Genomic DNA, 230686 nt, shown 5'->3' with positions numbered 1-230686 from the left:
ACCACGTTGGTAGACCTTACACAGGCCCTGTTTACGCTAAACAGAGCTGAAACTGATCGGGATATTGCCTTTACCAATGTTTGGCAGGCCTTGCTGTTAAAATCGGCAGCACTCGGAAATTACGACATATTTATCAACGAATTTTAATCTGGCTATATACATGAATTTAATACGTTTCGCACTCCGCAAGCCCATATCCATCTTAGTTTTAGTAGCTGGATTGTTCTTTTTCGGTATAGGAGCCATCAATCAGATCAAGGTTGATATCCTTCCGCAGATGAACCTTCCGGTAATTTATATTGCGCACCCTTTTGGGGGTTATACTCCCGACCAAATGGAGGCTTACTTTGGTAAACAGTACGTTAACATCTTACTTTTTGCAAACGGTATCAAAAGTATCGAAACCAAAAATACGCAGGGTTTAATGTTAATGAAGCTAACCTATTACGAAGGCACCAATATGGCCCAGGCAGCTGCAGAACTAAGTGCATTATCTACCAGGGCGCAGGCCATTTTCCCGCCAGGTTCACAACCGCCCTTTGTTATCCGTTTTGATGCTTCATCGCTTCCCGTTGGGCAATTGGTATTAAGCAGCCCTATCCGCACCAACAACGAACTGCAGGATCTGGCCAATACTTATGTGCGACCTAGTTTTTCAGCTATACCAGGCTTGCTCTCTCCTGCCCCTTTTGGAGGTAGTCCGAGAACGATAGAAATCAATGTGAATCCGTCACTTTTGCGTTCACATAACCTAACAGTAGACCAAGTGGTTGAAGCCATCAGGCTAAATAACCAGACCGCACCTTCAGGAAATGTGAGGATAGGCGATAAAAACTATATCACACCAACCAATTATACCATTAAAAAGGTTAAAGATTTTGAGAACATTCCCTTATTTAAAGGCAGTGTACAAAATTTGCAGCTCCGAGATGTAGCAACCGTTAAAGATGGAGCCGATTTAGTAGCAGGTTATGCTTTAATCAACGGCAAACGCTCGGTGTATTTAAGTATTGCCAAATCTGGAGATGCCTCCACCTGGGATGTGGTTAAAAACTTAAAGAAAAACCTACCGAATATCCAAAATACCTTACCGGAAGATGTTAAGCTTTCTTATGAGTTTGACCAGTCTGTTTATGTAATCAACGCCGTAAAAAGTCTGATCAGTGAGGGCGCAATCGGTGCGATATTAACAGGTTTGATGGTTTTACTTTTCCTGGGCGATAAACGTGCGGCATTGATCGTAATCCTCACCATCCCAACATCTATTATTGCCGGTGTTTTGTTCCTGAAATTATTCGGACAAACAATCAACATCATGACCCTGAGCGGATTGGCTTTAGCCATTGGTATTCTGGTAGACGAATCGACGGTAACGATAGAAAACATCCACCAGCATTTTGATATGGGCAAACCCAAGGCCCTGGCCATTTGGGATGCCTGTAAGGAAATTGCTTTCCCGAAACTGTTAATCCTGTTTTGTATCCTTGCCGTATTTGCACCTGCCTTTACTATGACCGGCATACCAGGGGCACTATTCTTACCCTTAGCATTGGCAATCGGCTTTTCGATGGTGGTTTCATTCCTGTTATCACAAACTTTCGTACCAATTATGGCCAACTGGCTAATGGTTGCACACCCTAAAAAAGGTAGTGAACACCACCCAGGTGTTACACAGGATGAGGCTGATTTTGCAGCAACCGGCATTACACTCGAATCGGAAAAAGATACCTTGAACCAAAAAAGAGTACTGGTTGAGCGTGAAGATTTTAGTGGCAATGGCAAAATTGGTTTCTTTGATCGGTTCCGGAACCGTTTTATGCGTTTCCTTGATCGGATACTGCCTTACCGAAGATCTGTTGTTTTGGTTTATCTGGTGGTAATTATCGGTTTAGCAGCACTATTACTGGCTAATATTGGTCGCGATGTTTTGCCAAGAGTTAACTCAAGTCAGTTTCAGTTGCGTTTACGTGCACCTGATGGAACACGTTTAGAACGTACCGAAGAAAAAGCGAATGTGGTTTTGGCTGAGCTGAAAAAAATGGTTGGAGAAGAACACATGGGCATTTCTTCTGTTTATGTTGGTCAACACCCTGCCCAGTTTTCGGTAAACCCGATCTACCAGTTTATGGCAGGTCCGCATGAAGCTGTTTTCCAGGTAAGTTTAAAAGACTTCGAAGAAGATATGGATGATTTTAAAGATCAGTTCAGGGAGAAAATCAAAAAAGTTCTGCCTGATGTTAAACTTTCTTTCGAGCCGATAGAGCTAACGGATAAGGTATTGAGCCAAGGCTCTCCTACCCCTGTTGAAGTGCGTATTGCAGGCAAAAACAAAAAGCTGAATGAAAAGTATGCAAACAAAATCCTCGCAGAACTAAAAGAAATACCTTACATGCGCGATGTTCAGCTCGCACAGCCCATTAAATATCCATCGTTAAATATCGATATCGACAGGACCCGTGCTGCACAGATTGGGGTAGATATGGCCGATATTTCGAGATCATTGATTGCTTCAACTTCATCATCCCGTTATACGGATAAAAATATCTGGTTAGATGAAAAAGCGGCTTTGCCTTATAGTGTTCAGGTTCAGGTACCACTGAACCAAATGACCAGTAAAGATGATATTGGAGAGATTCCGCTATTGAAAAATTCGGCACGACCAGTTTTGAGCGATGTTGCAAAAATTACCCCTGATACCACGGCTGGCGAAAACGATAACATTGGTGCTATGCCTTTCTTATCAGTAACGGCAAACCTTTACCATATGGATCTGGGTGCAGCATCAAAAGATGTAGAAAAAGCCATAAAAGACGTCGGCGAACTGCCAAGGGGATTAAATGTTACGGCCATCGGTCTAAGTAAAGTATTAACAGATACTCTAGACAGTTTACAATCTGGTTTATTTGTGGCTATAGTTGTAATTTTCCTGATGCTGGCAGCTAATTTCCAGTCTTTTAAAGTTCCATTGGTTATTTTAGCCACTGTACCAGCAGTTATTTTAGGCTCACTATTGTTATTAACCATTACCGGATCAACCTTGAACCTGCAATCGTATATGGGGATTATCATGTCGGTTGGTGTATCTATCGCTAATGCGGTATTGCTCATCACCAATGCAGAGCAACTAAGAAAGCACAATGGCAATGCGCTCGAATCGGCACGGGAAGCCGCAGCATTACGCTTACGTCCAATTATCATGACGAGTATTGCGATGATTGCGGGTATGTTGCCAATGGCCATCGGTCATGGTGAAGGTGGCGGAGCGGTTTCTCCCTTGGGCAGAGCCGTTATTGGTGGTTTACTGGCCTCAACATTCGCCGTACTCATTATATTGCCATTGGTATTTGCATGGGTTCAGGGAAAACAGACTACCGATTCGATGTCGCTTGATCCGGAAGACGAAGAAAGCATCCATTACATTAAAGGTTTACAAGAAAAAGAATAAATCATCATCACAAATGAATACGAAGATATTTTCAACAGGATTATTAAGTACAGGATTTTTAGTGTTAACGGCTATGTATGGCTGTGGGCGCTCCGAATCGAAAGTGACACCCAAGAAAGAAAAAGAAACAACTATAGCTACCTTCGATCTTAAAAAAGAGAAGTTATCTACCAAACTGAGTTTGCCAGGCGAATTAATTGCTTTGCAACAAGTTGATCTGTATGCTAAAGTAAGCAGCTTCGTAAAAACCTTAAAAGTTGATATCGGCTCAGAAGTAAGTAAAGGTCAATTGCTGATGACTTTGGAAGCACCTGAAATGACCTCCCAACTCGCGGCAACGCAGTCGCGGATAAAAGCACAGGAAGCCATTTATACTGCAAGCAAAGCGAATTACAACCGCTTGTACGAAACCAGTAAAACCCCTGGAACGATCTCTACAAACGACCTAGACCAGGCGATGGCGAAAAAAAATGCAGACCTTGCACAACTTGAAGCAGCAAAAGCGGCTTACAAAGAAGTGGGTTCAGTTCAGGATTATTTAACCATCAGGGCACCCTTCAGTGGCATTATTTCAGCAAGGAATGTGAATTTAGGCGCCTATGTTGGCCCAACGGGTAAAGGCTCTGATTTACCTCTATTTACTTTACAGGATCAGAAAAATCTGCGCTTGGCTGTTTCCATTCCAGAAGTTTATACCGGATATTTAAAAGCTGGTGATGAGATTAGTTTTACGGTTAAATCTTTGCCCAGCCAGACCTTCAAGGCCAAAGTAAAACGTTTATCAGGCGCATTAGATTTACGCTTGCGTGCTGAGCGTATTGAAATGGATGTACCAAATGTTTCAAAAGTTTTATTACCGGGAATGGTTGCTGAGGTGAACATTCCACTTCCGGCCAATGCCAGCACCTTTATTATTTCCAAAAAAGCTTTATTGGATACCAGCGAAGGATTATTCGTGTTAAAAGTAGCCGATAATAAAGCCGTAAAAGTGGGCGTAAAAAAAGGCCGTGAAACCGACGATAAAGTAGAAATTTTTGGCGATTTAACAGAAGGTGACAAATTAGTGGCAGAACCAACCGAAGAAATGCACGAAGGAATGACGATTAAACCATAACTTTACTTGTATTAAGCACTTAAAATATGTTATCAAAAAATCAAGAGCTTTCTACCCTTCAAAAAAAGGAAACATTAGAGGATTTTTATAATAAATTAAAAATCACAAGGCCTGAAATTCCTACGCCAAGTTTAGGGATGATTAATGATATCGGGCACTTTAATGTTTTTAACCGGACTACTGTTTGCAGTAATGTACCATCTGTTTTTAGCCGCAGAGATTTTTATAAGATTTCGCTGATCATAGGCAATGGGATTTTGCATTATCCTGATGCGCAGATTGAAATTAAAGGACGGGCGTTACTGTTTACCAATCCGAATATTCCATATTCATGGGAAAGTACTTCGCCAAAACCTGCTGGTTTCTTCTGTTTGTTTACCGAAAATTTTATCCATAACCGTAACGAAACCCTCCGCGATTCTTTATTATGGCGGATTAATGATAGCCCTGTAATCCACATTAGTGAAGAGCAGGAAGTTATCTTAACCGATATCTTTACTAAAATGATGAAAGAAATGGATGGCGATTACATCCATAAATACGATCTGTTAAGAAACTATGTGCAGCTTATCGTTCATGAAGCACTAAAAGTTAAACCTCAGGATGTTGTTTTTAAACAGAATAATGCATCTGCGCGTTTAACTTCCTTATTTATCGAATTATTGGAAAGGCAGTTCCCAATTGGTTCTACAGAGCATATTCTGGAGTTGAAAACAGCCCACGATTTTGCCTTCCGCTTATTGGTGCATGTAAATCACTTAAACCATGCGGTAAAAGAAGTAACGGGCAAAACCACTTCTGAGCACATTTCTAGAAGGATAGCAACCGAAGCAGTGGCTTTGCTGAAACATACCGAATGGAATATTGCACAGATCGCTTATTGTTTGGGTTTCGAGTACCCGGCAAATTTTAATATATTTTTTAAACGTCAGATGCAATGCACCCCAAAAGGTTTTAGAGCAAATTGATCATAATCGTATTAAACCTAGTCGTTTAACAAGTGAAGCGCCAATCCTTAAATGAGGAAACGGCGCTTTTTTATTGACCGATAACTAAATGGTCCATCATCCCTGGTAGTTTCGTCATTTCGACTGAAGCCAACCGATTCTTCACCGGAAGCGGAATGGAGAAATCTATCAAGTTAGATTTAGCTTCACTAAGCACTTCGTGGTTCCCAACTATACTGCGCTCCGTTCGAAATGACGAAACTTGAAGAATTATACCTCCGAAGAATATACTAGAAAGGTCGTCATTTCGACTGAAGTTAACTGGTTCTTCACCAGTTGCGGAATGGAGAAATCTATCAAGACAAATTAAACCACTTAAATCCCCCATTATTCATCCCACTCATTTATAACTTCAGTTAAATCGTTCCAATTCTTATTAAAATTATTAATTAGCGTTTCTTTCTTTGATCTATTCCATTTTTTTAATTGCTTCTCCCGATTGATGGCCTCTTCGATCGATTGAAAATCCTCGAAATAAACACAATAAATCAAATTATACTTAGCAGTGAAGGAATCGGGATAAATTTTATTTTGATGATCGTAAACACGGCTTCTTAGATCGGAGGTTACGCCAATGTATAATGTCGTTTTTTCATAATTGGTCATGATGTAGATCCATCCTCCGAGTTCCATATTTATGAAATTACAGAGAAAATCGTTATTTCAACTAAAAAATATCTTCATTTAGATTGTAGTGCAACCAGTATTCGTCGGTTGCAGAACTGAAAAATTTAACGCAATAGATTTCTCGACTGCGCTGCGCTCCGCTCGAAATGACGAAACTAGGGGAAATAGGCTTAATAGCGAATTGTAGCATAGAAAAATCGTCATTTCGAACAAGCGTAACGAACCTGGAATCCATGGGGAGGGTCGTCACCCTGAACTTGTTTCAGGGTCTTATCAATAATGATTTTCAAAATAGATGCTGAAACAAGTTCAGCAGGACGCATCTTTGAATGAGAATCTCCTGTATTAGCAATTCCTTTTAATCCACCACAGCTACGTGATCGCTTTTATCAGCATCCAATACATATCCATAAGGATCAATAGCTATTGTTTTTGGTTTACGGTCGACAATGATTGAAAGTTTGGTTTTACGCTGGTTAATTTGAAACTTCCGGGCGTATACAGGTTTCGTATCAGCTTCCCAAGCTATTTCCAATTGATCAAAACAGGCCACATCCACCTCAAGATCGGGCAATTGTTTGTTGCCACTACTTAACCTTTCTGCATCAATTTCAAGATCAATTTTAAATTTTCCGCTACTCTGCTTTTTACAATTGATCACTTTAATACCCAAATCATATGTAACCACCTCATTAAAACAATCGGTGATAAACTTTTTATGCTTAGGCAAAGCTTCCTTTAAAAGCGCATTAACCAGATCGGTTGCTGTAGCTTTTGGCTTCGGGTTTTCATGATCGACAATAAGCTGACTCAATATTGCATTGAATTTCTGCTCTCCCATTAATTCTTTCACCGCATACATCGTTAATCCTCCCTTTTGGTAATGTACATAAGGCTGATCTAAGGTTTTGGCCAAGGGTAGCTCCTTTTCGTTATTATTCCGGTTTAAAAAGTAGAGGTTATTATCGTAAGCCAAATATTTCCTCAAATACATTTTGCCAAAAGCCTTTTCAATCAGCACATTTTCGGTGTATTTAGCCAACGATTCGGTGAGCATGGCATAACCTGCACCATCAGCAGGAGCCAATATATTTGCCCACCATTGGTGTGCAGTTTCGTGCGCAGTTATGGCATAACTTTGATCAATAGCACCTTTCTGACTATAATTTCCCAGGAAATTAATGTTCTCTGCACTGAAAACTACTCCGGGGTAAGCTGTTGCAGCACCTTTATATTGAGGAATCTCGGCAATAGTTAATTGTTTTAATGGATATTTAGCAAAATTCATATTACCATAATCTAAGGCATCTTTTACGCCTCTAAATATACTTTTCAAGTTATACTCTTGTCCAGGCTGATAATACACCCTCAGATCTACCCCCTTGTACTTTTCCTTTTTTACTGCATACTTTGCACTACTTAAGGCAAACATAAAATTTATGGGGATCGAAGTTTTGTACTTAAAATACCTTCGGTTATTGGTTATCCAGTTCTTTTGCAATTCACCAACGGTAATCACCTGCTGATCAATAGCCGTAGAAATTGTGGTTTCTAAATCGATCAGTTCATAAGTATTATTAAAATTGGGCTTGCTGGCTATTTCGGCTAAACCAGCTTTTTTGCGGGCCCGTTTATCTTCACGCTCAAAGTTATAGCAATAACCAAATTGAGGTACAATTTTCTCCAGTTCAATATAGGCACCATTTTTTACGATCGAGTTTTCGCTATTAAAGGGAATAAATCCAGAGCGGATTACTTCAATTGAAAAATCCATCATGACTTCTTCATTAGGTTGCAATGGTGTTTTTAAAGTGATAAACTGCTGATTAAATACTTCATCTCTTTCGCTTTTTTCACTTCCTTTAATGGTTATAGAAAATGAATTTACAGCAGGGCTCATATAGGTCCATATTTTGGCAATAGGCAATTTTGATTCATTTTTTAGGCGATAGGCACCTTTAATGGTATATTTTCCTTCGTTAGGATATAAATCTACATTGGTTTTAACAGCTTTAATTACAGGTTGGGGCAGGCCTGCCAGCGCTTTATATTTCTGCTCATAAGCCAGGCTCCAATCTAAGCGCTCCTGTTTATTTTTATATTTACCAACGATATTGGTTTGATGATAAATAAATGCCCCACAGAAAAGCCAAGCTACCAATGCTAAAACAGTAATCCATTTATGTTGCTTAAATGCTAAACCCACTGATGCGAATCTCGCACTAGTCTTAATTTCAACCGAACGCTGCCACAGCCCAATGGTTAAAACAGCAACAACAATTACAAAGGCCAACCAATACAGCATATACCAGTTAAATGCGCTCGCATAATATCCAAAACCATTAAAATAAGAATGTAATAAATCAGGTACTGTTGCAAAGCGGAAAAGATAGTGTGCTAAGCCAAACCTTTCGGCATACGAAACCAGGAAAACAACAATCATGCTCAGCAACATACCGAGATACTTGTTCGCACTTAAATTCTGGATAAAAATTATAAGTACCACAAAAAGCAACAGAGGGAATGCGCTGTAATAGTACAACGATAAATATAGGGGCAATTCGATCTGGAAATAGCCATGTGTAAGCTGCAGAACAATACCAATCCCAATATTTAAAGTGACGAGGATAAAAACCAGTGCAAAAAGACTCATAGTTTTTGCCATCCAGAAAGCTGAATTCTGAACAGGTGTACTGTAAATTAACGGATGAATATTTACTGCTTTTTCTCTGCTAATGGCTTCTGCTGCGTAAAAAATAATCAAGACCAATCCAAATTTCATTGAACGTATTTCTTCGATGATGATGCCTGTTGCCGGATAGCTATGAATACCATAAACACCACTGAATAGCTCGTCTTTTAACTCTACCCCAAATATAAAAACCCACAACAAGAGCATTACCATAATAGGGATGTTTTTAAACAGGAATATCATTTCGAGTTTAAGCTGCGCGAAAAACGTGTTCACATGATAACGAAAACCATTTGACAATACGGCTAAAGCACGATAAGGGATTAATTTAATCTGTTCTACTTTAACTGTCTTAATTTTTACCTGCCGTGGCTGCTGCAAACGAAAATTGAATAAACGGTAGGTAATCAGCACTAGCAAGGCTGTAAAACCAATCCACAGGAGCCTGTTGAGCAAAAATGCGCCCTCTAACGGGAATAATTGTTGATTGCGCTGTAGATCCGTCCAGGTTCTGGTTTCGCCAAAAAACGAGGCTAATGCAAAAGGATCTAAAAGTATAGGTAAAATATCGGGACTACTTGCTTTCATTGTCGAGGTGGCCAGCAATGGCGAATTGCCAAATATCGAAGCAAGCATATACAAAATGTAAATTAACACACCTACCACATAAATTGCCCTTACATTTTTGGTTAATATGGCAGTACAGAATAAAATACCTGCAGAGAACAGTACATTAGGTAATGCAAAAACTAAAAGTGGTTGTAGAAAGTAAGTGATCTGAAAACTACTTAACCGATCGGCATCGATAAAGAAAGTGCCAACGTAAATACCCAACGCCACCAGCACGAGTAAACTAAAAACTGAAATGATGAGGCCTAAAAACCTTACGGCAAAATAAGGGAGTTTTTTGATCGAAGTAGTAAAAACAACTGCTTCCATTTTATACATACTGTCCCTCAGCACCACATTAGCACTAAATAAGGTACCCGAAAAGATAGAGAAAAGCGAAAGCAGGGCGATGATGTTGGTGATGACATATGGCGAATTTTTATGCACGTCTTCCGAGCCAAATCCACCCTGTACCACACAGAAATAGCCCAAAATAAAAAACAAAAGGGCGGCTACTTTGAACGATATCTGCCCGAAATGGTATTTCAGTTCAAATTTTAGTAAATCTATAATCATAGCCTAACCTCCAGATTTTGATTGGCAGAGCCAAATAATGAAGAAAAATACACTTCTTCCAAACTAGGGTAAAGAGGTTCGAAACCTGGTACAGGAAATTGATCTGCCAGTATAAATACGTTTAACCTACCCGAAATAATCCTGGTAGAAATTACATTAAAAACGGATGAATATTGTGCCAGCTCTGCCTTATCGATTACCCTTCGCCAGATTTTTCCATCTAATTTTTGGGTTAAGTCTGAAGGTTTCCCTTGTAAAATCAACTTTCCATTGGCCATCACGGCCATTTCAGCACAAAGGTCGTTCACATCCTCTACAATGTGGGTGGATAAGATAACCACACGGTTGGCACCAATTTCACTTAACAGATCATGGAACCTGTTCCTTTCCTGTGGGTCGAGACCTGCGGTGGGCTCATCAACAATAATTAACTGCGGGTTGCCCAGTAAAGCTTGCGCAATGCCGAAACGCTGTCGCATACCACCAGAAAAGGTGCTAACAGACCTTTTTCTTACTTCAAATAAATTGGTCTGTTGCAGAAGAGAAGTCACTTGTTCTTTTCTTTCATTTTTATGCTGCAGGCCTTTTAACACAGCCAGGTGGTTTAACAGATCAAGCGCTGAAATTTTAGGATATACACCAAAATCCTGCGGCAAATAACCCAGTTTATTCCGCATTTCCTGCGGATTTTGCAGCACATCATTTCCATCAAAATGAACCTGACCAGCGTCTGGTAGCTGTAAGGTTGCAAGTGTGCGCATAAGCGACGATTTACCTGCGCCATTCGGGCCCAATAAGCCAAACATGCCATTTGCAATGTTCATGGTAACATCATCAAGGGCCTTTACCCCATTTTGATAAGATTTTGTAAGTTGCTGTATTTTAAGCCGTGCCATATTAATTAATATAAGATGGACGCAAATTAGACAGGTAAAACCACAGCAGATAATTTAAGTGACCAACGCATTTAAAATGATGATCAAAGCATAAAATAAGGTTAAAATTCCTTTCATCATCAAAAACGTGCCTTTCATCATCTAAATTTTATGTGAACTTCAAACTTTCATAACTTTAAAGATTGTTGAAAGATTAGTCACGCTGAGATTGTCAGGCTTAGCGGAGTCGAAGCCCTCATACAATTAGATCAATCAAAAAAGATTGTCCTTCGACTACGCTCTCCACAGGAGTCCTTTGGACAGGATGACATCTTTTTTAAATAATATTATCCTATTTTAACAAAATGCTCAGTACAAAAAATTTCAGCTACAACTATAAATACCAGGATTTTTTCATATTTGTTGGCCTTTTGTTGTGGATAGCCATTTTTAACACTTACAGCTTAACCACCAATATTTGGTTTACCTATGCCAGCTGCATTTTGGCTTTGGGTTTCTGTTTGCTCCCTGTACTTATTTTTTCTTTTCTTAAAACCAGACTAAAAAGCGTCCTCAGTCGAAATCGATATGTTGCTCACTGGTGCACTTGCTTCTTCATCCTGCTTCCGCTTTTTACTGATATTGCATTTTACCTGCAAATTGCGAAGCTTGACAATACTGTTTTTATTTCAACAGCTTTGGCGGCAGTCGCCCTCGAAATCATGTTGATTGCTAATCAGTACTACCAGAAAAAAGTGCAGCACATTAAATGGATCAAAAAAATTGGCCTGGAAAATGCCGTCCTCATTACCATCATTCTACTTGCTGCAACCATTTCCGTAATGGCCGTTTCGAGTTTAGATAACCCGATTTATCAAAGGAAAGGCTTCCGTTTGGTTGGTTTCGAATTCGACATTAAACTGTTGTTGTTCAATTTTGGGACATTTTTAGGCTTCTTTTCACAATTCCTGATTATGTATTTATGCGGATACCTGCTTTTCCTGATCAATAGCCGTTTACTCGTATCTAAAATACTCAAAGAGAAGGGTTTGTTCATTTACCTTTTAACACTTTCTGCCATTATTGCTGTTCTTTATCCCTTATTGGCCCAATTGTTAATTTCGCTGCCTATTAACACGGTTTTTGGCCGAAGTATATTCGTAACTAACCCATTCGAATTGGAAAATGCTTTTGGTGCCTTTGCCATCATGCTCATCAGTTTACCTATAGTTTTGGCGATGCAATGGGGAAAACAAAATAATAGGATTCTCTCTTTAGAGAAAGAAAAATCGCAAACTGAACTTGATTTATTAAAACAACAGCTTAATCCACATTTTTTCTTTAATACGCTTAACAATCTTTATGCTTTGAGCTTGCAGAAATCGGATAAAACACCCGAAAGTATTTTGCAATTATCAGAACTGATGCGTTATACGATTTACAAAGGGCAGGAAAAAACAGTTAAACTTTCGCAGGAGTTGGATCACATTGATGATTACATCCAACTGCAACAAATCCGTTTACAAAAAAACTTAAATTTTGAATTTAATAAACAGGTTAAAAATGATCAGGTAGATATTGCGCCCCTCTTGCTAATCGTGCTTATCGAAAATGCATTTAAACATGGTATAGAACCTGCGGATGATACTGCCAGTTTGAAACTATCATTAATCAGCAATGATAACACACTTGTTTTCAGTTGCGAGAACTCCTTCGACCCTGAAGAAGTAAACGAAATTAAAGGAATTGGGATTGATAATTTGAGAAAGAGACTCGAATTGCTTTATCCTAACCGTTATACATTGGAAATTACCACCATTGCTAATATCTTTAAGGCAGAACTCAAACTCCAGTTAACATGAGCTTACGTTGCTTAATAGTAGATGATGAACCTCTTGCACACGGTGTAATAACCGAGTATGCGAAAGATATTCCCTTTATTAACATAGTTGGTGATTGTTACCGGGCTACAGCGGCCTTAGATTTTTTGAATAAACAGCAGGTGGATTTAATTTTCCTGGATATTCGGATGCCCAAACTAAACGGCCTGGATTTTTTGAGAACCTTACCACATAAACCGCTTGTCATTATTACCTCGGCATATGAAGAATACGCTTTAGAGAGTTTTGATCTGGCCGTTTGCGATTACCTGTTAAAACCCTTCCGGTTCGACCGTTTTTTAAAAGCCGTTAACCGGGCGCTGGAGTTATACAACCTTAAAAAACAAACTGCTGGTCCTATTGAAACCGAAAAAACAGAGGCTAAAAGCTATGGGCAAATCTCTATTAAAGCAGACAAAAAATACATCCTGGTAAAAACCGAAGAAATACAATACCTGGAAAGCCTGGGTAATTATGTTAAGGTTTGGAAAAACGGTGATTTTCTGCTAACACCCAGAACATTGGCCAGTTTTGAAGATCAGTTACCAGCCGGTTATTTTATCCGAATTCATAAATCTTTTATTCTCAACAAAAAATATGTCGATTATTTAGAAGGTAACACCATTGTGCTCAAAAACGGTCAGGAGGTTCCTGTCGGTAAAAATTATAAAGGGATGATCAAACAGCTGCTCGATATAGAAGATTAAATTTAACCAATCTTTAACCAACCTGTAATACTCATCCTTTTTTTATTGGTAAGCAAAACCTCGTGTGCCAGATCTGAACTCTTAAAGAAAACACTTTTACCGTTATTGGGCGAGATATTCTGCTCCTCATCAACATGGTAAATGCGCAGCTCTCCTCCATCTTCTATTTTCCAATCGCTGTTCAGATACATAATCATCGAGTATTGCCGGCTCCCGTTGTGCTGAAACTGATCGATATGTTTTTTGTAGAACGTGCCCGATTCGTAAAGTGTATAATGAAATTCGTATCCGGTGATACCCGTATAACAGGTACGGTTTAGATAAACCACAAATTCATCCATCAGGTCGAAGAAATCATTTTCGTGTTGGTTGTTATGCGCTCTATCTAACCAGTAAATCACATCACTTCTAATCAATTTATCCTGATTAATAATCGTATCGTTGCCTACACCCGCATTTAAAAGTTTTTTATTTTCAAATAACCCGATCAGGTTATCTTTAAGATGGGCCGCTAAAGAAACACTTAAAAAGTTCTCGGCTATACCCACTTTATCTACGATAAAACTATCGATAAGGCAATCAAATATTTTTTTCAACAGATTGGTTTAATCTTAAAACAACGTGCCTAAGGGGTGTAAGGTAGTCTTATTTAATGGCTAATCTTAAAACTAATTGTTAAATTGCATACAAAACTCAAATCTCATGAAATATCTATTTACGCTCTTACTATCAATTTTTTCTTATGCCATTATTTTCGCCCAAGACACGTCAAAATCTGTTCAAAAAAAAGTAGTTAGGGTATCCACATCAATGTTGCGTACTAATCTCGACACTAACAGAATTGTATATGATGAAACGGGGAAAGCACTCCGCTATTATCAGTATAGCAAGGTGATGAATACCGGAGAATATTCAATTAACTATGATGGAAATCCATCTCTACCAACAACTAAAGCCTTTTTAAAGAAAATATCTCAAGAAGAACAATTCAAAAGATATGAAATGATAAAAGAATTGATGAAAATTAATAATTCTGCTATCGCTGAAGGCAAAACATTAGACATTTCTACGCTAACTGCATTTTATGAAAAAGAAAAGATTGAAAACAAGGCTATTGTTTTGATATTCTGGTATGCAAACTGTCCTCCTTGCACAGAAGCCTTTGCAGATATTAGCACCTTTCTAAAGCAGGTAGATAACACAAAAGACTTATTAGTCCTGGCAATTACAACTGACGATCAGACAGTTGCTACAGCTAAATTAAAAGAAAAACCTTTGCTATATGCAGAATTAATTAGCTCGGGCCGTGCTATTGCCAATGCTTATCAAATAAAAAGCTATCCGTCATATATTGTCACCGATAAAAACCATGTAATCAGATATGCCATTGCAGGTAGTTCACAAATCACCATTCCTGGATTAAAAAATGCTATAAAAGCTGTTTTACAACAATAATGAACATTTTCCCCGCACAATACTCTACCTTATCAGCCACTGCCTTAAAAGATCATTTAATTGAAGCTTATCGGTTAGATCCATCTACAACCTGCCGATTACTCATCAGAAATGTAAGCGACACCTATATTCTGGAAAATGAAAGTCAGAAATATATCTTCAAAATCTACCGCGATGCACACCGCAAACGCAATGAAATTGAAGCTGAAGTAGAATTGCTCAATATTTTAAGGAAAAACAGAAACTCAGTGTCCTACCCCTTAACTGATGTAAATGGGAAACAAATTCAACAGTTTAATGCTATAGAAGGCTTAAGAAACGGTGTACTATTTTCTTTTGCTGAAGGAAAAGTGATTTTGGATCTGGAAAACGCACACCTTATCCAATTGGGACAAGATATTGCTAAATTACACCGAACTACCGCTTCAATTAAGCTTAGTAATCCACGTCCTGTATTCAACTTCGAAACCACATTATTTGAGCCACTGCGCGATTTAAAACCTCATTTTGCAGAAATGCCTGAGGAATTTGAATACCTGACCAGCATTGCCGATAAAGTGGTTAAAAAGTTCGAAGGATTTGATACTTCAAAGTTCAGCTATGGTTATTGCCACTATGATTTTTTCCCTAAAAACTTCCATTTTGATGAAGCAGGAAAAATTACCTTTTTTGATTTCGATTTTGCAGGTGAAGGTTATCTGATTAACGATTTAATGTCGTTCCTTAACCATTATTTCTTCCATCAATTGAATAACCTAATCTCCAAAGAACAGGCAGAAAAAGATTTCAATACCTTTTTAAATGCTTACCAGCAAGTTAGGCCGTTAACTGATGACGAATTGAAAGCTATTCTCTATCTCGGGATCACCTTTCATATTTTCTTCCTGAAATTCTTTTATGATAATTACGATGATTGGTCGAATGCCTTCTTAACCCCTCGATATACGAAACACCGTGTAACGCTGATTAAAAAATGGGAAGAAATGTATTGTAACTTTTAGGCAATGCTACCCCAAATCTCAACATCCTTGTTTATCTTGTATGGTAATTCAAAATCAATAAGATGGATCAGAAAATAATCAACCTGTACGATGAGTATACCCATAGCCAGGTAAGCAGAAAAGACTTTATGAGAAAACTGGCTATCCTGGCTGGTAGCACAGCATTGGCCATGACTATTCTACCTATGCTAGAGAATAATTATGCCGCTGCAGCAGATTTTAACAGTGATGATATCGAAGTTGAAAATATTACCTATACTGGTGTTGATGGTGAAATGAAAGCTGTACTGGCCAAGCCAAAAGGCAAAAAGAACTTAGGGTGCGTACTGGTTATTCATGAAAACAGGGGCTTAAATCCACATATTATTGATGTAACCAAACGTGTTGCCGCCGAAGGTTTCCTGGCCCTTGGTGTTGATGCGCTTTCGCCGCTTGGTGGAACCCCTACGGATGAAGATAAGGGACGCGAGTTGATCGGTAAATTAGATCCTGAAAAGAATTTACAGAACTATTTAAAAGGATTAGACTATTTACGCAATAGAAAAGACGGCAACGGTAAAGTAGGCTGTGTTGGTTTTTGTTGGGGCGGTGGAATGGCCAATAAATTAGCGGTTAACGATCCTAAACTGCAGGCAGCTGTTGCTTATTACGGCGCGCAGGCCAATGTGGCAGATGTTCCTAAAATTAAAGCGAGTTTAATGCTGCATTATGGCGGCTTGGATGAACGCATTAATGCCGGGATTCCAGCTTATGAGCAGGCATTAAAAGACAATAAAATTGATTACAAAATTTACATCTACGATGGTGTAAACCATGCCTTTAACAACAATACCTCACCTACGAGGTATAACGAAGCCGCAGCAAAACTGGCCTGGAGCAGAACAATTGATCTGTTTAAACAGAAACTGGCGGTATTAACGAGGTAGTAATTTCTATCACAAGATCGTCATTGCGAGAAGGCTTTTTCAGCCGACGAAGCAATCTTAATGCGAAAGGATGATTAACAAACGTTTTAAGATTGCTTTGTCGTTCCTCTCCACAATAACGACTTCTCTATTTTGGAAATCTGCGTTCGGTGTTTCACAGGTGCTGCAGCCCCGCCATCGCTTATAGTCCTCACTGCGTTGCGGGCTATTCCGCTCTGTCGGGTTTATTTAACAAAGGTAGGCACATAGAATTGGAATCTCTTAATAGTACCACTAACTCTGCCCCTTAAACCCGATTGCAATGTAAAGCCCACAGCGAGGCACGAGCGAGGACTTGGAATAAAAAGCGGGACTGACAATACCAAAAAAGTACTGGAACTGATTTCCAAAAAACTTAACTAACCTGGCATAAGCCCTTACAGCAATGACGATTTCTTGCGACAGTGATAATTAATCCGCACGATACTTCTTAGCTGCGCTCAGGTGTCTTAGGTGGCAAAAACCAACCCTAAAACAAATCCGTCTTCAGCATGGTCTTCAAAATATTCGATTGTACATCGAAATTATTGAGGTGGTTTAGGAAATTAATGTCCGATATTTTACCGTAACTATCTTCTAACAAATTAACAACCTCATTGGGAATTGCCGTTTTTAAAACCGCAGCATTACTTTTTAACTTATCGTTTTTATATTGCAGTTCTTGTACAATCCGCTCCCGCTCTGAAAGGTTATTAGACATATCCAAATCTTTCAAAATGGTTAAATCGCAGAACAAGAACAGGTTTCTGCTTGGAAAAAACAGGTAATAACTGTCTATATCTAAAAATTTATATACTTCAATTACCAGTTCACCCGATTTTAAACCAATATAAAATTCGGTCCGAAAATCGTACTTACACAATTTGCCCATCAGTTTTTTCTCGATGGTTGCATAAACATTGGTATACACCTGTTTACTTTGAAAATCAATCAGTTTAGCAAATTGATCGGTGGTGAGATCGAAATAAAAATCGTTGGCGTATTTAGAGCTAAAAACGTTGATATTTTTGGAGAAAGGAAAATCGGAACTTAGATCAGAAAGCACACTAAATAGTTTCCGGAGCGATAGGTTCACTTTTAACGATTGCTTTTGTTTATCCTGCTGATAACTTTTCTGATCAACAAGCGCACCTGCCATGCGGTCGATCAGCTCTTCATTCAGGTCAATTTCATCGTAAATAAGCGATACGTTTTTCTCATTGCTCTTTTTAATCTTTTTGAGCAGTTCGATCACGCTATCGGTAAACTGAAGATGGAAAAGATCTAATTTTTCGATCTCTAATTCTTCGTTGTTGGCAAAAAGTTGATGAATAACCTGGCTTCTTAAATAAATTTTATAAATCACCTCATCATCAAAAAACACAGAGAGCAACTGTAAACGGTTGATCTCTGCGCTTGATTTTTTGATAATATTTAAACGGTATTCATCCATATTTTAATTAACTCACCCTCGTAACGTTCTTTTTCAACTCTGTTTCCAAAGTTTTAAGTTCGCCATCTAACACTCTTCTACTCTGTGCACCCGCTTCATGGATCTGTTTAACCTCATTAAGCGTTTCAATCAACGATGAAGTGGTTTGTTTCAAGGTTTCCAAAGATACTACTGTTTTTTCATTCTCTTTGGCTACATCGATACTGTTTTGTTTTAGCATCTCAGCATTTTTCTGCAAAATAGTATTCGTGGTATCCGAAATTTTCTTCTGCATCTCTACGTTGGCTTTTTGCCTTTGTAAAGCAACAGCAATGGTCAATTGGTTTTTCCATACCGGAATGGTTGTAGATACAATCGACTGTGCTTTTTCTGCAATTGAAGTATTGTTGTTCTGTACCACACGGATTTGCGCTAAAGATTGCAACATGATGAAACGAACAATTTTCATGTCGGCCAGTCTTTTATCCAAACGGCTAATAAAATCCCTTAAATCGGCAATTTCATAATCCTGGTAATCGGCAGGTCGGCCTTCCATCTCAGCAAGTTTGATGCTCAGCTCGTTGTATTTCATCTGTCCGGCAATAATCAGTTCCTCCATTTGGTGAATATAACCTACATTGCTATCGAACATGGTTTGCAGCGAACTGTTGTCTTTAATGGAGTTTAACCTTCCAGCTTTAATTTTGTTGGTGATTTTATCAATATTATTCACCACCACATCATACTTCTGGAAAAGTTTTTTTACATCAACAACAAGGCTTTTTAAAAACGGGATTTTAGAAATAAAGTTCTTAAATGCACTTTGCTCCAATTCTGAAACATCGATATAATTCAGTTCGGTAAGCAGTTCGTTAATTAAACCGCCAACTTCGCCACTGTTATAGGTCCGTACAGACGATAAAAACTCGTTACTGTATTTCTCCATTGAGTTTTGGGCATCGCTTCCGTAATTCAGGATAGAATTTACATCTGATGGTTCTAACGATTTTCCAATCTCATTGTATTTAAGCGTTTCCTCTGAGGTTATTTTCTCGAGATCCACATTGCCATCTTTATCCAGTTTAACCGGAGTAAGGGCTTGGGTAACGTTTGGGTTGGTTTCCATAGTTTGATTAATTACCAGCCTTATGGCTTATAAATAGTTTTGAGTTACGGTTTTAACGGTCTCTTCGAGTTTCTTATCTTTGGTTGGTTCGCCAATGGCATTAAATTTCCATTCGCCGTTTTTCTTGTAAAAAACACCCATTACCATCGATACGTGACCAGCAAAGTTGGCTCCGTTAGCAATATCGAATTTAGCAAAAACTTCGTTAACACGTTTTGTTGTGCCCTCATAAATGCGGATTGACGCAAAAGGGATCGTACCAAAATCATGGCCCCTAAAACTATTCAATACAAAGGCAACATAGTTTACATTGGCATCCAACTGAGAGAAATCAAGTGTGATAATCTCGTTATCTAAGCCATCATCGCCGCCCATATCGCCGGTTAAATCATCGCCGCTATGTTTTACAGAACCATTTTTAGACTTTAGGTTACCAAAATAAACGACCTCTAAAAGTTGTTTGTTTTCGTTGTATAATGCACAGCTTCCATCTAAATCTACCGCTTCTTTTGATGATCCGAAACCGAAAAGGCCTTTCTTTTCAATGGCGCCCCAGTTAATACCTACACAAACATTCTGAAGTTTGCTGCCATTACTTTTTTCCAGACTGATACGTTGTCCTTTTTGAAGATTTATTGCCATAATATTATTGATATTTGTTTAAATAATCCTGTAAACCACCTTTCATACCTACGCCAACAGCTTCAAATTTCCATTTGCCTTCGCGCTTGTAAATTCTTCCAAATTCTACTGCTGTTTCGATAGAGAAATCTTCTTCTAATTCGTATTTTAAGATCACCTCATTGGTTACGGCATCAAAAATACGGATGAAAGAGTTTCTAACCTGACCAAAATTCTGTCTTCTGTTATCAGCATCGTGGATGGTTACCACAATACAGATCTCGTTTACTTTAGCATCAGCTTTGGTTAAATCAATTTTGATCTGCTCATCATCGCCATCGCCATCACCGGTTAAGTTATCACCTGTATGCTCTACCGAACCATCTGGAGAAACCAAATTATTGTAGAATACAAAGTTTTCGTCTGAAATTAGTTTTTTCTGATCGTTTAGTAAAAAAATTGAAGCATCTAAATCGAATGCAGAACCTGTTGAAGAGCTGTTGGTATCCCAACCTAAACCTATTGTAAATTTAGGAGCATCGATATTTTCTCTTTGCCCCTTTTGCAAATTAATAGCCATATTTAAATTAATTTATAATTGTTGTTTTTGATATAGTCTTTTATAAGATGTAAATTTTTAGAATACGCTTCTATGGTATGGTAGTTATTCCCTAAGGACAGATCGTAAAGCTGATTGATAAAATCGGTACTTCTACGTTCTAAAAATAGATTAAAACTGCTCGAAGTAGTATTTAAAATGTATTTTACAATACGGGTATTAAACCTGAAATTGCCGCTATCGATAATTTCTTCCAGATCAAAAATAGATTTGATCTGATGGTAATTCAGAAAATTCTCTACATTGGGATGGATATTTTTATTGACCAGTTCGGCGAAATAAAGCATATGCATTTCATTCTTTAAACCGTATTCCTTAGCCATTTTTAAGATCATCCGCTCATGGCTTCCGGTAATTCTAATATCATCCAGAAATAAAAGTGTTTTACCCGCGAGAAAATCTTTATCAATGTGGAATGAATCATTTCCAATCAATGAAAGCCTTTCTTCGGCACTTAACTCACCATAATCTTCTTTATAAGTAATGGTTCTGTGCACTTTGGTTTCCTGTACCGCCAAGCCACCATTTTCGACCAGCCAACGGTTAAGCTGGCAAACGAAATAGTTTTTCATGGCGAAGGTTGCCGTTGGAATAAAACTATAAGGACTAGAGATAACCACAATCTGATCGGTAATTACATTATCAGCTAAATAATAGCGGATAAAGCCATCGGCGAGGTCTTTTCCAAAAGATCGGGCCACCAGGTCATCGCCAAACTTAAAGCGACTGTAATCGTCGGCACTAAAGCCAAAATCGACTGTATTGTCTATTTTATGGAGTGAGAAATTATACGGTATCATAGAGTAGGTGTGAGATAGATAGGTGATTAGAATTGATGAGCATACTGTTAATTCCCATTGCTTCTGCCCCACGAACATCAGCATGCGGGTTATCGCCAACATGGATTACATCTTTTAACATTAACTCCGGATGTTTTCTCCTGTCGATGGTATCTAACATCAACTGAAAAAATCGGGTATTGGGTTTAGACATCCTTACTTCATCAGAATACAGTTGAAAATCGATAAACTTATCGATCCCCAAATGATTGATTACTTTTTTTAAGGTTTTCCCTTTTATAAAACCAGTATTGCTTAAAATATTGGTCGAACTTAAACCCGTTGACTTAAGCTGTTCCAATACGGTCAAAGAACTATCGCTATATAGCAAAGGCATGTGGGTAAAAACCAGTTGTTCCATGTCGTGATCAATCTCCTGCAGATCTACATCATGAAAATTGAAATCATAATCATTGATCATACTGATGATCATTAAATACATTTCATCAGCATCCACATTTTTCCCTGTCCGCTCATTAATGGCGTTTACCATTAAATCTACCTGACGAAAAATAACAGCAATTTCTGCTAAATTTTTATGCTTAGTATTAAATTTCTGGTAAAAATATTGTGTCCGCTCCTGTTTATACGCTGGATTTGATTTAATCAACGTTAACCAAAGATCGAATGAGTAATGTTTGTAAAAAGCCATTGCACCCTGTTTCCTATAAATTCTAATATTACAAATTTGATTGTAATATTACCAACGTTTAATTGTAAGATTTATCACAGATAAGCCCTATAATTTAAGATTTATCCAATACCTTTTCGGCATCGTCCGAAATGATGATATCGCTTTTGTGTTTTTTGGGATAGTTAAACAATAAGGACGTTAATACTGGTATAATGAAAATGGCTACCGTAAAGATAGAGACAAAAAGATCTGTTTTTTCACCTTCGATAGCATGAGAAATAGGCGATTCGGGATAGAAATGTGTTACTAATGATGAAGTAAGTTTAATTCCTAAAACAGCAATTACGATGAATGCTATCGTTTCTAAAAAGGTAAATTTCTCCATCAGTTTAACAAAAGCCTGTGCCACAAAACGCATAGCCAAAATCCCGATAAAAACACCAATATAGATTAACCAGATATGATCGGTAAAAGCCACAGCAGCAAAAACATTATCGATAGAGAAGGCCAGATCCATTACCTCTACTAAAGCTACCGTTGCCCAAAAATTCCCCATTAAGCCAACAGTAGATTTATAAATCCAGCTTTTGCTTTTGTCTACTTCCTCTTCTTCTTCCTTGCCTTTATTGTTCTTTTTTCTAAAATAATCGAAAGCCAGGTACAACAGGTATAAACCGCCAAGTGGTTTTAGCCACCAGATTTTAACCAACCATGCAGCCAGGAACAAACAGATCCCCCTAAAAACGTAAGCACCAATAATACCATATTTTAATGCCTTTTCTCTTTGCGATTTTGGCAGATCCATTACCATAGTAGCCAAAACAGCAGCATTGTCTACCGAAAGCAAACTTTCGATCACAATTAAATTCAAAATAATTAATAATCCGGCCTGTATATCGTCACCTAAAATCGTGTGCAAAAAATCCATTGAGCGAGTGTGTATGTTTTAAATTAAAGTTTTAGTTGACAGCAAAGAAACAAAATTTTATCAATCCCGATGCTTCAATCTTTTTTATTTATTGAAATGTTTTACTGATTAGATACTTAATCAGTAAAACTGTTACGTAATAGGATTGAAATTTTATTTGTTGATCTCCAATTGATAAATATTACCTTTTTCTCCTGCAAGAACAACCTGTTTACCTTTTTTTGCTTTTTGAACGGCATTAAAACTTTTATCAGAAATGTGTTTCCAGTTTTGACCGCCATCAGTAGAAATATCTGTTCCTGAAGTACCTGTAGCAATTAAGGTTTTAGCATTAATATAGGTTACACCCGACCGGAAGCCTAAAACCGGGGTAACTGGCTTTTGCCAGGTTTTGCCTCCATCGCTCGTTAAAAGAATATTATTGGTATTTTCTTTATCTTTTACATAGTTTCCGCCAACAGTTACACCAATTTTTTCATTCAAAAAATCAATGGAGAAAGGACCTGTGCTATTTTCGCCCTGTAAAATAGAGCATTTAAATACCTGCCAGTTTTGTCCATAATCCGGAGAAAAGTAAATGTTGGCTACTGCTCCACCTGATGCAATCCAGGTTTTACCACCAGCCAACGTTTTAATGGTTGTTCCACTGGCCGCAAAACTCGCCTCACCTTTTGATAATTTAGTTTTGAGGTTTGCAGATATATCCTGCCAGGTTTTACCTGCATCCAGGGTTTTGAGCAACTGCATATTATCATTAATAGGATCGCCAAAAATGAGTCCTTTATCTTTATCCCAGAAACCTACCCCATCCAAAAATATAGCAGAATCTACATTTTTATAATTTTCTGTCCAGGTTTCGCCTCCATCTACTGTTTTCAGAATGTATGCCGGCGATGCAATGCCCACAATAATGGCTTGCTTATCGTCGAAAGCCTCGATATCCCTGAAATCGATTTTTTCGTAGCCCTTTGGTTTTAACCATTTCCAGGTTATACCACCATCAGTAGTTTTACCTACCGATCCATTACTACCACTTACCCAGGTAACCCGATCTGATACGACACTTAAACCCCGTAAACTGGTTTTGGTATTCTCGTTTAAGGGTTTAAAGGAATACGACTGTGCAGTGCAAAAAAAAGGTGCCATTAAAAGGCACCATAGAATTTTCTTCATCTATAAATTATTTTACCCGTCTAAAAGTTTCTGATCGGCCTAAAAGAGAAATACCTACATAACCGCGAACGTTTAACACATCGGTACTTTTTAAAGACATATTACAGCTGTATGTTTTGCCACTTTTCGGATCGTAAATCGTTCCATCAGTCCACTTACCATCATCGTAAACAAAATCCTTTAATATTTCCAGATTCAATAAAGCACGCTTTTGTAGCTTTTCGTCAGGGTTTTTAGCATCTAATTTAGGTTTACCATTTAGATTGGGTTCCTTCATCCAGGCTAATTTCCCATAATATTTATCGCCTTTTTTATAAATTTCTATTTGCCCCTCACCCGATGGATTAAGCCATTTGCCTACAATAGCATCTTTGTTCTGTGCAAATGCAGAAAACGATACTGCAACAAAAAGCAGCATTAAAAATGGTAACTTTCTCATATTTTTTATTTCTAGTTAGTTTCTAAAGATAATAATTACACCTTATATGGAAACACTAAATAAAGAGAAAAATTATGAGAACTTTTGAAAATCCTAAAATTTACTTTGAAACGATCGGTAGGTACTTGGCACGATATGCATAAAGCAGGAATAAGTTAAACAGGAGCATTACGGCAACCATTGGTAAATCTTTCGGACCTAAAAACGCATGGTAAAGAAAAATGTTTAAGGTAACCGGGAAAATTATGAGTGCAGCTAAAGGTGCTGTACGGCCAATAAGCAATAGTATACCACTAACCAGTTCGGTTATTTTGATCAATGGAAAAAGGTACACAGATGCCATCAAGCCAGTCATAAAACTAGTTTGTGCCGCTGTCATTTCCGGAGCCTTAGGCATTAAATTAAGAAAATAGCTTACAGAAGCAAAAAGATACATGGCGGCTAATAGCACGCGTACAATAATAACTGCAATTTTCATAGTGGTTTAATTTTTGGTTTCTAAATTTAAAAATAATAAAAGTTATTTATAGTTTATTGGGCATTTGTTCATTAGTCATTAGCACATTGGGCATGGGTACATGGGTGTAATAATAAGTTAATCTGTTTTGGTTGATGGTTTTATGGTTAATAGCCATAGTCCATTAACCATGAGCTACTGACCATTTATATTATCTAATTCGCTCTTTATATTACCGCACCCGTGATTTATATTATTGTACCCGCGATTTATATTATTGCACCCACGATTTATATTATTGCACCCACGATTTATATTACCGCACCCGCGATTTATATTACCGCACCCGCGATTTATATTATTGTACACTTAATTAATAAAATACCATGAACTAAGGACTCAGGGCTCCCCCCCTATTATTATCAAGTGTTAATTGTTGCCATTGTTTTGTTGTTTTTTCCCTTTGGGATGTTAATTGTTATTTACTTTCTATCAGTTTAACCCAATTATTTACCAACTGCTCAAGCGCAGATTGTTTTGCTTCAATATCGGCCATACTGTGAAACCTTGCTTCACGCCTATCTTTCCAATTACCTTGTAATAAAGATGGATCTTCGATCATATTTCCATCGTAAAAAATAAAAATGATCTGCACATATCCTTTTGCCCTAAGGTTAAAAGCAGCCAAATCTTTTATATAAAAAAAACTTGGTGAATTCCACTTCACTCTTTCTTGCAGTTTAGGATTTGCATTCAGTATGATACTTCGTAACCGCTCGACCTCCTGTTTAAAAGGATGCTGGAGTTTTTCCATGTAATTATCAACCTGATCTGCTTTCTGCTTGTGCTCCTTACTGCCCATTTTCAAGTTTTGTTAATTTGATATCCATCCATGGTACCCAGTTTTTACCATCAAACTGTTCCCATGTCCCTTCAATAGTATTTGTTTTAAAATTCCCTTTAAATCTTTCTGTATCGGCAAATATTAAAATAATATCATCGTAAATTTTAAGGGTAGATATGGAAATATTGCCTTCATTATCGAACGATTGCGACCTAAAAACATCCTCCATATCATCATAGTGCGTAATTTCCAACGATCGGATCTTTTTATCACCAAACATGATATCTACCTGATGCATTAAGAAAAAACCACCATCAACCCATTCGTAGGTATCGGTTCCAGTGATTATATCACCTGATTTTGTTAAACCTTCTGTTTTCCATTTGCCGATATAGGGATTTAGTAGATTAAGCCTGTTGTTTCTCATAAATTTAATTAAAAATCAATTGCTATCCAGCTCATTGTAAATATTCTTTAACTGATGAACATGTCTTTGTGTATGATAAATCACGAAATAAATTGCCTCCAACCGGGTTAGAAAGCCATATCCGGGCAGCTCATAAGCGGTACATGTTTTAGTTAAATCCAAACCAGTTATCGCATCTGATATCCCCTCCCTGATCTGCTTTAAACTTTTTAATAATTCAGGTTGATTATATGTCCTGTCTTCAGGATAGATCTCTTTAGGCGAATTGTACTTCACATTGAAATTCAAAAAATCTTTTCTGATTTCTTTTACCATTAAATCTGCCGGTTTATCTGTTTCGGTTACCGGCCCATTAATCACCTCCAGGAAACCTGAATTCGACAAAACCAGGTGCTCAGCCAATTGGCCTGCAGTCCAGCTCCCTTCAAAAGGTACCTCGTTGATCTGTGGGGAATCAAATCTCGAAAACTCATATTCTAATGCCGACAAAGTTTCATCGGCTTCTCTAATTATTTTTTCCATAGTTTACATATAATTCATTCCAGGATAGTTTAATAACCTGCGCCATAAGGCAATCTGCCCGATGCAATTGGCTTCTCTATAACTGCTAAAGCTGATCATTTCAAACAATGTGATCTCCATTCCGGGGATATTGAGTTTCTCTTCCAGTTTCTCATCAGTAGCCTGGGTTAAAGCCTCCTGTAACTTTGGAGAAATTGCTGCCCAATCTTTAATGAAATCTGCGAGTAAAGGATAAGTGGCATCATCTACAATCCCTTTGTTATTGGCAAAAAGTTCGTCGGTTACGGATGGAATATCGATACCAAATGATTTGGCCAGAAAATAGCGGCCATGCACCACACTCCCGGTAATCCAGGCAATGTGATTTGCTTTCGTATCTAATCTTTTATGTGCATCCTTTTGGTCTATCCCATCTAAAGCCCTTACTAAAAAATCTGTTTGCATTTCGTACAACACTATAAAGCCGTACATTCTGCTACTCTTTGGGGTGGTTTTCATATGTTTATTAATTAGTTGATTAACTGAAAATAAAGTTAGTTGTTAATTTAGCTGAACACCGTTGCCGTAAAAGTCAATCTTAAGGGGCATTTCAGACAATTTTTATATATTTACGATACTTAAATTTTTAACCAAATGATACAAGTAGGTGTTTTACTGCCCCAAAATTTCAGATTATTAAGCATAGCGGCTATTTTGGATGTATTTGATACTGTTAATGGATTTTATCGGAAAGATGGCCTCGAAACTCCATTTAACATTAGTTTAATTACACTGGAGGATAAAAATTACAATTTTAGTGCGCATCCTTGTGTGCCCTTGCAAAAAGCTGCACATCTTGATCTTATTTTGGTTCCTTCATTTGCAACCAACGATATTAAAGATTCCATCGCAGCAAACCGAAACTATATCCCCTGGTTAAACAAACAACATGCAGCAGGCGCAGAAATTGCTACTTTTTGTACTGGTGCATTTTTACTTGCAGCATCAGGATTGCTGGATGGTAAAGCGGCTACCACACATGTTGATGCCTGCTCTGCCTTTTCTATGGCATTCCCCCTGGTTCATTTAAAGGCTGATAAAACGGTAACACAGGATGGAAAATTATTTACAAGTGGTGGAGCAACCTCTACTTTTCATTTATTGCTGCATCTTTTACAGCTTCATTGTGGAAAAGATATGGCCATTAAGGTGGCGAAGATTTTTGCGATCGATATGGACCGTGTAAACCAATCATACTTTAGCACCTTCCAGCCTATCCGTCATCACAATGACGATATTGTTGCCTCTGCTCAAGAAAAAATTGAAAACAATTATCAGGATGTAGCTACCATCGAAGAGATGATTAAAGATATTCCTTCCAGTAGAAGAAATATTGTACGTCGTTTTAAACAGGTGATTGGTATTACGCCTATCGAGTATCTTCAACAAACCCGTATCGAAGCAGCTAAAAAGTTATTAGAGCAAACTGCTCAACAAATGACAGAGGTAATTTATAACTCCGGCTACAATGATCCCAAAGCATTTAGGAAAGTGTTCAGAAAATCAGTTGGGATGACGCCTACTCAATACCGCGATAAATTTCAAGCGAGGTAAACAGATACCGAGGAACAGCAGAATGACAAATCGACACTACAAAACCAACTATATAAATAGTTTTCAACATTAAAATTAATTATGTTAATAATTAATATAAAATAAATGCATCGCCCTATATAATTTAAGATAACTTAACGTTATAATTACACTAACCAAATAACTATTTATATGAGCACATTCCTTTTAATCACAGCGGTATTTTATATTGTTTCCTTTGGATTAATGTTGTACTGCTATTTCTCCGCTGAGCAGATTCCCAGCGATGATGAAAAATTTTAATCAGTTCTTTTCCCGTCATCAAAGTTAACGTCTCCCTTTAAGCCAATACATTGAACTTTCTCACAGAAAGACAATGAAATGTTATGGCCAAACTGACCACTTTAAAAACATCTTTTTATTTATTGGCGATCCACTTAATCAGGTAGGGTGCAGCTCCTGTATACCATAAAACTGCGGAGATTAAAAATATAGCTATCAGGATCCATAAAATCGGCCATCCTTCAAACTTATGTTTTGAACCAGGGGTATAAGACTCATTAAGGTTATTATGGTCATTGTCCATCCTATCGCCCTTTTTCACCGGTTTCGGATTAGAGATATTGCTCATAAAATATTCAGTTAGAAATGCAAACTTAAGCTATAAACCTATAAATCAAAAATTAGTTTTAACATTCTTATGTTTTAAAATCGATAAAGGATAAAAATCATTAAAACTTCAACTATTAATATTTGGTTTTGAGCAAAACTAAGCAGAAAAACTTAAATAAAGTGGCAAATATTGTAGAATTAGGAAGTCATATTTTAAAAAACAGACTTCATTGGCTATAGCTATTGCTTAGAAAAGGCCTGCTGATATTTCAACGGTGTTTTACCGGTTATCTCCCTAAAGTATTTATGGAAACTGGTAAAGTTGTAAAAGCCGCAGTCGTAGCAGATTTCTTTAACGGTTAGATCATTTTCGATCAATAACTTACAGGCCTGCCCTACTCTAATCTCGTTCAGAAACTGCGTATAAGTTTTTCTACTTTTAGTTTTAAAGAATTTACAGAAAGAATTGGGACTAATTTTAGCTACCGCAGCAATTTCCTTTAGTTCTATTTTATTTTTGTAATTGCTGATGGTATAGTTATAAATAGATTGGATCCTGTCTTTTTCGTTCTTCAGAAAGTTTGGCTTAAACCCTAGCGAAACTAATATATTTTTTTCTTCACAATTGGCTATTTCAGTTAATACCTCAAGTATTTTTATAATCTTCATGGTACCCGTAGCCTCAATAATCTGTGGCATTAAGCCGGCAATTCTCTCTTTTGAGGCGCCTTGCAACTGAATTCCCTGTCTCGATTGAAGCAAGACTTTTTTGATCTCCTGATTTTCGGGAAGGTCGAGAAAATCCTTACCCAAAAAATCCTCCTTAAAATGAATCGCATAAACATCAACCGGCTCACCAGCTGTTTCATCAAAAAATTCTGGGTCGAAGCGCCAGTAGTGGGGCAAATTGCTCCCGAGCAGAACAACATCACCATCCTTGAAATTTTTAATACTATCGCCAATAAACTGCGTTCCCCTACCTTCTTTAACGTAGATCAATTCTAATGCAGAGTGGTAATGCCAACGGTTGTTTATATCAGGCATAATGTCTCTTCGAGCGCTAAAAGAATCTACCGAATTAGTAGATACATTAAGTAAATGCGGTTTCATAAAATTTTAAAAAATCAATCTAATATGCAAAATTATTTTGCAATGTAAAAAATTGAGCCAATATCATTTAATAATTAGATCATAATGTTAAATTTTTATTAACGCTTAACGGTTTAATTTGTAATACAACATCTAACCAAAAAGAACCTGCTTAAACCATTATAACCAAATAAAACATGAGTCACACTCCATCAACGAACTTTCAGGTATCCGATACACCAAAAAATGGCAAGGGATATTTATTTCCACTAATTTTGGTCACCAGCCTCTTTTTCTTCTGGGGTTTTGTCCACAATCTCGATCCTGTATTAATTCCGCATTTACGCAAAGCTTTTCAACTAAACGTTTTCGAATCTACCCTGGTCGATTCTTCGGTTTTTATCGCTTATTTTTTATTGGCGCTACCTGCAGGCTACATTATGCGCAAGTATGGGTATAAAAGTGGTATCATATTAGGTCTCGTTTTATTCGCCATCGGCTGTTTATTATTTATACCCGCAGCCAATACTGCACAATATATATTTTTCTTAGGTGCACTTTTTATTATCGCCTGTGGTTTAACCTTCCTGGAAACAGCGGCAAATCCTTATGTTACCGTACTGGGACCACCAGAAACAGCTACCCAGCGTTTAAATTTCTCTCAGTCTTTTAATGGTTTAGCTGCATTTTTAGCACCAGTACTTGGTGGTAAATTTATTTTTACCGAAGTAAAATATACCGATGCCCAATTGGCGAAAATGTTGCCTTTAGAAAAACAGGCTTATATGCTTGAAGAGGCGTCGACGGTAAAAGCGCCTTATCTAATTTTGGGTATCCTGATTATTGTTGTAGCCATCCTATTTATTTTCACCAAGCTGCCAGATATTAAGGAAGAAGAAAATGCCCAGGAAAAAAGCAGTTTTGCACATGTATTGGGCCATAGCCATTTGCGTTGGGCCATCATCGGTCAGTTTTTTTATGTAGGCGCACAGGTTTGCGTATTGAGTTTATTCATCAGTTTTGTAACCTCTTCTGCAGGTATTAGTCAGGATGCAGCAAAATGGTACGCTGGTGCGGCAGGCCTGGCTTTTATGATTGGCAGGTTCGCCGGAACTTTCTTCATGAGATACGTAGCTGCCCATAAACTATTGATGCTTTACGCATTAATCAGTGCTGTACTTACCCTCGTATCTATTTTTGCAAGCGGCATGATTACCGTTTATGCTTTAATCGGTGTCTCTTTCTTTATGTCGATCATGTTCCCAACCATATTCTCATTGGGCATAGCAGGTTTGGGTAAAGATACAAAACTGGGTTCATCGTTAATTGTGATGTCTATTGTTGGTGGTGCTTTTTTACCTCCGATATTGGGGTTAATATCAGATGCTACACACAATATACAATATGGGTATTTGGTACCTTTTATATGCTTTTTAGTGGTTTTCTACTTCGGATGGAAAGGATGGAAACCCAATCACATTGAAAAAGAAATTAGTTTAGATTATAAAATTGACAATGAAAAAATTAGTCATCAAGATTAACAATGCTGATAATGTTTTGGTTGCGTTACAAGATTTACCTAAAGACACCAAAATAGTGCATGAAGGGAATACCTACGTTACTGTTGATGAAATCCCTGCCAAGCATAAATTTTTTATGCAGGATATGAAAGCAGGTGATGAGGTAATGATGTACGGCGTTTTGGTTGGAAAGGTACAATTTGATGTAAAGGCTGGTATGCGGATGAATGTAGAGAATACCAAACATGCTGCAGAGCCATTTGCCTATCGCAATGTTAATTACAAATGGGAAGCCCCCGATGTAAGTAAATATACCAACCGCAGCTTTAATGGTTATCACCGTAAAAATGGCGCAGTGGGCACCGCAAACTATTGGTTGTTTATCCCGACTGTATTTTGCGAAAACAGAAATCTGGATATCATTAAAGAATCGCTTTACAGTGAGTTGGGTTATGCGGTAGATGATAAATATAAAGCTTACACCCATAAACTGGTTCAGGCCTTTGAAAAGGGAGAAGACATTAATCATATTAGTTTTGAACCTAAAGTAGATAAGGCCAGCCGTACCTTTAAAAATGTAGATGGAATTAAATTCCTCACGCATAATGGGGGTTGTGGTGGAACACGTCAGGATGCTGATACATTAAGCAAATTATTGGCGGCCTATGCCCATCACCCCAATGTGGCTGGTATAACGGTTTTAAGTTTGGGCTGTCAGCATTTGCAGGTTGAAGATTTTAAACGCGACTTATTTGCGCTCGATCCCGATTTTGATAAACCACTTTTAATTTTCGAGCAGCAAAAAGCGCAAAGCGAAGAGCAATTGATCCAAAATTCAATCCGCAGTACTTTTGAAGGATTAATGTTCATTAATAAACAAGAACGTGCAGCAGCCCCACTAAGCAAAATGTGTGTGGGTGTAAAATGTGGTGGTAGCGATGGTTTTAGCGGTATTTCTGCAAATCCAGCTGTTGGTTATTGTGCCGATTTATTGGTGGCTTTAGGGGCCAAGGTTTTATTGGCCGAGTTCCCTGAACTTTGTGGCGTAGAGCAAGAAATGATCGACAGGTCTGTGGACCGTCCAACGGCTGAAAAATTTATCCGCTTAATGACCGAATATGATGATCTGGCGCATAAAGTTGGCTCTGGCTTTTACATGAATCCTTCTCCAGGCAATATCAAAGACGGTTTAATTACCGATGCGATTAAGTCGGCAGGTGCTGCACGTAAAGCGGGCTCCGCTCCTGTTGTAGATGTTTTAGATTATACAGAACCTGCCACTAAACCTGGCCTAAGCTTGGTATGTACCCCGGGGAATGATGTGGAAGCGACCACAGGTAAAGCTGCTGCCGGAGCAACCTTAATTTTATTTACTACCGGTTTGGGTACGCCAACAGGAAATCCGGTTTGTCCCACCATTAAAGTGGCTACCAATTCAATCCTGGCCAAACGCATGAGTGATATTATCGATATCGACACAGGAGCAGTAATTAATGGCGAAAAAACCATTAACGAAATGGGCGAAGATATATTAGAATACTGTATTAAAGTAGCCAGCGGCGAAGAAATTCCTAAGGCGGTACAACTCAATCAGGATGATTTTATCCCCTGGAAAAGAGGTGTGAGCCTTTAATTCCATGGAGGATGGACAATCGATCCGTCATTTCGACTGAAGCGCAGTCCCGAATTTTCGGGAGAGAAATCTATAGAAGCAAGGCTAAATACCCCTCTATGTTCCCTGTGAAAACTCTATGTTCTCTGTGCTTTTAATAATAAAACAAAAATATTAACCAAATATGAATTTAAATTTAGACGGCAAAATAATCCTGGTGAGCGGTGGCGCAAAAGGCATTGGCGCAGCAATTGTAAAAGCTTTGGCCATTGAAAATGCTTTTCCCATTATTATTGGCCGTAACGAAAACGACAACCTGAAAATGCTTCAGGAAATTACAGTTTTAGGCTTAAAAGCCGATTATTTTACCGCAGAGCTCACCATGCCCGAAAGCTGCAAAACCATTGTTGATGCAATATTAGCAAAATATGGCAGAATAGATGGCCTAGTGAACAATGCTGGTGTTAATGATGGTATTGGCCTCGAAAATGGCACTTATGAAGGTTTTATGGAATCGTTACATAAAAACGTGGTGCATTATTACCTTTTGGCTAAACATGCCTTACCTGCACTTAAACAGAGCAAGGGTTCTATTTTAAATATTGGTAGTAAAACTGCAGAAACCGGACAAGGTGGAACTTCGGGTTATGCTGCATCAAACGGTGCCAGAAATGCCTTAACGCGTGAGTGGGCAGTAGAATTATTGCCTTTTAGCATTCGTGTCAATGCGATTATTGTTGCTGAAGCCTGGACGCCGCTATACGAGAAATGGATCAACTCTTTCGAAGACCGTGATGAAAAACTGAAGAACATTACAGATAAAATTCCTTTCGAGAACAGAATGACCAGTGTGGATGAGATTGCCAACATGGCTGTATTCTTATTATCAGATAAATCCAGTCACACTACAGGCCAACTGATCCATGTGGATGGCGGTTATGTACACCTGGATAGGGCACTTTTGTAAAATATTTATACTCAATTCAACAAGACGCGTCATTCCCGCGCAGGCGGGAATCTTAAAGCACTAGTATTTGGCATTAAGATTATCTTCGATGAGCACGTTGTGGTTCCCAATCAACCCGATAGCTATCGGGTTGGGAATGACGTAACGCGCTTAACCAATCTATTTCTTTTTCCTTTCCTCCAGATAAGCATGCCATAACAACATTGTAGCAATGGTTCGGTGAGGTTTAAATTGATCAGCTACAGCCAATATTTCTTCTTTACTTAGCCCTGCTTCCAAGCCTTTTACTTTCTTTAATGAGTTAACCGCAGCCAAATCACCGATCGGAAAAACATCGGTATGGTGCAAAATAAAAATCAGATAAATATCAACCGTCCAATCGCCAATACCTTTAATTGTTTTAAGCTGGTATCTGATGCTTGTATCATCCATTGTTTCCATTTTGCTTAAAGACAATGCTCCACTGATCAGGCTTTCGGCCAAATGACGAACATAAATCGTTTTTTGCCGACTGAAATAACAATCTCTTAATTCCTGATCGGTAAGTAGCAATAAGCGTTCAGGCACAACTTCTCCTATTTTTTCTTTCAGTTTATTTAAGGCAGCCAATGCCGAAGCCAAAGAAACCTGTTGTTCCAGGATAATATGTATAAGTGATTCGAAAGTATTCGGTCTCGACCAGAAAGGTGGGTATCCATATTTATCCAAGATGGATTGTAAATCTGCATCGCTGCTGCCTACTAAATTACAAAACTGGTGGAAGTTGGTCTGATCAAAAGTTTCGAACATTTTTATGGATGTTGAATTGGAACGGATGAATTTTGTATATTCAAATATAATACAATCAACAAATTATCCATTTTAATCCCGTTTTAAGATGAGATGGTTACTTTTGTCGGATGCTAAAGATCGGAATAGCTGAAGACGACCCTAAAATTGCTGAACTTTTAAAATCGGCACTCGAAGAAAACGATTACCAGGTGTTTACTGTAGCCAACGGTATTGATGCGCTGGAGCTTTTCTTGGGCGAAAGCTTTAACCTGTTCATTATCGATGTGATGATGCCGCGGCTTAACGGTATTCAGCTTTGTAAACACATCCGTGGAAATGCCGTGCAAACGCCGATTTTGATGCTTACCGCTTTGGGTGCTATTGATGATAAGGTTACAGGCCTAGAAGCTGGGGCTGATGATTACCTGGTAAAACCTTTCCACCTGAAAGAACTCCTGGCAAGAGTGGCTGCACTTTTACGCAGACAACCTATCGTTACCGCTCAAACTGACCACAAATTATATTTCGAAGACCTGGTGCTCAATACTTACAGCAAAGAAGTCAGCCGTGGAGGAAAAACAATCGAACTTAGCGCCAAAGAATTTGTGTTGCTCGAATTGTTTATGCGCAATCCCAACCGTTTACTCTCGCGGCAATTTATAGCAGAGCAAGTTTGGGACATCAGTTTCGAAACCGGAACCAATGTAATTGATGTGTATATCAATTTCTTACGAAAAAAGATCGAAAAGGGTTTTGAACGGAAACTCATCCACACCAAAATCAATATGGGTTATATCCTGAAATAATGAAGATAAAGGATCGTATAGCATTATATTTTACACTGATCAGCACCTCGTTGCTGTTTGCTGTACTCTGTACCGTGTATTTTACTTTCATGAAATTTTTGGAAGCAGATTTCTTCGAGCGCCTTACCGACCGTACTATGGTTACGGCCAAACTTTACCTCGAAGCCGACGAAATTAGCCGGGATGCGTTGAACAATGTGCGCCACAAATACCTGCAAAAGTTAAACGGCGAAGTTACCCGCATTTACGACAATAAAAACAGGGCCACCTTTATTGGCGATTCTGCTCAATACTGGACCAATTCTACTATCGATGAAGTTCGCAAAAAAGGCCGTTTAAAATATACTGATGGCCAGCGGCAGGTAGTTGGCATTTATTACAAAGATAATCAGGGCGACTTTGTAATCCTGGCTTCAGCAGATGATCAAGGCTCGCACAACAGGCTCGATAAGTTATTGAAGATCATGATTTTCATCTTCATTCTAATTTCCCTAATCGTGCTATTGTTGAGCCGGTGGATTGCACAAAATATGCTAAAACCCCTGCAAAAGTTTATGCAGGAAGTAAAACAGGCGGGTTCGCAGAACATGGAGTTCAGGGTAGAAGAAAAGCACAACAAAGATGAAATCAACCTGATTGCCAAAAGCTTCAATCATTTAATGGAAGAACTGGAACAGGCTTTTATTTTACAGAAAACCTTTGTTGCCAATGCCTCTCACGAACTTCGTACACCCGTAACGCGGATCATGATGAATGCTGAGTTGGCTTTATCCAAAGAAAGAGACCATACAGCTTATGAAAAGGTAATTGCTTCTATGCTCGAAGATGCCGAGAAAATGGAACACATCATTACCGGATTGCTCGCTCTTGCAAAAATGGATCTGGAACTGATCAATTCTCAACTTATTCCAATCAGGTTAGACCACCTGCTTCTCAAAATACAATCAGACTGGAAAGCACAGAAAAACCTTGATCTTAAAATTACTTATCAAAATCCAATTGATCCAAAACCTGAAATATTGGCCAATGCTGTACTATTACAAATTGCCTTGGATAATATCATTTCGAATGCTTTCAAATTTTCTGACAATCAACAGGTAAGCGTTGTTGTTGAAGCAACTGAAAATGACTTTCTCATTCACATTACCGACAATGGAACAGGTATCGCTACTGAGGAACAGGAAAATATTTTCAAACCCTTTTATACGCGGGCAAAAGATTTTGGCCGTCAAGGTGAAGGAATGGGACTTTATATTGCTCAAAAAATTATCGATCTGCTAAAAGGTGAAATAACTACCACAAATCTTGAAAAAGGAGGTTGCACTTTTACGGTGAGATTGACAAAGCTTTAGTAGCTATTTATTACTTCATTCTAATTTTACAACTCAATCGTCACCCTGAATTCATTTCAGGGTCTTAGCGACAGAATAGATGCTGAAATAAATTCAGCATGACGATTAGCGTCCCAACTTTAATTCCCTTTTAATTTCCGTTTAATCCCCCTTTAATTCGGCAAAGATAGCTTTGCCATATGAGAAGAATATGTACGTTGCTCATTTTCTTTTTGGCCATCAGGCCTGGAGCAACTTTTGCACAAACCGATGCACTAAGCTTAACCCTTAGCAAAGCAGAAAGCCTTTTTTTAAAATACAATTATGATCTCCTGGCCAGTAATTACGAGATCGATCAGGCAAAGGCCGAAATTATTACCGCCAAACTCTTTGATAATCCTACGCTAGAATATGAAAATCTGTTTTACAACCACGAAACAAAGAAATTCCTGCAAACCTCTTATGCTTACGGACAATACGCGGCTTCTATTTCGCAACTGTTCAAACTTGCTGGCAAACGCAATAAAAACATCAAACTGGCCCAAACCGGGGTTAAGCTAGCCGAATATGAATATTTCGATCTGATGCGAACATTAAAATTCGAACTGGTCAACACGTTTTATAAAACCTATTTCTCTGCACAATCAGTTAAACTGTATCAGGAACAGATCAGCTCTACCGATCAATTATTAAAAGCATATAATATCCAGTTAAAAATGGGCAATGTTGCCACAAAAGATGTCATCAGAATTAAATCACTGTTAATCAATCTCAAAGCCGAACAGGCGGGCTTACTGAACGACCTGGAAGATCATTACAAAGACCTTAAGCTACTCTGTGGCTTGGATGCCAATATTTCACTTTCTTTAATTGTAGATCAAGCAGACTTTAAGAACGGATTGCTCGATAAAGTCCCTTACAGTTGCTTATTAGATTCGGCCAGAGCCAACCGCGCTGACCTTAAATTAGCCAAAACCGACCTGCTTTACAACGAGCGCAATTTAAAACTGCAAAAGGCGATGGCCATTCCTGATATAGAAATTGGCCTTAGTTATGATTTAAAAGGTAATTATCCTGAAAAATATACAGGTTTGGGCATCAAAATTCCCATTCCACTTTTCTCCAGAAACCAGGGTGAAATTAAAAAAGCCCAAGTTGGTATAGCTGCAGCCGATATGAACATCAAAAAACAGGAAGCCCTACTCGAGAATGAAGTATTTAACAGCTACAAAACCGCTTTACGCAACGAAAAATTATACGAAGAGATCGATCCTGCCTTTAGTACCGATTTTAATACGCTTATTTCTGCCCTCATTAAAAATTTCAAAGCAAGGAACATCAGTCTGATCGAATTTTTAGACCTCTATGATGCCTACAAAGAAAATACACTGCAACTGAATAAACTCCAATTCGAAAGAATGAGCACCCGTGCTGAGCTCAACTATGTAACCGGTTCTAATATTTTTAAATAAATCTCATGCAAAATCTCTATAAAAACACTGTGCTCATTGCCACAAGCATTTTAATATTTGCCTGCAACGAACATAAAACGACCGCGCCAAACGATAAATTTGCCATCACCGATTCCCTGATTAACCGCTTGCTGATTGATACCGTGCAACAGGCCAACAGCAAAACAGAACTAATGTTTTCGGCCAAAATTACAGCAGATGAAGAACGTCGCTCAGAACTTTTTCCGATGGTAAGCGGCATCGTAAACCGCGTTGGTGTAAGGTTGGGCGATCAGGTTGTGAACGGACAAACGCTGGCCACGGTAAACAGTTCTGAAATGGCCGGATTTGACAAAGAGGTAATTACCGCAAACGCCGAACTTAAAAATACTGAGCGATCGTTAAAACAGGCCGAGCAGCTTTTCCAAAGTGGTTTATCCTCGGCAAAAGAGCTCGATGAAGCCAAAAACGATTACCAGATTAAAAAAGCAGAAGCCAAAAGGGCTAACTCCGTATTAAAACTCAATGGTGGCAGCAGTACCGGATTATATGCTATTAAATCGCCCATTAATGGTTTTGTGATCGAAAAAAACGTAACACAAAATATGCAGTTGCGCAGCGATAACAATAAAAGCCTCTTTACCATTGCCGATCTCTCCAACGTTTGGGCTATGATCAACATTTACGAATCGGATATTTCGCGTGTTAAAGCCGGCGATGAAGTGAGTTTATTTACCCTCTCCTATCCCGACAAAGTTTTTAAAGGAAAAATAGAGAAATTATATAATCAGGTAGATCAGGATAGCAAGGTAATGAATGCAAGGGTTGTGATCCCAAATCATGAATTTTTATTAAAACCAGGTATGCTCGGAACGGTAAAAGTTTCAGCAAATTCGGCCATCGATCTTCCGGTATTAAACTCAAGGGCAGTTATTTTCGATGAAAACAAAAATTATGTGCTAGTCTTAGGTCAGGACCACAAAGTGAGGATCCAGGAGATCGAAATCGGGCGGAAAACAGCCGACAAAACCTACATCAGCAAAGGTGTAAAGGCCAGCGATCGCATCATCGCATCTAAACAGGTTTTCTTGTTCGAAAGTTTAAAAACTCAATAATTTCTTTTCATTCCTAGATTTCAAAAATGAATAAATTCATAAAAAGCATCATAGGCTTTGCACTGAAGAATAAATATTTCATCTTTTTTGCCACTTTTATCTTAATTCTGGCAGGTTATTTAAGCTTCAAACACACCACCATTGATGCGTTTCCTGATGTTACCAATACCAATATCACCATCATTACCCAATGGCCGGGCCGAAGTGCCGAAGAGGTAGAAAAGTTTGTAAGCAGACCTTTGGAAATTGCCATGAACCCTACCGAAAAACGGACCAGCATCCGTTCTTCTTCCCTATTTGGCTTATCCATCGTAAAAGTAAGTTTCGAAGATGATGTAGATTATGCTGAAGCACGCGTACAGGTAAACAACCACCTCGATGAAGCAGACCTGCCCGAAGGAATCCAACCCGAAGTACAGCCGCCTTACGGGCCTACTGGTGAGATCTTCCGTTATACCTTATCTAGCGACACAAAATCTGTGCGTGAGTTAAAAACCTTACAGGATTGGGTGATACAAAGAGAACTTTTATCTGTTTCGGGCATTGCTGATGTAGTAAGTTTTGGAGGCGAGGTAAAAACCTACCAGATTACTGTTGATCCACAAAAAGCCATCCAATATGGTGTAAGCGCGAAGGAACTCTTCGAAGCGGTATCTAAAAGCAACATCAATGTGGGCGGCGATGTAATTGTACAAAGTGGTCAGGCTTATGTGGTGCGCGGTATCGGCGTGCTCAACAATATCGACGAAATCAGGAATGTGGTGGTTGATAATATTAATGGCACCCCTGTTTATGTTAAAACCATTGCCGATGTGGCAGAATCGGCTTTACCAAGGCTAGGGCAAGTTGGTCGCGACAAAGATCCCGATGTGGTTGAAGGCATTATTGTGATGAGGAAGGGCGGTAATCCAAGTGATGTAATTGCCAGGCTGAAAGAAAAAATAAATACGATCAATGCCAGTATTTTGCCTGATGATGTAAAAATCAAACCTTTCTACGACCGTGAAGATCTGGTTAACTACTCCGTACACACCGTGATGGGCAATATGCTTGAAGGGATTTTATTTGTTACCCTGATCGTATTCCTCTTCATGGCCGATTGGCGCACCACTTTAATCGTTTCTATTATCATTCCTTTAGCACTTCTTTTTGCATTTATCTGCCTCAAATTAAAAGGCATGCCAGCCAACCTGCTTTCGATGGGTGCAATTGATTTCGGAATCATTATAGACGGCGCCGTAGTAATGGTTGAAGGAATTTTCGTCGTGCTGGATGCAAAAGCAAAAAAAGTGGGCATGGAAAAGTTTAATAAAATGAGCAAACTCGGTTTTATTAAAAAAGCCTGTCTAGAAAACGGAAAAGGCATTTTATTTGCCAAACTGATCATCATTACTGGTTTGCTCCCCATTTTCACCTTTGAAAAAGTAGAAGGTAAAATGTTCTCTCCCCTGGCCTGGACTTTAAGTTTTGCCTTATTGGGCGCTTTGATCTTAACCTTCACACTTGTACCGGCCATGGCCAGCATACTTCTAAAAAAGGATGTAAAAGAGAAACACAATATCTTTTTAGAATGGATTACCAAAGCAACCCTTAAATTTTACGATCTCTGTTTCAAAAAAAAGAAACTGGTTTTTGGAATTTCTATTGTAGTGCTGTTTTTAGGTGTTTTTAGTTTTAAATTTCTGGGGACAGAATTTTTGCCCGGTTTAGATGAGGGCTCCATTTATGTGCGTGCTACCGGCCCTTTGAGTATTTCGTTGGATGAGACCAAAAAACTTTCCAACGAGATGAGAAAGATCTTTTTAAGTTTCGAAGAGGTAAAACAGGTGATGTCGCAGACTGGCCGGCCAAACGATGGAACGGATGCAACGGGTTTTTACAACATGGAATTCCACGTGGATATTTACCCCCGAAAAGAATGGAAACGGAAACAGACAAAAGAACAGCTGATTGAGCGGATGCAGGAGAAATTAAAGCGCTTTCCGGGTATAAGCCTCAACTTTTCTCAGCCAATTTCTGATAATGTAGAAGAAGCTGTTTCAGGTGTAAAAGGATCAATTGTAGTGAAGCTGTTTGGCGAAAACTTCGGGTACATCGAAAAGGAAGAGGAAAAAATAGAAGGTATTTTAAAAACGGTAGAGGGTATTGAAGATTTAGGCATACTCAGGAATCTGGGGCAGCCAGAATTACAGATTAATCTCGATCAGAAAAAAATGGCCTTATATGGCGTAAGCACAGCAGATGCCAATGCAGTGATCGAAATGGCGATCGGTGGTAAAGCCGCTACACAGATTTATGAAGGTGAACGCAAATTTGATCTCATCATCCGTTATCCCGAAGATTTCAGGAACGACGAAAGTTCGATCAGTAAATTACGTATACCTACGCTATCGGGTTCAAATGTTCAATTGGGCGAAATCTCAAGTATCCGCAAAATTACCGGACCAAGTATGATTTACCGCGATAAGCACAAGCGTTATGGGGCAATCAAATTCTCGATCAGAGGCCGTGATATGGGCAGCGTAATTGCCGAAGCACAACAAAAAGTAAATGCAAAAATCAAATTGCCACAGGGCTATCAGCTCGAGTGGGCCGGTGATTTCGAAAACCAGCAAAGGGCTATTGCACGTTTATCGCAGGCTGTTCCGGTAAGTTTGTTGCTGATATTTTTTATCCTGTTTGTGCTTTTCGGCAATTTTAGGGATGCGCTATTGGTACTCAATAACGTTCCTTTTGCCATGATCGGTGGCATATTGGGGCTGTTGGCCGCAGGTGTAAACTTTAATATTTCAGCAGGCATTGGTTTTATAGCATTATTCGGTATCTGTGTGCAGAACGGTGTGATCCTGATTACCCGTTTCAAAACCAATATCACCGAGCTGAAACACCACGCCACCTGGACTTTTACCGATGCCATGCGTGATGGGATTGCCAGCAGATTTAGGCCGGTATTAATGACGGCCTTAATGGCCGCTATTGGTTTAATGCCAGCAGCACTCTCTACCGGAATCGGTTCCGAAGCCTCAAAGCCATTGGCCATTGTAGTTATCGGTGGGTTAATTACCAATACCTTATTTAACCTTTTTGTGTATCCGATTGTGTTTTATTGGTCGTACAGGAGAAAGGTACATAAAGCGATGAGAGATGTAAAAATATAAGATTGACCATCGAAGATGTAAAATGGACGATGGATTTCAATGTTTAATTAACTAAAAAACAGTTTTCAGTAGCGTTTTGGGTTTCTGTACCGTATAAGCTATAAATTAAAGCTTTATGAAAAAGATATTATTACTCCTTTTAGCGTTTGCAAGCGTTATTCATGTATCCTGCAAAAAAAACAACAGCAACGGCAGTAATAACGATGGGCCTGGTGAAGTTTATGGTAAGTGGAAACTCACCGAAACGATGCAGGATCCTGGTGATGGAAGTGGCAGATATAAAAAGGTAAGCGGCCAGACCAAATATCTTATTCTAAACAAATCGGCAGATAAAGCCGGTAAATTTGAAGGCGATGCACTTCCTGATTTATTTTCGTTCAGAATTTTGGACAGTGTAAAAATGGAGGTTTACAGCAACACCTATAAAATGCCGATGATTTATCAGTACAAGGTTTCGGCAAAATCGCTACAGCTTAACCCTCCTTGTTTCGAAGGTTGCGGGTACAGGTTTGTAAGGGAATAATAATAATGTTGTAGGTAAGCTTCTTAAAAAGATTAATTTATTTGAACTTAAATTCAACAAGATGCTTCTTAATACAATCGTCCAGCTGATTCGATAGCTATCAGATCAGCAGAACATTATTCTTTATTCTTTTTCAAACAGTTAAACTATCCCAAATTACCTGATAAACATCTGGTGCTTGTAAGGTTTTATCGATTGCCTTTGAAGTAACCAGAACAGGTTTAAATTGATCGGCTACATTAATGCTGCCATGCGATCCTTTAACCAAAGTGGCATCAAGTGGAATTACATCCATTACATAACGGAAGCCAGCTTTTTTCCTTAAAAGTTTATACCCTGCCCTCAATTTAGAGGTCATGAACATTTCTACAGGATCGTAACCTGGTTTCTTATGGATATCAACCACCCTGGCATAATCCGGAGCTTTAGCATCATCAAGCCAGAAATAATAGGTAAACCAACTGTTTTCTTTCGCGGTAAGAACCAGATCGCCAGAACGTTCGTGATTAATGTGGTGTTTCCCCTGTTCTGCCTTATCAAGCACCAATTCAATATCAGGTACACTTTTCAATAAAGCCTTTACCTGCTCAGTTACACTTTTATCGTTGATATAAACATGTGCTACCTGATGATCCGCCACGACAAAAGCTTTCGAAGCGCCGGGATCGAGTAATTCCAGTCCTCTTTCTTCCCGGATCTGGATTAAACCGTTTTCCCTGAACAAACGGTTAAGGTGGATTGGCTTATTTACCGGGGCAATGCCATATTCGGAAAGCAAAATGATGCGAGCGCCCCTACTTTCGTAAAAACGCACCAATTCTTCTACCACCTGATCGATTTCTTTCAGTTCGGTACTGATTTTATCAAGTTCAGGGCCAAACTTTTGCAGGCAATAGTCTAAATGGGGTAAATAAATCAAGGTAAGCGTAGGATTGTGTAGCTTTTCAGTTTCCATCGAAGCATCTGCAATCCATTTTGTAGATTTAATATTTGCACCAGGGCCCCAGAACTGAAACAAGGGGAACTGCCCCAATTTAGCCTGTAAATGGTCGCGCAGTTCCGCAGGTTGCGAATAACAGTCCGGCAATTTACGGCCATCGGCAAGGTAATTTGGCCGTGGCGTTACCGAAAAATCGGCTGTTGAGTACATGTTGTACCACCAGAACATATTAGCACAGGTAAAATCCGGATCTTCCTTTTTAGCCTGATCCCATATTTTTTCCGCATTTACCAGTTTGTTAGACTGCTTCCAGAATTTAATTTCAGCATCAGCATGATCGTACCATCCATTTCCTACAATACCGTTTTCTGAAGGATATTTACCTGTAAGATAACTCGACTGCACCGCTGTTGTAACTGCCGGCAATAAAGGTTCTATGGTAGTTAAATGGTTCTCTGCAATATATTTCTGAAGAAAAGGCATATGTGCTCCAATTACGGACGCAGATAGGGCTACGATATCGATAACAACGGTTTTATGCATGTTCTTATTTATAATAAATTTTTAACCCAGGCCAGTTCCCTGATAATTGAATCGTTCAAAGGTGCTTTTAAAGCTGTTGGTAAAACTTCCCAGGTATAGGTTTCTACTTCTAAATGAGCGGTAAAAGGGTTGTTTTTTTGCAAGTTTAATACCTCGGTAATATCCGACTGTGTAGATTGGATCAAACCCATATCTTCAACAAATATGGGTACATGAAAATGTGCCCGCCACTCCTCTACTTCAGGATTTTCACCCGCTGCCAGAGCATCAGAAAGGTCGGGATAACGCAACAGCGAGCCATCATTTTTTCGTGCAATTACCTGATGGAGATAAGTAGGTTCATCAAAACGGCCTAATTGAGCCAATACGGCTGTTCTTTCTGAAACAGATGCTGGCAATTTAGCTTTTAGCGCGGCACTGATCTGGATTTTTCCAATCTGAATACCTTTCTCCTGCAATTCATTGATGATAGCAGTATGCGGTTCATAACCGATTGCGAAATGGCAAACATCATAACACAAACGGATATGCTTTTTGATCAGATTTTCTGCATCAATCGCATTTAAACCTGATTGCGCAGCAAAATATGTTTTCCCAATTGGTAAAAGTTCGTTTTCAAACCAGTTGATAAATTCGGGACCTGATTCGAGAAAACCATCAGGTTCTGGTTCGATATCGAGATGGATGATTTTACCTGTCTTTTTATAGATTTTCGCTAAGCCTTCGGCGACTTCTAAAATATGTGTACTCGCAGTAACTGTAGCTTTTTCTCTTTCCAAAGCATCTTTAAACCAAGGTTTGTAGCTCAATGGCGAGGTTGAAATGCCTCCATCCATATCTTCGGGGAGTAACTGCGAAAGAATTTCTGCTAAACGGAGTGTATATTCAACGCGATCTCTCGTCGTCCAATCGGGCGCATGTACCTGATCTTTAACCCTGGTATGATGAAAACCGCCATATGGAAATCCGTTCATCGTAAAAACATATCCACCTTCCTGCACAAGCCACTGCTTAAATGTTTCCAGATGATTTTCTTCCAATAATTCAATACTGGCGAGATTGGAAAGACGCAAACCTATACCCATCAGTGCCTCTGGCGACAGTTGCGCTTTCAATACCGGAAAACTATCTTTCAACACGTCAAAATGTGCCATCCAGCTTTCGCCTGCATAAATGTTGGTACAGAAGGTTAAATGTCCGGAAGTTAATTTCATAGCTTAATGTTGAATAATAGCAGTTTGGTTATTTAAGATTTCGGCAGCTTGTTTTAAAATGTCGGCATCAATTTCGTGAACTTCCTCTCCACTACCCAGGCCTGTAAGTAAGGTGATGGTCAGCTCCCCGCCAAGATGCTCCCTAAATTCTTCAAGCCCATGCAAAATTGGGCTATTGCCTTCGATAACCTGTAACAAAGGATGCGTTAATTCGAAACCAAGTTGCTGGATCAGGCTGATTACCCTTTGCGCATCTTCGGCACTGATCCTGCCCGATAAATTGGAATATACGGCATCTAAGGCTATGCCCATGGCAACAGCTTCACCATGCCGCACTTCAAAATTAGTCAGGTATTCCAGTTTATGTGCGCTCCAATGGCCAAAATCCAACGGTCGGGCCGAACCACTTTCAAAAGGATCGGCACTGCGGATATGCTCCATATGGAGTTTTGCACATTTCCAGATCTGGTAGTTCATGGCGGTTATATCCCGCTGTGCAAGCGCTGTGGCATTCGCTTCCAGCCACTCAAAAAACTCACGGTCTTTAATCAATGCCACTTTAATTGCTTCGGCAATGCCTGAGCGCCAATCGCGATCGGATAAAGTGCTTAAAAATATTTCATCGTTAAAAACAGCAACCGGGGGCGAAAAAGTGCCTAAAAAGTTCTTTTTATTAAAATAATTAATCCCATTTTTTACGCCAACACCCGAATCGTTCTGCGAAAGCACGGTACTTGGAATCCTGATGTGTTTGATACCTCGGTGCGCAACCGTAGCCGCATAGCCCACCATATCGAGTACAGCGCCACCACCAATGGCAGCAACAAACGAATGCCTGTCGATCCCATGAATATTGATGGCTTCTAACACCTGATCAAAATAGCTAGTGTCGTTTTTAACCTGTTCTCCCCCCGGGATGATCAGGATATCCTGAACCAACTGCGTTTGAGAATATTTTGCAAAATATGTTTTAATCTGGTTATTAAGTTCTTTGTGTGCATTTGCTACACCTTCATCAATTACAAACAAGATTTTCTTTACTGCAACAGCTGGATTCAGGTTAACTAAAAAACTGTTCAAAAGTTCGTTTTCAGGCAAAAAAAGCGATGAAGTAAAGAAAACATTGTAATTATATTGTACCGTAAAGGATTGATGTAAATGTTCCATATCAATTTGAGAATGTGTGTTTGATGGTTTAAGTAACGGCGAATAATTTAGACAGCCACATGGATAACGGCAATAAAGCTGCAATGATAAAAGCCAAAATCAGGGCATCGAAAGTTACGGCCCAGGCTGCATCCATCAAAATAAGTGAAATTACGCCAGCTTTTACCGCCCCGCCGATATTTTTACCGATAGGCTCCTTTATTGCTTTTAAAAGTGGCCTGAAAATCATAAAGGTAAATGGAAGCAGAAACAGCAGCGACCACAGCAACCTATCGTTTACAAAAGCAAAATAAGCAATAGCACAGATCACAATTGCATACAGAAAGGCGGCCAAATATAAATTTTTAGTATGGCCTCCGTGAACTTCGCCACGGCTGGTCATGGTGATGGAGAAAATATAAATTACCGGAATAACCGCTAAATAATAATGGCTTTGAAGCATTTCTGGCACAATACTCAAACCCAATAGTAAGTTAAAACCACGGCATAAGCCCATATTCAAGGGTCCGAAAAAAGGATGGTGCTTGCCAAATTTATTATAAAGCAAGGCGAAAACGGCTACCAAAAGTGCCAGGAAGCCCGAAGTTAAACTATTTAATGCAGCTAAAGCAATTCCGGCAAAGAGTAATAAACTTCCCAAAATGGTTGCATTTTTTAAGCTGATCAGCCCACTGGGTATGGCTCTTTCCGGACGTTCTATTTTATCCAGATCGGCATCAAAAACATCGTTAAAAACGATCCCCCCTCCATACAAACAAGCTGTTGATGCGGCCAAAAACGCAATAGATAACCATGGAATAGACACCCCACTACTTAGGACACCAGAAATGGCAATTCCTGCCAGAATATCGGCTACAGACGTAACAATATTGGCAGGGCGCATCATGCGCAGATAGACAGTTATTTTTTTCAATACTTTAGCTAATGATGATCGACGATTTATCTGCTCTTGGCTGTTGTCCGCCACGCAAAATGGTATTACCTTCAAATTTCTCGGTAAGGTCTACATTTTTTTGCGCATTGAAATCGGCTTCATCTAGCTGCCCACTCTGTGCAAATGCGGTAATTGCATTGCGGTAAGTAACCAGCTCAATATCCTCATCACTTAAACCACGCATTTTCATTAAAGCAGCGGTTTTTGGTACCGCCAAAGGATCGCTGATGCCCCAATCGGCAGCAGAATTTACCATAATACGTTCTGCGCCATACTGCTTTACAATTTCTACCATTCGCTCGTTACCCATTTTAGTAAACGGATAAATGGTAAAAGCAGCCCAAAAGCCTCTATCTAAAACCTCTTTTACCGTTTCTTCGTTATTATGATCGATAATTACGCCATAAGGATCAAGGCCATGCTCCAAAGCAATATCCATACTGCGTTGTGTACCTTTTTTCTTATCGCGGTGTGGTGTATGCACCTGAACAGGTAAACCTGCTTCTTTAGCAAGCTGAAGTTGTAATCTGTAATACTTTTCTTCAGCTGCAGTCTGATCGTCGAAGCCGATCTCGCCTACGCCAACTACACCTTCTTTATAGATAAACAATGGCAATATTTCCATTACCTGTTCTGCCAGGCTTTCATTATTGGCTTCTCTTGAGTTAAGACCAATGGTGCAATAATGTTTAATGCCAAATTGAGAAGAGCGGAAGCGCTCCCAACCGATTAAGCTACTGTAATAATCTCTAAAGCTATCTAATCCGGTACGTGGCTGCCCCAACCAAAATGCGGGTTCTATCAAAGCAACAACGCCTGCATCGGCCATCGCCTGGTAGTCGTCTGTTGTTCTCGAAGTCATGTGAACATGTGGGTCGAAGAATTTCATTCCCTTTACCGCACTGATATCGAACGCTTCAGGCTCCCCCATCAATGCTTTATCTCTTTCAATTGAACTACTGCAACACATATATTTCTGTTTTGAATTTCTAATGGTTAAAATGAATCCCAGTTTAAGTTTCCTTCCGAGAGGGCCAACTTAAGTTCAGGAAAAGTGTTAATATAATCCTTTGCCGGCTGATAATCAGACTGTGCGACAGCAAGTGCAATGGCGCGTTGTTCAATCTGGTCGTAATGCTGTAAACCGACTTTAAGGGTCTCAAAAATTTCAGCATTGATAAATTTGCCAACCAGGCGCCAAAGCTGTGGGCTTACCTTTCGTTTGGCAGCCCAACGTTCTTTTGCATAATCTATCAAAGTTAGTGCAAGTTCCAGATTGGCACGTTTATCTAAACCAACGATGAACTTAATATTTTTTTCGGTAAAAAACGCTTTCAGCACCAATTGGTTCCAGGCAGCTTCATCCAAATTTTCTGAAGGATAAGGATTGTTTTCCATTATCGCTTCCAAAACGGAGCCGATATTGCTCCTGATCCCTTCAGCACACCGTTTTACCCAAATTTCAGGATGAGCTAAAAACGGCAAGGCCGAATACAAAGCCACCGCCTCATTCATTTCTGCCGACAGGAATAACCGATCGACGGTTGCGTAGCGTTTCTCCTGGTCTATCGAATTTAAAGTGCTCAGCAACCAAACGCGACAAAGCCTATCGATGGTCCAGTTACTAATATAACTGATCCCAGCCTCTTTTATTAAAACCTTTTGGTCATCGTTAAGTTGAATAAGCGATTTCCCGGTTTTGCGCGGCACCATCACAAATGCCTGACTGATTTTATTGCTTAGATCAGCTGATTGTGTTATACTTTCCAACCAATTTTGGCCATCTGCAACTACATTGCTTTTTATAATAGCTGATAAAGCTTTTTGGATAGCCATCGTATCATCACCTTTCATAAAGTATCTAAATCTATTAGCTGGTAATACCTGCCGAAACAAAATAATTGATCAACAAAGCCCCCGCAATAATCAACAGGCCAAAAAATTCCCGCGTTTGTTCGATATAAGGTTTTGTGGCCTGCATGCTCTGCACGAGGCTCTCGCGTCTGTATTTGGTAATCCAATCCCGCACACCATCTTTTGCGAAGAACAGGATAGCAGCATAAATTAAATAGAAAGCAGTTAAAAACAGATAAGCGAAAGGATAAAATTTACCCGCCGCAGCCAATCCGCAGCATATTGCGGCACTTAAATAGATAGACACCCAAAGAAAAGCATCGTTATCATTTAAATTTACATAGGCAAAGCCTAAAAACGAGATGCAAAAAATAATGTTAAGGATAATTAAAAGCATTTTAAGTTATTTGGTTTAAAATAAGCTAAATCGATTTCCCGATTTTTTTCATTGAAAAACAAAGTTATTTAAACTGAATGCTTTTTTTGCTTAAAAATTGTAAATTATATACTGCTATAAAAGTTTTTTTTTGATTAAAAATGGCCTTACCATAAATCTAAAAACAACTGATTTTGAGCAATGGAAGCTAACAAATTTTCAAACCAGGTTTTTATCTTTCAGCACATCCAAAACCGTTTTTTTTCATCCATTCGTAGCAACTTATAAACCAGCCATCTTTATTTTCAACATCATAAATACCAAAACCATGCCCTCCTGTTTGAAGAATATGTAGTTCAGCTTTAACCTTGGCTTTGAGTAGTGCATCGAAAAACTGCAGACTATTTTTCACCGGGATTACATCATCATCAGCCGCATGAACCAAAAATGTTGGCGGTGTAATATCACTAACACACTTATTAGTACTATATAAACTTAACGCTTTTGCTGTAGGTTTTTTCCCTAATAAATTTTCTCTGGTGCGCGGTATATCCGGATCATAAATGATAACGGGATAAAGTAAAATCATAAAATCGGGTCTGAGCGATATATGCTCTCTATTATCTATTACTACCCTGTTTAACTGCGTGCCTGCTGTTGAGACTAAATGCCCCCCTGCCGATAGCCCCATCATCCCTATCTTATCTGCTTTTATATCCCATTCGCCTGCTCTTCTGCGTACCATTTTAATAGCGGTCTGTGCATCCTGCAATGGACCGATCATTTTGTCGTTCATAATTCTATCGCTGGGCAAACGATACTTCACAACAAAGGCAGCAACCCCCAGCGCGCTGAATGCCTTAGCAATTTCAATGCATTTTTTTGGGGCAAGAACAAAATAACCACCACCGGGAAAAATGATTACTGCAGTTCCGTTGGCTTTATTCTTATCCGGAAAATAGGCCTGCATGGTAGGGATACTTACATTTTTAGTCAGGCCATTGCTGTCGGTTTCTTCAATGTAATCGGCAGGGGTTTTCTTTGCATTTGGTACCTGCCCTTGATAAAGTGGGATAGTAAGATCCTGGGCACAGCAAAATGAGGAGGATAAAATATAAAAGAAAAAAATAAAGGCTCGTTTCAAGGGAGTTGGGTTTAATTGTTTAAAATTAAGCCCGATTTAACAATTAACATGTGCAAAAATGCGCTATTTATGCCTGTGTTTTTCTGAACATCAAAGGTTGAAAACCATAAGCTGATTTAAAGGCCCTGCAAAAAGCACTCACGTTTTCGAATCCACAGGACCAGGTTATTTCATGAATGGGTTTATCTGTATTTTTAAGCAAATCAACAGCCTGTTTAAGTTTTATCTGAATCAGGTATTGATGTGGCGTAACCTTAAATACAGATTTAAACTGCCTGATGAGCTGAGGAACTGATAAACAAGCAATACTACCCAATAATTTTAAATCGGGCTTCTCCATAAAAGTTGAATGAAGAAAATCCTTCGCAATACACAGACGCCTGTAAATTTCGATTTTTGAGCTTGGCTTTATGGCCGATACACCTGCAATTTTTTCGGTGTCGGATTTAAGTGTCCTGATCAGGTATCTAAGTAAAAAAAACAGCTGTTCTTCAGCACCATCGTCATAATCATTATTTTCGAGACCTGAAATAAGCGTTGCCAGTTGCAACTGTAATTCAGGATCGATATCATTCAATGTTTGAAAAAACTCCGGTTGTTCATTATTCCTATAAAATGGATTATCCAATAATCCCACTTCACTTTTTAAAGTATCCTGGAATACCTGTGCGGCAAAATCTTTCTGAAAAAAAACCGATAATCCCCTTACCTTATCCATGGTATCAATTTTACAGGAATAATTTTGTTCATCGTTGAGGATCAGGAACTGTCCAGGCCGAATGGCCAGCTTACGTTTATTAATACCATACCACTCCTCTCCTTTTAATATCGTTTTGAAAGAAAGGCAACCCACATGATCATCACAAAAACTATAACTGCTAACGGTATTAAAAACAACATTTTGCACTTTAAACCGTCTAAAATGAAGATCCTGATCAAAATCAGGATTGGAATGATCTGGTAGTGAAGTTAAATACATCTGCTGATAATATTTTTTCGATTAAGATTAACACAAGATAATAACTGTTGCATTAAAACGATCATTTTTGAGCAAGTTACTGCTGTGAAACATTTGTTTCTTTCTTGATTCTGGCATACAAAAGCAGCAATACGAAACCTAAAATACTAAAAGTTGATTCAATGATTAACCATTGAGAACCGAAACTACCCAAAGGTCCATCAACCCAAATGGTGATCAACCTGGAAATAGAATAGACAGCCCAAAAAAGCAAAAGAAAAAAAAGCGCCTTCCTGATATTATTCAACAAAAGGTAAATCAGCAAAAAGGTAATCAGCAAACCAACCCCTCCATATATCCCCCTGATAGAACTTATAGCATCTGTATTGGGCAATTGGGTTGACACTAAATCCATCGTTGCCTGCGGATTCCAAATGGATGAGATACTAACATAAGCTAAACTCAGGATAGAAAAACCGATGTAAACCTGGCTACAGGTTTTAATAATTTTTTGTGCATTCATAATCAATATTTTTTATTGGTAATGAGGCAAAGGTGTTTGCTTTTTTATAATTAAATCTTGATTGAAGTCAAGGTTTTTTTAAACGCGATAAGGTTTCGGCGCTCATTCTTAAATAATTTGCAATGTGTTTAAGCGGAATCTGCTGAAAGAGTTGTGGGCTCCTGCTCAAAACCCGGTTGTACCGTTCCATTGGGGAACTGGTTAAAATATCAATTTCACGTTCAAGCTGTTGTACAACAAGGTTTTCTAAAATTTTCATCCAAAAGAGCTGATTCTTTTCAGTTTCTAAAAAATGATCAACCTGCTGCCTTGGTATAACCCTTATTACTGTTTTTTTAATGGCCTGAATAAAATAATTTGAGGGTTTACCGGTTAAAAAAGAATCCATCAAAACAATTAAATTACCCTGGTAACCAAATCTGATCACTTGCTCTTCATCATTATCCAAAACAAATAATCGTAAACTGCCACTTTCGATATAATACACATTTGTATCGATACTTCCTTTTATGCTTAAAAATTCATTTCTGTTAATGGTAATGGTTTTCACCGAAAGCTCAACAAATTCTCTCATTTTATTTTGTATGGATGATATTAAACAGCGCAATTATTTTTTACCGGCAATTTAAAAATCGTTTGTATCATTCTGGCAATTCCTACCAGGTGAATGCTATAATTGAGCATTTCTGCACATGCTTAGAAAAACATACATGATAATTTTGAGCAGTTTAAAACAGAAATATTAAAAAATCAATCTATGAAATCAGTTAGTAAAAATTTATCATTATTGTTCTTTACATTAGTATTAACCCTCGTATTTTCCTGCAAGGGTAAAGATAAAGATGTTCCGTCAAATAATTCGGATGAAGCTGCCGCAACTAGAGTTGTAGGCACCTATAAAGGGACAGTGGATATCACTTCAACCGAATATTTTAATGCAATTATCCAGGTCACAAAAGAGAATGGCAACAAAGTAAAGGTTACAGCAAAACCTGGTGAGCCTTATTCCAATGTAACATCAAAAATTTTCACTATAAAAGCAATACAGGGTTCAAATGATGCCGAGGCGATTGGGGCTCCGGAAGGAACATTGGTATACGACCACGCGGCAAAGAATATCGTTATTGTTACCCTGCCAACCGCATCGGGCGACATTACATTTAATTTCAGAGGTACAAAACAGTAAAAACGAAATTGAAAGCCCCTCAGCCGCTCAATTTATGGTTAAAAGTATATCGACTATTAGCGTGTTCATTAAAATATTCAGGTTATAACAGTAACCTGGCTATTTTATCTATACCTTTTATATATTTAAATACACCTTAAGCTTAACCAATGCACCTAAATATCAGCACAATAAAATCGCTTAACCAAGCTGTAATAAAAAAAATCATCCGTTTACTTCTCCTCTGTGCAATTCCACTATTTAGTTATGGCCAGGAAATTATCATTCCCAAAAAAAACCTGGTAGATAAAAAGTGGATTAAAAATCAAACTTACCGAATGAACTGGTCAATGCTTAAAGATACGACCAGGATTATAATAGGCATTGTAAATACTAAAGTTATGGCGTTGGATAATAAGGTACAAGTAATTACAGAAGTAAAACTAAAAGGACAAGCCTCCTCATGGATAGATTCTACAATTGTACGTAAATCAGATCTTTCGCCGATCTACCACTCCAGCTACAATGCACAGCGTGATATGGTTATCCGTTTTGATAAGGAAATTAACGGCTTTTATCGGGATAAAGTAACTCAAAAAACCACCGAAATAAACCAAAAGTTACAATCAAACTATTTCGACAGTAATTTTTACCCCATGCTAATCAATTGGCTGCCTTTAAAAACAGATTATAAAGCCGACATTAATATTTATGATTACAGTCCTAAAACGACGGGTGGGATTGTGAAGGTGCACCTACTCGGTGTAAAAGAAGGGAGATATCTTACCGCTAAATCAGGGGAAAGAAAAGTATGGATCGTGGAGTTAACTGATGATATTGGTGGTACGGGTGCAAAAAGCATTTATCAGATCGATCAAATAACCAGACAGCTTTATAAACAGGAAATAAGCATAGGTGCCCGTAAAATGGAGATGGTCTTGTTGGAAGAATAATATGTTAACTATAAAAGCTCAGCACCATTGGTATTATCTCTAATGATCAAAAACAAGTTTTAGAATATTCGCAAGCACAGGATTATGGTCATCGGCACGCCAATTAATCAATATATCGGTTTTAAAAGGTAAAGAGATAAACCGTAGATCGGGACTTTGGTGGTGCATATAAGAATCTGGCAAAATGGCTATTCCCAGTCCTTTCCGTACGAGTGCAATAATCGTAGATCCAAATTCGGAATGTAGAAATACATCAGGAACAAAATCGTAAGATTTGAAAAGTGCCTGAATAATCTCGCTATAGCTACTACCCTCATCCTTGGTAGGCAGAATAAACTTCTGCACTTTAAGGCTTTCCGTTGATAAATCTTCAATTCTTTTAAAAGAATGTGCTAACGGAACCACCAGAGCCAGGTGATCGGAGTATATTTTTTTTGATTTAATACCCTGCTCACTCGTAATATCCCTCGTAATGGCCAGGTCAATCTTATAGTTTTTTAGAAAATCCAGTTGATTTTCATATAAAACCTGTACTAACTTAATTTGAAGCTGTGGAAATGCCTGCGTAATCTTAGCCAAAATATCGGGCATGATAGAAGCCGATATGGAATCAGGATGTGCAATGGTAATGGTTCCACGCTCGCCTAAATGGATCTGTTTGGCAAACTGATGGATATATTCGAGTTCATTTAATTCGACTTCCCACTTCTCTCTTAAGAATTTACCTGCTGGGGTGAGCTTCACATTACGTTTATTGCGCTCGAAAAGCTGCAGCCCCAATTCATTTTCGAGCGACTGAATCTGGCGTGTGAGGGCTGACTGTGTGATATTTACCTTTTCTGCAGTTTTCCAATAATGAAGCTGTTCTGCCAGGGCCAAAAAATACTTGATTCGCTGAAGATCCATTAATGCAAAATACGCATTAATAAATGAAAAAATAGCATTTAATTACATTTAAAGAGTTGTTACATTCGTACCATGGAGCAGATCATAATCGAAAGGGTAACACTAGCTGATATCAAAAAATTACAGGAGATTGGGAGAACAACATTTTCTGAAGCTTTTGCAGCGGTAAACACGGAGAAAAACATGAAAGAGTACCTCGAAAAAGGCTTTTCGGAAGAAAAACTGAAAGCGGAACTAAGTAATCAGGATTCTCAGTTTTATTTTGCGCTGCTTAATGGAAAAGTTATTGGCTATTTAAAGATCAACATTGGACAAGCGCAAACCGAAAAACTAAATCCTGATGCACTTGAAATTGAGCGGATTTACCTCTTGAAAGCATTTTACGGTCAAAAAGTTGGCCAGCTACTTTATCAAAAAGCCATTGATGTTGCGCTTAAAATGCAAGCCAGTTATGTATGGCTGGGCGTATGGGAAGAAAATTACAGGGCATTAAGATTTTACGAAAAAAATGGCTTTACACCTTTTGGCAAACATAAGTTTTGGCTTGGAGATGATGAGCAAACAGATTTGATGATGAAAAAAGTATTGGTTAACGATAATGAATTAAAAGTATCCTAATGGAAAAAAGAAATCTCTTTTTGATTTTATTGATACTGGGTACTGCGTTCTGGGGAATTTCATTTTCTGTTACCAAGCTTGCTATCGGACAGCACCAACCTGTTCTGTTTTTGTTCTACCGTTTTTTACTCGCCACAATGGTTTTATCGGTTATTTTCTGGAAACATGTAAAGAAACTCGATTCAACAGCGATTAAAACAGGTGCCAGTTTGGCTATTCCACTGGTACTCGGCATTTATTTACAAACATTGGGTATTACACATACCTCGGCATCACAATGTTCATTTGTAGCTGGAATAACAGTGGTGATGATTCCGGTGATTAAACTTATTATTTATCGAAAACCTGCAGCACTAAAAATATGGATTGCGGCATTCACAGCGCTAATTGGGCTTTTTGTAATATCTGTTACTGATAAATTCAGTATTGGAACCGGAGATTTATATACCATTATCGGTGCTTTTTGTTTTGCCATATATTTAATCCAGATCGAAAAGGAATCAACATCGGGCGATATCATCCCTACCATTGTGCCCATGTTTGCCACCTGTGCCATATTAACTTTTCTATTAACGTTTATTCAGGGAAACGCCACCTGGATTCCGCAACAGGAAACATTTTGGATTGGTATTATTTTTTGCGCACTATTCTCAACGGCATATATGTACACCATATCGAATATTTCTCAAAAGTACATTAGTGCCGAAAGGGTATCTATCATCTATCTTTTCGAACCCATTTTCGGAGCCTTTGCGGCACACTTTATTTTGGGAGAAGAAATTACATCGAGGTTATTGATTGGAGGCGGAATGATATTTTTGGCAACACTGATCTCAGAACTTAAGTGGAGAATGCCAAACCGGGTTGCAATGCTTAATGTATCGAAGGAGAAAAAATATTAGGCTTAGTTTAGAGCCTGTCGTTTTACCATTCCCACATTCGTGGGAATGGCCCCTGATTTTAGGAATCTGTTATTGATAGCTGGTCGATACACCACAATGATTTTTTTAATTAGCTGCAACTTAGCTAGCAACTGTGAAATTAATATTTTTCCTGAAATACCTAATTTAATATTAGTTATTAATCAAATCATCGTTATTTACTCCCTTTTTCCTGGTCAGGTTTTCTTTTAAAGTTCCGAAGTTGTAAGTAAAACCAACATATGTTACCCTATAAGGAGACCTGAATGTTGATATGGTATTAAAATTAGCATCTTCTGTAAATGCACTGTTCGTTCTCCATTTATTTAAAAACCTGTTAAAATTAACTGTTGTACTTAGTTTCTCGTTAAAAAATTTATAACCAAAGTTGATTTGATAAAAAGGGAAAGTATTGTAGGTATTAATAAGGCTATAAGCTTGCCTGTCTATTCCCCCATTACCACTAATAGAGAATGACTTAAATAATTTGTAATTGAAATATCCGGCTACTTGCCAGCTAAAACCTTCTTCTTGTTGTGTTACTATTATAGTATTTTGAATTTTATTATAACGAAGTGTAGCGTTTACACCCCCGCTAACCTTTTTTAAAGAAGTAGATAGTGTAACCAGCGCACTTACTTCCCTATTTTTACCAACATTACCATACTGGGTTGTACTTACCCCATTAATCGCATTGAATGTGGTAAACTGTACAATCATATTTCCAGAATATGATGCATTTATACCAAAGGTGATAAAATTAACGCCTTTTAGCAATCGGTTTTGGAATGATAAGGTATGTATGGTCTGTGCGCTTAAATTAGGATTACCATAAGAAATATTTAAAGGATCATTATTGTTGATAAAAGGATTTAACGTATTGATGTATGGGCGTTGTAACCGTTTGGTGTAGCTGAATATAACGGTATAATTTTTACTCAATTTGGTATTAGTGGAAAAATCTGGGATTAGGGTAGTATAATTTTGCCTTACACTAGTGTTTGAACTAAAGAAATTACCATCTACAACAGTATTTTCTACACGGATACCTGTACGGAAATTTAGTTTTTTTAGTATAAACGATAAAGAACCATAGCCACTATAAACCCGTTGTTTGTACGCAAAATCATCAGAATTGTTATAGTCAGGTTCAAACGATGAGTTCTCGTCTGTTTTACTCGAGCTTAAATAATTGGCCTGTGCATTTCTAAAAATAAACTTCGCCCCTGTTTCTAATTTCAACAGCTTGGTAAACGGCTGAATAAAATCGGTTTGGGCAGTATATTCTCTGTTTTTTGAATAACTTTCGTTGTGTCTGAACAGCGCTGCGCCAGCGGTATTCATCAAACTATTATTTAATCCCTCAATCTTGCTAAATTGTCCATTAAGCCTAAAACTTAACTCTTTATCAGGCTTATTTTTAAATTTTTTAACAAAATCAGTCCCTATACCGAAGGAGGGCGAATTATTCCGAACATTTTGATCGAAAACACTTTTTTGCTCAACCAGATTTTCAAAGCTGGTTGTAATATCCTGTGCAAATCTGTTTTTATTGTTTCCGCCACCAATGTTTGCATAAGCAACTACGGTTTGCAAGCTATCAATATTGTAACTTGTTTCTAAAAGCCCATTATTTAAAAAACGGTCTGTAATGCGCTCACCTTCTAAAAACCTTCTTTGATAAACAGATGGTTTCAATGGTATTGTTTCGCTTGTTACCTGAGACTTGTTGCTATAATTTCCGCTCAGAAAGTAGGTTCCTGTCATCGCAAATTTTCCTGCACGGGCACTAAAATTGGTACTTGTTTGGTAATTTATATTCGAGTAGTATGCGCTCAAATACCCATTATAACCTAAAATAGATTTTTTGGTAATGATATTGATCAATCCTCCAATACCTTCGGCATCATATTTAGCAGAAGGTGCAGTAATCACTTCAATTTTTGATACCACTGCTCCAGGAAACCCGCGAAGTGCATCTTTGGTGCTTTGGGCAAACATTGCAGTTTCACGTCCGTTAAGCAATACTTTATAATTTGCCTGCCCATTTAATTGCACATTACCTTCCCCATCTACACTTAACATAGGTATTTTCCTGAAAATTTCAGTAAGGTTTTCACTTTTGGCAGACGGATCCTGATCAAGATTATAAACGAGTTTGTCTTTATCTTGTGTAATCAAAGCTTTTTGAGCGGTAACATTAATTTGTGCTAATTGATTGTTGGAGGGCTTCATTAAGAAAACCGCTGCAGGCATATCTTTATAAACTTTCAATGTTTGCTCTAATTTAATGTAGCCAAAGAAATTTATAGAAAGCAGATAGGAACCCGTATCAGCACTAATAGTGAAATGACCGGTGGAATCAGAAAGGGTATTAGATACAATTGATTTAGATAAATCATTTTTAGTTAACCTTATAGTAGCAAATGCGATGATATTTTGATTTGCATTATCTTTTAAAATTCCTACAAATTTCACTTTATCTTGTGCCTGTAACCCTAAAACAGAAAAAAAAGGCAGGATAAAAAACAAACAATATACGAATAACTTCGTATATCTATTTATGATAGCATAGAGGTTAATTTGGTTCATTTTAAATAATTTTTTATTTGTGCTTTAAATAGACAACCATAAATAAGAATCTTGCGTCTAATTTTTATTGAGATTATTTTCACGTGTTAGCAGAAAATTTCAAGAAACTTACCATTCCATTCTGCCTAAACTTACAGTTCCACTCATATTAACATTTGTTAAACGGGTGTAAGAACAGTCTAACTGTTTAAGTTTTCTTAAGCCATATATATCGAGCTCAACCAAGGGGTTATCTCTCAGAGACAATTCTTCAAGATCATTAAACTTGCTAAAATCTAATTTTGCTAATTGATTTTCATCTAACCTGATCAGCTTTACCGCAGGGCATCCTGTTACTTTAAACTCGGTTAGCCTGTTTTTTTGAAACTCAATATGCACAAGTTTTGGAAGATTTGAAATGCTCACTTTATTAACTGCATTCTGTAGCATGTTTATATCTTCGAGCTTTTGTAGTCCTGTAAAATCTATTACACTTATTTGATTCTGATGGATGTATAAATTTCTGAGGTTTATCAATCCCTTTAGGTTCACGCGCTGAATCTGGTTATTGTAGCCAAAGATCTCTTCTAAATTTTTCATTCCTTCCAGATCCAGTACCTGTACCTGGTTATTCCAAAAGCTTAGCTCTTTTAGGTTCGTGAAATTTTTAATACCCACCAACGAGCTAATACCTGCCTGATCTAAACTGAGCTTAGTTGCTTTTTGTGCTTCAGCTAGCTGAATTTCGCCATCCCCATTAAGATCAATACCCAGAATAATCAATTTCTTCTTAAAATTGGGATCCGGAATTTTTATCGTTTGAGCAATGGCATTAAATGATACCATCATTCCCATAATGATAAAGTACAGATAAATATATTTCTTCATTGTTTTTCTCATTTTAATTGCTCACTACTACATTTACTACTGCGCCAGCTTCTTTAACCTCAAAAAAACCACCTACTTCATTTTCAATAAAAACATCGTAATGCTGATCCTCATAAATAGGCGATGAACCCAAAACATATCCATAAACATTATAAGAGGTGCTTGTTCCGGTTTGTACGGCAACAGTTTTTTGCCTGGCAAATGCAATCCAACTAATAATGTAATATTTCCCGGGTTTTAGGTTGGTGAACTGAAACGTTCCCTTATCATCCAAAAATCTGCCTTCTACCCGATAAGTAAATGCAACAGCGCTCATAGTGGCCTGTTTTTTACGGCTATTGAATTTTTTCTTCAACTCCAAAAATTCAGTAAAATAAGGTGTTACCGGGAATAGCAAAATCTGGCTCCCTTTAACGCCAAAATTATCTTTTCCCTTTTTTTTCAGTGTGGCGGTGCCCTGGATAACAGCGGTTCCTTTTTCCATCAATTTGGCCGTTTGCGCCTCATTAAAAGGAATAGTAGGAAGAACCCATTCAGGAGCTTTTTGTGAATAGCATAGCACACTACAGCACAAAAGCAACGTTTTAAACAACAGTATTTTTGATATTCGTTTGTTCATCATTTTTTAAACGTTTTATATGCCTAATTATATAATTTAGTAGCCTACAGTAAATATATTATCTCGATTCAATAAGCAAAAAACCCGGATAACTTGATAAAATTTATCCAGGTTTTTACCATGGGCGATTAAGAGACAGTTATTAATTTTATTTAATGCTTTTTACTCAATTAAAACCTGGCTTACCGTTTATAGATAAACTTGAGCTTTGCTTTTGCGAAATCAACGGTTTTGCCGGCATTTTTTTTAATTTCTAATCTTACAATATAATACCCAAAGTTAAACTGAAACATTATCAGTATTTATCCCTGATTCCGGGGATATTTGATTTTATTGCTATGCTTGTTTCGTAATGAACAGTATAAAAGTTTACCAGGTATTATAGCTGAATTGTGTAGTTTTAGCTATGTTTGACCTCCATAATCCATGTGCTTTTAATGAAAAAAACCGCTCTATCCTGCTTGTTTGTGGTTTGTGCTCACCTATCATTTGCGCAATTGCCCATAACCGATGCACACTATCCAGATAGTTTGTTAAAACTTTCGGCAAATACCAAATCTGATAGCGTAAAAGCGCGTTCACTATTCCTTTTATCAGATTATTGGTCAGACAGGGATACCTTAAAATCTAAAAAATTCCTCGCAAAAGGTTTAAAATATGGAAATAAATATCCTTATGTTAAGGCGCTTTATTATTATTATCTGGGCGGATATTATTTTTTGACCAACAGTTCGAAAAGCGAAACAAATTATTTGAAGGCCGACAAACAGCTATCGAAATTTAACAGTAAAGAGGCATTTCTTTTCAGAAGCAAATGTTGGATGAATTATGCCATTTTAGAATTCGATGTTAAAGACAACTCCATTATGTCTATCGATATCTTCATAAACAAAGTTATCCCCCTGGTAAAAAAAACAGGCAATATTCAACATCTGGCAGTAAATTATCACAATATAGCGATGATATTTATGGATTGCCAACAATACAGCAAAGCAGAGGAATATCTCCGGTTGTCTATTTCGTTATTGGAAAAACAACCCACCGTATATATCAATGAATTGTACCAAAACCACATTAGTCTTAGTCGAAATTATTTATATCAAAACAATACATTACCTGCAAAAAAAGAATTAGACAAGGCTAAAGCTTTTCTTATTAAAACTACAGACCCCATAAATTATATGAAATTCTACATAGTGGAAGGAACATATTATACAACAGCCAAAGCATATAATAAAGCATTACAGGCTTTAAAAAAGGGGGAAGCGCTCGCTGTGCAGGCAAAAGAATACAATATGCAGCGAAATTTATCTTTAGAGATGTATCGGCTATTCACAAAGCAAAAATCATATCAAAAAGCCTTAACAGTTTTAAAAAAAAATGTAGAAGGCCTTGTTGTGCATAAGCACTCGTCGGATGATCAGATTTATTACTTTGAACTATCAGAAACCTACAGCAAATTAGGTAACAGTAAAATGGCCTATGCCTGGCTTAAAAAATATAGCAAATTAAAAGATAGTATAAATGCCCAGGAGGTTGAACACAAAATAAATGCACTTGAAGTAAAATTTAAAACAGCAGAAAAAGAGAAAAAAATAATTGCCCTTAATGCCGAAAATGAAAAAGCAAACCTATCAGCAAAAAACAGCAAGCTGTTAAGCTGGCTATTTGGCATAGCTTGTTTGTTTTTATTGATCGTTGCCATTTTGGGGTGGCTTTTTTATAGGAGCAGTAAAAAATTAACGGTACAAAAAGATTTAAACCACCAGCAACAAATAGAAGATTTTGACCGCAGGCAAAAAATTAAAATTGTTCAGACCATGTTAAATGCAAAAGAAGAGGAACAGAACAGGGTTGCCCGCGATCTGCACGATGGATTGGGTGGAACGCTTGCAGGAATCAAAATCAATCTTTCTCATTACGCCACAAAAAATAAAAACAATGATGATCCTGAACTTTTCCGAATCATGGATCAGATGGAAGATTCGATAAATGAACTGCGCCGGATAGCGCACAACATGATGCCAGAAATGTTACTCAAATTTGGGCTGGAGGAGTCATTAAGGGACCTGTGCGCATCGTTAACATCTGAAAAACTGAACATTGATTTTAAATACCTGGGCGCTAAACATGCATTTTTGCCACAACAGCAAATTAGCATATACCGCATTATACAAGAGGCGATGCACAATGCCGTTAAGCACGCAGCGGCAAAAAACATTTTGTTGCAGTGCTCACAAAACGATAATATATTTTATATCACCATAGAAGACGACGGCAAGGGTTTTGATCCCGCCTATTTAACTAAAGGTATGGGCATTCAGAATATAAAAAACAGGGTAGCTTATTTAGATGGTGAAATGGAAATTTTATCGGCTGAAAATAAACCAGGTACTTCTATTAATATAGAATTGAATGTTATTACTTAACGACTATTTGCTTAGATCTTTAACATAAGCAATTTACTAATTATGATTTACCCTATAGATTATCAATAAGAAGATTTTTCATTATATCAACCCATATTTTATAGCCAGGTTTACCACCGCCGACATACTAGCTACTTCAAATTTTTCGATCAGATTTTTACGGTGACTCTCTACCGTATGAGGACTGATAAACAAATGTGTGGCTATTTGCCCTGTGGTTAGCCCTTTGCCTACCAGCTCCAGCACTTCTTTTTCTCTACGGGTAATGTGCGGTATTTCTATCAAATTGCCTTTTTGGTGGCTGTACATAATCTCTTTCGATTTGGTGCACAGGTATTTTTGGCCACTTAAAATGGTCTGAATGGCCGATATGATCTCTTGGCCTACGGAGTTTTTAAGAACATAACCATTTGCACCGCTTTGTAAAACACTTTTAATTACTGGCCGTTCATTATGCATGCTCAGCGCAATAATACCAACTTGATTATCGGTTTTTCTTACCTGTTTACATATTTCTACACCGCTTATATCCGGCAGGCTAATATCAAGCAATACCACATTTGGCTTTAAATTGTTTATCCCCTCTAAACCTGCCTGCCCGGTATCGTAACAGGCTATTACCTCCATATCATCGCGGTTAGTAAGCAGGTTTTTTAATCCGTCGGATACAATAGGATGGTCGTCTATAATAATTACTTTAGTCATTTTAAATCAATTAGCTAATTCCATTAAGTAATCACTCCAGAAGTAATATTCTTTTCTCATTTAATATCATCAACTAAAATATCAGAAATATACCAATAAGCACGAATTAAAAGCATTGCATTTTTCAACCTTTACAACCCTTCTGCAACAGGTTCCGGATTTAGAACAAACCGTTTGTTCTTTACATTAAAATTAACATTAAGGTATCCGCCAACCCTGCCGATCTGATTGGAAATCAGAAAATTATTGTCTTTCCCTGTTGTAATGTTATCGTAAATGATGGTCATGATATTGCCTGTGGGCGTTTCAATATGTTCAAAATTAAGTGTCTGAAAGGTTTTATTAGTTTCCTTATTGATGATCTTTAATTCGCGCATGTGCGCTTCGGTAGATTTGCTCTTTTTAGCATAAACACCGATAAAATAGTAATCCTTCAAAGACGGAAACTGAAGGATCTGGATATTATCGAACGCTTCATCTGAGAGATCACTGAGTCTGTTTACAAGCCGGAGATTTACTTTCAGTTTACTTTTACCGCGGCTCCAGCTACCTGTGAGTTGCTGAGGTGAAAAATTAAGATGAAAAGTGGCAGAAACCCTATCATTAATGCCAATTTCATAAATTTTAATCTCCTGGGTACTTTGGTTAAAAACTCCTTCAAACCTGATAGGATGATTAACTTTATCGTATTTATATACTCCAATAACATTATAGTGTTTTTTTGCAGGTTCACCAAAATAGCCTTCTTTTATCTGAAAAGAAAAAGTAACCGGATACCGGTCGATTAAACCCGTGTAATTGTAAGTATTGTACCAACCGGCAAAGGTTTTCACCGATGTTAAAATAAGGGTGGCCAACAATACAATAAACTTAGTTTTCATGTTTAATTATTTATTTTTTTTTTAGCGCTGCCACAATGCCTGGCAAAATCGCTCTATTTTTATTCGATGACATAAAAAGATCATTGAACATTAAATCTGTTTTGGTTCCTGTATACTTAGGTATTTAGACCTGAAGCCAGATGGAGGTTCGCCGGTCTTGATAAAAAACAACCTGCTGAAATAGGCAGGATCGTCATAACCCAGTGAATAGGCAATCTCCTTTGCCGTTCTCTCTGTATGTACAAGCAATCTTTTTGCCTCCAGGATAATCCTGTTTTTGATGATTTCGTTCGGCTGAGGAAGTTTAAGCCGCTTGAACCTATGGGTAAGGGTTTTGGGGGCCATCACCAGCAGATCGGCGTAATCAGAAACATTATGCTTTTCTTTAAAGTTTGCTTCGACCAATTGGGTAAACTTCCTAAAGAACTCAAGGTCGTTGTTCGGTCTGGCCACCATCACCCCATCCAGGTGTTGCACCTTCCATAATCGGGTAGACTTGATCAAAAGCTGTTTAAGATAAGTCCTGATCATTTCTTCCAGCGATCCGTCTTTCAGTTCAAACTCATCCTCGATCCTTGAAAACAGGTATTCAATAAATGTGGCATCCTGCTGGGGTATCACCGTCATTGGCATATTATTGATGTTATTGAACAGGAGCCCATCGCAGGCAACTTCTTCATCATTCAACTGTATACAATAGAAATCGCGGTTATAGAACACCAGACGACCCGATTGTTCACCAAGTTTTTCGATGCTGAGTACCTGATTTGGACTGATAAAGAACAGCGTTGGACCAGTAGTGTGGTAAACGTTAAAGTCTACTTTTATTTCAAATCCTTCATTAAGATAAAGCACCTTGATATAGGATTTGTATGCTTCAGAATTGATGGCCTCGATACTTTCTAAATCAACATTTACCATGCCGATGGTTTTAAGGTTTACATCAAAAATGCTTTGTTTCATGAAAGGGTTAATAAAATGGATTAAAAAATAAAATTACCATTATTGGTAACGATTTCAATATTTGGTTAAAACAAAAATTACCTGCGGGCATTTAAACCTGCAAGTAATCTTATCTTATAATTATTTTTTGGCAAACTGCTCAAGCTCCGAGTTAAATTTATCCATCTCTTCTACAAAAAGTGCGTGTCCGCTGTTCTCGAATTTCACGATATATGAGTTTTTTAAGCCTTTATGCAATTGCTCAGCCAAGGCAAAATCAATCAGTTGATCTTTTGTACCCTGAAATATGGCTACTGGGATGGTTATGTTCTTAAGCACCGGACGCAAATCAAGATCACCAAGGGCACTGATAGATTCGGTAACTACATATGGACTTGCAGATAAGTTGATATTTTCAAGCCATTTCTCTGTATTTTTTTGAAGTGTGGTTCCTTTGGCCGCAAATGCTGCACCTAATCCACCTATCAGATCTTCTCTGTTGGTCATGGTTTGTTTGATCAGTGCGGCAGCACCTTCCTCAGATATTCCGTAATTGTAATCTGCACGTTGTTTCCAAGATGGGGCAGCTGCTGCAAATAGTGCAAGTTTGCTTACATGTGCAGATTTATACTTATTTACATAATGAATGGTAACGGCACCGCCCATAGAAAAACCACCCAATACAGCATTCTCTATTTTTAAAGTATGGAGAACAGCATAAATGTCATCAGAAAAAACATCGAAATTGTACTTTCCATAAGGTTTATCAGATTTACCGAAACCACGTAGTGTAATACCGATTACCCTGAAACCTTTCCTTACCAGATATTGATACTGATATTGGTACATTTCATCGCTAAGTGGCCATCCGTGGATCAATACAATAGGTTGACCTTCGCCAAGATCGGTTACGTGAAGTTTTACACCTGGCTCAACTTCGATATATTCCGACCTTCCGGCTGAAGCTGGGACTCTTCTGCTTTGTGAAAAAGCGAATTGGCTTGTTAATAAAGTCACGATTAAACTTGCGATTAAGAATAGATTTTTCATTGTTATTTTTTTTAAATTAATGTTTGAAATATTTGTTGTTTGTTGACAATACAAAGATGGGGAGAACGCCAGGCCCAGGGAATGGACAAACGGACAACAATCTTGTACATTTTTCCCATAAAGGATATTTATGGTACTTATTCTAAATCCTTATCAACGAATGATTGGATTTTTATCCTATTCCACCTAGCATACTTAATAATACCAAAGCAAATATCCCGGGAACATTTAATTATAGCAATTACGGAAATACCAATTGCATAGGGATAAATTTTACGCTATCTGAATCGTAATACCGTACTTGTAGGAAACTATAGTATGCCTGAATTTTGTATAAAAAATATACAATGGAAAAGGAATTTAATTTCAATAGCGAACTATCTGGCAAGATTGCCCTGGTAACGGGTGGAACCAAAGGCACCGGAAAAGCAATTGCCGAAAGGCTACTGGCAGCCGGGGCACAAGTAATCATCACTGCAAGAAACCCGCCTGAAGAGCCCAATGAAAAGCTGTATTTTATTTCGGCAGACCTGAGCAAGCCTGATGGAACAGCAAAAGTAGTAACAGCGGTATTATCAAAATTTGGCAGGCTCGATATCCTGATCAATAGCCTTGGAGGTTCAGAAACTCCGGCTGGTGGTTTTGCTAATTTAACCGATGAACACTGGGAAGAAACATTGCAAACCAATCTTTTAGCGCCAGTAAGATTAGACAAGGCATTTTTGCCGCAAATGATTAAACAAAAAACAGGTGTGGTTATCCATATCGCATCCATTCAAGGCAAACTTCCATTATATGAAAGCACACTACCCTATGCGGCAGCAAAGGCCGGATTGATCAATTACAGCAAAGGACTTTCTAATGAAGTTGCTCCAAAAGGAGTTCGGGTTTTAACGGTTTCTCCGGGCTGGATCATGACTGATGGATCAAAGAGAATGATGGAACGCATATCGCAGACCAAAGCAATTTCGATAGAACAGGCCACACAAAGTGTAATGGATGCACTTGGCGGCATTCCATTCGGCCGACCTGCCATGCCAGAAGATGTGGCAGAAATGGTTGGGTTTCTTGTTTCGCCAAGGGCAAGTTATCTTACCGGAACCGAATTTGTAATTGACGGAGGTACCATACCCACCGTTTAAAATTACAACAATACCAGCCTGGGTTGCATTAGGGATGAATTTAAAATGCTGAACTAAATCAACCTGGGCATAATTTAGCTAGTACGCACTCAGAATCAGGATAACTGCGGATATCCTTTCAGAATCACACGCTTCAAACTGTCCTGATACTCGTCTCCCCAATTTCCAATAGCGGCGATCACCGGGATCAAGGTTTTGCCAAACGCAGTAAGCGAATACTCTACCTTTGGCGGCATCACCGGATAGATTGTTCTGATAACCAATTCATGTTCCTCGAGTTCCTTTAACTGAATATTGATTACCCTACGACTTGCATCTGGTATTTTGCGTTGCAGCTCACTGGGGCGCAAATAACCCTCGTTAATAAACCACAACAAGCGCATTTTCCATTTGCCATAAAGCACCTCTCCAACTAAATCGAGTCCACAGTTTAAATTGGGAAAAGTTTTTTTCTCGTACATCTAACAAAGATACATGTAGGCCATTAATGAAACAATACGGATAAATTTTTCCCTATTCGAATCGTAATGCCCTACTTGTGCATCACGCCAGTACCACCGAAATTTGTACAACAATAAGTTAATCTAAAAATAAATATCATGAATTTACCAAAATTTATAACAGACTTCATTGAAGCACAGAACAACCATGATGCTGTAGCGTATTCCTCACTTTTTTCAGAAAACGCCGAAGTATTCGACGAAGGAAAGAACCATATTGGAAGAGCAGCAATTCAAAAATGGATTGAAAATTCGAACCAACAATATCAAGCTACTTTAAAACCGATTAGTTATAAGGAAGGTGAAAAGGGTTCGGTATTTACAGCTCAGATTTCAGGAACATTTCCAGGTAGCCCGGCCATTCTTAACTTTAATCTCGTTCTTCAGCAGGGTTTAATCCAATCGCTTAAGATTACCGGCTAATGTTAAACATCCAGGGCCCATAAAATAGTAGCAATGCCGCAATATTAGCTTTACATACTTGCAGCATTGCTAATTGCTATTCCCCATCACAAGACTAAACCATTAGCAGAAATACATCAAAAATGGTAGTTAGCTTTTTGATCGGTTTTAGATTAGTTCCATTTGCACAGCCATTTTAACCAAAGATGCAATATTACGAGCGTGAAATTTAGAAAGTAGATTTTTTCGATGCGTATCTACTGTAGTTACGCTAACAAAAAGTTTAATGGCAATTTCATTATTGGTTAGGCCATTAGCGATAAGTTCTAGCACTTCCTTTTCTCTTCTGGTTAGAATTATTTTAGTGCTTTCCTTTGTTCTAAGCATTTGAAATGCATCTCCACTTAAATAAGTTTTGCCTGCATTTACTGTAAATATGGCCTCTAATAACTCATTTTTTGTAGCATTTTTAAGCACATAGCCCGATGCACCATTTTCAATTATCTTTTGAATAAAACTTTGCTGGTTAAAAGTGCTCAAACCTAAAATATGTATGCCAGGGTATTTTTCTTTGATCATTTTGCAAAGATCTATTCCACTCTCTCTACCTAAATTAATATCCATTAGTATTACATCGGGTTGATGGTGTTGCAAAAAGGCAAGGCACGATTCACCAGATGTAGCATGCCCCTGCCATTCTATATTTTTTTCATTTTGCAGTAACGAACGAACGCCCTCAATTACAAGGTAATGATCATCTACAATCAACACACTTACTCCATTCATAATTTGAACTCGATTAATACCGACGTGCCTTTATCGGGCTCAGTTTTAACATCTATTTTCCCCTTTAAAAAGTCGACCCTGTTTTTCATATTAGCCCAGCCAATTCCGTGTGTTTCGGTTAATAGATCTGGGTTAAATCCTTTGCCATCATCTTCTACCGTTACTGTTATGGTGTCATCGCTTTTGGCCAGTTGTACAATAGCAGTATCAGCCGAAGCGTGTTTAATGGTGTTATTAAGCAACTCTTGTACTATCCTAAAAATGGTTATCGAAGTTGTGTTATCAAGGTTAGCCGTCTCCATTCCAATAGATTGATAATCCACCTGCAATGCGCCTGTAAGATTTATATCTGTACAAAAATCTCTTAAGGCCGTATCTAAACCAAATTTAACAAGTGCTTCTGGCATCATATTATGAGCTATTCTACGCATCTCTTTAATGGAACTATCTAACATATCCATACTTCTATTAAATGCCATTGCATTTTCTGGTGTCATAACTAAATTTCCCTGCATATGTCCAAATGAGTGTTTTAAACCTGAGAGCATACCGCCCAGGCCATCGTGTAAATCTTTAGCCAAACGTGTTCTTTCCTGCTCCTCTCCTTTTAATACGGCCTCAGTTGCAGTAAGTTGCTTTTCAGTTTCTAGTTCGTTAATGCGTTGCTGCTGTATTTTTTGACGGTGTTTGTAGTTGCGGTATACCATTGCGAAAATGAGAATCAACAAAAGCGCACCGCCAATTAGTATATAATTTAAGGTGTTTTTTTGTTTGATAGCCGCTTGTTGCAGCCTGATCTGACTGTCCTTTTTTTCAGTTTCGTATTTTTTTTCGAGATCTGCTGCAGATTTAGCCACTTCTTCATTCAAAGCGGTTCTTTCAAGTGAATCTGCCTTGCGTTGTGCATTCGAAGAAGTGATGAAGTCGCCCTGTGTGGCGGAAATGTAGGAGAGCAGGCGATAACCGTTCTGCATCTCATGCCTGATGGAATCGGCTTTGGCAATAGAAAGTGCCTGCTTCACATAAACAAGGGCTTTCCTATTGTCCCTGGTATAGTAATGGGCAGCAGCAAGGTTATAATAAGCAGTGGCTAATAGCTGACGGCTATTCATTTCCCTGGCAAGTGCAAGGGAATGTGCAGCCATTTCCCGCATTTTATCATACTTACCTAAAGAAGAATAAAAATTAGTAATGTACTTATAGATGCTTGCTTCGGCAAAGCGGTCGTTTAGCTGCTTTGAAGAACTGAGCGCCTTGTCATAAAAATAAATTGCACTGTCGGGTAATCCCAGTATTTCATATTCCTGGGCAATGCCTGCATATAGTCGGTTCACATAGCCAGCAGTAATATTGTACCGCTTCCTAAGACGCAGTCCGGTCAATCCTGCATCCAGGGATTTTCGGTGTTGCCCAAGATCGGCATAGGCATTACTAATACTAATGTATAGGCCAACCATTTTGGCAGTATCCTTTACTTTTTCAGCTTTTGCCTGAGCCTGCAAAACATAGTCCAATTCCTCTTGATATCTGCCAAGATATTGATAACAGATAGACATCATATTGAGCATCGCTATTTCAAATCCTGGTTGTTTTAGATGCCGTGCAATCATTAAACCCTTTCGACTCTCTTCTAATGCCTTATGGTGTGCCCCCTGCGTAAATGATACCACGGCCACACGTTCATGATACAGATAGCGGCCTCGTTCATATGATAATTTTTCGGCGAGGCTACCTAAGAGCCTCAAAAAATGCCTGGCCGAATCCAGATTATTTTTCTCATAGTATTTGGCCAAATGGTAATAGGTTTTAGCGCAGTTTGTGTCTTGCCTATGAACACGAAGTAACTTTAGCAAACTATCCTTTTCATTTGTTTGTGCATTTAGATTAAAGGCATACAAAAAGCATATCAATGCAATAATTCTTTTTAGATACATGGCTTTAGTTATGGATACAAATAAACCGAATTGTTAGCCTGATAGCACTCCCCTTTTTACAGGATTTTTATTAAAGCTACAAAATATCTTTCGCCAGGAAAATAACCTGGTTAGCCCTAATTCAATCATTTTATAAAAATCCTGTTTTTACGGGATAAGATCGGCTGACACAGCCACCTAAATTAGCCTCGAGAAAAACATATCCGAAATAACTAAAAACCTACAACATGAAAACTAAAAATTTAATGCTGACAATACTGCTTCTTGCAGGAAGTATTACAGTACAAGCACAATTTCTTAAAAAACTAAAAGAGAAAGTAAATGCAACAGTAGACAGGAAAATAAATGCCACCGTTGATAAGGCAATCAATAAAACAACAGATAAAGTTGTAGACAGCTCCTCCCGAAAAATTGAAAAAATGGCGAAGAATATAGGTAAAGGGAAAAAAGATAAAAGGAACGCTTCAGACAAAACAAATGAGAACAAATCCGTTCCGGAAACTGAAAAACCAATAGTACAGGACAGTACTACCAGAAAAGATCCCAATAAGGCTTGGAAAATCAACGACATATGAGTATGAAAAATTGTAAAATAGTTAGGTCCATACTGCTCATGGCCTTTTTATTACTGCCTGCATTACTTGTTGCACAAAAAAAGTCGGGCAAAGAAAAGCCACCTACCAAAAAAGAAATGGAAGCAGCAATGAAAGAAGCAAAGGGTATGATGGATGAGATGATGAAGGAGATGAGCCCCGAGGATAAAAAGATGATGGATAACCTAGGTATTAAAATGCCCGATATGAACAAGGCGGTTAAAAATATGCCTGCCATATCAGACAAGAAACTTGCCAAAGCGTGGGAAGATGATAAGCTTATCGTACCTAAAAAGGATGCTGTTAGAATTGCAGCAATTGCAAAGGGCGTAAACGCTGCTCAGATTTCTGCATATGTAAAAGCTATACAGACAAAACTAAGCGCTGCTTTAGAAGCAAATACAGTTATGCTGGCTGATAAAGTGTATAGTAAAATTAAAGCAAAAACAAAAAATGGCGAAGACGCCGATGCAATGGCCAGTGCATTTTGGACGAGCGGCCACCCGGAATTAGCTGTTTATCTGCTTGGTAAAGTATGTACCGATTATCCAGCACAGTATAATGCACTGAGTAATTATACTGCAGCGCTTACAATGTTAAATGGCGAGCACTTAGCTATCCCAATCTTAGAATATCTTCATAAAAGCTTTCCTAAAAACACCACAGTCATGAACAACCTTGGCCAGGCATGGTTTGGACTCGGCGAACTGCAAAAAGCAGAAAACTACTTGGATAGTGTTACTGATGTATACGTACATCATCCGCAGGCAACCTTAACGCAGGCAGCCATTGAAGAAAGCAAAGGCAATACAAAAAAAGCTGCAGAACTTGTCAAGAAGTCTATCAAACATGCTTACACAAGGGAAAAAGAAGAGAAGCTGGCAAAGTTGGGAGAAAAGATAAGCAGCATCAACTTAAGAGTTCCGTTCAAGCCCAGCTCCGATCCGTTGGGGCTAGGCAACACCAAACGCCCCGACTATCCTAATAGTATTGCAGAAATAAATGCGCTGTTGCCTATGTGGGAGCAATTTAACAATGGTATAGCAACAGCCATTGCAAAAGCAGAAAAAGAGCTGGCAGATGAAACAGCATTGTATGCAAAATACATATCTACAACGACAGGTAAAGTAATGAGCGCAATTCAACAAACTATTAACACAGGTGTGGTCACTCCGATAAATATGGAGCCATTGCACGCCCGCAAAGCTGGCTTACAAGTGCAGCAGTTAGAAAAATATTACGCTGCAAAAATGAAAAAGCTTACCGAAAGCTATATGAAACTTCAAACTGACCTTACCGCGATTAGAAAAAACAAAAAAATCCCTCCGCCAGAAGCTCCCTGCACAGCACATCGGGACGCTATCAATGCGATGTTGAAAGAGTTGAACACCAGGAAGAAAGAATATGATGAAGAGGCCCTCACGCTTTTTAAACATTATGCCAATGACTTTGCGTACTGGGCACAGTATACCAGTTTGGATATTCATTCCTTCAAAATAATTGAACTGCAATTTCAACTGTTCTGGCTGCAGAAAAATAGGGAGCTTCAACCTTTGGATATGCAAGATTATAAAAACGCCTATGCAGACTGTGAAGAGAAAGCAGAAGCAAAGCCAGGTAAACTGGCGGAGTTTGATGATGTGGCCTGTAATTACAAGGCTGAAGTTGACTTAGGCTATGTAACGTACAAGTTTAATTGCAGCCATAGCAGCATGACCATTGAATTTAATGATAACGCAATTACCTTCAAACACCTGGGCAACACCTACATTGGCAGCACAGTAAAAATAAAATCGGGCGCAAGCGCCAAAGGAAAGCTTGGTCCGCTGGAAATCAAAGGAGCCATTGGCAGCGATTTTACCTATGAACTGGATGAAAATAATGAGCTGAAAGACTGGAAAGGAACCGCAAATGCAAGTGTAGAAGGCTCGGCTGGTGTGGATGAGGAACCCATTAGCGGCGAACTTACCGTAAAACAGGAGTTCGAGCTGGAAATGAGTAAAAAAGCGGGTGTCGGTGATTTTACGGCCACCTCCTCTGCAACCGTAAAAGCGGGCATAGGCAAACAGGAATTAGAAGCCGGAATACAGAAACAAATCAGCCTTATCAGTGGTCATGGCTCGGTAACCGGTACCGGTATCGCCAAAGGAATCATCATCAGGCAGTGGTAAAATATCAATCATTAAACAAATAGGAATATGAAAATTAAAGCTTTGCTTGTTGCCCTGTTTACTTTTTCTTTCGCAAATGCCCAGCAGGTTGACAATCGCGGAATGTACGATAAAAAGGATTTTGAGCATATTGAAATCGGATGGTTAAATCCCCTAAAAAACGAACCTGCCAAACCCATTACTGAAAATGGCTGGAGCTATCCTGTAAACCAAACTGATATGGGCATAAAAATTGGTACTTGGTTGCAACAAACCTATACACCTATCGGACTATTAGGCGAGCTCAAACTGGACCTGTTTAGGCCCCCTGCTTCTAAATACAAAGGCACAAAATATTATGGCGCAGATGAGGCTGAAAAAGACAACCGTTTGGCACTACCCAATTCCTATGGGGCGCTGGCTAAGTTTCATCTGTGCTTATCTAAAACAAGCACACATAAATTCTTTCCAACACCCGGAAACCATTGTTATACCCGGCTTGACATCATGGCAAATAATGTAGAATTGATTACCAAACAGGTAATTGCGCTTTCTACTCCTACCGACTATTATTGTACCATGCCTGATTATACCGTTGGGCAAAAAGGGGAATATGAAAAAGACTGGCTCGATGAAATGACTGCTTATAGAAATTTTACAGGCAGCCCGAACCTGCAACCTTACCGGCATTACCTGTTCCCGGTAGGCAACCAATTATCTTACGTGGTAATTATGACGAGGAACAGGCAGCCACTTCCTTTTGAGCAAGTTACGGTAGCTGAACTTTTACGGCAATTAGAAAGTCAGTTTCCCAAGCTACATCAATTTGCATTAAACCGAAAGCTGATTTATGAAAATTACCTGGAAAACGCAAAAAAAGGAATGCAGGTACTAAAAGAACAGTTAAAGCAGCAGGAAAACAAATTCGTATATTTTAATACTATAGAACGACAGATAGATATCATTGATTTAGCTAATATCGGTAGTAACGGAAAATTACCTAACTGGATACAGACCGAAAAAAACACTCAAAACCTTGACCGATGGGGAAAAGCAGTTTCTTCTTCTACCAATTACCCATTGCTGCGATTAAAAAAAGGAGTAAAAGAAGATTGCGCTGCTGGTGGTCCGCAATGGCTCGTGTTTAAGATGGATGGACCTATTAATGCGGGATATGGCGGAGCTGTGCAACTGATGGATAATTTTGTCAACCGTTTTAATTATGACTACGTATATCGTTATTTTTTTGGAAAGGATAAAGTGATTGAGCCGTATCAGCCCCTTGGATTGTCCTTTAAAGAAAAAGAGCAGCGAGCCTCGGCTGCGTCAGAACTTTCTGCCGCAGCAAAGAAAAATGCTGCTGATAAAACTGTATTGTTCTTTGAAGATTTTTCCAATACAGCTGTTGGCGCAGCACCACAAAGCTGGAAAACGCAACGAAGCGAAATTTCTGGGGAACAACCGGTAGTAGCTACACTAGATAAGGTTGAAGGCAAGTGGTTGAGGTTGAAAAGAAATGCAGCTCCGAAAAATTTCCCGCAAAATATAAATGGAGATTTTGAGCTAAGCTATGATCTTCTGGTGCAAAAGGGCGATGTGCCATGGGGCACACCAGGAATTGACGTTCAACTAAAGTTTTCAGGCAATGCCGGAGAAAAAAATGTCATCTTAAATGTGTCGCCGGGTGATATGAACCGGGCAGATGCCGCTGGCTGGATAATGATTAATGGATTGGCAACCTGTAAGGTATCCAACTATTATTCTGTGACTGGGTTCACTGGCAGCAAGCCAGTTAATAAAGCTACCGTGAGCCTACAAAAAAAAGGGGAAAGTATATTGATCACGTGCAACAACAGCAAGGTGTACGAATGCAACACAGCTTTTTCACCCGGCATGGTCTTAAAGGATCTCAATTTTTACGTGAACGAAAAAAATCAGTTCTACATCAGCAATATTCATATCAAGAAATTATAATCCACTATGAAACATATCTCAATTTTTATGATCTGCTTATTGCTTACAATGCAGGCATGTGGGCAAAACGAAACCTTCGATATCGTATCTTATACGACACCAAAAAACTGGAAAAAAGAACTTACCGACAACCATTTGGTCTACTCAAAAATTGATGGCAATAGCTGGGGGCAAATCGTGATCTACAAAAGTGCTGTAAGCACGGGAGATGCCGAAACCGATAACGAAAAGGAATGGAACGGATTAGTATTGGGCTTAAAAGCTATAGAAAATGAAGAAAAAGCTAAGCCAGATACGCTAAACAATTGGGTTGTAATTAGCAGAAGCGGCATTTGGAAATACAATGGCGCTAATGTATCTACCATCCTCACTACGTTTAGTAACGGGAAAGTATATTTAAGTGCCATGTGTAATGCAACTGCATTGCCATATCTGCAAGATTTTCAGAATTTATTGCAAACGTTTCAACCCATCGAAAGAAATGAAATAAGTCCAAATCAAACATACCATACTGTAAATGGGCAATTTAAATATGATACTACCAATTTTGATGACGGCTGGATAAGCGCCATCAAAACAGACTGGGTTGAGGTTACCAAACCTGGTACACGCATTTTTATCCATTATCCTAACCAACGGGCAGATGAGCATAATTTTGATAAACTTAAAGGCGATGAGCATGCCTGGAATGCATTGGTAGCACCGCGATATCAAAACATCACCAACTTTCAGCAAAGAGGCCTGCAGGGCTCGCCATCCATTACTTTTCTAACTGCCAATGGGGTTGAAAAACAAACTGGCAAAAATGTTTTCATTGTATTCTATAAAAAACATTACCAACAGGGAAACGGACGGTATTTGGAAGTAGTTACCAATAGTAAAACTGATTTTGAAAACGAATTTGGCAATAATTACATCAACACCTCCAGTTGGGATTACCTTGAACAGAGCAAATCTTGGGATAAACTTGCCAAGATGCAATGGCGTAACAAATTTGCGGTGGCTAACACAGATCTTGCCGGCAAATGGTCATCGTCAGATTTTGCATCACTCTCTTATTATTATGTAAGCAGTGGCCGTTACGCAGGTAGTACAGCAACTGCCACTTCAGACGAATTTAACTTTCTAAATGCAAACCATTACAGCAGTCAGCATTCGGGTGCATCGGGCCAAGTTGGCAACATGGGTTTCTCTACGCAAAAATATAATGGCAGGTACGAAGTTAAAGATTGGAAGATCACTTTTACCAACCGTTTTAAAGGTCAGTTAGAAACATTTAATTGCCAGTTTGAGGCTGTAAAAGGCGGACGAATATTGGTACTTACTGATAACAACAACACCATAAAAGCTTTGGTAAAACAACATTAAAAAATCCCCTTTTTACAGGATAGCACTCAGTTTACAGCGAATTAACTTTATATCATTATGCAACTTAATCGATAATCTTATGAAACCTCGGTAAGCCGTCGCTACAAACAGAGATGAATAAGAGCTTATCGAAGCTTTATTACCACTTAAAAACAATTTATTCAAATGAAAATATTAACAAGCCTACTATCGTTATTTCTATTGCTTTTTACCAGTGTAAATGCTCAGCAAAAGACGATGGTAAACATAAACCGACCTGTAGTAACGAGACAAATTGCCTTACCAGATTTGCAGGTAAGCATTAGCAGTATCGAACACGACAAAGGCAATTATCTCATCAATTGCACTTTAAAAAACACTGGTGCAACCAATGTAGATCTAAGTAATGTTACCATGCAGGGCAGTATTGTATCTGATAACGGCCAATTTATACAAGCTGGTGGTGGCACTAAATTGGTAGATCAAGGCTCACTGGAACCTGGGGCTGAAATACAATTTAAAATAGGGTTTACCCCAACAAAAAAGCTAATTAAAAATACAGCCTATTCCTACCAGCTAAAAGCCGACGAAACCAATAGCGTTGCAGAACACAATGAAAGCAATAATCTTGCTACTGCCCCCATTATTGGTTATACAGATATAATGGAAACTTTAACAAGTACCTTGGCTGGACCAATTCTTTCTACTACAGCATTTCCGGATCTTACTGTAGAAATTACCAGCATCTCTGCAGAAGAGTTTCATCATAAAATATATTACAAAGTAAAAAACATAGGCACCGCTGCGCTAAATGTTAACATTAATGGCTTGCGGTTACTTGGATCAGTATGGTGTACCGAATTAAGGGCCGAGTGTTTAAGCACTGATGTAAAAGTACTGCAACCTCATGCTGTGCTCACACCTGGGCAAGAAATAAATGGCTATATCATACTAGAAGGCAGTAGACAGAGAAGTTTACTGAAAAGCTTTCAAGAGTACATGTACAAAATTGAAATAGACAATATCAAGGACATTCATGAATTGAACGAAAACAACAATACTGCAGAACGAAAATTTAAGGCAATGTAACCCATTGATTTACCTGTTTCAAAAACCTAATTTATTTATATAAAGATGAAAAGGAAACTCTGTTTAATGCTGTTCACAATAAATGTAATAAGCACTTTTGCTCAACAAGAGACTTTTGACATTGTTACCTATACGCCACCAAAGGACTGGACATTAAAGCAAAATGCCGGCAACATTTCTTACTCGCGTGTAGATGGTGGCAGCTGGGGACAAATAGGCATTTATAAACACAGAAATAGCGAAGGCGATATAAAAATCGATTTTGATAAAGATTGGAACGAACTGATATCAAATGGCAAAAGCATTTCGTCAGTAGAAAAAACCGAACCTAAGCTTACGCATGGCTGGTCTATAATTAGTGGCAGAGGTATTTGGCAATATAATGGCACTAATGTAGCGACTATACTTACCGTGTACAGTAATCAAAAAAATTGTATGGCTATAGTGTGCAATGCTACGGCAATGCCTTATCTCAAAGAATATCAATCGCTGCTTGGCTCGCTAACTATTAGCACAGCAAATATTACCATACCAAGCACAGAAAATCATGCCTCTGCTATTGTTGGGCTTTGGACAGATTATAGTTTAGAAAGTGCAGGAAGAAGTTTTAATGGTGTGCCGCAATACACAGCAGGTTACCTTAGAAAGGAATATACTTTTAACAAGGATGGCACTTACATATTTAGAAATAAGCAGTGGATTACTAAAACAAAGGATATCCTTTTTAGCTACGAAACCGGCACTTATGTTGTAAAAGGCAATGAGCTAAACATTACACCTGAAAATGGAAAAGGAGGATTTTGGGAAAAGAAGGCAAGCTCTTTAGAATGGGGCAAATATGTAAAAGCACTTAATTATAGATTAGAAAAAGTAACCTATGCTTTTAAAATAATTGAGGACCCGAACTACGGCAATACCATAGTGCTTAGTGCATCTAAACCTACCCAAAGAGATGGTGGAAAGTTTAATGCACCCGATGACCCTTATGCGTTTCATTATAGCTTTAGAAAACTTGCATCACTTATCGATAATCCACCTGGTTTAAAATAGGATTGTAAGTAGAATTAACGACTGACTATCAATTAATTAAAGATTATCTATTTTTGTGTTAAAGATAAAATTTGATAAAAATAAAGAGTACAACTTCCTGATAATTAGGTTTTGTACTCTTTATTTTGACTTCCGGTACCGATCAGCAGGAATACTTTGAATATTTAGATCGCTTTTTATTGCTCATTGAGCCTATAATTGAGGATTTGGAACGGAAAAATTTCATTTAGTTTTTCTATAAAACAAAGTCTTGTCAGATCATGTATACCTTGACAAGACTATTTTAGAACAAAAAGTTGGCAAATATGAGAGATGCAGTTTTGGTTTATATCGAAGTTTATATAACCTCAAGGTTCACATAATAAAACTAATACTTTATTTGAATTAACTATTGAAAACAAGATCAAAGCGTCTTCAAAACACCACCATCAGCCCTCAAGCTAGCTCCATTTGTAGCTAAAGACAACGGACTGGAAAGATAGGCTGCCAGGTTTGCAATTTCTGCCGGGTCAATAAAGCGTCCTAACAGCGAATGAGGGTTAGTTTGCTGCATGATGCCAGCTTTTAGCTGCTCCACACTCATATTTTGTATACCTGCAATATGTTCAACGGTTTTAGCTACTCCATCAGAATAAGTCGGCCCGCCTAAAATAGTATTTACCGTAACCTCTGTACCTTTGGTTAATTTTGATAAGCCATTGCTCACGGACATCATTGCGGCTTTGGTCATTCCATAGTGTATCATATTATCCGGAACATTAACACCCGACTCACTGCTGATAAAAATGATCCTTCCCCTGTTCTTGCTGAGCATCTTCGGCAATAATGCCCTTGATAATCTTACGCTGCTCATGACATTGATCTCAAACATGTGATACCAATCGTTATCGGTAGTTTGCGCAAAATCTTTCAGGTCAAAAATCCCGACATTGTTAATCAGAATATCGATATCATTTAATTGACTTAACAGGGCTTCTATCTGTGCTTTAACAGAAAAATCAGCTGCGATCCCGGATACAATCGCATTTGGAAATTGTTTTTGTAACGCCGCAACTGCAGCATTCATTTTTGTTTCTTCACGACCATTTATAATGACCTCAACCTCTTCGGCCAATAATTGCTGCGCAATGGCAAATCCAATTCCCTGTGTTGCGCCACTGATAAACGCCCTTTTTCCTTTTAGTTTTAAATCCATCTTATTTTTATTTTTGTATCGATCAATACACAATTAGTCAAAAAAAATTTAACCTATAATATCCAGCTGCATTTCTACTTGCGCTGCGAGTACTTTTTCATCAGGATAAATTCTTCTGAGGGTATTAAGGCCACACCAGAAAGTGATCAGGTATCTACCCAAAGCTTGCGATGATAATGGGTTTTGCAGGTGACCGAATTCCTTTTCTCTTTCAATTGCGTTCACAAACATCTGCTCAACATCTTTTAGTATTCGAATGGCATCTGCCTCCAGCTCATCATCAATAAAAGTCATTTCTACAACTGTATTTGCTATGATACAACCTCTAAAATGATCTGTTTGGTTTGCTTTGGCTATACTCCTGAAAAAGTCTTTTATCAACGCCAGCGGAAACTCGCTTCTTTCCAGTATTTTTCTGAAATCATTAAATGCTTCCCTCCGCTGTTGAATTGCTGCGCTGAAAACTTCCTTCTTCCCTCCTTTAAAGCTGTTGTAAAAACTACCGGAACCTACTCCGGTAGCGGTCAACAAATCGTTTAGCGAGGTTGCCGTATATCCTTTTTCCCAGAAAATCTGTTGCGCTTTGCTCACCAACTCGGTATTCTCAAATAATGTAGGTCTTCCTTTCATTGATATAATCACTTTTGTATTGATCAATACAAAAATAGAAAATTCAACTGGTTATCAAAAAAAATGGGCTGAATTAATTAAATGATTGCCGATACTGCAAAGGAGTTTGCATGGTTTTTTTCTTAAATAACTTATTAAAAGACTGAGGATACTCAAATCCAAAGCGGTAAGCAATTTCGCTAATATTAAGGCTTGTTGTAGAAAGTAAAACTTTTGCTGCCTCGATGATATGATTGTGGATATACTGCAGGGTGCTCTGTCCGGTGAGGCTACGCAACATATCACTTAAGTAATTGGCAGAAAGGTTAAGCTCATCGGCAAGTATTTTGACACTGGGAAGCGTAAGCACAGCCTTTTTATCGTTTTCAAAATAGCCCGTAAGAATTTCTTCTAACCTTGTTAAAAGATCGTGATGTACAGCCTTTCTGGTAATGAACTGCCTGTTGTAAAAGCGATTTGAGTAACTAAGCAGTAGCTCTACATGCGAAACCATCACATCCTGGCTATATTGATCGATACTGTTTTTTAGCTCCTGCTGCATTTGTTTCAGGAGGGAGAAAATAACTTCTTCTTCTTTTACAGATAAATGAAGTGCCTCTGCAACCGAATATGAGAAAAAACCGTAATCTTTAATACGCTTCGCTAAGGGATAATTCTGGATGAGCGCTGGCTTAAATACCAGCATGTAGCCATTAACCTGTTTTCCGTCTGTTTCTCGTACCGAGAACACCTGTCCTGGTTTAGTGAATGTCATGATCCCTTCTTCAAAATCGTAGTCCTGTTGCCCGTAACGGAATTTGCCGTTTGTACCAGTTTTTATGGCTATGCAGTAGAAATCATTCGTAAAATGCTTCCATACATCACTGTGTTTGTAGCTCAGCAGTGCAAAATCAATCACACTTACCAAAGGATGATCGGGCTTTGAAAGTGCAAATAAACGGTGCAGTTCAGAAATCGAACTGATCTGGTAAGGTGATTGATCTGTCTTCTTCATTTCCTCAAATTTAATCAATTAATCGAAGTTGGTGGAAAGTGACAGGTGTTTCCATTGTTCCATTTCAGCTTGCTCCTTATTCCGGTGTTCCAGGATAGAGCTATAGCTGTCTGGTCCAAGTATAAGGTGAACGGGAGGTTCTTCTGCTTTTACGATTGCATTCAGTGCTTGTGCCAGTTTTTTCGGATCGCCTGGCTGGTGTCCGTTAAAACTGCTCAACATGGCTGCATGCTCTTTTTTACCGTAACCGATCACATTTTTTTTGGCCACAACCAGCGTATGATCAGACATGAAATTAGTACGGAACATACCTGGAGCCACTACAGTAACCTTAATGCCAAAGGGTTTGACTTCTTGTGCCAATGCTTCTGAAAGACCTACAACAGCAAATTTAGCCGCATTGTAACTTCCGGTATTGGCGTAACCCATGTAACCCATATTTGAAGCAATGTTAATGATGTGTCCAGATTGCTGTTTTCGGAGGTACGGCAGCACATGACGAATAATGTTCACTGTTCCAAAAACGTTAACCTCCTGCGTTTTACGGAATTCTTCTTCAGAAATTTCTTCCAAGCTCCCCACCAGATAATAGCCGGCATTGTTTAATATCACGTCTAGCCTTCCAAAATGCACAATGCTTTTGAATATGGCATCGCTAACGGCTCCATCGTTAGTAATATCTAATGCCAGAGGAAGAAAGTTTTCGCTAGCTTCGCCAAGGCTGCTCATGAGTTCGTTAACATTCCGTGAAGTAGCTACCAATTTGTCGCCGTTTGCCAATACGAGTTTGGCAGTTTCAAGCCCCATCCCTTTGGATGCACCTGTGATAAACCATACTTTTTGTGTATTCATTTTTTTAATTTTGATTGTGGCACAAAATTCGGCGAACACGGACTGGTAAAAGTATCCATTTTACAGACATATGTATCCAATTTCAGGATCAGTGAATTCAGGATGAATGACTGAGTTTTAGCTGAGCGCTACAACCATCCATTGGTAGTCATCTAACTATAACCTGTTATAAACGAGAAGTTTCTAATGCAATATTCTGCACCTGCTATCTTTGAATAAGAAATGTTCAAACATAATCTTCTACCCCCGTAGTTGTAAAAACCTTTAAAAGGAATACTTTAACAATACTGAGATAGCATAGAAGACTGATTTGACATTAAAAAACCGTACTTTGAACAAATCAAAGTACGGTTGTACCGATCAGCAGGAATACTTTGAACATTTAAATCGCTTTTTATTGCTTATCGAGCTTATTATCGAGAATCTGGAAAGAAAAGGATTCATTTAATCAGGCATCAAAAATCAAGGTGATTTTAAATAAATATACCGATTAATGTAAATATTCCTTTTTCATTTTTATAAAGGCTGTCTATTTTTCTGGTTAAGATGACAGCTAGTATGAAAACGGAAAGTTGGTAAGATTTATAAAGTCACGCTGCTGAGGATGATTGGATAATTTATAGGCAAAACCATAAAGTTTCCTATAATATGGGCAGAGAATAATCCATCTGCAACCGTAAAGGTACTTGTATCGACAAAACCCGCACTGAAAGCCATAATCCGGGATGAATAGAATACAGCATCTCTTTTCATCGTTTATTAATTTAATTTGTGCTATCTCACAAGAATAATTTTGCCTGTATGCGAGCCGTCTTCAAGCAATCGATGCGCTTCTGCAGCCTCTGAAAAAGCGAATGTTTTAAAAATAACAGGTCTAAACCGTTTAGATTCAATCAAAGGCCAGACATTTTTCTGGATCTCTTTTGCTAATTTTTTTTTGAATTCATATGTTCTGCTTCTCAGTGTACTTCCTGTGATGGTCAAGCGTTTTGTCATCACTTTCCAGATATCAAGATCGACCCGGCTGCCATCGACAGCGTTAATATGAATCAATCTGCCTTCCGGATTCAGGATATTTATATTTTTGCTTAAATAATCGCCACCAATCATATCCAGAATAACATCTATACCTTCATTCTGAAGTTCGGTTTCAAAATTCTGAGTTCTGTAATTAATGTACGAATCAGCACCGAGTTCAAGACATTTCTGTCCTTTTTCATCAGAGCCAACGGTGACAATCACTTTTGAGCCCAAAGCTTTAGCTATTTGAATACCTGTAATTCCAATCCCACTATTTCCACCGTGGAGCAAAAGGGTTTCCCCGGGTTGAAGATTTCCTCTTTGAAACACATTAGACCAGACCGTAAATATTGTTTCCGGTAAACTTGCCGCTTCAGCAAAGCCTAGATCAGCAGGAATTGGCAAACATTGTCCTTCACGCACACTCACATATTCCGAATAGCCGCCACCTGCTAGAAGTGCGCAAACTCTGTCTCCAACTGCAAAATCAACGACATTAGGGCCACATTTTACAATGATCCCGGAAACTTCCAATCCTGGGATTTCTGTAGCAACATCTGCAGGAGTTGGATAATTTCCTTCACGTTGTAAAACATCGGAACGGTTGAGTCCGGCTGATTTTACTTCGATTAAGACTTCGTCTCCGGATATTTCCGGAATTGGGTATTCTTGTAATTTCAGTACTTCAGGAGCGCCATACTTTGTAATAACTACTACTTTCATTTTTTTTCAATTTTAATTTCAGATTATTTTAAACTCTTTTCCACGTCAATTTGTGAATCACCAATTGACAATTACTGTTGAAGGGTTTCTCACTTTCAAGATGCAAAAAACCATCTTTAAAATGGACAATCCGGTTTTGCGTTTGCCCCGTCCAGTTGGGAAAAAGCGAAATATACATCCTGTGGCTCACTATCTGTTTTTCATCATCCGTTTTGAACGGTCCTGAATACGCAAGATAGGTTGAAGCTTCCTGTGTATATTCTTCCGGCGTAGCATTGGTCCAACGTTCCTGATGAAAGTTTATACGGTGAGTATCCATAATTTGTGCCGACATATAACCGTCAGGATTATACAGAATCAGTCCTTTCGGATTTTTGCCCATAGGATGGGTCATCTCACCGCCAGTGACAGGAACTTCGATGAACTCAACCAAAGCCCAGGTTCCTATAAGTTTATTAAACAGTGATTCCATAATTTTAAATAAAATGAGCGTACCGGAATACGCTCATTATGTTTTGAATTAGAAAGGTTGATTGTATTTTCCTGTCAACGCTTTATTTTCGATACTTTTTGCAAAGTTGGGTGTTTCTTCGTGGTTGTGGGCGTCAGAAGCAGCTTGTCTGGAAGCTGCGGCATCAGCTAGATTCACATTGTGTTCTTTCAAGTATCCAAACATTTCCGGTGTTGCCGTTGCGTGAATTTCGTTCGTATACAAGGTAGTGTTATCATCAATTTTTGTAGCCTTCAGTTCCCATAGAACTTGAACTTTGGTGCGACCTCCTTTTGTGATAGAATCTGATACTGATAACATTCTGCAGTAATCCGGACGGTGCTCTACAGCGACATAATGCTGCACCATCAGCGCATCACCAATTGTTTCTACATTTAATGATACCGGTTCGCCATCATAAGTTGAAGAAATGGCTGCGCCGATATGTTGGGTTGAGCATCGCTGATATTCAGCATCAGGAAGGTTTAATAACCAATCTGCGATGTTTACTTTTTCGATAGGTGCATTGATGATTGCCGTAACTGTAGAGTGAGACAATGCATTTTCTGGTGTTTGCAAAATTTCCATAATGTTTGGGTTTTAATTCTTTTAATTTGATGATATAAAGCTACCACCAACCCATTTAAAATGAATTTACTCTTCGATGAACAGGCAAAAAATGTCGTTAAATATGCAAAAAAACACATGGAGAGGTAAAAGCCAAAAATGATCAATGGTTTGAAATGAAATCCAACTGGCTAATAAACCTGAATTTTGGCATCAACAGTTAACTCCCAGCGTTTTTATCCTATTATAACCCATAAAAAAATCACTGCAATTTTACAGTGATTTTCTAAACTCCAACATGCAATAACTTAAAGGAATATTTAAATCCCATCATTTAAACAGCCACTTTTTAATCAGCTTGGTATAATTTGGCATTACCACATAAACCATCAATAATACAATACATCCCGAACTAACTAAAGCATCAAAATAGTGATTTACCGGAATGTTTACCCATCTTAAAAGTGGAAATAGTAAAATTGGAATGACGAGTGATAAAGGATAAATGGCTGACCAGGTAGCAAGAAACTGTTTCCATCGAGCAGGTGATTTGTTATCCTCATTTTCCGCGTTGAAAAGAAAATCCAAACCGGATTTTATCTGATACCGATCATTTTTTCTGAAAAAAGGATTCGCTTTTTCAATCAGTCTTTTCCGTTCTGGAGATTCCATCCAGCGCTTAAGATGATCGATGGTATCAAAGCGGATAATAACTGTATAAACAAATGTCAATTTAGGAATCGGCCTTACGATCTGTAAATCGATAAAACCTTCCGAATGTTTAGAAATGGGTACGATTTCATCTAACCATTTTTCATATTCTTTTTGTTTACCCGCCAAAATATGGTGGGTAATTACTACTGACGCACCTGTATTCTCCATGTACTGATAAATTTTAATGGATTAAAAAAAGCTATCTAATAATCTTAACCACCTCTTTTTCAATTAGTTTATAATTATAATCAGGCAATACTATTTTTTTTCAAAATTGTTCCAAGAATATTCTTGCTTCGGCAGTTGCATGAATCAGCGTATTTTCCAACTCTTTTATAACCAGTTCTGTAGTTGCATTGGATTCAGAAACCATTTCAAGTATATCTAATTTCTCTTCTAACAAGTTTAGTAATCCCATCATGGCAATACTGGTTTTAAAATCGTGGGCCCTCAGTTTTACGGTTGCAAAATCATTTTTTTGATATGCAGCTATAAGCTGTTGCAAATGATTTGGAATGTGATCAATAAACTGCTGGGTAACTGTTTTTTCAAATGTAATATCGCCACCGCTAATAGACCGCATATAATTTAGGTCTAAGAATTGAAAGCGGGAAGCAGTTTCTTCAACTGCTACTTTTGTTTGGTCTAGCTCCTGCAATCCAAAATTAGCTATCAGTTTAAAAAGTTCTTCTTCTTTTATAGGTTTGGAGATGTATTCGTTCATCCCCCTACTCAAGCATTTTTCTCTTTCGCCCGCCATTGCATGTGCCGTCATGGCAATAATGGGAATATCTAATTTCAGGACTTCACGAATCTGTTGAGCTGCCGTATAGCCATCCATTTGTGGCATTTGGATATCCATCAACACCAACTCATACTTTTGATGGCTAAGCTGTTCAATGGCCTCTAAACCATTGGATACGATATCAAAATCGATGTTCCACTGCAGTAACAAATGTTCCATTAAACTTTGATTGATAGCATTATCATCAACCACAAGGACACGCAAAGGAACATTTGATCTGTCTTTAAAATAAGCTGTATCCACAGCCGCTGATGAACTAATTTGGTCTTGAGAAATAACATAGGGAATGTAAAAATGGAAGGTAGTTCCTATTCCCTGTTCACTGGTAACTTCAATATTTCCATTTTGCAACTGTATTAAATTTTTCACGATTGATAAACCGAGCCCGGTTCCACCGTAATTTCTGGTAACGGAATCTTCACCCTGGTTAAATCTTTCAAAAACTTCGTTTAATTTTCCTTTATCAATCCCTATTCCTGTATCAGAAATCTTGAAGCCAAGAGTTACTTTGTTCTCTATCTGTTCTTTTTTATAAACTTCAATGTTGATTTTTCCCTGCTGTGTAAATTTGATGGCGTTACCAATCAGGTTAACTAAAATCTGTGTAAGTCTGGTGGCGTCACCGGTTAAAGTATCTGGAATGGAAGCGTCAACTTTGCTGGATATGGTTAAGCCCTTTTCTTTTACATGTTCCAAAAAAAGTGTTTCCACAGAATTTATTAATCCATTGATACTGAAAATTCCCGGTGTGATGCGCATCATTCCAGCTTCAATTTTTGAAAGGTCAAGTATGTCATTAATAATGGCCATCAAATTTTCTCCAGACCGTTGAATTGAGGATACAAATTCTGTAGAAGTGGCATCCAAAGGTCTTTTCAGCAATAGATTGGTAAAACCTAGAATACCGCTTAATGGTGTTCTAATTTCGTGACTCATATTAGCCAGGAAATTTTCTTTTGTTTGTGCAGCCACTGATGCTTTCTTTTCAGCCACATCCAATTCCTTGATTAATAAATGTTGTCTGCGAAACTGACGGATAATATGAAAACCTATGACTGCACCACTCAAAACAATTAAAATCAACAAGTAAATATCATACCTACTTGACTTTTCCCCCATTTCCTCGCTCCTTTTACTCAGCTCAATCATATGCAATTGCCTACTTCTATAAATTTTAGCCGTAATGGAAGTAATTTCGTTGGAAATTGTTCTTGCACGGGGATTAGCGATGGAACTTTGATCATCCATATTTCCCAAAGTAAGGTAGCGCCGCAAAAGTGTCTCTTTTACGACCTTTTTATCCAGTGCAAGTACACTTAGCCGATGTATTAATTTTTCTTCGTTAACATCGGCATTATCTCTCGAAAGAGAATCCAGAAAGCTTTCGATCTGATTAATTTTTTGATCGATTCCTTCAAGATGTGAAGTATCATTAGTAGCGATAGATGCCCTTATCCTACTTTCCACCCCCAAAATATCACGATCGATTTCCCTCAAGTGGTTACTGGAACGCAACTCGTGTAAAAGTGTATTGTTATTTTTTATCAATTCCCTGGTATTGTTGGCTGAATTGATCTGCAAAGAAATTAACAATATTGAATCGGCAATGAACGTAAGCATAATCAAATAAGCGAAGCGCTTATTGCCCATAACTGTTGAAATGTTAATCATAAATTAAAATATAAGTTGATAATTATGAATGTTTGAAATCAAACTAATCATACAGTAGAGCTTAAAAAGGCATCATTAGTTATTGCTTAGAAAACATTCATTCTGGTATTAAGTGCTTTTCGGTAAGCATCGGCAACGGGGATAAATTTTCCATCGATGATGATTCCGCCATCCTGAAGTGTATCGATTTTACTAACGGCCACAATGTATGAGCGATGAACTCTGATAAAATTATCCTTTAACAGACGCTCTTCTGCAGACTTCATGGTGCCATGAATCGCAAACATCCTTTCTTTGGTGTAAAACTTCACGTAGTCACCCATTGCTTCAGCGTAAAAAATATCATCCAGTTTCAATCGCCTGGTAATATTAGCATCTCTTACGAACAAAAACTCATCTTTCTCATACCTCACATTCTCCTTTCTACTATCAAATATTGCCTGGGCTTTACTCACCGCTTGTAAGAATCTGGCAGGGGTAAATGGTTTGAGGATATAGTCTGCGATATTTAGTTCAAAAGCTTCTAATGCATATTCCTTTTTGGATGAGGTAAAAATGATAATGATATCCTTGCCTGACAGGCTTTTTGTAAGTTCAATCCCATTCATCTCTGGCATTTCGATATCCAGAAATATCAGATCTATTTGATTTGTCTGTAAATGATGATAAGCCTCTATTGCATTTGCATAATCATTTACAATGATAAGATTTGGGATTTTTTTTGCCAAATGTGCCAAGGTGGTTCTGGCGATATCATTGTCATCAACGATTAAAGCTTTCATAGAGATAGTTATTTATGATTTACATCAAATATAATTACTCTATTTTTAATTTGACGCCACAGGATTTAAATTACCTAAAATAAGAACGGATCATCCAGGCCATTTCTTCATGAGTTTCCATTAGGCCTGTAATGAAATCGCTTGAACCATAATCTTTGTATTTTTCTGCAAAGGGGATAATATTTCCACGTAAAAACTCAATAATACTTTCGTGGTCTTTTAAAAGATCTTTCATAAAACCTAAACCATCATTTGTTCTTTCGCTGTATTCAGCAAGATGCGTAATTTCTAAATAATTTTTCATTGTTGCAGGTGCATAATGGCCAATTTTTCGCATGCGCTCAGCAACACTGTCAATTAGTTCATCCAGCTGTTTGTATTGAGCCTCAAAAAAAATATGATTGGCATGGAAGTTATCACCAGTTACATTCCAGTGTGCATTTCTTGTTTTGGTGTAAAGTACAAACTCGTCGGCTAATAATTTTGCCAATTCCACAGCAACTGCATCTGTGTTTTTTTCGGTAATTCCTATATTGGTTTTCATCTTTTAAAATTTCTAATTTTAAGCTGTATTGCTCTTAATTCATATTTAAAGGTCAGTAAGAATCTGATAAAGATCACAGAAATTTCGTTGAGTAGGCAAAATCAGTCGTTGAAGAGGGGATTAAAAATGATAGTGCTGCAGTGGAACTATCAAAAAAGGCAATATGTAATTACAAAAGTGTATCTCCATAATAGAAAAAACCAAGCTAAAGGATAGCTATGAAAAATTAGTTCTGAACTAATCTCCGCCTCCCCTCTTACCAGACTGAACCATTACCATAAATACTTTGAACAAGGCGAGAGTAATTGAAAACAATAATTTGGCATAAAAAAACCGGACTTGAATAGTTCAAAGTCCGGTTAGTACCCAAGAGGAGATCTGATAGCTATCGGATCGAACTCCCACACCCATACAGGCGCCAGCCCCTCAAGCTGGTGCGTCTACCACCCCAATAGCTATCGGGGTCGCCACCGTTATCTATACAGCATAATAAGCCTGGTTTGAATATCTTCGTATTTTTTTAGGTTTTTTATGTAAGTTATGCTTTTCATTTTTTTAATATGTAGTTCAATCAGCCTAGCTTGCTGGTATGCCAAATCATTGATATGAAGAAAAAGTTCCCAGTCGGTAGCTTTACTGGTAAAACTATCAGTATAAACCCCTTGTAAATGTTCATCTAATCGTTGGGATAAATCTAAACAACTACCAGTATAAAAACGGTTCAATTTTTTTGAAAAAAGAATATAAACTGATGCCATATAACGAAAAAGAGTTTGGTAAAAACCAAACTCTTTGTACCCAAGAGGAGATTCGAACTCCCACACCCATACGGGCGCCAGCCCCTCAAGCTGGTGCGTCTACCAATTTCGCCACCTGGGTATTTACTATTTAATCATTCCCGAAGGCGTCTACCATCCCGATAGCTATCCGGATCGCCACCTGGGTATGAATTGTTGCAAATATATAAATTAACCACAGTGCGCTGCAACATTCACAAAATATTTTTTGAACTGAAATTCCGGAAAGCAAATCTTAACATGGTAAACCATATATAGTAACACCAAACTCAATTATATATAAATAGCAGTAACACGACTTCCTAGGGTAAACTTATTTCAGTATAGGACAGATACAACAGCGAACCTATTTAGACGGACTTTCGACGGATTTACGTCGGGGTTTCGTCGGACTTATGACAATTGAAACCGAATAAAACCCGACGTAAATCGGAAGCAAATACAAATTATTTGTTTAGTAATCAGCAATTTGCTATCTTGTTGTACACATAAACTAACGCAATCATGGGAAAAATAGAAAATGGAATTAACGGTGGATTTACCGGAACGGTAGGTGCCGTAACTGGTTATTATCTGAACGGGAAATGGGTCATCAGGAGCAAACGTAGAAAATCGATAAAAAACAAAATAGGCAGTGCAGATCAAAAGGCCTGCAGGTCGCGTTTTACAATGATGCAAACCTTTTTAAGTCCGATTGTCGATTTTGTGAGAATTGGTTTTAACATGGAATCGAAAAAGCGAATGATGACTGCACATAATGCTGCAAAATCTTATAACATGTTAAACGCACAAAATGCAGCTGGTGAAATCGACTACGAAGCCCTGCGTTTGACCTTTGGAAATATCAGCGGTGCAACGGACGTTAAACTTGAACAGGATGATATGGGTGTGCATTTCAGCTGGTCGGATAATTCCAATGGCGATTATAACAGGAAACATGACCAGGTGATGCTCCTGATTTATGACCTGGAAAACAAAACGGCTATCTACGAAACAGGGGGTGCCAGACGGTCAAAAGAAAGGGAAAGCCTGGAAATTCCTTCCTTTTATAAAGGAAAGGCATTTCATACCTGGATTGCTTTTATTTCAGATGACAGAACGGAAATTTCAATGAGTACCTATTGTGGCACTTTTATTTTTTTATAGTAGCGCAATTAACCGCTATACTATGATTTTAACATTCAAGAGATAGTCCATCATATGCCAGCCTGATGTTTGCCGGCAATTCTTTTTCTACTGCCGCATGTAAGCCTAAATTATGGCTGATATGTGTAAGGTAAGTGGTCTCCGCACCTACCCTTTCCGCAAAGGCAATGGCCTCACCTAAAGTAAAATGAGAAATATGTGGTTCTTTTTGTAAGGCATTCAATACTAATATTTTTGTTCCTTTAATTTTTTCAAAACTTTGCTCAGATATGGTTTTAGCATCCGTGATATACGTAAAATCACCAATCCTGTACCCTGTAATGGGCAACAAATGGTGCATCACTTCAAACGGAATAATTGTACTTTCGCCAATTTTAAAATCTTCGCCATTGGTTACCGTATGTAAATTAATCTGTGGCAAACCATGGTATTTAGTCTCGGCAAAAATGTAATAGAACTCTCTTTTTAAAGCCGCTTGAACCCTGTCTGTCGCATAAACATCAATTACCTTATGCAGCAGGTAATTAAATGGCCTAATATCATCTAAACCGGCAATGTGGTCTTTGTGTTCATGGGTAAACAACACCGCATCCAGATCTTTTACCTTTTCGCGTAAAAGCTGGTAACGGAAATCAGGCCCGCTATCTACCACAATGGTTTTATCAGCTGTTTCAATTAATATCGAAGTCCGTAAGCGGTTATCTCTTTTATCGGCAGATAAACAAACTTCGCAATTACAAGCAATTACAGGAACGCCTTGTGATGTACCAGTCCCTAAAAAAGTAACCTTCATCTGCTTAAACTTTCCTTTCTATAATTGTAATGCTGGAGTTGTATCTTCATTAAAATAATTCGGTTTGCTGTAAGGATAGGTAGAATTGGCGCTGTTTTTCTTCTAACAGGTTTTCGTCTGTATTGGTTTGCTTAACCAAAGTTACCAATGCAGCAATTTTTCCTTCCAGATTTGAAAATTTGTTTACCACAACAACCTTATTGTGCTCGAGCAGGCAAGAACCGGTTTTAAAATTCCCTTTCTCATAACGAACCTTATAACCCATAGCAAAAAGCAGGGTTTCTAATTTCTCTAAGGTATGGTTTGTTAGTGGCAATGACATTGGAAACAAACTTAGATAAATCTGCGCAGCATTCATAAACACATGATGAAAAATTTATCAACCACTATGTTCATTTCTAATAATCGGCGTCATCTCGACCGTAGTGTTCCAAAGGAACTCCTTTGGAGGAGAGATCTTTTAATCTAGTTCAAAGATCTCTCTACTGCGCGTTGCTCCGGTCGAGATGACGATTCATTGTAAACCTGTCATCCAGCTCCTCTGTTTTGGCTAAATACTAACTTCTATCAGTGTCGGGAATCGTGTTCGCTTCTGCCAGTTTTATTAAAATGCGCTGACCTCATTATTATTCTATTTTTTAAATGTTGGCTAGAAACCATTGTTTCTTAAAAGGACCAAGCCACTTAAACCCGACAGCAGCGGCAGCGCCCGATTCTTCATCGGGCCTATAGCGAATGGCGGGACTGCTGCAACCTAAGAATTACTGCAAATACTTTTCAAAAAAGGCAATATATGGCCTACGATACACCTAAAAATCTGATTTCAATAAAACAAAAAAAGGTTCAGCTGTTTCCAGCTGAACCTCCAGGTTTCATCCCGCCGAGGCGGTAATAAATTATTATCTTAAATCTACCACTTCAACACCAGGATATTTTTTGGCATCGAAAGCAAAAGTAGTTTCTGGTACATTTACATTAGGCGAAAAAGTTTTTACATTGTAAGTGTATTTGTTTCCGTTTTTATCGAACAACACCACATTTGCAATTTGTTTAGCAGCCTTATCGATACTTAAACGCACTTTAAAAATCGATTTTTTAGCATCAACAGGTGTTAAATCAATCATTTGATAAGTTTTAGCACCAGCTTTTTCTTCTCCTGTGTACACATATTTAAATCCTTTTTCGTAAACCGTAAAAATCTTTGCAGGATTAATGGCATCGCCGCTATTATCCACATTGCTCACCTGCACCTCTTTGTCTTTTTTCAAATAAGTCCATTGGCTTTTACCATCACTAAACAATTCTTGATTGGTCATAGCCACTTTATACTTATTAGAATTGGCTTTAACATACAAAGTACCTTGCTGGGTTTCTTTTACTTTTGCCTTTGGATTATCCAAAGTGAAGGTAAAATCTGTTTTTACAATATTATACGATTTGTATTTTTTACTCACCTCAGCTAAAATGGCTTTAGCTTTCGCATCAGTTTGAGCATAAGTTGAAGTTGTAAAAGCAACTACAACCATTAATGCTGAAATTAATTTCTTCATCTTTTCTTTTTTAAATTTTTCCTTTGAAACGTTAGAGTAGATTTTTTGGTATTGGTTTAATCTAATCTTTGTCATTCATACTATTCAAGAACTGTTCCAAAGAATATTCATCCGGATACAAGACTTCGCGCGCCTTACTTCCTTCAAAGGGACCAACGATTCCCGCAGCTTCCAATTGATCGATAATCCGGCCAGCCCTGTTATAGCCTAATTTTAATTTACGCTGTATTAATGAGGTAGAACCCTGCTGATGCATCACAATCAGTCTGGCAGCATCTTCAAAGAACTTATCGCGTTCATTAGGATCAAAATCGGCCTTACTGCCCTCCCCTGCTTCATCTATATATTCTGGCAGTTGATAAGCATCGGCATAACCGCGTTGGTTTCCAATATACTCCGAAATCCGGTCTACCTCAGGTGTATCAACGAAAGCACACTGTAGCCTGATTAAGTCGCTACCTGTAGATAAAAGCATATCACCTCGGCCAATTAACTGATCGGCGCCACCACTATCCAAAATGGTTCTCGAATCGATTTTCGACAATACCCTAAAGGCTAACCTGGCCGGGAAATTGGCTTTAATGGTACCTGTAATAATATTTACCGATGGGCGCTGCGTAGCCAGAACCAGGTGAATACCGATTGCCCTGGCCAATTGGGCCAAACGTGCAATTGGTGCCTCCACCTCTTTACCAGCCGTCATCATTAAATCGGCAAACTCATCTACCACTAAAACAATGAATGGTAAAAAGCGGTGGCCATTATTTGGATTAAGCTTGCGCTTAACAAACTTATCGTTGTATTCTTTTAAATTCCTAACCTGTGCATCTTTCAATAAATCGTAACGCTGATCCATTTCGATACAAAGTGAGTTCAATGTATTTACTACTTTTTTGGTATCGGTAATAATGGCATCGGCCTCTCCCGGTAGTTTAGCTAAAAAGTGTCTTTCAATTCTATTGAATAAAGTTAGCTCTACTTTTTTCGGATCGACCAGTACAAATTTCAGTTGTGCAGGGTGTTTTTTAAACAACAGCGAAACCAGAATGGCGTTAATACCAACCGATTTACCCTGACCAGTTGCCCCTGCTACCAATAAGTGGGGCATTTTAGCTAAATCGGCTATAAAAACCTCATTGCTAATGGTTTTACCTAATGCAATAGGCAAATCCATAGTGGTTTGGCTCCATTTTTCGGTATTTAGAATACTGCGCATAGGCACCATTTCTGGGTGCTGATTAGGTACCTCGATACCAATTGTACCCTTTCCTGGCATTGGTGCGATAATACGGATACCTAAAGCTGCTAACGAAAGCGCAATGTCATCCTCCAGGTTTTTAATCTTCGAAATCCTTACCCCAGGGGCCGGAATAATTTCGTAAAGGGTAACCGTTGGGCCAATGGTTGCCTTAATCTTATCAATTTCGATATTGTAATGATTAAGGGTTTCGACAATTTTATTTTTATTGGCTTCCAGTTCTTCGGCATTTACCGAAATTTTATTGGTGCCATAATTTTCGAGCAAATCTATTGTTGGGTACTTATAACCTGATAAATCCAGTTTTTCATCATAATTACCAAACTGTTCAACCAGATCATCCGATTTTTTTTCTTCTTCAGTTTTTTCGATCGTAAAAGCAGGTTCCTTTTCGGTTTCAATTGGTGGTTCTACCGTTAATGGAAGTGTTGTTGCCGCAGCAGTAGCAAGTGGCAGATTGGTAGCCAAAGGCGATAGTACAACAGGGGCAACAGCTTCTTCTTCCTCTTCTTTTTCTTCATAACGGCTCGGCTGTAATACCACGTTTTGTGGCTTACGCTCGTTACCTACTGATTTATCGCGTACCGGAAATTCAATGGGTGCTGAAGGTTCTTCGAAAGTTTTGTTCTTTACGGCTTGCTCTCTGATATCATTTACATAATCTGGAGTTTCATTATCCAGGTAAACCTCTTTCTCTTTACGCTCCGGAAATTTGAAATCGATGTTATATGCGATGATTAAAATGGTTAATCCCGCAAAAGCGATTAATCCGGCAACACCAGCTGCGCCAATTTGGGCACCTAATAATTTATTGCTCCAATACCCAAACTCGCCTTCTAAATAATGCGGCGATTCTGACCAAAAACTATGTGCAAAACCTAAGGTTAATGATATGAACAGTAAAAAGAAAAAGCTATAACCTAATGTTTTAGAGATAGAAAGGATTTTAACTTTAAATAATAAGCGGTAGCCGATAATAAAAAAGGCTAAAACGAACAGGAAAGATGCAATACCGAACCATTCGTAAATAAACTGGTGCGATAACAAGGCACCAAACTTACCTAACCAGTTTTGAACTACAGGTATAGAAACACCAGCTTCTTTTAGTTCTTCTGTTGTTTTAAAAAGATTGCTCCAACCACCATTTGCATCGATTACATAACTCTGGTCGTCTTGCCAGGTAAATAAATACGAAGTAAAAGCAATTAAAAAGTAAAGTGACAATATCACAAAAAACAGACCTACAATTTTAACTGCGCGGCCATCTGCCAGATCGAAGCTTGGCAAAAAATCTCTTTTTTCTTTCGGCTGCCGACCTGATGATGATCTGCCGGGTGCACTTTCTGCACCTTTATCTCTGAATGTATTGGTTTTAAACTGGTTACCCCTTACCGACATTTTCTATCCTAAATAATTTAATATTGAACAAACTTAGATAAAACTGCGCAGCATTAACGAAAGCCTAACAAAAAAAATAATCACAAATTGTAAGCATTGCTGTTAGGACTTTTATCATACCACTCGCTATTTTCAAGAAGCGCTAAATTTGCACCGCTATCTATTGGTTTTATAATCTGCCTTAAATTAAATAAAAATATTCATCGGGCATTAAACCTTAAACAGAAATTATTGTCTATTATTTTAACAACACACAAGTTGTTACGTTTTTGTCAAATGAAACGGATTTTGTTTTAGGTTTTATCCCGTTTTGCCTGGAGAGGTTAAACGGGATTTTTTATTTAAAGACATTCAAAACCAGAGCGCGTAAGACTAACCAATGCTTAAATAAACTCAGGTGACTGAGGTGGTTCATATTATTTTGAAAGCAGGGCGCTGTGTATTTCGGTTATAGCAGTCCTGCTATCATTTCTCCCGACTTCTTTATATCTGTCCGTAGAGTTCCGAAGGGCTCTACGGATTAATAATAGAAAAGAGTCTGTGACTCGTTTTAATTGAGTTTATAAACTCAGTTTTATTCTTATATCCATAGAGACGCTATGCTTAACTCTACGGACAGAGCGGTTTTGTCAAATGAAACGGATTTTTTTTAGGTTTTATCCCGTTTTGCCTGGAGAGGTTAAACGGGATTTTTTATTTAAAGACATTCAAAACCAGAGCGTGTAAGACTAACCAATGCTTAAATAAACTCAGGTGACTGAGGTGGTTCATATTATTTTGAAAGCAGGGCGCTGTGTATTTCGGTTATAGCAGTCCTGCTATCATTTCTCCCGACTTCTTTACGTCGGGATCGTTCTATCAGGTTTATTTAATTCAGGTCTGTAATGCTTAGGCTTTAAGATTAGTTGCTAATTAAACCTGTGAGGTTTGCGTTAGGGATTGTAAGGGTTTAGTATCGATCCTTCATCGGTACCGGAGCGAAGCGCAGCCCTGCAAAGCCCGACCCTTGCGCAGCTTGGGTAACGCCCATATTAATTAGTAATTGACAATTTTTGGCTGATGGTTATTTTAAAGCACCTTGAAGCTTTGATTTTTGCTAATTTGCCTTACACTATATATATTTAAGCATTAAAGTTTACAATTCCTTAATTTTAGTTAATTTAAAGCGATTTTTGAAACAATATTATGGGCATAGCGCAACTCGAAGAGCAAATTGAGGCTGGAAATTTACAAGCAGTAAAAGAAATTTTGGTTGAAAATCCAAAATTGGCAAATATTGATACTTCTCATCACATTTCGCCATTGTTATTAGCCTGTTATTATAAAAAACAGGAAATCGCTGATTTAATTGCTGAATTTGCAGATGACCTAACCTTGTTTGAAGCTTGCGCAGTAGGCAAATTCGATGCAGCATCGCAATTAATATTTCAAAGTCCTAATAGTATTAACGAATTTTCGGAAGATGGATTTACACCGCTAGGCTTAGCCTGTTATTTCGGCCATGAAGATCTTGCCCGTTTTTTAGTTTTGAAAGGTGCGGATGTTAACCTGCCATCAAAAAATGGATTTAATGTATTTCCGATCCACTCGGCAGTTGCAGCTAATAATTTCAATATCACTAAAATGCTGTTAGATGCGGGCGCATATCCGAATGTTTGTCAGAAGGCAGGCCTCGCACCCTTACATACCGCTGCACAATTGGGAAACATAGAATTGATTATTTTATTGTTAGAACACGGTGCCGAAGTTTCTTTACGCATGGAGGGCGGAAAACTACCAGCAGATTTAGCCGCAGAAAAAGGATTTAACGAAATTGCAGAGATTTTAAGAGACGATGACTAAACAGTTTTCAATTGGAAGTTTTCAGTTCTCAGTTTAATCAATTGCAAACTGGATACTGTCAATTGCCTACTGAACAGTTTTCAGTTTGTAGTTCACAATTTTCAGTTGATTTAACTGTTAACTGGATACTGTTAACTGCCTACTGGACTATTCCCATATCCTCGACCGCATTCTTTTCATATACGTTCTGATATCGAGCACAACGGCTGCCAAAAAATAGAACAATATTGGAAAACCCACCGCTAAAAACGACGAATAAATAAAAAACAAACGCACTTTAGCTGTGCTCATGTTCAACTTGTTAGCCAAATAAGTAGAAACGCCAAAACTCTGTTGTTCAAAATAGGTTATAATTCTCTGGAACATTTTAAGCTTATTTTAAAAATCTTAATAACAATACCACAAGATAAAATTATTGAAAACCGAAATCATGATTTGATTTCCAAACTCTAATTTAGCAATAATAATCGGTTAAATTTTCAATAACATATCCGATCTAGATTATTCCAAAACCAATTTTTCGAAATCCTGTTTATCCTCGTGTTTAATAAAAAGCGTTTGTTGTTCTTCCAGTCCTGAAAACTTTTTGATCAGTTCTGCCTTAAATTTATGGATATCGACATCTTTGTTTAAAATAACAGTTAAGGCATCGGCATTACCCCTAACCTCAATAATCTGATTAGGATATAGTTCTTTTAGCTCGTGTGGAAATTCCATAATTTAAAAACAGATTATAGGGTAGAAAGTTTTGTTTGAAATCAGCATCTGGTTAGGCTTGCTTTAAAATTTTTATTCCAATACCACAATATAGACATTTTTTCTCATCGCAGTATTGCTTTTTCAGCTGCAAAATTCCTTGCGAAGCAAATGCATGATCCATCTTCACTCCTGCTCCGGTAAATTTATCTGTAATTGCATTTTGCTCAGCGGGCAAACGCTCCAACAATTTTATCGCCCTGCTAATATAGTATTGTGTAGCCGTGTGTTTACCATACGCGAATAAAAACAAAGCCACGGTATTTAACAAAACATTATCAATGGATGTTTTCCCAATCTGTGTATTTACACCAGAAGTTTCTTTTTTAAAATGATAATGTGTTTTCCAGTAATCGTTTACCGGTAGGTTTTCAAATAAAACATGCAATTGAGCGATATCTTTGATCTCCATAATTTTAGAAAAAAGATGATTGGCTTTTACAATTAACGCTGCAAATTGCGCCAATCTGATCGTAGGAAAGTTTTGCGGCCTCATCCGCATAAATTTCCACATCGAAACTTCCACAGGTTTTATATTATATTTCTTTCGAAGAAACTGGAATTCAGCCTTTAGTTTTTTAGGATATTCTTCTTCAAACTGATCGTTTAAAAAACCAGCGGCACCAAAAACCAGCGCTTCAATTTGGTTGGGGTTATTTTTATGCTTGGCATAAATGTGCTGCGAAACGGCTTTGGCAAATAACTCGAAAGGTAAAGCATTTATTTTGAATCCAAAATTACGCGCCAGAAAACGGTAGAAAGTCTCATCCCAATTTCCATTCAATTCATTTAAGGTTTCAGTAACGGCTTTCGTTTTTTGCTCGAAACGCTCTATTAAGGTTCGTGATAAAAAAGAATCGACAATTAATTGATCTACTGTTCCAATTTGTGCAATGCAAGGAAAATCAGTTAGTGTGAGAAATAGGTTTTCGTATTTTTTGATAAGATCGGCAGAGATACGGTGTTTTAATTCCAAAACGGGCAAAACAGTATTGTCTATTCTTTTTATTTCCGCATCATGTTCATAAACAATATGTAGGATTACATTTTCGTAGGCGGGATTAATCTGATGATTGTGTTTTAACCAATCTGACGACCTGAGATGAATTTCTACATTACCAGCCCATGTGGTATTGCCAATTTCGATTTTCGCGTTAAAAAAATCAGGACCAGCATTTTTATTTAGCAAGCCTGGATTGATAATTTTCAAGTTTTCTCCAGCGGTAGTTTGCAGCCCGCTATAATCAAACGACCTGAATTGCCATACATAATGAAGAAAATCTTCTGGAAAATTCATTTTTCAAGGTAATGAATTATTCTGAAAAGTTATAAAAAATTACATATTTTGTCACCTAAAATTCATGCTGTAGTCTTAATTACAATACATAGCTTAAGGTTAAGTTGCTTTAACTTCGGCTTTCTTTTTATAATTGGTAATAAAAACCCCTGCAATAATTAAAACGGTTGCAACTACTAAGTCAATACCTACCTTTTCATTTAAAATTAACCAGCCTAAAAATATGGCAATAATGGTATTGAAGTAAGTTAAGATAGAAACTTCGGATGCTGAAACCTTTTTCAGGGCATAATGATAGCAGAAATAACCCAAAACAGACCCGAAAACAGCTAAATAAACTGTGGCAAATATGCTTTCTGTTTTCCAGGAATTTACATCGGCCTTGCCAGAAAACACCATTGCTAAGCCCAGCTGAATAATAGCCGAAAACACAAACTGGTAAAATAGATTTAAGAAAATATATTGAGGCTTACCACTGTGTTTCTTCGAATAAATGGTGCCTATTGTCCAACCTGAAACGGCAATTATCAATGATAAAATCCCATTCCGGTAACCTGGTTCAAGCAAATCATTCAAGCCATCTCTAAAAATAAAAACAATACCTAAAAAACCGATAAAAACGCCAATAAATCCCTTTAAACTGGCCTTTTGAATCCCCAGGAATACACATCCGAGAAATACGAGCAAGGGAGAAGTGGCATTAATTAAAGAAGCCAATCCACTTGGAATAGTCTTTTCGGCAACGGTTGTCATGCCATTGGCAATTACCACCATTAAAATAGACAATAAGATCTGTCGTTTAAAGCTCGGCCATCCAATCCATTTTAATTCATTCTGTTTAATTAACAGAACCAATATAATTATCGAAGCAACAGATTGGCGAATGGCCGTTACATACCAGGCCGGAATGCTTTCTACTGCAACCCTTATTCCTAAATATGTTGTACCCCATATCAAGGCCACGCCAAATAGGGCGAGTATAAGTTTTAAGTCTATTTTTGATTTCATGAGCATTTTTTAACCACAAAGAGCACCAAGTTTGGCGCAAAGGGGCACAAAGTTTTAACCAAGCGGCATTCATTTGAAAACAGGTAACTTTCTTTGTGGCCTCGGTGGTTAAAGCAAAAACTATTTACCTAAACAAGATCAGCGTTAACTAGGATCTGCTCCATTTCTTTTTGAAGTTTCAGCGCTTCTTCCCTGGCCTTTTCTGCAAAATCTTCTCCCTGGCTGGCATAAATAATGCCTCTCGAAGAATTAATCAGCAATCCGCATTGTGAATTTAGGCCATACTTGCACACTTCATTCAAATCTCCTCCCTGTGCGCCAACACCCGGTACTAAAAGAAAGTGATTTGGCGCTAATTTACGTACATCACCAAAAGCGGCGCCACGGGTTGCTCCTACTACATACATCATCTGTTCATCTGTAGCCCAGGTTTGCGATGTTTTAAGTACTTTTTCGAAAAGTTTATCTTCGCCAATTTCCTGCAATTGAAAATCTGCATGGCCAGCATTCGAGGTTAAGGCCAAAAGAATTACCCACTTATCTTTAAAAGTTAAAAACGGTGTTACCGAATCGCTCCCCATATATGGTGCTACGGTAACCGAATCGAAACTCATATCTGATGATGCAGCATTGAAAAACGTTTCGGCGTACATGGCAGAAGTATTGCCAATATCGCCGCGTTTAGCATCGGCAATAGAAAAAATATCCTGAGGAATATATTTCCAGGTTTCGATCAAAGTTTCCCATCCCTTCTTCCCATAACACTCATAAAAAGCAGTATTGGGTTTATAAGCTACACATAAATCTTTTGTGGCATCAATAATCTGTTTATTGAATTCCAGAATTGGATTTTCATACTTCAATAAGTGTTTTGGTATCTTATCTAACGAAGAATCTAATCCGACACATAAAAATGAACGTTTTTTTTGTATCTGCTCGAAAAGTTGTTGCTTTGTCATATATGGGCTTATTTGCTGCAAATATGAAGATTTTTAAGTTTTCTGAGCGACAAAATAATGCTCACATTAATTATTTTTATAAACATTTTAAACTTTTGCTTGCAGATTACGTTTCAAATACATACAATTGCAACATAATTTCTCAACCGTTTATCTGAATATCCCAGAAAAATTTATCAAGACTTGTTTTTTGTTACCATTTTTTAAAAGCACATTTTGCTTTTTATTCAGCTTGTAAACAATTATGAAACAATTTGAGCATTTTCCATAATGAACTCATTTAATGTTTTATAGCCTTAAGAATTTATACACAATGAAACTGCCGGGCCTACACTAACACAAATATATTTAAGCCTGTGTAGATTTATAACAGAAAACATCCGTTATAAACAAATGAAAAATTTCTTGAAACATATATATTTAGAATGTTTAGTAAAACAGAATTAAATGATAAGCTCACAACAGAATTACGTGAGCTAGCAAAAAGCTATGGCATTGAAGGTGCCGACTCCCTAAGAAAAATCGACCTTGTTGAAGTACTTTTACACCAACAAGAAATTATAAATGCTGCTAAAGCTGGTGCAGATCCTTATAGCGAAATCGAACCTATTGCAGCTACTCCTGCGCCTAAAACCAAAGCTACAAAAGCACCAAAAGTTGCGGCAGCTGCAGCCGCCGCTTCTACAGTGGCAGCTGAAAAACCAGCTACTCCGGCTGACAAGCCTGTTAAAAAAAGAGCAAGGTTAACGAAAGATGAGCCCGCAGCGCCAATTGAAAGAAGAAGAGATGCTGTAACGTTATTTGACGAGCCTCAGCATCAACAACAGCCAGAAAGACAACCAGACAGAATTATCGAATCTGAAGAAAGTGTAAAACCAATCTCAGCTTTAATAGAAGAAAGTGCAGAAGTACTGCCGGTAGCTCCGAAACAAAAACAAGAGCCTAAAGAAAAGCAGGAAAAACCGCAGCGTGACGAAAACCGCCAGCAAAAACAACCGGGCGGTGGCAATCACCACAAAAACGAAAACAGTTACTCTAACTTAGATTTCGATAACGTAATTACAAATGAGGGTGTTTTAGAAATTATGCCTGATGGTTACGGTTTCTTACGCTCAGCAGATTACAACTATTTAACTTCTCCTGATGATATTTATGTATCGCAGTCTCAGATAAAACTTTTTGGCTTGAAAACCGGTGATACTGTAAAAGGTAGCATCCGTCCGCCAAAAGAAGGTGAAAAATATTTCCCACTGGTTCGCGTAGAAACCATTAACGGCAGAATTCCTGCTGAGGTTCGCGACCGTGTTCCTTTCGACTATTTGACTCCACTTTTTCCAACAGAAAAATTAAATTTATTTACGGATAACAGCAATTACTCTACCCGTATTATGGATTTATTCACACCAATTGGTAAAGGACAGCGTGGTTTAATTGTAGCACAGCCAAAAACAGGTAAAACCAACCTGCTTAAAGAGGTTGCCAACGCGATTGCCAAAAACCACCCGGAAGTTTATTTAATTATCTTATTAATTGATGAACGTCCTGAAGAGGTTACCGATATGGCCCGTAGTGTAAGAGCAGAGGTAATTGCCTCTACTTTTGATGAACCGGCCGAGCGCCACGTTAAAATTGCCAATATTGTTTTAGAGAAATCGAAACGTTTGGTAGAAAGCGGACATGATGTGGTAATCCTTTTAGATTCGATTACACGTTTGGCCAGAGCTTACAATACAACAGCACCGGCATCAGGTAAGATATTATCAGGTGGTGTTGATGCAAACGCATTACACAAGCCAAAACGTTTCTTCGGTGCAGCACGTAATATTGAAAATGGTGGTTCATTGACCATTTTAGCTACCGCATTAACCGATACAGGTTCTAAAATGGATGAAGTTATCTTCGAAGAATTTAAAGGTACAGGTAACATGGAGTTACAATTAGATCGTAAGTTATCTAACAAACGTATCTTCCCTGCAATTGATATTACGGCTTCAAGTACCCGTCGCGATGATTTATTGTTAGATAGAGATATTTTACAACGTGTATGGATTTTACGTAACCACCTTGCCGATATGAACAGTCAAGAGGCGATGGAATTTGTTCAATCTCAAATAAAAGGAACAAAAAGTAACGAAGAGTTCTTAATTTCGATGAACAGCTAAATTAAGGTTAAGGGCTGGAAGGTTGAGGGTATAAGGGTTTTCCCAGCGACCTTCCAACCTTCCAACCCTCCAGCCTTCCAACCGTATGAAAAAACATTTCCCTAATGCGATTACCTGTGCAAACCTTTTTTCAGGTTGTATCGGAATCGTTTTTGCATTTAAAGGCAATTTAGAAACTGCAGCCTATTTTGTTATTTTCTCCGGAATTTTCGATTTTTTTGATGGTATGGTTGCGCGTTTATTAAATGTAAAATCGGCAATTGGAAAAGATCTTGATTCTTTGGCAGATATGGTAAGTTTTGGGTTCTTACCAGGGGTAATTATGTTTCACTTATTAAAGGCCAGCGATTATTCATCTGAATATCTTCCTTATCTTGGATTTATCATTACTATTTTTTCGGCACTTAGACTAGCCAAATTTAATAATGATACAAGGCAAACAGAAGATTTTATTGGTTTGAATACGCCTATGAATACTTTGTTTATCTGTTCTCTGCCTTTTATTGCCAACGATTATCCTCAGGTTATTGCTTCCAGCATTTTACTGATTGCCATTACAGCAATTACATGTTTTTTACTGGTGAGCGAAATAAAAATATTCTCTTTAAAATTCAGCGATTTAAGCTGGGCGAAAAATAAAATTAAATTTATCTTCCTTATCCTATCGGCTATATTAATTGCTTTTCTAAAATTTGCAGCAATTCCTTTTGTCCTGGTACTGTATATTGCTTTATCAGTATTACATTTTAGGGGCACTACGGCTAATCATAAAATATAATTAAGTTTTTCCCGCAGATTAAGAAGATTAAAATCGCAGATCAATACGCGTTAGATTAATCCTTTAAAATCTGTGTTCCTTTTCTGCGAAAACGAAAGGTTAATGTGCTACAGCTTTTTAACCTCGAGCGGATCTTCGATATTGTGACAGATGGACAAAATCGTTTCTCCCAGTACAGGGTGTACCACCTCTGGTGCAATTTCAGCCAAAGGTTCCATTACAAATTTTCTATCCTGCATATGGGGGTGAGGTACCTGAAGTTTATCCGGAATATTGATAATTTCATTTCCAAAAAGGATCAGATCGATATCAATTAACCGTTCTCCCCATTTATCTTTCCTTACCCTGCCCAATTCCTGTTCGATACCTAATGCACGTTCTAAAACTTCGAGTGCCGTTAAACGGGTTTGTAAACTTACAGCCTGATTTAAAAAAGCAGGTTGGTTGGTTTTACCCCATGCAGCGGTTTCATAAAGAGATGAGATGGCTATCACATTACCAATTTTATCGTTCACCAGTTCGATTGCTCTTTTCAAATTCGCCTCCCTATTGCCTAAATTCCCACCCAGTAACAAATAAGCCGTGCTGTACTCTAAAGCTTTATTAAGCATCATGTATTTTTATATCTTTACAACACAAAATTAAAACATTTAAATGAGAGAATTCTTTAAGTATTTATTTGCCTCTATGCTGGGCTTTTTCATATCAATAGTAATTGTATTTGTAATCTGCTTCGTAGTTGTTGTGGGTTTAATATCTTCTATTGATAGCGACAAAACCGTTGTTGTGTCTAACAATTCGGTACTATTCCTAAATCTAGACCAGGCCATTACAGAACGTACACCCAAAAACCCATTCGGAAACCTGCCAATTGTTGGTGGTGAAGAAAAAGATGGGATTGGCTTAAACGATTTTTTAAAAGCAGTACAAAAAGCCAAAACAGATGATAATATCAAATGTATTTACCTGAATGTGAGCAGTCCGACCGCAGGTTTTGCTACTTTGCGCGAGGTTAGGAATGCGTTGATCGATTTCAAAAAATCTCACAAAAAAATTATTGCATACAGCGAAGTGTATACACAAGGTGCTTATTATTTAGCTTCAGTGGCCGATAAAGTATATTTAAATCCCGAAGGTGCTTTAGAATTTAAAGGATTTAGCTCTGAATTAACTTTCTTTAAAGGAACTTTAGAAAAAGTTGGTGTAGAAATGCAGGTCATCCGTGTAGGAAACTATAAAAGTGCTGTAGAGCCTTTTATTTTAGATAAAATGAGCGATTATAACCGCAAACAAGTTACAGCTTATGTTGGCGGATTGTACAATACCTTCCTGACCGATATTGCACAAAGCAGAAATATCCAAAAAGATAGTCTTTATAACATTGCCGATAATTACAAAGTACAGCAACCACAAGATGCCGTAAACTTTAAAATGATCGATGCCCTGAAATATAAAGATCAGATTTTAGAAGAACTGAAGGGATTATCTGGAAGAACCAGGGGTGAAAATATCCGCTCGGTTACGATTAACGATTATGCCAAAAACAATACAGATACTGGCGAAGGAAAAGATAAAGTGGCCGTAATTTATGCCAACGGCGAAATTAGTGGCGGCGAAGGTTCTGATAACCAGATCGGTTCGGAACGTATTTCCAGGGCAATTAGAAAAGCACGCTTAGATGATAACATTAAAGCGGTGGTTTTACGTGTAAACTCTCCTGGCGGTAGCGCCTTGGCTTCAGACGTGATCTGGAGAGAAATTGTATTAACCAGAAAAGAAAAACCAGTTATTGCATCGTTTGGCGATGTTGCCGCATCAGGCGGTTATTACATTGGTTGCGCTGCCGACAGTATCTTTGTGCAACCGAATACCATTACAGGCTCAATCGGTGTATTCGGTATTATCCCGAACTTCCAAAATTTAATGACCAACAAACTGGGAATTACATTTGATGGCGTTAAAACTGGTAAATACGCCGATATTATGACCACTAACCGCCCTATGACTGCAGGAGAAAGATTCATCATCCAAAATGAACTAAACAGAATTTACAGCGGTTTTGTAAGCCGTGTGGCCGATGGCAGAAAGAAAAGCAAAGCATATATCGATAGCATCGGCGGTGGCCACGTTTGGATCGGTACAGATGCCGTTCAAATTGGTTTAGCTGATCGAATAGGAAGTTTTAACGATGCCATTAAGGCTGCCGCTAAAAAGGCTAAATTAAAGAGTTATAAGGTTGTAGAATATCCAGATGTAATTGATCCATGGAAATCATTAATGGATGAGGGTACAGACAGGATTAAAACCTATTACACCAAACAAGAACTTGGCGATAACTATATGCTTTACCAACAAATGAAAAAGGTAATTGCAAGCTCTGGCATTCAGGCCAGAATGCCGTTCGAAGCAGTAATTAAATAATAATTAACCCCGCAGGTTTTGAAGGCTGAAGCGTTTAAAAACCTGCGAGGTTTATATGAAATTATTCATCTCACATCTAAAATCTCCGATCTCACGTCTTTCCTACTCTATCACTTTCCATTCGGGATGCAAAGTAAGATAAGTCGCATTAACCGGAATATTCACCTGATGAACAGTTAAGGAAATACTTTTCCCTTTTAAAAATTCAAAGCCAATTCCATCTTTTTTGGCATCGTAAACCGTAACGGTATCTTTATCTTCATTTAAATAGGCAGAAAGTTTTTCAATGGTTGGGAACTTCAATTTCGCATCTTCCAAAGTGCTCCCAGTTGTCAGGCCATCTTTTGTTTTAAATTTATTGGAGGTAATTCTAATCTGTTTTACATCTTTTACACGCATGCTCGTATCCCGATAAGAAGAATATACAGCAATTTCGTTACGGTGTTTCGCGGTAGAATCGTTACTGTACCAAATCCCCCAGGCTTTCCCCATTGCGGCATCACCGGCATTTGGCCTTCCTAATTTTCTACCTACCTCTTCCATATCTTCTCCAAGTGCAATTTCTCCAACTGACCGACCAGCGACAATCAGGAAGCGCTCATCAACACTTTGCATTGGGGCTGATGCTAAATTACTTAATGAATCGGTATTGTGATCTGTTTTACTGGTAGATTGACAAGCGGCTACGCTCATACTTAATCCCAAGAGGGCAAATTTTATAGATTTCATGATTGTAAAACAACGCTTTAATAAATTTGTGTTTTAATTTTATGAGCACAAGAGGGATTTGAGGCATTATTTCCTAATTTTACCGTTTATGGAAAATAAGACCATCGCCCGCACCTTACGCCTTTTATCGCAGCTTATGGAACTGCACGAAGAAAATCCTTTCAAAATTAAATCTGTTGCAAATGCCTATTTTAAGGTAGATAAATTACCCTTTGCTTTAAAGGATAAACCTTTAGATGAGCTGGATAAAATTGAAGGTATTGGTAAAGGACTGGCTTCCAAAATTATTGAACTTCTCCAAACAGGAGAACTAAAAGAGCTTAACGAAATTCTAGAGAAAACACCAGAAGGTGTAGTAGAGATGCTGGCCATAAAAGGCATTGGACCAAAAAAAATATTCATTATCTGGCGTACCTTGGGTATAGAAAGTATAGGTGAATTGTATTATGCCTGCAACGAAAACCGCTTAATTGAAGCCAAAGGTTTCGGTTTAAAAACCCAGGAAGAAATTAAGAATGCGATCGAATTTAAACTCGCGGCCAACGGACGGTTTTTATACGCGCAGGTTGAAGGTTTTGCCAAAACTTTATTTACACAGCTTGCTGATTGGACTGGAAAAATTGACAACAGTGCCATTTTGGGCTTCACCGGTCAGTACCGTCGCGCCTGTGAGATTATCGATGAACTGGAAATTGTGATCGGTGCGGAACAAATTGATGCCCTTAAACAAAACTTACCTGCTTTCGAAGCACTCTCGTTGATTGAAGCAGAAAATTCTTTCATCTGCACTACTGAAGCTGGTTTCAGGATAAAAATTTATGTAGTTGAAAAAGCTGAATTTTATTTACAATGGTTCAAACGCACAGGAAATGCCGAACATGTAGAGCAGGTTTTAGCATTAGCAGGCAATGGTCCTTTTACAAGTGAAGAAGAAATTTACAGCAAAGCAGGTTTATCTTTCATCGTTCCTGAACTTCGTGAAGATTTTGATGAAATTGAACTGGCGAAAGCTGATAAACTCCCTACCTTAATTCAATATGAAGATTTAAAAGGCAGTTTGCACAACCACTCTACCTGGAGCGATGGCGTACACACCCTGGAGCAAATGGCTGTATATTGTAAAGAAAACTTAAATCTTCAGTATTTAGGGATATGCGATCACTCTAAAACCGCTGTTTATGCAAAAGGCCTAAACGAGCAACGTGTTTTTGGTCAACACCAGGAAATTGACGAACTAAATAAAAAACTCGCTCCCTTTAAAATCTTCAAAGGTATTGAGAGCGATATTTTAAGTGATGGCTCATTGGATTATTCGGATGATATTTTAAAAACATTCGATTTTGTAGTGGCTTCTGTACACAGCAATTTACGCATGGACGAAGCCAAGGCAACTGCACGTTTGCTAAAAGCTATTGAAAATCCATACACTACCATTTTAGGACACCCAACTGGTCGTTTATTGTTAAGCAGAGCCGGATACCCTATAGATTATAAAAAAATTATTGATGCCTGTGCAGCAAATAAAGTAGTAATCGAAATTAATGCGAATCCCTTACGTTTGGATTTAGACTGGCGCTGGCACCGTTATGCTTTAGAAAAAGGTGTATTGCTTTCTGTAAATCCAGATGCTCACAGAACCGAAGGTTTCCATGATATGCATTATGGTATTCTGGTTGCCCGCAAAGGTGGTTTAAGTGCTGATAAATGTTTGAATGCTTTTTCTTTGGAGGAGATAACAGCGTATTTTAATAGTAGAAAGGTTTAGGGTTTAGGGTTTAGGGTTTAGGGTTTAGGGTTTAGGGTTTAGGAAAACCATGCCCGAAGTCATCTTGTTTTAAATCTCGCAAATAAATCGGTGGAATCTCTAAATCTGTGTAATCAACCCGTCAGGAAAAAATCAATCTATTTAATATCTTTGCCCCATGATAAGTGAAATTGCCAACCGCATATTTAATCAAGTAATTACAGACTACCATAAGTTTGATGATATTGACCATCCGGTTGAAAACCCATATGATGCCGAAAGTTTAGAGCATCTTTTTTACGTTAAAAACTGGATTGATACGGCACAATGGCATATGGAAGATGTGGTGCGTAACCCTCAGATTGATCCTGTTGAAGGTTTGAGCTGGAAAAGACGTATTGATGCACAAAACCAGGTACGTACCGATATGGTTGAGTTTATTGATGGTTATTTCTTAAATCTTTATCAGGGAATTTCGGCTTTGCCTGATGCTAAAATCAATACAGAAAGCCCTGCATGGGCGATAGACAGGCTTTCCATCCTGGCACTAAAAATTTACCACATGCAGGAAGAGGCTGAACGCGAAAGTGCCTCCGTTGAACACCGAGCACAATGCCAGACGAAATTAAATGTACTGTTATCGCAACGCGAAGATCTTTCAACCAGTATTGATGAATTATTGGCAGATATTGAGGCAGGCAAAAAATACATGAAAGTATATAAACAAATGAAAATGTACAACGACCCTAGTTTAAATCCGGTGTTGTATAATAAAGCATAAATTAATCAACCACCAAGACACGAAGAACACAAAGAATAACCTTGGTAATTTTGTGCCTTTGTGGTAAACAATATATGGCCGCAACCCAAAAAATTATCGTTTTACGCTTTTCGGCAATGGGCGATGTGGCCATGGCAGCCTCTGTTTTACGCGAATTTTCAGAGCAAAACCCCAATACAGCGCTCATCATGGTGAGCAGACCTGCCTTTAAGCCATTTTTTGATGGCATTCCAAACCTGATTTTCCATCCTATTCAGCCTAAAACCGTTCATAAAGGAATTGATGGTTTATACAAACTCTATCAGGAACTTCGCAGTTATAAACCAAATGCAATAGCCGACCTGCACGATAATTTGAGGAGCAGGGCAATTTCTACTTTTTTTCGTTTAACCGGAACAAAAATTAAACGGATAGATAAAGGAAGGGCAGAAAAAAAAGCATTAACACGTACTACGAATAAAGTTTTTAAGCCCCTCCGTCAAACGGTAGAGCGTTATGCTGATGTTTTCCGCGAATTGGGATTTAGTGTTAAGTTAAATCATAAACTAGCTAAATCTCCGCAGGAAATTCCAGCCAATGCGCAAGATTTATTTGTTAATAAGGCAACAAAAAAAATAGGCATCTCCCCTTTTGCGCAACATGTTTATAAAGTATATGCTTTAGAAAAAATGGAAGCTGTAATTGCCACATTAAGCGGATTAGGTTATGAACTTTTCATATTTGGTGGTGGTAAAACAGAACAAGCAGTAGGCGAAAAATGGGCGAAAACGTATAAAAACGCCCATAATTTAATCGGTAATTTTAACTTAACGGAAGAACTTGCCATTATTTCAAACTTGGATTTAATGTTAAGTATGGATTCATCCGGCATGCACATGGCATCACTTGTTGGTATACCCGTTGTGTCTATTTGGGGACCAACACATCCATATGCCGGCTTTTTGGGTTACGGACAACAGGAAAGCGATTGCATCCAGATTGATCACCCTAACAGGCCAAATTCTATTTATGGAAACAAACCCTGCCTTTGCGGTGTTGAAAACTGTATAGACTTAATTAAGCCTGAAACAATTGTAGATAAAATTAAAGAGAAATTAAATGGCTAAGCAATTACTTTTGGTTCGTCACGGTAAATCGGACTGGGGAAATTTAGATTTAAAAGATTTCGACCGACCGCTAAATAAACGTGGCAAAGAAAATGCACCGGAAATGGCAGAAAGATTGATTAATAAAGGCTTCAAATTAGATCTGATTGTAAGTAGTCCGGCGAAAAGAGCCAAATCTACAGCTAAATACTTCGCAGAAGCCTACAATATAGACCATATCCAATTTGAAGAATCTATTTACGAGGCCAATACCAGAGCCCTGCTTAAAGTGCTTAACGGATTAAATAATGGCGCAGACCATGTAGTAATGTTTGGTCATAACCCAGGTTTTACAGATTTTGCGAACGAATTATGCGATGCCGATATTTACAACATTCCTACTGCAGGCATGGTATTAATTTCTTTTCCTTTTGATTCGTGGCAAATGGTAAGCAAAGGAACAGGAGAACTGGTGTTTTTTGATTACCCGAAGAATAGTGACGAAGTTTAAGGCTTTTTACCATTAAGAGATTAAGAACATTAAGGCTTAAATTCATTACAGTTTGGCTTCAGCCAACTGCATAAATACTTAAAACAGCTTTAGCTAATTGGCGATGGAAGGCTTCTCCCGACAAGCACAATCCACAGTTAAATAAACCCGGTAGCAGCGGCAGCCCCCGATCCTTTATCGGGGCTATAGCGAATAACGGGACTGAAGAAGCCAAGAACTACTGAACGAACATTTTCAATAAAAATCACCCACTTAATTATCACAATTTAGATAAGCATATCACAAATCGAATAATTTTATTAACTTTGACTATATAAAACGAAAATCTGGCAATAGACATTTCGGTGAATTCATAACCTAAACTCTTCTGGTTATTTCATAATTCGTATCGCCAGAAAATTTATCCATTAATTTATCTGAACATGAGTTTTGACTATAATACTACGCGTAGCCATTTGATTTTATCGGAATATGGCCGTAACGTACAAAATATGGTGAAGTATATCTGCGAATTACCCACCATTGAAGAACGTAATAAATATGCCCAGGCGGTTATCGACCTGATGGGTTTTTTGCAACCACATTTACGTGATGTTGCCGATTTTAAGCATAAACTTTGGGATCACCTGCACATTATTTCTGGCTACCAGATTGATGTAGATAGCCCCTACCCTAAGCCATTAATCGAAAATGCTTACATTAAACCAGCGCCCCTGGCCTACCCTCAACAAAGAATTACCTATAAACACTATGGTAAAACCGTTGAGAATCTGATCGAAAAAGCCATGCGCGAAGAAAATGCCGAAATTAAAAAGGCAATGGTTCAAAGCATCGCAAATTTTATGAAAATGGCTTACGTTACCTGGAATAAAGATAATGTAAGTGATGATACCATTATTAAGGACTTAAAGTACCTTTCTGGCGGATTGTTATCACTTGATGAAGGTGTTAACCTGGCCAAAGTAGAATTTAGAGCGCAAAACCCTCGCCAAAGTAATAACAACAACAATAACCGGGGCAGGAGCAACAATAATAACAACAACGGAAAAAACCGTCAAAATAACAACAACAATAACCGTCAACGCAACAACAACAATAAACCTAAATATTAAAGGTGAAGGGTAAAAGGCATAAGGTGGAAGGTTAAAGGCCGACACTATTACTTGATACCTGATACTAAATACAAAAAATATGAACGCATTTGAAATAACAGGCGGAATTAAATTAAAAGGCGAAATTACCCCTCAGGGAGCCAAGAATGAGGCTTTACAGATTTTATCGGCTGTATTGCTTACCGAAAAGAAAGTAACCATCAGTAATATTCCCGATATTAAGGATGTTAACAAGCTGATTGAGTTACTTGGCGATTTAGGTGTTACCGTTGAGCGCATCAATAAAGACACCTATACCTTTGAAGCTAAAAATATTGATTTGAATTTCTTTGAATCTGATACTTTTAAAGCTAAAGGTGGTGGTTTACGTGGTTCGATTATGATTGTTGGGCCGTTGTTGGCACGTTTTGGTAAAGCAGCAATCCCGAAACCGGGTGGTGATAAAATTGGTCGTAGAAGACTGGACACACACTTTATAGGTTTCGAAAAATTAGGCGCAAAATTCGTTTACGACAGCAAAAAAGCTTTCTTTAATGTAGATGCAACCAATTTAAAGGGTGCATATATTTTATTAGACGAAGCATCGGTAACCGGAACCGCAAACATAGTAATGGCGGCTGTTTTAGCAAAAGGCACTACTACGATTTACAATGCGGCCTGCGAACCCTATTTACAGCAACTTTGCAAAATGCTTAACCGCATGGGGGCAAAAATATCGGGCATTGGTTCTAACCTGTTAACTATTGAAGGCGTTAGCGTTTTAGGTGGAACTGAGCACAGAATGCTGCCGGATATGATCGAGATTGGCTCTTTTATCGGTATGGCTGCAATGACAGAGTCGGAAATTACCATTAAAAATGTTTGTTACGATGAACTGGGTGTAATACCAGAGGTTTTCAGAAAACTGGGCATTAAATTAGAGCGCCGTGGCGATGACATTTATGTTCCTTCTCAAAAACATTACGAAATCGATACTTTTATCGATGGTTCAATTTTAACCATTGCCGATTCTCCCTGGCCAGGTTTTACGCCTGATTTGCTGAGTATTGTTCTGGTTGTGGCTACACAGGCAAAAGGAAACGTTTTAATCCACCAAAAAATGTTCGAAAGCCGTTTATTCTTCGTGGATAAACTGATCGATATGGGGGCTCAAATCATTTTATGCGACCCACACCGCGCAACCGTTAATGGTATAGATAAAAAATATAAACTTCGTGGAATCAGCATGACTTCTCCTGACATTAGGGCTGGAGTTTCATTATTAATTGCAGCTTTATCTGCAGAAGGTAAATCGACCATTTATAACATCGAACAGATTGAACGTGGCTATCAGGATATCGACACCCGTTTACGTGCCTTAGGCGCGCAGATTAAGCGTGTAAATGCCGATGCGCCGAGCCACTAAGGTAGAAGGTTTAGAGGTGAAGGGTTTAAGGTAAAACCCAAAGCGAAAATAGCATAAAGAAAAACGTCCGGGCAATAATTACCCGGACGTTTTTTATTTTGGTCACTTTTTAAGGGGAATTGTCATGCTATAAAGATCCTGAAACAAGTTCAGGAGGACGATCGCAGGAATTAAACCATCATTAGTCTTTCATTACCCCGATATTCCAGATGCCTCGGTTTGTGTCCTCACAAACCGAAATGAATTTTACCCCGATATCGCATTAATAATATCGTATTGTGTGATAATTTCGATCTTTCCAGATTCATCTTCTACCAATACAGCCGAGTTTTCTTTATTGATCAATGAAGAAATTTTATCAATTGAGGTGTTCAAATCAACAAAAGGGAAAGTAGCCGTCATAATTTCTGAAATCGGTGCCGATTTTAAGCCTGGATTTTCAAGTAATGCACTTAAAATATCACTTTCGGCAATTTTACCTACAATCATTCCTTGTTGCGTTACCGGAATTTGAGAGATATTCATCGATTTAATGGTATTGATGGCCTCAAGTACCGATTTTTGTGCATCAAGTGTTACAATCTCTGTGCTTTCTTTTTTGGCTAGGATAGATTTAGCGGTTAATTTTTCATCCTGTAAAAATCCGCGTTCGCGTAACCAATCTTCATTATACATTTTACCCATGTATCGGCTGCCGTGATCGTGAAAAATAACGACAACAACATCTTCTGGCTTAAGTTTATCTTTTAGCTGAATTAATCCGCCAATGGCAGCACCTGCAGAGTTACCTACAAAAATACCCTCTTTGCGGGCAATATCGCGTGTCATCAAAGCAGCGTCTTTATCTGTAACCTTTTCGAATAGGTCGATTACATCAAAATTTACGTTTGCCGGAAGGAAATCTTCGCCAATTCCTTCTGTGATGTAAGGATAAATTTCATCCTTATCAAATATGCCTGTTTCTTTATATTTCTTGAAAACCGAGCCATATGTATCGATTCCCCAGACTTTAATATTTGGATTCTTCTCTTTTAAATATTTCCCGGTTCCGGAAATGGTTCCACCAGTACCCACACCAACTACCAAATGGGTAATTTTTCCTTCTGTCTGCTCCCATATCTCAGGACCAGTTTGCTCATAATGAGCCTGTGAGTTGGCTAAGTTATCATACTGATTAGGTTTCCATGAATTTGGAACCTCGCGTTCTAAACGCGAAGAAACAGAATAATAAGAACGGGGATCTTCAGGCTCAACATTTGTAGGACAAACGATTACTTCTGCACCAAAGGCACGTAAAGCATCAACTTTTTCTTTCGATTGTTTATCTGTAGTGGTAAAAATACATTTATAACCTTTAATAATGGCCGCCATAGCCAGGCCCATACCTGTATTTCCGGATGTTCCTTCTATAATTGTTCCACCAGGTTTTAATTTACCGCTTTTCTCGGCATCTTCAATCATTTTAACCGCCATGCGGTCTTTAATTGAATTGCCTGGATTAGTAGTCTCTATTTTCGCCAGAATTGTTCCCGGAACTCCTTTTGTTATCGTATTTAATTTTACCAATGGCGTGTTACCAATGGTTTCTAAAATATTATTGTACCACATGTTGCAAAATTAAGCAATGGCATTAAGTATTTTATAAACTATATTTTATTTGAAACATAATTTCGAAAATCATAAATTAAAAGAATTTAATTCCATAATCTATAATTATGATAGGCATTATAGATTGATTATTGGGCAGAATGCAATTTCGAAAGTAGATTCGTCATTTCGACTGTAGTGAAACGGAATGGAGAAATCTAATATCTAGTCCTCGTTACCCCAACTTGTAAATTTTTCCCGGTAGCGAAACAATAATCCCCTGCATCTCTAATGTAAGGATTACGATTGCCAGTTTACTTTGCTGAATATTCAGCTGAATGCAAAGCTCATCTATAGAAAGTTGGCCGCTTTGTAATGCATCAACAACCCGCTGTTCGTTAGGGGTTAGGCTAAGGTGTAACGTAGTTTGCGCTTCCTTTTTCTTTTCTCCCACTTCATCATCCCAACCCAGGTAATAAATCAGATCATGAGCATTATTTATTAACCCCGCTCTATTGGTTTTAATCAGGAAATTACATCCTTCCGAAAAAACATCATTTGTTCTACCTGGAAAAGCATACACATCTTTATTGTAAGAATTTGCGATTTCTGCGGTAATTAATGCACCTCCCTTTTTTGATGCTTCAACTACAATGGTAGCATCTGCAATCCCTGCAATAATTCGGTTTCTTTGTGGAAAATTAGTCCGATCCGGATTGGTAAGGATTGGAAATTCGGTGAGCAGGCTTCCATTCAAAACCATTTTTTGAGCAATTGTTTTATGAATTTTTGGATACATTCGATCTAAGCCATGACCAAGCACACCAACGGTAGGAATATTATTTACCAAGCATTCTTTATGGGCTGTTATATCAATTCCATAAGCCAATCCACTCACGATCAAAACATTGTACGGCACTAAAACTTCGCACAATTCCTTACAGAGATTTTTCCCGTAGCTTGTTGCATTGCGGGTTCCAACGATGCTGATGATACGCTGATGGTTAAAATCAACTGTACCTTTGGCATAAAGCAGTATTGGCGAATCGATACAATTCTTTAACCTTTTGGGATATTTTTCATCAGAGAAAAACAATACTTCTATTCCATGTTTTTCAATAAAATCTAATTCTTGCCTGGCCCTTACCAAAGCATCGGTACTACGAATAGCTTCAATTGTTTTCTCTCCAATACCCGGAATCTGCAAAAGCTGCTTTTTGCTCGCAGAAAATACATTTTCGGCGCTTCCACAATAGGCAAGAAGATTTTTGGCCGTTACCGGACCGATGGATTTAATAAAAGTTAAGGCAATTTTATGGAGCATGCTCATGATCTGTTAAGGTTAAATAAATGCGGGATGATTTATTTCCTTAAAGCAAGCTTAAAAATCAATATCGATTAAACTTTTTAACGGAATATGAATATTATTCTTTAGCTGTATGTATTTTTCTGTAACAGCCCAAACTGTAGTATCTACACGTTTTGGACCAATAGTAGTATTAAAAGTAATGACGGCTTTTGCTTTAAACTCATTACCCAGCCGTTGTGCTTCATCAAGTTTTGTTTTTAATTCAGTAGTGTGATCTTCTTTTGCATTGATGATGTTTAAATAACTGATATGTTCCTTTTCTACAATTTCTATTGGCATGGTATCTCTTTAACGATTAATGTTAAACAAGCTTATCAATTTTTTATAAAAAAAACAACAATATTTACTCAAACAATGTAATAATCACATAAAAAGGGCCAGATTTGAAATACAAAACCGGCCTTTTTAGTACGATTTATTGCTAATTACTTAAATTTCAGCTTTCTAGTTTCAACCATGCCCTTAAATTCATGATCCATCTTGCCTGAAAGATCTTCAACCTGCGTTTTAGATAGCGGTGAGGTGCTACTAATGGCATTATCCTTAAGTAAAGATGAAAAACTACCGTTAGCAGAATAGTATAAAGCCTGAGCCAGCATTTTTTCTGAGGTATCTCCAAAATCTTTGGTTACATCATCAGCAATGTCTTTATCAACGGCTATTCCATCAAAATAACCACCTTGATTCAATTGGTTTTTAGTTTCAAACTGTGGAATATATAAATCATTTTTATCTATACGGATAGAGAAAAAGCCAACAGGTTTTCCGTAAGTTTTCTTGCCTACCAATTTAACATCTATTACGGGTTTCAAATTATTAATTAAAAGTTCACTGGCAGATGCGGTACCTTTGGTAACAATAAAATAAACCCTTGTTAAGCCATTAAGCGAACCACGTTTAGCAAAAACCTCCTGGTTATTTGCAGCTATGGTTGGGACAAATGGATAATCGAAATACGAATATAAACGGGTAACGTTATCACTGCCTGTAGCATAAAACTTCTGATTTTGTAGAATAGTTGCTTTATTGTCTTGCATAGTTTGGGTCCAGTAAGTGGTATACATTACTTTACCGTTTTGGGCAGAAGGCGCAATTAGGTTGGTAAAGGCTTCTGATGTTTGTACCGATCCGCCACCATTATACCTTAAATCTACAATTAGCTCGGTAATACCGTCTGTAGTAAATTGAGTAAAAGCCTTATCTAACAAAGGCGTAGAATTTGTGGTAAATGTGTTAAAAACAATATACCCTACCTTTTTAGCGCCAACGGTATATGTTTTACTAAATAAAATCGGATTAACATTATACTCTGCCCTAGTTACGGTAACATCCTGAGTCGTGTTATCAGGTTTTAAAACTGTTAATGCAACTGTTGTGCTAGAGCCAAAAATGGCATTTACCACATAATTAATACTGGCATCACTCGTATTAATATCTGAACTGCCGTTAATTTTTGTAATCTGATACCCTCTTTTTAGTCCCTGACCGGCCGCAGGTGATGCAGCATAAACATATTTAATCCTCAAATCGTTATCTCCTGCAAAAAACACCGAAAATCCAAAATCACCATTCACGCCACCCAACTGACCAGCAACAGAACCATCATCTATAAAAGAATATTTAGGAGACGTTGACCGTTCTACATATTCATATGGTTTGTTTGTTTGCGGATTAATTGCAATCTGAGTCATTGCATACAGCAATTTCTCATTGGATGAAAAGGCTCTTGGATTGAAACTATCGTAACTTGGCAAGCTTTTATTCCAATAATAAGTTTGTTTGGCGTACAGAAAGATAGAGTCTTTAGTGAGTAGTGCCCGATCGCTGGTTGGTGTTTGCAACAGATTCGATTCACCACCGGCATCAGCATCAGGATTATTATTCGATTTTTTACACGATACTGTAAATCCAACCACAATAAGCAAAGCACACAAAAATGTATTTTGCGAAATAAATTTTCTAAGCATATTTATCTGTAAATTTCTAGTGACACAATATACGGCAAATTAATTAATTTAGATTGTTGCTCATCAAATTTATTTGCACCAACAACTAACGCTTGGTTAGGCGATAAATTGTTGCTGTTTAGTATGTTCTGAAAAATTTCTGCTTTAGTTAAGCCTAGCTCCTCAACAAAATATACGGTAAGGTATTGCTCTAGCCCATTCCACTCTGTTTGCTTAACTTTATTAAGTTGTTGCTCAGGGTTGCTGGCAGTTACAATAAATATTTGTTTGCGGTCTACCACAAGTTCTTGCATAAACTCAAGCATATTTTTATAAAGCAAGAGTTTTAAAGGTAAACGGGCATTCTGATGCAGAAGATCAAAATTATGTTTGTACTTCATATCAATGGCAAACTGATCTGCTGTTTTCTCAAAAAGTTTTTCAGTACCATTGCTTTCGTATGCTGCACGCATAAATTCAATAATAGGCTGCGCACTTTTCTGCTCGGTATATTCTATAAACTGTGCAAACAGATAATAAACCTGTAACAAATAATCTTTCTCTGGAAATAGCACATCATCCAGTTCAAAAATTACGATCTGTTTGTCCTTAACGTATTGATATGCATCCATATTAAATTGTAAAAAGTTTTAAATCATCAGCATCGTTATAACCAAATACTCCGTTTAATTTAGGAGATAAATTTGCAGGTATAGAACCCTCTTCAGTTGAAAAAATCCGATCACCGTGAACAAACACCACAAAATTTTGATATGTAACCTTTTCTTCAGTTAAATAGTCAGCAATTACATCAGCATTGGGCAATAGTACCTGAATTCCATATTCACTAAAAAGTACAGCAGATTTAGCCAGTGGCTCAAGCTCATAATGGTGCAAAGGGATAATACAATCTATGGCCTCGGTAATGCAAAAATTTAATAGGATATGAGCGATACTGTCTTTATTTAATACACCTAACGATGAAAAGGCATAATTTTCAGTTATAATCCCCGGTACATCACCATAATCGGCAAGTAAAACAAAATGACTGGGAAATGCTTTCATCAGCTTCAAAGCCTTAGCATTGTTCCCTCCTGTTATCAGTATTTTCAAAGTGTAATGATTGAATGAATAAATTAGTGATTGATAAAATGAGTGATTGATAAAATGAGTGAATGATCGAATCTAGTTAGAGCAGATCATGATCTTATACAATTAAGCCATCCTTCATACTTACCACACGGTCGCTGGTTTTTGCAAGGTGTTCGTTGTGCGTAACAATTACAAAGGTTTGATGGAAATTATCGCGCAAACTTACAAACAACTGGTGTAATCCGGCTGCATTTTCAGAGTCTAAATTCCCTGATGGTTCATCAGCCAATATAATTGAAGGATTATTGATCAGCGCTCTTGCAATGGCTACACGCTGCTGCTCACCACCAGAGAGCTGATTGGGCTTATGCTGGGCTCTGTCTTTTAGTCCGAACAGATCTAATAGTTCTAATGCCCTGCTTTCGGCCTGTTTTTTATTGGTTTTGGCAATAAATGCCGGAATGCAAATATTTTCAATGGCACTAAATTCTGGCAGTAAATGATGAAACTGAAATACAAAACCGATGTTCTGATTGCGGAAAGTACTCAACAAATCGCCATTCAATCTATTAACAACAGTGCCTTTTAGTTCCACAGAGCCGACATCAGGTCTATCCAATGTTCCTAAAATATGCAATAAAGTACTTTTACCTGCACCAGATGGCCCAATAATACTTACAATCTCCCCTTTTTGCACTTCAAAATTTACGCCTTTTAAAATTTGTAGATTTCCGTACGATTTTCTTATTCCAGTGGCTTTTAGCATGCTTCAAATTTAATAAAATGGTTGGTTAGTTCAATAGTTCATCATCAATGGTTTATTGGTTAATAGTCTAATCGTTCATTAGCCAATGGTATACCAGGTTTTAGTCATTGATTACTCCAAATTAATTAGCATCCTAATTTGAGTAGTTCTTTAGCAATATTTCAACAGGCGATAATCCATTGGAAATTCATTATTGGTAATTCATTAAATGTATTTTTTAAACACCCAGGCTATGAACCATCTAACCATGAGCTATCTGTCCATTAGTATCAACCAATTAAAAACAAAAAAAGATTTGCATATATCAATTTTCTATTTAACTTTGAAAAACAAAGCACTTTTAAAATGAGCACTCAAGAAGAACAATTAAATGCCTTAAAAGATATCAGACAAATGATGGACAGGTCATCGAGATTTATTTCTTTGAGCGGTTTATCTGGTGTTTTTGCAGGCGTTATCGCTTTAATTGGGGCTTATTTTGCAAACGATGAAATTAACAAATTCATCGGCAAACGTGGCTACGGTTACGGTGTTGACGGAGAAATGGACCTGGAGTTTAACCTTATAAAACTTGGTATTTTTGTTTTGGTGATTGCTTTAGCTGGCGGCGTTTTATTTACCTATAGAAAAAGTCAGAAAAACAATCTTCCAATTTGGGATAAAACCTCGAAAGCACTTTTAATTAATTTATTTGTTCCATTGGTTGCTGGAGGTTTGTTTATTATCGCTTTATTGATTAACCATCCGAACACTTATGCTATTGTTGCGCCAAGCTGTTTAATTTTTTATGGTTTGGCACTTATTAATGCCAGTAAATATACTTACAGTGACATTCGCTACCTGGGGCTTTGTGAGGTAATACTTGGATTAATCTGCATGTTTTACGTAGGTTATGGCTTAATTTTCTGGGCTTTTGGCTTTGGTGTATTGCACATTGTTTATGGTCTTTTAATGTATTTTAAATATGAGAGAGGTCAGTAAGGATGAAAAACCCGATAGCAGATTTAAATAAAATATTCGATAGCCGGATCAGGTTGGGCGTAATGTCTATCCTGGTGGTAAACGATGAAATTGGCTTTAACGACCTGAAACAAATGCTCGAATTAACAGATGGAAACCTGGCCTCACACCTGAATACTTTAGAGCAGGCAGAATTTATCAAGGTACATAAAGGTTTTATCGGCAGAAAAACCAGTACCACCTACTCTATCACGGCTTTGGGCAAACAGGCCTTTAAAGCACATTTAGATGCACTTGAAAAAATGATCAAAAAACTATAATCTATTTTTTTTTAACCATATACTTTGAAATTCAAAGCACTTTTAAAACATGCAAACGGAAGAAATATTAGCACCTCAAATGAATTATCTAGGCAAAAGGCTGGCTTACTATTCTGCACTTATCGGCACGTTAATGCTAATAACAAACTTAATATCAGACTCTTTTTTTCTCATGATCATAGGAGCTGTTTTTACGCTTGGTGCAGCAATTGTAAATCTCTTTGTGTTAGCTATAATTCTAATTGAGCTCATTTGTGATCAAACTTCCTGGAGAAACACTGTTGCAACCATCATCTGCATGCTATTAAATATTCCTTTAGTCATTATCTACCTACTCATTATAAGTTACTTCAATTCTTAAACCTTAAACAAAATGAAAAATAAATCCAACCTCTTATCACTCTCCGTTTTGCTGGGTGGCCTCTTGTTCACTTTTCTCTTCTGGCAGGAAAGATTAGCACTCAATTTGCTTATTTATAGTATTTATTTACTGGCTATTACTTTTATTAACCCCGATGTAGTTAAAAGCAATAAACTAAAAATTTATGGTTTAGCACATCTTTTGGCAGCGGTACTGGTAGTGGTTAATAACTCCGATTTATCTGTTGCCACCTATTACATCAGTTTACTATTATTTATCGGTTTTAGCCATAACCAACAGATCAGAACAATTTTCACCGCTTTTCTTGCCAGTATTTTACAAATGATTACGGTACCTTTTAATGCAATACGGCATCTAAGTAAAATAAGCATAGGCAATTTTAATCTTAAACCTGTTTTTAAGTTAATCAAGTACATTTTTATACCTGTTATTGCCGTAATCTTTTTTGCATGTTTGTATTCTGCAGCAAATAATGTTTTTGCACACTATGCCGAAAGCGTATTAACGAACATCGGACAGTTTTTCGAAAATATCCTTCATTTCTTTTTCAAAGATTTAAGCATCGGACGTATCATGCATTTCTGCTTCGGATTAGCTTTAACAGGAGGTTTATTACTTGCATTTTTTGATAAAAGTTTAGAAAAAGCAGAACTGACATGCAAGGAACAATTAGTAAGGATCAGGAGGAAATTAGGTCAAAAAACGATCTGGTACAATATTGTAGAAACATTTAGCGGCAACCTATTAACACGAAAAATGGCTTTAAAAACCGAATATATTGTCGGCATAATTTCATTTGTTGCCCTTAACCTTCTATTGCTGTTATTAAATGCCATCGATATTACCACACTTTGGTTCGGTTATAAACCTTCGGGAAATTTCTCAGGAGAGCTACACCAGGGCACGAATACACTAATCTTTAGTATCGTAATGGCCATGGCTGTAATCCTTTACTTTTTTAGGGGAAATCTAAATTTTTATCGCAAAAGCAAAACGTTAAGGGTGCTTGCTTTTACCTGGATGATTCAAAATTTTATCCTGATTATATCGGTATTTATCCGCGATGGTTATTATATCGAATTCCATGGTTTAACGCATAAAAGAATCGGTGTATTGGTATTTGCCATTCTCTGTATCATTGGTTTGGCCACTGTTTATTTAAAGGTAGCCAAACAGAAAACTATATTTTATCTATTTAAAGTAAACGGGAACATCTGGTTTGCGTTATTACTTGCTTTTAGTACCATTAACTGGGATGTTTTAATCGTAAAATACAACCTCAACCATGTTGACGCCGTTGCTATAGACCCTTATTATTTAACCTCTTTATCAGAAAAGACGCTCCCATTTTTAGATAAAAACCGTTCAAAAATACATCCTTCAACCAATAACGATTCTGAAGTTGCCAAAGTAGATCGGCCAGAAGAAACACTGATGAGAAAATTGGACCAAAGAATCGGTTATTTCAAAGAACGTTACAAGAAGTCGGACTGGTTATCGTGGAATTTACAGGATTGGAATACGGCGGAATATTTTGGGTTAAATAAATAAAATCATGTTAAAGAATCTGCTAGCGCTACTAATAATTTTTCTATCCATTTTGCAGGGGCCATTTATATATTATTACGGAGGGGGTTTTATGTCCTTTGTATTTATACTACCATACCTTTTTATTGGACTTATTCTGTCATCATATTTACTATACAGTATTATAGCTAAAAAAGGTATAACCACAAAATTCCATATAACAGCATTAATTTTCGGCGTTTGCCTAGGTACTATTTCACTTTTTAGTGAAGACTATTTTGAAAAAATTGATTGGCATTTCAGAAAAGGACAAAGAGAAGAAATCATATCACGGATTAAAAGTGGCAGCATAATATACGATGCTAACAAATCAGTTCATCATCTGGACGAATTTAAGTACGCACTAATATCAAATGGAGGAAATGACATTTCAATATCCACAAATGAAAAAAATCAGGTAATGGTAGAGTTTTTCATTAACCGTGGCTTTTTAAGTCATTATTCAGCATTTGTATATACAGATGATCCGAATGAAATTAAGCGCTTAGAAAAAGAAATTCAATCTTCTTATAAGGAAAATAATTTTAAAATCACAAAAAACTGGTACCGCTTAAATTACTAACAGACAATTACAATTAACCTCTCGCCTTTGCTAAACTTTTGTTGGGTTTAGTTTCCCGGTGCAATTTCGCACCGGGGAAAGCAAAGGTTTAATTTTTAACTATTTAAATTGTATATTAAAATATAAAATCATGAAAAATCAAGAAACATTAAATTCAGGCAAACCAAGAATCATCATTATCTTAAGCGTAATAGCATCGATATTAGCCATTCCTTTAATAGCCATGCAATTTACAAATGAGGTACAGTGGGACTTAAGGGATTTTGCGGTGATGGGTACATTATTGCTAAGTACAGGTTTAGGAATAGAACTTGTGCTAAGAAATTTAAAAGCCGGTATTTTAAGAACGGTAATACTTGTGGTTATTTTACTGGCATTATTCCTTATCTGGGCAGAATTAGCTGTTGGTATATTCGGAACACCATTTGCAGGAAGTTAGCACATTTTAAAACAAATGTATAATGCCGTTTCCGAATACAACCTAATACGGCAATCTTAGACCGATAAAAATTTATTGGCTATATTCCCCCTAAATCAAAATTAACAACAATGAAAAAAACAATCTCAATAACATTATTAAGTTTTACCATACTGGCATCATCCTGCACTGAGGAAAGTAAAACCATTTCTACGGGTGAAACAAGTAACATTCAAACGAAAAGTCAGCCTAAAATACAATACGATTCTCCAATTATCATTAGTAAAACAGATATTCTGCTATATCCATTAAGATTAAATGATGGCGATTATGAAAGTTATAAAAGAGACGTGAATTCCAATCATTGGAACCTCATCTTTCACAATGTTATTTCAGGTAAAAGCGAATTATTGACTAAAGAAAAAGTTATTATCAACTCCTTCAATATTGGTCATTCAGACCATAGTCCAAATAATCAAAATACTTTATCCGATCAGTTTATCTACTATAATATCACCGATTCGGACTATGATGGCAATAAAAAACTAACAGACAAAGATCCTGGTAAACTTTACCTCTCTAACCTCGAGGGAAAATCATTTATCCGGATATCTCCAAACAACTACGATATAAGTAGCTGGAAAATAGACGACAAACATGATTTAATATTAATGGATCTGATAAAGGATACTAATGGAGATAAAGTATTTGATGATAAGGATGAAGTTGAATATTTTACATACAACTTAAAAACAGGGTCTTTAAAAGCTGTTTTCGATAAGAACTTTAAAGATGAAATTAAAAATTTAGCAAAAAAAGTATTGTAGAATAGCTTCATCTGCTTCTTTATTGAGGTTGAGCCCCAATAATCGGCTTATGTACCACATCGCTTTTCCCGATTAACATAAAACGTTCATTTTCTGAAAAAATCGGCGATTGCTATTTGTTTAAAGGGTTTGAAATTGTAGCTTTGGGCAAATTTTGTAGCAAATGAATATTCACGAATACCAGGGTAAACAAATATTAAAAAGTTTCGGTGTTAACGTTCAAGAAGGAATAGTTGCCGATACTCCTGAGCAAGCTGTTGAGGCTGCTAAGCAACTGAAAATAGATTACAATTCTGACTGGGTTGTGATTAAAGCGCAAATCCACGCTGGTGGTCGCGGTAAAGGTGGTGGTGTTAAATTAGCCAAAAACCTTGAAGAAGTTAAACAACGTGCAACCGATATTATTGGTATGCAATTGGTTACTCCTCAAACCGGCCCTGAAGGTAAATTAGTGAGTAAAATTTTAGTTGCTCAGGATGTGTATTATCCAGGAGCTTCTGAAACCAAAGAATTCTACATTTCGGTATTGTTAGACCGTGCAAAAGGCCGTAACATCATCATGTACAGTACCGAAGGCGGTATGGATATCGAAGAAGTTGCAGAGCATACTCCACACTTAATTTTCAAAGAAGAAATCGATCCTAAAGTTGGCTTACAAGGCTTCCAGGCACGTAAAGTAGCTTTTAACTTAGGCGTTAGTGGTGCTGCACACAAAGAAATGGTTAAATTTGTAACCGCTTTATACAAAGCCTACGAAGCAACTGATTCTTCAATGTTCGAAATCAATCCGGTATTAAAAACTTCTGATGATAAAGTAATTGCAGTTGACGCTAAAGTGAATCTGGATGAAAACGCTTTGTTCCGTCATCCTGATTATGCAGCAATGCGCGATGTTACAGAAGAAGATCCTATGGAAGTTGAAGCAAGTGCTTCTAACCTAAACTTCGTTAACCTTGATGGTAACGTAGGTTGTATGGTTAACGGTGCTGGTTTAGCTATGGCTACCATGGATATTATTAAATTGGCCGGTGGTGAGCCTGCTAACTTCTTAGACGTTGGCGGAACTGCCAATGCACAAACGGTTAAAGCGGCTTTCAACATCATTTTGAAAGACCCTAACGTTAAAGCAATTTTGATCAACATTTTTGGTGGTATTGTTCGTTGCGACCGTGTTGCGCAAGGTGTAATCGATGCTTATAAAGAAATCGGTAACATTCCAGTGCCAATTATCTGCCGTTTACAAGGCACAAATGCCGAAGAAGCTAAAAAATTAATTGATGAGTCTGGCCTTCAGGTTTACTCAGCAATCGCTTTAAAAGAAGCAGCTGATTTAGTAACTAAAGTATTGGCTGAACAAGCGTAATAAGCTTAAAGTAAAAAGACTAAAGCATTTAATCATATTGTACAAACCTTTCAGTGAAAACTGGAAGGTTTTTTTATTCCCCTCTTTTAGAGTGGTGTCCTACCTTAAGAGCCTAATAAATGGACGCTTCAAAAAAACATCATAGTAGCCAAAAATTATTTTGAAAATCAGGGGTCCCATTCTTTTCGGCCCCGAAAGCCCTGCTATCACTGCAATCTTTTTGCGATTGTCAGTCTGAGCGGAGTCGAAGATCCTGCAGCAAAAAATATTTTTGTTCTATCAGGTTTATTTAACACGGGCCTGTCGTACTTCGGAAAAAAAAACCAACGTTAAACTTCCGAAGTTTTGCTCCACGCTGCCCTGTCAGAATCGGAAGTTAATCTACGCGGAATTCCAAAATATCTCCGGGCTGGCAATCTAAAGCCTTACAAATCGCCTCTAACGTTTCCAAGCGAACAGCCTTTGCTTTACCTGTTTTAAGTATCGATAAATTAGACATCGTAATCCCTACCCGCTCACTTAATTCAGTTAACGACATTTTACGCCTGGCCAACATTACATCTAAATTTACAATTATGGGCATGGGCTTATATCGTTAAATCGTTTTCTTGTTTAATTAACACCGCATCCTTAATAACTTTGGACAGGATGATAATGATGATGCCTATTCCGACGTTTTGAAAGTTTACAGGTCCCCCAAAATTAAAGTGAAGGTCAGCTCCACCTTGATTCGAAAACCCGCTGATTAATTCCTTTGTTTCTAAGCGAACGGCAGATATAATATTCACGTTTATGAATATGCATATCAATTCAAAAAACTCTACAGAAATCAGTAATATGCCAATTAAAGAAATTAATTTAAAACTTCTCTTACAGAGAAAATCTCCTGTGAGATAAATATTAACTAATTTGATCAAAAGAATCAATAAAAGTATTATAGCATACATACGAATTTGAGCGTAAAAGAACCAAAATGCATTGTAAATATTGTTTTTAGAATGAAATTTTAAAAATACCGGACCATTCATTCTTAAACCATTATCAACAGTAATTTCATTTTCTTTACCGAGGACTACTAAAGTATTTATAACCTTCCTGATCACAGGAGAATTATTTAGTACTTCTCTATCTGATTTATAATAATAAGGATGAACCCTCTTCGACCGCGTTTCAAAACTTCCATTTTTGTACCATATGGAAGTATCGGGAATGGAAATGCTTAAAGACAATGGTAAATAAGTACCTGGCCCACCCATATCGCCCATTGCCCCACCACCCGGTATTGACATATAACGTTTCGTATTAAAAAGATATGAACCCAGATCCATTACACAAGTAAAAGAAACAAAACAGATAAGAAGCATTAAAAATGCCCTTATCACTCTTGCAAGTATTTTATATTTCATAATTATATCGTTAAATCGTTTTCTTGTTGAATTTCTATTCCTCTGTTTACAACCTGTACAATTATAAAAAGTACAACAGCCATAAAGAACCATACATCAGCTCCATCCATATTTAACGATCGGAGATTAGCATCCATAACCCCTTGCTCTGTAAGCCAAACCGTATAATTATAGCCTAAATGGGCAAAAAAACCTATCCCAAGCGCTAAAAAAACCTGTATCAGAATAAAATGCTTCAATTCTAAACTGAAAGGCTTAGAAATACTGAGTTTTTTATCGATAAACAATTTCACAATTAGATAGAACATGATTGTTTTTAGCACAGCAACAATAATCATAACGAGTGTAATGACCAGGAAATACCCCTGATCAAATTTGTAAACACTTGACAAATAATCTGCTCCATCCCAAAAATTCTTCACACCCTGTGGGTTTATAAACGTTGTAATAATTGTATTAACAATTACCCCACCGGCTTCGACACATAAGCCCATAAAAATTATCCAGGAAAGTATCTGTAATACTTTCAAAATCTGATTGGTTGTTATTTTAATTTCCATAATTACATACTAGTTTAAAATGTAATGTCCGCGATTTATTTACTGTTTGAATAATTAAGCCGATTTCTTGTTTTGATTTTTATACATACAACCTGACAAAAACTACATGATCAAAAACCCCCAATAATAATGGCTTTTGTTATTTGCTTTAAATAGTTGAAAAATTAAGAAACGTCATATTTATTCAATCATTTACAGTACAAACATAAATAATAAATTATTATAATTCAAAATATATTTATTGATTTACAATAAATAATAATCGAAAAACAATTATAATATAGCTATTGAGGCATACGATGACAGAATTTTGTTTGGAATGATTTTTGCTATAAGTAAAACTGTAAAAAACTTGTGCAAACAGTAACATTTTCAGCATTTTATCCTTTCGGATTGCTATACAATTTCGTAACTTTGCACACTCAATAATTAAAGAGCACACAATTCGTATAAATGAGACAACTCAAGATAACGCAATCCATTACCAACCGTGAAAGTCAGTCATTAGATAAATACCTACACGAAATTGGCAAAGTAGATTTAATAACAGCAGAAGAGGAAGTAATTTTAGCAAGGAAGATTCGTGAGGGCGATCAGGCTGCATTAGAGCGATTGACTAAGACCAACTTGCGTTTCGTTGTATCTGTTGCAAAACAATATCAAAATCAGGGCTTAACTTTAGGTGATTTAATCAATGAAGGTAACTTAGGTTTAATTAAAGCGGCAAAACGTTTTGATGAGACTAAAGGTTTCAAATTCATTTCTTATGCCGTTTGGTGGATTCGTCAATCTATTTTGCAGGCAATTGCCGAGCAAAGCCGTATTGTACGTTTACCTTTAAACCAGGTAGGATCGTTAAGCAAAATCAGTAAAGCTTTCTCTAAATTAGAGCAAGAATACGAACGTGAGCCTTCTCCTGAAGAACTTGCTGATATTTTAGAAACTACAGTGGATAAAATTTCGGACACTCTTAGTAATTCAGGCCGTCACGTATCAATGGATGCTCCATTTGTTCAAGGTGAAGAAAATACATTATTAGATGTATTGGAAAACCACGAGCCAAATACGGATAGCTCATTGATTAATGAATCTTTATCAGAAGAAATTAAACGTTCTTTATCTACCTTAACCGAAAGAGAAAGAGAAATTATCGTTTTATTCTTCGGCTTAGGTTCTAACCATCCCCTTTCTCTAGAAGAAATTGGAGAGAAATTTAATTTAACCCGTGAACGTGTTCGTCAGATTAAGGATAAAGCCTTACAGCGTTTACGTCATACGTCAAGAAGTAAAATCTTAAAATCTTATTTAGGATAAGAGACTAAGTTCACTGAAACAAAAAAAGATCGGCTATTGGCCGATCTTTTTTTGTTTCAATCATTTGCTTATTAAGATCCTGACGAGTTAAGAATGTCAATTATTCTAACTTAATACGTCATGCTGAAATTATTTCAGCATCTTTTCCAATTCGCTAAAAAGATCATGAAACAAGTTCAGGATGACGATTTCATCCTAAAACAACAAATGTTTCACTGTCAATCCATTATTAATCAACTGTTTCAACGAATCAATACCGATTCTTAAATGTGTTTCTACGTATTTTTCAGTTACGCTGCTATCGCTTTCGGCGGTTTTAACACCTTCAGGTATCATTGGTTGATCGGAAACTAAAAGCAATGCGCCAGCTGGAATTTTGTTTGCAAAGGCCGTAGTAAAAATTGTAGCAGTTTCCATATCTACAGCCATAGCCCTTAAAGTTTTCAGGTACTTTTTAAACTCTTTGTCGTGTTCCCAAACCCTACGGTTGGTGGTATAACAGGTTCCGGTCCAATAATCCCTACCATGGTCGCGTATGGTTGTAGAAATCGCTTTCTGCAAGGCGAATGCTGGCAATGCAGGTACTTCCGCCGGCAGGTAATCATTTGATGTACCCTCTCCCCTAATTGCGGCAATAGGCAAAATTAAATCGCCTAATTGATTTTTCTTCTTCAAACCACCACATTTACCTAAAAACAACACTGCTTTAGGTTTAATGGCCGTCAATAAATCCATCATGGTTGCTGCTAATGGACTTCCCATGCCAAAGTTGATAATTGTAATGCCATTCGCAGTAACGCTTTGCATAGGCTTATCTAAACCCATAACCGGTGCATTATCGTTCCATTCGGAAAACATGGTTACATATTTACTGAAATTAGTTAACAGAATATAATCGCCAAATTGATCCAAGGTTCTACCGGTATAACGTGGCAACCAATTTTTAACAATTTCATCTTTCGATTTTAATCCTGATTTAACGGGAGTTTCTACCTCTTTTACTTTTTTCGATTTCTCTACTATTTCATCGTCTTTTTTTACGTCTTTTTCTTCGTTCATATTCTTTAGTTTTGAGCATAGCGCCTGGCGCTTAGCGTTAACAATATTGTATTAAAAAAAAATCCCCCCGCTTTCGCGAGAGGATTGAATTTTTAAGCGGCCTGCAACTTTTTAAAGTCGGCCTTTTCAAATTTCTCTATCGCGTAATCGAGATTGATATGCAGTTCCTTGACATCCGTCTGCGTTGGTGTATCAAACATCGCATCTAACATAATCGCTTCACAGATCGATCTTAAACCACGCGCCCCCAGTTTATATTCCATTGCTTTATCTACAATAAAATTTAAAACATCTTCATCAAAAACAAGCTTTACGTCTTCATAGGCAAAAAGCTTCACATACTGCTTGATCAATGAGTTTTTAGGTGCAGTCAAAATGTTTCTTAAAGATTCTTTATCCAATGGATTTAAGTGAGAAAGAACCGGTATACGACCAATTAATTCTGGAATTAACCCAAAAGATTTCAAATCCTGAGGTGTAATATACTTATAAAGATTTTTAAGATCTAAAACTGTCTCATCTTTCTTTACCTTATAACCTACCGCCTGCGTGCGTAAACGGTTGGCAATTTTACGTTCAATACCATCAAATGCCCCACCACAGATAAATAGAATGTTATTCGTGTTTACCGGGATCATTTTCTGATCTGGGTGCTTACGTCCGCCCTGAGGTGGAACGTTTACAACTGTACCTTCTAAAATTTTCAATAAAGCCTGCTGAACACCTTCTCCTGATACATCACGTGTAATGGATGGGTTATCACTTTTACGCGCTACTTTATCTACCTCATCAATGTAAACGATACCGCGTTCGGCAGCCGTTACGTCATAATCAGCAGCCTGGAGCAAGCGCGTTAAAATACTTTCAACATCTTCACCTACATAACCTGCTTCTGTTAAAACAGTTGCATCGCAGATACAGAATGGCACATGCAAAATTTTAGCAATGGTTTTGGCCAAAAGTGTTTTACCGGTACCGGTTTCGCCCACCAACATGATATTTGATTTCTCGATCTCAATCTCGTCTTTATCAACTTTTTGATTTAAACGTTTGTAGTGATTGTAAACAGCAACAGATAATACCTTTTTAGCATCGTCCTGACCAATAACATACTGATCAAGATGTTGTTTAATTTCAAGAGGCTTTAATAAGTTTATCGCCTCTTGAATATTTTTTGTCCCTTTGGTCCCTAATTCTTGCGCAAGCAATTGATTGGCCTGGGTTACACATTTATCGCAGATAAACGCATCCATGCCTTCAATCAACATTAATGTTTCATGCTTGCCAGAATGGCAGAATGAACAACGGGATTCTTTATTTTGTTTCGCCATCTTTTTTTGCGTTTCTCGATAACACCTCATCAACCATACCAAATCCTTTTGCCTCGTCAGCTGTCATCCAGTAATCGCGATCTGAAGCTTTCTCTACCCAATCATATGTTTGTCCAGAGTGCTCTGAAATAATATCGTATAATTCTTTTTTCAATTTCAACATCTCTCTTAAGTTGATCTCCATATCAGATGCTACACCTTGTGCGCCGCCTGATGGTTGGTGAATCATTACTCTTGAGTGAGGTAATGCAGCACGTTTTCCTTTTGCACCTGCTACCAATAAAACGGCTCCCATTGATGCGGCCATACCTGTACAGATTGTAGCTACATCTGGTTGTATATATTGCATGGTATCATAAATACCTAAACCTGCATAAACCGAGCCACCTGGCGAGTTAATGTAGATCTGAATATCTCTATCGGCATCTGTTGATTGCAAAAACAACAACTGAGCCTGAATGATATTTGCATTCTGATCATAAATCGCATCACCTAAAAAGATAATACGGTCCATCATCAATCTAGAGAAAACATCCATTTGCGCTACATTCAACTGGCGTTCCTCAATAATATACGGTGTCATGCTCTTAGGGTTCAGATTAGCCTGAGCAATAAATTTATCTACGTGTAAACCGCCAATCCCCTGATGTTTAACGGCAAATTTTCTGAATTCTTGTGAATCTATGTTCATGGTTATAGAGTTTGGCGTTTTGCGATAAGCGGGTTAAGCCTAAACCAAATACGCAAGTTATTTTAATAAATATTTTCTGAAGTTGGTTAATTTCCGTGCCAATTTATCTAATTCTTCCAGATAATCATTCAGTTCTGTGTCAGAAATATATTTTCGCCGCTCTAAAACTACTAAAATATTTGCATTCTCGAAGACAGATCGATGTGCAATATTCAGATAATGAGCGAATTCCTTATTGGAAATAGAGCCTGAGCCCCCGGCAATATTATTTGGATATGCTAAGAGCAGCCCCATTGAGCTGCTCTGCAAATCTGTATTTTTTATCAACTGACAATCGGTCAGCTATATCAAGTAATTTATCAGTTATTGCTATTGATAACTGCCAACTTCAGCCGATTGAAATTTAATTGAGCAATAGCACAATCATTATCAAAGCGCCTTACGCTAAACGCTTATTTTTTATCCAGCGCAATAAACTTATCGTAATCAATATCTTTTTGCTCTAAAGTTACAACAGATTTGATTTGTTCGAAAGTTTTTAATGCTTTTACCTCTTCGAAAACACGGTTTGCATTTTCTTTTTCCTGTAAAAACTGAACGGCATATTGAGCCAATTGATCTTCTGGAAGTGGGCTTGGGCTATACATTCTAAACTGCGCATCTAATTTAGCCTTAGCTGCCTGAACTACATCCTCATATTTAATTTCGATGCTGTTATCTTTGATGATTTTATTTTCGATTAAAGTCCATTTAAGGTTTTTAGCGAAATCATCATAACCTTCTGCCAACTCTTCGTCGGTTAATTTTTCGTTTGTAGCTTTTAACCAGCGACGTAAAAATTCGTCAGGCAATTCGAAATTGTGTTTAGTTAAAAGTGCTTCATAAATATCGTTAGATAATTTACGCTCAGCATCTTGTTTAAACATACCTTCTACTTCTTCGGTAATTTTTGCTCTGAAACCAGCTTCGTCAGTTACCGTACCTTCACCAAATAATTTATCAAAAAACTCCTGGTTTAAATCTGACTCTTCTAAACGGTTCACATTTTTAACATGAAGTTTGAAGTTTGCTTTTAACTCAGCAGCTTCTTCTTCCGAGATATTTAAAGCTTTTGCAATTACCGCAGCATCTTCTAATGCTTTTTGGATATCGATGGTTACTTCATCATCTTTCTTTAAACCGATCAACGATTTAAGGATTTTTTTATCTTTAATCTGATCTAAACGAACAGTTGCTGTACTGCTAATACCGCCTTCAACAGCAGTACCATCTGCAGCTACCTGAGTTAATTCAGCGTAAAGTACATCATCATCAGCCGAAACCTCAGGATTGGTCATTTTACCATAGCTACGACGGATATTTTTGATACGGCTTTCTAAAGTTTCTTTATCAGCTTTAATTACATATTCGGTAAATTTATCTTTAGATGAAAGATTTACATCAAAAGCAGGTGCTAAACCTAACTCATAATCAAATTCGAAATCATCTGTATTATCCCATTTAAATTCGCGTTCATCGTCCATTTTAGGAAGTGGTTGACCTAAAATTTCTAATTTTTGTTCTGCGATGTAGTTAGATAAGGTATCGTTCAACAAGTTGTTAACCTCTTCAACCAGGATACTTTTGCCATACATTTTTTTAATGTGGGCAGCAGGAACCATTCCTTTACGGAAACCAGGTAATTGTGCTTTTTTAGCTTGATCTTTAATGGCTTTCTCTACTTTTCCAGTGTAATCAGCAGGTGCGATTTTGATTTTTACAACAGCATTTAAGTTGCCGGTTTTTTCCTGTGTAATATTCATTTTTATGAGATATAGTAAGATGTGCTTTAGACGGGAGATATGAGATATGAGATTTGAGAAGAAACCATATATCGCCACAACCGGCACAGCACATCAATTTTTATTAATCAATGTTTTTAAAAACAAAACCGTTCCGATGTTTAAATCGGAACGGCCTTTATCTTGTTGTGCGGAAGAAGGGACTCGAACCCCCACGCCGTGAAGCGCCAGATCCTAAGTCTGGTGCGGCTACCAATTACGCCACTTCCGCAGTTAGGATGTTGTAAGGACTGCAAAGATAGAAACAAGATTGGATAATCAAAAGGCATTGGCAATATTTTATTGATTATTTCGATCAAAAACCGCTAACTCTTTAATTTTTAAGGAGAAAAATTTCAATAACAGGGCTACTAGAAGTTTTTGTGATGATCTGTAGGGACACAAACCACGAAGACTTGTAACTTAAAGCAGGATTAACGAGTAATGAAACTTAGCCTTTGTTTTCAGCATAAATTAAGCATTTATTTTTTTGGAAAGCAGGCTCGGTAGCGTTTGGGCTAATGCAGCCCTGCTCTCCGTTCTTTCCGATGAAAAAATCGGAACCACTGCGATCAGGTTTAGGTGGCAAGGATAGGTGAAGAATTAATGGTTAAAACACCAAACGTTCCTACGGAACGAAAACGCCAGTTTTACAACTGGCTACCGTGGAATCGTCCCTCTGGGACGGCCAGGAAATCTTCTTTTAGCTATTTTTTGCAGTTTATAGAAAGAAAACCAATTAATTATATAATTGAATATATAACAAATACACCATCCGTGTGCGTCTGTGGTTAAAAATAGCTGAGCAGTAACACTAATTACAAAATTAATTACCTATGCCATAAAAAAACCGTTCTGATGTTTAAATCGGAACGGTTGATCTTGTTGTGCGGAAGAAGGGACTCGAACCCCCACGCCGTGAAGCGCCAGATCCTAAGTCTGGTGCGGCTACCAATTACGCCACTTCCGCAGATAGGATGTTTTAAGGATTGCAAAGATAGAAACTAAATTGAATAATCAAATCTTTGCAATCCTTTGTAAAGAAACAAAATTTAATTTCAATGGTCGTGCGTACATCTTTGCAGTACCTAAGCACTGTCCGTCATTGCCAGCTTGACTGGCAATCTTAATGCATTAGAAAGTTAATGAACCATGGGTGAAGCTTTAGGATTCCCGTTTTCACGGGAATGATGCCATTGCCTTAACCTGATAGGTATCAAAATTTCACTAGAGTTACATCGATAAATTCAGGCCCGCCTTCTAATGGATAACCAGAAACCTTTTTTCCTTTTATGGTAACCTTCTTATCTAAATAGGTATCAAGATTTATGCTTGCACTTTTTAAGGCATAAGTTTTATTGTCGGTTTTTAATAAATGTGTACCGTATTGAAACGTAGTCATGCCTAATTTTTCAATTGTTCCACTTGCGGTAACGGTACTGGAGTTTCCTCCGTTTTTCATTGAACTGCAACCAGAAATTACGGCTACGAACAGCGATAGTATTAATATTTTTTTCATCGGATTATGATTTGTTTTTTATTGGTGACAGTATGATAACGGGATGATTTAGCCGTATGCTACAAATTATAAAAATTTGCCTTTAAAAGCTAATAATTTGCTTCTGAAACTCGAAAAAGTATTGAACGGCTTTAACCAATCTGCTTCCATACCAGCTAAACATTTCTCCATCCACCAATATAATTTTTGCTTCAGGAACGGCAGCTTGTATTTCTTCAATATGTTTTTCGCCAAAGGGATAAGGTTCTGACGAAAGCAGGATCAGTTCGCAATTTAAAGCTCTCAGTTCTGCTAGTGTAACCGATGGATAACGTTTTTGCGTAACTACATTAGTCATACCATTGATCAGCAGAATATCATTGATAAAGGTATTTTTCCCAGCAGCCATATAGGGTTTACGCCAGATGAGGTAGGCTACCTTTTTATCAATATGCTGTTGAAGTGCAAGTGTTTTCAGATCATTAAATCCAGCAGAGATTAAATGATTAAGGTAACCGGCTTCTGGCTCTCGATCTACAAGTTCCCCTATCTGGCCGATAGTCTTCATGGCATCATCCAAAGTAAAAATGTCGCTCATCCAAACCGGAAAATCTGTTGCAAGCTCTTCTATATCACTTTGCGTATTTTCTTCTTTGTTGCCAATAATCAAATCGGGTTTTAAATCTTTGATTAAATCGATGTTGAGCTTTTTCGTTCCACCAACCTTGGTTCTTTCTGCAAATTTTTCTATCGGATGAATACAAAATTTGGTCAATCCGATAATTTCCTTATCCAATCCTAAATCAAATAACAATTCTGTTAGTGAGGGCACAACAGAAATAATCAGTTTAGGTGGGAAATTGATAGAAATTTCACTGCCCATTTGATCGATAAATGATTTTTGCATGTGGCAAAGTTAATTTAACCACGGATAAAAAGGATAAATACAAATAGAAATTATTACCATTCCAAATACGTACTTATCCTCAGCCTTTTTGCTTAAATAATAATTTGGGTCTAACTTAATATAGCCACATCTTCTTTTACTATCCCATCTGCAATGTGCAAAATCCTATTTCCGTATTGTGCATTTTTTTCGGAGTGTGTAACCTGGATAATGGTAATACCATCTTCCTGATTTAATTTTTTAAACAACGTCATAATTTCTTCTGCCTGTGCCGATTGCAAGTTACCCGTTGGCTCATCGGCCAGAATTATAGATGGTTGGGCGGCCAATGCCCTTGCTATACCAACCAATTGTTGCTGTCCGCCTGAAAGTTGATTAGGGAATAAATCTTTTTTGGCAACAATATTAAAACGGTCTAACAAGTCGGCAATTCTACTTGCCCGCTCGGAGCTACCTACTTTTTTGTACAGCAATGGGGCTTCAATATTTTCATAAACGGTCATTTCATCAATTAAGTGGTAAGCCTGAAAAACAAAACCAATATGATTTCGGTAAAGTTCAATACGTTTACGCTCATTCAACGAAGTTACATCCTCGCCCAAAAACTCATACGAACCATAAGTTGGTTCTTCAAGCATACCAATAATATTGAGCAAAGTAGATTTCCCTGCACCCGATGGGCCCATAATGGAAACAAATTCACCTTGTTTAATGTTGGTAGTAACCAAACGCAACACGTAGTTTTTAATGCCTTTGTTTGCGTAATATTTTTCGATGTTATTAAGTTGTATCATATTTTTTCAAGGTTGATGGTTAGAAGGTGGAAGGTTGATGGATTAGGTACATTAACCTTCCGCCATAAAACCTTTCGCCTTCCTACCTTTATTCATATTTAAGTGCATCAATGGTATTGGCAACTGCTGCTTTATACGAGCGGATGCTTACGGTAATCAATGTAATGACCATAGAAATAATCATGGCAAATACAAAAGGCCAGATATTCAAATCAATGCGGTAGGTAAAAGTGGCCAGCCATTTGGCAACAAATAAATAAGCAAGTGGCCAGGCTACCAAATTGGCAAGAAAAACCATCAATAGAAATGAACCATTTAACATTTTAACCAATTCTAATGTAGAAGCACCCAAAACCTTTCTGATGGCAACTTCGCGGGTTCTCTGTGTAGCCACGAAAGAGATCAGTCCAAATAAACCGATAAACGAAATAAAAATGATCACCCCGGCAAACACCTTAAAAAGGGTCCCCATTATTTTTTCGGTTTGATAATATTCACTGATTTTATCATCCATAAAAGTAGATTCATAAACATATTCGGGCAGTACTGTGTTCCATGTTTTTTCAATAGCCCGCATAGCAGGTAAAATACTTTTACTATCAAGCTTTACAGCTATAGTGGTGTACGATTCTTTGTCGCTGTTAATCACAATCGGAGAAATAGGCTCGTGCAAACTCATATTGTTAAAATCTTTAACTACACCGATAATATTGCCTGTTTTGCCATTGATCCTGATGGATTTCCCAATCGCATCGTTATAGTTAACTACATTGAGCTTTTTTAGCATGGTTTCGTTTACCACAATATCTTTGAGTGTATCACTCTTAGATAAGCCTTTACCAGCTATAATTTCTAAACCAAATGTTTTAAAATAGTTTTCATCTCCTGTTTTGGTGTTGGCCTGAAAAGTTGATTTTACTGTTCCATTGTAATTGAAATTACTTTGGTTATTAAAATCAGAAGAAGGTGCTGCATCGCAATAGCTGGTTGATAATACACCTGGTATTTTATTGATCCGATCCTGCAACGTATGATATCGGGTAAATGCCATGCTATCAGAAGGAACATCAACCAGGGCTACAGCCGTAGGAATAAAACCAAGGGGTTTCTCTCGCATGTAACTCATTTGCCTTAGTATAACCAAAGTGCCTATAATCAAAATAATAGTGATTGCAAATTGAACTACAACAAGAATCTTCCTCAAACTTAAACCCGCGGTATTCGCGGTAATTTTGTTTTTAATAGCTAATGCGGGGCTATAACCAGACATGACCATTGCTGGATAAAAACCAGCCAAAAAACTAACCAGCAATACCAAAACAACCATAAATACAAATATGATGGGGTGCTCGATAATGCTAAATGAAATATGATCTTTAAATAAGCTTTGCATGCCCGGCAAGGCTACTTCTGTTAAAACGCAACCTACCAGTAAGGAAATAACCGTTATCGTTAAAGTTTCTGTTAAAAACTGTACAATTAATTGCCTGCGCAAACTACCCATTACTTTACGTACACCAACTTCTTTTCCCCTGCTTACGGCCTGTGCAGTAGCGAGGTTGATAAAGTTGATACATGCGGTCAGCAATAAAAAAGCACCAATTATGGCCAACCCATAAAGTTCTTTTTTCGGCATTACTTTGTTCGCAAAATTGCCCAGATCTGCATTATAGTGAATATCTCTTAGCTGTTGAAACCGATGACTTTCTTTCGAAACATTATCTCTTTTATAGTATTTAGTAATAAACTGAGGGAGACTTTTACTTGCATCCTCAATAGAAGCCCCCTCTTTTAGTAATACATAACATTCAGAAGTAGAAGAAACTGTGCCCCAGTTAGTCGACTCTGGCCTTGCCTGGTTTAGATAAGTTTTATAAGAGATGATTACTTTAAGTGGGAAAGAGCTGTTATCTGGTGTTTTTTCTATAATACCGGTAACTTTAAGATCTACTTTGTTCTGAAAGTTAATGCTCTTTCCAACTGCTCTGTGCCAATCTCCGAAAAGTTTATCGGCCATCTCATCTGATAATACAACAGTATTAGGCTGACTTAGTGATTGGCGTGGATTTCCATCAAGCCATTTAAAGCTTAAGATCTCAAAAAAATCCGGCTCTGCATAATGTACACTTTCGGAGGTTTTAATCCTTTCTTTTCCGGATTCGTCTTTTACTTTAATGATTCCACCACTGGCCTGAATAGCTGCAACTTTATCAAATTGCTGTTTAAAGTCATTTCGCATAGCTGCCGGAAGAGGTCGTGGTGTACCTGCAGATTCGAAAAAATTATCAGGTGTTGTCCAACCGCTTATTACACGGTATATACGGCTTTCGTTTTTAAAGTTTTCATCAAAACTTAGCTGGTAGCGGATAAAAATAAAAATGAGAATGCAGCTTGCCATTCCGATAGAAAGCCCCAAAATATTGATAAAAGTATAACCTTTATTTTTCCAAAGGTTTCGCCAGGCGATTTTCAAATTTAATTTAAACATATCAAATTAATTAGTACAATGAAATCTGCAAATGTTTATGCCAATTTTATACCAAGAGCAAAACAAATCATAAACAACTCAAAATCAATAATATAAAAACAAACGAAAAGAAAAAATGTCCGTTTATGAACAGTACCTGTACGGTACTGAACGGAGAATAGCGCTAAGCGTTTGGGGTTAGGCGATAAATTCGCACTGATCGCCAAACGCCCAAGCGCAGGTCTTATTCATATTTAAGTGCATCAACAGGATTTGCTTTTACAGCACTGTTGGCCTGGATACTTACAGTTACAATAGTTAACAAAATGGTTAGGACTGCACTGATTAAAAAAGGAAAAAGTGGCAGATCGATTCGATATGCAAAGGTTTCGAGCCACTTTTTGGTTAATATATACGCCAATGGCCAGGAAATAATATTGGCTATAAGCACCATAACAAAGAATGAACTATTAATAAGTTTGAAAATCTGTAAATGACTTGCACCAAGAATTTTCCTAACTGCAATTTCCTTCATTCTACCAGTGGTAATGTATTTTGCAAAGGCAAATAAACCCAGTATTGCAATAAAAATGGTGAGGATTGCAGCAGCAAAAAATACAGACTGTAATTGTTCTTGTTTTTTAAAGAGTTTACCATACATTTCATCCAGAAATTGGTAACGGAAATTATCTCCATCCAACTTGTTAATTTCTGGCCATTGCGATTTTAAGGTACTGAGCACTTCAGACATCTTGCTTTCTTCTATTTTTAGCATAATTTCTGTTTTAGGATTTCCGCAGGGATCATTTATTGCGTAAATGGTAGGCTGTACTGCTTTCTCAAATCCAAGTGCTTTAAAATCTTTTATCACGCCTACAATCTTATATTCTTTATTCTGGCAGCCTTTTATAGTTTTACCTATAGGGCTGGTTAATCCATACTTTGCTACTGCAGCTTCATTAAGTATAGCAGAATTTGCCGTATCGGTTTTAAATTCTCTGGAAAATGTTCTGCCTTCTTTAATCTTAATATCTAATGTTTCGAAATAATCAAAATCTACATCTGTAAAACTTAAACTCTGTTCTTTTCCATCAACAGTATATTTATTTTTCCCGCTATCAGAACCATCTGGCAAGGCATTGGTAACGGTAACCGACTTCACCCCTGGAATCTTGACCATTTTATCCCTTATAGGATCGAATTTGCTTGGCGAAACGAAATATGCGAGGTTTTTAATGTACACCACTTGTTCGGGTTTGAAACCAATATCCTGGGTACGCATGTATTTTAGTTGAGAATTGATGATGAGCAGACCTATAATAAAAACTACCGCTACGCTAAACTGAACCACTAATAAACTGTTACGCAACCAATAGCTCTGTTTACTGGTTTGAAAATTGCCTTTTAAAACAAGGGCAGGCTTAAATCCAGATAGTACCATGGCAGGATAGATACCAGCTATCAGCGTAATAAAAATTAATATAAGTGGCAATTGCCAGAATAAGGCACTATTGGCTACCCAAATGGATAAATTGACCACGAACAGGTTATTAAATTTTGGCAAGATGATTTCGGCCATAATCAGTCCTAATATCGTCGCTGCTAAACACTGTATTAAAATTTCGGTTAAAAATTGAAAGGCAAGCTGAAAGCGGTAAGCACCCATTACTTTTTTAACACCTACTTCTTTTGCCCGTTTGGTAGCCTGTGCTATACTTAGATTGGTAAAGTTGATACAAGCGATGACCAGGATCAAGATCCCTAAAACAGACAAAGCTATGAGTACTTTATAATTGGCATCGGTACCAGCCTTTGGTTTAAGGTGTTGGTTTTTTAAAGGATCGAGAAAGGCTTTTGTTGCTTTAAAAGTTTCATTATTAGGGTCTTCTCCATTTTTTAGCATTTCCTTTTTATAAAGCGTATTAATTTTAGCTTCAAGTTCCTGGATATCTGTGCCTGGTTTTACCTGGATATATGTGCTGTAGTTGTTGTATCCATAGTTTTCGCCTATCCCAACTTCTTTCATCAATGAAATGGCATCGAAAGTAATATTAGAATGGGGATCGGCAAAAATACTCCCGCTCAACTTACCTGTCATATTAGCAGATTTACTCCCAAGCCAGATCATTTCAGGCTGGCCGTTTTTATTATGTGGGAAAAGCGTTTTATAATTTTCGTTACTGAGGTAAAACAGATTTTCGGTTGTACTTTCAGGCTTAGTTAAACCGACAGTGGGTTTAATGTTGAACATTTTTGCTGCAGCATAATCGAGATAGAGGCATTTACTTAAAAAAACAACGCCGTGATCGCTGCTAACCGGAAATTCAAAAAAGCTCATTTTCATGGTACCAACTGCAACTACTTCTGGCATTTCTGCTTTAATAGCTTTACCCAATGGTGGTGGAGTATAATTGGTCTTAAAATCGGGCAATTGCCTCCCTACTATGTAAATTTCGTTGTAGTTTGGATTTTCCTTGTCAAAACCTGTTTCATAGGTAAAATACATGGTTACCAAAATAAAAGCAGCCAAGGCAATAGCTAAGCCACCAATATTTATGGAGGTAATTACCTTGTTTCTCCAAAGGTTTCGTAGTGCAATTTTTAAGTTTAATCTGAACATAGCTTTAAGGTTGAAGGTTGAAAGGTTGGAAGGTTGATGGGCCAGGTGTTTAAACCTTCAGCCTTATTACCTTCTAGCTTCCCGCCCTTATTCATATTTAAGTGCATCAACAGCGTTTGCTTTGGCCACTTTAAAGGTTTGCAGGCTTACTGTTAAAATGGCAATAATTACCGAGGTTAAAAGGGCAAGCAAAAAAGGCCATGGATTAATGGTAATCTTATAATCATATTTCTCAAGCCATTTGGCAACAAGAATATAGGCTACCGGAATAGCGATCACATTGGATATGATTACCAGTTTCATAAAATCTTTGTTCAAAAGAACCAGGATATCTGAAAGATTGGCGCCTAGTACTTTACGGATACTGATTTCTTTACTGCGCTGTTCGGCGGTATATAATGCTAAACCCAATAAACCTAAGCAGGAAATAAAAATGGCAAATCCTCCAAAAATGTTCGAAAGGACGCCAAGTAACCTTTCACTCCGGAGTTTTTCGGCCATGCCCTGACTAACCAGTTTCACTTCAACCGGATAAGCAGGATTTAAACGTTGACTTATCGATTTTATCGCTTCGATTGAATTAGAAAGTGACTGCTTGGGATTAAGTTTAAGCAGCAAAACCCGACTCGTTTTAACATTGTAATAATAAACTGTTGGCTGTATTTTAGAAGCAAGCGATTCGTTAGAATAATCTTGCACTACGCCCACCACTTTAAGTGGCGGGTTATCGCCCCAATGGATAACAGTACCCACAGGATTTTTTAGTCCCATTATTTTAACAGCAGTTTGATTGAGTAGCAGAGATGTAGATGTATCAGCCGAAAATTTAGGATCAAAATCTCTCCCTGCAAGAATCTTTACACCAGTTGTTTTGGCAAAATCGAAACCTGTACTTCTATAATTAATAATCGAGACATCATTTTTGGGCTTGCCTGGCCATTGAATGTCGCTAGTAATTGAACCACCATCTGTAAATGAGCTAGCATACTCTGTTGTAGCAATTGTAGCACCTTCCCGCTCCAATTCATTTTTAAAAGTCTGCAATTTCTGCGGCTTTGTCCACTCTCCTTCTAAATCGATCTGTGCCAGCGCAGTTTGATCAAAGCCTAAGGGCTTATTTTTAAGGTGCTGAATTTGGCTGTAAATTACAATTGCCGAAATAATCATGCAGATAGAAAGGCTAAACTGCACTACTACCAGTGTTTTGCGGATAGATAATGAGCCCGTGGAACCTTTAAAGCCTTTTAATACCTTTACGGGTATAAATGATGAAAGGTAAAATGCAGGATAACTGCCGGCAAGCAAACCAGTTACCAGTACCATAGCAAGTAATATGCCCCAAAACTGATAAGCATTGTAATTAATTTTGATCGAGATATCGAGCAGGTTGTTAAAGTAAGGCAATGAGACTTCGAGCAGTGTAAAGGCAATTAACATGGCTAAAAAAGACAACAGCATTGACTCTACCATAAACTGTCCCATTATTGTATTTCGGGTAGAACCTAAAGCCTTTCTAACCCCTACCTCACGGGCACGTTTCTCCGACTTAGCGGTTGAAAGATTCATGTAATTGATGCAGGCGATAAATAATACACAGATGGCCAGGAAAACAAATAATCTTAACTGATCAATTTTACCCCCCACCGATTTCCCATTGTCAAAATCATCATATAAGTGAAATTTGCTTAAAGGAAAAAGAAAAGGTTCGTAGGTCATTTCTTTTAAATCGGGTTCTTTGTTTACGATGAAGTGTTTTAGTGCTGCGTTTATCGCATCTAAAGAAGCATTATCTTTAAGTTGAAATAAGGTTAAACAGGTAATTGATCCCCATCCATTTTCTTTTTCGGAAGGATTTTCTTGTTCGAAAAAAGCCCATGGCTGTAAAACATCAAACTGCATGCTTTGATTTTTTGGTAAATCTTGTATTACAGCACTAACTTTTAAGCTTACCCTGTTGTCGTATTTAATACTTTGTCCGATTGGGTTCTGATCGCCAAATAATTTCTTTGCTGTAGATTCGCTTATCAATACATTATTAGGCTCGGATAAAGCAGTACCCGGATCGCCGTAGATAAATTTCTGTTCAAGGATTTTTATAAAATCGGGATCTACATTAAATCCTATTAATTTAAAATTATTCCGGTTATGGCTATATAATTTCTGGCCATTGTTCATCGAAATACGGGCCGCACTTTTAATACCGGGTAATTCTGAAACCCCAGCTTTGGCCAGTTTATTCGGAACGGCCATTGTGGTAGCCAGTTTGCCATTAAATTTTAAATTTAATGCAGCAAAATATACCTTATCGGCATTTTTATATTGCTTATCGAAACTCCATTCGTAGTTAACGTACAAAAGTAACATTAAACAACAGGCCATTCCGATAGCTAAGCCGCCTACATTGATCAATGTAAATCCCTTGTTCTTCCAAAGGTTACGTAGTGCTATTTTAAAGTTTAATCTGAACATGAGATTTATGGTTTAGGGGTGTAGGGTTTTAGGTCTGGGCGCTTTAACCTTACGCCCTCAACCTTCTAACCTTTCACCTTATTCGTATTTAAGTGCATCAACAGGATTAGCATTAGCCGTTTTATAAGCCTGAAAACTTACGGTAATCAATGCCATTAGCAAAGTTCCAAAACCTGCAATGGGCATAATCCACCATGATATTTCGGTGTGGAATTCGAACTTCATCAGCCATTTATTCATTAAATAATAACTCAAAGGAATAGCGATTACGATAGCAACCACAATCATTTTCACAAAAGAGAACGACAGCAACTGCATTAAGTTAAATAATGAGGCACCTAACACTTTGCGCACGCCAAATTCTTTTGTTCTTTGCTCAGCACTATAGGCCACCAAACCGAACAGTCCCAGGCAGGAAACAAAAATGGCCAGTCCGCCGAAAAGGTTTGAAAGTATACCCAAGGTTTTTTCGGTATTGTATTTTTCAGCGTATACGTTATTTAGAAAATTGATTTCAAGCGGATAGGCAGGGTTTATAGATTTTGTGATCCTACCGATATTTTCGATATTACTTTGAAGGCTGTTATTTTCATTCAAACGCATGGTGATGTTTCCCGTTTGGTTCTTATCGAAGAATACCACCATTGGATTGTTCGATTTGTAAGGAGAATCCCAGACATAGTCGTCGAAAACACCTATGATATTAAATTTATCCCCAAAAATGGTAATTGTTTTACCTACCGGATTTTTATAGCCAAAAACCTTAACAGCCGAAGCGCTCACCATCACAGCGCTGGTATCTGATGCGAAATTTTCTGAAAAGTCTCTCCCACTGGTCAGTTTAATACCATTGGTTTTAATAAAATCGTAGGTCGTAATTACCTGGTTAAACAACTGGTTGTTTGTAGCTTTCAACATTCCATCCCATTCAATACCTGCAAAATTTCGACCATGATGTGATAAGCTAACTGAAGATTGGAACATTGAGGTAACCGCCCCAGATTTTATCAGCTCAGTACGCAGCAGTTCATATTTTGTTTTCAGTTCGCCATCCTGCGGCATTTCTACTAAAGCGTTCACATCAAAACCTACTGGCCTGTTTTTAATGTACTGAATTTGCTTATAGATAACCAAAGTAGAAATGATAAGAATAATAGCGAAACAGAATTGTCCTACTACAAGTACTTGCCTTAAGCTAACCGAAAAGAAACCGCTGGATTTAATTTTTCGTTTTAAGGTTTGTATCGGGTTAAAAGACGAAAGGTAAAACGCAGGATAACTGCCTGCGATTAATCCTGTAGCTAAAACAATCCCAAGAATACCCATCCAACTGGTGCTGTTGAAATAAGAGATATTCAATTTTATATTCAACAGGTTGTTAAAGGTTGGCAAAAAGATCTCGAGGATGGCAATCGAAAAAATCACCGCTATAAACGTAAGCATCATCGATTCGGTCAAAAACTGTACAATCAGTGAGCCTCTATTAGCACCAATAGTTTTCTTGATACCAACCTCTTTTGCACGTTTTTCTGATTTGGCTGTAGCCATGTTCATAAAATTAATGCAGGCAATTAAAAGAATTCCAAAAGCTAAGCCAACGAATAAATAAATCTGTTCTATTGCGCCACCGATACTTTTGCCATCTTCGAACTTGCCATATAAATGTAGCTTAGCCAATGGGAACAATACCTGCGATTGCTGATTATTTGTATTATTCTCTTTCTCTATCTGATTGATTTTCTGGTTAAGCAAATCTAAATTTGCTCCATTTTTTAACATCACCAGCGTTATAAAACTATAATTGCTCCAGTTTAAATCCTTGGCGCTCCGATCAATCGTTTCGTATAAAGACCAAGGCATTAAATAATCAAATTTATTGGAGCTATTATCAGGTTGATCTTTAATTACGCCAGTTATATTCAAATCTAAACGATCTTTAAACCGTACACTTTTATTCAGCACATCAGCTGTTCCGAACAATACTTTAGCAGTAGATTCCGTTAAAATAACAGAATTCGGATTACTTAAAGCTGTACTGGCGTTACCATAAATAAATTCATAATCGTACATTTTTAAGATATCAGGCTCTGCGAATTTAGATTGACGTTTAAATGCATTTTGTCCGTTAGCTATTAAATTTTTGCCTCCATAGTCCATCCTTGCCATGTACCTAAGTTCGGGCAAACTTTGTTTAATTGCCGGACCGAAAGCAGTGGTTGAGCCTTCAAATGTTCCGGAAATTTTACCGTTATCGCCCGGAATATTGGTCATAGTGGTGAAAACGTTAGCCGATTCTTTGGCCTGCTTATCAAAGTTCCATTCATAGGTAACATACAAGAGCAGCATTAAACAGGCAGCCAAGCCAATGGCTAGCCCAATTACGTTAATAAACGAGCTTACCTTATTTCGCCAAAGGTTACGCAGTGCAATTTTTAAGTTTAATCTAAACATAAGGTGTAAGGTTTAGGGCATAAGGTTTAGGGTCTTGACGTATAAACCTTACGCCTTCTACCTTAAACCTTACACCGTTATTCGTATTTTAAAGCATCTACCGGGTTTGCCTTTGCCACTTTAACCGATTGAATACTCACGGTGAGTATGGTAATGATTACCGAAAGACTAATTGCGGCTATAAATGGTAAGGCAGAAACAGAAATGCGGTATTCGTATCCCGAAAGCCATTTGTTAATAATAATGTATGCCAATGGAAATGCAATTACATTGGCTATTGCAACCAATTTGATGAAATCTTTGTTCAATAAAGTAAGGATGTTGGCTGTACTGGCGCCCAAAACCTTGCGGATACTGATTTCTTTTTTGCGCTGCTCGGCCATAAATAAAGCCAAACCCAACAACCCGAGACAAGAAATGAAGATGGCAAAGCCTCCAAACCAGTTTGATAGTGTACCTAAAAGCTTTTCATTTTGAAACTTTGATTGGAAATTTTCATTCACAAATTTAACTTCAGTTGGAAAAGCAGGATTTAGTTTTTTTGTAATTTCATTTATTTTATTAATAGACGAGGTAACATTGCTTTGATCATTTAATCTTATAATTATGGTGCTTGTTGCCTGCTTATTTTGTGCAATAATTAATGGTTTCGGACTTTGATAAGGCGACTCCATTACATAATCCTTCACTACCCCAACAATGGTTAAGGGTTGGTCCCAGCTAATCACTTTACCAACAGGGTTTTTCATACCCATCACCTTAACTAAAGCCTCATTAACTAAAACATTTGCAGTATCTACACGGTTTTTCGAAAAATCGCGCCCAGCAAGAATTTCCATTCCAGTGGTTTTAGTCAAATCAACCGTTGTAAATCTGTAGTTTACCAGTATTTTTTCATTCTCATCTTTACCTGGCCAGCTTACTGCATACGTATTATTACCGCCAGCAGTTAACGATTGACTGTATTCTGTAACTGCAGTTGCAGCACCAGATTTTAGAAGTTCATCTTTTAGAATATTACGCATACCTGGGTTGGCAAATTCGCCTTCAGCAGGGATCTGAACAAGATTACTAATGTTATAACCAATCGGTTTATTCCTGATAAAATTCAGTTGTTGATAGATAACCGCTGTACAAACAATCAAACATGCAGCAAATACAAACTGAAAAACAACTAAATACTTGCGAATAGATAACGATGAGCCACCAGAAAGCTTAAATCCTTTCAATACTTTAACCGGGTCGAATGATGAAAGGTAAAAAGCTGGATAACTACCTGCAATAATGCCAGTTAATAATGTTAGTCCTAAAAATACGAACCAGAATTTCCAATCTGCATAATTTATTTCCAATGAGATTCCTAACAGGTTATTGAAATATGGCAAGCTTACTTCTATTAACACAAAAGCAACCAGCATACTTAGCATAGTAAGTAAAATTGATTCGAACATAAACTGGCTAACCAGATTATTCCTTGAGGAACCAATTGCTTTACGGACGCCAACTTCACGGGCTCTTTTTTCTGATTTTGCTGTAGAAAGATTCATGAAATTAACGCAGGCAATCAATAGAATACAGAGAGCTAAAAGAAAAAATATCTTTAACTGGTCTATCCTACCGCCTACATTTTTGCCATTTTCGAATTTTTCATATAAATGCCATTTAGATAGTGGATGCAGAAAAGGTTCTCCATTCGAATTCTTATCATTGGCCTTAATCATGCCATGCATTTGACTATTAGCTTGTTCGAAAAAAGAATTATCTTGCAACTGAACAAATAATACGCAGTAATTAGAAGTCCAGCCACTGGTTTTTGTCCAAGGGTTTAATGTTTCGTATAATTTCCACGACATTAGGTAATCTATTTCCAGGCTACTGTTTTTCGGCCTGTCTTCAATCACACCCTCTACTTTTAAACTCAGATTATTTTCGAGTTTTACAACCTTATTTAAAGGGTCTTCGTTACCAAAAAGGTTTTTCGCCAGGGTTTCGCTTAAAATTACGCCATCAGGATTTTTCAGAAAAGTATTTGGATTACCCTTCAAAACCTTGTAATCAAACATTTTTAAAAAGTCTGGGTCAGCAAACACGGCACTTTTCTTAAAGTTATTCTGATGGTAAGAAAGCATTTTATATTCTGGATAAGATAATCGGCCAACCTTCGAAACACCCGAAACTTTAGAACGTACTTCGTTTTCCATTAAACCCGGCACCGCAAGAAAGCTGAAAGTTTCTTTTGCTGTTTTCTGATTATTATAAACCAGGTAGGTTTTACCATAATCGGTAAATTGTTTATCGTAACCGTACTCGTAAGCAACATAAAGCAATAAAACCATACAACTGGCCAAACCAATGGCCAATCCACCCAAATTAATCAGGGTAAATCCTTTATTTCTCCAAAGGTTTCGCAAAGCGATTTTTAAGTTTAATTTGAACATGGTAGTATCAAGTATTTAGTATCAGGACATGAGCTTTCAGCTTTGGTCTTTAAGCTTTTAGCTTTTATTCGTATTTCAAAGCATCAATTGGATTCGCTTTTGCCACTTTAACCGATTGAATACTCACAGTGAGTATAGCAATGATTACTGAAAGACTAATTGCGGCTATAAACGGCAATACAGATATAGAGACGCGATACTCGAAAGCTGAAAGCCATTTATTTACAATGATATATGCTAACGGGAATGCTATAAGATTGGCAATGGCTACCAATTTTATAAAATCTTTATTTAGCAACACGAGGATATTGCCAGTGCTGGCACCTAAAACCTTACGGATACTGATTTCCTTTTTGCGTTGCTCTGCCATAAAAAGCGCCAGACCTAATAATCCTAAACAGGAAATGAAAATTGCGAAACCACCAAACCAGTTTGAGAGTGAACCTAAAAGTTTTTCATTTTTAAATTTCACTTCAAAAGATTCGTTTACAAATTTGCGGTTAACAGGATAATTGGGTTCCATTTGCTTTACTAAGTCATCAATTTTACCTAGTGATGAACTGATGTTTTGATTTGGATTTAACCGTACAATCATAACCCTCGCATCGTCTCTTTGATTTACCCTGAAAATCATTGGGGCCACTCTTTGATAAGCACTTTCTACCACAAAATCTTTTACTATCCCAACTGTAGTTAGTTTTTTATCCCAGAAAGTAATAACCTTACCGATCGGGTTCTTTAATCCCATCATTTTCACGGCCGCTTCATTTAACAATACACTACTTGTGTCATTAGGAAATTTCGCAGAAAACTCCCTACCGCTAACCATCTTAGTTCCAATAGTTTCGACAAAATCATATCCTATTGTTCTATGGTTAAAAGAAATAGCCTCGTTCGGATTTTTACCTTCCCAACTTACACCCGTTGTATTATCTCCACCTTCAGTAAAATCTGTACTAAAAAAAGTAACATTGCTCGCGGCTCCTGATTCTAATAGCTGCGTTTTAAGCAATTCTAATTTAACAGCATCATTCATTTTACCGGCTACCGCTATTTGAATTAAATTGGATTTATCGTAACCAATAGGCTTGTTTTTAACGAAATTAAGTTGCTGATAGATTACTGCTGTACAAACAATTAAACTTGCCGCAAAAACGAATTGGCCAACCACTAATACTTTCCTCACCGAAACGGATGAATCTGCTTTAAGCGTAAAACCTTTTAAAACTTTGATAGGTTCAAAAGAAGACAGATAAAGCGCTGGATAACTACCCGCAATAAATCCGGTTAAAATCATCAGACCCAATAATGTTAACCAAAATTGGCCATTATAATAATCGATTGTTAATTTAATATCTAACAAACTATTAAAATATGGCAAACTAACCTCAATTAAGATAAAAGCTAAAACTGTGGCGATAAATGTAATGAGCAGCGATTCTAAAAAAAACTGATTAATTAACGAATTACGTGTTGATCCGATTGCTTTACGAACGCCAACTTCTTTTGCCCTACGCTCTGAGCGTGCAGTAGATAAATTCATAAAATTTACACAGGCAATTAGCAATATGCAAAAGGCCAGCAATAAAAATATTTTAAGTTGGTCTATTTTACCTCCTACCGATTTACCGTTTACAAATTCATCATATAAATGCCATTTGGTTAAAGGATGTAATAAAGCCACTGACAAATTATCTTTTTGATTTCGCTTGTAAATACCATGCATCAAATCATTTGCAGCAGTAAAAAAGTTATTATCCTGTAATTGAACAAGCGTTAAACACATATTATTTCCCCAATTGACTTCCTTCACCCAGGCTTCCCGTTTTTCGAACAATGCCCAGGGCATTATGCACTCAAAAGTTAAACTACTATTTGCAGGTGCATCTTCTATTACGGCTTCCACTTTTAATACTTCCTGATTTTCCAGCTTTACCATTTTATTAATAGGATCTTCATTTCCAAATAATTTTGTTGCAAAAGATTTGGTAAGGATGATGGTATTTACATCTTTTAAAGCTTTTGCTGAATTACCTTCAAGAAATTTATAATCCAATATTTTAATAAAATTTTGGTCGGCAAATATTGCAGTGCTATTTATTTTATTATCACCAACGGTAATTAATTGTTTCCTCGGATAAGTAGTGTGAGAAGCATATTTAACGCCAGGGATTTTTTCTTGCACTTCTTTAGCCATCACATTTGGTGTCCATGCCCAGCTAAAAGTTTTACCGCTTGCCTTCATATTTTGATAAACTACATAAGTTTTATCATGATTGGAGAATTGTTTATCGTAACTCCACTCGTATGCAACATATAATAACAAAATCATACAGCTGGCCAAACCAATGGCTAATCCACCGATATTAATCAGGGAGAAACCCTTGTTTTTCCAGAGGTTTCGCAAAGCGATTTTTAAGTTTAATTTGAACATATTTTTGAGGTTGAAGGTTTGAGGTGTAAGGCTTAAGGTCAGGGCGCATAAACCATGCGCTTTACCTCTTACCTTTCTTGTGCCAATCCCAAATCTCCCTATCCAGGAAGATTATTGGGCGGCTATTATTAACTAAACTAAAATCTTTTTAGAGGTTGAAGGTAGGAAGGTGGAGGGTTAAAGTTTGATATAACTCAACCTTCTACCTTAAAGCCTTCAGCCTTCTCTCCTTATATCAGCTCTTCGCTTCTGCTTTTATTGATCTTTTCAGAAATCACATGCCCATCTTTAAGGTTGATGATTCTGTTTGAAAAACTGGCATCGTGACTGGAGTGCGTAACCATTACAATGGTAGTTCCGGTTTCATTCAGTTCGCAAAGTAGCTCCATCACTTCGTTACCGTGTGAGCTATCCAGGTTTCCGGTAGGCTCATCGGCCAGAACCAACTTCGGTTTGGTAACCAAAGCCCTAGCTACTGCTACCCGTTGCTGCTGTCCACCTGATAACTGTTGTGGAAAGTGACCACTGCGGTTTACAATATTCATTCTTTCGATAATTTCGTTTACCAGTTTCTTGCGTTCTCCAGCAGGAATTTTGTTATAAATTAGTGGCAGTTCAATGTTTTCGAAAACAGTTAATTCATCAATCAGATTAAAATTCTGGAAAACGAATCCCATATTTCTTTTACGGAAATTAGACCGTTCTCTATCGTTAAGCGTTAAAAGCTCGGTATCGATAAATTTATAGCTTCCACTTTCAGGCTTATCCAATAAACCCATTACATTTAATAGGGTAGATTTCCCACAACCCGAAGGTCCCATGATGGAAACAAATTCTCCTGCTGCAACATGGAGATTAATGCCATTAAGTGCCGTAGTTTCCACCTCTTCGGTCTTGTAAACTTTTTCCAGATTTTCTATTTTAATCATAGTATCAAGTATTATTCTAGTATCAAGTATTTAGTATCAGGTATCAAGACCTGGTTATTATTTTCTAGTATTTAGTATCAAGTATCAAGACCTGAGTGTTATTTTATTTCTAATTATTTAGTCCTTTTTCAACAAACTCCAAATTTATTTATTGATCTCCACCTGATCGTACTGGTTAAACTGATCGTAAGATGAAGTAATTACTTCGTCGCCTTTCTGTAAACCATCCAGTATTTCATAGTACAGATAATTTTTTCGCCCGATTTTAACGTTTTTCTTGGTTGCTTTTCCATTGTTTACTACAAATACCCAAGAGCCGCCTGTACTCTGAAAAAACTGTCCCTGGGCAAGAAGCAGCGATTTGCTATTGTCAGACAAGGTTAATTTTGTTTGTAACGATAATCCGCGACGTAAACCTTCAGGTGTTGCACCCTTAAAAACCATTTCTACCTGAAACTGACCTGCTGTAACTTCAGGGATTACTTTACTCACGATTAAGTTATAAGTTTTACCATTAAACTCACAATTAGCGGTTTGTCCTTCTTTTACCCGATTGATATAATATTCATCTACACCCGCCTGAAGTTTATAACCCTGCAGCACGTCAATCTTTCCTATCATTTCGTTAGAATTATACGATTTACCGATTACCGGATCGTAAGAAGACAACTTACCAGATACAGGCGCCTTAATGGTCATATTTTCGATGTTTTTGCGGATCATTTCCAAACTTTCGTTCATTTGTCCCATCGATTGATCGATCTGGGCCAACTGCATCTTTCTGCTTTGGTTTTCTTGTTTAATCGCTTGACGCACAATTTTCAGTTTACCCTGGTAATATTCGTAATCCTGATTCGATTTATTAAATTCCTGTAGTGTGATTACTTTTTTAGCAAAAAGTGAGCTATCTAATCTATACTGACGGGTTGCTGTTCTTAAGCTATTTTCTACATCTAAAACATCCTGATTTAAAACCCTTTGATTTTGCTCCAAATCCAACCGCGATTTACGCAACTGGTTAATCTGCTCGGTAGCTGCTGTTTGACTTGAGGTATAACTCAACATGGCATTTGAGTTGGAGATTCTTAATAGTGGGGTTCCTTTAACTACCGAGGCACCATTTTCAGTAAAAATTTCGGCAACTGTTCCACCTTCTGATGAACTTACAATTACCGAAGTTAACGGAACTACACTGGCATTTAATAACACTACATCTTCAAAATCACCATATTCTACTTTACTGATGGTTAATTTATCGGCATCTGCACTGTAAACTTTTTTGAGGGATAAAGTATAGCCATAAATTACAACTGCCACAAAAGCAATTGCTCCACCTATAATCAACAGGGTTTTAGTGCTAAATCTTTTTTTCTCTATTTTCTTATCCATGTGTTCGGTTATACTGTTTGGATTCACTAATAACCAAGCTTGTGCCAAAAGCACAAAACATAATTAAAACACTGATAACCAATAAATTAATAGCTATCCTATTTTTTACATGTTCATTATCGGACAGTTGATGTGCGGGAGCGGACAGTTTTGGTATTTTAGCAGGGTGAAAAGGCCTCTCCCCTTTATCCCCTCTCCTTGAGGAGAGGGGGCATGGAAAAGAAAAAAGCAAGGCACAGACATTTGGCTAGGTATTAAAGTGATATTGTTATACGCATAAATATAATGTTATGGAAAACTATGGGGATGACCTTTTTAAAGGTGCTAGTGGCAAACTCTTCGAGTTTTCTAAAGCATTAAGAAAAGCTAGTACCGAAGCTGAAGATATTTTATGGCAATCTTTAAGACGAAAACAGCTTAATGGTTTTAAATTTAGAAGACAACATCCTCTAGATAAATATATTGCCGATTTCTACTGTTATGAGGCTAAATTAGTGGTTGAGGTTGACGGAGAAATTCATGACAAATTAGACATTAAGGAATATGATAAAAGCCGAAGTTATGAACTTGAAGAACTTGGAATAACTGTAATAAGATTTACAAATGAAGAAGTAAGTCGTAATTTGGATATGGTTTTGAATGTAATTAGGGGGTATTTACGAAAATAAAACCTTTCCTCTCCATCCCCTCTCTGCAAGTAAGGGGACAGCAGACAACAACCACCACTACTTTTAATAAGGAAAGGTTAAAAATAAATAAAAGGAGTTATGCTGGGACAATTGGGTTCAACCCACTTAACATTGAATCCCTCTCTTAAAGGAGAGGGACAGCACTAAAAAACAATCACCACTACCTTTAATAGGGAGAGGTTAAAATAAAGAGGTTATGCTTGACGCCACAGTTTTAATTATAGATGATGATGACGATATCCTGCTTAGTGCCCGTTTGTTTTTAAAACAGCAGGTAAAGCAGGTAATTACATGTAAATCGCCTAAAGAGATCAATGTTTTATTGAGCAAAAATGAAATTGATATCATCTTGCTGGATATGAACTACCAAAAAGGCGCCAGTGATGGCCGCGAAGGTATTTATTGGCTAGAACATATTTTATCGATTGATAAAGATTATGTAGTCATATTAATGACTGCTTTTGGCAATGTTGAACTGGCAGTAAAGGCGATTAAAAAAGGAGCTACCGATTTTATTCTGAAACCCTGGGAAAATGAAAAGCTATTTGCCACCATTTCTTCGGCATCTAAGCTCCGTGAATCGACCAAAAAGGTAAAGAAACTAGAAAAAATACATTCATCGCTCCAAAAAGACCTTACCCGTGGTTTCGAGAATATTGTTGGGCAGGCAGATGAAATAAAGCAATTACAGAATACGCTCTTAAAAGTAGCACCTACTGATGCCAATGTGCTTATCCTGGGCGAAAACGGAACGGGAAAACAGGTTTTTGCTTATGAAATCCACGGTAATTCGCAAAGGAAAAACCAGGTGTTTATGCATGTTGATTTAGGCTCATTAAACGAAAATTTATTTGAAAGCGAATTATTCGGTTATGCTAAAGGTGCTTTTACCGATGCAAAGGAAGATAAGCCCGGTCGTTTTGAACTAGCCGATGGAGGAACGATCTTTTTAGACGAGATTGGAAATTTAACATTACCACTTCAGGCTAAACTCTTAAGCGTTTTGCAAAACCGTACAGTTACCCGTTTAGGTGAAAGTAAAGAACGTAAGGTGAATGTTCGCTTAATAACGGCCACCAATATGCCCTTGAATGAAATGGTATCTAAAAACACATTTAGGCAGGATTTACTTTTCCGCATTAATACTGTTGAGCTTTTATTACCTGCCTTACGTAAACGTGGAACAGATATTCTACTTTTAGCCAATCACTTTATGCAGGTTTTTAGCTCGAAATATCATAAAGACATACGAAAACTGAGTAATAAGGCCCAAGAAGCACTTTTACAGTATAAATGGCCGGGTAATGTACGCGAGTTACAACACGTTTTGGAAAGAGCCGTTATTATGAGTGATGGTGCTGATATTGCAGAAGAAGATTTGCAGTTAAGTCCGCAGCGCTACGCACAGAACAACGCTATACCTGATGAAATGGCTCTTGAGGATATGGAAAAAATGATGGTGCAGAAAGCAATTGACAAGCACAAAGGAAATATATCAAAAGCCGCAGCAGAACTCGGTTTAACCAGAGCTGCACTGTATAGAAGAATTGAGAAATTCGGGATTTGAGGCTTAAGGTATAGGGTTTAAGGCATAAGGTCAAAGGACCTAAAAACTAATAGATCTGAAGTTTAACTTCGTATGTTCATGCGCTAAACCTTACACCCTAAACCTTCCTCCTTATACCTTTAAAAATATGTTTTATCAACGTTTTACTTTCCGTTTAATATTTCGCCTGCTGATTATCAATCTGCTGGGCTATCTCCTATTTTACCTGATTAAAAATACCCAGCTTTGGTTTACCATCATTGGCGTAGCTTTAATTTTACTGGGTACGATTATTTCCCTTTATTACTATATCAATCAGATCCGGTCAGATATCAACCGCTTCATTTTAGCCGTTAAAACGAGAGATCATACCCTAAATTTTAAAAATAAAGTAACTAAAGGCAGTTTCCCTGAGCTATACGAATCCTTTAGCGATATTTTACAGGTTCATAAACAGATCAGATTGGAACAAGAAGCCATGTTTCAGCTGATTAAAACCATTTTGGAACAGGTTCCCGTTGGCGTAATCGTGGTAAATAATACCAATCAGAAAGAGAGTGAAGAGGTTGCATTTTTTAATCAGGCTGCTTCAAATCTTTTAGGCATCCCAGCGTATAAATATTGGCATAGGGTAAAGCAACACCTCCCTACCTTTGCAACAGAAATAGAGCAGATTTTAGCTGGGGGAAAAAGGTTCCTGGAGTTGAAGATCCAGGATAAACTGATTCAACTATCAACCGAAGTTATTCCATTAAATCTTTACGGAAACAATTATACTATTATCAGTTTCCAAAACATTAAAGATGAGATTGAGCAAAAAGAAACAGAAGCATGGAATAGGCTAATTGGTGTAATCTCACACGAGATCTTAAACTCAATTACCCCAATAAGTTCATTATCGGATACGATCAACCGGATGGTAACCGATAAAAATAACCTCACGGAAGATGAAATGGATGATCTGAAAACGGCACTACAAACTATACAAAGAAGATCTTCTGGTCTATTAGATTTTGTAAAGGATTATCGTCTAATTGCCGAGCTGCCTACACCAAACCTCGAATCGCATACCATTGGTGAAATACTGAAACACATTAAGGTATTGATGCAACCATTTGCCAAAGTTAAAAATGTGGTATTGGATGTAGAACAAACCTCGTCAAAAATCACCATTCAGCTCGACCTAAAATTAGTTGAACAAGTGCTGATCAACCTCATTACCAATAGTATTTACGCTGTAGAGAACAGAGAACACCCACACATCAACGTAAATTACCGGTTAGAAAACACCAAATTATATATTGATGTTACCGATAATGGAAAAGGCATCGATGCCAATGATCTCGAAAAGATTTTTGTTCCATTTTACACCACCAGGAAAAATGGATCAGGAATAGGATTGACCATTAGCCGCAACATTATGAAAATGCATAGAGGTAGCATAGAAGTTGTTTCAATGCCAGATAATGGCACTACTTTTTCTTTGGTATTTAATTACGTTTAATCATTTGAATGTTTTTTTGGCCTAAAAAACCAAACAAAACCCGTTTAATATGCTTTTAATGATGTGGATACATCAAATACAAGCATGAAGACAGTTATAATATCGAACAGACTACCCGTTAAAATCATCGAAGAAAACAACGAATACACCCTTATTCCAAGTGAGGGCGGCCTCGCCACAGGATTAGGAGACGTTTATAAATCAGGCAATTCCATTTGGATCGGCTGGCCTGGCATAGAAGTACCGGAAGAACGTCAGGAAGAAGTTACTCAAAAACTTGCCGCATTAAACCTTTACCCAGTTTACCTTACGCAAAACGAAATCAACTTATATTACGAAGGCTTTTCAAACGAAGTATTATGGCCAGTATTTCATTACCTTGTTACTTATGCACATTACGAACAAAGTTATTGGGACTGCTACCGATCAGTTAATGAGAAATTTGCAAAAAGTGCCATCCAGGTACTCAGCAGAAGAGATAAAATCTGGATTCAAGACTACCAATTACTCCTTCTTCCAGGTATTTTAAGGGAAAAACTCCCAAATGCTACGATTGGTTTTTTCCAGCATATTCCTTTTCCATCATACGAAATATTCCGTTTAATCCCTTGGCGCGAAGAACTATTGAACGGCTTAATTGGTGCCGATTTAATCGGTTTTCATACCTATGACGATGTTCGCCATTTTATTAGTACGGCAACACGTTTGCTCCCTGTAAATTCATCATCAAACATACTCAGCAGTAACGAAAGGCAAATTGTTGTGGAAGCTTTTCCAATGGGGATTGATTTCGATAAATTTTCTGGTTTAACCGCAACAGAAGAGGTAAAAAAAGAAATAAATTACTTTAGAGCAGGCAAAGAGGGTATGAAAGTAATCCTTTCTATCGATCGGTTAGATTATAGTAAAGGCATTTTAGAGCGGTTAAAGGCTTTAGAACTATTGCTTCAGCTCCACCCAGAGTATATTGGCAAAATTGAGCTTTTTATGATCGTAGTTCCTTCCCGCGATACGGTACCGCAATACAGTGAATTAAGAGACCAGATTGATCAATTTGTGGGTAATTTAAATGCGAGGTACCGCTCCGTAAACTGGATCCCGGTAAATTATTTTTATCGTTCATTTCCTATTGAAGTTTTATCAGCGCTTTACGCTACAGCAGATATCTGTTTGGTTACGCCTATGCGCGATGGAATGAATTTGGTAAGCAAAGAATATGTAGCCAGCAGGAATAATAATGATGGTGTGCTTATTTTAAGCGAAATGGCGGGCGCATCTAAAGAATTAACAGACGCAGTAATTGTTAATCCGAATAACCTGGGCGACATTATGGAAGCCATTGTAACAGCGCTTAAAATGTCGCCGTCAGAACAACAAATGCGTATGAAAGCCATGCGTACAATTGTACAAAAATTCAATGTTAAACATTGGGTTAACAATTTTATTTTAAGATTAAACGAAGTGAAAGATTCTCAAAAATCGTTATTAACAAAACATGCAGTAAATGCTATTAATGAAGTGATTGTAACTAAATATGCGCAAACGCAAAATCGTGTGCTATTTTTAGATTATGATGGTACCCTTGTAGATTTTACCGGAAATATCGACGATGCTTCGCCAGATGCCGAATTGTACGATTTGATTGAGAACCTAACGCTTGATAAGGCAAATAAAGTTGTAATTATTAGTGGCAGACGAAATGAAACCCTCGAAAAGTGGTTTGGACACCTAAAGGTAGATCTCATTGCGGAACATGGTGCATGGCAAAAATCGTACGGAGATAAATGGAACAGCCTGCCACTTTTAACCGACCAGTGGAAACAAGAAATAAAAACGTTATTGGAAACTTATACAGACCGTACCCCGGGATCGTTTATTGAAGAAAAAAGTTACTCATTGGTTTGGCACTATCGGAAAGCAGAAGAAGGACTTGGCGATTTAAGGGCCAATGAAATTATCAGCCATATGAAAATTTTAGCAGCAGATAAAGGCCTTCAACTCATGCCGGGCAACAAGGTAATTGAGTTTAAAAATATGGAGGTTAACAAAGGCAAGGCTGCCCTAAACTGGTTATACGATAAAAACCCTGATTTTATTTTGGCTCTTGGCGATGACCATACCGATGAAGATATTTTCAGGGCATTACCAGATGATGCTTTTACCATTAAAGTTGGCAATAACATTTCGGAAGCAAAATATTACCTAAATGATTTTAATGAAGTGCGAAAACTGCTTTGGAGCTTAGTAAAAGAAGAGTTTGTAGGTCGGAGTTAATAGCCTTAGCGTCATTTATACATAGATCGTCATTTCAAGCGGACCCGATAGCTATCGGGTGCAGCGTAGTCGAGAACCACGAAGTGCTCAGCGAAGCTAAATCTAACTATATAGATCTCTCCGTTTCACTGTGTTCCAGTCGAGATGACGATATTTTTAAGTTAGTCGGGATTTGCAACCCCGACTCTTGAATTGTGGATTTGCAACCCACTTGCTACCTTACAAAAATATTGGCCTATCCAGTTTAATTGCAATGCGATAAGCCGCATTCATTAAACCAACATGACTATAGGCCTGGGGGAAATTGCCCCATTGGCTACCCGTTTTAGCATCAACATCCTCACTGAACAAAAGAAGGTGATTACAATATTTAATGATATTTTCGAATTCTTTAATCGCTTCATCCGTACGGCCAACGCAGGCCAAAGCTTCCACATACCAAAAGGCACAGATTAAAAATGTTGTTTTTGGCTTGCCAAAATCATCAGCATGTAAGTAACGGTAAAATAGCCCATCTTCCGTTTTCAATTCCTTTTCTAAAGCTATTAAATGATCTTTCGCCCGATCTGAAGCCGGATCCAAATAATTCATCATGATCAACTGTAAAGTACTGGCATCTAAATGCGTGCTTCCTACGGCATTGGTGTACACTTTTCTTTCCGGATCGTAGCAGGCTTCTATGTGTGCTGCAGCTTTATCGATTAAAATCTCCGCACGCTTCTCGAAATCCTCGTTGCCAATAGTTTTAGCCATTTTTAAAGCAGCCTGTGCTCCTGCCCATTGAAATAGGTTACTATAACAATGTACATTGGCGATATTCCTGAATTCCCAAATTCCGGCATCCTTTTCATCAATTGTCCGTTCAATTTTAGAAAGCACACTTTCAATCCACTTTACCGAATCGCTGCGTTCGGAAAAAACAAAACGGTGGTCGGTATAAAGTGGCAACATAGAAATTAAAACCTGACCATAAATATCATTCTGAATGTGTTCGTAGGCCTGGTTTCCTATTCTAATGGGTTGCTCGCCTTTATAACCTTCCAAATGACTTAACGTATGCTCGGTAATTTCTCTTTCTCCTGCAATACCATACAAAGGTTGATAGCGTGTATCTTCAGCATGCGAAATATCAGAGAGGTAATTAAAATACTTCTCCATTTCTTCAAAATGGCCAATATGATTAAGTGAAGTTAATACATAATGCGAATCTCTTAACCAGCAATATCTATAATCCCAGTTTCGGGTACTGCCGGGCGATTCTGGTAAACTAGTGGTACTGGCTGCTATAATTGCACCGGTATCTTCATATTGATGAATTTTCAGCACCAAGGCCGATCGGATTACAAAAGGCTGGTAAAACCCCGCTATAGATGAGTGTTTGATCCATAATCGCCAATAAGCAATGGTTTCGCGGAGAAAATTTTCGGCTGTACTTACTACGGGAGCCTCTAAATTTTGGCCATAAGTCATAATGAGGTATTTAGCCTCATTCAGTACAAATGCCTTTTCGTCAAAAATATAAGTGAGCGATACATTGGTACTCAAACGGATATTTTCATCACAACCCAAATAATCAATATGATTACTGCCCCTACTCGACTTCATTTTACCTTTCCCATAATCGCACACCGGCTCGCACTTAATGGTAATGCGCGGGTTCCCTTCCAAAGGTTCGATCTTTCTGATGAACATTAGCGGTTTAAAATAGCGATCGTATAGGTGAAAACGTGGTGCAAAATCTGTAATCCGGTATTTCCCGTCTTCGGCAGTAATTTCTGTCCTTAAAACATTGGTATTTTCAATATAATATTGAGTGGACGTAAATTCGCCTTGTGGTAAAATCGAAAACTCTCCTCCTTTTTTCTCGTCCAATAAACTGCCAAATACAAAAGGGCTATCGAAACGTGGCCAGCAAAGCCATGATATATCAGTATTTTTGTTTACGTGTGCAATGAAAGCGCAATTTCCTATAATTCCTGTTTGATAAAGATGCTGTTCGGCCATAGACTATAATTTTGTTTATTTACTAACAAGCCGATCGGAAAAATGTTAGGAAGAAATGTCAAAAAGCCCCTATAAGTCTTAAAAAACCAATTAAGCTTACAATAAACGATAGGTATCTTTAGGACTTAAGACCTTATAGGTTTTAAAAACCTATAAGGTCTATTCATAAAAAAGCCAGCCCCGAAAAATCGAGACTGGCCTAGTTAATGAATAATGATTATTTTAAATTACTGTTCCACTAGGTACAACAGCACCTTTTTTAATTACCACAATACCATCTTTAACGGCATAAAGCTCAAAGTCTCCATCTTCCAAATGATCACCGCCATTAATTTTTACATCATTGCCAATGCGGCAGTTTTTATCGATGATGGCATTATTAATAAAACAACGGTCGCCAATACCTATTAGCGAATTTCCTTTGCCCGTTTCATCCTGTATCTCTTCTAAGGTTTGGTACCTATCGCTGCCCATAATATAAGCATTGGTAATAACCGTATCCTTTCCAATCCTTGATCTGATCCCTAAAACAGCATGTTCTACTTTGCTCGCCTGAATAATACAGCCTTCAGCAATAATCGTTTTATCCAAAGTGGTACCCGAAATTTTTGAAGGGGGCAACATCCGCGCCCTGGTGAAAATAGCGTGGTTACTATCGAACATATTAAATTTAGGAATTTCATCCGTTAAGCCCAGATTAGCTTCAAAAAAAGATGAAATATTTCCAATATCAGTCCAATAGCCTTCGTACTGAAAGCTTAAAACCCTGCTCTGAGAAATTGCTCTAGGCAAAATCTCTTTGCCAAAATCCTTTTCTTCTTCGTTCTCATTTAAAATATTGATCAGGTACTCGCGGTTGAAAACATAAATACCCATCGAAGCCAGGAAATTACGCCCTTCGCCCTGCATTTCTTCACCTGTATCCGAAACCCAATCTTCTAAACCTGTTTTGGGCTTTTCGATAAAAGAGGTGATCATGTTTTCTTCATCGGCCTTTAAAATACCAAAATCTGTTGCATCCTTTGCTGTTACCGGAATAGTAGCAATGGTAATTTCTGCATTGGCTTCGATATGTTTTTCAATCATATCCTTAAAGTCCATCTGGTACAATTGATCTCCAGATAAGATTAAAATATAATCGAACTCGTGCGAAACAATGTGATGCATACACTGACGAACGGCATCAGCCGTACCTTGAAACCAACCTGAGTTTTGTACAGTTTGTTCAGCCGCCAAAATATCAACAAAGGCCGTACTAAAATGGCTAAAGTGATACGTGTTTTTAATGTGTTTGTTTAGGGATGCTGAATTAAACTGGGTTAACACAAACATTCGATGAATTCCAGAATTCAGGCAATTTGAAATCGGAATATCTACCAATCGGTATTTACCAGCAATTGGAACTGCCGGTTTAGAACGTGTTTGTGTTAGTGGCGATAATCTAGAGCCCTGGCCACCGCCAAGGATAACGCCTAAAACTTTGTCAGTCATGTTTAAGCTTATTTTAATATTTGGTATAATTCTATATAATTTAATGCTGCGTTATCCCACGAATGGTCTATCTTCATCATTGTTTTTCTCACTGCTTTAAAAGCTTTCTTATCGTTATATAACTCAACAGCACGGTTAATGGCGTGAGTAACATCCCAAATACTCGTTTGATCGTGGCAAATCCCAAAACCTCCGTCGCCTATGTCAATTACTGTATCCTTCAATCCACCAATCCGGCGCACAATGGGAACAGTTCCATACCTTAACGCATAAAGCTGATTTAAACCACAAGGCTCCACTCTCGATGGCATGATCAGAAAATCTGCACCAGCATACATTTCGTGCGAAACTTGCTCATTATAACCAATGTAAGCATTGTATTTACCAGTAAAAATGTCTTTCAGTTGATTTAACCGGCCTTCCACCCAGTTATCGCCTGATCCTAAAACGAGGATATTGATATTATCGCCATGCTGTTGTAATGCCGTATAAAAAATATCGGGCAATAAATCGGCACCTTTTTCATCAACCAATCTACCGATAAAAGTAAACAGGGGTTTTGACGGATCTAATTGAAAAACATCACAGAGGGCTGTTTTGTTTGCCAGTTTACCAGTTTCAACTGTTTTTAAATTATAACCTTTGCTCAGCATCGGGTCCGTTTCCGGATCCCAAACCTCACTATCGATTCCATTTAATATCCCTATTGATTTCCAGCGCTCTTGTCTTAACAAACTTTCTAATCCACGGGCATTGTTCATCATCTCCTCCAGGTAGCTCGGCGAAACCGTAGTTACTTTCCAGGCGCATTTAATGGCTGATGCTAAAGGGTTAATGGCATCTTCCCAGCCCAGTAAACCACCTTTCCACAAATCGAATGCTGGAATATAATATAATTTATCCCACCCAAACTGACCTTGATATTGGGCATTATGAATGGTTAAAACCGTTGGGACACCGCTAATTGCTTTATATTTTATGCAATTTGAAACCATAAACGGAATTAGACCTGTATGGTGATCGTGGCAATGAAGTATATCCGGACGATGCTCCCATTGTACAATCCAATCAAGTGTAGCAATCTGGAAAGCCACAAATCTTTCTGTATCGTCGCTATAGCCATATACATTTGGGCGGTCGGTTAAGCCCTGAATATGGATCACGTATAAATCAAAGCCTAATTTATTGGTTTTTTCTTTTAAAATGCGGTACTGAAAATGGTGATTACCGTAGTTTGCCCATGCATCGTAAGTTACTTCAAATTCGCTTTCGCGGATAAATTTAGTATCGTACGCAGGAACAACCACTTTGGCAATGTGGCCTAATTTATTTTGATATTTTGGTAAGGCCCCTACTACATCGGCTAAACCACCAACCTTTGCAACTGGGTAACACTCGGCGCTTATATGTATAATTTCCATCAAATATTTGGTGTAGATAACCTAAGTAAGTTACTAATTGTTTTGAGTTTTGCAAATAATGAAAATTATATTTTTAGTTAATTATTCTAGGTTTTTTTTAGCATGATTGGCTTAAATCTGCGGGAGAATCCTGCCTATGGTTTCCCGCTGATTTCGCAGATATATGCAGAGGTTTTTGAAAGTAAGTGGGTTGGTACTTTATGGCGGGCTACAGACCTGCTTTCTGCTATAAGTCCTCACTACGCTCCGGGCTTCCACTTCATCCGATAGCTATCGGATCAGGCTTAAAAACAAGGAACTCCTTCTACCAAACGCAAAAAACCGCTTAAATCCTTAAGCGGTTTTTAACAACAAAACAAATATATTTTTGGTTTAAAAATATCTTAGTATTCTTCAGCGATAATTTCGTAGAAATCGCGGATCGGCTGAAACTGTGGGTGTAATGAAACCACATCTCCAAAAACCAATAAAGCCGGAGCAGTTATTCTTTTATCTTCAACAATTTCAGCAATCGTATCAACAATACCCACTGCAATTTTTTCTTCTGGTGTAGAACCATTTTGAATTACCGCTACTGGCAAAAGGTTTTTATTTTCCCCCTGAAATATTGCAGCAATTTCTTTTACTTTTTCAATTCCGTTTAAAACGACAATAGTAGCTTTGGTTTTTGCTGCTATGTATAAATCTTCAGAGATTTCACCTTTTGAGTTTGTTCCGGTTACTGCCCAAAAACTTTCACTCAAATCTTTATAAATCATCGGGATCTTTTGCAAACTTGGCGCACCCGTTGCACTCGAAATACCCGGAATAATTTCGGTAGGGATACTGTACGATTCTGCAGCATCTATTTCTTCATACCCTTTTGCAAAGAAAAACGGATCGCCGCTTTTTAAACGTACCACGTGACCGTAGTTTAAAGCGTAATCAACAATTAGTTTATTAACAGCATCCTGGGAAAACGATTCATCATCTGAACGTTTGCCCACGTAAACTTTCGGAATACCATCTGGCGCATGACACAATAAAGCCTCGTTCACATTTGCATCATATAAAACAACATCAGCTGTTTTTAATGCTTTAACACCTTTTAAACTAAATAAATCCGGGTCGCCAGGACCTGCACCTATTAAAGTAATTCTTGGTTCAATGTTCGCTTTTTCTACTTTATTCAAAATCATAACAGATAATTTAAGCTCGTTATACGTTTGTTAATAATACAAATATATAAAGTCTATGGGAATTGTAGTAATTTATTTTAAAATAATTTTATTAAGCTTTTTAGTAGGTGTTGATTTAGGAAATTTTAGTTGTTAATGAGGGACTTATCTTCCTGAACGCGGTGGAGAATCTTTGTTCTGACACATAGGATCTACTTCAAAAGATCCTTCGACTCCGCTCTCCACAGGAGTTCTTTGGACAGGATGACCAACTGATTGGAGATTCCGTGCATTCTGTATATCCATTTCAAAAACTAACCAAGGGTCTTAGCGAGACGCTAAGACCAGTAGTGGGGGTGCAAATAATTTTTACTTTTTAAACCATTTAAACAAGACTATAAAAACCAATACGGCCAAAATCGTTATTATAATATTTCCTATAGTATGGTCAAAGTGTAATCCCCGTTTATAATCAATATTGAAGGAATAGATTACTTTAATGAAAATCAAAATAACCACTATGCTGACGAAAATTTTTAAGCTTAAAGATTTCATTTTACCTGAAAAAATCTAGTTTTACTTACAAACCACTTCTTGAAAAACAAACTTGCCTGCTTCAAAATTAATGGGTTTCCCTTTAATAAAATAAGATCTACCAAGTGTGGTTTCTATTTGTCCCACCCCCATAATTAGTTTTCCATCTTTCTTTAAAAATGCCAATGGATTGGTGTAAACTTTTACGGTGTCCTCGCCAGTTTTGAAGCGGTAATCTACCAATAAGGTATCGCCGTTAAATTTTCCGTTTATGGTACCATTATTATGCGGTTTCTCGGCATAATTAACCAATAAAGAGCCCGTAACTTTACCAGAGGCCAGTATTTTCAAATTCATGGCTGCACTGTCTTTCTCAAAACCTGCTGCATAACAGTTCTCATTAACCAAAGAATCGGTTTTAGTTTTAGCGCCAGTAGCTGTTTTATTGTTTTGGGTACAGGCATAAGCAAAAGGGATTGTTGCCAAAGCAAGGTAAAGGATATTTCTTTTCATGGTAACTGTGATTTATTGTCTTCTAATCAATATACAAATACGATGATTATTTTCCATCATTTCCATAAGGGAAATTTACATCAGTATACTATTTTCTGGTATTAGTACAGGAGGCAGATCAGTTTCATCAAGCATATCCCTCATATCGATTTCTATTGTCCGCGAGATATTGGTAATGGGTACATCATTGGCACTTCCTTCAAAAGGATTTGTAGAACTCTCGCCAACAATATCCAAAGAGTTAAAAACCCAGGTGAGTAAAATTGCAAATGGAACATTTAACCAGATGGAATAACCCTCAATCAAAGTACCATTGCCTAATTTGTTAAATTCGTTTAATAAGCCATAGGGCACCAAAAACACAAACAGGTTTAACATAATGGTTGCTATTGATGAAAAATGACGTGGATATGGAAAGTTTTTAATTCTTTCGGCTTTACCCTGATTATCGTAGAAACTTGTAATAGAATTTTGCAACGATTGTAATTGTAAATCGGATAAGTTTCCGGCAGTTGCCAATTTATTAATGTGGCTCGATTGCAGAGCCATTAATTGGGTGGCCTTATTCTTCTTGTTTAAAATATATTTCAACTCATCTGCTGAAAGGTATTGCGATAGGGTATCTTCTAACTTATCAGTTTTTTCGGAAACATGATACAATCTGGCGTACTCAATATTACGGGGGTCGTTCGCGTTTTCCCATGCCCTTGGCTCTCTTAACTGAAACCGAAGGGCAGTTAACCAGGCAAAATGACGGTAAAAAATGATCTGAACATCTGTTGTTTTATCCTGAGCTGCTAAGTAATCGCGTACCATTACCCCGAAGGCACGGCTCGCATTTATAATTCCGCCGTAAATCTGCCTGGCTTCCCAAAGTCGCGAATAACTGGCATTGTTTTTAAAACTAATAATAAAGGAAACAGCGGTACCTAAAAGTGCTACCGGAACCCAGGAAATGGAGAGAAAGGTAAACTTACAAAAATGATAAAGTACAGTAGGGATAATTGCGAGAATGGTTAAACGGTAAATATCTCGTCGGGTCCATACAATAAATTCGAAGAAGGTATATTTCTTTCCAGCGTGCATAGTTTTTGGTTTATTCGGAAAATTATCTGAGGGTTTTAAACTAAGATATAAAAAATTTAAAGCGCCTATCTTTAAAATGTTTAAAAAATCGTCAAACGAAAAACGGGGCTGCCCTATCTGGCGCCCCGCTGAAATTGCTTTCACTTTAGATTAAAACCTAAAGTCTTCATTATTATATTTGGTTGTGGTTCTCTACTGTAAGATTTTCAGGATTGTATGATTTCCGGACCAATAAGCTGAAATAAAGATCTCATCGTTTCACAATTTTCATCATCCATTTTTCCACCATTAAGGAATTAAGAAGATTAAGATTTTATCTATATTCCTTGAAGCTTTCGCTATTGGTCATTGAAAATTGGTCATTGATCAATTTCCATTATCCATTTTACATTTTATTCTACTGCTGCCCTGAACATCAAAGCGCCAACGGTTAAATTTGTGCGCGTATCGACCAAAATAGCTGAACCATTTGCCCGGTTATCATCGTATAAATCGAATGCCAAAGCATCAGCGGTTTTAATAATCACCCGGCCAATATCGTTCAATTTAAATTCGTCAGCAGCATGTTTTTCAAGTGTATTGATATCAACTTTATGCAAAATCTCACTGATTTTACAACGGGTGATTTTACTGTTGTGCTGAATATTGTACATGATAGAAGTATCTAACGCACGGCCATCCATCCAGCAAAGGTCTGCTTCAATCAGCTTCGATTCTTGCGGCAATGCCGAAGCATTTACAATGGTATCGCCACGGCTAATATCTACATCATCTTTCAAGTGAATAATAACCGACTGGCCAGCGTGAGCTGCATCTGGTGTCTGATCAAAAAATTCAATTTTTTCAACAGTAGAACTCGCACCACTAGGCAATACGGTAACTTTATCATTTAAGTTAAAGGTACCACTTAACACCCTACCTGCATAACCACGGTAATCGTGCAATGCTTCTGTTTGTGGACGTATTACCCACTGCACTGGCATACGGGCCAATTGAGATTTATCCAAATTGTCGGTATCAACCTTCTCCAAGAAATGCAGCAAACTCTCTCCTTCGTACCAATCCATGTTACCTGAATTTTGCACAATATTATCGCCTTTTAAGGCACTAACCGGAATATAGGTTACATCAACAAGCTTTAATTGCTGAGCCAAAACCTTATATTTCTCTATAATTGCGCTATAAACGGTTTCGCTATAGTCAACCATATCCATTTTATTGATACAAACCACTACATGTTTAATGCCCAATAAAGAAACGATATACGAGTGGCGGATGGTCTGTTCTACCACGCCATTACGGGCATCGATCAAAATAATAGCCAGGTTGGCAGTAGAGGCACCCGTAACCATATTTCTTGTATATTGAATGTGGCCAGGTGTGTCGGCAATAATAAATTTGCGTTTTTCGGTCTGAAAGTATTTATAAGCTACATCAATGGTAATACCTTGCTCGCGCTCTGCTCTTAAACCATCGGTTAAAATGGCCAAATCTATTGTTCCGTCATCATTTTTGCGGTTAGAGCTCTGTAAAGCTTCTAATTGATCGGCCAAAATAGAATCTGTATCGTATAACAAACGGCCGATTAAGGTACTTTTACCATCATCTACACTGCCTGCTGTGAAAAATTTTAATATGTTCATTTTTTTAGATATGAGATAATAGATTTGAGATATTAGACAGATGCAAGGTTCTCAAATCTTACATCCAAAGGCTCAAATCGCTCTTAAAATTTTAATATGTATTCTTTTGATTTGAGATAATAGATTTGAGATGTTAGACAATTTCAAAAGTCTCAAATCTCACATCTCAATACTCAAATCTCTCTTTAAAAATATCCTCCTTTTTTTCTGTCTTCCATTGCGGCTTCAGAAACTTTATCATCCATACGGGCACCACGCTCTGAAATTTTAGAAGCGCTGATTTCAGAAATAATATCATCAATCAAAGTGGCATCCGATTCTACCGCAGCAGTACAAGACATATCGCCCACGGTACGGAAACGAACCTGTTTGCGTTCTACCACATCTTCATCATCCATATTTAAAAATGGCGAAGCTGCCATCAGCTGTCCGTTTCTGGTGATACAATCACGTTCGTGCGAGAAATAAATACTTGGCAGATCTATTTTCTCTCTGCGGATATAATTCCAAACATCTAATTCTGTCCAGTTACTGATCGGGAATACACGGATATTTTCTCCTTTATGGATTTTACCGTTGTAAATATTCCAAAGTTCAGGACGTTGGCGTTTTGGATCCCATTGGCCAAATTCATCACGAACAGAGAAAATACGTTCTTTAGCCCTTGCTTTTTCTTCATCTCTACGCGCACCGCCGATGCAGGCATCAAACTGGTACTTTGCAATGGTATCGAGTAAGGTTACGGTCTGCAAAGCATTTCTACTGGCATTTTTGCCTGTTTGCTCTACAACTTTACCCTGATCTATTGATTCTTGCACAGATCCAATGATTAATTTCTCGCCAATTCGCTCTACCATCTGATCGCGGTAAGTGATGGTTTCTTCAAAATTATGGCCTGTATCAATATGTACTAAAGGAAAAGGAAATTTCCCCGGACGGAAAGCTTTTTCTGCCAAACGAACTAAAGTAATTGAATCTTTTCCACCCGAAAATAATAAGGCTGGTTTTTCAAACTGACCTGCTACTTCACGTAAAATGTGAATAGCCTCGGCCTCTAGTTCATCTAAATAATCAAAATTATATGTACTCATTTCAATTGTTGGAATGTTTAAATGTTGAATGATTGAATATTAAATTCCTCAATTATTCAACTTGTTATATTTGTTGTTGTTATTGTTGTTAAAAATGTTTGGAAGGTTTGAATGTTGGGATATTCCAATGTTTCATTCAATAAGGAATATAAACCTTCTATCTTTTAGCCTTCTACCTTAAGTAGCATGCAAACCGCATTCTTTTTTACTCTGGTCTTCCCACCACCACCTACCGGCCCTAAAATCTTCACCTGGCTGTACTGCTCTTGTACATGGGGCACAACCAATACTCGGGAAACCTTTATCGTGCAGGGTATTGTAAACAATGTTATTTTCTTTAATGTATGCTTTCACATCATCTAAAGTCCAATCGAATATAGGGTGGAATTTAACCAATTGGTTCCCTTCATCCCATTCTAAATCGTGCATATCTTCGCGGTTGGCACTTTGATCGGCCCTGATTCCTGTTACCCAGATCTCATTACCTTTTAATGCTCTTTTTAAAGGTTCGATTTTACGGATGTAACAACATTCTTTTCTATTTTCTACCGATTCGTAAAAGCTGCTCGGGCCTTTTGTATTCACCATATCCTGCAACAGCTCATTTTGCGGATAATAGGCATGAATGGGTTTATTGTAAATTTCTAAGGTACGGTTCCAAACGTAATAGGTTTCGGGAAACAAACGTCCGGTTTCTAAAGTAAAAACCTTGATTGGAATATTATTTGAAAAAATTAAATGTGTAATCGCCTGATCTTCCCAACCAAAACTGGTCGAAAATATAATCCGGTCGGCATATTTATCTGCTAAAAATTTCAGTTTATCAATTGTACTTAAACCTGCCAGTGCTACTTTTATCTCCTCTAGGTTCTCCATCACTATATTAATTTTAAAATAAACATAATTACACTGCGTAAGCTTACAATCATCACGATAATCCCCACGGCAACCATAATGGTTTTTGCAGAAATTTTGTTCGATACTTTTGCAGCAATCGGTGATGCGATTGCACTACCAATAATTAAGCCTACAACAGCTTCCCAATGTTTGCCACCTAACATAGTAAAAAATGTAAGCGAACTTAAGGTGGCGATAAAAAAGCGGCTGATTTTTACCGTTCCTAAAGAAAATAATGGGTGACGGCCACCTGCAATTAAGCTCGATAATACGATCGAACCCCAGCCACCACCAAAGGCAGCATCGATAAAACCACCAACAAAGCCCAATAAGCCAATCTTTTTAATTTTTTGATCGGCTTTTTTTCTTTTCACATTGAAGGCTTTCATTAAAATGATTCCGCCTAAAAACAAGGTGTAAACAGCCACAATAGGCTTCACATAAGCACTATAATGTTCTAATGAAGAAAGGATATAGGCACCTAAAACTGCACCGATTATAGCAGGAAGGATTAAAATTTTGAATAATTTCCAGTTTACATTACCCATACGGTAATGCATCCAACCTGCAATTCCGTTGCTCATTACCTCAGAAATGTGAATGGCCATACTTGCCGATGCAGGAGGTAAACCCATCGCTAATGAGAACGATGCAGTAGTAACACCATACGACATGCCAATTGCACCATCAATTAATGCGAATAAAAACCCTGCACCTAAAAACCAATAGAATAAAGGATCAATATTGATCAGAAAAGTCTGAAATTCTGGCTCGGTATTCCACAAAGAAAATCCGATAGCACCAATTAGTAAAACTGAGGCCGCCCAGATTAACCATTTAATGTTCCGTTCGGCAAAACTTTTTTTAGGGTTAATTAAACTTTGGGTAACCTTATTAAGTTTTTTAACCTTTGCAGAAAAATCCCCGTTTAAAGTTTGGCGCAAAGCACTCATATTCTGCAAAGTTTCATCCAGTTCTGCAGGTAAACCTTCGTTTAAAATCTGCTTTAAACGTTTGGCAATGGTTGGCGATTTACCGTTTGTAGAAATAGCAATCTTTAAATCGCCTTTTTGCACAATTGATCCCAGATAGAAATCGCAAAGTTCAGGTTTATCAGCCACATTGATCAACAGGCCACGCTCATGCGTAACCTTTCTGATCTCTTCGTTTAAAATATTGTTATTGGTTGCTGCGAAAACAATGTCAATGTCATTAAGATCGTCTACATCGAAACTTTTCTGCTTAACTTTTATCAGCGGATAATTTGCGATAAGCGCATAAACTTCTGGTGATACCAGCTCTGCAACAATCGTAATGGTAGCACTATGGCTATTATTTACGATCGCAGTTAATTTCTCAAGTCCAATATTTCCTGCACCAATTAATAATGTACGCAGCTTGTTCAGCTTTACAAAAACTGGAAAAAGCTGGTTACCTTTTTCTTCTTCAGAAAAAGATGCTGCATTATCAGGTTGGTTAGGCAATACTTGCATATTGTTTAATTAATTTCTTAAATGATGGATGTAATGATACAACTTCTCCAAAAATTAATAAAGCAGGTGCTTTAATATTTTCTTGCTGTACTAAACTTTCTATAGTTTCAACCACGCCAACAACTAATCTTTCATCTTCTGCAGATCCGTTCTGAACCACTGCGGTTGGTAAATGGTGTTTACCTGCAGCTTTAAAAATCTCCACAATTTTAGGTAATTTTTTAAGTCCCATAAGTACCACAACTGTCGCATTAGAATGTGCTGCCTGATAAATATCAGCCGAAACCTCTCCCGAAGTGGTTGTTCCGGTAATTACCCAAAAGCTTTCGCTCATACCACGGTGTGTAACCGGAATCTGCTGCAAGCCTGGTACACCAATAGAACTCGAAATACCAGGGATAACACTCACCGGAATGCTGTATGAAGCTGCATAATCCAATTCTTCATAACCTCTGCCAAAAACAAATGGATCACCACCTTTCAAACGCACTACATGACCGTAATTTAAAGCGTAATCAATCATTAATTTATTAATGGTATCCTGAGGATAAGAATGCTCACCTGAACGTTTTCCTACATAAACTTTAATGGCTTCTGCCGGAGCATGCTCCAATAAAGCTTCATTGGTTAAGGCATCGTACAAAACCACATCTGCAGTTTGCAACGCTTTAACCCCTTTCAATGTCAATAAATCAGGATCTCCAGGACCTGCCCCTAAAAGGGTTATCCTTGATTCCACGTTTAATCTCTGCTCTCCCATGTTATGCGTTTACTAAGCTCCTTTTCGCTTTAATCTGATTTAAAAATTGTTTTGCTTCTTCGAAATATTTCTGAGCAAACTCAGCTGTTGGTTCATTTTTATTGATCTGTAACACCAGGTCAGAAAAATTGGTCGATAAATTAAATTCTCCAGTTTCTACATAGTGGTTATCAAATTCGCGGATTACACCTACCTGTGTGCTGCTGTTTACGCCTTTATCTAACAGTAAAGATTTTGCAGCGCTTACAAAAGTGCTGTAAGTATGATAAATGGCATCGGCATAAGCACCTTTATCCAGGTTTTGCTTTGCCCAATCAAATTTTTCATCAGCTTCTAACAATAAAGTAGCAACTAAATCGATCACTACACCGGCACACTCGCCTACACCAATTGCAGTCACAAACTCTTCTACATGACCCCAATCTACAAATTCTTCTGTTTTAAGGTTAGTTAAATCAGCCAGCGGTTTTAACAACTGATAAAAATGGTCTTTACCTTTTCTATCATAATATTGGTGAAAGTTCTCATCTGCCAGGTTATTGGCTTTAAAATCATTCAAGATGAAATGTAAAACACTTGTTGCTCTTTTAGATGGCACTTTAATTACACGTTCTGCTACTCTACCCACACCATTACCTACAGTACCACCGCCCAACATCACCTGAACTGCCGGAACAACTTTTCCTTCAGCTTTTACCGAACTTCCATGGAAACCAATCTCAGCCAAACCATGCTGACCGCAAGAGTTCATACATCCACTGATTTTGATCTTGATGTTTTTCTCATAGATAAACTCAGGGAAATCGGTATAAATCACCTCTTCCAAAACTTCGGCCAAGGTCATTGAGTTCGAAATACCCAGATTACAGGTATCGGTACCAGGACAAGTGGTAATATCGGCTAAACTATCAAAACCTGCTGTAGTAAAACCAATTTTATTTAAAGCCGCATATAACGAAGGTAATGCTTCTTTGCGGACAAACTTTAACAGCAACCCCTGGTTTTGGGTGATTCTGATTTCATCGGCCACGTATAATCTGATGGCATCAACAAAAGCCCTTGCTTTATCAGTTTTGATATCCCCTACCTGAACTTTTACATAAACGCCATAAAATCTGGCTTGTTTTTGCTCAATTACGTTAGTGGCTAACCAATGTTTGTAATGGGCTTCGTTTAATATTTCTACCGCAGGGTATTCTTGCGCTAAAGGCAAAGTTGGCTGAGGTACAGTATTAATATCTATTTTAAAGGTTTTTACTTTGTTGGCAATACGCTCTTCGGCAACCAAACGTAAAACTTCTTCTAAACCTAGTTTTTGAACCAGGTATTTTAAACGTGCTTTATTACGGTTGGTACGTTCGCCATAACGGTCGAACACACGAAGAACAGATTCAGTAAACGGAATCAATTGATCTTCAGGCAAAAATTCGTGTACCGCATTGGCCAAAAATGGTTGTGCCCCTAAACCACCTGCAAACAAAACTTTAAATCCACGTTCGCCATTTTCGTTAATTTTAGGAATAAAACCTAAATCGTGAATGTAACTAAATGCAGTATCTCTATCACTCGAAGAAAATGAAATTTTAATCTTTCTACCCATTTCCTGACAGATCGGGTTACGCAAAAAGTAAGCAAATACCGCTTGCGCATAAGGCGAAACATCAAAAGGTTCTTCAGCATCGATTCCAGAATTTGGAGAAGCCGTTACATTACGTACCGTATTTCCACAAGCCTCGCGAAGCGTAATATCATCCTGCTCTAATTTAGCCCAAAGCTCTGGAGTACGGTCTAAACTCACATAGTGAATCTGAATATCCTGACGGGTGGTTAAGTGTAAATTTCCACTTCCATACTCATCAGCAATATCTGCAATACGTAACAACTGCTTAAAAGTTACCTTACCAAAAGGCAATTTAATACGCACCATTTGTACGCCAGGTTGTCTTTGACCGTAAACACCGCGTGCTAAACGGAGGCTTCTAAACTTTTCGTCATGGATGGTTCCATCTCTAAAAGCTTTAATCTTATTCTCTAAATCGATAATGTCCTGCTCGACAATCGGATTTTCGAGTTCTGTTCTGAAACTTTGCATATGTGTTGTTAGCTTTATTCAAAAAATGCTTCCCTATTACCGAGAAGCATTCCATATTTTATACTTAAAATTATCTGTAGGCTCCTATTACTGCGTTTTACAACAACACATTATTTGCATAGCGATTAACTTGTTAGGTATAAAATTGAAATTCATATGCCAAATATATAAAGTATATAGGAATAGTCGTAATTTATTATGAAAAAATTTACATAAATAAAACGTCATTTCGACTGGAGCGTAGCGAAATGGAGAAATCTATAAGTTAAATTCTTTAATTATTAGCTTAAAACTGCTAACTGAAAACTGATTTGAGCCGATACTTAATCGGTACTGAACCCTTACAATCCCTAACACGGAAGTGAGACCTTATAGGTTTCGAAAACCTGCGAGGTCTGTTTCCCGATTGTGCTACTCTCTCTGTTAAATAAACCCGATTGCAGTGGTAGCTGCCGGCTTCACGCTGGCACTACAAACGGAAAGCGGGACTGAAAACCCCTATGAAAAACCGAACTTTCATTTCCAAAAAAAATCCCAAACTCAATGAATGAATTTTGGGATTAATATTTTAAAATCTGCCACGTGTAAGACATATCTTCATAGATGCTGAAACAAGTTCAGCATGACGGATTGGGCCACGTGAAAATAAATATTATAAATTAACGATACCGATTTTCAGATTATCCTCTCTACCGATTACGTCAGCAATGCTGGTTTCGGTTAAAACCTTAAGGGTAGCATCTCTAACATCGATAAAGGCACTTCTGATTCCGCATGTTTTCTCGTCTACACACTCATCACATTTGTGGTAAAAGTTTAAACTTGCACAGGGAACCATGGCAATAGGCCCATCCGTTACACGCATTACATGTACCAATAAAATCTCCTCAGGTTTTTTGTTTAGGCTATAACCACCGCCTGCACCTTTTTTACTGTATAAAAAGCCAGCGTTACGCAGATCGAGCAGAATTTGCTCCAGGAATTTTTTCGGGATATGCTCCTCCTCTGCAATTTTCGAAATCTGCATTGGTGGTTTATCTAAATTTTTACCGAGCGCAACAAGCGCTTTAATGGCATACTTTGTTTTTTTGGACAGCATATTCGCACAAAGCTAATAAAAGAAAGTAAATTATAAAATACGCAACAGGAAGTTGATTTTAATTCAACATACTATGATATTCATAAATATAACGCATAATTACGATAATCACTTTAATCAAACGAGCGTAAAAATAATCGGTAACCGTAACAGTAGCTAATTACCGGCGTTTAAACTCTATTTTTACCACATATTCTGATTTACAGATTTTTAATAATGAAAAGAAAACTCAATCTATTGCCGCTCATCATCGTGGCCATTATATTTTTTGCACTTAACGCTTACGTTTTGTCGGGCCTGGGTACCATTAATCAATCTACCTGGCTCAGTCCTATTTTCTGGGTTTTTATTGTGGGGCTAACTTTTGCTTTGCTATACGCCATACAGCAAATGCGGATCCAGGGAATGAACAGGTTTTTCCAGATCATCAGCCATGCTTTTTTAATCATCTTTGCCGCAGAGCTCGTGTTCGCTTTTTTCCTGCTACTCGGTGATGTTTACCGCTTGCTGTTAGGTTTGTCGACCAATTTCCAGCCCGAAGGTTTTCACATTTTGGGCCGTAGCAATTACTGGGTCGATTTTGCCTTTGTGATGTTCTGTTTAACCATCGCCTTATTCGCTTATGGCATTACCCAAGGAAAATATGCTTACCGCGTAATTAAACACACTTTATATTTTAATGATCTTCCTGCCAGTTTTGATGGTTTTACCCTAACACAGATCTCTGATGTACATGCGGGAAGTTTTACAAACCCTAAAGCCGTGCAAAAAGGCATTGATATGATTAATGCCCAAAAGAGTGACCTATTTGTTTTTACCGGCGATCTAGTGAATAATGCTTCATCGGAAATTGTGCCTTATATTGGGCATTTTTCGCAGATTAAAGCCCCTTTCGGACAATTTTCTGTTCTGGGGAACCACGATTATGGTGATTATATTAAATGGCCTACGGAAGCAGATAAATTACAGAATCTGAATCAGTTAAAAGCTTACCATCAAGAACTTGGCTTTAAACTATTATTGGATGAACATGTAGAATTGCATAAAAACGGCGATAAAATTATACTCGCCGGAATAGAAAATTGGGGGATTGGTTTTGGAGAACGTGGAGACTTAAACAAAGCGCTTTTGAATACTTCAGTTAACGATTTTAAAATCCTGTTATCGCACGATCCTTCGCATTGGGATGCGCAGGTAAAAAATTATCCTTCAAAAATCCAACTTTCGTTGGCTGGTCATACACACGGCATGCAGTTTGGCATCGAAGCTTTTGGGATTAAATGGAGTCCGGTAAAATACCGTTATAAACATTGGGCGGGTATTAAAACCGAAAATGGAAGATACCTTAATGTAAACAGAGGCTTCGGTTTTCTTGGTTTTTCGGGCCGGATTGGGATCTGGCCGGAGATTACGGTGATAGAATTGAAGAAGAAATAAAACCGTTATTGCCAACTATTCTTTCTAACAAAAAGGTCGTCATCTCGACTGGAGCACAGCGGAATGGAGAGATCTATTTAGATAGATTTCTCGACTTCGTTGCACTTCGCTCGAAATGACGACCGAAAAAATCTAATCTAATAATTAAGCGTATACGTTAAATTATACGTACGGCCGCGGCCTGCATAATAAAAGGTTTCTGGTTTTGCCAAAGCTTGATACAACAATACCGAACGTTGGCTCCAAATGGTTTGGTAATTTTTGTTTAACAGGTTTTGTACACCAAATGATAAACTTCCGGTAAATAATTTCACCGAACCTAATAAATCAACAGTGGTGAAGCCTTTTAACTCATTTTGCACTACAACATTTCCGACTGCAGCATAACCTTTCGAATCAAATGAGTGGAAAGCCTGTGCCTTTATTCCAAAAACTTTTCCGTTATAACCCAGATAACCCGCAATTTTTGATGGACTTGCAACAGTTACATCCTGTAATGACCAGGTACCATCAGCATTTTGTTTCTGTGTTTTAATGTACAAGCCATTTACACCAGCTTCGAAACCATTTTTCAGGTTTAATGATAATGAACCTTCAACACCTAAATTCCTTACATTTTCATCAAAAACTTCAATATTGAATGTGTTATTGGTTTTTACATTTTTATCAGATAAGGCATAAAAACCAGCTACCTGCGCATTAAATATACCTGTGCGGTAACGGTAACCGGCTTCGTACTGTTCTGTTTTGATACCGGTTAAAGGAGAACTTCCAACATTGATCGAGTTACCTAAATTATAGTTGGTACCTACCAAGGTATAAGTACCCTGTCCGTAATATTTTGCCGGATCTGCCAGGTTAAACCCTTGCGAGAAATTAAGCCATGCTTGTTGAGCTGCGTTGATTTTAAATACCAAACCACCGTTTAGCAAGTTTACATCGTAATGGTTTTCACCACCAGCAATAGCCGTAGCTGTTCTACCTACACCATAAGCCAAAGGTACAGAAGCAGCGGTGCCTACAAAATCACCAACTTTCACAAACATACGTTGCTGACGCACACCTCCCGACAGGCTTAAGAAGTCGGTTACTTTAACCTGTGCCTGCAAAAAGCCTGATAAACCATTTACCCTGAAATTAGGATAACGGGCAATAGTGGCTATTGTGCTATTATTTAAACCACCTGATGCAAAGGCTTTTGTTCTATCAAACAGGGCTTGCTGTGCGTTAAAATTTTCGTTGTCTGCATCAATACCATAAGTAAGGTTCAATCTGTTCCAGTCTTTGTTCAATACCAGTTTTAATGCGCTGTAGTTTGTATTTTGGATGGATGAACCACTGTATAGTCGCTGTGGTATTGCCGCCTGCCCTGGGAATGGGTGAAAGCTAAATTGTTCGTTTCTTGCTGCTGCCTGTACATAAAGTGTTTGCCCACCCAAAATGTCGCTAGCCTGATAATTGGCATTGATATTGGCTCTTCTTGTTTTTGGATCAACATCTGATGAGTATCCGTTTCTCATTTCTAAAAGTGCAGGATTTGATAATAATCCACCATAATTTGCGCCCAAGAAAAGATCTTTATCGCCACGGTAACCCGAATTGTAATATTGAGCATTCACGGATAGTTTTTGATACTCAGTCAATTTAAATTCGCTACTTCCGAAAAAATCGAACGATTGGTTATACTGTAAATCGGTTTGTGTAATATCGGTAAAGATCTGTTTTCCATCTGCACCATAAGCTGCATTGTTTTTTTGGAAAGCCATACCAATGCGTCCGTTCCAATCTTTGCTCCCGCCAGAAATGGCCTGTGCTACACGTACATCATGATCACTTTTTTCTTTTAAACCGCTGCGTACGCCAACTTGTGTAGTAAAACTTGGTTGACTATCCTGTCCCTTTTTAGTAATAATATTGATAATACCACCTGTTGCACCACCGCCATAAACTGCACTTGCTCCAGATAAAACCTCGATACGCTCGATGTTGAAAGGATCTATCGATTCGAACTGACGGCTTACACCACGGGTACTGTTTAACGATACCCCATCAATCATCACCAATGCATCTCTGCCACGTTGGTTCTGTCCGTAGTTGGTGCGTCCTTCCGGACCGGCATCCAAACTCGGAATTAATTGCGCTAAGGTTTGTTTAAGCGGGATTCCGGCCCTGGACTGTTCCTGAATTTTCGCACCGTCTACTACCCAAACGGTACCCGGTATCTCGCTAATTTTGGTCGGTTTACGCGATGAAACCACCACTACCTCCTGCATGTTCGATGTTGGGCTTAAATAAAGGGTTAAATTAACGGTCTGATCTTTAGCCAGGCTCACTTTTTGCAGTATGGTCGTATAGCCTACATAACTTACCTGCAATTTGTAAGCACCTTCGGTTAATTTCAATTCGAAGCTACCATCAGCAGCTGTTGTAGCCGAAGCATTTTTGCCTTCAACTTTAATATTTGCCCCCGCAAGCGGAGCGGTTTCGCCAATTACCTTTCCGGTAACGGTTTGTGCTTTACCTGTTAAAATAAATCCACAGACAAGGATTGCAATTAAGTATAGATTTTTCATTTACTATTATTTTTTTGCGCAAAGCAATCATTTATTTAGATCAAATCCAAATAAAATATTTTAATTTTCTGTTAAGTAGAATACTAAAACGGTTAAGTAGTGTTTCATAAACAACTTATCAACAATGTGTTAAAAATATTTTAAATATTATTTTTAATCAATCTAAATAAAAATATACCTTAGCGGTCGAAATTATCGATAAAAAAAACTGCTCAAGCTATTCTCTCACTTAACCAGATTTATTAATAAAAAATATCAGCTTAAAAGGCTCGGTATTTTATAGCCTTTAAACCTTAATCTTTTGAAAAATTGAAAAACTAATGTTTACATCAGACCTCGAAAAACATGAACTTATTGATTTCCTTACGGAAAGTCCAACCAAGGAAATCTTTCACCACGAAAATGAAGCAGAGTACCTGCATGCAATGGGAAAAGTTACCCAGGCGGTAAAAAAATTCCTCAACAACAATCAACAGCCTTTTAGTGGCGTATCGCCGTCAAAATTAAAACCGCTATTTGGTTCGATTGAATTTGAAAAAACGCATGACAATTACGATGCTTTGCTTAAAGAAGTTGAACAGCTTTACACCAGCCATGCGGTTGCCTTTCATCACCCTGCTTATATCGCCCATTTAAACTGTCCGATTGTGATCCCAGCAGTAGCTGCCGAGGTCATGATTTCGGCCATCAACTCATCAATCGATACCTGGGATCAAAGTGCCGGAGGTACATTAATTGAGCAAAAGCTAATCGAATGGACCTGCGACCAGATCGGTTACAGCAAAAAAGCAGATGGTATTTTTACTAGTGGTGGTACCCAGAGCAATTTAATGGGGCTTTTATTGGCCCGCGATCATTATTCTACCACAGCACTAAACCACAACATTAAAGTAGAGGGATTGCCCCAGGAAGCAGCTCGTTTCAGGATTTTTGTTTCCGAAAAAGCGCACTTTAGTATTCAGAAAAATGCTTCCCTTTTAGGTTTAGGCGAAAAATCGGTGATCAAAATCAAAACCGACCGCAGCTTTAGAATAAATACCGTTCTGCTGGAAGACGCCATTAAACGGGAAATCGCTCAAGGTAACATCCCTATTGCCATTGTAGGCACAGCAGGAACTACCGATTTCGGAAATGTTGATCCGCTGAAAGAACTTGCTTCCATTAGCAAAAAATACAACACCTGGTTCCATATCGATGCAGCTTATGGTTGTGGCTTGCTGTTAACCGATAAGTACAGGAGTTTGTTGAATGGGATCGAACTGGCCCATTCGGTTACGGTTGATTATCACAAATCTTTCTTCCAGCCGGTAAGCAGCAGCGGTTTCCTGGTACGGGATAAAAACTTTTTCAACCTGATTACACACCATGCCGATTATTTAAATCCAAAAGATCATGATGAGGATGGCTTACCCAATCAGGTAAACAAATCGATACAAACCACCCGCCGCTTTGATGCTTTAAAACTCTGGTTTACGCTAAGGATGATGGGCAGGAACAAACTGGGTGGTTATTTTGATACTATTATCGAAACCGCAGCCAAAATTGCCGATCTGTTACATTTCGATAGTGATTTTGAGCTGATGAACGAATCAGATATCAGCGCCCTGGTGTTCCGCTACCGACCAAAAAATGTGCGCTTAGATGTTTGTGCCATGAACCAGTACATTAAAAAAGCCATGTTTAACCAAGGAAAAGCTTTGGTTGCCGGCACCAAGATCAACCATCAATTCTACCTCAAATTCACCCTACTTAACCCGCTTACTACCATCAGCGATATTGAAAACATTATTAAAATCATTAAAAAACATGGAAACGAATATGTTAGACTCAATCAGGCTTCAGCAGATTTCAGAAGAAACTAATTTTAATGCACTCTTAAACAGTTATTGCAGAGAATTTAATAACTGGAGCCGTTACATAGGCATACCTAAATACGATGAGTCTTTAGCAAACTATTTGATTACCACAACCGATCGCCTGCATATCAGGTTTGATTTTACAGCCATAGGTTTCGAAGTATATGCACCTTTAAAATTTTATGCCGACAGTGGCAGGCACGTATTTAATTTCCCGATAATCGAACGTGATGTTGCTACAGATGCCATCAGTCCGATCAGCATTTACAGATTTATGGAACTCGCTATCCAGTTCAGTGCTGAAGAATTTCCTGAAGTTGATGCCAACCTGGTAAAACAACGTTTAGCCAATAGTGTAGAAAATCTTGAAGCATTTTTATCGTTCTTCAAACAGAATGGCAGACCTACGAATTTTGCTAAAATGAATTTTATTGAGGCAGAGCAATCATTGTTTTTAGGTCATAATGCGCACCCACTTCCTAAAGGGAGATCTGGCTTTAACAGTAAAGAAGAACTTTTTAAATATTCGCCAGAAACCCAGGGTCGTTTCCAGCTGGCCTATTTCCTAATTTCTGCCGAAAATATTGTGGAGAAAAATGCGGAAGGTTTTGACATGACCGATCTTTTCAGAATTGAATTGTTAGATAGTAACCATGTTGAAACCATTCATTTACTCGATCAACACCCAGACCATAAGGTTGTACCCATGCACCCATGGGAGGCCGAATACCTGCTTACCCTACCTAATGTAAAATCAATGCAGGAAGAAAAACTCCTGTTTTATCTCGGACATTTTGGAGAATTCTATACACCAACATCTTCGGTAAGAACGGTTTACAATGCATCGAGCGATTGGATGCTTAAATTTTCGTTACACGTAAAAATAACCAACTCGCAAAGGGTTAACCTGGTTAGAGAGCTTCACCGTGGCTATGATGTAAGTAAACTTTTAAAAACCGAATACGGCAAAACGGCCAAAGCCGAATTCCCTGAAATTGAATTCATTACCGACCCCGCATTTATCACCGTAAATTATAAAGGCGAAATCATTGATGGTTTCAACATCAGTATCAGGCACAATCCTTTTAAAGGAGAAGGGGCCGAAAAAAATGTAACGCTTTTAGCAGCGCTTTGTCAGGATGCTTTGTTAGGTCAAAAACCAAGAATTGTAAACATCATTGAAGAAGCAGCAATTAGCAGAAACAAAACGATTGCTCATACTGCTGTAAACTGGTTTAAACAATACCTGCACCTTTGTGTTGCACCGATTGTTGGGCTTTACAACAATTTTGGGATGGCTTTTGAGTTCCACCAGCAAAATGTGATGGTAGAACTGGATAAAGATTTTTACCCTGCTAAATTTTATTTCAGGGATAACCAGGGCTTTTTCTTTAGTGATGCCAAAGCCGAGGCATTAGAAAAAGCATCTCCTGGTATTGCTGTAGAAAGCGGTTCGATTGTACCAAATGCTTACATCCTGCCAAAACTCACCTATTACCTGCTCATAAACAACATATTAGGTGTAGTGAATGCCATTGCAAGCAATAATCTCGCGGATGAGAAAACCTTGATCGATCTCGTTTATCTGGAGTTTAAACAGTTCGAAAACAGCGATACCACTGGCTTGGTTGACTATATCATTAACCGTCGCAGTTGGGAGGTAAAAGGTAACCTACTTACCAATTTATGCAATATCGACGAGGCCAGTGCACCTATCGATAATCCAGCTATTTACCGTGAGTTCCCGAATCCTTTATCTAAATATTTCTTCTCCGAAAACCTGATCAAGCCTCAAACCAAAGATGTGCTCTACAGCAGGTTTTTCCCTAAAGAAAATGTAACGATCAACATCCGTCCGTTTAATATAGACCGCGATCTCGAAATGGTTCACGATTGGTTTAACCAGGAACATGCCAAACCCATATGGAAGATGGATGGACCGATTAAAGGTTTAGAATTATTTTACAGGACATTATTGCCCAACGATTCATCGCACAGTTTTATAGGCGAAATAAATGGCGAACCTACATTTACCATAGAGCCTTACTGGCCAATGCGCGATGGTGTAGGCGCCTGCTACGAGGCCTTAACGACCGATTACGGTGCACATTTGCTGATTGCGCCAACAGATAAAGATAAAAAATTCAGTTTTGAAACCGGTCAGGCTTTAATGGATTTCATTTTTGAACAACCCGAAGTAGGTAAATGCATTGGCGAAGCAGCTGTGGAGAGCCGCGCGATGCACATTTTTGTAACCAGATTGGGCTTCAAATTGGAGAAAGTGATCAAGATGCCTTACAAAATGGCCAATCTTACCTTTTGTCACCGTGAATGGTACTGGGAAAAATTTCCTGAGGCAAAGGCATATGCTATGGCTAAATCATCAGAATTTGAAACGGAGGAAATTTAAATGCACAATCAAAAAATATACGACATTGTAGGGATCGGTATAGGTCCTTTCAATCTGGGTTTAGCTGCATTATGTGCCCCTATCAGTAGCTTAACGACTTTATTTTTGGATCAGGCGAGCGAATTTAACTGGCACCCCGGTATGATGTTAAGCGATGCCACGTTACAGGTTCCCTTTATGGCCGATCTGGTTACCATGGCCGATCCAACCAGTCCGTACAGCTTTTTAAACTATCTTAAACAAACAGACCGCCTGTATAAATTCTATATCAGAGAAGATTTTTTTGTATTACGAAAGGAATATAACGCTTATTGTAAATGGGCGATTAATCATTTGCAAAACTGCCATTTCGGACAGAAAGTAATCAGTATAAATTACGTTGATGGTGTTTATCAGGTAGAAAAAGTCGATCAATCAAACGGAACCAGTGAAACCATTTTCACTAAAAAAATAGTGCTTGGAACAGGAACGGCACCAAAAGTACCTGGTTTTATTAGGCCAGCTGAGCATAAAAATGCCATACATTCTTCAGCATATTTAAAGTTTAAATCTACGCTGTTGCAGCAAAAAACGGTAACGATTATTGGCTCAGGACAGAGTGCTGCTGAGATTTTTTACGATTTATTGCCTGAAACCGAAAATGGATTGAAATTAAAATGGTTTACGCGACCTGATCGCTTTTTCCCGATGGAGTATTCTAAGTTGACACTTGAACTTACATCGCCCGAATATGTAGACCACTTTTATAACCTTAGTGATGCCAAACGCAAACAGCTTTTAGGAAAACAAAATTCGCTGTTTAAAGGCATAAACTTCGAACTGATTAACCAGATTTTTGATAAACTATACGAATTGAGTGTTGATGGCGAAAAGGTAAATGCTGAATTGATGCCGAACTGTCAACTGAACAATTTAACAGTAAACACCGAAGGCAAATATCAGCTCGATTTTTATCATACCGAAAGTGAAAAGGATTTTGCTGTTGATACAGATTTTGTGGTGTTGGCAACAGGTTACAAATATGATGAGCCTGGTTTCTTATCAGGAATAAACGACCGCCTCGCACGTAATGCCGATGGGCTTTTCCAGGTACACCGCAACTATGCTATTGATGTAAACGGAAACGAAATCTTTGTTCAAAATGTTGAACTGCATACCCACGGTTTCGTAACACCTGATCTGGGCATGGGTGCCTATCGCAATGCATCCATTATCAACGCCATTTTAGGCTTCGAAATCTATAATGTAGAAAAACGGATTGCTTTCCAGCAGTTTAGCATAGCAGATGAAATACAGGAAAATGAATTATCTAACGCAGCGCTTCAGTTATCCGAAGATTAAACCAATATTGCTGGTCGGGATTTGTAATCCAGACTAAACCAAAGATTTGTCACCCTGTCCATAGGACTCCTACGGAGAGCTTGTCGAAGGACTTAGTTAAATACTGTTGAATGTGTTTCGACAGGCTCAACATGACAGTATCTCACAGAGAACACAATCAACTCTGAACTAACACAAATAAAAGATTAATACTATGAATTACAACAATTTCAGCCACATAAAACCTTTAAAAAAAGAAGTTTGGGATAAGGTAAACCGCAACTACATCGCAAAATCGATCGTAGAGTTGATGCACGAAAAATTAGCCGAACCAATGCTGATCAATACAGATGAACAAGGAAATTCTGATTTCCGCCTCGCTACCGATTCTGATGAGATCTATTATACTTTTTCAGGTCAGCAACGTGCTTTAGATTACCTGCATATCGATAAACAGAGCATCAAAAAATTTGTAAACGGTGAAAGTGTAGCCGTGAACAATGCGCCTGCTTTTTATACCGAACTACAGCAAACTTTCGGCATTAAACCCTTTACACTTGCCCATTTTGTTGAAGAAACCCTAAATACTTTATATGCCGATGCTTACATTCATCAAAAAGGCAGGTTAACCGCTGATGAACTGGCCAATGCTGATTACCAAACCATCGAACATCAAATGGATGGACATCCCTGGGCCACCATTAATAAAGGACGGATCGGTTTTAACCATAGCGATCAAAGCAAATATGCGCCAGAAGCCGCTCAAAGAACGCAATTGGCCTGGTTAGCGGTACATAAAACAAGAGCAGAATTTAAAAGTATCGAAAGTATTTCTCCATTCTCTTTTTATAATGAGGAACTCAGTTTAAAGCAGGTTCACGATTTTAATCAGGTATTAATCCAACAGCAGTTACAACCTGAAGATTATTTTTTTATTCCTGTTCACGAATGGCAATGGAACAATAAAATCGTATTACAACTGGCACACGACATTGCCCATAATTTAATTGTACCTGTTGGATTAGGCAATGATGAATACATGTGCCAAAACAGCATCCGTACTTTCTTTAATGTAAGTGAGCCTAAAAAACATTATGTAAAAACGGCCATTTCGATTCTAAATACCTCGATTTTCAGGGGCTTATCGCCTAAAAAACTGGCTATTGCACCAAAAGTGACGCAATGGGCAAAAGACATGCTTCAAGGCGATGAGTATTTAAAACAGACACGTGTGGTGCTTTTGGGCGAAGTGGCAACAGTAGCTTATACCCATCCACAATACAGTGAAATTCCGGATTCTCCATATCAGTATCAGGAATTTTTAGGGGCGATTTGGCGTGAGAGTGCCGAAAATTATTTGCTGGAAGGCGAAAACATTATGACCATGGCGAGTCTGCTTTATGTAGATGACAATGGAAAAAGTATGGTTGAGGCCCTGATAGAAAAATCTGGCCTGGATGCAGAAAGCTGGTTAAATGCCTATCTGTCTGCTTATTTAAAACCAGTGTTAAGGATTTTTTACAAACATGCTTTTTTCTTTAGTCCACATGGCGAAAACACCATTTTGGTGATGAAAAATGGTGTACCGGAACGGATTATTATTAAAGATTTTGTTGAAGAAATTGTATTAACAGAAGAATCGAAAGCTAAGTTACCGAATGATCTGGTAGATGTTTTAAGGGAAATCAATGATGAGCTGGCACCTTTATTTATCCTTTCAGGGATATTTGATGCCGTTTTCAGATACCTCAGCAATATTTTCCACAGTTATGTGGGATTGGATGAAAAGCAATTCTGGCGTCAGGTGGCAGATGTAATTTTAGAATTCCAACAAGAAAACCCAGAATTGGCTCCGAAATTCCAGAAATTTGATCTGTTTGTACCCGAATTTATCAGAGTTTGTATCAATAGGGTACGATTATTAACACATGGTTACAGCGAAAGTACTGATGTTCCTGTTCCTGAGTTAATCGGAACGCTGATTAATCCGGCTGCAGAGGCTTTGAAAGAAGATATTCTGGCTTAATGTGCAGTCAGATGGTAACATCTGACACCACGAAAAAATAACATCAAGTAAGGATCGTCATTTCGAGCGGCCCCGATAGCAATCGGGTGCAGTGCCGTTGAGATGACGATCTTTCTATGAGATCATATCTCTGTCGTTCCTTCCTGCAATGGCGATCTGTTTACTTTAAACTACAAAAATAGTTTATATCGATAAAATCATTATCTTGCTCTATAAATTATTGCATTGATGAGAACCCTATTATTGATCTTTTTATCGACACTTTTATTCGAAACACCTACGATTGAAAAAGACCGCGATCGCTGGAAACCTTATTATACCGATACTGCTCCTACAAAAACTGCCGATAGCTGGTTTCTTCCTTTTGATGTGGCTAACCGAAAAAAAATAAATAATATCAAAATCATCAGCATTTTTGGCGATCATAGAGATAGTTATGTTAAAGGGCACATACACACGGCTATTGATATTAATCCTGCACAGCCTAAAGCAAAACTGGTTAATGTTTACGCCATGGCCAATGGAATAGTCTGCTCTGTGCATTTGGGCGAAAACCAACGCACAGTTGTAGTAAAGCATAAACTACCTAGTGGATTAACCATGTTTACCACCTACAAACACCTGAAAGAAGTTTATGTAAGCAATGGCCAGAATGTTGATCAAAACACCAAACTGGCCAGGTTATTTACGCCTCAGGAAAGTAAAAAATATGGGGGCGATTACCATCATCTTCATTTAGAGATCAGAAAAAAATTTGATGATTATGGCTGTGCAAGCTGGCTAACTTTTAACAATAAACAACTGAACGAACGGTTTTATAACCCTCAGGTATTTATAAAAGAACACATAAAATAGTTGTAAAATAAAAACGCGCATTTCCGAGTACTTGAAAATGCGCTACGAGACAATTAAAATAAGTAGTTATAAATATTGTTAGTGTCAGAACAGAAATATCTGATATAGCATTAAATCTCAATAAGTAAATTTAGGTTTGCCGTTATCGCAGGTTACCCCCTTTGGCTGTATTACCAATGCACAATCAGAATATACACCGTATTTTTGATTGTAATCAGCTTGTAGTTTGGTAAATTGTTCAACCTTCTTTAGAAAGGTACTTTCATCTATTTTTACAGAATAAGCAATATAACCTGATGCGCCTCCGCAAGCTTTAGATCCAATGGCCGTGAATTTCCATTCGCCGGCATTTTCACAAGTAAACTGCTGAGCCGATTTTTCGATGTCTTTGTAAAGCATTTCTAATTCTGACTGATCAACATTCCGCATGGGTTCATCGCGATCTTTACACGCCCACATCAAACTTAGAATCAATACAATTGAGGTTAAAATAAATAGCGTCCGTTTCATCCTTTGTTACTTTTAACCTAAAACGGGAATTTAAATAAAAACGCTACATTCCTTAAGACCTATGAGGTTTATTGGCAAGATGCTTAAGAAACCTCATAGCTCTGGAAGTTTTACAATTAGTTTACCGGAGGAAAATTATAAGGTTTCCATGCACGAAGCACGCTCAGTTCTTTCTGTGTTTCTTCACTTATGCCTACGCCCCAGGTATTAAAAAATGGAGCTAAATTTCTTTTTACCACATTAGAATACGTTTTTACCCATAAATCGCGTTTTTGCTGATCGTTTAAGCTGCCTATACCTGGTCCGATTTTTTGGTATTCCTTAAAAAACGCTTTAAAGCTTTCCCATCCAAAACCTTCCTGCATCTGGCGGAACATAATCAATCCTAAAAAGGCATCACTTTTCCATTTTTCATAACTCGCACCTTCGGCAAAATATTTTTTCATCATTTTTTGCGTATTTGCACTTGATACACCCGTATGCGAATCGTCCCGTCCGCCCATTAGCCTATCGAACATATAAATCGAAAAGAAGTTGTTGCTCACTTCGGTAGTGCCGCCAAAAACCCAGTTCAGATTTTGCATGTTGTGACCAATTTCGTGGAAAAAGCCCCAGTTTGCACCTCCCTTGCTGGGTTTCATCAGCAATTCAGGATTGGCCATAATTTCATTCGAGAGCATTTTTTTCGTTGGTGAATGGTGGATCATGATCGGATAACCGCTGTGCATGTACCCTCCGCCAATATGCTCATCGGGCACCATACGTTGAGCCCTGTAAAATGGCGCTGGCATATTCGCCAGATCCAATTCTCCAAGCACAACTAAATCCCAAAGTTTTAATACTTCTTCAGGGTTTTTGATGGTTTGTAATACACTATCAGGCAATGTTAAAATCACATTTTCAGTAGCCATTTCGCCCCAAGGTGCTTTATTGTTTTTTAATTGCCCCTCCCAATCGCTTTGCGTGCTTTTGCCCAATACAAAAAGTGGAGCTGCAACAGCATGGCTAATTTTGAAATCAATTTTTCTACTTTCGGCCTTAGGTTTAATATTGATGTAAATCAGTCCACCGAAAGGCGACGCTAATCTGTTTTTACCAATAACCAATTGCTGTTTCTTGGTTATAATTGGCATCCTGCGCCAATCTTCCTTGCCTGCTACCCAATAGTTTAAGCGATCGCTATGCGCACCGACCTGAACTTCAAGCTCGTTTACATTGGCATTTTTGGGTACATCGATCTCAATGTACTCACCAGCTTTCGCATATAAACCCGTACTGTACATGGTCGCGTTATCGTAACCAGAGTAACCTAGGGTAGATACAATTGAGACTAAGCTATCGGCCATTTTTTTATGTTCGATGCTGACCGTTTTATTTATAAACTGAAAACCTGTCTTTACTGTACCTGGAAAAAACTCAGCTGATGGTTGTGCTTTTATGTTCTTATAATCGTTACTTTTTAGGGTTTCATCACTCCATTTGGCAATGGCTTTTCTAAATACGGTATCGCTTTTAGAAAGGGTGTGCTGTGGTGTAATGACAATTGTTGCCGGATCTTTTGCTACATCTTGCGCAAAGGTGGTTAAGCCTGTTGCTATTAATGAAAGGGATAATAGTGATTTCATTTGTGTTTGTGTATTTGGTTTGTTGTTATTTGAGTGTTATGCTTTTTTTAGGCGGAAAACCTTGGTTTCATGAACAGTTACCTCACCATTCCACTTGTTATTTTTGCCAATTACTTTATGTTGCCATAAATCCCTGATCTCATATTTACCAGCCAGGCCTAACTCAGCAAAATTTATTTTTGCATTTTGGGCAGCTGTCGATTTATTTAAAATCGCTATTGCGAAATCTCCATTGGCTAAAGGACGAACAAAAACATCCCAGCTATCGGTTTTGATTTTTCTTTCGGCCTGTTTACCCAAAGCGTCTTGATTTAATGCAATTATTTCTTCATTTGTAAAAATGGCCTTTGCCTCATTATCCATTTTACGGATATCGCAGCTTGCATATAGTGGCGAATTAAGCATACTGTACAAACTCATTTGACTCTGATATTCAGCCTGGGTACAACCTTTACCATTAAAAGCTGATGACGGGCCTTTTGTGCCATGTAAACCTGCCACCAACATATCTCCATCGTTCCATTTACCTGGACCCGAAAAACTTGCCAATCCGGCTGTTTTATCTACTACATTGTAAATACCAACGCCACCCTTACCCTCTACATCATTCCATTTGTCTCTGATATCGTAAGTGGTACGCCAGCTCTGTCCGCCAACCTGCGCACCCCAGTTCCATGGTTCGCGTGGCCCCCACTCGCAGATTCCCAATACAATTTCTCTACCCGATTTGCGTAGCGCCTGGGCTATTTTACCGTAACGGGCTTTAGCAGTTTCAACATCTTCTGGTGCATTGCAATAGTCGTATTTTAAATAATCGATCCCCCATGATGCAAAAGTTTTAGCATCCTGATCTTCGAAATTTAAACTTGCGGTATAACCACCACAGGTTAAAGGAGCAGCATCAGAATAGATCCCCAATTTCATCCCTTTGTTATGCAGGTAATCGGCCAGGGCTTTAATGCCTGAAGGAAATTTCTTTGGGTCGGCAATGATTTTGTTTTTATTATCGCGGCCACCTTGCCAACAATCATCTAAAAAAATATATTGATAGCCTGCTTTCACCATCCCACTGGCAACCATTGCATCGGCCATTTCTTTAATATCTTTTTCATTCGGATTTTCGGACATGATGTTCCAACTCATCCAGCCCATTGGTGGTGTTGCAGCTAGTTTTGATTCTTGTGCAAAGCTGATTTGAGCAAATAACAATAAGGTTAAACAGATTTTGATAAATTTCATATTATTTTGGTTAGACTTCTGTATTAAAATTTTTTATCCAAATCATTACTTGGCATAAAGCAATCCGATTGAAAAAGATTGCTTCGTGCCTAGCAATGACGAATAATGGTTATTTAGTTAATCGGTTTGATATAATAGCTGTACTGGTAATCTTTAAACGGGATCTGGTATTGAATTAACGGCATAGAACCCCAACTATCGATCCCTTGAACACCTAGTTGCTGCATATCCATGTGCACGTAAATCTGATTGCGTTTTATCAGTTCGCCAGAGTGATATTGTTTTTTCTCTGCCTCTGGATCTAAATCTTCTACCGAATATGGCAGTGCATTAAAGCTCAACAACTGATCTGCAAATTCGAAACGTAAGCCCTTGCCTGCTTTATTGGTAAAAGTTACCCAACGCACATCGGTTTTATTGCCACTTTCCTGAGGACGTGCATAAGGGAAATACTGATCTCCAACTGTTGATTTATAAGTACCTATTAATGAGGCTGTTTTTCTATCTACATAATTTTCGCCCGGACCACGACCATACCATTGGATGTTGCTATAATCATTTTTCAACTGCAGATCGTTACCGATACGCATTAAACTTTTGTAGTTGCCTGTTACAGCTTTAAATTGATTGTTTACTTTAACTGTTCCATCAGCAGATACATTAAATTCTTGTGTAGTTTCTGCATCACCTTTAAGTAGTGACGATTTAATGGTTAGGCTAAAGCCATCAACAGTTGAATTTACAGTTGATTTAATGTTACTTGCGTTGTTATCCTGGTACACATTACGCCACATACGTAATTTGGTATTTAAGCCTGCACCAATATCGTTGTCGGTTGGTGCACGGTAAAATCCAGGTTGTGGACCCGAGGCTAGTAATTCTTGCCCTTTGGAAACATAGCTTGTTAACATTCCCCTAGTTAAATCGAAAGTAATTGTAAAATCGCTTCCTTTAACCACTGCTTTTTCTGCGGTCTGCTCAATCTTTAAAGCTTTCTTGTTGCCACTATAAACATTGGCTTTTGGCGCTCCGGCTAATGCGATCTGCTCGTAAGCAATTTCATAACCTTTTTCTAAAAATGGCTCAGCTGTTTTTAAGCGGTAATGCACATTTAAGAAATATTCTTTTCCCGCAGCATAATTCGTTTTAAATGGCATGCTTAATAGCTGTGTTTGGCGCGGACCAATATCCAGATTACTTACCACACCACTTTGAATCACTTTTCCATCTTCTACCAGTTCCCAGTTTAACTGCACATTACTGATATCTTTAAAGAAATAGCTGTTGTTTACATTGATCTGGTTGATACCGTTGAAAGTAGTTTTGATATATTGATGTACTTTTTTCAATTCCACAGCCATCGGCGTCATTCCGCGGTAGGCCGTAACAACACCCTTTACACAAAAATCGTTATCGCTAAAGTTTTCGTCAACGGGGCCACTTAACGGGAAATCGCCACCATAAGCCATGATGCGTTTGCCATTTTTAACGGTATCGATTGCCTGATCTATCCACTCCCAAACAAAACCACCCTGTAGTTTGGGGTTGTTCTCTATGGCATCCCAATATTCTTTAAAATTACCCAAACTGTTACCCATAATGTGGGCATATTCACTCATAATAAACGGACGTGTTTCTTTATCCTGCTTCGAATAGCGCGGCAGATAATTTGGTGAAGGATATTGCGGAACAATCATATCTGTATTGAAATCGCCCTCAGCTCTTTCGTATTGCACCGGGCGGAAATCTTTTCCTTTAAGCCATTGATAAGCCTCGTAAAAGTTAACCCCATTACCGGCTTCGTTACCTAACGACCAGGTAATTACCGATGCATGGTTTTTATCACGCTCATACATTCTGGTAATGCGCTCAAGATGAGGAATACGCCATTGTTTATCGTTGGCAAAAGTAGTTTCCAAACTGTAATAACGGCCATGTGATTCGATATTGGCTTCGTCTATTACATACAAACCATATTCATCGCAAAGTTCCATCCAATAAGGATCTGGTGGATAATGGGAATGACGAACTGCATTTACATTCAGTTTCTTCATCATTTCCATATCTTTTTCCATATCGGCATGGGTTAAAGTATGGCCTTGTGTGGCATTATGTTCGTGCCTGTTTACACCTTTTAAAAACACACGTTTACCATTAACCAGTAAATCGCTGCCTTTAATTTCTACTGAGCGGAAGCCTACGCGTTGTGGAATTACCTCGATTATCTTATTGTTTTTATCTTTTAAAGTGATGTAAAGCGTATATAAATAAGGAATTTCTGCCGACCAGTTTTTTACATTACTGATCTGTGTTTTAAAAGAAAGATCGGTTTTATAATTGCCAAGCACTTTTTGGATTGTGGTGGCATCTTTCCAAACATTATTTCCTTTGGCATCAACTAAATCGAGTGCTACGTAAAAACTATCTGGGCGGCTATGATTGGTACGTTGATCTATTTTATAATTTTCTACCGCTAAATCTACATTTAGTAATCCGTTATTATAAGTGGCATCTAAATTACCCACAACTTTAAAATCGCGGATATCTAATTTTGGTGTAGAATATAAATAAACCTCGCGCTCTATTCCCGATATGCGCCACATGTCCTGGCATTCTAAATAGGTTCCGTCACTCCATCTGTAAACCTGTAGTGCAATGGTATTTTCTCCTGGCTTAACATATTTGGTAATATCAAATTCAGCAGCGAGTTTACTATCTTCACTATAACCTACTTTTTTACCATTTACCCAGATGTAAAAAGCAGATTTAACAGCACCAAGGCTGATAAACACCTGTCTACCGCCCCAATTAGTCGGAATATTGATTTTCTTCCGGTACGAACCTACCGGATTATTATCTGCAGGAATATCGAATGGTGGGTTCATTTTTGCGCCTGTTAGCTGTCGGCCAGCAAATTCGTATGGTTGGTTTACGTAAATTGGAAGCCCATAACCATTCACTTCCCAGTTGGCAGGTACTTTAAAATTATCCCAGCCTTTATCATCAAAATCTACTTTATAAAAATCGGCAGGCCGTTTACGTGGGTCTTTTACCCAGTTAAACTTCCAGGTACCGTTTAATGATAAAAAATATGCTGATTTTTCTTTAGCTCTTTTAGTTGCTAAATCCTGGTTTTCGAAAGCAAAAGCCGATGCCCGCATAGGCAAACGGTTTACCGAAACCACTTCGGGGGTTTGCAGTTCGGAGGGCAGATCTTGTGCGCTGATTTGCCCGGCAATAAATAATGATGTAAATAAAATGGTTAATTTTTGCTTCATTCTGTGTGTATAATTTTGGTTTGTTGCTCCAAATTACTGATGATTAACTGATAATGATGAAATTGTTTTAGCGCAAACGTTTGAGTTTTAAATATGTTACCGAGAAGTTAATTTATAAGCGTAAATCACCTCAGATATTGCTTTGCAAATAGCCTAAAACAGAAAAAACCCTTGCCACCTCTGGCGGAAAGGGTTTCACTAACTAAACTAACTACTATTTTAAGAATTCTAACTCAAAGTTTTTGAGGTAAGGTTTACCGTCAAAACCGAAATCAGGAAGGATATTAATTTTCATCCAATATAATGCTAAAGCAGATACATCACTTACCGTTGATGGGATTGATAAAGATGATGTAACTGGCTCAGGTGTTGTACCTGGAGGATATGAATTACCCAGGTTCGCCCAACTGTATACACCGGAAAGCGACATGTTATAACCAACAGGTGCTTTATTGAAAAACGTACCTTCAGTACCTTCATCCATTGGCCAAAAGCCAATTAAATTGTTATAATTAGGGTGTTTGGTAATGTCTTTCAGGCCAACATTTGCCTTTATCACGGCATCGCTTAGCGCTACATTAAAAAATGCTAAGTTTGCTCCGTAAAATGGAGTTGGCGTATCAGTGTCTCCTGTTCTATGGCCTATCCGGAGCAGCTCACTGGTAGTTAAACTTTTTCTGGCTAATATATCGCTTGTAGCTTCCAAATTCCCATCAACATACAACTTAAGCGTTCTGGCTGTCGCAACTCCCTGTGTATTAACAGTAGTATTAATACTCATGGTTAAAGTGTGCCAGATGGTTCCTGGTGGAGTGGTAGAATTTACCTGTAATTTTCCTGAACCGCCATTCGTTGTTCCCCCGACGGTAACCGACCATTGATCGCCATAATGACCCCATTGCCATCCCGTAATACTTGAACCATTCAAATTGGTACTTTTCCCAAAAAATGTAGGATAATTTACATTGGTCGAATTAAACTTAGTTTCCATTTGAACAGTAATGCTTTTGGTATCGCCTACATCATAAAGACCATTATCATTTGGCGTAACCGCCCTTGAGGTATTGGTGCTAAAAAGTACAGGATTAAAACCTGATTTTTTTAACTCAAACGGTTTAAAAGCAGGGTGATAAACTAAAGTAAAACCATTTGTTGGATTTGCACTACTACCTCCATGATTACTGGTTAATATCACCAGCCAATCTTCGTTTACATAATTTTTTCTTGCTTTTAAAGCTGTTAAAATATTACCAACGTATTCATCGGCCTTTATAATCGCATTTTTATAGTTGGCATTGGTAGCCACGTAGCCTCCATTAACGCCAGCCGCTTCAACGTCTTTAAGGTTAACAAATATGGTTCCCAAACCTGTTTGGCTATTTAGAATGCTCACGGTACTGTCTTTAACCGCTATATCAGTTGATACAACAGGGGCAAAATCTGCATTTTTCATATAATTCCGCAAATTAGTCCAAGGGGTAATTAAAGCAGTTTTTACCGATTTGTACTGTGTAATGTAATCAAATACATTCCGGTAAGATACAATGGTGGCATGTTCATCAATACCCGAACCTGCTGCACGTTCGAAATTATCAGTACTGATCTGGTGTTTCACAAAGCTGGTACCGGTTAACATGGATACCCAACCGGCTGCATCAGAAGCTGTTTTTAAAGTATTATAAGAATATTTAGCATTCTTTTGCAGGGTTGTAATATTGGTTGGTGCAACAGTCTGCAATTCTGAACCTGTTAGTCCATCGATGCTGATGACCAAAATTTTACGCTGCCCCGCAGAGAGTGGCTTTAGGTCTTCGTAAATTGCTGGTGGATTAGCATATTTTTTACAGCCAGAATATGTTAATAGGCCTATTGCGCAAATACAAAGCAGTATATTGTATATTTTATGGTTTGTTTTCATAATAGCGAGAGTTAAGGTTTAATAAGGTTGCACTCTGATAAGTTCGCATACGTAGCATTAGCACCGCTTTTAATCACCACTTTTACAAACTTGGCACTCACGTTACCTCCAGGGAAGTTAAAATTATAAACTGAAGTATTTTGTGGTAAAGTGGTGGTGCCCACACTTACATAATTCACATTATCGGTACTGGTAAATATCTCTACATCTTTTACATAACCACCGCTATTATTTTGCCTTTGGGCAAAAGTTACACCTTTAACTGCTATAGGAACAGGTGATCCGGTACCTAGAACAATATTGATGGGATAGCCCAACGTGTTTGTAGAGGTTGCCGTTCCATAGTTTGAATGCCAGTAAGACGCGGCAGAAACAGCTCCATCAACCAGGGCAGCAGTTGTTCCATCACCTGATTGAACTGAACTTACCGATACCACAGTGGTGTTGTAGGTAATTGTACCCGTACCCCCTGTTTTGTTTAGTGGATTGTAAGTCCATATAGCCGTTTTTAGCAGCGGATATTTGGCATTTACTTTTGCTACCACTGCATCACTGATCAAAATTCCCCATGCACCGAAAAAAGGTGATAAATCGGTTTTGGTATAATCAGATAGTTTTTCGTACACAAAGTTATGTTTGGTAATGTCGTTTGTATTTAAACGCTGCGCATGGCGGGCCTCAGTATATAAATAAGTCATCGCACCGTAACCATACTTCTCAAAAATCTGTACAAAAGGTGTCATTTTCATAAAAGGCGCTTCATCCACGGTATTCATGGCAGCATCTGTATCAAAGTTTTTGGTTCCTGTACCACTTGCATAAGCGATCGCTTTAGGAAAACCGCTGGAAACTGCCGGGTGTAGAATATTGTAATTGGCTCCAATCCTATTGGCTACTTTAAAGCTGAACAGGTTGTTGGTGGTTTCGCCCAAAGTGCTCCAGCTCCACACATTTGCTTGTTGACAATTGTGTCCAAACTCATGATAGGTACCCCATTGGCCCGAACTGGTAGAGATTGAATTTAAGCTGGTAAAACTGGCAAACCAATAAGAATCGTTTAAGCCCACAAAAGGAAAACCCGAGTGGCCATAACCTAAACTAAGCTGAATATCGAGTACCCCACGCCACTGACTTTGAGGGCTACGGTCTCTAATATCGGGTGCATTATCTGATAAACCCATCCAGGCATTATAATCCAAGTCAAAAACATCGTTCCATTTGGTAAATACTGCTGTAGGATTGGTAAAAGGCTCGTTTGAATTAAAAGTAGCGATTACTTTATCCCTGGGAATGGTGAAAATAACACTTTTAGCCCTTAGCTCTAACCAAGGCACTTGCGAGGCTTTAACTTTAGCTACCCAATCGACATCGCTGGTTTGTCCCAAAATAAAATCAGGCGATACCACAGCACCAGTAATGGTAAAAGTAACCGGGTTAGCATAAGCGAAAGTAGCCAAAATGTAAATATGACCACCGTAAAGGTTACGGATATAATTTACACCAGCAACCAGTTTTTTCCTGTTATATATCACCGGATCGCGAAGCAAGGGAGATTTACCAGCCAGGTTATCCGTGTGTGCACCAATCTGTACAGTTAAACCATCAACCCCTGCCGGAACCACAAGTTTGATCAGCTCACCCGGGGCAGCATAATAACCCGTGCTGTATTGTGGTGACGGTGCCTCAGCAATCCTTAAATTTTGTGCGGTTTGATCGGTAAAATTAAGGTTAATTGTAAACTGAGCATCTTTTACCCGAGGTTCTGTTTGATCTACCAAGCCCGGGAATACCCTTGCCTTGGCGTACATCGACTTATCGATCAGTTTCATATTGGTATCGATGGTTCCTTCAGATACATTCTGCGAATCATCAGGATAACCATCCGGAACTTCATAGCCATACTTTTTACAAGCAGTAAATGCCACTAAAAGAGAAAGGCAAAATATTTTAGTTAATTGATTAAATTTCATTTTATCAATATTTAATGTTAATTAGTCGGTAATGAAACAGTTGGGATATATAATCTGCCTGTTAAACCCCATTGAGGTGAAACAGCAATATTTAACCAATTGTATATGAGTAGTGGAATATCGACACCATTAGGTACAGAAAGGTATGCTGCAGGTGAAATATCGGGCGAGATGTTTGTCGAAATTTCTTCAAAACCGGCAAATGTTACGTTACTGCTGTAAGTAAAATTGTTTCCTTTACCCGATTGATCTAACATCGTGGTACCGCTTGTTTCATTTCCTGGCCAGAAACCTAGCAAATTGTTATAAAACGGCGTACTCGGTTTAATCTGCGTTCTCATGATGGCGGCTACATCAGTTGCAGACATGTTTACATTAAACAAGGCTACATCCCTGATTAAAAGATTGGTTTGCGTATCGCCATTGGTACCTACGTCACCACCTAACCTAAGTGGAATGTTGTTATCTATATTTCTTCCGTTTATAGATCCTGAATACCTGGTTAGCCCATCAACATACAAAGTAAGTGTTCTTACACCGTTTAACAGGCCAATGGTAAAGGCTACAGTGTGCCAGCGTCCATCACGGATATCGATACCAAAACCCGGACGTGGGGTGCCGCCCCAATCTAACTGTGCAGAGTTTGCACCGAACAAAAAGCCCCATCCGGTAGACGAAACAGAGTTAAAAGCATTTCTTTTTGCCAAAAACATTGGATAATAATTGGCCTGCCCGTAATCATCCCTAAATTTGAACATAAAGGTAAAATCTCCTGTGGTACCAAAATTACCAATCGCGGTATTATTTTGAATAGCGGTAACATTAGAATTGGTTGTTGCGATAAAACGTGGACCCGTGCCTACAAATGGATAGCTATTGGGATCTGGCTGTGAAATCAATGCCGACGAAAAGCGGGGATTATAAAAAGCGATATAGGCATTTCGTGAAGGATCGTTAAAAATATTAGAACCAGGGGCACCTCCAGATGGACCTCCACCTTTATTTGAGGCAATTACCACCAACCAGTTTTCTCCGGAATATCCCTTTCTTGCTTTTAACGCGGTTAGTATTTCGCCGATGTAACCATCTATGCTTTTTATAGCGGCTGCATAAGCAGGCGTAGCAGCGGTATAACCATTAGCTGCTCCGGCCGTTTCAGCATTGTGAAACTGCGCCACTACCATTGATGGATTGTTAGTAGTTAACTCCGTTACTACCGCAGTTTTTACAGCAGCATCGTCTGCCACATTCTGTTTTACAGTTGCATCGGCTGCCAGTTTATCATTAAAAGCTATTGTTGAGGCAATTGAAACTGTTCTGGCATTATTGAGCGAACTTTTAATCCTTGTGAAAACCGTAGGAGTAGTTTGTAGGTTTAAACCCGAAAAATCTTCGCTGGTTACATTGTGCTTGGTATAATCGTAACCGGTTAGCATGGTTGTCCAGGCCGAGGCATTGGTAATTACGTTATATTTATTATCAGCCAAACCTTCGTAAGTGTAAGTCGCTTTGGCATTAATCTGAGCCAGATTGGGAGGCGCCAATGCTTTTATTGCTGCACCAGTTACGCCATCCAAAACGATATAAAGTACCTTTTTACCGGCTCCTAAACCTAGTGTATCGTTTCTGAAATTTTGTGGCAATGTATTTTCAAAATCCTTATTACACCCAGTGGCCATAAGGAATAGCCCAAATACCAGGCAAAAGCCCAGATATTTTAAGGTTGCTGTTAATGTAAATCCTTTTTTCATCTCTTTTATATTTGAAAAACTATATGATCAATTGGCAAAATTTAGGCGTATGATATTGTGTGGTAAGGTGCCGTTAAAACGAAGAATATCGCCCACTAAAATCACCTGCGAACCCGTAGCAATTGTAGTTTCTACCATATCGTAAATTGCCCCCTGAAAACCACCGGTATTGTTATACCCTACAGCTAGCTGCCCGTTGGCTTCTAAAACCATAAAACCCTGACGCAGGTAATCGCCATATTTATTAAAAGAGCCACTTACAATAATTTTCCCATTGTTAAGCTGCCCCACAAAATTGGTAATTCCACCCGTAATGGGCTGGCCAGTAAAGGTTGTTACATTAGAGCCATCGGCATTTAACAGGTTAATACCTGATGCCGCTTTACCATTAAAACTGGTAAAAGTACCTCCTACCACAATTTTATTCGTGTTAGCATTATACCTGATTGAAATAATGTCGCTATTGGCACCAGAACCTGCATTAAAACTGTTATCTACGCTGCCATCAAGGTTTAACCTTACAATTCTATTGGCCTGTGTTCCATTAAACGTACTAAATGTACCCACAAGGATCAGCTTTCCATCGTTCTGCATCATAGCATCTAAAATGACACCGTTAGCGCCAATTGCACTTTGACGGGTTGATTTGTTATAGTGGAAAGTAGAATCCATCGTACCATCCATATTTACCCTTACCACCTGGCGCATACGTGTATAATCGTACACTTTTTCATCATAACTGGAGTTTGGTAAATACATGCGCTTGTAGTTATTAAAGTTACCTACAAGATAAACCTGCTCATTAAATACAAAGGTTTTTCTAACAAAGCCATCAACACCTGCATTAAAGGCTGCAACGGTATCGCCATTTTTATAGGTCTCCTGAGGTTTAGGATTAATTACATCCCTGAGGATCAAACTATCTAATGTACCATTGGTATTTAGGCGGGCGACATTGTTTAAAGTTTGACGGTTGATACGGGTAGAGTTAAAACTGGTAAAACTACCGCCAATGATATATTTACCCGCCTGTGATCCGGTTGGGATACGGGTAATAGAATAGATCGATTTATCGGCACCACCTGCTCCCTTTCCAAAGTTAACGCCACTGGTGGAGTAAGCTCCATTGCCTAAAATCTGCGCAATGCCTCCAATGGGTAATTTTTCGGTTCCATTTAGTTCAAAGTCGTTGAAGGCACCACCCAGAAAATAGTTGCCCCCAGGTAAAGCCTCGATATCGTATATAGTACTAAGGCTAAAGCCATTGTTGTTGTTATTTGTTGCACCATTAATCACTTTCCAGCTGGCATCAACACTCACTTTACCACCTACTTTAACAATTGGTCCGAAAAAACTTTGTCCTTGTGAAGTAATCCACATACTGCCTGTACTAGCTGTTAAAGGAACTTTGAACGTTAAAGTGGTATCGTTGGTAGATCCAGTAACCACTTCGGCTTCTATTTCATTTACATATACTTTAAAATCGTTGATGTATTTACTAAGGCCTTTTACCCTTACGGTTAAAACATCTCCGGCATTTACCACATCTGGTTCGATTGTTTTGGAAATGAAAGTGAGATCCAACGGTTTCTTACCTCCGGCATAAGGATCTTCGCCGAGTCCCTTTTCCTTTTTGCAAGAAACAAAAGCCGTTGTTAAGCATATTGCCCAGAACAAAAACAGCTTAAATTTATATTTTATGTTAGTTAACATTTTATTCAATTTATGGATGAGATAATAAGGCTATTTTGTTGGTGGATTAATACCCGCGGATATGGCCTGCTCGATAAAAATATTGGTATTAAAACCAAAATTATGTATGATTTTAGTCAACACATGTAATACACCGTTGGTGGGCTGAATATCAGACGTAGCAACCGGAATATTGACCAATGATACCTGAGGGTTGGACAGATCGGGAATATAAGCAAGGTATAACTGACGGTAACCCGCATAAGCTACTCTCGAAAGTTCTTCTCCTTTGTCGCTTAATATTACGGCATCGTTAAAAATTACTCCGATGTTCATAATCCTGCCGCTATAAGACGTATAACCCTGACCCGGAAAAGCGAGGTAAGATAAAGTATCGCGCTGAGGATAATCTTTTAAGCGGTTGCTGCCTTTAAATATATATTGCGATAATATATTTTTCCAAACTTCGGGTTTGATCTGCGATAATTGAGAAACGGTATCTTTACCTGTTGACCTCAATCTAATATTTAAAGCTTTAACCGATTTAAAAACCGAACCGCTTGGCGGTGCAAAAAATGTAATATTCTCTTTGCTTACCACGTCGGCTAAACCAGCCAATTTGATCACCGTTAGAGTCGAATCGAAAAATGGTTTCTTCTCTTCCATGTACTGCATCATGTTTCCATTATATTTTGCTTCGTGTAAACCCGTTTCCATATAGTATTTTTTACAGCCGGTTAAAACTGACAATACACAGATTACTGAAAATAGCAGTGTTTTATAATTCGTCTTCATATCTATTAGTTCCAATAATTATTACCGATTAAATTTGGGTTTGCGCTACGCTCGGCAGCGGTAATGGTAAGCGGCCATGTCCAGGCACCTGCGTTTAGGTTAGCTACCGACATTGGAGCATTGGTAAAATCAGAATTCAATACCCGCTTTGTTCTTACCAGATCGAAAAAGAACTGCCCTTCGCCAATTAGCTCCCTGCACCTTTCTCTATAAATTTCGTCTTTTAAATCCTGTCCGCTCTGCGTAATCAGTGGCGCATTGGCTGTTACAGTTACCCTATTTGCAAAATCTCTTGCTCCGCTTTCGTCGCCAAGCTCTGCAAGGGCTTCAGCAGTTAATAAATAGCAATCAGGTAACCTGAAAATAATGGCACTATCATCACTTGTGATGGATATTGCGCTGCCCGATCCGGTTGAATAAATATTTGCAAATTTCTTAAACTGGAACGCCCCGCCTTGAGCATCATAGTTTTCAAACCAGGTGGTTATCCTTGCATCTGCAGATCCCGGAGGATAAAGTTTACGGATATAATCGGTTGAATAAGCTATAGAACTTTGCGTTTTGGTTACATTGCCCTGATATGGGTAATGCGATAAATAATAGGATAAACCCGCTGGTAAAGAAAATCCTTCGCCATAGTTAAAGTCCTGTAAAATGCCGAACAGGTTCTCAGAACTTCTTCCTTTAAAAATTTTCAGGGTATTGGCAGGGGTAATTGGCAATATCTTATAATTACTATAAGTATCCAGTTCGGTAGCCAGTGTTTTTACCGCATCATAATATTTGGTTTTAACCCCGGTATCCCATGCTGCAGCCCACATGTTTAAATGCATTAACAGTGCCACTGCCGATGCTCTTGTAGGCCTGAAACCGTTAGATGTTGCATCGTTGTAGAAAGTAGGCAGATCATTTTTTGCCGCAGTCATATCTTCGATACACCTGTTCAATACCGTTACCTGCGGCGTTCTGCCCTGAGGAGTACTGTGGTAAGCATCTGTATAATAAATAGCATCGCCAAATAATTTACAGATAAACATGTAACTCAGGTTGCGCAAAAACACAGCCTCAGCTTTATAGCGTTTTTTATCAGCATCTGGCAAACTTGACGAAGGCACTTTATCAACTTCGAAGTATAAGATGTTGGCCGCAGCAACGACATCATACCATTCTTTCCAGCTCATTATGTTTTTCATCATGCCATTGAACCTTCCAGAACTGGCAACAAGAAATTTCATATTGTTACCTGTAAGTGCATTAAAGGTATTTGCACCATCGTTACTTAAACTCCCTATGGCAACCTTATTCCCCCTCATTTCTAATGCGGGGAAGAATGCGCGGTCATCTTCATTAAAAAAGGTTGGTGTTCCTGCCACTTTTGATTTTAACCTTGAGTAAATCCCGTTTGTAAATCCCTCCACATCTTCACGTGTTTTCCAAAAGTTATTTCCACTCTGTGCTTCAATTGGTGTTACATTTAGAAATTTTTTGCAGCCAAAGGCAGTAAAAACCAGTGCAGCAATCAGAATTATGTATTTTGTATTTTTCATCTGTCTAATTTTTAAAACTCAATGTTTAAACCTAATGTAAACTGCTTTGGTGAAGGATAACCTCCTGAGTCATCTCTACCTAAACTGGTCACATTTTCAGGGTTTGGACCAGAGTAGCGTGTAATAAAGCCGAGGTTTGCTGCAGTAGCGTTGATACTTACCCTGTTCATTCCGAACCTGCTGGTAAATTTCTTATCAAAGATGTAATACACTTTAATCGAGTTTAACTTAAAGTAAGAGCCATCTTCCTGAAAAGCCGTTTGATTTAACCTAAAAGGATCGATAATACCAGCACGCACAAAATCAAGTGGGTTGGCATAAGTGGCATTCTGACCTGGTGCACTCCAATAGTTTAGCTGATCCAGTGGCACCAAACTGCCTAACTGTTTGAAATTAGCATAGTTCTGTAATTGTTTACCTAAAGGGTTATTGATGATATCGCGAACGAGGGTAAAGGAAGTATTTACCTCTATACTCCAGTTTTTCCATTGCAGGTAGGAATAAAAGCCTCCTGTTATCTGCGGCTGCGAATTACCCGCAATTACCCTATCGTTACCATCAAGTACATAATTTCCATCCAGATCGGTAAAAATAGGATCGCCTGCTCTAAAATAATTCAAACGACCAGTGCCTCCTACGCGGTAAGGCAAACCTGTATTTGGATCAACCGGAACCTGGGCATTGGTAGAGTAAACACCTTTTGTATTGTATAAGTAATTAGATAATGAGTTGGTACCTAAGCGGTAATAAGTGTCTTGTTGTAAGGCTTTATCATAATAAATAAAATCTCTCAAATTATCAGGCAATTGTGCCAAAATTTCCCTGTTGATGGCCAAGTTTGCTGATACTGTCCACTTAAACGGGCTTGTAGGACTTAGTGGGCGGGCAGTTGTTTGGAATTCCCATCCGTAGTTTACGTTACTGATTTCGTTAGAGGCAACTGTTTCAAATGAATTGGCACTTGAAATATCCTTGTATCTGAAAATATTATCATTTTGTTTATAATAGGTATCAAAAACGAATGAAAAACGGTTTTGGAACAAACTAAAATCAACACCAGCGTTGTAAGTGGTTGCTCTTGTAGGCTGTAAATCTAAATTTGGCAACCTTTTTAGATCCAATATGATAGAATTGGCATTATTATAACGGTTTCCTCCTACATATTTACCATAGGCATCAAAAACTCCACCTACGGGTTGTATGTTAGAACCATAACTTAAACGGATATCGGCATAATCGACCCATTTAATGTTCTGTAAAAACTTTTCTTTGTTAAAGTTCCATTTTAAGGCAAAAGATGGATTGGCAACATAGCGGGCATTTTCACCATTGGCCGAGTTGGCATCTAAACGGTAATTAATATCCAATACATATTTTTGTTTGTAGTTATAAGAAAATGCACCTGCAAAAGCTACGCTCCTGGCATCATTATAATCGATAGTTCCACCCAAAGAGGTCAGGTAGTCCGTCATATTGGTTAAAGGCCCCCTTAATTGATCGTTAACTCCTTTTTCGTTCAAAATAGCATCAGCTTTAAAAAAGCTCGAGTTAATCTCCGTAAAAGCAAATAAGTTAAATGTATGCGAATCCTCACCTGAAGCATCTTTTAAACCATATACATAAGAGAACTGGTTACGGTTGTACAACTTGGTGGCACGATCGTCATAAGTATAATATTTAGATTGATTTCCGTTTAACGCCGCTGGTGAAAAATTATCTTTAGTACCGGTGCTATTGGTATAATTTAAGAAAGTGGCAATCCTAAAGTTCTTAAAAAGCTCATATTCTGCATTAATGGTTGCAAAGGTTTGTAATGATTTATTATCGTTATCCGTTTGCAGTTGTGCCAATACACCACTTTGAGACGAAAATAAGGATGGTGAAGGTAATAAGCTTGAGGCTTGACCTGTAGTTGACAAACCACTGTTTAACAACCCATTACCGCTACCTGTTTGTTGTTTTTGGATAGAATTTTGCAACTGCCCCACCAATTTAAATTTAGGACTGGGGTTATACTGCATGTTCATATTGAGGTTATACCTCGAGTAGCCTGTATTCTCCTGAATCCCGGTTTCATCATAAGCTCCTAAACCCACTTTATAGTTAAAAGCCACATCACCGCCCGAAATGTTTACATTATGGGTTTGGTTAAAGGTGTTTCTGTAAAAATAGGATTGCCAGTCGGTCGAGTTATTGAAATATGCATTTAAACTATCCGCTAAAACGGGATTATAATTGATCATATCTATGGCATGGGTGTAACTGGTATCATTCTGCAAAATCTGATCGATCCGCAATAAACGCTCACCTTTACCTCCAATAACGCTTCGTAATTGAGGAACCATTGAAAAGAAAGATGCACCCGTATAACGGACTACCGGTACTTTAGAATTACCACGTTTAGTGGTTACTAAAATAACCCCATAAGCACCTCTCGATCCATATAATGAAGTTGCAGCGGCATCTTTTAATGTGGTAATGTCTTCGATATCCTCTGGTGGGATCTGCGAGATAGGTGATACACCCGGCCCTGCCTGTTGAAAACCGTACGAATAATTGGTATTGTCATCAACAGGTACCCCATCAATTACAAACAGTGGTGAAGTTGGGGTTAAGAAACTCGAACTTCCTGACCCTGACACATTGATATTCGAAATACCACGTAAGGTAATAGAACCTCTAAAACCCGGTGCACCAGTATTATTCTGAATGTTAAGACCGGCAACTTTACCTTGTAAAAGTGACATGACATCACTCGCAGGCTGTCCTTGAATATCCTTACCCGAAATGCTTACAGTAGAACCTGTAGATAAAGTTCTGGTTTTGGTTTGATAACCTGCAGTAACCGTAACTTCTTTAAGGGTAGCGTTATCGCCCTGTAAAGTCAGATTAATGACGGTTCTTCCGTTTATCTTGATGGTTTGTGTTACGTAACTTAAATATTTAAAGGTAATTTCTGCATTTGATGCTACGGTAACCCTATAACGGCCATCGCCATCGGTTTGGCCCAAAACCCTGCCAGCACTTAAAATGCTTACGCCTGGCATGGTTTCTTTCTTTTTCGATTCGCCGTCGTAAACTGTACCTGTAACCGCAATTTGCTGTTGCGCCAGGGCGAGATTGTGCAAACCAAAAATCAATAAAATTACTATGCTGTAAAAATACTTCATTGGAAATATGTTTTGTTTAGATTTAGTTTGTTTCATCAGTCGTTATCAAATTTTGGTTTGTCGTTCTTGAACTGAAAGATAATTTCCCAATCTCCCTCCTCGTAGATCTTGAAATTTAAGGCGAGATAACAGTGGAGTAAAACCGCACCAAATGCCTGCCTGTCGAACCTGAATACTACCCTTGCCGCAGCACCATCTGTAGTGGTATATTTTGTAGGATATGCGGTTAAAGGAATCGGATAAGCCACATCAAACTTCACTTTGGTGGCATCTTTTACCATATTGAAACCATGTACCAAATTGCCCCAATCAGTTAAAGCGAACTTATTTGGATCGATAACCTGAGCAAGCGTATCTATAAATTTGAAACTGATGCTATGTCCGGAATAACCAGGCAACCCTTTTGGCAGTTTATTAAACACCACGGCTACATCACTTGATGATAAGAACTGATTGGTTCTTGTACCGGTAATAAATAAACCTGCAGGACTAACAGAGGTTGATGTCCCCTGTCCTGTTATCGGATCTAATGGCGATGGCTCATAAGGACGTTCGCGCAGTGGACTAAGACGGAAATTCTGAAAATATTTCCTTCCACCGGTATTCGACATTTCTACATCAAAAACATAACCCGAATCTGGTTGTGCTTTAATCATATTCGAATTGGCTTCTGCCCACATTAAAAACTCACCAGAATGCGGACGTACTTCAAACAAAGGGTGGTTTTCGATTACACGTTTGGCCTCAATTTCGGCCAGCGATTTTTCCGTGCCATCATAAGCTGTTTTCCATACCTTAACAGGATAAAGTTTGGTTAGTTCAGGAGCAGGCTCGCCACCAAAGGTGCGCATGTTCACAATTTTAAAATCCAGAGGTCTGCTTGAGTTACCATAAGTAAAATTGTTGGTAAATAAGGTATTTCTACCCAATGTAGGCTGATATAGATATTGTGTGTACTGACTATCATTAGCGATAGACAGTCTATTATCCGGTAAATTTTTCTTGCACGACACCAATACGAGCATCATGCCTGTTAGCATTATCGCTACACTAAGAAAGTATTTTTTAGTTTTCATCTTCATAAGGCTATTGGTCTAATCTGTATGTAAATTCATCAAACCCAAAATTGTGCAGCGGGGTTAAAATATTTATGGTCGCATTATTGGTTTTGATGTTAATGGCGTTGGTATTGGTGGTTACCCAGTTAAGCCTAATGGTTGAGCCGTACATATCGCTATATTCGAGTGTTGTGGCACCTCCACCCACAAAACCTGATGCATTTGCCTGTAGCGCTTTTACATGCATAGGATAATTGGAGGCTACTGTTGTAACCGAAATACCATCAACCGTACTGGCATAAGTAGCAGATGTTAAGTTTCCCCTTACAATATATTTTGAAAGCATGAATGCCAGTTCCAACGGATCTGCGGTGCTTAAATAAACAGGCGCTTTCCCTTCCGCTTTTCTGGTTTGGTTCAAATACTTAACCGATGAAGCGAAATTTTCATTTACCGGTGCAAACAAGGTTACTTTCTGATTGGTTAAAGAATCCTTCAAAAAAGGAAAACGGTCCAATACCAAAAGCAGCGAATCAAAAGTGTTCGGTTTCGATTTTAAATAATCCACTGCGGTTCCTTTATAGGTTTGTACCGTATTGGTATAATCGTAATAAGGAGAATCGTTTTTTTTGCAGGCACTTAAATAAATACCCATTACGGCTATTAGCAACAATATGCTATGCTTATATAATTTCTTTTTCATGATCTTCTGATTGATTATTGCCAGTATGGATTTTGGGTAACCGATGGATTTGCATTGATTACATCTTGAGATACCGGCCAGTAAATACCTCCTGCACGCTCAAACTGCGTGAATGTAAGTGACACACCATTTTTCTTGATGAAGGTGCCGGCAGCATTTTTAAGCCTGTTGTAACGTACGATGTCGTACCATCTCCAGCCTTCGCCCATTAACTCTCTTCTGCGTTCTTCAAAAATGGCATCAACCAAATCTTTGCCAGATGCAGCGTTATAAGTAACCGTTCCTCTTAAATTGGCTGCTTTATTCAGTGCCAAAATGGCTTCATCACGCTGACCCAATACAGCACAGGCTTCGGCCCTAAGCAAGGTAATTTCTTCGATTCGGCTAAACAGCATGGTAGAACTAAACAGGGTTAAGTTACCAGAGGTTTGAGCCGTGTAAATCACTTTGATTTTGTTAAAAATGGGCTGCTCTGATGGGAAGTTGTAAAAATAATTTGTACGGTATAAGCCTGTAACAGGGTTAATGCTAAACCTTAAATCTCCTGGATCAGTAAATATTTTAAGGATACTATCCTTTGGCACAAACATTTCAGGCTGTGTTTTAGGGATAAACGGCGATGCCAGGGTTAACTGCTCAATATGGCCGTTAGCAGTAGATAAACCATTACCTGCCTCAAATGGAAAACCTACCAATACCGTTGCGCGTTTAAAAGCAAATGGACTATAGTAGTTTACGTTCTCAGTAAGGGCGTCCATATCCAGATAAACAATCCCGTTAGAACCACTTCCGTTAGATTTGGTATAGTTATCTAATACGAATTTTGAATAGGTAGCTGCATCCAGGTAATTGCCCTGCCAGGCCGCAATGTGGGCCAAAATAATATAGGCCGATAACCGGGTAAAAATATTGCCGTTCCAGCTTGCCCAGCCTGCACCATAATAAAGGCCAGGCAAAATAGGATCATCGCCGCCATATTTAAAAGGTACCACCTGCGCTGCAGCCAATAGCTCGGTTGTTGCAAACTGTAAAACTTTATCTTTAGCTGTTCTTGGCAACTGTACAAAATCACCATCGTGCGATGAGGTTAACAAAGGCACATCGCCCCAGATCCTTACCATATAGAAATAGGCAAACGCTCTTAATATTCTAGCTTGTGCTACATCTACATTATTGTTTATCTGCGTGTACCGCGAATCTAACGGTATAATCTGTTTAGAGCGCTCAATAAATAAACTCGCAGCATTAACTACGGCATAAAACCTGCGCCAGTTGGTAATCCTGTTAATTACTGGGTACTGTGCATTTAACTGCCCTGTAACAATAGATTTAAGATCTGCCCTGTTGGTGATCTGAAAATCGCCCTGACGTAAATCGCCCATTAACCAATGGGTATTATCTGATACCGTAGCCGAACGCATCAGGCCATATACCGAGAGTAAGTTTGCGCGGGCATCTTCCAGCGTTTTCCAGTTACTTTCTTCGGTAGCTAATCTTGTTGATTGTACATCATCAATTTTCTTACAGGAGAAATTACCCACACCAACCATGGTTAGTATTAACACTAGAGTAACCGACCTGTAGATACTAATTTTATAATTAGAATATTTCATATCAATAATGGTATATTTTATAAATCGAGTTTGAAGCCTAAAACAAATGTTCGTGGGATGGTGATATTTGCACCGTCATATATTCCATTGTAATTGATCAGTTCTGGATCAACACCTGAAAAATCGGTCAGTGTAAATACGTTTAAGGCTGTAGCATATAAATAAGCTCTCCTGATTTTTCCACCGGCTTTTTTGAATAAACCTGTTTTACCAAAATCATAACCCAGGGTAACCGATCTTAATTTCACATAAGAAGCACTTTCTAAAAACAGATCCTGATCGGTACGGTAAGCATCTACAGGGCTCCATGGATTGTATATCGGATAATTTTTCTCGTTATCGAACGATTGCCATGAAGAAACTTCTTTAACCGAGTTGATATCGTTTCCAGCCTCGCGGTTTACAAAACCGTAACGGGTTGCCTCGTATTGGTTAATGGCTTTTTGTCCCGCAGCAAAAATGAAATTGAAGTTTAAATCAAAGTTTTTGTAAGCAACGGTATTATTCCAGCCGCCCACAAATTTTGGTAATCTATCGCCGGTTAATACTTTGTCTTTACTATCGATGCGGTTATCGTTATTGTAATCAACCCATTTCGGATCACCGGCTTTTAAAGGAATACCGTTAAAAGTTCTTCCGGCAGGTACTTCAGCATCGCTGTTATAAATACCTTGGTTGGTGTATAACCAATAACTGCCTACCGATTTTCCTACCTGTAACTTATTATCGTTCTGGTAAATTAATTCGTTTAAGCCCTCTGGCAATGCAGAAAGTTTATTTTTGTTATAGCTTAAATTTAGGCCAGTATTCCAGGTTAAGCCATTGCTTTGTTGTAACACCGCACCATTAACCAAAAATTCTACCCCTTTGTTGTTGATATCCATACCCGATTTATATTGGGTGGAATAACCTGTTTCAACGGCTACAGGCAATCCGATTACGCTGTTTTTATCTTCACGGTTATATACCGTTATGGCAGCATTGATGCGGCTGTTTAAAAAAGATGCATCCAAAGTTACACTCGTACGATCTGCATAAGGTAAACTGATGTTATAACCAATAAAACCACTGTTGTATGGGCGGTTAATACCCAATAGGCCGCCATAACCCGGTATAGTTGGCTCTTCTTCCCATCCATTTTCTGAACGGTACTGTGGTCCTGCAGCAAAACGGTCATCCTGGAAAACCCTTAAAGTTCTGCCCCAGCCTGCGCTTAAATGTAATGCATCAATTACGCTATTGCCTTTTAGAAACTGTTCTTTTAAATTCCAGTTGGCATTAAATGCCGGGGTAGTTACCCAACGGCTATCTGGCTGACCATTAGAGGTACCATCTCTTCTCAATAAAGCACTTAAGGTAAACAGGCTTTTATAAGCGTATTTTGCCGATCCATAAAACGACATTAAATTATTACGCTCCTTATCTATATACCTGAATACATAAAAATTGCCATTAGATAGTACGTTGAGGTAATCTGGGTTATCAGTTCCATCTTTGGTAGGGTTACCATCTACAAAAGTCAGTTTTACATAATCATTCGGGCCATTGTAGGCTCTTGCATAATTATATTTGTAGGTATCGCCCTGTAAACTCTGTCCAAGTTCCAAATCAATAACATGGTTTTTATTGATATCATATTTATAGCTAATACTGTTGTTGAGTGAAACCCTTTGGCTATAACCAAAATAGTTAGAAATATAACTGATACCCGCCAGCAAGGTTGATGGTATAAAATAATCCCTGATCCCTTCATTGTAATTGAACAAACCTGTGGTAGAGATTACAAATTTATTCACCTTTGCACTTAAGGTCAGGTTTCCGTTTAATACTGTAGAACGGTTGTTATCCACATTTCTATCATTTTGAATTAGGTATGTAGCGTAAGATTCTGCATTTGGAGAAAGCGGGCTGCTTAAATCGGGGATGTAGCGTGTTTCGGCAAAACGATCTCGCAAACTTTTGTTCCTGCTACGGTCTAAACGGGCCGTATTAACCGTACTTGAAACAGTAAGCCATTTAAAAGGCGCCATATTGATCCCGAAAAACAAATTGTACCGGTTTAATCCTGTCTCATCAGCGTTACCGGCATTCTTAGTCCCTGAACCAAAAAACCTGAAATTTGCCCTTTCCGTTCCACCTGTAATCCCTAAATCGGCAGAAAATGTCGGTGTATTCTGGTAATATAAATCTGTCCAGTTTGAAGGGCCAAAATACGCCACATTTGTAGAATCTCTTAAATAAGAAGCAGGGTTGCCTGTTGGATTGTATTTTTGATAAAACTGGTTCCTGAAATTGTTTTCATAAACCCCATTAATGGTATTTACCTTTGGCGCGGCTACATAACCAAAATAAGAATTTAGACTGATGTCTCTCAGACCCGCCTTTGCATTTTTAGTAGTAATGTATATAGCTCCATTAGCCGCATTTGGTCCAAGTTTGGCCAGTTCGAAGGGATCTTTAATTACAGTAATAGACTGAATATTATTGATATCCACCTGTGATAAAAGATTGGTTGCAGGGCCAATCCTATTGTAGTCGTATTTCTGTACATCAAATGCAAAAGGATTATCCGCAACCAGAGGCACTCCGTTTAAATAAATTGCCGGCTGTAAAGCATAAATATCTTTTTTATTAAAGAGTAAACCAGAGGTACCTTGTATAATAATGCTTTGCTCAGTTCCAGGTTCGCCGTTTGGTTCCTGTATGTAAACGCCAGCCAAATTACCTTTGATAATTTGCTGTAATGATAGATTGGGAACAGGTGTTGAGGAACGGATGTTAACTGTATCACGTACTGTTTTAAATTTCTGTAGTGCTCTAATCATTTGACCAATTGTATCGGTTTTAATGGAATAGGCGGACGAATCTTTTTTAGCTTTAGTAGTATCTTGCTGAAGAACAAAATAACTGCCGTTAGCCATTTTAAGGCATACCCTGTGGGCATATAAAGATTGCGATCCAAAAACAGATAAAAACAAGGCAATACAAACGCTTGTATAAATTTTAACCATTTTATTAGTTTAATTAAAAGTTTAAGTGTTTAAAGAAGAAACTCGATTGTTAAAATGCAATTAAGAAATTGTCTCTATCCGAGATTTTGGGCAAAGCAATGCCTGAAGACAAAAAGTAAAATTTTTGATCATGGAATGTGGTTTAAGATTGATTAATATTAATTCTTAATGCAACCTATCGTGCATAAGAATGATTAGTTTTTGTTTGCTTGTTTGTTATATACCTTGGTTAGAGGTTCTTTGGTTATTTTATTTATTATTTGTTTTCTTGCTAGTTGACAAGATTCTTTATGCTCGTAATACTAAAATAAAATATCGGCTAGTTATGATTTGTTAATGCAAGGTATATATTAAGAAAGTTGTTTTTTATTTTTTCTTAACGCAAACGTTTGCTTAAAAAATGCGTGGTAAATAAAGCCATAAATAGCTATACACATTGAACAGCGGTATTAATCAACTAATTTTTATACTTTTTATAAACGATATTCTAATAACGAATAACTGTTAAGGAAAAAGCTTTAAATAACAGTTTGATTGGTTATTGAAATTAGGCTTAAAGAATCATATCCAGGCTCGCCTATACCCAGAAATGCTATACCGTTTTTATAAATTTTGTAATTCTAAAAAGACATTACGCAAATTAAGCGCAAACGTTTGTTTTTTTACACAAAACAAGCCCCAATACCCCATTAGGCAATTTTTTCTTTAAAAGCAATTAAATAAAATATACTATTTTTAAGTAATTTCTGTTCTTAATTATCAAAACACCAACATATTAAGCTACTTTAAAAAAACTGCTGTTTATAATCTTGAAAAACAATAAATAAATCGTTTTATCAGTTGTATTTTTTTGTAGAAACAATACTAATCGATTTCATAAATTAAGCTTTCTCTTAGCTACAGCATTAGTGTCATCAAAAAATACATGAAATAATGTGTCTAAGTAGAAAATTTATTAAGTAAGTCTATTCTCTCCTAAAACACGCTTTAACACCGCTTCCGATGCGGCTTCACAGAAATCGATCCCAGAATAATCGGGGTTGTAACCACCAATGTACGGAACGGCCATAATATAGATTCTTTCATTCACCTGCCCCGCTTCATTAACCACCTGAAAATGATCGTTAATGGTGATACCAGGCACATTTAAAAAGTAAGTATTGCCTTTCCTTGTCACCAGATCATTGTGTTTCATTTCTGATTTTCCGTTCTCAGCAGACTGGAACTGCAACATAGCCGGACTAACCGTTCCATTGTTAATCAAGCTTTTAAAAGGAAAATCCTCAAAAGAAAGGTGTGGCTGTCCAATACAATCGATAAAGGTATCGAAGTGAACGGTAATCTTCTTATCACCTACCGTGTAATGATAATCTGCGCCACCTGTTTCTAATGGTTTAAGTTCTGCGTCATCTCCAACGGCAACAATGCTTAACACACCCGCTTCGTGCAGTGCCAATAATTCTCTGCACGAGCTTTGGGGTACAAATGCAATTACAATAGAAATAAGGGGCATTAATACTTTTTGAAGCCGTTCCATATCTTCGGCAGAAAGGTACTTTGCAGGATAGTTCATGGCAAAACTTAAAACGGCTAAGGCTTCTTTCCAATAAATAGATTTCCGCTTTTCTATAGATTTTTCTGCCTCCTCGTATTCTTGCTTAAAAAGATCGAAGGGTTCTATTTTTTCTCTAAACGCCATCATGGCCCCAACAAACTCCTCGAGGTTCATTTCTTTAATCTGCTCATAAAAAGCAGGATCCTTTTCAACAAACATTTCCTTGAAATTCTTTTCAAATACAAAATCCAAGGGTAAAAATCCTCCATTCTTACCTATACTTTCCTGAATTTCTGCTTTGCTTAGCGTTTCTTCCTTTCCTAAATGTGAATCTTCCAGATGAAAGCGAATTGCAGGTAATAAACCATTACGCGAATGCATTACAATTTTAAAGTCCTTGCTTTCTAAATGATAGGCGTAGGTTCCATCTTCATTATCTGTAAACTTTCCATTTTGCCTGGCCAACGTTCTTAAGGCATCAATCGCCGTTAACGATGAACCCATAATGCCAACAGCGTGGTTAAGTTTTAGCGCTATTTTTTTAGGTGGGTATGGAGAATCGAAATAATTGGGAATCCTGCCCTCATATTTTTTAGGCCAATTGTGCCCGGTACAGATAATAACCTGATCAAAATAAAGTTTATCATGATTTTGAACACATACGGCTACTGTATTGTCATCAGTGACATCAATAATATCTTCTACAATGCAATTTAAGTGGACATTGGTTTTGATTCCTTTTTTAGCCGCAGCTTTTTTCAGGAGATTAAATTGGGCCGATAGGTATTCACCAAAAAACAGTCGGGGCAATACTTTGTATTCGTTAAATTTCTCTTTACTGATGTTAAACTTTTTTAAAATACTTTTTGGAGCAATTTTCACCCAATCTTCAATGGAGTTAAAGATGACCGGAATTTCATTATCTGATACGTTAGTGATATGTTCTACATTTGCACCTTCAACGCTATAGGGCATGCCAGCGCCCAAATAATTTTTGCGTTCGAAGATGTCTATTTCAAAGTTGGTGGCTTTAGTTTCAGTTAATCTTTTGTACATAAAAAGACCGCTAGGCCCACCGCCTATAATAGCGATTTTTATTTTTGCTTTTTTAGTATCCATTTATCGCTGCATTTATTTGTGCCCCTTAACTCGTCAGTTCATATAATCTTAAAAAGATGAAATTGTTTTGCTTTTTGTCACAGAAATACGGAATAATAGTCCTAGTTGTCATCCTGAGAAATAATTTATTTTATAAGGGTCAATATAAATGATGTTTGTAATGCTTTTAGGTTTTGGAAATGAATGTCAGTATTCCATGGGGTGTGGTAGTCCCGCTATTCGTTCCAGCCGATGAAGAATCGGCATCCACTGCTATCGGGTTTATATTGAAAGGTTTGTGCTGCATAATCACCAGCTTTGTGTTCTCCGCGCCTTCCTCCTTGTGCTCTCTGTGGTTAAAAGAAGATGTAAAATCACAAACCAATTCTGATTAACGCTGTTAAAGAAAAGGCAAGCAATTAAATATGGATACACAGCAACCAAAATTATACATGCTTTTATTGGGATCGAAAGCACCAAAAAGAAATGTAGAACAGCACGATTATTTCTTCGGCATCGCCCACTCGCTTAAGGCGCTTGTTCCCGAAATTAGAGCGTTTTGGCCCGAAGCAGGAACCAGTATCCATATTGATGGCTGGAGGGAAGTGACTAAGGTGGATAATTATGAAATCAACATTAAATTAAGAGATAGTTCTACAGCTCTTTCTACCGACAAGCTATTTTTCATTAACCTTGGTGGCTACCAATCGAACCAACTATACGAACAACATTATATTGTTTTATCTGTTCATAATGAAAGGGCCAAGGCTATACAGGAGGCAAAGAGAACGGTATTCTTTAAAACCAATTCGATAAAAGGAGCCAATGCCCATATTGATGAAAAGTATGGCATTGATGTAGATGATATTTATAAAATTGAAGATATTTTAAGCGAAGAATCGAAACAAAAATACCATATCGAAATAAAAACATCTTCAGGCGATTTACCTGAAGATGAAATTCATTTGGGTTATCTTAAACTAGATAAACTTTAATAGCATTATTTTTTCGACAGTTTTTTTAACCATGCCACTACATCAGCAGCTGCTTTATCATTTTCGAAACCCATTTCTTTTGGTAAACGTCCGTTAACATATTCGTCATACAACCATGGGTCGGCGATGGCAATTACCGTTCCTTTACCATACTTAGCTGAAGCAATAACTGTTGCATTAGCCGCATTTTTCAAAACCGGTTTTGCAGCATTCCTGGTTTCAATAGCGCAAACATCTTTCATAAATATTTTTTGCGCCGTTTTAAATACAGGATTATTTTTCGTTGAAATAGCACCATCTTCAAAATGTTTATCATCAATAACATGATTTTGCATTTCATTGCTAAAGTGCATACCAAATACATTGGCTAGTTTATTAAAGTGAGGTAATTCTACGTTTGCACTATCGTTAGCAAACATCACCAATATGCCTCCTTGTTTTACCCATGCAGAAATTTCAGTAATATCTGCCGCCTGTATATAATTTGGTTTTGGATTTTCTTTTGGTCGATCGGGATCTACAATTAGATATACATCAGTTCCTTTTAGCTTGGCTGCAGTAGGAGCTGTTTCTAGAGAATCTAACTTAAAGCCTTGTTTCTTAAAGATATTTCCCAAAATAAAGAAATTTCCATAATCGCTTTTGCCCCATAAATAATGAAAACGCTCTACCTCTCCAGTTTTATTTTTTCGGGTTTCGCGATTAAAAAAATAATCTAAAGTAACGGTTTGTGCACTCGCCAGTACAGATGAGCAAATTAAAATAAAAAGTATGCAAACTCTAAAAAGCATTTTCATAAAATATATCGGGTTAAATTGTAAATATCAATAACCCAAAAGTATAAAATTTAACTATAATCAAATTGCTATAATCAACCACTATGGCATAATTAACTGCAAAACTTACTCCGTATCAAACTAAATTGATTTACCACAACAATCTTCAATTTAACTGTTTTAGAGCCAATGCAGATGATCGTGCTCTCCATCGTTTTTTTTCTTATTTATTTTAAGACGTTTTTTGTACAAAGCCACTAAAAAGAAAGCAATTATCAGAAAGGTAGCGCCTATCTGCGCTATGCTTTCTAAATCGAGATCGAACATATCGTTTGTTTTATAGATTTAACTATTAATTTACCCTTACCGGTTCTCCTTTCGCCGTTATGGCCACCGTGCTAGTCGCCATAAACCCCTGAGGGATCTTAGGTTCTATCCAGGTAGATTTGGGTGGCAAAAACTCACCCTTTTCTGCAGCGGTAATAAATGCATCGGCTGTCATCGGAAAAAGAGAAAAACCAATTGACGTTTCATCGTGATCCAGCGCTGCAAGAAATTGAGACCATTTGCAATCCGGAAAGCAAGTTAATCTTTCGTCTTCCTTTGGGTTATTGATACCAAGCGCAGCTGACAGAATTTTATCTTGTAAAATCACCGTATCTGGCACTTCTGGCAATGCAATAGAAGCTTTATTTAAATCCAGTTGATACCATTCGCCTTTAAAACAAAGGCCTAACCTGTTCTTCTGATCAGGTTTATAAGCTTTGTTATTGGGGATTTTTGAGATGTAATAATACTGTTTGAGTTTTTCCATCAACAGTGAATAAGAAATATCTGCCCCCGAAACCACTCGATGAAAGGCACCTATCGAAATTACATCGGCAGAAACAAATAGCGAACTGATCTGCTGAGGCGAGTTCTTCTGCAACGAACAGGCTGCTTCCAGGCGATGATGACCGTCGGCAAGGTAAGCCGCATCAAGTTTCATAAATTCCGCAACAAATTTTTCAATAACATCTTCTTCCAATACCTGATAAAGAAAATGTTCCATCTGCGACCATTCGCTTGCCAAAGGTTTACGCGTACGCACTACAAAATCAATAAGCGTATCTAAGATTTTGTCTTTTTTATGGACCAATAAGATTGGTGACTTTTGCGTTGCCTTATTTTTACGGTCTATTTTAAGCGATTCTACTTTCGATGATACCGTTTCTTCGTGCCTTTTAATTGAATCTACTGGTGTTCGAGAAAGATCGGTAGCGGCCCAAATGCCCCTCATTACACCAAATTCGCTACGGAACTCATAAACATAAATAGCTGGCCGATCATCCAAAGGACATCCGAACAGATTAAGCAAGTCTTCAAACGAAAGCTGCTCATTTTTATGCACCTTACCGTATACCTGATCAGAAATCATCAGATCAAAGATGTCTTTACCTGGCTGTAATGCCTTTAATGGAGAGATTTTTATCATCATTTAACGGATTATCCGAGTTCAAGAACTGTTTTATCGCTGTATATTTTTTCAAAACTGGCCATCGCACTTACCAATACTTCAACACTCGATAATGGAAGCGCATTGTAAAGTGAAGCCCTAAATCCACCAACTGTTCTATAGCCTTTTATGCCTACAATTCCCTGGTCTGCTGCAAATTTTAAAAACCCGGTTTCTACCTCTTTATTAATGGCTAAAAAAGTAACATTCATTCGAGAGCGATGCCCAACATCGGCCGTACCGTAAAAAAGTGGATTCCGATCTATTTCGGTATATAATAATTTTGCCTTTTCTATATTTTTTTGTTCTATTCCGTTAACACCACCCTGATCTTTAAGCCACAATAAATTAAGCATGGCCACATAAATAGAAAAAACTGGCGGTGTATTGTACATGCTCATATTATCGCGGAATACCCGATAATCCAACATTGATGGGATTTCTTTTTTTGCCTGATCAAGAAATTCATTTTTAGCAATAACGAGTGTCATTCCTGCTGGCCCCATATTCTTTTGGGCACCTGCATAAATAAGATCAAAATCGGTGATGTTAATTTTTCTGGAAAAAATATCTGATGACATATCGCATATCAACGGCGCACCGGCAGTAGAGAAATCGAATATCTCTGTCCCCTCAATCGTATTATTTGAAGTACAATGCAGGTACGCAGCTTGCTTATCGTTATTAAAATCAACCGGGATGTAAGCATAATCTTTATCTTTCGAAGATGCAACTAGCGCTACTTCGCCAAACAATTTGGCCTCTTTAATGGCTTTTTGTGCAAAATAACCGGTATCAAGATAAGCGGCTTTTTTTCCTTTACTCAAAAAATTCATTGGAACCATAGCAAATTGTGTACTGGCCCCACCCTGCAAAAAAAGCACTGAATAGTGATCGGGAACAGACAATAACTCGCGCACCAAAAGCTGGGTTTTAAGTACCACATCTTCAAATTCTGGCGATCGGTGAGAAACTTCTAAAATAGATAAACCCATCCCTCCCCAATTGATTACAGCCTGAGCAGCTTGTTCCATTACAGATGACGGCAATATGCATGGGCCGGCACCGAAATTGTGTTTTTTATGCATGAGAAAAATAATATTCGGTTAAATTAATTACAGCGTAAAGATCAGTAGTTAAGCAAATTATACCGCAACAACTTATTTTTTTGGTAAAAATTATTTTTTATCAAACCCTAAACATCCTAAAAATTTGGTTTAGTACACGAGGAAAATAAGCTGACAGAATATAATTTTTATTTGCACTCCATAATTTTTACTATTATTGTAATATATACACTAAGTATGTTTTTAAAAAACGACAATAAATTATATAAATATACCTTATTTTAACTATTTTTAGGCTGCACAAAAGCGAACAAAAAAGAAACAGTTATACACTAAGTATTTACATGCAACCTCAAAAAGTTGATCAGACTGATATCGAAATCCTAAATCTTTTACAACGTGATGGATTATTAACCTATAAAGAAGTTTCGGGAAAGCTTAGAAAAAGCATGACCCATATTGTAGACCGCATTAAAAAACTGCGGTCAAATGGCTACATCAAATCAACAGTTGCCATTGTAGACATCGATAAACTGAGGTCGCATTTTATAGCCTTTCCTCACATTCAGCTTACCATACATTCAGAAGATATTGTAAGGGCGTTTAAGGCCGAAATGGAAAAATACCCGGAAGTGATGGAGTGTTATCACCTTACCGGGCATTTCGATTTTATGCTTAAAGTGGCCATGCCAGATATGGTTTCTTACAACAATTTCCTCAGGGATAATATAGGCGCACTGGCTTATGTAGGAAATATCCAGAGCTTTTTGGTACTGAATCAATCAAAGGCCGAAACGGCCTATGCTTTGTAGATTGGTTAGCCGGGTTATCGATTTCAAATTAGCTACCTAATCCTCAATATCCAGTTTGAAGTGGTCCAATAAACCCGAAAGGTTATTCGACGAAAATCTGGCTTTTTTGATGGTGTTCAGCGAAGGGTCGAAAGAAAAATTCCTTGCGGTGCGGAAATCAGTTTTCTCCAGAATTGTCCTGTTAAAAGATGTGGCCGTGAGGTCGCAATTATTAAAAACAGCTGAAGATAAATCTGCCGATTCAAAATCGACTTCCTTTAGTGAGCAGTTAATAAAATTTGTTTTCCTGAGCTTGGTACCATAAAAAACAGAATAATCCAAAATGCACCCCTTAAAAGAAAAGGAGAACATAAATTTATTGCAGGTAGAAAAATCAATACCCAATATTTTACAATCTGTGAATGTAATGTTACTAAAACCTGTACCTGTTACCTGAGTGAGCGAGAAATTACAATGGCTAAATTCACAGTCAACAAAATCGTTATGGCTCAGCTCACTTTTAGAAAAATCGCACCTTATAAATTCGCACTTAATAAACTCTCTCTTTTGCAGCTGTTTACCGCCATAATTGATATCGGTAAAAGTTTTATTTTGATGAACGGTTGTTTCAGCAGGTTCTTGCATAAAAATTAGCGCTAAATTTTAATGGGAAGTTGATTTGGAAAAAACATTGAGCACCACTACCCCCGCAACAATAAGACTAATACCAATAATGGCTCCAATATCTAACTTATTTTTAAAAACAACAACCGATATTATTGCGGTTAATACAATACCCAGACCTCCCCAAATGGCATAAGCCGTGCCGAGTGGAATCGATTTTAAGGCAATGGATAAAAAGTAAAAACAAAGCAAATAGGCCACAACTGTTATAGCTGATGGAATGAGTTTGGTAAACTGATTGCTCGCATTTAAAAAGCTCGAACCAACTACCTCTGAGATAATGGCCAGCGCAAGAAAAAGATATTTCATACTTAAAGTTTAATGAGTGTTTCTAAAATCTGTTGTTTTTTCTTGTCACTGATATCATAAACACCCAGATTATCCGAATACCATAATCCATCAGCAACAAGCATCACAATCAGGTGTTTTATACCTTGCCCGCCATCATCGCCATTACCAATATGGGTACTAAACCATTCATCCCAGCCTTTACGGTACTCTGCATTGATGAGAATAACCTGAGTGATAATTTTCATCGTCCTTCTATAAAACAGGTCGTTACTTTTATTAATAATAAAGCGCAGGTAAGCCAAACTTCCCACCTCCTTACCCGATGACTTTTTTTCTTCTACAATCCACTCGGTAAGCTCAGCCAAACTTTGGTTCATCAATTCTTTTAACAGATCTTCTTTGTTACGGAAATGGTGGATAATGCCCCCCTTGCTCAAACCCGTTTTATCGGCAATGGCCTGAAAAGTAACACGATGCCAATCTAATGCGCCGATTTCTGCAGCTGCTGCTAAAATAAGTTGTTTGCTTACTTCAGGCTCTTTTTTTCTTTTATAGGGATTTTCCATACCACAAAGATACCGAACGTTTGGTTTGTTTACAAATTATTCTTACGTTTGCATTGACAAAAGATCAGTTTCAGCTATGGATTGGTCTTGAAAATCCATTAATTATTCCTAATATATGTCCAGATACATCACCATCATCTCTACCATTATCGAATCGGGCAGCGATACCGGTTTAATTGCTTTGGCTGCTGCAGGGTTGCAGGATATTTCAGAATGGTCTATCGATCTAGAAGATTGCGACAAAGTAATCCGCATTGTTTCGGCAAAGGATATCAGCAATGAGTTTTGCGAAAAACTGGCACTTTTTGGGATAAAAGCATCGGTAATGCAGATTTTTGATGATCGTTATCACCTGATGTAGTGCGCTAAACCTGTCAAGTGGTAACATCTGACAGCACGAAAAACAGCCAACTGGAAATTGTTAACTGTTTATGCCCATTGCGTAAAGGATAATATTTACCCCGAATTTGGTATTATCTTCAGCTAAAAAACGTTTGTTCCTGAAATCGTAATCCCACTCGCAGCCATAGTCTTTATTGCTATAAAGTACCCCTATTCTATTGTTAATGGTAATCGCTTTCAGGTAATCGTGTACCAGATCATCACCCCAACCGTTTAACTCGAAAGAAGTAGTTGGCGGTCCCTTCTCAAACTT

General features: G+C 37.9%; 196 protein-coding genes and 3 tRNA genes (1 of these 199 cut by a window edge). 65 read left to right on the top strand and 134 right to left on the bottom strand.

The annotated features are described in order from the left end of the window. The 4 genes in view from ASU31_RS14495 to ASU31_RS14480 are tightly spaced (at most 26 nt apart) and all read left to right on the top strand, a layout consistent with a single transcriptional unit that may run on beyond the window. Window positions 1-147, top strand: partial view of a TolC family protein gene (locus ASU31_RS14495; RefSeq protein WP_083505371.1) — the final stretch only. It extends 1245 nt beyond the left edge of the window; the window shows 147 of its 1392 coding nt (coding positions 1246-1392); the start codon falls outside the window, past its left edge; its stop codon occupies window positions 145-147. Window positions 148-160: 13 nt separating this feature from the next. After that, window positions 161-3445 carry an efflux RND transporter permease subunit gene (locus ASU31_RS14490; protein ID WP_057933007.1) on the top strand — a complete coding sequence of 1095 codons (3285 nt, stop codon included), beginning with the start codon at window positions 161-163 and terminating at the stop codon, window positions 3443-3445. A 13-nt stretch (window positions 3446-3458) separates the two neighbouring features. Continuing rightward, window positions 3459-4559: an efflux RND transporter periplasmic adaptor subunit gene (locus ASU31_RS14485; RefSeq protein WP_057933006.1), complete on the top strand. Its 1101-nt coding sequence runs from the start codon at window positions 3459-3461 to the stop codon at window positions 4557-4559. Between the two features lie 26 nt (window positions 4560-4585). Further along, window positions 4586-5527, top strand: coding sequence for a helix-turn-helix domain-containing protein (locus ASU31_RS14480; RefSeq protein WP_057933005.1), 942 nt, complete (start codon window positions 4586-4588; stop codon window positions 5525-5527). Window positions 5528-5893: 366 nt separating this feature from the next. On the opposite strand, the gene ASU31_RS14470 is transcribed toward ASU31_RS14480, so the two are convergent. From ASU31_RS14470 to ASU31_RS14460, 3 genes are all read right to left on the bottom strand, one after another. Next, the gene (locus tag ASU31_RS14470) at window positions 5894-6199 is read right to left on the bottom strand and encodes a GIY-YIG nuclease family protein (RefSeq protein ID WP_057933003.1); all 306 of its coding nucleotides are present in this window, start codon (window positions 6197-6199) and stop codon (window positions 5894-5896) included. A gap of 352 nt (window positions 6200-6551) precedes the next feature. Beyond that, window positions 6552-10070 carry a M1 family aminopeptidase gene (locus ASU31_RS14465; RefSeq protein ID WP_057933002.1) on the bottom strand — a complete coding sequence of 1173 codons (3519 nt, stop codon included), beginning with the start codon at window positions 10068-10070 and terminating at the stop codon, window positions 6552-6554. Then, window positions 10067-10966: an ABC transporter ATP-binding protein gene (locus tag ASU31_RS14460; RefSeq protein ID WP_057933001.1), complete on the bottom strand. Its 900-nt coding sequence runs from the start codon at window positions 10964-10966 to the stop codon at window positions 10067-10069. The genes ASU31_RS14465 and ASU31_RS14460 overlap by 4 nt, the downstream gene beginning before the upstream one ends. A 344-nt stretch (window positions 10967-11310) precedes the next feature. On the opposite strand from ASU31_RS14460, the gene ASU31_RS14455 reads away from it, so the two are divergent. Together ASU31_RS14455 and ASU31_RS14450 are read left to right on the top strand one after the other, a co-directional pair. Further along, window positions 11311-12807, top strand: coding sequence for a sensor histidine kinase (locus tag ASU31_RS14455; RefSeq protein WP_057933000.1), 1497 nt, complete (start codon window positions 11311-11313; stop codon window positions 12805-12807). After that, the gene (locus ASU31_RS14450) at window positions 12804-13532 is read left to right on the top strand and encodes a LytR/AlgR family response regulator transcription factor (protein ID WP_057932999.1); all 729 of its coding nucleotides are present in this window, start codon (window positions 12804-12806) and stop codon (window positions 13530-13532) included. The genes ASU31_RS14455 and ASU31_RS14450 overlap by 4 nt, the downstream gene beginning before the upstream one ends. 2 nt (window positions 13533-13534) lie before the next feature. Here the strand turns inward: ASU31_RS14450 and ASU31_RS14445 are convergent, their stop codons facing one another. Next, the gene (locus ASU31_RS14445) at window positions 13535-14128 is read right to left on the bottom strand and encodes a 2OG-Fe(II) oxygenase (protein WP_057932998.1); all 594 of its coding nucleotides are present in this window, start codon (window positions 14126-14128) and stop codon (window positions 13535-13537) included. Window positions 14129-14234: 106 nt separating this feature from the next. Here ASU31_RS14445 and ASU31_RS14440 point away from each other — a divergent pair, with 106 nt between their 5' ends. The 3 genes from ASU31_RS14440 to ASU31_RS14430 all read left to right on the top strand — a co-directional run bounded on the left by ASU31_RS14440 (window position 14235) and on the right by ASU31_RS14430 (window position 16914). Beyond that, on the top strand, window positions 14235-14987 hold the full coding sequence (locus ASU31_RS14440) for a TlpA family protein disulfide reductase (RefSeq protein WP_057932997.1): 753 nt from the start codon (window positions 14235-14237) through the stop codon (window positions 14985-14987). Continuing rightward, the gene (locus ASU31_RS14435; protein ID WP_057932996.1) at window positions 14987-15988 is read left to right on the top strand and encodes a phosphotransferase enzyme family protein; all 1002 of its coding nucleotides are present in this window, start codon (window positions 14987-14989) and stop codon (window positions 15986-15988) included. Before ASU31_RS14440 ends, ASU31_RS14435 begins: the two co-directional genes overlap by 1 nt. 62 nt (window positions 15989-16050) lie before the next feature. Continuing rightward, the gene (locus tag ASU31_RS14430) at window positions 16051-16914 is read left to right on the top strand and encodes a dienelactone hydrolase family protein (protein WP_057932995.1); all 864 of its coding nucleotides are present in this window, start codon (window positions 16051-16053) and stop codon (window positions 16912-16914) included. A gap of 508 nt (window positions 16915-17422) precedes the next feature. Here the strand turns inward: ASU31_RS14430 and ASU31_RS14425 are convergent. From ASU31_RS14425 to ASU31_RS14360, 14 genes are all read right to left on the bottom strand, one after another. Beyond that, window positions 17423-18385, bottom strand: coding sequence for a hypothetical protein (locus ASU31_RS14425; protein WP_057932994.1), 963 nt, complete (start codon window positions 18383-18385; stop codon window positions 17423-17425). A 7-nt stretch (window positions 18386-18392) separates the two neighbouring features. Beyond that, the gene (locus ASU31_RS14420) at window positions 18393-19490 is read right to left on the bottom strand and encodes a toxic anion resistance protein (protein ID WP_057932993.1); all 1098 of its coding nucleotides are present in this window, start codon (window positions 19488-19490) and stop codon (window positions 18393-18395) included. Window positions 19491-19517: 27 nt separating this feature from the next. Further along, on the bottom strand, window positions 19518-20132 hold the full coding sequence (locus ASU31_RS14415; protein WP_057932992.1) for a TerD family protein: 615 nt from the start codon (window positions 20130-20132) through the stop codon (window positions 19518-19520). Between the two features lie 4 nt (window positions 20133-20136). Beyond that, window positions 20137-20691, bottom strand: a complete 555-nt coding sequence (locus tag ASU31_RS14410) for a TerD family protein (protein WP_057932991.1) — start codon at window positions 20689-20691, stop codon at window positions 20137-20139. Window positions 20692-20693: 2 nt separating this feature from the next. After that, window positions 20694-21530 carry a phosphoribosyltransferase family protein gene (locus ASU31_RS14405; RefSeq protein WP_057932990.1) on the bottom strand — a complete coding sequence of 279 codons (837 nt, stop codon included), beginning with the start codon at window positions 21528-21530 and terminating at the stop codon, window positions 20694-20696. Further along, a complete protein-coding gene (locus tag ASU31_RS14400; RefSeq protein ID WP_057932989.1) occupies window positions 21517-22221 on the bottom strand; it encodes an HAD family hydrolase in 705 nt (234 codons plus the stop codon). The genes ASU31_RS14405 and ASU31_RS14400 overlap by 14 nt, the downstream gene beginning before the upstream one ends. Before the next feature lie 94 nt (window positions 22222-22315). Continuing rightward, entirely contained in the window at window positions 22316-23131 is an 816-nt protein-coding gene (locus ASU31_RS14395) for a TerC family protein (RefSeq protein ID WP_057932988.1), read from the bottom strand. A gap of 153 nt (window positions 23132-23284) precedes the next feature. Next, entirely contained in the window at window positions 23285-24304 is a 1020-nt protein-coding gene (locus ASU31_RS14390; RefSeq protein ID WP_057932987.1) for a WD40/YVTN/BNR-like repeat-containing protein, read from the bottom strand. 7 nt (window positions 24305-24311) lie between these two features. Continuing rightward, window positions 24312-24743, bottom strand: a complete 432-nt coding sequence (locus ASU31_RS14385; protein ID WP_057932986.1) for a DUF2147 domain-containing protein — start codon at window positions 24741-24743, stop codon at window positions 24312-24314. A gap of 100 nt (window positions 24744-24843) precedes the next feature. Then, entirely contained in the window at window positions 24844-25221 is a 378-nt protein-coding gene (locus tag ASU31_RS14380) for a DoxX family membrane protein (protein WP_057932985.1), read from the bottom strand. 457 nt (window positions 25222-25678) lie between these two features. Next, a complete protein-coding gene (locus tag ASU31_RS14375; RefSeq protein WP_057932984.1) occupies window positions 25679-26062 on the bottom strand; it encodes a DUF1801 domain-containing protein in 384 nt (127 codons plus the stop codon). Further along, complete coding sequence (locus ASU31_RS14370) at window positions 26052-26471, bottom strand: hypothetical protein (RefSeq protein WP_057932983.1); 420 nt, start codon at window positions 26469-26471, stop codon at window positions 26052-26054. The genes ASU31_RS14375 and ASU31_RS14370 overlap by 11 nt, the downstream gene beginning before the upstream one ends. Window positions 26472-26486: 15 nt before the next feature. Continuing rightward, on the bottom strand, window positions 26487-26993 hold the full coding sequence (locus tag ASU31_RS14365) for a DinB family protein (protein WP_057932982.1): 507 nt from the start codon (window positions 26991-26993) through the stop codon (window positions 26487-26489). Window positions 26994-26996: 3 nt separating this feature from the next. Beyond that, the gene (locus tag ASU31_RS14360) at window positions 26997-27491 is read right to left on the bottom strand and encodes a hypothetical protein (protein ID WP_057932981.1); all 495 of its coding nucleotides are present in this window, start codon (window positions 27489-27491) and stop codon (window positions 26997-26999) included. A 135-nt stretch (window positions 27492-27626) separates the two neighbouring features. Here ASU31_RS14360 and ASU31_RS14355 point away from each other — a divergent pair, with 135 nt between their 5' ends. Then, on the top strand, window positions 27627-28586 hold the full coding sequence (locus ASU31_RS14355; RefSeq protein ID WP_057932980.1) for a GlxA family transcriptional regulator: 960 nt from the start codon (window positions 27627-27629) through the stop codon (window positions 28584-28586). Window positions 28587-28983: 397 nt separating this feature from the next. On the opposite strand, the gene ASU31_RS14350 is transcribed toward ASU31_RS14355, so the two are convergent. Further along, window positions 28984-29196: a hypothetical protein gene (locus ASU31_RS14350; protein WP_057932979.1), complete on the bottom strand. Its 213-nt coding sequence runs from the start codon at window positions 29194-29196 to the stop codon at window positions 28984-28986. A 221-nt stretch (window positions 29197-29417) separates the two neighbouring features. Further along, a complete protein-coding gene (locus tag ASU31_RS14345; protein ID WP_057932978.1) occupies window positions 29418-30287 on the bottom strand; it encodes an AraC family transcriptional regulator in 870 nt (289 codons plus the stop codon). 176 nt (window positions 30288-30463) lie between these two features. Here ASU31_RS14345 and fucP point away from each other — a divergent pair, with 176 nt between their 5' ends. The 3 genes from fucP to ASU31_RS14330 all read left to right on the top strand — a co-directional run bounded on the left by fucP (window position 30464) and on the right by ASU31_RS14330 (window position 34365). After that, on the top strand, window positions 30464-31807 hold the full coding sequence (gene fucP, locus ASU31_RS14340; RefSeq protein ID WP_057932977.1) for an L-fucose:H+ symporter permease: 1344 nt from the start codon (window positions 30464-30466) through the stop codon (window positions 31805-31807). Continuing rightward, window positions 31782-33419, top strand: coding sequence for a UxaA family hydrolase (locus tag ASU31_RS14335; RefSeq protein WP_057932976.1), 1638 nt, complete (start codon window positions 31782-31784; stop codon window positions 33417-33419). Before fucP ends, ASU31_RS14335 begins: the two co-directional genes overlap by 26 nt. A gap of 163 nt (window positions 33420-33582) precedes the next feature. Beyond that, window positions 33583-34365 carry an L-fucose dehydrogenase gene (locus ASU31_RS14330; RefSeq protein WP_057932975.1) on the top strand — a complete coding sequence of 261 codons (783 nt, stop codon included), beginning with the start codon at window positions 33583-33585 and terminating at the stop codon, window positions 34363-34365. A 159-nt stretch (window positions 34366-34524) separates the two neighbouring features. Here the strand turns inward: ASU31_RS14330 and ASU31_RS14325 are convergent, their stop codons facing one another. Beyond that, window positions 34525-35154 carry a DNA-3-methyladenine glycosylase family protein gene (locus ASU31_RS14325; RefSeq protein WP_057932974.1) on the bottom strand — a complete coding sequence of 210 codons (630 nt, stop codon included), beginning with the start codon at window positions 35152-35154 and terminating at the stop codon, window positions 34525-34527. A 110-nt stretch (window positions 35155-35264) separates the two neighbouring features. Here ASU31_RS14325 and ASU31_RS14320 point away from each other — a divergent pair, with 110 nt between their 5' ends. The 6 genes from ASU31_RS14320 to ASU31_RS14295 all read left to right on the top strand — a co-directional run bounded on the left by ASU31_RS14320 (window position 35265) and on the right by ASU31_RS14295 (window position 43520). Next, window positions 35265-35942, top strand: a complete 678-nt coding sequence (locus ASU31_RS14320) for a response regulator transcription factor (protein WP_057932973.1) — start codon at window positions 35265-35267, stop codon at window positions 35940-35942. Next, window positions 35942-37294 (top strand): sensor histidine kinase, encoded by a 1353-nt coding sequence (locus tag ASU31_RS14315; protein ID WP_057932972.1) that lies wholly within the window; start codon window positions 35942-35944, stop codon window positions 37292-37294. The genes ASU31_RS14320 and ASU31_RS14315 overlap by 1 nt, the downstream gene beginning before the upstream one ends. Before the next feature lie 179 nt (window positions 37295-37473). Next, a complete protein-coding gene (locus tag ASU31_RS14310; RefSeq protein ID WP_057932971.1) occupies window positions 37474-38745 on the top strand; it encodes a TolC family protein in 1272 nt (423 codons plus the stop codon). A gap of 5 nt (window positions 38746-38750) precedes the next feature. Further along, window positions 38751-39839, top strand: coding sequence for an efflux RND transporter periplasmic adaptor subunit (locus tag ASU31_RS14305; RefSeq protein WP_057932970.1), 1089 nt, complete (start codon window positions 38751-38753; stop codon window positions 39837-39839). A gap of 26 nt (window positions 39840-39865) precedes the next feature. Next, window positions 39866-42997, top strand: coding sequence for an efflux RND transporter permease subunit (locus tag ASU31_RS14300; RefSeq protein WP_057932969.1), 3132 nt, complete (start codon window positions 39866-39868; stop codon window positions 42995-42997). A 115-nt stretch (window positions 42998-43112) separates the two neighbouring features. Further along, window positions 43113-43520 (top strand): hypothetical protein, encoded by a 408-nt coding sequence (locus tag ASU31_RS14295; RefSeq protein WP_057932968.1) that lies wholly within the window; start codon window positions 43113-43115, stop codon window positions 43518-43520. A 133-nt stretch (window positions 43521-43653) separates the two neighbouring features. Here ASU31_RS14295 and ASU31_RS14290 read toward each other — a convergent pair whose 3' ends face one another. From ASU31_RS14290 to ASU31_RS14240, 11 genes are all read right to left on the bottom strand, one after another. Next, window positions 43654-45003, bottom strand: coding sequence for an alkaline phosphatase family protein (locus ASU31_RS14290; protein WP_057932967.1), 1350 nt, complete (start codon window positions 45001-45003; stop codon window positions 43654-43656). 8 nt (window positions 45004-45011) lie between these two features. Next, window positions 45012-46217, bottom strand: a complete 1206-nt coding sequence (gene eboE, locus ASU31_RS14285) for a metabolite traffic protein EboE (protein WP_057932966.1) — start codon at window positions 46215-46217, stop codon at window positions 45012-45014. 3 nt (window positions 46218-46220) lie between these two features. Further along, the gene (locus ASU31_RS14280; protein WP_057932965.1) at window positions 46221-47384 is read right to left on the bottom strand and encodes a 3-dehydroquinate synthase; all 1164 of its coding nucleotides are present in this window, start codon (window positions 47382-47384) and stop codon (window positions 46221-46223) included. Between the two features lie 28 nt (window positions 47385-47412). Continuing rightward, window positions 47413-48297 carry a UbiA-like protein EboC gene (gene eboC, locus ASU31_RS14275; RefSeq protein WP_245224540.1) on the bottom strand — a complete coding sequence of 295 codons (885 nt, stop codon included), beginning with the start codon at window positions 48295-48297 and terminating at the stop codon, window positions 47413-47415. Between the two features lie 4 nt (window positions 48298-48301). Continuing rightward, window positions 48302-49288, bottom strand: coding sequence for a TatD family hydrolase (locus tag ASU31_RS14270; protein ID WP_057932964.1), 987 nt, complete (start codon window positions 49286-49288; stop codon window positions 48302-48304). A gap of 26 nt (window positions 49289-49314) precedes the next feature. Further along, on the bottom strand, window positions 49315-50172 hold the full coding sequence (locus ASU31_RS14265; RefSeq protein ID WP_057932963.1) for an EboA domain-containing protein: 858 nt from the start codon (window positions 50170-50172) through the stop codon (window positions 49315-49317). A gap of 16 nt (window positions 50173-50188) precedes the next feature. After that, window positions 50189-50569 carry a transmembrane 220 family protein gene (locus ASU31_RS14260; protein ID WP_057932962.1) on the bottom strand — a complete coding sequence of 127 codons (381 nt, stop codon included), beginning with the start codon at window positions 50567-50569 and terminating at the stop codon, window positions 50189-50191. 211 nt (window positions 50570-50780) lie between these two features. Continuing rightward, window positions 50781-51692, bottom strand: coding sequence for an alpha/beta hydrolase (locus ASU31_RS14255; protein WP_057932961.1), 912 nt, complete (start codon window positions 51690-51692; stop codon window positions 50781-50783). Between the two features lie 67 nt (window positions 51693-51759). Beyond that, complete coding sequence (locus ASU31_RS14250) at window positions 51760-52671, bottom strand: AraC family transcriptional regulator (protein ID WP_057932960.1); 912 nt, start codon at window positions 52669-52671, stop codon at window positions 51760-51762. 76 nt (window positions 52672-52747) lie between these two features. Then, window positions 52748-53173, bottom strand: a complete 426-nt coding sequence (locus ASU31_RS14245) for a DUF4345 domain-containing protein (protein WP_057932959.1) — start codon at window positions 53171-53173, stop codon at window positions 52748-52750. Between the two features lie 67 nt (window positions 53174-53240). Next, entirely contained in the window at window positions 53241-53747 is a 507-nt protein-coding gene (locus tag ASU31_RS14240) for a Crp/Fnr family transcriptional regulator (RefSeq protein ID WP_057932958.1), read from the bottom strand. A gap of 183 nt (window positions 53748-53930) precedes the next feature. On the opposite strand from ASU31_RS14240, the gene ASU31_RS14235 reads away from it, so the two are divergent. Next, the gene (locus ASU31_RS14235) at window positions 53931-54359 is read left to right on the top strand and encodes a hypothetical protein (protein ID WP_057932957.1); all 429 of its coding nucleotides are present in this window, start codon (window positions 53931-53933) and stop codon (window positions 54357-54359) included. Between the two features lie 149 nt (window positions 54360-54508). Then, window positions 54509-55291 (top strand): DUF3108 domain-containing protein, encoded by a 783-nt coding sequence (locus tag ASU31_RS14230; protein ID WP_057932956.1) that lies wholly within the window; start codon window positions 54509-54511, stop codon window positions 55289-55291. A gap of 39 nt (window positions 55292-55330) precedes the next feature. Here the strand turns inward: ASU31_RS14230 and ASU31_RS14225 are convergent, their stop codons facing one another. After that, complete coding sequence (locus ASU31_RS14225; protein WP_057932955.1) at window positions 55331-56197, bottom strand: LysR family transcriptional regulator; 867 nt, start codon at window positions 56195-56197, stop codon at window positions 55331-55333. 72 nt (window positions 56198-56269) lie between these two features. On the opposite strand from ASU31_RS14225, the gene ASU31_RS14220 reads away from it, so the two are divergent. Both ASU31_RS14220 and ASU31_RS14215 read left to right on the top strand, forming a co-directional pair. Next, window positions 56270-56815: a GNAT family N-acetyltransferase gene (locus tag ASU31_RS14220; RefSeq protein ID WP_057932954.1), complete on the top strand. Its 546-nt coding sequence runs from the start codon at window positions 56270-56272 to the stop codon at window positions 56813-56815. Next, window positions 56815-57717 carry a DMT family transporter gene (locus ASU31_RS14215; protein ID WP_057932953.1) on the top strand — a complete coding sequence of 301 codons (903 nt, stop codon included), beginning with the start codon at window positions 56815-56817 and terminating at the stop codon, window positions 57715-57717. The genes ASU31_RS14220 and ASU31_RS14215 overlap by 1 nt, the downstream gene beginning before the upstream one ends. 171 nt (window positions 57718-57888) lie before the next feature. On the opposite strand, the gene ASU31_RS14210 is transcribed toward ASU31_RS14215, so the two are convergent. The 3 genes from ASU31_RS14210 to ASU31_RS14200 form a co-directional block, all read right to left on the bottom strand. Beyond that, window positions 57889-60327, bottom strand: a complete 2439-nt coding sequence (locus tag ASU31_RS14210; protein WP_057932952.1) for a TonB-dependent receptor — start codon at window positions 60325-60327, stop codon at window positions 57889-57891. A gap of 108 nt (window positions 60328-60435) precedes the next feature. Further along, window positions 60436-61194, bottom strand: a complete 759-nt coding sequence (locus ASU31_RS14205; RefSeq protein ID WP_157258019.1) for a leucine-rich repeat domain-containing protein — start codon at window positions 61192-61194, stop codon at window positions 60436-60438. A gap of 13 nt (window positions 61195-61207) precedes the next feature. Beyond that, window positions 61208-61816 (bottom strand): hypothetical protein, encoded by a 609-nt coding sequence (locus ASU31_RS14200; RefSeq protein WP_157258018.1) that lies wholly within the window; start codon window positions 61814-61816, stop codon window positions 61208-61210. A gap of 434 nt (window positions 61817-62250) precedes the next feature. Here ASU31_RS14200 and ASU31_RS14195 point away from each other — a divergent pair, with 434 nt between their 5' ends. After that, complete coding sequence (locus tag ASU31_RS14195; protein ID WP_057932949.1) at window positions 62251-64242, top strand: tetratricopeptide repeat-containing sensor histidine kinase; 1992 nt, start codon at window positions 62251-62253, stop codon at window positions 64240-64242. A gap of 81 nt (window positions 64243-64323) precedes the next feature. Here ASU31_RS14195 and ASU31_RS14190 read toward each other — a convergent pair whose 3' ends face one another. The 4 genes from ASU31_RS14190 to ASU31_RS14175 form a co-directional block, all read right to left on the bottom strand. Beyond that, a complete protein-coding gene (locus tag ASU31_RS14190; protein WP_057932948.1) occupies window positions 64324-64947 on the bottom strand; it encodes a response regulator transcription factor in 624 nt (207 codons plus the stop codon). 131 nt (window positions 64948-65078) lie between these two features. After that, on the bottom strand, window positions 65079-65828 hold the full coding sequence (locus ASU31_RS14185; RefSeq protein WP_057932947.1) for a hypothetical protein: 750 nt from the start codon (window positions 65826-65828) through the stop codon (window positions 65079-65081). A gap of 90 nt (window positions 65829-65918) precedes the next feature. Then, window positions 65919-66791 (bottom strand): helix-turn-helix domain-containing protein, encoded by an 873-nt coding sequence (locus tag ASU31_RS14180; RefSeq protein WP_057932946.1) that lies wholly within the window; start codon window positions 66789-66791, stop codon window positions 65919-65921. Window positions 66792-66911: 120 nt separating this feature from the next. Then, entirely contained in the window at window positions 66912-67820 is a 909-nt protein-coding gene (locus tag ASU31_RS14175; RefSeq protein WP_057932945.1) for an alpha/beta fold hydrolase, read from the bottom strand. A 347-nt stretch (window positions 67821-68167) separates the two neighbouring features. Between ASU31_RS14175 and ASU31_RS14170 the strand changes: the two genes are divergently transcribed. Beyond that, window positions 68168-68962, top strand: coding sequence for an SDR family oxidoreductase (locus ASU31_RS14170; protein ID WP_057932944.1), 795 nt, complete (start codon window positions 68168-68170; stop codon window positions 68960-68962). Between the two features lie 95 nt (window positions 68963-69057). Here the strand turns inward: ASU31_RS14170 and ASU31_RS14165 are convergent, their stop codons facing one another. Continuing rightward, the gene (locus ASU31_RS14165; protein WP_057932943.1) at window positions 69058-69423 is read right to left on the bottom strand and encodes a winged helix-turn-helix transcriptional regulator; all 366 of its coding nucleotides are present in this window, start codon (window positions 69421-69423) and stop codon (window positions 69058-69060) included. Between the two features lie 138 nt (window positions 69424-69561). On the opposite strand from ASU31_RS14165, the gene ASU31_RS14160 reads away from it, so the two are divergent. After that, complete coding sequence (locus tag ASU31_RS14160) at window positions 69562-69885, top strand: Cif family virulence factor (RefSeq protein WP_057932942.1); 324 nt, start codon at window positions 69562-69564, stop codon at window positions 69883-69885. 147 nt (window positions 69886-70032) lie between these two features. Here the strand turns inward: ASU31_RS14160 and ASU31_RS14155 are convergent, their stop codons facing one another. Together ASU31_RS14155 and ASU31_RS14150 are read right to left on the bottom strand one after the other, a co-directional pair. Further along, window positions 70033-70650 (bottom strand): response regulator, encoded by a 618-nt coding sequence (locus ASU31_RS14155; RefSeq protein ID WP_057932941.1) that lies wholly within the window; start codon window positions 70648-70650, stop codon window positions 70033-70035. Continuing rightward, on the bottom strand, window positions 70647-72584 hold the full coding sequence (locus ASU31_RS14150) for a tetratricopeptide repeat-containing sensor histidine kinase (protein ID WP_057932940.1): 1938 nt from the start codon (window positions 72582-72584) through the stop codon (window positions 70647-70649). The genes ASU31_RS14155 and ASU31_RS14150 overlap by 4 nt, the downstream gene beginning before the upstream one ends. 227 nt (window positions 72585-72811) lie before the next feature. On the opposite strand from ASU31_RS14150, the gene ASU31_RS14145 reads away from it, so the two are divergent. From ASU31_RS14145 to ASU31_RS14120, 6 genes are all read left to right on the top strand, one after another. After that, window positions 72812-73159 carry a hypothetical protein gene (locus ASU31_RS14145; protein WP_057932939.1) on the top strand — a complete coding sequence of 116 codons (348 nt, stop codon included), beginning with the start codon at window positions 72812-72814 and terminating at the stop codon, window positions 73157-73159. A 38-nt stretch (window positions 73160-73197) separates the two neighbouring features. After that, window positions 73198-75348 (top strand): tetratricopeptide repeat protein, encoded by a 2151-nt coding sequence (locus ASU31_RS14140; RefSeq protein ID WP_057932938.1) that lies wholly within the window; start codon window positions 73198-73200, stop codon window positions 75346-75348. 27 nt (window positions 75349-75375) lie between these two features. Further along, entirely contained in the window at window positions 75376-77301 is a 1926-nt protein-coding gene (locus ASU31_RS14135) for a hypothetical protein (protein ID WP_057932937.1), read from the top strand. 6 nt (window positions 77302-77307) lie between these two features. Next, a complete protein-coding gene (locus tag ASU31_RS14130) occupies window positions 77308-78669 on the top strand; it encodes a hypothetical protein (RefSeq protein ID WP_157258017.1) in 1362 nt (453 codons plus the stop codon). 165 nt (window positions 78670-78834) lie between these two features. Then, a complete protein-coding gene (locus tag ASU31_RS14125; protein WP_083505370.1) occupies window positions 78835-79737 on the top strand; it encodes a CARDB domain-containing protein in 903 nt (300 codons plus the stop codon). Window positions 79738-79782: 45 nt separating this feature from the next. Next, window positions 79783-80787 (top strand): hypothetical protein, encoded by a 1005-nt coding sequence (locus ASU31_RS14120; protein ID WP_057932934.1) that lies wholly within the window; start codon window positions 79783-79785, stop codon window positions 80785-80787. 403 nt (window positions 80788-81190) lie between these two features. On the opposite strand, the gene ASU31_RS14115 is transcribed toward ASU31_RS14120, so the two are convergent. From ASU31_RS14115 to ASU31_RS14055, 14 genes are all read right to left on the bottom strand, one after another. Continuing rightward, complete coding sequence (locus ASU31_RS14115; protein WP_057932933.1) at window positions 81191-81982, bottom strand: SDR family NAD(P)-dependent oxidoreductase; 792 nt, start codon at window positions 81980-81982, stop codon at window positions 81191-81193. Between the two features lie 48 nt (window positions 81983-82030). Then, a complete protein-coding gene (locus ASU31_RS14110; RefSeq protein WP_057932932.1) occupies window positions 82031-82612 on the bottom strand; it encodes a TetR/AcrR family transcriptional regulator in 582 nt (193 codons plus the stop codon). A 73-nt stretch (window positions 82613-82685) separates the two neighbouring features. Beyond that, window positions 82686-83606 (bottom strand): helix-turn-helix domain-containing protein, encoded by a 921-nt coding sequence (locus ASU31_RS14105; RefSeq protein ID WP_057932931.1) that lies wholly within the window; start codon window positions 83604-83606, stop codon window positions 82686-82688. Window positions 83607-83624: 18 nt separating this feature from the next. Next, the gene (locus ASU31_RS14100; RefSeq protein ID WP_057932930.1) at window positions 83625-84458 is read right to left on the bottom strand and encodes an SDR family NAD(P)-dependent oxidoreductase; all 834 of its coding nucleotides are present in this window, start codon (window positions 84456-84458) and stop codon (window positions 83625-83627) included. 582 nt (window positions 84459-85040) lie between these two features. Then, the gene (locus ASU31_RS27505) at window positions 85041-85211 is read right to left on the bottom strand and encodes a hypothetical protein (protein ID WP_157258016.1); all 171 of its coding nucleotides are present in this window, start codon (window positions 85209-85211) and stop codon (window positions 85041-85043) included. 21 nt (window positions 85212-85232) lie between these two features. Beyond that, window positions 85233-86201 (bottom strand): NAD(P)H-quinone oxidoreductase, encoded by a 969-nt coding sequence (locus ASU31_RS14095; RefSeq protein WP_057932929.1) that lies wholly within the window; start codon window positions 86199-86201, stop codon window positions 85233-85235. 28 nt (window positions 86202-86229) lie between these two features. Further along, the gene (locus ASU31_RS14090) at window positions 86230-86673 is read right to left on the bottom strand and encodes a lipocalin-like domain-containing protein (RefSeq protein ID WP_057932928.1); all 444 of its coding nucleotides are present in this window, start codon (window positions 86671-86673) and stop codon (window positions 86230-86232) included. Window positions 86674-86721: 48 nt separating this feature from the next. Beyond that, window positions 86722-87279, bottom strand: a complete 558-nt coding sequence (locus tag ASU31_RS14085) for a hypothetical protein (RefSeq protein ID WP_057932927.1) — start codon at window positions 87277-87279, stop codon at window positions 86722-86724. Window positions 87280-87588: 309 nt separating this feature from the next. Then, window positions 87589-88140: an antibiotic biosynthesis monooxygenase gene (locus ASU31_RS14080; RefSeq protein WP_057932926.1), complete on the bottom strand. Its 552-nt coding sequence runs from the start codon at window positions 88138-88140 to the stop codon at window positions 87589-87591. A 100-nt stretch (window positions 88141-88240) separates the two neighbouring features. Beyond that, window positions 88241-90448 (bottom strand): ATP-binding protein, encoded by a 2208-nt coding sequence (locus ASU31_RS14075; protein WP_057932925.1) that lies wholly within the window; start codon window positions 90446-90448, stop codon window positions 88241-88243. A gap of 86 nt (window positions 90449-90534) precedes the next feature. Beyond that, entirely contained in the window at window positions 90535-91230 is a 696-nt protein-coding gene (locus ASU31_RS14070) for a LytR/AlgR family response regulator transcription factor (protein ID WP_057932924.1), read from the bottom strand. 70 nt (window positions 91231-91300) lie between these two features. Further along, complete coding sequence (locus ASU31_RS14065; protein ID WP_057932923.1) at window positions 91301-91774, bottom strand: Dps family protein; 474 nt, start codon at window positions 91772-91774, stop codon at window positions 91301-91303. 473 nt (window positions 91775-92247) lie between these two features. Next, on the bottom strand, window positions 92248-92532 hold the full coding sequence (locus ASU31_RS14060; protein WP_057933025.1) for a GIY-YIG nuclease family protein: 285 nt from the start codon (window positions 92530-92532) through the stop codon (window positions 92248-92250). 37 nt (window positions 92533-92569) lie between these two features. Further along, a tRNA-Leu gene (locus ASU31_RS14055) sits at window positions 92570-92653 on the bottom strand. 422 nt (window positions 92654-93075) lie between these two features. Here ASU31_RS14055 and ASU31_RS14050 point away from each other — a divergent pair. Next, window positions 93076-93717 (top strand): DUF6266 family protein, encoded by a 642-nt coding sequence (locus ASU31_RS14050; RefSeq protein ID WP_057932922.1) that lies wholly within the window; start codon window positions 93076-93078, stop codon window positions 93715-93717. Window positions 93718-93745: 28 nt separating this feature from the next. Here ASU31_RS14050 and ASU31_RS14045 read toward each other — a convergent pair whose 3' ends face one another. The 4 genes from ASU31_RS14045 to ASU31_RS14030 all read right to left on the bottom strand — a co-directional run bounded on the left by ASU31_RS14045 (window position 93746) and on the right by ASU31_RS14030 (window position 98716). Beyond that, window positions 93746-94510, bottom strand: coding sequence for an MBL fold metallo-hydrolase (locus ASU31_RS14045; RefSeq protein ID WP_057932921.1), 765 nt, complete (start codon window positions 94508-94510; stop codon window positions 93746-93748). 49 nt (window positions 94511-94559) lie between these two features. Continuing rightward, window positions 94560-94832, bottom strand: a complete 273-nt coding sequence (locus ASU31_RS14040; RefSeq protein ID WP_057933024.1) for a hypothetical protein — start codon at window positions 94830-94832, stop codon at window positions 94560-94562. A gap of 577 nt (window positions 94833-95409) precedes the next feature. Further along, window positions 95410-96060 (bottom strand): outer membrane lipoprotein periplasmic chaperone LolA1, encoded by a 651-nt coding sequence (gene lolA1 / locus ASU31_RS14035; protein WP_057933023.1) that lies wholly within the window; start codon window positions 96058-96060, stop codon window positions 95410-95412. A 61-nt stretch (window positions 96061-96121) separates the two neighbouring features. Continuing rightward, on the bottom strand, window positions 96122-98716 hold the full coding sequence (locus ASU31_RS14030) for an FtsK/SpoIIIE family DNA translocase (protein WP_057932920.1): 2595 nt from the start codon (window positions 98714-98716) through the stop codon (window positions 96122-96124). 1185 nt (window positions 98717-99901) lie between these two features. Between ASU31_RS14030 and ASU31_RS14025 the strand changes: the two genes are divergently transcribed. Continuing rightward, a complete protein-coding gene (locus ASU31_RS14025; RefSeq protein WP_057932919.1) occupies window positions 99902-100558 on the top strand; it encodes an ankyrin repeat domain-containing protein in 657 nt (218 codons plus the stop codon). Window positions 100559-100705: 147 nt separating this feature from the next. Here the strand turns inward: ASU31_RS14025 and ASU31_RS14020 are convergent, their stop codons facing one another. The 5 genes from ASU31_RS14020 to pyrF all read right to left on the bottom strand — a co-directional run bounded on the left by ASU31_RS14020 (window position 100706) and on the right by pyrF (window position 104578). After that, window positions 100706-100924 (bottom strand): PspC domain-containing protein, encoded by a 219-nt coding sequence (locus tag ASU31_RS14020; RefSeq protein ID WP_047799560.1) that lies wholly within the window; start codon window positions 100922-100924, stop codon window positions 100706-100708. A gap of 135 nt (window positions 100925-101059) precedes the next feature. Then, on the bottom strand, window positions 101060-101275 hold the full coding sequence (locus tag ASU31_RS14015) for a hypothetical protein (protein ID WP_029277138.1): 216 nt from the start codon (window positions 101273-101275) through the stop codon (window positions 101060-101062). A 52-nt stretch (window positions 101276-101327) separates the two neighbouring features. Beyond that, on the bottom strand, window positions 101328-102611 hold the full coding sequence (locus tag ASU31_RS14010; protein WP_057932918.1) for a DUF2851 family protein: 1284 nt from the start codon (window positions 102609-102611) through the stop codon (window positions 101328-101330). A 99-nt stretch (window positions 102612-102710) separates the two neighbouring features. Continuing rightward, window positions 102711-103619, bottom strand: coding sequence for a DMT family transporter (locus ASU31_RS14005; RefSeq protein WP_057933022.1), 909 nt, complete (start codon window positions 103617-103619; stop codon window positions 102711-102713). 128 nt (window positions 103620-103747) lie between these two features. Beyond that, window positions 103748-104578: an orotidine-5'-phosphate decarboxylase gene (gene pyrF / locus ASU31_RS14000; protein WP_057932917.1), complete on the bottom strand. Its 831-nt coding sequence runs from the start codon at window positions 104576-104578 to the stop codon at window positions 103748-103750. 425 nt (window positions 104579-105003) lie between these two features. On the opposite strand from pyrF, the gene rho reads away from it, so the two are divergent. Both rho and pssA read left to right on the top strand, forming a co-directional pair. Further along, window positions 105004-106740: a transcription termination factor Rho gene (rho, locus tag ASU31_RS13995; RefSeq protein WP_057932916.1), complete on the top strand. Its 1737-nt coding sequence runs from the start codon at window positions 105004-105006 to the stop codon at window positions 106738-106740. Window positions 106741-106825: 85 nt separating this feature from the next. Further along, a complete protein-coding gene (gene pssA / locus ASU31_RS13990) occupies window positions 106826-107518 on the top strand; it encodes a CDP-diacylglycerol--serine O-phosphatidyltransferase (protein WP_057932915.1) in 693 nt (230 codons plus the stop codon). A gap of 107 nt (window positions 107519-107625) precedes the next feature. On the opposite strand, the gene folK is transcribed toward pssA, so the two are convergent. Beyond that, window positions 107626-108132, bottom strand: a complete 507-nt coding sequence (gene folK, locus ASU31_RS13985) for a 2-amino-4-hydroxy-6-hydroxymethyldihydropteridine diphosphokinase (protein ID WP_057932914.1) — start codon at window positions 108130-108132, stop codon at window positions 107626-107628. A 40-nt stretch (window positions 108133-108172) separates the two neighbouring features. Here folK and sppA point away from each other — a divergent pair, with 40 nt between their 5' ends. Continuing rightward, on the top strand, window positions 108173-109939 hold the full coding sequence (sppA, locus tag ASU31_RS13980; protein ID WP_057932913.1) for a signal peptide peptidase SppA: 1767 nt from the start codon (window positions 108173-108175) through the stop codon (window positions 109937-109939). Between the two features lie 102 nt (window positions 109940-110041). Here sppA and ASU31_RS13975 read toward each other — a convergent pair whose 3' ends face one another. Continuing rightward, window positions 110042-110668, bottom strand: coding sequence for a hypothetical protein (locus ASU31_RS13975; protein WP_157258015.1), 627 nt, complete (start codon window positions 110666-110668; stop codon window positions 110042-110044). Between the two features lie 88 nt (window positions 110669-110756). On the opposite strand from ASU31_RS13975, the gene ASU31_RS13970 reads away from it, so the two are divergent. The 6 genes from ASU31_RS13970 to murA all read left to right on the top strand — a co-directional run bounded on the left by ASU31_RS13970 (window position 110757) and on the right by murA (window position 117306). After that, the gene (locus tag ASU31_RS13970) at window positions 110757-112433 is read left to right on the top strand and encodes a DNA polymerase/3'-5' exonuclease PolX (RefSeq protein WP_057932911.1); all 1677 of its coding nucleotides are present in this window, start codon (window positions 110757-110759) and stop codon (window positions 112431-112433) included. A 157-nt stretch (window positions 112434-112590) separates the two neighbouring features. Further along, a complete protein-coding gene (locus tag ASU31_RS13965) occupies window positions 112591-113193 on the top strand; it encodes a DUF4254 domain-containing protein (protein WP_057932910.1) in 603 nt (200 codons plus the stop codon). Window positions 113194-113267: 74 nt separating this feature from the next. After that, entirely contained in the window at window positions 113268-114299 is a 1032-nt protein-coding gene (locus tag ASU31_RS13960; protein WP_057932909.1) for a glycosyltransferase family 9 protein, read from the top strand. Next, complete coding sequence (locus tag ASU31_RS13955; protein ID WP_057932908.1) at window positions 114292-114789, top strand: SixA phosphatase family protein; 498 nt, start codon at window positions 114292-114294, stop codon at window positions 114787-114789. The genes ASU31_RS13960 and ASU31_RS13955 overlap by 8 nt, the downstream gene beginning before the upstream one ends. Before the next feature lie 422 nt (window positions 114790-115211). After that, the gene (locus ASU31_RS13950) at window positions 115212-115901 is read left to right on the top strand and encodes a DUF4290 domain-containing protein (protein WP_057932907.1); all 690 of its coding nucleotides are present in this window, start codon (window positions 115212-115214) and stop codon (window positions 115899-115901) included. 79 nt (window positions 115902-115980) lie between these two features. Continuing rightward, complete coding sequence (murA, locus tag ASU31_RS13945) at window positions 115981-117306, top strand: UDP-N-acetylglucosamine 1-carboxyvinyltransferase (RefSeq protein WP_057932906.1); 1326 nt, start codon at window positions 115981-115983, stop codon at window positions 117304-117306. A 246-nt stretch (window positions 117307-117552) separates the two neighbouring features. On the opposite strand, the gene ASU31_RS13940 is transcribed toward murA, so the two are convergent. The 7 genes from ASU31_RS13940 to ASU31_RS13910 form a co-directional block, all read right to left on the bottom strand. Next, complete coding sequence (locus tag ASU31_RS13940) at window positions 117553-118914, bottom strand: pyridoxal-phosphate dependent enzyme (protein WP_029277167.1); 1362 nt, start codon at window positions 118912-118914, stop codon at window positions 117553-117555. A gap of 214 nt (window positions 118915-119128) precedes the next feature. Continuing rightward, window positions 119129-120223: a DNA-processing protein DprA gene (gene dprA / locus ASU31_RS13935; RefSeq protein WP_057932905.1), complete on the bottom strand. Its 1095-nt coding sequence runs from the start codon at window positions 120221-120223 to the stop codon at window positions 119129-119131. A 51-nt stretch (window positions 120224-120274) separates the two neighbouring features. Then, entirely contained in the window at window positions 120275-120541 is a 267-nt protein-coding gene (locus ASU31_RS13930) for a hypothetical protein (protein WP_057932904.1), read from the bottom strand. Between the two features lie 146 nt (window positions 120542-120687). Then, window positions 120688-122229 (bottom strand): S41 family peptidase, encoded by a 1542-nt coding sequence (locus ASU31_RS13925; RefSeq protein ID WP_057932903.1) that lies wholly within the window; start codon window positions 122227-122229, stop codon window positions 120688-120690. Window positions 122230-122231: 2 nt separating this feature from the next. Beyond that, a complete protein-coding gene (locus ASU31_RS13920) occupies window positions 122232-122840 on the bottom strand; it encodes an HAD family hydrolase (RefSeq protein WP_057932902.1) in 609 nt (202 codons plus the stop codon). Between the two features lies 1 nt (window position 122841). Continuing rightward, window positions 122842-123321: an ATP-grasp domain-containing protein gene (locus tag ASU31_RS13915; RefSeq protein ID WP_057932901.1), complete on the bottom strand. Its 480-nt coding sequence runs from the start codon at window positions 123319-123321 to the stop codon at window positions 122842-122844. Between the two features lie 94 nt (window positions 123322-123415). Continuing rightward, window positions 123416-124066: an ABC transporter ATP-binding protein gene (locus tag ASU31_RS13910; RefSeq protein ID WP_057932900.1), complete on the bottom strand. Its 651-nt coding sequence runs from the start codon at window positions 124064-124066 to the stop codon at window positions 123416-123418. A gap of 345 nt (window positions 124067-124411) precedes the next feature. On the opposite strand from ASU31_RS13910, the gene ASU31_RS13905 reads away from it, so the two are divergent. The 8 genes from ASU31_RS13905 to sucC all read left to right on the top strand — a co-directional run bounded on the left by ASU31_RS13905 (window position 124412) and on the right by sucC (window position 130485). Beyond that, the gene (locus ASU31_RS13905; protein WP_057932899.1) at window positions 124412-125047 is read left to right on the top strand and encodes a hypothetical protein; all 636 of its coding nucleotides are present in this window, start codon (window positions 124412-124414) and stop codon (window positions 125045-125047) included. 2 nt (window positions 125048-125049) lie between these two features. After that, on the top strand, window positions 125050-125346 hold the full coding sequence (locus tag ASU31_RS13900; RefSeq protein WP_057932898.1) for a winged helix-turn-helix domain-containing protein: 297 nt from the start codon (window positions 125050-125052) through the stop codon (window positions 125344-125346). A 49-nt stretch (window positions 125347-125395) separates the two neighbouring features. Beyond that, window positions 125396-125707, top strand: a complete 312-nt coding sequence (locus tag ASU31_RS13895; protein WP_057932897.1) for a hypothetical protein — start codon at window positions 125396-125398, stop codon at window positions 125705-125707. A 12-nt stretch (window positions 125708-125719) separates the two neighbouring features. Continuing rightward, complete coding sequence (locus ASU31_RS13890) at window positions 125720-127279, top strand: DUF4153 domain-containing protein (RefSeq protein ID WP_057932896.1); 1560 nt, start codon at window positions 125720-125722, stop codon at window positions 127277-127279. A 4-nt stretch (window positions 127280-127283) separates the two neighbouring features. Further along, a complete protein-coding gene (locus ASU31_RS13885) occupies window positions 127284-127877 on the top strand; it encodes a hypothetical protein (protein WP_157258014.1) in 594 nt (197 codons plus the stop codon). Between the two features lie 130 nt (window positions 127878-128007). Next, entirely contained in the window at window positions 128008-128316 is a 309-nt protein-coding gene (locus ASU31_RS13880) for a hypothetical protein (protein ID WP_057933021.1), read from the top strand. A gap of 110 nt (window positions 128317-128426) precedes the next feature. After that, window positions 128427-129122 carry a hypothetical protein gene (locus ASU31_RS13875; protein ID WP_057932894.1) on the top strand — a complete coding sequence of 232 codons (696 nt, stop codon included), beginning with the start codon at window positions 128427-128429 and terminating at the stop codon, window positions 129120-129122. A 163-nt stretch (window positions 129123-129285) separates the two neighbouring features. Further along, complete coding sequence (sucC, locus tag ASU31_RS13870) at window positions 129286-130485, top strand: ADP-forming succinate--CoA ligase subunit beta (protein ID WP_025142947.1); 1200 nt, start codon at window positions 129286-129288, stop codon at window positions 130483-130485. A gap of 376 nt (window positions 130486-130861) precedes the next feature. Here the strand turns inward: sucC and ASU31_RS13865 are convergent, their stop codons facing one another. From ASU31_RS13865 to ASU31_RS13855, 3 genes are read right to left on the bottom strand one after another with little or no spacing between them, the layout of a single operon-like run. After that, window positions 130862-131068 (bottom strand): helix-turn-helix domain-containing protein, encoded by a 207-nt coding sequence (locus ASU31_RS13865; protein WP_029277191.1) that lies wholly within the window; start codon window positions 131066-131068, stop codon window positions 130862-130864. Between the two features lie 4 nt (window positions 131069-131072). Next, window positions 131073-131891 (bottom strand): DUF2975 domain-containing protein, encoded by an 819-nt coding sequence (locus ASU31_RS13860; RefSeq protein WP_057932893.1) that lies wholly within the window; start codon window positions 131889-131891, stop codon window positions 131073-131075. 2 nt (window positions 131892-131893) lie between these two features. After that, entirely contained in the window at window positions 131894-132451 is a 558-nt protein-coding gene (locus ASU31_RS13855; RefSeq protein WP_057932892.1) for a DUF2975 domain-containing protein, read from the bottom strand. Window positions 132452-132904: 453 nt separating this feature from the next. On the opposite strand from ASU31_RS13855, the gene ASU31_RS13850 reads away from it, so the two are divergent. Then, the gene (locus ASU31_RS13850) at window positions 132905-133765 is read left to right on the top strand and encodes a sigma-70 family RNA polymerase sigma factor (RefSeq protein WP_010601359.1); all 861 of its coding nucleotides are present in this window, start codon (window positions 132905-132907) and stop codon (window positions 133763-133765) included. Between the two features lie 195 nt (window positions 133766-133960). Here the strand turns inward: ASU31_RS13850 and ASU31_RS13845 are convergent, their stop codons facing one another. The 18 genes from ASU31_RS13845 to ASU31_RS13760 form a co-directional block, all read right to left on the bottom strand. Beyond that, window positions 133961-134824 (bottom strand): AMP nucleosidase, encoded by an 864-nt coding sequence (locus tag ASU31_RS13845; protein ID WP_057932891.1) that lies wholly within the window; start codon window positions 134822-134824, stop codon window positions 133961-133963. A 92-nt stretch (window positions 134825-134916) separates the two neighbouring features. Continuing rightward, complete coding sequence (clpX, locus tag ASU31_RS13840) at window positions 134917-136155, bottom strand: ATP-dependent Clp protease ATP-binding subunit ClpX (protein ID WP_057932890.1); 1239 nt, start codon at window positions 136153-136155, stop codon at window positions 134917-134919. Further along, window positions 136139-136846 carry an ATP-dependent Clp endopeptidase proteolytic subunit ClpP gene (gene clpP / locus ASU31_RS13835; RefSeq protein ID WP_057932889.1) on the bottom strand — a complete coding sequence of 236 codons (708 nt, stop codon included), beginning with the start codon at window positions 136844-136846 and terminating at the stop codon, window positions 136139-136141. The genes clpX and clpP overlap by 17 nt, the downstream gene beginning before the upstream one ends. Window positions 136847-136903: 57 nt before the next feature. Next, complete coding sequence (locus ASU31_RS13830) at window positions 136904-137155, bottom strand: four helix bundle protein (protein WP_209434991.1); 252 nt, start codon at window positions 137153-137155, stop codon at window positions 136904-136906. 143 nt (window positions 137156-137298) lie between these two features. Beyond that, window positions 137299-138648 (bottom strand): trigger factor, encoded by a 1350-nt coding sequence (gene tig, locus ASU31_RS13825; RefSeq protein WP_057932888.1) that lies wholly within the window; start codon window positions 138646-138648, stop codon window positions 137299-137301. Between the two features lie 168 nt (window positions 138649-138816). Beyond that, a tRNA-Leu gene (locus tag ASU31_RS13820) sits at window positions 138817-138898 on the bottom strand. A gap of 656 nt (window positions 138899-139554) precedes the next feature. Beyond that, window positions 139555-139636 (bottom strand) — tRNA-Leu (locus tag ASU31_RS13815). A gap of 246 nt (window positions 139637-139882) precedes the next feature. Beyond that, window positions 139883-140185, bottom strand: coding sequence for a hypothetical protein (locus tag ASU31_RS13810; protein WP_157258013.1), 303 nt, complete (start codon window positions 140183-140185; stop codon window positions 139883-139885). Between the two features lie 82 nt (window positions 140186-140267). Further along, entirely contained in the window at window positions 140268-141071 is an 804-nt protein-coding gene (locus ASU31_RS13805; RefSeq protein WP_057932886.1) for an ABC transporter substrate-binding protein, read from the bottom strand. A gap of 110 nt (window positions 141072-141181) precedes the next feature. Beyond that, window positions 141182-141865: an ABC transporter ATP-binding protein gene (locus ASU31_RS13800; RefSeq protein WP_057932885.1), complete on the bottom strand. Its 684-nt coding sequence runs from the start codon at window positions 141863-141865 to the stop codon at window positions 141182-141184. Window positions 141866-141953: 88 nt separating this feature from the next. Next, window positions 141954-144353: an ABC transporter permease gene (locus tag ASU31_RS13795; protein ID WP_057932884.1), complete on the bottom strand. Its 2400-nt coding sequence runs from the start codon at window positions 144351-144353 to the stop codon at window positions 141954-141956. Window positions 144354-144576: 223 nt separating this feature from the next. Continuing rightward, window positions 144577-146952, bottom strand: coding sequence for an ABC transporter permease (locus tag ASU31_RS13790; protein WP_057932883.1), 2376 nt, complete (start codon window positions 146950-146952; stop codon window positions 144577-144579). Between the two features lie 87 nt (window positions 146953-147039). Beyond that, window positions 147040-149421, bottom strand: a complete 2382-nt coding sequence (locus tag ASU31_RS13785; protein ID WP_057932882.1) for an ABC transporter permease — start codon at window positions 149419-149421, stop codon at window positions 147040-147042. A gap of 78 nt (window positions 149422-149499) precedes the next feature. Beyond that, on the bottom strand, window positions 149500-151872 hold the full coding sequence (locus ASU31_RS13780) for an ABC transporter permease (RefSeq protein WP_057932881.1): 2373 nt from the start codon (window positions 151870-151872) through the stop codon (window positions 149500-149502). Window positions 151873-151949: 77 nt separating this feature from the next. Then, window positions 151950-154310 carry an ABC transporter permease gene (locus tag ASU31_RS13775; RefSeq protein ID WP_057932880.1) on the bottom strand — a complete coding sequence of 787 codons (2361 nt, stop codon included), beginning with the start codon at window positions 154308-154310 and terminating at the stop codon, window positions 151950-151952. Window positions 154311-154374: 64 nt separating this feature from the next. After that, window positions 154375-156744, bottom strand: a complete 2370-nt coding sequence (locus tag ASU31_RS13770; protein ID WP_057932879.1) for an ABC transporter permease — start codon at window positions 156742-156744, stop codon at window positions 154375-154377. 230 nt (window positions 156745-156974) lie between these two features. Further along, window positions 156975-157673, bottom strand: a complete 699-nt coding sequence (locus tag ASU31_RS13765) for an ABC transporter ATP-binding protein (RefSeq protein ID WP_057932878.1) — start codon at window positions 157671-157673, stop codon at window positions 156975-156977. Between the two features lie 144 nt (window positions 157674-157817). Continuing rightward, on the bottom strand, window positions 157818-159062 hold the full coding sequence (locus ASU31_RS13760) for an efflux RND transporter periplasmic adaptor subunit (protein WP_057933020.1): 1245 nt from the start codon (window positions 159060-159062) through the stop codon (window positions 157818-157820). 290 nt (window positions 159063-159352) lie between these two features. On the opposite strand from ASU31_RS13760, the gene ASU31_RS13755 reads away from it, so the two are divergent. The 4 genes from ASU31_RS13755 to ASU31_RS13740 all read left to right on the top strand — a co-directional run bounded on the left by ASU31_RS13755 (window position 159353) and on the right by ASU31_RS13740 (window position 165075). Further along, the gene (locus ASU31_RS13755) at window positions 159353-159730 is read left to right on the top strand and encodes an endonuclease domain-containing protein (protein WP_057932877.1); all 378 of its coding nucleotides are present in this window, start codon (window positions 159353-159355) and stop codon (window positions 159728-159730) included. Window positions 159731-159947: 217 nt separating this feature from the next. Next, window positions 159948-161318 carry a sigma-54-dependent transcriptional regulator gene (locus tag ASU31_RS13750; RefSeq protein ID WP_057932876.1) on the top strand — a complete coding sequence of 457 codons (1371 nt, stop codon included), beginning with the start codon at window positions 159948-159950 and terminating at the stop codon, window positions 161316-161318. Window positions 161319-161445: 127 nt separating this feature from the next. Continuing rightward, complete coding sequence (locus ASU31_RS13745; RefSeq protein ID WP_057932875.1) at window positions 161446-162801, top strand: sensor histidine kinase; 1356 nt, start codon at window positions 161446-161448, stop codon at window positions 162799-162801. 84 nt (window positions 162802-162885) lie between these two features. Further along, window positions 162886-165075: a bifunctional alpha,alpha-trehalose-phosphate synthase (UDP-forming)/trehalose-phosphatase gene (locus tag ASU31_RS13740; protein WP_057932874.1), complete on the top strand. Its 2190-nt coding sequence runs from the start codon at window positions 162886-162888 to the stop codon at window positions 165073-165075. A gap of 219 nt (window positions 165076-165294) precedes the next feature. Here the strand turns inward: ASU31_RS13740 and ASU31_RS13735 are convergent, their stop codons facing one another. The 13 genes from ASU31_RS13735 to ASU31_RS13675 all read right to left on the bottom strand — a co-directional run bounded on the left by ASU31_RS13735 (window position 165295) and on the right by ASU31_RS13675 (window position 182356). Beyond that, window positions 165295-167079: a glycoside hydrolase family 15 protein gene (locus tag ASU31_RS13735; RefSeq protein ID WP_057932873.1), complete on the bottom strand. Its 1785-nt coding sequence runs from the start codon at window positions 167077-167079 to the stop codon at window positions 165295-165297. A gap of 222 nt (window positions 167080-167301) precedes the next feature. After that, window positions 167302-168570: a glucose-1-phosphate adenylyltransferase gene (locus ASU31_RS13730; RefSeq protein ID WP_057932872.1), complete on the bottom strand. Its 1269-nt coding sequence runs from the start codon at window positions 168568-168570 to the stop codon at window positions 167302-167304. An 8-nt stretch (window positions 168571-168578) separates the two neighbouring features. Further along, on the bottom strand, window positions 168579-169991 hold the full coding sequence (locus ASU31_RS13725; protein ID WP_057932871.1) for a glycogen synthase: 1413 nt from the start codon (window positions 169989-169991) through the stop codon (window positions 168579-168581). A gap of 383 nt (window positions 169992-170374) precedes the next feature. Continuing rightward, entirely contained in the window at window positions 170375-171169 is a 795-nt protein-coding gene (gene cobA, locus ASU31_RS13720) for a uroporphyrinogen-III C-methyltransferase (protein WP_057932870.1), read from the bottom strand. Between the two features lie 555 nt (window positions 171170-171724). Then, a complete protein-coding gene (locus ASU31_RS13715) occupies window positions 171725-172195 on the bottom strand; it encodes a hypothetical protein (protein WP_057932869.1) in 471 nt (156 codons plus the stop codon). 75 nt (window positions 172196-172270) lie between these two features. After that, window positions 172271-173281 carry a bestrophin family protein gene (locus tag ASU31_RS13710; protein ID WP_057933019.1) on the bottom strand — a complete coding sequence of 337 codons (1011 nt, stop codon included), beginning with the start codon at window positions 173279-173281 and terminating at the stop codon, window positions 172271-172273. A gap of 392 nt (window positions 173282-173673) precedes the next feature. Further along, the gene (locus ASU31_RS13705; RefSeq protein ID WP_057932868.1) at window positions 173674-174924 is read right to left on the bottom strand and encodes a sulfate adenylyltransferase subunit 1; all 1251 of its coding nucleotides are present in this window, start codon (window positions 174922-174924) and stop codon (window positions 173674-173676) included. Window positions 174925-175109: 185 nt separating this feature from the next. Next, window positions 175110-176015: a sulfate adenylyltransferase subunit CysD gene (cysD, locus tag ASU31_RS13700; RefSeq protein ID WP_057932867.1), complete on the bottom strand. Its 906-nt coding sequence runs from the start codon at window positions 176013-176015 to the stop codon at window positions 175110-175112. Between the two features lie 177 nt (window positions 176016-176192). Next, the gene (locus ASU31_RS13695; protein ID WP_057932866.1) at window positions 176193-176891 is read right to left on the bottom strand and encodes a phosphoadenylyl-sulfate reductase; all 699 of its coding nucleotides are present in this window, start codon (window positions 176889-176891) and stop codon (window positions 176193-176195) included. Between the two features lie 2 nt (window positions 176892-176893). After that, window positions 176894-178405, bottom strand: a complete 1512-nt coding sequence (locus tag ASU31_RS13690) for a TSUP family transporter (protein ID WP_057932865.1) — start codon at window positions 178403-178405, stop codon at window positions 176894-176896. Beyond that, window positions 178389-179165, bottom strand: a complete 777-nt coding sequence (cobA, locus tag ASU31_RS13685; protein WP_057932864.1) for a uroporphyrinogen-III C-methyltransferase — start codon at window positions 179163-179165, stop codon at window positions 178389-178391. The genes ASU31_RS13690 and cobA (ASU31_RS13685) overlap by 17 nt, the downstream gene beginning before the upstream one ends. 1 nt (window position 179166) lies before the next feature. Then, complete coding sequence (locus ASU31_RS13680) at window positions 179167-181257, bottom strand: HEPN domain-containing protein (RefSeq protein WP_057932863.1); 2091 nt, start codon at window positions 181255-181257, stop codon at window positions 179167-179169. 652 nt (window positions 181258-181909) lie between these two features. Beyond that, the gene (locus ASU31_RS13675; protein ID WP_029275042.1) at window positions 181910-182356 is read right to left on the bottom strand and encodes an RrF2 family transcriptional regulator; all 447 of its coding nucleotides are present in this window, start codon (window positions 182354-182356) and stop codon (window positions 181910-181912) included. 216 nt (window positions 182357-182572) lie between these two features. Here ASU31_RS13675 and ASU31_RS13670 point away from each other — a divergent pair, with 216 nt between their 5' ends. Continuing rightward, on the top strand, window positions 182573-183793 hold the full coding sequence (locus ASU31_RS13670; protein WP_057932862.1) for a metallophosphoesterase: 1221 nt from the start codon (window positions 182573-182575) through the stop codon (window positions 183791-183793). Window positions 183794-183930: 137 nt separating this feature from the next. On the opposite strand, the gene ASU31_RS13665 is transcribed toward ASU31_RS13670, so the two are convergent. Further along, window positions 183931-186366 carry a TonB-dependent receptor gene (locus tag ASU31_RS13665; protein ID WP_057932861.1) on the bottom strand — a complete coding sequence of 812 codons (2436 nt, stop codon included), beginning with the start codon at window positions 186364-186366 and terminating at the stop codon, window positions 183931-183933. A gap of 320 nt (window positions 186367-186686) precedes the next feature. On the opposite strand from ASU31_RS13665, the gene ASU31_RS13660 reads away from it, so the two are divergent. The 5 genes from ASU31_RS13660 to ASU31_RS13640 all read left to right on the top strand — a co-directional run bounded on the left by ASU31_RS13660 (window position 186687) and on the right by ASU31_RS13640 (window position 194833). Continuing rightward, on the top strand, window positions 186687-188228 hold the full coding sequence (locus ASU31_RS13660) for a pyridoxal phosphate-dependent decarboxylase family protein (protein WP_057932860.1): 1542 nt from the start codon (window positions 186687-186689) through the stop codon (window positions 188226-188228). After that, complete coding sequence (locus ASU31_RS13655; RefSeq protein ID WP_057933018.1) at window positions 188173-190632, top strand: GNAT family N-acetyltransferase; 2460 nt, start codon at window positions 188173-188175, stop codon at window positions 190630-190632. The genes ASU31_RS13660 and ASU31_RS13655 overlap by 56 nt, the downstream gene beginning before the upstream one ends. Further along, the gene (locus ASU31_RS13650) at window positions 190633-191973 is read left to right on the top strand and encodes a lysine N(6)-hydroxylase/L-ornithine N(5)-oxygenase family protein (protein ID WP_057932859.1); all 1341 of its coding nucleotides are present in this window, start codon (window positions 190633-190635) and stop codon (window positions 191971-191973) included. It begins immediately after the preceding gene. 193 nt (window positions 191974-192166) lie between these two features. After that, complete coding sequence (locus ASU31_RS13645) at window positions 192167-193978, top strand: IucA/IucC family protein (protein WP_057932858.1); 1812 nt, start codon at window positions 192167-192169, stop codon at window positions 193976-193978. 228 nt (window positions 193979-194206) lie between these two features. Next, entirely contained in the window at window positions 194207-194833 is a 627-nt protein-coding gene (locus ASU31_RS13640; protein ID WP_057932857.1) for a M23 family metallopeptidase, read from the top strand. Between the two features lie 117 nt (window positions 194834-194950). On the opposite strand, the gene ASU31_RS13635 is transcribed toward ASU31_RS13640, so the two are convergent. The 16 genes from ASU31_RS13635 to ASU31_RS13560 all read right to left on the bottom strand — a co-directional run bounded on the left by ASU31_RS13635 (window position 194951) and on the right by ASU31_RS13560 (window position 223387). Continuing rightward, window positions 194951-195343 carry a hypothetical protein gene (locus tag ASU31_RS13635; RefSeq protein WP_157258012.1) on the bottom strand — a complete coding sequence of 131 codons (393 nt, stop codon included), beginning with the start codon at window positions 195341-195343 and terminating at the stop codon, window positions 194951-194953. Between the two features lie 116 nt (window positions 195344-195459). Next, entirely contained in the window at window positions 195460-196968 is a 1509-nt protein-coding gene (locus ASU31_RS13630) for a M60 family metallopeptidase (protein WP_057932855.1), read from the bottom strand. A 36-nt stretch (window positions 196969-197004) separates the two neighbouring features. After that, entirely contained in the window at window positions 197005-198207 is a 1203-nt protein-coding gene (locus tag ASU31_RS13625) for a glycoside hydrolase family 27 protein (RefSeq protein WP_083505368.1), read from the bottom strand. A 113-nt stretch (window positions 198208-198320) separates the two neighbouring features. Further along, window positions 198321-201485 (bottom strand): beta-galactosidase, LacZ type, encoded by a 3165-nt coding sequence (gene lacZ, locus ASU31_RS13620; RefSeq protein ID WP_057932854.1) that lies wholly within the window; start codon window positions 201483-201485, stop codon window positions 198321-198323. 214 nt (window positions 201486-201699) lie between these two features. Further along, window positions 201700-203403 (bottom strand): LamG-like jellyroll fold domain-containing protein, encoded by a 1704-nt coding sequence (locus ASU31_RS13615; protein ID WP_057932853.1) that lies wholly within the window; start codon window positions 203401-203403, stop codon window positions 201700-201702. Window positions 203404-203414: 11 nt separating this feature from the next. Then, entirely contained in the window at window positions 203415-205373 is a 1959-nt protein-coding gene (locus ASU31_RS13610) for a M60 family metallopeptidase (protein ID WP_057932852.1), read from the bottom strand. Between the two features lie 17 nt (window positions 205374-205390). Continuing rightward, complete coding sequence (locus tag ASU31_RS13605; protein ID WP_057932851.1) at window positions 205391-207124, bottom strand: DUF4983 domain-containing protein; 1734 nt, start codon at window positions 207122-207124, stop codon at window positions 205391-205393. 27 nt (window positions 207125-207151) lie between these two features. Then, window positions 207152-208837, bottom strand: a complete 1686-nt coding sequence (locus tag ASU31_RS13600; RefSeq protein ID WP_057932850.1) for a DUF5008 domain-containing protein — start codon at window positions 208835-208837, stop codon at window positions 207152-207154. Between the two features lie 30 nt (window positions 208838-208867). Continuing rightward, complete coding sequence (locus tag ASU31_RS13595; RefSeq protein ID WP_157258011.1) at window positions 208868-209611, bottom strand: fasciclin domain-containing protein; 744 nt, start codon at window positions 209609-209611, stop codon at window positions 208868-208870. Window positions 209612-209616: 5 nt separating this feature from the next. Continuing rightward, entirely contained in the window at window positions 209617-211158 is a 1542-nt protein-coding gene (locus tag ASU31_RS13590; protein WP_057932848.1) for a RagB/SusD family nutrient uptake outer membrane protein, read from the bottom strand. Window positions 211159-211169: 11 nt separating this feature from the next. After that, a complete protein-coding gene (locus ASU31_RS13585) occupies window positions 211170-214328 on the bottom strand; it encodes a SusC/RagA family TonB-linked outer membrane protein (RefSeq protein WP_167346186.1) in 3159 nt (1052 codons plus the stop codon). 35 nt (window positions 214329-214363) lie between these two features. Continuing rightward, entirely contained in the window at window positions 214364-215404 is a 1041-nt protein-coding gene (locus ASU31_RS13580; protein WP_057932846.1) for a DUF5007 domain-containing protein, read from the bottom strand. Between the two features lie 10 nt (window positions 215405-215414). Further along, window positions 215415-216089, bottom strand: a complete 675-nt coding sequence (locus tag ASU31_RS13575; RefSeq protein WP_157258010.1) for a hypothetical protein — start codon at window positions 216087-216089, stop codon at window positions 215415-215417. Between the two features lie 14 nt (window positions 216090-216103). Then, window positions 216104-217702, bottom strand: coding sequence for a RagB/SusD family nutrient uptake outer membrane protein (locus ASU31_RS13570; protein WP_083505366.1), 1599 nt, complete (start codon window positions 217700-217702; stop codon window positions 216104-216106). A 17-nt stretch (window positions 217703-217719) separates the two neighbouring features. Further along, window positions 217720-220713 (bottom strand): SusC/RagA family TonB-linked outer membrane protein, encoded by a 2994-nt coding sequence (locus ASU31_RS13565; RefSeq protein WP_057932843.1) that lies wholly within the window; start codon window positions 220711-220713, stop codon window positions 217720-217722. 955 nt (window positions 220714-221668) lie between these two features. Next, window positions 221669-223387, bottom strand: a complete 1719-nt coding sequence (locus ASU31_RS13560; protein ID WP_057932842.1) for an FAD/NAD(P)-binding protein — start codon at window positions 223385-223387, stop codon at window positions 221669-221671. A gap of 404 nt (window positions 223388-223791) precedes the next feature. Here ASU31_RS13560 and ASU31_RS13555 point away from each other — a divergent pair, with 404 nt between their 5' ends. Then, complete coding sequence (locus tag ASU31_RS13555) at window positions 223792-224361, top strand: DUF1543 domain-containing protein (protein ID WP_057932841.1); 570 nt, start codon at window positions 223792-223794, stop codon at window positions 224359-224361. A gap of 5 nt (window positions 224362-224366) precedes the next feature. On the opposite strand, the gene ASU31_RS13550 is transcribed toward ASU31_RS13555, so the two are convergent. The 4 genes from ASU31_RS13550 to serC form a co-directional block, all read right to left on the bottom strand. Beyond that, window positions 224367-225158 (bottom strand): lacto-N-biose phosphorylase central domain-containing protein, encoded by a 792-nt coding sequence (locus ASU31_RS13550; RefSeq protein ID WP_057932840.1) that lies wholly within the window; start codon window positions 225156-225158, stop codon window positions 224367-224369. A gap of 159 nt (window positions 225159-225317) precedes the next feature. Next, window positions 225318-225464, bottom strand: coding sequence for a hypothetical protein (locus ASU31_RS27500; RefSeq protein WP_157258009.1), 147 nt, complete (start codon window positions 225462-225464; stop codon window positions 225318-225320). Window positions 225465-225489: 25 nt separating this feature from the next. After that, window positions 225490-226614, bottom strand: coding sequence for a DUF1015 family protein (locus ASU31_RS13545; protein ID WP_057932839.1), 1125 nt, complete (start codon window positions 226612-226614; stop codon window positions 225490-225492). Window positions 226615-226622: 8 nt separating this feature from the next. Continuing rightward, complete coding sequence (gene serC, locus ASU31_RS13540) at window positions 226623-227720, bottom strand: 3-phosphoserine/phosphohydroxythreonine transaminase (RefSeq protein WP_057932838.1); 1098 nt, start codon at window positions 227718-227720, stop codon at window positions 226623-226625. 323 nt (window positions 227721-228043) lie between these two features. Between serC and ASU31_RS13535 the strand changes: the two genes are divergently transcribed. After that, on the top strand, window positions 228044-228511 hold the full coding sequence (locus ASU31_RS13535) for an Lrp/AsnC family transcriptional regulator (RefSeq protein ID WP_057932837.1): 468 nt from the start codon (window positions 228044-228046) through the stop codon (window positions 228509-228511). A gap of 36 nt (window positions 228512-228547) precedes the next feature. Here the strand turns inward: ASU31_RS13535 and ASU31_RS13530 are convergent, their stop codons facing one another. Genes ASU31_RS13530 through ASU31_RS13520 form a run of 3 tightly spaced genes read right to left on the bottom strand, consistent with a single transcriptional unit; the run spans window position 228548 to window position 230031 of the window. Next, the gene (locus tag ASU31_RS13530; RefSeq protein ID WP_057932836.1) at window positions 228548-229135 is read right to left on the bottom strand and encodes a pentapeptide repeat-containing protein; all 588 of its coding nucleotides are present in this window, start codon (window positions 229133-229135) and stop codon (window positions 228548-228550) included. Window positions 229136-229153: 18 nt separating this feature from the next. Further along, on the bottom strand, window positions 229154-229483 hold the full coding sequence (locus tag ASU31_RS13525; RefSeq protein WP_057932835.1) for a DMT family transporter: 330 nt from the start codon (window positions 229481-229483) through the stop codon (window positions 229154-229156). Window positions 229484-229485: 2 nt separating this feature from the next. Next, a complete protein-coding gene (locus ASU31_RS13520; protein ID WP_057932834.1) occupies window positions 229486-230031 on the bottom strand; it encodes a TetR/AcrR family transcriptional regulator in 546 nt (181 codons plus the stop codon). 115 nt (window positions 230032-230146) lie between these two features. Between ASU31_RS13520 and ASU31_RS13515 the strand changes: the two genes are divergently transcribed. Next, window positions 230147-230392 (top strand): hypothetical protein, encoded by a 246-nt coding sequence (locus ASU31_RS13515; protein ID WP_057932833.1) that lies wholly within the window; start codon window positions 230147-230149, stop codon window positions 230390-230392. Between the two features lie 60 nt (window positions 230393-230452). Here the strand turns inward: ASU31_RS13515 and ASU31_RS13510 are convergent. After that, a partial coding sequence (locus tag ASU31_RS13510) for a DUF4159 domain-containing protein (RefSeq protein WP_157258008.1) occupies window positions 230453-230686 on the bottom strand: 234 nt, incomplete at its 5' end.

This window comes from Pedobacter ginsenosidimutans (assembly GCF_001442625.1).
GTDB lineage: Bacteria > Bacteroidota > Bacteroidia > Sphingobacteriales > Sphingobacteriaceae > Pedobacter > Pedobacter ginsenosidimutans.
The sequence above is the reverse complement of the archived record's forward strand: the minus strand, read 5'-3'. Positions and strand labels throughout refer to the sequence as shown.

Excerpts from the sequence above, each read along its gene's own strand:
- ASU31_RS14365 (WP_057932982.1), bottom strand. The coding sequence starts at position 26,993 with ATGGAAAAAATAATTAGAGAAGCCGATGAAACTTTGTCGGCATTAGAA.
- folK (WP_057932914.1), bottom strand. The coding sequence starts at position 108,132 with ATGATGCTTAATAAAGCTTTAGAGTACAGCACGGCTTATTTGTTACTG.
- ASU31_RS14160 (WP_057932942.1), top strand. The coding sequence starts at position 69,562 with ATGAATTTACCAAAATTTATAACAGACTTCATTGAAGCACAGAACAAC.
- ASU31_RS13865 (WP_029277191.1), bottom strand. The coding sequence starts at position 131,068 with ATGCCCATAATTGTAAATTTAGATGTAATGTTGGCCAGGCGTAAAATG.
- ASU31_RS13920 (WP_057932902.1), bottom strand. The coding sequence starts at position 122,840 with ATGGATGCATATCAATACGTTAAGGACAAACAGATCGTAATTTTTGAA.
- ASU31_RS13570 (WP_083505366.1), bottom strand. The coding sequence starts at position 217,702 with ATGAAATATTCTAATTATAAAATTAGTATCTACAGGTCGGTTACTCTA.
- ASU31_RS14120 (WP_057932934.1), top strand. The coding sequence starts at position 79,783 with ATGAAAAGGAAACTCTGTTTAATGCTGTTCACAATAAATGTAATAAGC.
- ASU31_RS14295 (WP_057932968.1), top strand. The coding sequence starts at position 43,113 with ATGAAAAAGATATTATTACTCCTTTTAGCGTTTGCAAGCGTTATTCAT.
- ASU31_RS14230 (WP_057932956.1), top strand. The coding sequence starts at position 54,509 with ATGCACCTAAATATCAGCACAATAAAATCGCTTAACCAAGCTGTAATA.
- ASU31_RS14015 (WP_029277138.1), bottom strand. The coding sequence starts at position 101,275 with ATGGAATTTCCACACGAGCTAAAAGAACTATATCCTAATCAGATTATT.
- ASU31_RS14225 (WP_057932955.1), bottom strand. The coding sequence starts at position 56,197 with ATGGATCTTCAGCGAATCAAGTATTTTTTGGCCCTGGCAGAACAGCTT.
- ASU31_RS14485 (WP_057933006.1), top strand. The coding sequence starts at position 3,459 with ATGAATACGAAGATATTTTCAACAGGATTATTAAGTACAGGATTTTTA.
- ASU31_RS14405 (WP_057932990.1), bottom strand. The coding sequence starts at position 21,530 with ATGATACCGTATAATTTCTCACTCCATAAAATAGACAATACAGTCGAT.
- ASU31_RS13750 (WP_057932876.1), top strand. The coding sequence starts at position 159,948 with ATGCTTGACGCCACAGTTTTAATTATAGATGATGATGACGATATCCTG.
- ASU31_RS14270 (WP_057932964.1), bottom strand. The coding sequence starts at position 49,288 with ATGTGTTGCAGTAGTTCAATTGAAAGAGATAAAGCATTGATGGGGGAG.
- ASU31_RS14370 (WP_057932983.1), bottom strand. The coding sequence starts at position 26,471 with ATGAGAAACAACAGGCTTAATCTACTAAATCCCTATATCGGCAAATGG.
- ASU31_RS13660 (WP_057932860.1), top strand. The coding sequence starts at position 186,687 with ATGTTTACATCAGACCTCGAAAAACATGAACTTATTGATTTCCTTACG.
- ASU31_RS13755 (WP_057932877.1), top strand. The coding sequence starts at position 159,353 with ATGGAAAACTATGGGGATGACCTTTTTAAAGGTGCTAGTGGCAAACTC.
- ASU31_RS14360 (WP_057932981.1), bottom strand. The coding sequence starts at position 27,491 with ATGAAAACCACCCCAAAGAGTAGCAGAATGTACGGCTTTATAGTGTTG.
- ASU31_RS14135 (WP_057932937.1), top strand. The coding sequence starts at position 75,376 with ATGAAAATTAAAGCTTTGCTTGTTGCCCTGTTTACTTTTTCTTTCGCA.
- fucP (WP_057932977.1), top strand. The coding sequence starts at position 30,464 with ATGAGTCACACTCCATCAACGAACTTTCAGGTATCCGATACACCAAAA.
- ASU31_RS14400 (WP_057932989.1), bottom strand. The coding sequence starts at position 22,221 with ATGGCTTTTTACAAACATTACTCATTCGATCTTTGGTTAACGTTGATT.
- ASU31_RS14300 (WP_057932969.1), top strand. The coding sequence starts at position 39,866 with ATGAATAAATTCATAAAAAGCATCATAGGCTTTGCACTGAAGAATAAA.
- ASU31_RS14185 (WP_057932947.1), bottom strand. The coding sequence starts at position 65,828 with ATGAAAACTAAGTTTATTGTATTGTTGGCCACCCTTATTTTAACATCG.
- ASU31_RS14175 (WP_057932945.1), bottom strand. The coding sequence starts at position 67,820 with ATGAAAAATCTATTCTTAATCGCAAGTTTAATCGTGACTTTATTAACA.
- ASU31_RS13885 (WP_157258014.1), top strand. The coding sequence starts at position 127,284 with ATGTTAAAGAATCTGCTAGCGCTACTAATAATTTTTCTATCCATTTTG.
- ASU31_RS13940 (WP_029277167.1), bottom strand. The coding sequence starts at position 118,914 with ATGTGGTACAATAATATTTTAGAAACCATTGGTAACACGCCATTGGTA.
- ASU31_RS14110 (WP_057932932.1), bottom strand. The coding sequence starts at position 82,612 with ATGAAAGGAAGACCTACATTATTTGAGAATACCGAGTTGGTGAGCAAA.
- ASU31_RS13630 (WP_057932855.1), bottom strand. The coding sequence starts at position 196,968 with ATGAAATCACTATTATCCCTTTCATTAATAGCAACAGGCTTAACCACC.
- pssA (WP_057932915.1), top strand. The coding sequence starts at position 106,826 with ATGAAAAAACATTTCCCTAATGCGATTACCTGTGCAAACCTTTTTTCA.
- ASU31_RS13730 (WP_057932872.1), bottom strand. The coding sequence starts at position 168,570 with ATGACTGACAAAGTTTTAGGCGTTATCCTTGGCGGTGGCCAGGGCTCT.
- ASU31_RS14390 (WP_057932987.1), bottom strand. The coding sequence starts at position 24,304 with ATGAAGAAAATTCTATGGTGCCTTTTAATGGCACCTTTTTTTTGCACT.
- ASU31_RS13605 (WP_057932851.1), bottom strand. The coding sequence starts at position 207,124 with ATGAAAAAAGGATTTACATTAACAGCAACCTTAAAATATCTGGGCTTT.
- ASU31_RS13615 (WP_057932853.1), bottom strand. The coding sequence starts at position 203,403 with ATGAAAACAAACCATAAAATATACAATATACTGCTTTGTATTTGCGCA.
- ASU31_RS13565 (WP_057932843.1), bottom strand. The coding sequence starts at position 220,713 with ATGGTTAAAATTTATACAAGCGTTTGTATTGCCTTGTTTTTATCTGTT.
- ASU31_RS14440 (WP_057932997.1), top strand. The coding sequence starts at position 14,235 with ATGAAATATCTATTTACGCTCTTACTATCAATTTTTTCTTATGCCATT.
- pyrF (WP_057932917.1), bottom strand. The coding sequence starts at position 104,578 with ATGACAAAGCAACAACTTTTCGAGCAGATACAAAAAAAACGTTCATTT.
- ASU31_RS14070 (WP_057932924.1), bottom strand. The coding sequence starts at position 91,230 with ATGAAAGCTTTAATCGTTGATGACAATGATATCGCCAGAACCACCTTG.
- ASU31_RS14420 (WP_057932993.1), bottom strand. The coding sequence starts at position 19,490 with ATGGAAACCAACCCAAACGTTACCCAAGCCCTTACTCCGGTTAAACTG.
- ASU31_RS14200 (WP_157258018.1), bottom strand. The coding sequence starts at position 61,816 with ATGATGAACAAACGAATATCAAAAATACTGTTGTTTAAAACGTTGCTT.
- ASU31_RS13960 (WP_057932909.1), top strand. The coding sequence starts at position 113,268 with ATGGCCGCAACCCAAAAAATTATCGTTTTACGCTTTTCGGCAATGGGC.
- ASU31_RS13785 (WP_057932882.1), bottom strand. The coding sequence starts at position 149,421 with ATGTTCAGATTAAACTTTAAAATAGCACTACGTAACCTTTGGAAGAAC.
- ASU31_RS14075 (WP_057932925.1), bottom strand. The coding sequence starts at position 90,448 with ATGATTAACATTTCAACAGTTATGGGCAATAAGCGCTTCGCTTATTTG.
- ASU31_RS14170 (WP_057932944.1), top strand. The coding sequence starts at position 68,168 with ATGGAAAAGGAATTTAATTTCAATAGCGAACTATCTGGCAAGATTGCC.
- ASU31_RS13740 (WP_057932874.1), top strand. The coding sequence starts at position 162,886 with ATGAAGACAGTTATAATATCGAACAGACTACCCGTTAAAATCATCGAA.
- ASU31_RS13705 (WP_057932868.1), bottom strand. The coding sequence starts at position 174,924 with ATGAACATATTAAAATTTTTCACAGCAGGCAGTGTAGATGATGGTAAA.
- ASU31_RS13765 (WP_057932878.1), bottom strand. The coding sequence starts at position 157,673 with ATGATTAAAATAGAAAATCTGGAAAAAGTTTACAAGACCGAAGAGGTG.
- ASU31_RS14155 (WP_057932941.1), bottom strand. The coding sequence starts at position 70,650 with ATGAATGGAGTAAGTGTGTTGATTGTAGATGATCATTACCTTGTAATT.
- ASU31_RS13560 (WP_057932842.1), bottom strand. The coding sequence starts at position 223,387 with ATGGATACTAAAAAAGCAAAAATAAAAATCGCTATTATAGGCGGTGGG.
- ASU31_RS14130 (WP_157258017.1), top strand. The coding sequence starts at position 77,308 with ATGAAACATATCTCAATTTTTATGATCTGCTTATTGCTTACAATGCAG.
- ASU31_RS14100 (WP_057932930.1), bottom strand. The coding sequence starts at position 84,458 with ATGAATACACAAAAAGTATGGTTTATCACAGGTGCATCCAAAGGGATG.
- ASU31_RS14235 (WP_057932957.1), top strand. The coding sequence starts at position 53,931 with ATGAAATCAGTTAGTAAAAATTTATCATTATTGTTCTTTACATTAGTA.
- tig (WP_057932888.1), bottom strand. The coding sequence starts at position 138,648 with ATGAATATTACACAGGAAAAAACCGGCAACTTAAATGCTGTTGTAAAA.
- ASU31_RS13555 (WP_057932841.1), top strand. The coding sequence starts at position 223,792 with ATGGATACACAGCAACCAAAATTATACATGCTTTTATTGGGATCGAAA.
- ASU31_RS13860 (WP_057932893.1), bottom strand. The coding sequence starts at position 131,891 with ATGAAATATAAAATACTTGCAAGAGTGATAAGGGCATTTTTAATGCTT.
- ASU31_RS13515 (WP_057932833.1), top strand. The coding sequence starts at position 230,147 with ATGTCCAGATACATCACCATCATCTCTACCATTATCGAATCGGGCAGC.
- ASU31_RS13745 (WP_057932875.1), top strand. The coding sequence starts at position 161,446 with ATGTTTTATCAACGTTTTACTTTCCGTTTAATATTTCGCCTGCTGATT.
- ASU31_RS13680 (WP_057932863.1), bottom strand. The coding sequence starts at position 181,257 with ATGCAAAGTTTCAGAACAGAACTCGAAAATCCGATTGTCGAGCAGGAC.
- ASU31_RS13955 (WP_057932908.1), top strand. The coding sequence starts at position 114,292 with ATGGCTAAGCAATTACTTTTGGTTCGTCACGGTAAATCGGACTGGGGA.
- ASU31_RS27500 (WP_157258009.1), bottom strand. The coding sequence starts at position 225,464 with ATGTTCGATCTCGATTTAGAAAGCATAGCGCAGATAGGCGCTACCTTT.
- ASU31_RS13645 (WP_057932858.1), top strand. The coding sequence starts at position 192,167 with ATGAATTACAACAATTTCAGCCACATAAAACCTTTAAAAAAAGAAGTT.
- ASU31_RS13650 (WP_057932859.1), top strand. The coding sequence starts at position 190,633 with ATGCACAATCAAAAAATATACGACATTGTAGGGATCGGTATAGGTCCT.
- ASU31_RS14020 (WP_047799560.1), bottom strand. The coding sequence starts at position 100,924 with ATGTTCCAGAGAATTATAACCTATTTTGAACAACAGAGTTTTGGCGTT.
- ASU31_RS14350 (WP_057932979.1), bottom strand. The coding sequence starts at position 29,196 with ATGAGCAATATCTCTAATCCGAAACCGGTGAAAAAGGGCGATAGGATG.
- ASU31_RS14395 (WP_057932988.1), bottom strand. The coding sequence starts at position 23,131 with ATGGATTTTTTGCACACGATTTTAGGTGACGATATACAGGCCGGATTA.
- ASU31_RS14145 (WP_057932939.1), top strand. The coding sequence starts at position 72,812 with ATGAAAACTAAAAATTTAATGCTGACAATACTGCTTCTTGCAGGAAGT.
- ASU31_RS13975 (WP_157258015.1), bottom strand. The coding sequence starts at position 110,668 with ATGAAATCTATAAAATTTGCCCTCTTGGGATTAAGTATGAGCGTAGCC.
- clpX (WP_057932890.1), bottom strand. The coding sequence starts at position 136,155 with ATGGCGAAACAAAATAAAGAATCCCGTTGTTCATTCTGCCATTCTGGC.
- cysD (WP_057932867.1), bottom strand. The coding sequence starts at position 176,015 with ATGAGTACATATAATTTTGATTATTTAGATGAACTAGAGGCCGAGGCT.
- cobA (WP_057932864.1), bottom strand. The coding sequence starts at position 179,165 with ATGGGAGAGCAGAGATTAAACGTGGAATCAAGGATAACCCTTTTAGGG.
- ASU31_RS14310 (WP_057932971.1), top strand. The coding sequence starts at position 37,474 with ATGAGAAGAATATGTACGTTGCTCATTTTCTTTTTGGCCATCAGGCCT.
- ASU31_RS13525 (WP_057932835.1), bottom strand. The coding sequence starts at position 229,483 with ATGAAATATCTTTTTCTTGCGCTGGCCATTATCTCAGAGGTAGTTGGT.
- ASU31_RS14330 (WP_057932975.1), top strand. The coding sequence starts at position 33,583 with ATGAATTTAAATTTAGACGGCAAAATAATCCTGGTGAGCGGTGGCGCA.
- clpP (WP_057932889.1), bottom strand. The coding sequence starts at position 136,846 with ATGAACATAGATTCACAAGAATTCAGAAAATTTGCCGTTAAACATCAG.
- rho (WP_057932916.1), top strand. The coding sequence starts at position 105,004 with ATGTTTAGTAAAACAGAATTAAATGATAAGCTCACAACAGAATTACGT.
- sppA (WP_057932913.1), top strand. The coding sequence starts at position 108,173 with ATGAGAGAATTCTTTAAGTATTTATTTGCCTCTATGCTGGGCTTTTTC.
- ASU31_RS14210 (WP_057932952.1), bottom strand. The coding sequence starts at position 60,327 with ATGAACCAAATTAACCTCTATGCTATCATAAATAGATATACGAAGTTA.
- ASU31_RS14085 (WP_057932927.1), bottom strand. The coding sequence starts at position 87,279 with ATGGAAATTTTGCAAACACCAGAAAATGCATTGTCTCACTCTACAGTT.
- ASU31_RS14240 (WP_057932958.1), bottom strand. The coding sequence starts at position 53,747 with ATGAGAGAATTTGTTGAGCTTTCGGTGAAAACCATTACCATTAACAGA.
- ASU31_RS13710 (WP_057933019.1), bottom strand. The coding sequence starts at position 173,281 with ATGCACGCTGGAAAGAAATATACCTTCTTCGAATTTATTGTATGGACC.
- ASU31_RS13625 (WP_083505368.1), bottom strand. The coding sequence starts at position 198,207 with ATGAAATTTATCAAAATCTGTTTAACCTTATTGTTATTTGCTCAAATC.
- ASU31_RS13790 (WP_057932883.1), bottom strand. The coding sequence starts at position 146,952 with ATGTTCAGATTAAACTTAAAAATTGCACTACGAAACCTTTGGAGAAAC.
- ASU31_RS14190 (WP_057932948.1), bottom strand. The coding sequence starts at position 64,947 with ATGACTAAAGTAATTATTATAGACGACCATCCTATTGTATCCGACGGA.
- ASU31_RS13965 (WP_057932910.1), top strand. The coding sequence starts at position 112,591 with ATGATAAGTGAAATTGCCAACCGCATATTTAATCAAGTAATTACAGAC.
- ASU31_RS13655 (WP_057933018.1), top strand. The coding sequence starts at position 188,173 with ATGGAAACGAATATGTTAGACTCAATCAGGCTTCAGCAGATTTCAGAA.
- ASU31_RS14460 (WP_057933001.1), bottom strand. The coding sequence starts at position 10,966 with ATGGCACGGCTTAAAATACAGCAACTTACAAAATCTTATCAAAATGGG.
- serC (WP_057932838.1), bottom strand. The coding sequence starts at position 227,720 with ATGCATAAAAAACACAATTTCGGTGCCGGCCCATGCATATTGCCGTCA.
- ASU31_RS13850 (WP_010601359.1), top strand. The coding sequence starts at position 132,905 with ATGAGACAACTCAAGATAACGCAATCCATTACCAACCGTGAAAGTCAG.
- ASU31_RS14325 (WP_057932974.1), bottom strand. The coding sequence starts at position 35,154 with ATGTTCGAAACTTTTGATCAGACCAACTTCCACCAGTTTTGTAATTTA.
- ASU31_RS13665 (WP_057932861.1), bottom strand. The coding sequence starts at position 186,366 with ATGAAAAATCTATACTTAATTGCAATCCTTGTCTGTGGATTTATTTTA.
- ASU31_RS13855 (WP_057932892.1), bottom strand. The coding sequence starts at position 132,451 with ATGGAAATTAAAATAACAACCAATCAGATTTTGAAAGTATTACAGATA.
- ASU31_RS14060 (WP_057933025.1), bottom strand. The coding sequence starts at position 92,532 with ATGGCATCAGTTTATATTCTTTTTTCAAAAAAATTGAACCGTTTTTAT.
- ASU31_RS13640 (WP_057932857.1), top strand. The coding sequence starts at position 194,207 with ATGAGAACCCTATTATTGATCTTTTTATCGACACTTTTATTCGAAACA.
- ASU31_RS14375 (WP_057932984.1), bottom strand. The coding sequence starts at position 26,062 with ATGGGCAGTAAGGAGCACAAGCAGAAAGCAGATCAGGTTGATAATTAC.
- ASU31_RS14470 (WP_057933003.1), bottom strand. The coding sequence starts at position 6,199 with ATGGAACTCGGAGGATGGATCTACATCATGACCAATTATGAAAAAACG.
- ASU31_RS13910 (WP_057932900.1), bottom strand. The coding sequence starts at position 124,066 with ATGCTAAAAGCCACTGGAATAAGAAAATCGTACGGAAATCTACAAATT.
- ASU31_RS14105 (WP_057932931.1), bottom strand. The coding sequence starts at position 83,606 with ATGAAGAAGACAGATCAATCACCTTACCAGATCAGTTCGATTTCTGAA.
- ASU31_RS13900 (WP_057932898.1), top strand. The coding sequence starts at position 125,050 with ATGAAAAACCCGATAGCAGATTTAAATAAAATATTCGATAGCCGGATC.
- ASU31_RS14125 (WP_083505370.1), top strand. The coding sequence starts at position 78,835 with ATGAAAATATTAACAAGCCTACTATCGTTATTTCTATTGCTTTTTACC.
- eboE (WP_057932966.1), bottom strand. The coding sequence starts at position 46,217 with ATGAAATTAACTTCCGGACATTTAACCTTCTGTACCAACATTTATGCA.
- ASU31_RS13590 (WP_057932848.1), bottom strand. The coding sequence starts at position 211,158 with ATGAAAAATACAAAATACATAATTCTGATTGCTGCACTGGTTTTTACT.
- ASU31_RS13950 (WP_057932907.1), top strand. The coding sequence starts at position 115,212 with ATGAGTTTTGACTATAATACTACGCGTAGCCATTTGATTTTATCGGAA.
- ASU31_RS13925 (WP_057932903.1), bottom strand. The coding sequence starts at position 122,229 with ATGCTTAGAAAATTTATTTCGCAAAATACATTTTTGTGTGCTTTGCTT.
- ASU31_RS14265 (WP_057932963.1), bottom strand. The coding sequence starts at position 50,172 with ATGAAAGGTGATGATACGATGGCTATCCAAAAAGCTTTATCAGCTATT.
- ASU31_RS13585 (WP_167346186.1), bottom strand. The coding sequence starts at position 214,328 with ATGAAGTATTTTTACAGCATAGTAATTTTATTGATTTTTGGTTTGCAC.
- ASU31_RS13875 (WP_057932894.1), top strand. The coding sequence starts at position 128,427 with ATGAAAAAAACAATCTCAATAACATTATTAAGTTTTACCATACTGGCA.
- lacZ (WP_057932854.1), bottom strand. The coding sequence starts at position 201,485 with ATGAAGCAAAAATTAACCATTTTATTTACATCATTATTTATTGCCGGG.
- ASU31_RS13520 (WP_057932834.1), bottom strand. The coding sequence starts at position 230,031 with ATGGAAAATCCCTATAAAAGAAAAAAAGAGCCTGAAGTAAGCAAACAA.
- ASU31_RS14290 (WP_057932967.1), bottom strand. The coding sequence starts at position 45,003 with ATGCATAAAACCGTTGTTATCGATATCGTAGCCCTATCTGCGTCCGTA.
- ASU31_RS13905 (WP_057932899.1), top strand. The coding sequence starts at position 124,412 with ATGAGCACTCAAGAAGAACAATTAAATGCCTTAAAAGATATCAGACAA.
- ASU31_RS14335 (WP_057932976.1), top strand. The coding sequence starts at position 31,782 with ATGAAAAAATTAGTCATCAAGATTAACAATGCTGATAATGTTTTGGTT.
- ASU31_RS14010 (WP_057932918.1), bottom strand. The coding sequence starts at position 102,611 with ATGAATTTTCCAGAAGATTTTCTTCATTATGTATGGCAATTCAGGTCG.
- ASU31_RS13775 (WP_057932880.1), bottom strand. The coding sequence starts at position 154,310 with ATGTTCAAATTAAACTTAAAAATCGCTTTGCGAAACCTTTGGAGAAAT.
- cobA (WP_057932870.1), bottom strand. The coding sequence starts at position 171,169 with ATGATTTTGAATAAAGTAGAAAAAGCGAACATTGAACCAAGAATTACT.
- ASU31_RS14315 (WP_057932972.1), top strand. The coding sequence starts at position 35,942 with ATGAAGATAAAGGATCGTATAGCATTATATTTTACACTGATCAGCACC.
- ASU31_RS14355 (WP_057932980.1), top strand. The coding sequence starts at position 27,627 with ATGATACAAGTAGGTGTTTTACTGCCCCAAAATTTCAGATTATTAAGC.
- ASU31_RS14320 (WP_057932973.1), top strand. The coding sequence starts at position 35,265 with ATGCTAAAGATCGGAATAGCTGAAGACGACCCTAAAATTGCTGAACTT.
- ASU31_RS14195 (WP_057932949.1), top strand. The coding sequence starts at position 62,251 with ATGAAAAAAACCGCTCTATCCTGCTTGTTTGTGGTTTGTGCTCACCTA.
- ASU31_RS13635 (WP_157258012.1), bottom strand. The coding sequence starts at position 195,343 with ATGAAACGGACGCTATTTATTTTAACCTCAATTGTATTGATTCTAAGT.
- ASU31_RS13675 (WP_029275042.1), bottom strand. The coding sequence starts at position 182,356 with ATGCTGTCCAAAAAAACAAAGTATGCCATTAAAGCGCTTGTTGCGCTC.
- ASU31_RS13970 (WP_057932911.1), top strand. The coding sequence starts at position 110,757 with ATGGAAAATAAGACCATCGCCCGCACCTTACGCCTTTTATCGCAGCTT.
- ASU31_RS13880 (WP_057933021.1), top strand. The coding sequence starts at position 128,008 with ATGAAAAATCAAGAAACATTAAATTCAGGCAAACCAAGAATCATCATT.
- ASU31_RS14220 (WP_057932954.1), top strand. The coding sequence starts at position 56,270 with ATGGAGCAGATCATAATCGAAAGGGTAACACTAGCTGATATCAAAAAA.
- ASU31_RS14050 (WP_057932922.1), top strand. The coding sequence starts at position 93,076 with ATGGGAAAAATAGAAAATGGAATTAACGGTGGATTTACCGGAACGGTA.
- ASU31_RS14260 (WP_057932962.1), bottom strand. The coding sequence starts at position 50,569 with ATGCTTTTAATTATCCTTAACATTATTTTTTGCATCTCGTTTTTAGGC.
- ASU31_RS13610 (WP_057932852.1), bottom strand. The coding sequence starts at position 205,373 with ATGAAATTTAATCAATTAACTAAAATATTTTGCCTTTCTCTTTTAGTG.
- ASU31_RS14045 (WP_057932921.1), bottom strand. The coding sequence starts at position 94,510 with ATGAAGGTTACTTTTTTAGGGACTGGTACATCACAAGGCGTTCCTGTA.
- ASU31_RS13725 (WP_057932871.1), bottom strand. The coding sequence starts at position 169,991 with ATGGAAATTATACATATAAGCGCCGAGTGTTACCCAGTTGCAAAGGTT.
- ASU31_RS14040 (WP_057933024.1), bottom strand. The coding sequence starts at position 94,832 with ATGTCATTGCCACTAACAAACCATACCTTAGAGAAATTAGAAACCCTG.
- ASU31_RS14450 (WP_057932999.1), top strand. The coding sequence starts at position 12,804 with ATGAGCTTACGTTGCTTAATAGTAGATGATGAACCTCTTGCACACGGT.
- ASU31_RS14140 (WP_057932938.1), top strand. The coding sequence starts at position 73,198 with ATGGCCTTTTTATTACTGCCTGCATTACTTGTTGCACAAAAAAAGTCG.
- ASU31_RS14430 (WP_057932995.1), top strand. The coding sequence starts at position 16,051 with ATGGATCAGAAAATAATCAACCTGTACGATGAGTATACCCATAGCCAG.
- ASU31_RS14425 (WP_057932994.1), bottom strand. The coding sequence starts at position 18,385 with ATGGATGAATACCGTTTAAATATTATCAAAAAATCAAGCGCAGAGATC.
- ASU31_RS13895 (WP_057932897.1), top strand. The coding sequence starts at position 125,396 with ATGCAAACGGAAGAAATATTAGCACCTCAAATGAATTATCTAGGCAAA.
- ASU31_RS13770 (WP_057932879.1), bottom strand. The coding sequence starts at position 156,744 with ATGTTCAAATTAAACTTAAAAATCGCTTTGCGAAACCTCTGGAAAAAC.
- ASU31_RS13715 (WP_057932869.1), bottom strand. The coding sequence starts at position 172,195 with ATGAAAAGAAATATCCTTTACCTTGCTTTGGCAACAATCCCTTTTGCT.
- ASU31_RS14065 (WP_057932923.1), bottom strand. The coding sequence starts at position 91,774 with ATGAAAACCAATATAGGAATTACCGAAAAAAACACAGATGCAGTTGCT.
- ASU31_RS13600 (WP_057932850.1), bottom strand. The coding sequence starts at position 208,837 with ATGTTAACTAACATAAAATATAAATTTAAGCTGTTTTTGTTCTGGGCA.
- ASU31_RS13695 (WP_057932866.1), bottom strand. The coding sequence starts at position 176,891 with ATGGAGAACCTAGAGGAGATAAAAGTAGCACTGGCAGGTTTAAGTACA.
- murA (WP_057932906.1), top strand. The coding sequence starts at position 115,981 with ATGAACGCATTTGAAATAACAGGCGGAATTAAATTAAAAGGCGAAATT.
- ASU31_RS14080 (WP_057932926.1), bottom strand. The coding sequence starts at position 88,140 with ATGGAGAATACAGGTGCGTCAGTAGTAATTACCCACCATATTTTGGCG.
- ASU31_RS14250 (WP_057932960.1), bottom strand. The coding sequence starts at position 52,671 with ATGTATTTAACTTCACTACCAGATCATTCCAATCCTGATTTTGATCAG.
- ASU31_RS14480 (WP_057933005.1), top strand. The coding sequence starts at position 4,586 with ATGTTATCAAAAAATCAAGAGCTTTCTACCCTTCAAAAAAAGGAAACA.
- dprA (WP_057932905.1), bottom strand. The coding sequence starts at position 120,223 with ATGAGCATGCTCCATAAAATTGCCTTAACTTTTATTAAATCCATCGGT.
- ASU31_RS13890 (WP_057932896.1), top strand. The coding sequence starts at position 125,720 with ATGAAAAATAAATCCAACCTCTTATCACTCTCCGTTTTGCTGGGTGGC.
- ASU31_RS13735 (WP_057932873.1), bottom strand. The coding sequence starts at position 167,079 with ATGGCCGAACAGCATCTTTATCAAACAGGAATTATAGGAAATTGCGCT.
- ASU31_RS14345 (WP_057932978.1), bottom strand. The coding sequence starts at position 30,287 with ATGAAACCGCATTTACTTAATGTATCTACTAATTCGGTAGATTCTTTT.
- ASU31_RS13780 (WP_057932881.1), bottom strand. The coding sequence starts at position 151,872 with ATGTTTAGATTAAACTTAAAAATTGCACTGCGTAACCTTTGGCGAAAT.
- ASU31_RS14095 (WP_057932929.1), bottom strand. The coding sequence starts at position 86,201 with ATGAAAGTAGTAGTTATTACAAAGTATGGCGCTCCTGAAGTACTGAAA.
- ASU31_RS14410 (WP_057932991.1), bottom strand. The coding sequence starts at position 20,691 with ATGGCTATTAATTTGCAAAAGGGGCAAAGAGAAAATATCGATGCTCCT.
- ASU31_RS14215 (WP_057932953.1), top strand. The coding sequence starts at position 56,815 with ATGGAAAAAAGAAATCTCTTTTTGATTTTATTGATACTGGGTACTGCG.
- ASU31_RS13595 (WP_157258011.1), bottom strand. The coding sequence starts at position 209,611 with ATGAAGACGAATTATAAAACACTGCTATTTTCAGTAATCTGTGTATTG.
- ASU31_RS14455 (WP_057933000.1), top strand. The coding sequence starts at position 11,311 with ATGCTCAGTACAAAAAATTTCAGCTACAACTATAAATACCAGGATTTT.
- ASU31_RS14115 (WP_057932933.1), bottom strand. The coding sequence starts at position 81,982 with ATGGATTTAAAACTAAAAGGAAAAAGGGCGTTTATCAGTGGCGCAACA.
- ASU31_RS13575 (WP_157258010.1), bottom strand. The coding sequence starts at position 216,089 with ATGAAAAAGAAATTATATAAGCATAGCATATTGTTGCTAATAGCCGTA.
- ASU31_RS13930 (WP_057932904.1), bottom strand. The coding sequence starts at position 120,541 with ATGCCAATAGAAATTGTAGAAAAGGAACATATCAGTTATTTAAACATC.
- ASU31_RS13535 (WP_057932837.1), top strand. The coding sequence starts at position 228,044 with ATGCAACCTCAAAAAGTTGATCAGACTGATATCGAAATCCTAAATCTT.
- ASU31_RS14380 (WP_057932985.1), bottom strand. The coding sequence starts at position 25,221 with ATGAAAATTGCAGTTATTATTGTACGCGTGCTATTAGCCGCCATGTAT.
- ASU31_RS14490 (WP_057933007.1), top strand. The coding sequence starts at position 161 with ATGAATTTAATACGTTTCGCACTCCGCAAGCCCATATCCATCTTAGTT.
- ASU31_RS14030 (WP_057932920.1), bottom strand. The coding sequence starts at position 98,716 with ATGTCGGTAAGGGGTAACCAGTTTAAAACCAATACATTCAGAGATAAA.
- ASU31_RS13580 (WP_057932846.1), bottom strand. The coding sequence starts at position 215,404 with ATGAAAACTAAAAAATACTTTCTTAGTGTAGCGATAATGCTAACAGGC.
- ASU31_RS13550 (WP_057932840.1), bottom strand. The coding sequence starts at position 225,158 with ATGAAAATGCTTTTTAGAGTTTGCATACTTTTTATTTTAATTTGCTCA.
- ASU31_RS14280 (WP_057932965.1), bottom strand. The coding sequence starts at position 47,384 with ATGGAACATTTACATCAATCCTTTACGGTACAATATAATTACAATGTT.
- ASU31_RS14150 (WP_057932940.1), bottom strand. The coding sequence starts at position 72,584 with ATGTATCTAAAAAGAATTATTGCATTGATATGCTTTTTGTATGCCTTT.
- ASU31_RS27505 (WP_157258016.1), bottom strand. The coding sequence starts at position 85,211 with ATGAAAAGAGATGCTGTATTCTATTCATCCCGGATTATGGCTTTCAGT.
- ASU31_RS14435 (WP_057932996.1), top strand. The coding sequence starts at position 14,987 with ATGAACATTTTCCCCGCACAATACTCTACCTTATCAGCCACTGCCTTA.
- ASU31_RS13845 (WP_057932891.1), bottom strand. The coding sequence starts at position 134,824 with ATGAACGAAGAAAAAGACGTAAAAAAAGACGATGAAATAGTAGAGAAA.
- ASU31_RS13530 (WP_057932836.1), bottom strand. The coding sequence starts at position 229,135 with ATGCAAGAACCTGCTGAAACAACCGTTCATCAAAATAAAACTTTTACC.
- ASU31_RS13800 (WP_057932885.1), bottom strand. The coding sequence starts at position 141,865 with ATGATACAACTTAATAACATCGAAAAATATTACGCAAACAAAGGCATT.
- ASU31_RS13545 (WP_057932839.1), bottom strand. The coding sequence starts at position 226,614 with ATGATGATAAAAATCTCTCCATTAAAGGCATTACAGCCAGGTAAAGAC.
- ASU31_RS14205 (WP_157258019.1), bottom strand. The coding sequence starts at position 61,194 with ATGAAGAAATATATTTATCTGTACTTTATCATTATGGGAATGATGGTA.
- ASU31_RS14025 (WP_057932919.1), top strand. The coding sequence starts at position 99,902 with ATGGGCATAGCGCAACTCGAAGAGCAAATTGAGGCTGGAAATTTACAA.
- ASU31_RS14005 (WP_057933022.1), bottom strand. The coding sequence starts at position 103,619 with ATGAAATCAAAAATAGACTTAAAACTTATACTCGCCCTATTTGGCGTG.
- ASU31_RS13805 (WP_057932886.1), bottom strand. The coding sequence starts at position 141,071 with ATGCAAAAATCATTTATCGATCAAATGGGCAGTGAAATTTCTATCAAT.
- sucC (WP_025142947.1), top strand. The coding sequence starts at position 129,286 with ATGAATATTCACGAATACCAGGGTAAACAAATATTAAAAAGTTTCGGT.
- ASU31_RS14465 (WP_057933002.1), bottom strand. The coding sequence starts at position 10,070 with ATGATTATAGATTTACTAAAATTTGAACTGAAATACCATTTCGGGCAG.
- lolA1 (WP_057933023.1), bottom strand. The coding sequence starts at position 96,060 with ATGAAGAAATTAATTTCAGCATTAATGGTTGTAGTTGCTTTTACAACT.
- ASU31_RS14180 (WP_057932946.1), bottom strand. The coding sequence starts at position 66,791 with ATGAAACAAAGCATTTTTGATGTAAACCTTAAAACCATCGGCATGGTA.
- ASU31_RS13810 (WP_157258013.1), bottom strand. The coding sequence starts at position 140,185 with ATGAAAAAAATATTAATACTATCGCTGTTCGTAGCCGTAATTTCTGGT.
- ASU31_RS14090 (WP_057932928.1), bottom strand. The coding sequence starts at position 86,673 with ATGGAATCACTGTTTAATAAACTTATAGGAACCTGGGCTTTGGTTGAG.
- ASU31_RS13795 (WP_057932884.1), bottom strand. The coding sequence starts at position 144,353 with ATGTTTAAATTAAATTTGAAAATCGCCTGGCGAAACCTTTGGAAAAAT.
- ASU31_RS14245 (WP_057932959.1), bottom strand. The coding sequence starts at position 53,173 with ATGAATGCACAAAAAATTATTAAAACCTGTAGCCAGGTTTACATCGGT.
- ASU31_RS13760 (WP_057933020.1), bottom strand. The coding sequence starts at position 159,062 with ATGGATAAGAAAATAGAGAAAAAAAGATTTAGCACTAAAACCCTGTTG.
- ASU31_RS14385 (WP_057932986.1), bottom strand. The coding sequence starts at position 24,743 with ATGAGAAAGTTACCATTTTTAATGCTGCTTTTTGTTGCAGTATCGTTT.
- ASU31_RS13690 (WP_057932865.1), bottom strand. The coding sequence starts at position 178,405 with ATGCAAGTATTGCCTAACCAACCTGATAATGCAGCATCTTTTTCTGAA.
- ASU31_RS13670 (WP_057932862.1), top strand. The coding sequence starts at position 182,573 with ATGAAAAGAAAACTCAATCTATTGCCGCTCATCATCGTGGCCATTATA.
- ASU31_RS14165 (WP_057932943.1), bottom strand. The coding sequence starts at position 69,423 with ATGTACGAGAAAAAAACTTTTCCCAATTTAAACTGTGGACTCGATTTA.
- ASU31_RS14305 (WP_057932970.1), top strand. The coding sequence starts at position 38,751 with ATGCAAAATCTCTATAAAAACACTGTGCTCATTGCCACAAGCATTTTA.
- ASU31_RS14415 (WP_057932992.1), bottom strand. The coding sequence starts at position 20,132 with ATGGCAATAAATCTTCAAAAAGGACAACGTATCAGTCTGGAAAAAAGT.